The organism is Roseicella sp. DB1501 (assembly GCF_013112485.1).
Lineage (GTDB): Bacteria > Pseudomonadota > Alphaproteobacteria > Acetobacterales > Acetobacteraceae > Paracraurococcus.
The window spans coordinates 110208-333451 of record NZ_JABFHG010000002.1 but is presented as its reverse complement, the minus strand read 5'-3'; the positions used below and the strand labels follow the sequence as shown (position 1 = coordinate 333451).

General features: G+C 71.8%; 205 protein-coding genes, 2 tRNA genes and 1 pseudogene (2 of these 208 cut by a window edge). 110 read left to right on the top strand and 98 right to left on the bottom strand.

All coding sequences use genetic code 11. The features are described from left to right. Positions 1–925, bottom strand: partial view of an adenylate/guanylate cyclase domain-containing protein gene (locus HJG45_RS04910; protein WP_171610966.1) — the start only. The gene continues 2291 nt to the left of window position 1, outside the view; 925 of the gene's 3216 nt are visible here — the first part of the coding sequence; its start codon is at positions 923–925; the stop codon falls past the left edge of the window. Positions 926–1129: 204 nt separating this feature from the next. On the opposite strand from HJG45_RS04910, the gene HJG45_RS04905 reads away from it, so the two are divergent. The 3 genes from HJG45_RS04905 (at position 1130) to recQ (ending at position 4498) form a co-directional block, all read left to right on the top strand. Further along, on the top strand, positions 1130–2086 hold the full coding sequence (locus tag HJG45_RS04905) for a radical SAM protein (RefSeq protein ID WP_368040513.1): 957 nt from the start codon (positions 1130–1132) through the stop codon (positions 2084–2086). A 111-nt stretch (positions 2087–2197) separates the two neighbouring features. Further along, positions 2198–2602 carry an OmpA family protein gene (locus HJG45_RS04900; protein ID WP_171610965.1) on the top strand — a complete coding sequence of 135 codons (405 nt, stop codon included), beginning with the start codon at positions 2198–2200 and terminating at the stop codon, positions 2600–2602. Between the two features lie 66 nt (positions 2603–2668). After that, positions 2669–4498, top strand: a complete 1830-nt coding sequence (gene recQ, locus HJG45_RS04895; protein WP_171610964.1) for a DNA helicase RecQ — start codon at positions 2669–2671, stop codon at positions 4496–4498. A 145-nt stretch (positions 4499–4643) separates the two neighbouring features. Here recQ and HJG45_RS04890 read toward each other — a convergent pair whose 3' ends face one another. Beyond that, a complete protein-coding gene (locus HJG45_RS04890) occupies positions 4644–5633 on the bottom strand; it encodes a YihY/virulence factor BrkB family protein (protein ID WP_254452280.1) in 990 nt (329 codons plus the stop codon). Between the two features lie 437 nt (positions 5634–6070). Between HJG45_RS04890 and HJG45_RS04885 the strand changes: the two genes are divergently transcribed. The 3 genes from HJG45_RS04885 to HJG45_RS04875 all read left to right on the top strand — a co-directional run bounded on the left by HJG45_RS04885 (position 6071) and on the right by HJG45_RS04875 (position 9196). Next, the gene (locus tag HJG45_RS04885; RefSeq protein ID WP_217362821.1) at positions 6071–7855 is read left to right on the top strand and encodes a PQQ-dependent dehydrogenase, methanol/ethanol family; all 1785 of its coding nucleotides are present in this window, start codon (positions 6071–6073) and stop codon (positions 7853–7855) included. A 95-nt stretch (positions 7856–7950) separates the two neighbouring features. Next, complete coding sequence (locus HJG45_RS04880) at positions 7951–8541, top strand: c-type cytochrome (RefSeq protein ID WP_217362820.1); 591 nt, start codon at positions 7951–7953, stop codon at positions 8539–8541. Position 8542: 1 nt separating this feature from the next. After that, positions 8543–9196, top strand: coding sequence for a hypothetical protein (locus HJG45_RS04875; RefSeq protein ID WP_171610962.1), 654 nt, complete (start codon positions 8543–8545; stop codon positions 9194–9196). Between the two features lie 33 nt (positions 9197–9229). Here the strand turns inward: HJG45_RS04875 and HJG45_RS04870 are convergent, their stop codons facing one another. The 8 genes from HJG45_RS04870 to HJG45_RS04835 all read right to left on the bottom strand — a co-directional run bounded on the left by HJG45_RS04870 (position 9230) and on the right by HJG45_RS04835 (position 17986). Then, a complete protein-coding gene (locus HJG45_RS04870; protein WP_171610961.1) occupies positions 9230–10969 on the bottom strand; it encodes an ABC transporter ATP-binding protein/permease in 1740 nt (579 codons plus the stop codon). Positions 10970–10996: 27 nt separating this feature from the next. Next, the gene (locus tag HJG45_RS04865) at positions 10997–11446 is read right to left on the bottom strand and encodes a DUF1499 domain-containing protein (protein ID WP_171610960.1); all 450 of its coding nucleotides are present in this window, start codon (positions 11444–11446) and stop codon (positions 10997–10999) included. A gap of 49 nt (positions 11447–11495) precedes the next feature. Continuing rightward, on the bottom strand, positions 11496–11786 hold the full coding sequence (locus HJG45_RS04860) for a DUF3253 domain-containing protein (RefSeq protein ID WP_171610959.1): 291 nt from the start codon (positions 11784–11786) through the stop codon (positions 11496–11498). Positions 11787–11811: 25 nt separating this feature from the next. After that, a complete protein-coding gene (locus HJG45_RS04855; protein ID WP_171610958.1) occupies positions 11812–12405 on the bottom strand; it encodes a pyridoxamine 5'-phosphate oxidase family protein in 594 nt (197 codons plus the stop codon). A gap of 57 nt (positions 12406–12462) precedes the next feature. Next, positions 12463–13320: an EAL domain-containing protein gene (locus tag HJG45_RS04850; protein ID WP_171610957.1), complete on the bottom strand. Its 858-nt coding sequence runs from the start codon at positions 13318–13320 to the stop codon at positions 12463–12465. Between the two features lie 99 nt (positions 13321–13419). Further along, on the bottom strand, positions 13420–14160 hold the full coding sequence (locus tag HJG45_RS04845; protein WP_171610956.1) for a DUF1194 domain-containing protein: 741 nt from the start codon (positions 14158–14160) through the stop codon (positions 13420–13422). A gap of 293 nt (positions 14161–14453) precedes the next feature. After that, the gene (locus HJG45_RS04840; RefSeq protein ID WP_171610955.1) at positions 14454–15032 is read right to left on the bottom strand and encodes a DUF924 family protein; all 579 of its coding nucleotides are present in this window, start codon (positions 15030–15032) and stop codon (positions 14454–14456) included. Between the two features lie 11 nt (positions 15033–15043). After that, positions 15044–17986: an FAD-binding and (Fe-S)-binding domain-containing protein gene (locus HJG45_RS04835; RefSeq protein WP_171610954.1), complete on the bottom strand. Its 2943-nt coding sequence runs from the start codon at positions 17984–17986 to the stop codon at positions 15044–15046. A gap of 188 nt (positions 17987–18174) precedes the next feature. On the opposite strand from HJG45_RS04835, the gene HJG45_RS04830 reads away from it, so the two are divergent. Then, complete coding sequence (locus HJG45_RS04830; RefSeq protein ID WP_171610953.1) at positions 18175–19359, top strand: alanine--glyoxylate aminotransferase family protein; 1185 nt, start codon at positions 18175–18177, stop codon at positions 19357–19359. A gap of 419 nt (positions 19360–19778) precedes the next feature. Further along, positions 19779–20417, top strand: a complete 639-nt coding sequence (locus HJG45_RS04825) for a VOC family protein (RefSeq protein WP_171610952.1) — start codon at positions 19779–19781, stop codon at positions 20415–20417. Positions 20418–20544: 127 nt separating this feature from the next. On the opposite strand, the gene HJG45_RS04820 is transcribed toward HJG45_RS04825, so the two are convergent. After that, positions 20545–21144, bottom strand: a complete 600-nt coding sequence (locus HJG45_RS04820) for a class I SAM-dependent methyltransferase (protein ID WP_171610951.1) — start codon at positions 21142–21144, stop codon at positions 20545–20547. A 149-nt stretch (positions 21145–21293) separates the two neighbouring features. On the opposite strand from HJG45_RS04820, the gene HJG45_RS04815 reads away from it, so the two are divergent. After that, positions 21294–22688 (top strand): PleD family two-component system response regulator, encoded by a 1395-nt coding sequence (locus tag HJG45_RS04815; RefSeq protein WP_171610950.1) that lies wholly within the window; start codon positions 21294–21296, stop codon positions 22686–22688. Positions 22689–22979: 291 nt separating this feature from the next. Here HJG45_RS04815 and rpmG read toward each other — a convergent pair whose 3' ends face one another. From rpmG to HJG45_RS04765, 10 genes are all read right to left on the bottom strand, one after another. Next, positions 22980–23147, bottom strand: a complete 168-nt coding sequence (gene rpmG, locus HJG45_RS04810; protein ID WP_111470323.1) for a 50S ribosomal protein L33 — start codon at positions 23145–23147, stop codon at positions 22980–22982. Between the two features lie 123 nt (positions 23148–23270). Next, entirely contained in the window at positions 23271–24692 is a 1422-nt protein-coding gene (locus HJG45_RS04805) for a S41 family peptidase (protein ID WP_171610949.1), read from the bottom strand. An 80-nt stretch (positions 24693–24772) separates the two neighbouring features. Beyond that, the gene (rnr, locus tag HJG45_RS04800) at positions 24773–27025 is read right to left on the bottom strand and encodes a ribonuclease R (RefSeq protein ID WP_171610948.1); all 2253 of its coding nucleotides are present in this window, start codon (positions 27023–27025) and stop codon (positions 24773–24775) included. 1 nt (position 27026) lies between these two features. Beyond that, on the bottom strand, positions 27027–29843 hold the full coding sequence (topA, locus tag HJG45_RS04795; protein ID WP_171610947.1) for a type I DNA topoisomerase: 2817 nt from the start codon (positions 29841–29843) through the stop codon (positions 27027–27029). Between the two features lie 48 nt (positions 29844–29891). Then, positions 29892–31043 (bottom strand): DNA-processing protein DprA, encoded by a 1152-nt coding sequence (gene dprA / locus HJG45_RS04790; protein ID WP_217362819.1) that lies wholly within the window; start codon positions 31041–31043, stop codon positions 29892–29894. Positions 31044–31157: 114 nt separating this feature from the next. Continuing rightward, complete coding sequence (gene plsY, locus HJG45_RS04785) at positions 31158–31754, bottom strand: glycerol-3-phosphate 1-O-acyltransferase PlsY (RefSeq protein ID WP_171610945.1); 597 nt, start codon at positions 31752–31754, stop codon at positions 31158–31160. Further along, positions 31751–33037, bottom strand: coding sequence for a dihydroorotase (gene pyrC / locus HJG45_RS04780; RefSeq protein WP_171610944.1), 1287 nt, complete (start codon positions 33035–33037; stop codon positions 31751–31753). The genes plsY and pyrC overlap by 4 nt, the downstream gene beginning before the upstream one ends. Then, complete coding sequence (locus HJG45_RS04775) at positions 33030–33980, bottom strand: aspartate carbamoyltransferase catalytic subunit (protein WP_111470317.1); 951 nt, start codon at positions 33978–33980, stop codon at positions 33030–33032. The genes pyrC and HJG45_RS04775 overlap by 8 nt, the downstream gene beginning before the upstream one ends. A 66-nt stretch (positions 33981–34046) precedes the next feature. Further along, positions 34047–34523 (bottom strand): Holliday junction resolvase RuvX, encoded by a 477-nt coding sequence (gene ruvX, locus HJG45_RS04770; protein WP_171610943.1) that lies wholly within the window; start codon positions 34521–34523, stop codon positions 34047–34049. Positions 34524–34574: 51 nt separating this feature from the next. Continuing rightward, on the bottom strand, positions 34575–37178 hold the full coding sequence (locus tag HJG45_RS04765) for a mechanosensitive ion channel domain-containing protein (RefSeq protein WP_217362818.1): 2604 nt from the start codon (positions 37176–37178) through the stop codon (positions 34575–34577). Between the two features lie 342 nt (positions 37179–37520). On the opposite strand from HJG45_RS04765, the gene gatC reads away from it, so the two are divergent. The 4 genes from gatC to gatB are packed head-to-tail and all read left to right on the top strand — an operon-like array spanning position 37521 to position 41158. Further along, complete coding sequence (gene gatC, locus HJG45_RS04760; protein WP_171610942.1) at positions 37521–37808, top strand: Asp-tRNA(Asn)/Glu-tRNA(Gln) amidotransferase subunit GatC; 288 nt, start codon at positions 37521–37523, stop codon at positions 37806–37808. After that, positions 37808–39298 (top strand): Asp-tRNA(Asn)/Glu-tRNA(Gln) amidotransferase subunit GatA, encoded by a 1491-nt coding sequence (gene gatA / locus HJG45_RS04755; protein WP_171610941.1) that lies wholly within the window; start codon positions 37808–37810, stop codon positions 39296–39298. The genes gatC and gatA overlap by 1 nt, the downstream gene beginning before the upstream one ends. Then, positions 39295–39726: a hypothetical protein gene (locus HJG45_RS04750; RefSeq protein ID WP_171610940.1), complete on the top strand. Its 432-nt coding sequence runs from the start codon at positions 39295–39297 to the stop codon at positions 39724–39726. Before gatA ends, HJG45_RS04750 begins: the two co-directional genes overlap by 4 nt. After that, complete coding sequence (gatB, locus tag HJG45_RS04745; RefSeq protein ID WP_171610939.1) at positions 39710–41158, top strand: Asp-tRNA(Asn)/Glu-tRNA(Gln) amidotransferase subunit GatB; 1449 nt, start codon at positions 39710–39712, stop codon at positions 41156–41158. Before HJG45_RS04750 ends, gatB begins: the two co-directional genes overlap by 17 nt. Positions 41159–41247: 89 nt before the next feature. Here gatB and HJG45_RS04740 read toward each other — a convergent pair whose 3' ends face one another. Then, complete coding sequence (locus HJG45_RS04740; RefSeq protein WP_217362817.1) at positions 41248–41622, bottom strand: NINE protein; 375 nt, start codon at positions 41620–41622, stop codon at positions 41248–41250. A 237-nt stretch (positions 41623–41859) separates the two neighbouring features. Here HJG45_RS04740 and HJG45_RS04735 point away from each other — a divergent pair, with 237 nt between their 5' ends. The 3 genes from HJG45_RS04735 to HJG45_RS04725 all read left to right on the top strand — a co-directional run bounded on the left by HJG45_RS04735 (position 41860) and on the right by HJG45_RS04725 (position 45134). Then, on the top strand, positions 41860–42489 hold the full coding sequence (locus tag HJG45_RS04735) for a glutathione S-transferase family protein (protein WP_171610938.1): 630 nt from the start codon (positions 41860–41862) through the stop codon (positions 42487–42489). A 104-nt stretch (positions 42490–42593) separates the two neighbouring features. Then, positions 42594–42686: transfer RNA gene (locus tag HJG45_RS04730), tRNA-Ser, on the top strand. Positions 42687–42833: 147 nt separating this feature from the next. Next, positions 42834–45134, top strand: coding sequence for a xanthine dehydrogenase family protein molybdopterin-binding subunit (locus HJG45_RS04725; protein ID WP_171610937.1), 2301 nt, complete (start codon positions 42834–42836; stop codon positions 45132–45134). 18 nt (positions 45135–45152) lie between these two features. Here HJG45_RS04725 and HJG45_RS04720 read toward each other — a convergent pair whose 3' ends face one another. Further along, positions 45153–45974, bottom strand: coding sequence for an amidohydrolase (locus tag HJG45_RS04720; protein ID WP_171610936.1), 822 nt, complete (start codon positions 45972–45974; stop codon positions 45153–45155). Positions 45975–46379: 405 nt separating this feature from the next. Here HJG45_RS04720 and nhaA point away from each other — a divergent pair, with 405 nt between their 5' ends. The 12 genes from nhaA to HJG45_RS04660 all read left to right on the top strand — a co-directional run bounded on the left by nhaA (position 46380) and on the right by HJG45_RS04660 (position 57839). Continuing rightward, positions 46380–47594 (top strand): Na+/H+ antiporter NhaA, encoded by a 1215-nt coding sequence (nhaA, locus tag HJG45_RS04715; protein WP_171610935.1) that lies wholly within the window; start codon positions 46380–46382, stop codon positions 47592–47594. A 10-nt stretch (positions 47595–47604) separates the two neighbouring features. After that, positions 47605–48561 (top strand): tripartite tricarboxylate transporter substrate binding protein, encoded by a 957-nt coding sequence (locus HJG45_RS04710; protein ID WP_171610934.1) that lies wholly within the window; start codon positions 47605–47607, stop codon positions 48559–48561. A 265-nt stretch (positions 48562–48826) separates the two neighbouring features. Then, positions 48827–49258, top strand: coding sequence for a septal ring lytic transglycosylase RlpA family protein (locus tag HJG45_RS29155; protein WP_171610933.1), 432 nt, complete (start codon positions 48827–48829; stop codon positions 49256–49258). Between the two features lie 281 nt (positions 49259–49539). Next, positions 49540–49833 (top strand): hypothetical protein, encoded by a 294-nt coding sequence (locus HJG45_RS04700; protein WP_171610932.1) that lies wholly within the window; start codon positions 49540–49542, stop codon positions 49831–49833. 195 nt (positions 49834–50028) lie between these two features. Continuing rightward, positions 50029–51144 carry an NAD(P)-dependent oxidoreductase gene (locus HJG45_RS04695; protein ID WP_368040512.1) on the top strand — a complete coding sequence of 372 codons (1116 nt, stop codon included), beginning with the start codon at positions 50029–50031 and terminating at the stop codon, positions 51142–51144. Between the two features lie 36 nt (positions 51145–51180). Further along, complete coding sequence (locus tag HJG45_RS04690; RefSeq protein ID WP_171610930.1) at positions 51181–51972, top strand: N-acyl homoserine lactonase family protein; 792 nt, start codon at positions 51181–51183, stop codon at positions 51970–51972. A 31-nt stretch (positions 51973–52003) separates the two neighbouring features. Further along, on the top strand, positions 52004–53416 hold the full coding sequence (leuC, locus tag HJG45_RS04685) for a 3-isopropylmalate dehydratase large subunit (protein WP_408902010.1): 1413 nt from the start codon (positions 52004–52006) through the stop codon (positions 53414–53416). A gap of 4 nt (positions 53417–53420) precedes the next feature. Beyond that, a complete protein-coding gene (gene leuD / locus HJG45_RS04680; protein WP_171610928.1) occupies positions 53421–54023 on the top strand; it encodes a 3-isopropylmalate dehydratase small subunit in 603 nt (200 codons plus the stop codon). Continuing rightward, positions 54020–55012, top strand: a complete 993-nt coding sequence (locus HJG45_RS04675) for a tripartite tricarboxylate transporter substrate-binding protein (RefSeq protein ID WP_171610927.1) — start codon at positions 54020–54022, stop codon at positions 55010–55012. Before leuD ends, HJG45_RS04675 begins: the two co-directional genes overlap by 4 nt. Positions 55013–55061: 49 nt before the next feature. After that, positions 55062–55397, top strand: a complete 336-nt coding sequence (locus HJG45_RS04670; RefSeq protein ID WP_171610926.1) for a restriction endonuclease — start codon at positions 55062–55064, stop codon at positions 55395–55397. A 120-nt stretch (positions 55398–55517) separates the two neighbouring features. Continuing rightward, positions 55518–57197: an energy-dependent translational throttle protein EttA gene (gene ettA / locus HJG45_RS04665; RefSeq protein WP_171610925.1), complete on the top strand. Its 1680-nt coding sequence runs from the start codon at positions 55518–55520 to the stop codon at positions 57195–57197. Between the two features lie 111 nt (positions 57198–57308). Beyond that, positions 57309–57839, top strand: a complete 531-nt coding sequence (locus tag HJG45_RS04660; RefSeq protein ID WP_171610924.1) for a GNAT family N-acetyltransferase — start codon at positions 57309–57311, stop codon at positions 57837–57839. 13 nt (positions 57840–57852) lie between these two features. Here the strand turns inward: HJG45_RS04660 and HJG45_RS04655 are convergent, their stop codons facing one another. The 3 genes from HJG45_RS04655 to HJG45_RS04645 form a co-directional block, all read right to left on the bottom strand. Then, positions 57853–58866 (bottom strand): tripartite tricarboxylate transporter substrate binding protein, encoded by a 1014-nt coding sequence (locus HJG45_RS04655; protein ID WP_171610923.1) that lies wholly within the window; start codon positions 58864–58866, stop codon positions 57853–57855. 248 nt (positions 58867–59114) lie between these two features. Then, positions 59115–59750 carry a phospholipid-binding protein MlaC gene (locus HJG45_RS04650; RefSeq protein ID WP_171610922.1) on the bottom strand — a complete coding sequence of 212 codons (636 nt, stop codon included), beginning with the start codon at positions 59748–59750 and terminating at the stop codon, positions 59115–59117. A 29-nt stretch (positions 59751–59779) separates the two neighbouring features. Continuing rightward, a complete protein-coding gene (locus HJG45_RS04645; protein WP_171610921.1) occupies positions 59780–60577 on the bottom strand; it encodes a VacJ family lipoprotein in 798 nt (265 codons plus the stop codon). Between the two features lie 209 nt (positions 60578–60786). Here HJG45_RS04645 and metF point away from each other — a divergent pair, with 209 nt between their 5' ends. Together metF and HJG45_RS04635 are read left to right on the top strand one after the other, a co-directional pair. Continuing rightward, positions 60787–61761: a methylenetetrahydrofolate reductase [NAD(P)H] gene (metF, locus tag HJG45_RS04640; protein WP_171611242.1), complete on the top strand. Its 975-nt coding sequence runs from the start codon at positions 60787–60789 to the stop codon at positions 61759–61761. Between the two features lie 103 nt (positions 61762–61864). Beyond that, entirely contained in the window at positions 61865–62665 is an 801-nt protein-coding gene (locus tag HJG45_RS04635) for a phytanoyl-CoA dioxygenase family protein (RefSeq protein WP_171610920.1), read from the top strand. 60 nt (positions 62666–62725) lie between these two features. On the opposite strand, the gene HJG45_RS04630 is transcribed toward HJG45_RS04635, so the two are convergent. Beyond that, complete coding sequence (locus tag HJG45_RS04630) at positions 62726–63367, bottom strand: 2-hydroxychromene-2-carboxylate isomerase (protein WP_171610919.1); 642 nt, start codon at positions 63365–63367, stop codon at positions 62726–62728. 166 nt (positions 63368–63533) lie between these two features. Here HJG45_RS04630 and HJG45_RS04625 point away from each other — a divergent pair, with 166 nt between their 5' ends. Genes HJG45_RS04625 through HJG45_RS04615 form a run of 3 tightly spaced genes read left to right on the top strand, consistent with a single transcriptional unit; the run spans position 63534 to position 67179 of the window. After that, the gene (locus HJG45_RS04625; protein ID WP_368040511.1) at positions 63534–64031 is read left to right on the top strand and encodes a pentapeptide repeat-containing protein; all 498 of its coding nucleotides are present in this window, start codon (positions 63534–63536) and stop codon (positions 64029–64031) included. After that, on the top strand, positions 64028–66256 hold the full coding sequence (locus HJG45_RS04620; RefSeq protein ID WP_368040510.1) for an ATP-dependent helicase: 2229 nt from the start codon (positions 64028–64030) through the stop codon (positions 66254–66256). The genes HJG45_RS04625 and HJG45_RS04620 overlap by 4 nt, the downstream gene beginning before the upstream one ends. Positions 66257–66258: 2 nt before the next feature. Further along, positions 66259–67179 (top strand): 50S ribosomal protein L11 methyltransferase, encoded by a 921-nt coding sequence (locus HJG45_RS04615; protein WP_171611239.1) that lies wholly within the window; start codon positions 66259–66261, stop codon positions 67177–67179. Positions 67180–67192: 13 nt separating this feature from the next. Here the strand turns inward: HJG45_RS04615 and HJG45_RS04610 are convergent, their stop codons facing one another. The 3 genes from HJG45_RS04610 to HJG45_RS28565 form a co-directional block, all read right to left on the bottom strand. Then, positions 67193–68416 (bottom strand): MFS transporter, encoded by a 1224-nt coding sequence (locus tag HJG45_RS04610; protein WP_171610918.1) that lies wholly within the window; start codon positions 68414–68416, stop codon positions 67193–67195. A 169-nt stretch (positions 68417–68585) separates the two neighbouring features. Further along, positions 68586–68720, bottom strand: a complete 135-nt coding sequence (locus tag HJG45_RS29350; RefSeq protein ID WP_368040522.1) for a DUF1127 domain-containing protein — start codon at positions 68718–68720, stop codon at positions 68586–68588. Then, on the bottom strand, positions 68717–68932 hold the full coding sequence (locus tag HJG45_RS28565) for a hypothetical protein (protein WP_254452279.1): 216 nt from the start codon (positions 68930–68932) through the stop codon (positions 68717–68719). Before HJG45_RS28565 ends, HJG45_RS29350 begins: the two co-directional genes overlap by 4 nt. A 406-nt stretch (positions 68933–69338) precedes the next feature. Here HJG45_RS28565 and HJG45_RS04600 point away from each other — a divergent pair, with 406 nt between their 5' ends. Further along, the gene (locus HJG45_RS04600; protein ID WP_171610916.1) at positions 69339–71111 is read left to right on the top strand and encodes an aminopeptidase P family protein; all 1773 of its coding nucleotides are present in this window, start codon (positions 69339–69341) and stop codon (positions 71109–71111) included. A 13-nt stretch (positions 71112–71124) separates the two neighbouring features. Here the strand turns inward: HJG45_RS04600 and HJG45_RS04595 are convergent, their stop codons facing one another. The 3 genes from HJG45_RS04595 to HJG45_RS04585 all read right to left on the bottom strand — a co-directional run bounded on the left by HJG45_RS04595 (position 71125) and on the right by HJG45_RS04585 (position 73636). After that, the gene (locus tag HJG45_RS04595; protein ID WP_368040509.1) at positions 71125–71988 is read right to left on the bottom strand and encodes an oxygenase MpaB family protein; all 864 of its coding nucleotides are present in this window, start codon (positions 71986–71988) and stop codon (positions 71125–71127) included. Between the two features lie 53 nt (positions 71989–72041). Continuing rightward, on the bottom strand, positions 72042–73130 hold the full coding sequence (locus tag HJG45_RS04590; RefSeq protein ID WP_171610915.1) for an amidohydrolase family protein: 1089 nt from the start codon (positions 73128–73130) through the stop codon (positions 72042–72044). A 104-nt stretch (positions 73131–73234) separates the two neighbouring features. After that, complete coding sequence (locus HJG45_RS04585) at positions 73235–73636, bottom strand: hypothetical protein (RefSeq protein ID WP_171610914.1); 402 nt, start codon at positions 73634–73636, stop codon at positions 73235–73237. Between the two features lie 80 nt (positions 73637–73716). Between HJG45_RS04585 and HJG45_RS04580 the strand changes: the two genes are divergently transcribed. From HJG45_RS04580 to der, 3 genes are all read left to right on the top strand, one after another. Further along, positions 73717–74361: a tetratricopeptide repeat protein gene (locus HJG45_RS04580; protein WP_171610913.1), complete on the top strand. Its 645-nt coding sequence runs from the start codon at positions 73717–73719 to the stop codon at positions 74359–74361. A gap of 14 nt (positions 74362–74375) precedes the next feature. Further along, a complete protein-coding gene (locus HJG45_RS04575) occupies positions 74376–75728 on the top strand; it encodes a PQQ-binding-like beta-propeller repeat protein (protein ID WP_171610912.1) in 1353 nt (450 codons plus the stop codon). 79 nt (positions 75729–75807) lie between these two features. Beyond that, the gene (gene der / locus HJG45_RS04570; protein WP_171611237.1) at positions 75808–77154 is read left to right on the top strand and encodes a ribosome biogenesis GTPase Der; all 1347 of its coding nucleotides are present in this window, start codon (positions 75808–75810) and stop codon (positions 77152–77154) included. Positions 77155–77161: 7 nt separating this feature from the next. Here der and HJG45_RS04565 read toward each other — a convergent pair whose 3' ends face one another. From HJG45_RS04565 to HJG45_RS04545, 5 genes are read right to left on the bottom strand one after another with little or no spacing between them, the layout of a single operon-like run. Next, a complete protein-coding gene (locus HJG45_RS04565) occupies positions 77162–77383 on the bottom strand; it encodes a type II toxin-antitoxin system VapC family toxin (protein ID WP_171610911.1) in 222 nt (73 codons plus the stop codon). Between the two features lie 6 nt (positions 77384–77389). Then, a complete protein-coding gene (locus HJG45_RS04560; RefSeq protein ID WP_171610910.1) occupies positions 77390–77572 on the bottom strand; it encodes a type II toxin-antitoxin system VapC family toxin in 183 nt (60 codons plus the stop codon). After that, complete coding sequence (locus HJG45_RS04555; RefSeq protein WP_171610909.1) at positions 77569–77817, bottom strand: FitA-like ribbon-helix-helix domain-containing protein; 249 nt, start codon at positions 77815–77817, stop codon at positions 77569–77571. Before HJG45_RS04555 ends, HJG45_RS04560 begins: the two co-directional genes overlap by 4 nt. 51 nt (positions 77818–77868) lie before the next feature. Next, positions 77869–79110: an LLM class flavin-dependent oxidoreductase gene (locus HJG45_RS04550; protein WP_171610908.1), complete on the bottom strand. Its 1242-nt coding sequence runs from the start codon at positions 79108–79110 to the stop codon at positions 77869–77871. Between the two features lie 14 nt (positions 79111–79124). Beyond that, on the bottom strand, positions 79125–79913 hold the full coding sequence (locus tag HJG45_RS04545; RefSeq protein WP_171610907.1) for an alpha/beta fold hydrolase: 789 nt from the start codon (positions 79911–79913) through the stop codon (positions 79125–79127). Positions 79914–80076: 163 nt separating this feature from the next. On the opposite strand from HJG45_RS04545, the gene HJG45_RS04540 reads away from it, so the two are divergent. Then, positions 80077–81306, top strand: coding sequence for an ABC transporter substrate-binding protein (locus tag HJG45_RS04540; RefSeq protein ID WP_171610906.1), 1230 nt, complete (start codon positions 80077–80079; stop codon positions 81304–81306). Between the two features lie 17 nt (positions 81307–81323). Here the strand turns inward: HJG45_RS04540 and mepA are convergent, their stop codons facing one another. Continuing rightward, positions 81324–82088 carry a penicillin-insensitive murein endopeptidase gene (gene mepA, locus HJG45_RS04535; RefSeq protein ID WP_368040508.1) on the bottom strand — a complete coding sequence of 255 codons (765 nt, stop codon included), beginning with the start codon at positions 82086–82088 and terminating at the stop codon, positions 81324–81326. 71 nt (positions 82089–82159) lie between these two features. Beyond that, positions 82160–82723: a polysaccharide biosynthesis/export family protein gene (locus HJG45_RS04530; protein WP_171610905.1), complete on the bottom strand. Its 564-nt coding sequence runs from the start codon at positions 82721–82723 to the stop codon at positions 82160–82162. A 264-nt stretch (positions 82724–82987) separates the two neighbouring features. Between HJG45_RS04530 and HJG45_RS04525 the strand changes: the two genes are divergently transcribed. Next, the gene (locus tag HJG45_RS04525) at positions 82988–84856 is read left to right on the top strand and encodes a polysaccharide biosynthesis tyrosine autokinase (protein WP_171610904.1); all 1869 of its coding nucleotides are present in this window, start codon (positions 82988–82990) and stop codon (positions 84854–84856) included. Positions 84857–84866: 10 nt separating this feature from the next. Then, entirely contained in the window at positions 84867–85865 is a 999-nt protein-coding gene (gene galE, locus HJG45_RS04520; RefSeq protein ID WP_171610903.1) for a UDP-glucose 4-epimerase GalE, read from the top strand. Positions 85866–86071: 206 nt separating this feature from the next. On the opposite strand, the gene HJG45_RS04515 is transcribed toward galE, so the two are convergent. The 4 genes from HJG45_RS04515 to HJG45_RS04500 form a co-directional block, all read right to left on the bottom strand. Beyond that, the gene (locus tag HJG45_RS04515; RefSeq protein ID WP_171610902.1) at positions 86072–86347 is read right to left on the bottom strand and encodes a hypothetical protein; all 276 of its coding nucleotides are present in this window, start codon (positions 86345–86347) and stop codon (positions 86072–86074) included. A 78-nt stretch (positions 86348–86425) separates the two neighbouring features. Further along, a complete protein-coding gene (locus tag HJG45_RS04510; RefSeq protein WP_171610901.1) occupies positions 86426–87835 on the bottom strand; it encodes an HlyD family type I secretion periplasmic adaptor subunit in 1410 nt (469 codons plus the stop codon). Beyond that, positions 87835–89601 carry a type I secretion system permease/ATPase gene (locus HJG45_RS04505; protein ID WP_171610900.1) on the bottom strand — a complete coding sequence of 589 codons (1767 nt, stop codon included), beginning with the start codon at positions 89599–89601 and terminating at the stop codon, positions 87835–87837. The genes HJG45_RS04510 and HJG45_RS04505 overlap by 1 nt, the downstream gene beginning before the upstream one ends. A gap of 3 nt (positions 89602–89604) precedes the next feature. Then, positions 89605–90033: a hypothetical protein gene (locus HJG45_RS04500; protein WP_171610899.1), complete on the bottom strand. Its 429-nt coding sequence runs from the start codon at positions 90031–90033 to the stop codon at positions 89605–89607. Positions 90034–90525: 492 nt separating this feature from the next. Between HJG45_RS04500 and HJG45_RS04495 the strand changes: the two genes are divergently transcribed. After that, positions 90526–91755 carry an outer membrane beta-barrel protein gene (locus tag HJG45_RS04495; protein ID WP_171610898.1) on the top strand — a complete coding sequence of 410 codons (1230 nt, stop codon included), beginning with the start codon at positions 90526–90528 and terminating at the stop codon, positions 91753–91755. 33 nt (positions 91756–91788) lie between these two features. Here the strand turns inward: HJG45_RS04495 and HJG45_RS04490 are convergent, their stop codons facing one another. Both HJG45_RS04490 and HJG45_RS04485 read right to left on the bottom strand, forming a co-directional pair. Beyond that, positions 91789–92823, bottom strand: coding sequence for a glycosyltransferase family 2 protein (locus HJG45_RS04490; RefSeq protein ID WP_408902009.1), 1035 nt, complete (start codon positions 92821–92823; stop codon positions 91789–91791). 204 nt (positions 92824–93027) lie between these two features. Then, positions 93028–93501 carry a GtrA family protein gene (locus HJG45_RS04485; protein ID WP_171610897.1) on the bottom strand — a complete coding sequence of 158 codons (474 nt, stop codon included), beginning with the start codon at positions 93499–93501 and terminating at the stop codon, positions 93028–93030. A gap of 172 nt (positions 93502–93673) precedes the next feature. Between HJG45_RS04485 and HJG45_RS04480 the strand changes: the two genes are divergently transcribed. The 15 genes and pseudogenes from HJG45_RS04480 (at position 93674) to HJG45_RS04410 (ending at position 112840) form a co-directional block, all read left to right on the top strand. Then, on the top strand, positions 93674–95263 hold the full coding sequence (locus tag HJG45_RS04480) for an ABC transporter substrate-binding protein (protein ID WP_171610896.1): 1590 nt from the start codon (positions 93674–93676) through the stop codon (positions 95261–95263). A 162-nt stretch (positions 95264–95425) separates the two neighbouring features. Beyond that, the gene (locus tag HJG45_RS04475; protein ID WP_171610895.1) at positions 95426–97018 is read left to right on the top strand and encodes an ABC transporter substrate-binding protein; all 1593 of its coding nucleotides are present in this window, start codon (positions 95426–95428) and stop codon (positions 97016–97018) included. A 24-nt stretch (positions 97019–97042) separates the two neighbouring features. Next, positions 97043–98623 (top strand): annotated as a pseudogene (locus HJG45_RS04470) (ABC transporter substrate-binding protein). Further along, positions 98620–100197 (top strand): ABC transporter substrate-binding protein, encoded by a 1578-nt coding sequence (locus HJG45_RS04465; RefSeq protein ID WP_171610894.1) that lies wholly within the window; start codon positions 98620–98622, stop codon positions 100195–100197. The pseudogene HJG45_RS04470 and the gene HJG45_RS04465 overlap by 4 nt, the downstream one beginning before the upstream one ends. 3 nt (positions 100198–100200) lie before the next feature. Continuing rightward, entirely contained in the window at positions 100201–101775 is a 1575-nt protein-coding gene (locus tag HJG45_RS04460; RefSeq protein WP_171610893.1) for an ABC transporter substrate-binding protein, read from the top strand. Positions 101776–101955: 180 nt separating this feature from the next. Continuing rightward, positions 101956–103557, top strand: coding sequence for an ABC transporter substrate-binding protein (locus tag HJG45_RS04455; protein ID WP_171610892.1), 1602 nt, complete (start codon positions 101956–101958; stop codon positions 103555–103557). An 18-nt stretch (positions 103558–103575) separates the two neighbouring features. Continuing rightward, a complete protein-coding gene (locus tag HJG45_RS04450) occupies positions 103576–104517 on the top strand; it encodes an ABC transporter permease (protein ID WP_171610891.1) in 942 nt (313 codons plus the stop codon). Further along, entirely contained in the window at positions 104517–105449 is a 933-nt protein-coding gene (locus HJG45_RS04445; protein ID WP_171610890.1) for an ABC transporter permease, read from the top strand. The genes HJG45_RS04450 and HJG45_RS04445 overlap by 1 nt, the downstream gene beginning before the upstream one ends. 3 nt (positions 105450–105452) lie before the next feature. Beyond that, a complete protein-coding gene (locus HJG45_RS04440) occupies positions 105453–106445 on the top strand; it encodes an ABC transporter ATP-binding protein (RefSeq protein WP_171610889.1) in 993 nt (330 codons plus the stop codon). Then, positions 106442–107482 carry an ABC transporter ATP-binding protein gene (locus HJG45_RS04435; RefSeq protein WP_171610888.1) on the top strand — a complete coding sequence of 347 codons (1041 nt, stop codon included), beginning with the start codon at positions 106442–106444 and terminating at the stop codon, positions 107480–107482. Before HJG45_RS04440 ends, HJG45_RS04435 begins: the two co-directional genes overlap by 4 nt. A gap of 14 nt (positions 107483–107496) precedes the next feature. Continuing rightward, positions 107497–107814, top strand: a complete 318-nt coding sequence (locus HJG45_RS04430; RefSeq protein ID WP_171610887.1) for a hypothetical protein — start codon at positions 107497–107499, stop codon at positions 107812–107814. Between the two features lie 122 nt (positions 107815–107936). Continuing rightward, entirely contained in the window at positions 107937–108440 is a 504-nt protein-coding gene (locus HJG45_RS04425) for a (2Fe-2S)-binding protein (protein ID WP_171610886.1), read from the top strand. A 117-nt stretch (positions 108441–108557) separates the two neighbouring features. Next, positions 108558–110942: a xanthine dehydrogenase family protein molybdopterin-binding subunit gene (locus HJG45_RS04420; RefSeq protein ID WP_171610885.1), complete on the top strand. Its 2385-nt coding sequence runs from the start codon at positions 108558–108560 to the stop codon at positions 110940–110942. A 95-nt stretch (positions 110943–111037) separates the two neighbouring features. Beyond that, a complete protein-coding gene (locus HJG45_RS04415) occupies positions 111038–111832 on the top strand; it encodes a xanthine dehydrogenase family protein subunit M (RefSeq protein WP_171610884.1) in 795 nt (264 codons plus the stop codon). Positions 111833–111871: 39 nt separating this feature from the next. Next, positions 111872–112840 (top strand): tripartite tricarboxylate transporter substrate binding protein, encoded by a 969-nt coding sequence (locus HJG45_RS04410; protein WP_171610883.1) that lies wholly within the window; start codon positions 111872–111874, stop codon positions 112838–112840. Between the two features lie 221 nt (positions 112841–113061). On the opposite strand, the gene fliP is transcribed toward HJG45_RS04410, so the two are convergent. Genes fliP through HJG45_RS04395 form a run of 3 tightly spaced genes read right to left on the bottom strand, consistent with a single transcriptional unit; the run spans position 113062 to position 114334 of the window. Beyond that, on the bottom strand, positions 113062–113799 hold the full coding sequence (gene fliP, locus HJG45_RS04405) for a flagellar type III secretion system pore protein FliP (RefSeq protein ID WP_171610882.1): 738 nt from the start codon (positions 113797–113799) through the stop codon (positions 113062–113064). After that, positions 113796–114056, bottom strand: a complete 261-nt coding sequence (locus HJG45_RS04400; RefSeq protein ID WP_217362816.1) for a flagellar biosynthetic protein FliO — start codon at positions 114054–114056, stop codon at positions 113796–113798. Before HJG45_RS04400 ends, fliP begins: the two co-directional genes overlap by 4 nt. Before the next feature lie 32 nt (positions 114057–114088). Next, positions 114089–114334 carry a hypothetical protein gene (locus tag HJG45_RS04395; protein WP_171610881.1) on the bottom strand — a complete coding sequence of 82 codons (246 nt, stop codon included), beginning with the start codon at positions 114332–114334 and terminating at the stop codon, positions 114089–114091. A gap of 97 nt (positions 114335–114431) precedes the next feature. Between HJG45_RS04395 and flgB the strand changes: the two genes are divergently transcribed. From flgB to HJG45_RS04345, 10 genes are all read left to right on the top strand, one after another. Continuing rightward, positions 114432–114824: a flagellar basal body rod protein FlgB gene (flgB, locus tag HJG45_RS04390; RefSeq protein ID WP_171610880.1), complete on the top strand. Its 393-nt coding sequence runs from the start codon at positions 114432–114434 to the stop codon at positions 114822–114824. Between the two features lie 14 nt (positions 114825–114838). Then, the gene (flgC, locus tag HJG45_RS04385; RefSeq protein ID WP_171610879.1) at positions 114839–115246 is read left to right on the top strand and encodes a flagellar basal body rod protein FlgC; all 408 of its coding nucleotides are present in this window, start codon (positions 114839–114841) and stop codon (positions 115244–115246) included. After that, complete coding sequence (locus tag HJG45_RS04380) at positions 115246–115542, top strand: flagellar hook-basal body complex protein FliE (RefSeq protein ID WP_171610878.1); 297 nt, start codon at positions 115246–115248, stop codon at positions 115540–115542. The genes flgC and HJG45_RS04380 overlap by 1 nt, the downstream gene beginning before the upstream one ends. Positions 115543–115545: 3 nt before the next feature. Further along, complete coding sequence (locus HJG45_RS04375; protein WP_171610877.1) at positions 115546–115824, top strand: flagellar biosynthetic protein FliQ; 279 nt, start codon at positions 115546–115548, stop codon at positions 115822–115824. Further along, entirely contained in the window at positions 115821–116582 is a 762-nt protein-coding gene (locus HJG45_RS04370; RefSeq protein ID WP_368040507.1) for a flagellar biosynthetic protein FliR, read from the top strand. Before HJG45_RS04375 ends, HJG45_RS04370 begins: the two co-directional genes overlap by 4 nt. 3 nt (positions 116583–116585) lie before the next feature. After that, positions 116586–117632, top strand: a complete 1047-nt coding sequence (locus HJG45_RS04365; protein WP_171610876.1) for a flagellar biosynthesis protein FlhB — start codon at positions 116586–116588, stop codon at positions 117630–117632. After that, positions 117625–119106, top strand: a complete 1482-nt coding sequence (locus tag HJG45_RS29345) for an ATP-binding protein (RefSeq protein ID WP_171610875.1) — start codon at positions 117625–117627, stop codon at positions 119104–119106. Before HJG45_RS04365 ends, HJG45_RS29345 begins: the two co-directional genes overlap by 8 nt. A gap of 173 nt (positions 119107–119279) precedes the next feature. Then, entirely contained in the window at positions 119280–120329 is a 1050-nt protein-coding gene (gene recA, locus HJG45_RS04355; protein WP_171610874.1) for a recombinase RecA, read from the top strand. Positions 120330–120687: 358 nt separating this feature from the next. After that, positions 120688–123336, top strand: a complete 2649-nt coding sequence (gene alaS / locus HJG45_RS04350; RefSeq protein WP_171610873.1) for an alanine--tRNA ligase — start codon at positions 120688–120690, stop codon at positions 123334–123336. A 60-nt stretch (positions 123337–123396) separates the two neighbouring features. Further along, on the top strand, positions 123397–123858 hold the full coding sequence (locus tag HJG45_RS04345; protein WP_171610872.1) for a hypothetical protein: 462 nt from the start codon (positions 123397–123399) through the stop codon (positions 123856–123858). A 198-nt stretch (positions 123859–124056) separates the two neighbouring features. On the opposite strand, the gene HJG45_RS04340 is transcribed toward HJG45_RS04345, so the two are convergent. Beyond that, entirely contained in the window at positions 124057–124737 is a 681-nt protein-coding gene (locus HJG45_RS04340; RefSeq protein WP_171610871.1) for a DUF599 domain-containing protein, read from the bottom strand. A 183-nt stretch (positions 124738–124920) separates the two neighbouring features. On the opposite strand from HJG45_RS04340, the gene HJG45_RS04335 reads away from it, so the two are divergent. The 6 genes from HJG45_RS04335 (at position 124921) to HJG45_RS04310 (ending at position 132311) form a co-directional block, all read left to right on the top strand. Further along, a complete protein-coding gene (locus HJG45_RS04335; protein ID WP_171610870.1) occupies positions 124921–125541 on the top strand; it encodes a hypothetical protein in 621 nt (206 codons plus the stop codon). Positions 125542–125630: 89 nt separating this feature from the next. After that, complete coding sequence (locus tag HJG45_RS04330; RefSeq protein WP_171610869.1) at positions 125631–127643, top strand: NAD(P)/FAD-dependent oxidoreductase; 2013 nt, start codon at positions 125631–125633, stop codon at positions 127641–127643. Between the two features lie 213 nt (positions 127644–127856). Beyond that, entirely contained in the window at positions 127857–129008 is a 1152-nt protein-coding gene (locus HJG45_RS04325; protein WP_171610868.1) for a nitronate monooxygenase family protein, read from the top strand. A gap of 3 nt (positions 129009–129011) precedes the next feature. Next, positions 129012–130226, top strand: a complete 1215-nt coding sequence (locus tag HJG45_RS04320; RefSeq protein ID WP_171610867.1) for an acyl-CoA dehydrogenase family protein — start codon at positions 129012–129014, stop codon at positions 130224–130226. A 1-nt stretch (position 130227) separates the two neighbouring features. After that, positions 130228–131331, top strand: a complete 1104-nt coding sequence (locus tag HJG45_RS04315; RefSeq protein ID WP_171610866.1) for an acyl-CoA dehydrogenase family protein — start codon at positions 130228–130230, stop codon at positions 131329–131331. Beyond that, positions 131328–132311 carry a tripartite tricarboxylate transporter substrate binding protein gene (locus tag HJG45_RS04310; protein WP_171610865.1) on the top strand — a complete coding sequence of 328 codons (984 nt, stop codon included), beginning with the start codon at positions 131328–131330 and terminating at the stop codon, positions 132309–132311. Before HJG45_RS04315 ends, HJG45_RS04310 begins: the two co-directional genes overlap by 4 nt. A gap of 44 nt (positions 132312–132355) precedes the next feature. On the opposite strand, the gene HJG45_RS04305 is transcribed toward HJG45_RS04310, so the two are convergent. The 6 genes from HJG45_RS04305 to HJG45_RS04280 all read right to left on the bottom strand — a co-directional run bounded on the left by HJG45_RS04305 (position 132356) and on the right by HJG45_RS04280 (position 139277). Continuing rightward, positions 132356–134020, bottom strand: coding sequence for a thiamine pyrophosphate-binding protein (locus tag HJG45_RS04305; RefSeq protein WP_171610864.1), 1665 nt, complete (start codon positions 134018–134020; stop codon positions 132356–132358). Between the two features lie 2 nt (positions 134021–134022). Further along, entirely contained in the window at positions 134023–134751 is a 729-nt protein-coding gene (locus HJG45_RS04300; protein ID WP_171610863.1) for an SRPBCC family protein, read from the bottom strand. Positions 134752–135186: 435 nt separating this feature from the next. Next, on the bottom strand, positions 135187–136665 hold the full coding sequence (locus tag HJG45_RS04295; RefSeq protein ID WP_171610862.1) for a YdiU family protein: 1479 nt from the start codon (positions 136663–136665) through the stop codon (positions 135187–135189). 182 nt (positions 136666–136847) lie between these two features. Further along, positions 136848–137573: a VacJ family lipoprotein gene (locus HJG45_RS04290; RefSeq protein ID WP_171610861.1), complete on the bottom strand. Its 726-nt coding sequence runs from the start codon at positions 137571–137573 to the stop codon at positions 136848–136850. A gap of 39 nt (positions 137574–137612) precedes the next feature. Next, entirely contained in the window at positions 137613–139037 is a 1425-nt protein-coding gene (locus HJG45_RS04285; protein ID WP_171610860.1) for a phospholipase D-like domain-containing protein, read from the bottom strand. 149 nt (positions 139038–139186) lie between these two features. After that, positions 139187–139277 (bottom strand) — tRNA-Ser (locus tag HJG45_RS04280). A 171-nt stretch (positions 139278–139448) separates the two neighbouring features. Here HJG45_RS04280 and HJG45_RS04275 point away from each other — a divergent pair. Next, the gene (locus tag HJG45_RS04275) at positions 139449–140540 is read left to right on the top strand and encodes a TRAP transporter substrate-binding protein (RefSeq protein WP_171610859.1); all 1092 of its coding nucleotides are present in this window, start codon (positions 139449–139451) and stop codon (positions 140538–140540) included. Between the two features lie 10 nt (positions 140541–140550). Here the strand turns inward: HJG45_RS04275 and HJG45_RS04270 are convergent, their stop codons facing one another. Beyond that, the gene (locus tag HJG45_RS04270) at positions 140551–141552 is read right to left on the bottom strand and encodes an NAD-dependent epimerase/dehydratase family protein (protein ID WP_171610858.1); all 1002 of its coding nucleotides are present in this window, start codon (positions 141550–141552) and stop codon (positions 140551–140553) included. 127 nt (positions 141553–141679) lie between these two features. Here HJG45_RS04270 and HJG45_RS04265 point away from each other — a divergent pair, with 127 nt between their 5' ends. Next, positions 141680–143080: a nucleotide sugar dehydrogenase gene (locus tag HJG45_RS04265; protein WP_171610857.1), complete on the top strand. Its 1401-nt coding sequence runs from the start codon at positions 141680–141682 to the stop codon at positions 143078–143080. Between the two features lie 124 nt (positions 143081–143204). Here HJG45_RS04265 and HJG45_RS04260 read toward each other — a convergent pair whose 3' ends face one another. The 4 genes from HJG45_RS04260 to HJG45_RS04245 form a co-directional block, all read right to left on the bottom strand. After that, a complete protein-coding gene (locus HJG45_RS04260) occupies positions 143205–145103 on the bottom strand; it encodes an AMP-binding protein (RefSeq protein ID WP_217362815.1) in 1899 nt (632 codons plus the stop codon). A gap of 196 nt (positions 145104–145299) precedes the next feature. Further along, on the bottom strand, positions 145300–146970 hold the full coding sequence (locus HJG45_RS04255) for an MFS transporter (protein ID WP_217362814.1): 1671 nt from the start codon (positions 146968–146970) through the stop codon (positions 145300–145302). Positions 146971–147244: 274 nt separating this feature from the next. After that, positions 147245–147949, bottom strand: coding sequence for a hypothetical protein (locus tag HJG45_RS04250; protein ID WP_171610854.1), 705 nt, complete (start codon positions 147947–147949; stop codon positions 147245–147247). 328 nt (positions 147950–148277) lie between these two features. Next, positions 148278–149090 (bottom strand): ferredoxin--NADP reductase, encoded by an 813-nt coding sequence (locus HJG45_RS04245; RefSeq protein ID WP_171610853.1) that lies wholly within the window; start codon positions 149088–149090, stop codon positions 148278–148280. A 166-nt stretch (positions 149091–149256) separates the two neighbouring features. Between HJG45_RS04245 and HJG45_RS04240 the strand changes: the two genes are divergently transcribed. The 3 genes from HJG45_RS04240 to HJG45_RS04230 all read left to right on the top strand — a co-directional run bounded on the left by HJG45_RS04240 (position 149257) and on the right by HJG45_RS04230 (position 151473). Then, positions 149257–149406 carry a hypothetical protein gene (locus HJG45_RS04240; protein WP_171610852.1) on the top strand — a complete coding sequence of 50 codons (150 nt, stop codon included), beginning with the start codon at positions 149257–149259 and terminating at the stop codon, positions 149404–149406. Between the two features lie 93 nt (positions 149407–149499). Then, positions 149500–150711 carry an amidase gene (locus HJG45_RS04235; RefSeq protein WP_171610851.1) on the top strand — a complete coding sequence of 404 codons (1212 nt, stop codon included), beginning with the start codon at positions 149500–149502 and terminating at the stop codon, positions 150709–150711. A 222-nt stretch (positions 150712–150933) separates the two neighbouring features. After that, positions 150934–151473: a GNAT family N-acetyltransferase gene (locus tag HJG45_RS04230; protein WP_171610850.1), complete on the top strand. Its 540-nt coding sequence runs from the start codon at positions 150934–150936 to the stop codon at positions 151471–151473. Between the two features lie 130 nt (positions 151474–151603). On the opposite strand, the gene urtE is transcribed toward HJG45_RS04230, so the two are convergent. From urtE to HJG45_RS04200, 6 genes are all read right to left on the bottom strand, one after another. Then, complete coding sequence (urtE, locus tag HJG45_RS04225) at positions 151604–152296, bottom strand: urea ABC transporter ATP-binding subunit UrtE (protein ID WP_171610849.1); 693 nt, start codon at positions 152294–152296, stop codon at positions 151604–151606. Between the two features lie 3 nt (positions 152297–152299). Next, positions 152300–153076: an urea ABC transporter ATP-binding protein UrtD gene (gene urtD / locus HJG45_RS04220; protein ID WP_171610848.1), complete on the bottom strand. Its 777-nt coding sequence runs from the start codon at positions 153074–153076 to the stop codon at positions 152300–152302. Beyond that, positions 153073–154167 (bottom strand): urea ABC transporter permease subunit UrtC, encoded by a 1095-nt coding sequence (urtC, locus tag HJG45_RS04215; protein ID WP_368040506.1) that lies wholly within the window; start codon positions 154165–154167, stop codon positions 153073–153075. The genes urtD and urtC overlap by 4 nt, the downstream gene beginning before the upstream one ends. Beyond that, positions 154164–155735, bottom strand: a complete 1572-nt coding sequence (gene urtB / locus HJG45_RS04210; protein ID WP_171610847.1) for an urea ABC transporter permease subunit UrtB — start codon at positions 155733–155735, stop codon at positions 154164–154166. The genes urtC and urtB overlap by 4 nt, the downstream gene beginning before the upstream one ends. Before the next feature lie 69 nt (positions 155736–155804). After that, positions 155805–157058, bottom strand: a complete 1254-nt coding sequence (gene urtA, locus HJG45_RS04205) for an urea ABC transporter substrate-binding protein (RefSeq protein ID WP_171610846.1) — start codon at positions 157056–157058, stop codon at positions 155805–155807. Positions 157059–157182: 124 nt separating this feature from the next. Then, on the bottom strand, positions 157183–157347 hold the full coding sequence (locus HJG45_RS04200) for a hypothetical protein (protein WP_171610845.1): 165 nt from the start codon (positions 157345–157347) through the stop codon (positions 157183–157185). 49 nt (positions 157348–157396) lie between these two features. Between HJG45_RS04200 and HJG45_RS04195 the strand changes: the two genes are divergently transcribed. After that, positions 157397–158038 (top strand): MBL fold metallo-hydrolase, encoded by a 642-nt coding sequence (locus HJG45_RS04195; RefSeq protein WP_171610844.1) that lies wholly within the window; start codon positions 157397–157399, stop codon positions 158036–158038. Positions 158039–158271: 233 nt separating this feature from the next. On the opposite strand, the gene ggt is transcribed toward HJG45_RS04195, so the two are convergent. Together ggt and HJG45_RS04185 are read right to left on the bottom strand one after the other, a co-directional pair. Then, the gene (gene ggt, locus HJG45_RS04190) at positions 158272–159876 is read right to left on the bottom strand and encodes a gamma-glutamyltransferase (protein WP_171610843.1); all 1605 of its coding nucleotides are present in this window, start codon (positions 159874–159876) and stop codon (positions 158272–158274) included. A 61-nt stretch (positions 159877–159937) separates the two neighbouring features. Beyond that, positions 159938–160495: a type 1 glutamine amidotransferase domain-containing protein gene (locus HJG45_RS04185; protein ID WP_171610842.1), complete on the bottom strand. Its 558-nt coding sequence runs from the start codon at positions 160493–160495 to the stop codon at positions 159938–159940. A gap of 175 nt (positions 160496–160670) precedes the next feature. Here HJG45_RS04185 and HJG45_RS04180 point away from each other — a divergent pair, with 175 nt between their 5' ends. Next, a complete protein-coding gene (locus HJG45_RS04180; RefSeq protein ID WP_171610841.1) occupies positions 160671–161705 on the top strand; it encodes a tripartite tricarboxylate transporter substrate binding protein in 1035 nt (344 codons plus the stop codon). 31 nt (positions 161706–161736) lie between these two features. Further along, positions 161737–162870, top strand: coding sequence for a zinc-dependent alcohol dehydrogenase family protein (locus HJG45_RS04175; RefSeq protein WP_171610840.1), 1134 nt, complete (start codon positions 161737–161739; stop codon positions 162868–162870). Between the two features lie 9 nt (positions 162871–162879). On the opposite strand, the gene HJG45_RS04170 is transcribed toward HJG45_RS04175, so the two are convergent. The 4 genes from HJG45_RS04170 to HJG45_RS04155 all read right to left on the bottom strand — a co-directional run bounded on the left by HJG45_RS04170 (position 162880) and on the right by HJG45_RS04155 (position 167252). Next, positions 162880–164298, bottom strand: coding sequence for a homospermidine synthase (locus HJG45_RS04170; protein WP_171610839.1), 1419 nt, complete (start codon positions 164296–164298; stop codon positions 162880–162882). An 84-nt stretch (positions 164299–164382) separates the two neighbouring features. Continuing rightward, a complete protein-coding gene (locus HJG45_RS04165; RefSeq protein WP_171610838.1) occupies positions 164383–165606 on the bottom strand; it encodes a type III PLP-dependent enzyme in 1224 nt (407 codons plus the stop codon). A gap of 421 nt (positions 165607–166027) precedes the next feature. Beyond that, positions 166028–166921 carry an agmatinase gene (gene speB, locus HJG45_RS04160; protein WP_171610837.1) on the bottom strand — a complete coding sequence of 298 codons (894 nt, stop codon included), beginning with the start codon at positions 166919–166921 and terminating at the stop codon, positions 166028–166030. Between the two features lie 4 nt (positions 166922–166925). Next, positions 166926–167252, bottom strand: a complete 327-nt coding sequence (locus tag HJG45_RS04155; protein ID WP_171610836.1) for an NIPSNAP family protein — start codon at positions 167250–167252, stop codon at positions 166926–166928. Between the two features lie 175 nt (positions 167253–167427). Here HJG45_RS04155 and HJG45_RS04150 point away from each other — a divergent pair, with 175 nt between their 5' ends. Further along, complete coding sequence (locus HJG45_RS04150) at positions 167428–168039, top strand: glutathione S-transferase family protein (protein ID WP_171610834.1); 612 nt, start codon at positions 167428–167430, stop codon at positions 168037–168039. 27 nt (positions 168040–168066) lie between these two features. On the opposite strand, the gene HJG45_RS04145 is transcribed toward HJG45_RS04150, so the two are convergent. Further along, the gene (locus tag HJG45_RS04145) at positions 168067–168930 is read right to left on the bottom strand and encodes an aspartate/glutamate racemase family protein (RefSeq protein WP_171610833.1); all 864 of its coding nucleotides are present in this window, start codon (positions 168928–168930) and stop codon (positions 168067–168069) included. Positions 168931–168932: 2 nt separating this feature from the next. Continuing rightward, the gene (locus HJG45_RS04140; protein ID WP_254452277.1) at positions 168933–170120 is read right to left on the bottom strand and encodes a CaiB/BaiF CoA-transferase family protein; all 1188 of its coding nucleotides are present in this window, start codon (positions 170118–170120) and stop codon (positions 168933–168935) included. A 78-nt stretch (positions 170121–170198) separates the two neighbouring features. Between HJG45_RS04140 and HJG45_RS04135 the strand changes: the two genes are divergently transcribed. Next, on the top strand, positions 170199–171449 hold the full coding sequence (locus HJG45_RS04135) for an MFS transporter (RefSeq protein ID WP_171610831.1): 1251 nt from the start codon (positions 170199–170201) through the stop codon (positions 171447–171449). Further along, positions 171446–172546 carry a mandelate racemase/muconate lactonizing enzyme family protein gene (locus tag HJG45_RS04130; RefSeq protein ID WP_171610830.1) on the top strand — a complete coding sequence of 367 codons (1101 nt, stop codon included), beginning with the start codon at positions 171446–171448 and terminating at the stop codon, positions 172544–172546. The genes HJG45_RS04135 and HJG45_RS04130 overlap by 4 nt, the downstream gene beginning before the upstream one ends. Before the next feature lie 37 nt (positions 172547–172583). Here the strand turns inward: HJG45_RS04130 and HJG45_RS04125 are convergent, their stop codons facing one another. The 5 genes from HJG45_RS04125 to rpsU all read right to left on the bottom strand — a co-directional run bounded on the left by HJG45_RS04125 (position 172584) and on the right by rpsU (position 176602). Further along, a complete protein-coding gene (locus tag HJG45_RS04125; RefSeq protein ID WP_171610829.1) occupies positions 172584–173771 on the bottom strand; it encodes an alanine--glyoxylate aminotransferase family protein in 1188 nt (395 codons plus the stop codon). A 2-nt stretch (positions 173772–173773) separates the two neighbouring features. Further along, positions 173774–174331, bottom strand: a complete 558-nt coding sequence (locus HJG45_RS04120; RefSeq protein WP_171610828.1) for a carboxymuconolactone decarboxylase family protein — start codon at positions 174329–174331, stop codon at positions 173774–173776. An 87-nt stretch (positions 174332–174418) separates the two neighbouring features. After that, positions 174419–175285 (bottom strand): MBL fold metallo-hydrolase, encoded by an 867-nt coding sequence (locus HJG45_RS04115; protein ID WP_171610827.1) that lies wholly within the window; start codon positions 175283–175285, stop codon positions 174419–174421. 73 nt (positions 175286–175358) lie between these two features. Then, the gene (locus HJG45_RS04110; RefSeq protein ID WP_254452276.1) at positions 175359–176012 is read right to left on the bottom strand and encodes a glutathione S-transferase family protein; all 654 of its coding nucleotides are present in this window, start codon (positions 176010–176012) and stop codon (positions 175359–175361) included. A 386-nt stretch (positions 176013–176398) separates the two neighbouring features. Further along, positions 176399–176602, bottom strand: coding sequence for a 30S ribosomal protein S21 (rpsU, locus tag HJG45_RS04105; RefSeq protein ID WP_007006360.1), 204 nt, complete (start codon positions 176600–176602; stop codon positions 176399–176401). A gap of 246 nt (positions 176603–176848) precedes the next feature. On the opposite strand from rpsU, the gene def reads away from it, so the two are divergent. Both def and HJG45_RS04095 read left to right on the top strand, forming a co-directional pair. Next, positions 176849–177355 carry a peptide deformylase gene (gene def, locus HJG45_RS04100; protein ID WP_171610826.1) on the top strand — a complete coding sequence of 169 codons (507 nt, stop codon included), beginning with the start codon at positions 176849–176851 and terminating at the stop codon, positions 177353–177355. After that, on the top strand, positions 177352–177945 hold the full coding sequence (locus HJG45_RS04095; RefSeq protein ID WP_171610825.1) for a COQ9 family protein: 594 nt from the start codon (positions 177352–177354) through the stop codon (positions 177943–177945). The genes def and HJG45_RS04095 overlap by 4 nt, the downstream gene beginning before the upstream one ends. Positions 177946–177953: 8 nt before the next feature. Here HJG45_RS04095 and HJG45_RS04090 read toward each other — a convergent pair whose 3' ends face one another. After that, positions 177954–179237: a DUF1835 domain-containing protein gene (locus HJG45_RS04090; protein WP_171610824.1), complete on the bottom strand. Its 1284-nt coding sequence runs from the start codon at positions 179235–179237 to the stop codon at positions 177954–177956. Positions 179238–179527: 290 nt separating this feature from the next. Between HJG45_RS04090 and HJG45_RS04085 the strand changes: the two genes are divergently transcribed. After that, on the top strand, positions 179528–181435 hold the full coding sequence (locus HJG45_RS04085; RefSeq protein WP_254452275.1) for an AsmA family protein: 1908 nt from the start codon (positions 179528–179530) through the stop codon (positions 181433–181435). Positions 181436–181702: 267 nt separating this feature from the next. Next, the gene (locus tag HJG45_RS04075) at positions 181703–182350 is read left to right on the top strand and encodes a DUF4396 domain-containing protein (RefSeq protein ID WP_171610822.1); all 648 of its coding nucleotides are present in this window, start codon (positions 181703–181705) and stop codon (positions 182348–182350) included. A gap of 16 nt (positions 182351–182366) precedes the next feature. Here the strand turns inward: HJG45_RS04075 and HJG45_RS04070 are convergent, their stop codons facing one another. After that, complete coding sequence (locus tag HJG45_RS04070) at positions 182367–182582, bottom strand: PsiF family protein (RefSeq protein ID WP_171610821.1); 216 nt, start codon at positions 182580–182582, stop codon at positions 182367–182369. Positions 182583–182755: 173 nt separating this feature from the next. Between HJG45_RS04070 and HJG45_RS04065 the strand changes: the two genes are divergently transcribed. After that, a complete protein-coding gene (locus HJG45_RS04065) occupies positions 182756–182968 on the top strand; it encodes a hypothetical protein (RefSeq protein ID WP_171610820.1) in 213 nt (70 codons plus the stop codon). Continuing rightward, positions 182965–184392 carry an amidase gene (locus HJG45_RS04060; RefSeq protein WP_171610819.1) on the top strand — a complete coding sequence of 476 codons (1428 nt, stop codon included), beginning with the start codon at positions 182965–182967 and terminating at the stop codon, positions 184390–184392. Before HJG45_RS04065 ends, HJG45_RS04060 begins: the two co-directional genes overlap by 4 nt. A gap of 114 nt (positions 184393–184506) precedes the next feature. Here HJG45_RS04060 and HJG45_RS04055 read toward each other — a convergent pair whose 3' ends face one another. The 3 genes from HJG45_RS04055 to HJG45_RS04045 all read right to left on the bottom strand — a co-directional run bounded on the left by HJG45_RS04055 (position 184507) and on the right by HJG45_RS04045 (position 187733). After that, positions 184507–185277: a DUF3750 domain-containing protein gene (locus HJG45_RS04055; protein ID WP_171610818.1), complete on the bottom strand. Its 771-nt coding sequence runs from the start codon at positions 185275–185277 to the stop codon at positions 184507–184509. 177 nt (positions 185278–185454) lie between these two features. Continuing rightward, on the bottom strand, positions 185455–186072 hold the full coding sequence (locus HJG45_RS04050) for an MSMEG_1061 family FMN-dependent PPOX-type flavoprotein (protein ID WP_171610817.1): 618 nt from the start codon (positions 186070–186072) through the stop codon (positions 185455–185457). After that, the gene (locus HJG45_RS04045) at positions 186069–187733 is read right to left on the bottom strand and encodes a thiamine pyrophosphate-binding protein (RefSeq protein ID WP_171610816.1); all 1665 of its coding nucleotides are present in this window, start codon (positions 187731–187733) and stop codon (positions 186069–186071) included. Before HJG45_RS04045 ends, HJG45_RS04050 begins: the two co-directional genes overlap by 4 nt. Positions 187734–187977: 244 nt before the next feature. On the opposite strand from HJG45_RS04045, the gene HJG45_RS04040 reads away from it, so the two are divergent. From HJG45_RS04040 to HJG45_RS04030, 3 genes are all read left to right on the top strand, one after another. Beyond that, the gene (locus tag HJG45_RS04040; RefSeq protein WP_171610815.1) at positions 187978–189432 is read left to right on the top strand and encodes a circularly permuted type 2 ATP-grasp protein; all 1455 of its coding nucleotides are present in this window, start codon (positions 187978–187980) and stop codon (positions 189430–189432) included. Further along, positions 189426–190364, top strand: coding sequence for an alpha-E domain-containing protein (locus HJG45_RS04035; protein ID WP_171610814.1), 939 nt, complete (start codon positions 189426–189428; stop codon positions 190362–190364). The genes HJG45_RS04040 and HJG45_RS04035 overlap by 7 nt, the downstream gene beginning before the upstream one ends. 70 nt (positions 190365–190434) lie before the next feature. Further along, on the top strand, positions 190435–191172 hold the full coding sequence (locus HJG45_RS04030) for a proteasome-type protease (protein ID WP_171610813.1): 738 nt from the start codon (positions 190435–190437) through the stop codon (positions 191170–191172). 190 nt (positions 191173–191362) lie between these two features. Here the strand turns inward: HJG45_RS04030 and queE are convergent, their stop codons facing one another. The 7 genes from queE to queA are packed head-to-tail and all read right to left on the bottom strand — an operon-like array spanning position 191363 to position 197069. Then, positions 191363–191995 carry a 7-carboxy-7-deazaguanine synthase gene (gene queE / locus HJG45_RS28335; protein ID WP_171610812.1) on the bottom strand — a complete coding sequence of 211 codons (633 nt, stop codon included), beginning with the start codon at positions 191993–191995 and terminating at the stop codon, positions 191363–191365. After that, positions 191992–192519: a 6-carboxytetrahydropterin synthase gene (locus HJG45_RS28330; RefSeq protein ID WP_171610811.1), complete on the bottom strand. Its 528-nt coding sequence runs from the start codon at positions 192517–192519 to the stop codon at positions 191992–191994. The genes queE and HJG45_RS28330 overlap by 4 nt, the downstream gene beginning before the upstream one ends. Further along, positions 192512–193216: a 7-cyano-7-deazaguanine synthase QueC gene (gene queC / locus HJG45_RS04015; RefSeq protein ID WP_171610810.1), complete on the bottom strand. Its 705-nt coding sequence runs from the start codon at positions 193214–193216 to the stop codon at positions 192512–192514. Before queC ends, HJG45_RS28330 begins: the two co-directional genes overlap by 8 nt. 36 nt (positions 193217–193252) lie before the next feature. Continuing rightward, positions 193253–194344 (bottom strand): tRNA epoxyqueuosine(34) reductase QueG, encoded by a 1092-nt coding sequence (gene queG / locus HJG45_RS04010; protein WP_171610809.1) that lies wholly within the window; start codon positions 194342–194344, stop codon positions 193253–193255. 3 nt (positions 194345–194347) lie between these two features. Next, positions 194348–194818, bottom strand: coding sequence for a preQ(1) synthase (gene queF, locus HJG45_RS04005; protein ID WP_171610808.1), 471 nt, complete (start codon positions 194816–194818; stop codon positions 194348–194350). Next, positions 194815–195999 carry a tRNA guanosine(34) transglycosylase Tgt gene (tgt, locus tag HJG45_RS04000; protein ID WP_171610807.1) on the bottom strand — a complete coding sequence of 395 codons (1185 nt, stop codon included), beginning with the start codon at positions 195997–195999 and terminating at the stop codon, positions 194815–194817. Before tgt ends, queF begins: the two co-directional genes overlap by 4 nt. Next, complete coding sequence (gene queA / locus HJG45_RS03995) at positions 195996–197069, bottom strand: tRNA preQ1(34) S-adenosylmethionine ribosyltransferase-isomerase QueA (protein WP_171611230.1); 1074 nt, start codon at positions 197067–197069, stop codon at positions 195996–195998. Before queA ends, tgt begins: the two co-directional genes overlap by 4 nt. 294 nt (positions 197070–197363) lie before the next feature. Between queA and HJG45_RS03990 the strand changes: the two genes are divergently transcribed. From HJG45_RS03990 to HJG45_RS03980, 3 genes are all read left to right on the top strand, one after another. Then, the gene (locus HJG45_RS03990) at positions 197364–197573 is read left to right on the top strand and encodes a molybdopterin-binding protein (RefSeq protein WP_171610806.1); all 210 of its coding nucleotides are present in this window, start codon (positions 197364–197366) and stop codon (positions 197571–197573) included. Positions 197574–197841: 268 nt separating this feature from the next. Continuing rightward, positions 197842–198588, top strand: a complete 747-nt coding sequence (locus HJG45_RS03985) for a sulfite exporter TauE/SafE family protein (protein ID WP_171610805.1) — start codon at positions 197842–197844, stop codon at positions 198586–198588. Between the two features lie 9 nt (positions 198589–198597). After that, entirely contained in the window at positions 198598–199617 is a 1020-nt protein-coding gene (locus HJG45_RS03980; protein ID WP_171610804.1) for a hypothetical protein, read from the top strand. 57 nt (positions 199618–199674) lie between these two features. Here the strand turns inward: HJG45_RS03980 and HJG45_RS03975 are convergent, their stop codons facing one another. Then, entirely contained in the window at positions 199675–200034 is a 360-nt protein-coding gene (locus HJG45_RS03975; protein WP_171610803.1) for a DUF427 domain-containing protein, read from the bottom strand. A 116-nt stretch (positions 200035–200150) separates the two neighbouring features. On the opposite strand from HJG45_RS03975, the gene HJG45_RS03970 reads away from it, so the two are divergent. Next, the gene (locus HJG45_RS03970; RefSeq protein WP_171610802.1) at positions 200151–201320 is read left to right on the top strand and encodes an amidohydrolase; all 1170 of its coding nucleotides are present in this window, start codon (positions 200151–200153) and stop codon (positions 201318–201320) included. A 12-nt stretch (positions 201321–201332) separates the two neighbouring features. Here HJG45_RS03970 and HJG45_RS03965 read toward each other — a convergent pair whose 3' ends face one another. Beyond that, positions 201333–201881 carry a hypothetical protein gene (locus HJG45_RS03965; RefSeq protein ID WP_171610801.1) on the bottom strand — a complete coding sequence of 183 codons (549 nt, stop codon included), beginning with the start codon at positions 201879–201881 and terminating at the stop codon, positions 201333–201335. 26 nt (positions 201882–201907) lie between these two features. Next, complete coding sequence (locus HJG45_RS03960) at positions 201908–203056, bottom strand: hypothetical protein (protein ID WP_171610800.1); 1149 nt, start codon at positions 203054–203056, stop codon at positions 201908–201910. Between the two features lie 246 nt (positions 203057–203302). Between HJG45_RS03960 and HJG45_RS03955 the strand changes: the two genes are divergently transcribed. The 11 genes from HJG45_RS03955 (at position 203303) to HJG45_RS03905 (ending at position 218153) form a co-directional block, all read left to right on the top strand. Continuing rightward, positions 203303–205414 (top strand): prolyl oligopeptidase family protein, encoded by a 2112-nt coding sequence (locus HJG45_RS03955; RefSeq protein WP_171610799.1) that lies wholly within the window; start codon positions 203303–203305, stop codon positions 205412–205414. Between the two features lie 98 nt (positions 205415–205512). Continuing rightward, positions 205513–206217, top strand: coding sequence for a carbonic anhydrase (locus HJG45_RS03950; protein ID WP_171610798.1), 705 nt, complete (start codon positions 205513–205515; stop codon positions 206215–206217). A gap of 79 nt (positions 206218–206296) precedes the next feature. Further along, positions 206297–206875, top strand: a complete 579-nt coding sequence (locus HJG45_RS29625) for a transposase (RefSeq protein ID WP_171610797.1) — start codon at positions 206297–206299, stop codon at positions 206873–206875. Positions 206876–207004: 129 nt separating this feature from the next. Beyond that, positions 207005–208795, top strand: coding sequence for a hydantoinase B/oxoprolinase family protein (locus tag HJG45_RS03940; RefSeq protein ID WP_171610796.1), 1791 nt, complete (start codon positions 207005–207007; stop codon positions 208793–208795). Further along, positions 208792–210876 (top strand): hydantoinase/oxoprolinase family protein, encoded by a 2085-nt coding sequence (locus HJG45_RS03935; protein WP_171610795.1) that lies wholly within the window; start codon positions 208792–208794, stop codon positions 210874–210876. The genes HJG45_RS03940 and HJG45_RS03935 overlap by 4 nt, the downstream gene beginning before the upstream one ends. Further along, the gene (locus HJG45_RS03930; RefSeq protein WP_171610794.1) at positions 210873–211946 is read left to right on the top strand and encodes a TRAP transporter substrate-binding protein; all 1074 of its coding nucleotides are present in this window, start codon (positions 210873–210875) and stop codon (positions 211944–211946) included. The genes HJG45_RS03935 and HJG45_RS03930 overlap by 4 nt, the downstream gene beginning before the upstream one ends. Next, positions 211943–212632 carry a TRAP transporter small permease gene (locus tag HJG45_RS03925; protein ID WP_171610793.1) on the top strand — a complete coding sequence of 230 codons (690 nt, stop codon included), beginning with the start codon at positions 211943–211945 and terminating at the stop codon, positions 212630–212632. Before HJG45_RS03930 ends, HJG45_RS03925 begins: the two co-directional genes overlap by 4 nt. Continuing rightward, positions 212629–213993 carry a TRAP transporter large permease gene (locus HJG45_RS03920; RefSeq protein ID WP_171610792.1) on the top strand — a complete coding sequence of 455 codons (1365 nt, stop codon included), beginning with the start codon at positions 212629–212631 and terminating at the stop codon, positions 213991–213993. The genes HJG45_RS03925 and HJG45_RS03920 overlap by 4 nt, the downstream gene beginning before the upstream one ends. A gap of 4 nt (positions 213994–213997) precedes the next feature. Then, positions 213998–216037, top strand: coding sequence for a hydantoinase/oxoprolinase family protein (locus tag HJG45_RS03915; protein ID WP_171610791.1), 2040 nt, complete (start codon positions 213998–214000; stop codon positions 216035–216037). After that, a complete protein-coding gene (locus tag HJG45_RS03910; RefSeq protein ID WP_171610790.1) occupies positions 216034–217677 on the top strand; it encodes a hydantoinase B/oxoprolinase family protein in 1644 nt (547 codons plus the stop codon). The genes HJG45_RS03915 and HJG45_RS03910 overlap by 4 nt, the downstream gene beginning before the upstream one ends. After that, positions 217674–218153: a MaoC/PaaZ C-terminal domain-containing protein gene (locus HJG45_RS03905; protein WP_171610789.1), complete on the top strand. Its 480-nt coding sequence runs from the start codon at positions 217674–217676 to the stop codon at positions 218151–218153. Before HJG45_RS03910 ends, HJG45_RS03905 begins: the two co-directional genes overlap by 4 nt. A gap of 7 nt (positions 218154–218160) precedes the next feature. On the opposite strand, the gene HJG45_RS03900 is transcribed toward HJG45_RS03905, so the two are convergent. Beyond that, entirely contained in the window at positions 218161–219099 is a 939-nt protein-coding gene (locus tag HJG45_RS03900; RefSeq protein ID WP_171610788.1) for a tripartite tricarboxylate transporter substrate binding protein, read from the bottom strand. 77 nt (positions 219100–219176) lie between these two features. After that, positions 219177–219635 carry a hypothetical protein gene (locus HJG45_RS03895; RefSeq protein ID WP_171610787.1) on the bottom strand — a complete coding sequence of 153 codons (459 nt, stop codon included), beginning with the start codon at positions 219633–219635 and terminating at the stop codon, positions 219177–219179. A 59-nt stretch (positions 219636–219694) separates the two neighbouring features. Between HJG45_RS03895 and HJG45_RS03890 the strand changes: the two genes are divergently transcribed. From HJG45_RS03890 to HJG45_RS03880, 3 genes are read left to right on the top strand one after another with little or no spacing between them, the layout of a single operon-like run. After that, the gene (locus HJG45_RS03890; RefSeq protein WP_171610786.1) at positions 219695–221410 is read left to right on the top strand and encodes a thiamine pyrophosphate-binding protein; all 1716 of its coding nucleotides are present in this window, start codon (positions 219695–219697) and stop codon (positions 221408–221410) included. A gap of 14 nt (positions 221411–221424) precedes the next feature. Next, positions 221425–222384: a 3-hydroxyacyl-CoA dehydrogenase family protein gene (locus tag HJG45_RS03885; protein ID WP_171610785.1), complete on the top strand. Its 960-nt coding sequence runs from the start codon at positions 221425–221427 to the stop codon at positions 222382–222384. Next, entirely contained in the window at positions 222381–223145 is a 765-nt protein-coding gene (locus HJG45_RS03880) for an SDR family oxidoreductase (protein ID WP_171610784.1), read from the top strand. The genes HJG45_RS03885 and HJG45_RS03880 overlap by 4 nt, the downstream gene beginning before the upstream one ends. A 43-nt stretch (positions 223146–223188) precedes the next feature. On the opposite strand, the gene HJG45_RS03875 is transcribed toward HJG45_RS03880, so the two are convergent. Then, positions 223189–223244, bottom strand: partial view of an NADPH:quinone reductase gene (locus tag HJG45_RS03875; RefSeq protein ID WP_171610783.1) — the end only. The gene runs 937 nt beyond the window's last position; only the last 56 of its 993 coding nucleotides appear in the window; its start codon lies off the right edge, out of view — the gene reads right to left on this strand; its stop codon occupies positions 223189–223191.

The window sequence follows — 223244 nt, the reverse complement described above, 5'->3', positions numbered from 1 at the left end:
CCTCGGCGCGGCACCATTCGGCGAATTCGAAGCAGAGCCGGCTCTTGCCGACCCCCGGCGCGCCGGCGATGGCGACGAGCGGCGCGGCGCCGTCGGCGGCGGCGGCCAGCGCCTCGCGCAGCCGCGCCATCTCGACTGCGCGGCCGCGGAAGGAGGTGCGGCCGGGCGCCTGGAAATCCCACCCCGGCCCGGTCTCGGCGAGGTCGAGCAGGCTGTGCAGCCCGACCGGCGCCGGGACGCCGCGCAGCGCGTGCCGGCCGAAGGGCTGGGTCCGGCCATGGCCGCGGACCTGCCGCTCCACCGCATCGGAGATCAGCACCGCGCCGGCGGGCGCCTCCGTCATGATCCGGTTCGCCACATGGATGGTCAGCCCATGCGCCTGCCGCGCCTGGCCGGGATCGGCATCCGGCGCATCGGCGACGATCTCGCCGGCATGCAGACCGATCCGCAGCGCCGGCGCCCCGGGGCCGGGCGGGAAGGCGGCCTGCAGCGCGAGCGCCGCGCGGCAGGCGAGCAGCGAATGCGCTTCCTGCGCGCGCGGCGCGCCGAAGAGCGCCAGCAGCCCGTCCTCGAGCCGCGTCGTCACAGTGCCGCCGCAGCGCTCGACCGTGCGGCACATGACGGCGACGATCTGCTCCAGCCGCTCCATCGCCTGCTCGGCGGTCAGCGCCGCCACCAGCTCGGCCGAGGCCGGGATATCGGCGAAGAGGACCGTCGCCTGCTTCAGCTCGCCGCTGCCGCGGGGCGGGCCCGGCAGGGGGAGCGGCAGGCCGGCGGCGAGGGCGAGCCCGCACTGGCGGCAGAAGAGGCTGTCCGGCGGGTTGGCATGGTCGCAGGCCGGGCAGGCCGGGTCGAGGCGCGCGCCGCAGGCGCCGCAATGCCCGTGGGCATCGGGATTGGCCGCGCCGCACGCCGCACATCGCATCGCTCCACCTCCGCTGGCCGACCGGCCCTGTCCGGTGTTCGTTGGGGAAGCGGGAAAGGAAACGCTCCTTCGGCAACGAAGATGCGGCGTCTCGTTCCGAGGCGAGGATCCAAGGCGACGACGGGGCAGCCCGGTTATGGGGCCGGGCGCCGTCGTGCTACAGCGGATCGCGTTCAACCCGAACCCTCGGGGAGCCTTCGCCGCGTGTCCTCCGCCGCCATGTCCGCGCCGCCCCTCGACCCGGCGAAATTCCGCGATCCCCTGGTCACCGCGAAGGGCGAGACGCGGGCCAGCGTGGCGCTGGGGGCGCTGCGCACCCTCTGGGTGAACACCGGCACGCTCTGCAACATCACCTGCCGCCACTGCTACATCGAGAGCAGCCCGCGCAACGACGCGCTCGCCTATCTCACGGCGGCGGAGCTGGAGGCCTACCTCGCCGAGATCGACCGGGACGGCCTGCCGGTCGAGGAGGTGGGCTTCACCGGCGGCGAGCCCTTCCTCAACCGCGACCTGCCGCGGATGCTGGAGGCGGTGCTGGGCCGCGGGCTGCGCGCCCTGGTGCTGACCAATGCGATGAAGCCGATGCGCCACCAGGCCGATGCCCTGCTGGCGCTGCGCGCGGCGCATGGCGACCGGCTGACGCTGCGCGTGAGCCTCGACCATCACACGGCCGCCCTGCATGACCTGGAGCGCCAGGCGGGCAGCTTCGCCCAGGCGCTGGCCGGGCTCGGCTGGTTGGCGCGGCAGGGCTTCCGGCTGAACGTCGCCGGCCGCGCCGCCTTCGGCGAGGAGGGGGAGGCGGCGATGCGGGCCGGCTTCGCCCGGCTCTTCGCCGCGCAGGGCATCCCGATCGATGCCGCGGATCCCGTGGCGCTGATGCTCTTCCCGGAGATGGATGCGGCGGCCGACGTGCCCGAGATCACCACCGCCTGCTGGGGCATCCTGCGCAAGAGCCCGGAGAGCCTGATGTGCGCCTCCGCCCGGATGGTGGTGAAGCGGCGCGGCGCGGCGCGGCCGGCGGTGCTCGCCTGCACCCTGTTGCCCTATGATCCGCAGTTCGAGCTCGGCGGCACGCTCGCCGAGGCGGTGCGGCCGGTGCCGCTGAACCACCCGCATTGCGCGAAATTCTGCGTCCTCGGCGGCGCGGCCTGCTCGCGCTGATCGCCAGGGTCGCGGCCGGGGCGTAGCCGCCGCGGTGGCGCCTACGGTTACGGTTGACGGCCGGACGGTTTCGGGGAGCAATCCTGTTCCTGTCCGAACCGGAGTCGTCCCATGCGCCGCCGCCTTGCTCTCGCCGCCCTGCCTCTGCTGGCCCTGGCCGCCTGCCAGCAGCCGGCGCCGGCGCAAGCGCCGCAGCCTGTGCCGGCTTCGGTCGTCTTCTTCAACGCCGACAGCGCCGCGCTCGACGACCAGGCGCATGACGTCATTCTGCAGGCGGCGGCAGCGGCGAAGCGGCGGCCGGACCAGCCGGTGCGGGTCCGCGGCTTCGCCGCGCCGGATGCCGGCACCGGCGCCTTCAACAAGGCGCTTGCGACGGCGCGGGCGCAGCAGGTCGCCGACCATCTGGCGGAGGCCGGCGTCAACCGCGGCCGCATCAGGATCGAGCCGCGCGGCGCCGTGCCCTATGACAGCTTCCCGACCGAGTCCCGGCGGGTGGAGATCGTGATCGGCGGCTGAGCGCCGCGACCCCCCGGATCGCATCCGGGGGCGTTGGAATCCTCCGCGGCGTGCTATAGGCGCCGCATGCTCGACCAGCCGAGGCAGGACAGCGCGGGCGAGACGCCCGAGGCCGTTCTCCATCGTGTCTTCGGCCATCCCGGTTTCCGCGGCCGCCAGGAGGAGATCGTTCGCCATGTGATGGCGGGCGGCTCCGGTCTCGTCCTCATGCCGACGGGCGGCGGCAAGTCGCTCTGCTACCAGGTGCCCGCCCTTTGCCGCCCCGGCCTCGGCGTCGTCGTCTCGCCGCTGATCGCGCTGATGGAGGACCAGGTGGCGGCGCTGCGGCAGCAGGGGATCGCCGCCGCCGCGCTGCATTCCGAGCTGCCGGAGGACCATGCGCGGGAGGTGCGGCGCGACCTCGCCCAGGGCACGCTGAAGCTGCTCTACGTCTCGCCGGAACGGCTGGTGCTGGACGGCACGCTGGACTTCCTGGCGCGCCGGCCGCTCGCCCTCTTCGCCATCGACGAGGCGCATTGCGTCAGCCAGTGGGGGCATCACTTCCGGCCCGAATATCGCGGCCTCGGCCTGTTGGCGGAACGCTTCCCGGCGGTGCCGCGGCTGGCGCTCACCGCGACCGCCGATCCGCGCACCGTCGAGGACATCCGCGCCCAGCTCGGCCTCAGCGACAGCCCGGTCTTCCGCGGCGGCTTCGACCGGCCGAACATCCACATCGCCGCCGCCCCGCGCGAGAGCGAGCGCGGCCAGCTCCGCGCCTTCATCAAGGCGGCCTCGGACGGCACCGGCGCCGGCATCGTCTATTGCGGCAGCCGGGCGAAGACCGAGCAGACCGCCGCCTGGCTGCGCGCCGACGGCCATGACGCGCTCTGCTTCCATGCCGGCATGGAGCCCGGGGCGAAGCGCGAGGCGCATCGCCGCTTCGCCCGCGGCGATGCCATGGTCATGGCCGCGACCATCGCCTTCGGCATGGGCATCGACCGGCCGGACGTGCGCTGGGTGGCGCATCTCGACCTGCCGCGCTCGCCGGAGAGCTGGTACCAGGAGATCGGCCGCGCCGGCCGCGACGGGCTGCCGGCCCGCGCCCTGCTGCTCTACGGCGCCGGCGACATCGCGCTCGCCCGCCACCGGATCATGGAGAGCCCGGCCCCGGAGGAGCAGAAGCGGATCGAGCGGGCGCGGCTGGAGGCCATGGTCTCGATCGCCGAGGCCGCCACCTGCCGCCGCCGCATCCTGCTCCGCTGCTTCGGCGAGGAGGGGGAGGAGCGGTGCGGCGCCTGCGATGTCTGCCGCAACCCGCCGAAGCTGTTCGACGGCACGGTGCCGGCGCAGAAGCTGCTGAGCGCCGTGTTGCGCACCGGCCGCCGCTTCGGCGTCGGGCATCTGGTGGATGTGCTGCGCGGCCGCGTCACCGACAAGGTGGCGCAGTTCGGCCATGACCGGCTGCCGACCTTCGGCGTCGGCAAGGATCTCTCGGAGGCCGCCTGGCGCGGCGTGGCGCGGCAGCTCGTCGCCCAGGGCGCGCTCGATGTCGCCATCGAGAACCATGGCGAGCTGGTGCCGACCGATGCGGCGCGGCCGATCCTGAAGGGGGAGCAGCAGGTGATGCTGCGGGCCGAGACGGTGCGCGAGGCGGCACCGCGCGAGCGCGCCGGCCGCGGCACGCCGCCCGCCATGGCCGGTGACCCGCTGTTCGAGGCGCTGCGGGCCTGGCGGAAGCGCGAGGCGGAGGCGCAGGGCCTGCCGGCCTACATGATTTTCTCCAACGAGACGCTCGCCGCCATCGCAACGATGCGGCCGCGGGACGCCGAGGATCTGGCGATGGTCCCGGGCGTCGGGCGCAGCAAGCTCGAGCGCTATGCCGATGAGGTGTTGCGGCTCGTCAAGGCCGAGGGGTGATGCCGATGTGCATTGATGTTGCCACATCCATGCCCGCAGGCGCGGGCACCGGCGCCGCGTCCTGCGGCCTGGCGTCGCGGCATGGGCCGCGGGCGCTCGGCCCTGCGGGCCGCGGATTGGAACGTCGCGCGCCGGGTAAGAGGCCTCAGCGGCGGCGCTTCAGCAGCGTCAGCGCGACGGTGGTGAGCGCCGCAGCTCCGACGGTCGGCGCCATGCTCGGCCGCTCACTCTTCGGCCGCTCGCTGCGCGGCCGCCGCACCGGCTTGATCGGCGCGGCGGCCAGCGCCTCCTGCGCCTCGGCATTGCCCTGCATGCCGGCCCAGACCTTGGTGAACTCGGCGCCGAGCAGGAAAATCTGCGCCGAGTAGTAGATCCAGACCAGCACCGCCATCAGGGCCCCGGCCGCGCCATAGGTGCTGGTGATGCCGCTGGTACCGATATAGATGCCGATCAGCCACTTGCCGATGGTGAACAGGAAGGCGGTGACGAGCGAGCCGATGCCGACATCCCGCCAGCCGATATGCCGGTTGGGCAGCGCCTTGTAGACACCGGCGAAGACGCAGGCGGTGAGCAGGAAGGACAGGGCGAAATTGGCGAGCCCGATGAGCTCGCCGGTCTCCGGCACCAGCTCCGTCGCCCAGCTCGTGATGGCGGCCAGCACCGCGGTTGCGAGGATCGAGCCAAGGAGCAGCACCCCGGTGGCGAGGACCAGGGCGATGCTGATCAGCTTGTTGCGGATGAGGTGCAGCACCGTGTCGCGCTCGACCGGCGGCGCGCGCCAGATGATGTTGAGCGCCGCCTGCACCTCGCTGAAGACGCTGCTCGCCGTGACCAGCAGGACGACGATGCCGATCACCGCCGCGATCTGGCCCTGCTGGCGGTCGGCGGCGCTGCGGATGAGCCCCTCGACCACCTGCGCGCCGGTCTCGCCCATCAGCTCCTGCAGGTGATGCGCGACCGCGCCCTCGACCGCCTGCGAGCCGAAGAACAGGCCGGCGATGGCGATGGCGATGACCAGCAGCGGGGCGAGGGAGAAGAAGGTGTAGTAGGCGATTGCGGCGCCGCGGCTCATCGCGTCGTCGGCGATGTAGCCCTCGACGCTCCCGCGGATCAGCTCCCAGACCCTCTGCAGCATGCCGTTCTCCCCGCCGCGGGACGGCCGGCCCCGGGCTGCATCGCGGCCAGAACGGGCAATGCGGGGCCGAGGTTTCCCCCGGCCGGCCCCGCTGTCCAGCGCCGGCTGACCAGGCCGCAAGGGAAACGGCTGGCGCCGGGCGGGCGGCCATGGTTCGATTCTCCCGATCCGGCGGCCGAAGCTTCCCGGAGCCGGGAGCAGGCGCTTCCCGGGCAAGGGGAACGGTCCACTCCTATCCTCGTTGTAATCCGTCCCGGTTTCGCAACTTCACCGCGAAAACTCCTGCATTACGCAACATTAAGGCCATGTTGATCACAAAATCTCGCGCCAGGCGGGAGGCCCTTGGCCGGCGCGCATGTTCGCGAGCATGGTTCGACCCAGCAAGAACCGGGGCGGAAAAGCCCGGAATCGCCGGAAATCGGGGAGAGGGAACGAAGGTGTCCAACAACCATCGCCTTGGCCGGGTCAGCGCCTATGCGCTGACCTGCGCGCTTGCCGCCGCAGCCTTCGGCCAGCCGGCCCGCGCCGCGGATCAGGTGACGCAGGACCGGCTGCAGAACGTGGACAAGGAGCCGGGCAACTGGCTCAACCACCATCGCAGCTATGACGGCCAGCGCTTCACCCCGCTCGACCAGATCAACCGCGACACCGTGAAGAACCTGCGCGTCGCCTGGACCCTGCATCTCGGCGGCACCGAGGGCGGCGGCATCTGGAGCCATGGCGGGCTTGAGGGCACGCCGATCGCCGAGAACGGCTTCCTCTACGTCACCGATGGCTGGGGCTCCGTCTACAAGGTCGATGCCCGCAACGGCCGCGGCAAGCTGCTCTGGAAGATGGACCCCAAGACCGACCACGACTGGGCCGGCGCCGTCGCCTGCTGCGGCGTCGACAACCGCGGCGTGGCGCTCTGGGGCGATGTCGTCGTCTCGCACTCGCTCGACGGCCGGCTGATCGCCACCAACAAGGAGACCGGCGAGGTGGTCTGGCAGCGGCAGGTCGCCGATCCCGAGAAGGGCGAGGTGATCACGGCGGCCCCGCTGATCGTGAAGGACCTCGCCATCACCGGCGTCTCCGGCGCCGAATACGGCATCCGCGGCTGGATCGCGGCGACCGACCTGAAGACCCAGAAGGAGGTCTGGCGCACCCATACCATCCCGGCCAAGGGCGAGCCGGGCGCCGAGACCTGGAAGGACAGCTACAACGCCGCGGCGACCGGCGGCGGCTCCACCTGGGTGACCGGCAGCTACGAGCCCTCGACCAACACGCTGTACTGGGGCGTCGGCAATCCCGGGCCGGACTGGGACAACGAGTACCGCCCGGGCGACAACCTCTACACCGACAGCACCCTCGCGCTCGATCCCGAGACCGGCAAGATCAAGTGGCACTTCCAGCACACGCCGAACGATCCCTACGACTATGACAGCGTCTCGGAGAAGGTGCTGATCGATCTGCCCTCCGCTGGCGCCTCCGGGCCGCGCCGCCTGGCGCTGACCGCCGACCGCAACGGCTTCGCCTATGCGCTCGACCGGGCGAACGGCAATTTCGTCTGGGGCACGCCCTTCGTGAAGCGGGTGAACTGGACCTCCGGCCTGAACCCCGAGAGCGGCAAGCCGAACGAGTACGACCCGAACAAGCCGGTCCAGACCTACCAGCCGGCCTCGGTCGCCAACCGCCAGACCGGCAAGGCCGTCATCTGCCCCGGCAACATGGGCGGCAAGAACTGGCCGCCGACCGCCTACAACCCGACGCTGCGCTACTGGTACATCCCGGTGATCGAGAGCTGCAACACGATCACCAACGAGGAGATGAAGCCCGGCGTCTCCTTCAAGCCGCGCGAGTTCTTCACCGGCGGCGGACCGAGCCAGCATGAGCGGATCACCGGCAGCGTCACCGCCATCGATGTCAACACTGGCAAGATCGCGGCCAAGCTGGAGACGCATTTCCCGCAGCTCGGCGGCTTCCTCGCCACGCGCGACCTGCTCTTCGGCAGCCAGCCGGATGGCGAGATCTTCGCGCTCGACGCCAAGACGCTGGAGAAGGTCTGGTCCTTCGAGGCGGGCGGCGGCGTGAACGCGCCGCCGATGACCTTCATGGCCGATGGCAAGCAGTACATCGCCATCCTGGTCGGCCTCGGCGGGGCCTGGGACAAGTGGTTCGTCGAGGCGACGCCGGAGCTGAAGGCGGTGCCGCCGAGCTCGACGCTCTACGTCTTCGCGCTCTGATCCGAACCGGACGGAGATGACCAGCGGCGGGGCGCCCGGAGGGGTGCCCCGCCTTCATGCCATTCTCCTTCACGCCACTCTGCGGAGCCTGTGCATTGTCCTGCAATTCGAAGCGCCGGACCGGTTACGCCGCGCTGGTGATGATCGGTCTCGGGGTGGCCGGCGCGGCCGGCCTCGTCCGGCTCGCCGCCGCCGAGGGGCGCCTGAGCTCCGAGGCGCCCCTGATGAAGCCGAACGCGGCGGGGATGAAGATCTACAAGGAGGCCAATTGCGTCGGCTGCCACAAATGGCACGGCGATGGTGGCGGCGGCTACGGCGGCGCGGCGCTGTCGCTGCGCGCCACGGCGCTGACCAAGGAGCAGATCATGGAGGTGGTGCGCTGCGGCCGGCCGAATACCGGCATGCCCTATTTCGACCGCGACGCCTATGCCGCGGATGGCTGCTACGGCATCACCCGCGAGGAGCTCGGCGAGTCGATGCCGATGGCCGGGCCCCGCTCCCTGCGGCCGCGCGAGATCGAATCGGTGGTCGATTACGTGCTGGCCGAGATCAAGGGCAAGGGCGAGCCGAATTACGCCGACTGCACCAGCTTCTTCGGCGACAGCTCCCGCATGTGCCAGCATTACCGGCCCGCCGGCGCGGCCGAACCGGCGACCGATGCCGCCGGCCGGCCGATCGCGCGCTGAGATGCGCCGCCCTTACGGCGCCGGCGCCCTGGCCGGCCTCCTCGGTCTCGCCATGTCGGCACCATCGCCCGCCATGGCCGAGCAGAACGAGCTGCGCGAATTCCGCATCGGCATGCCGATCGCGGACCTGCCGGCGAGCGGCTATGTCGAGCTCGCCTGCGCGGCGCGGCCGGAGATCAGGCTGGAGGCCTGGAGCGAGTACCGGCGCTGCCCCGCCGAGGCGGAGACCGGCCTGCACGAGGTCAGCTTCCGCTACGACCAGACCACGCCGCTGGCGCGCTCGAACGAGCGCTATGCCGGCACCAAGGTGGCGGGCCAGCCGATGCTGCTCTCGCTGCTGATCGGCGGCGACGCGCGTCTCGACGGGCTGCGCATGCGCACGGATCCGGAGGCCAGGCTGTTCCAGCGCCGCAAGGCCTTCCTGTTCGGCGACCAGGTGAAGGCGCGCTTCGGCGAGGAGGGCTGGACCTGCCGCAGCGCGCCGCCGACGGGCGAGGAGGAGGCGGTCGGCGGCATCTTCATCAAGGAGCATTGCGACAAGCAGACCGCGGACCGGCAATTCCTGCTCGAGCGCTGGCTGTACCGGCACGAGGGCGAGGAGCTGCGCAATTTCTCCGGGGGCACCGTTCTCACCATCCTCCGCCGCAACGGCTGAGCGGCCAGTGGGGCGGACCAGGGCGGGACGGCATCACGCCGGTCCCGCCTGCAGCCGGCCCTCCCGCACCCGCAGCGCCCGTTCGTGGTACTGCGCGACGGCAGGCCGGTGCGCGATGGAGACCAGGGTGGTGCCGGGCAGCCGCTCCTTCAGCAGCTCGTAGAACCGCGCCTCGGCGGCCGGGTCGAGGCTGGCCGTCGCCTCGTCGAGGAACAGCCAGTCGGGCTTCAGCAGCAGCGCCCGGGCCAGGGCGACCCGCTGCTGCTCGCCGCCGGAGAGATGGCGATCCCAGGCATCCTCCTCGTCCAGCCGGGGCGCGAGGTGGCCGAGCCCGGCATCCTCGAGCGCGGCGCGGATCTCCGCCTCGCCGAAGGCCGCCGCGTCGCGCGGGTAGCAGAGGGCCTGGCGCAGCGTGCCGAGCGGCAGATAGGGCCGCTGCGGCAGGAACAGCACCGAGGCATCGGCCGGCACCCGCACGCGCCCGGCCCCGAAGGGCCAGATCCCGGCGATGGCGCGGAAGAGCGTGGACTTGCCCGAGCCCGAGGGGCCGGCGATCAGCACCGCCTCGCCACGCCGGATCCCGGCCGAGGCGCCTTCGAGCAGCACCCGCCCGTTGGGCAGGGCGAGGGTGACGGCATCGAGGGCGAGGTCGCTCCGCGGCTCCGCCTCGGCCCGCACGCCGGCGCCCGCGGCGCTCTCGCCCCGTGCCGTCTCGATGGCGTCGAGAAAGCCGGTGATCCGCTTCACCGTGGCGCGCCACTCGGTCAGGCTGCTGTAGTTGTCGACGAACCAGGACATCGCGCCCTGCACCGAGCCGAAGGCGTCCGCCGTCTGGGTCAGGGCGCCGAGCGGGATGCGGCCGGCGAAATAGGCGGGCGCGGCGACGACGAAGGGAAAGATCATCGCCACCTGGGAATAGCCGGCGGTGAAGGCGGTCAGGCGCTTGGTGGCGACCATGATGCCCCACCAATTCTCGATCACCGCGCGGAAGCGATGCGTCAGGCCCTGCTTCTCGCCCGCCTCGCCGCCATAGAGCGCGACTCCCTCGGCATTGTCGCGCAACCGCATCAGGGCGTAGCGGAAATTCGCCTCGACGCGCTGCTGGTTGAAGTTGAGCGGGATCAGCGCGCGGCCGACGACATGCGCCAGGCTGGTGCCGACCAGGGAATAGATCAGCGCCACCCAGACCATGTAGCCGGGGATCTCGATGCCGAAGACCGTCGCCGGGCCGGAGAGTCCCCAGAGCACCAGGATGAAGCTGAACAGCGTGACGACCGAGCGCATCAGCCCGAGGCCGAGGACGAGGCTGTCATCGACGAAGAGGCGCAGGTCCTCCGAGATGCGCTGGTCCGGGTTGTCGGTGCCGGGATCGGTGAGGGCAATGCGGTAATAGGCCCGGTTGGCGAGCCAGCGGTCGAGCACCTGCCGCGTCATCCAGCCGCGCCAGCGGATCTGCAGCGCCTGGCGCAGGTAGAGCTGGTAGATGGCGATCAGGATGTAGAGCGCGGCGACGAAGACGAAGCCCGGCATCGGGCCGCTCTCGGTCTGCCGCCACCAGAAGAGCAGCGCCCAGAAGGCCGGCCCGTCCTTCGCCTGCAGGCTGTTGAACAGCTCGCGGTTCCAGTAGCTCAGCAGCACGCTCATGCCGACGAGCGAGAGGTTCAGCAGGATGACGACGCCGAGCAGCAGCCGCGCCCGCCAGCGCTCCTCGCTCCGCCAATAGGGCGCGGCGATGCGCCAGGCATCGTGCAGGAAGGAGGCGAGGCTGCGCATGCAGGTCTCCGGGATGCGCGGGGAGGGTCAGCGGCGTCGCAGCGCGGCGTCGAGGGCGGCGAGCCAGGCTTCGACCCGCTTGCGGTTCACGCCAAGATCGGACCAGCCGAAGAGGCTGCGGGAATAGAGGAAGAGGCCGGCGCCCGCCGGACCGGGCACCAGCTCGGCCGCGATGATGTCCGGGTAGTTCATGAGCGCGGAGCGGGCGACCCATTGCGCCTGCCGCCGCTCCGGCCATTCGCCGTAGCGGAAGACGCGCGGCATGCCGTCGCCGAGCGCCCGCAGCGCCGGCCAGGCGGTCGCGGCATCGACCGGCAGGGGCGGCACGGCGATATGCGCCTCCGGATGCGCCCCCGCCGGCGCGGCGAGGCAGGTATTGGGCGAGGCTGGCAGGCGCAGCCGGGCGAAATCCACCGGTGCCGCCGGCGGCAGCCCGCCAATGCCCCGGCCAAAGAGCGCGGCGATGGGCGCGCTCATGCCCTTGCCCCCGCTCTCGCCCCAGCTCTCGCCCTTGGCGGCGGGAGGCTCACGCGGCGGCTCCGCCGGGCTGGCGCAGGCGGATGACGCCCCGCACCTCGGCGATCGGCACCGGTTTGCCCTTGCGCAGAATCTCCAGCCGCCCCGCCTCGGCGAGCGCCATCGCCGCCTGCCGCACCGGGCCGAGGAGCGGGCGCCAGGCCGCCTCCTCCCCGCCGGCGAGGCTGCGGGCCACGTCGTTCGGGCTGATGGAGCCGGCGGGACCGCAGGCGGCCGTCTGGCGCAGGATTTCGGAGGCGATGGCGTCAGGCTCGGGGGCGTGCGGCTCGGGATGTGGCATGGCGGGGCAGAATACGCCGCGGCGGTCATGGCACCAGCCAGGTTTCGCGCAATCCACCCGCCGTCCAGGCGAAGCGGGCGCGACGATGCCCGGTGCGGCGCAGGTCGAGCCATTCCATGCGGTCGAAGGTGAAGCGGATGAGGGCGAAATGCGCCGCCGCCCCCGTCGCGTCGGCGGGGGGTGACGGCGGCGCGGCGACGGGCGTGCCGGGCGCCGCGGCGGCGGCGTAGCTCAGCCGGCTCGCGGCCGGGCAGGCCTCCCAGGCGGCGAGGGCCAGGACATCGCCGGCATGCAGCCGCGCCCGGCCGGCGAGGCGGAGCTGGATGCCGGCGGCGGCATCGTAGAGATGCAGCGCGGCGCGCGGCTCGGCCGCCAGCTCGGCGCATTTGGCGCTGCGGGAATCGGTGTGTAGGTCGAGATGGCGGGCGGCCGCGTCGACGGCGCGGAGGATCAGGCTGCGCTGCGCCGGGGCGCCGTCGCGGCCGATCGTCGCCAGGGTGGGCGTGCGGAAGGGGCTGTGGCGGTCCTCGACGGCCTGGACGAGCCGCTGGAAGGCCGCCTCTCGCAGCCCGGCCAGGGTCTCGGGTTCGGGCGTGCGGCTGGTGTCGGAGAGGGACATGGCGGGCCGAGCCTATCGCGGATCGCCGGCCGGCGGCGAATGCCGCTCCTGGCGCAACTAGCCTGCCAGATCCATGGCCTCGGCCGGATGGCGCAGGGCTTCGGGCGGCGGCGGCACGGGCGCGAGGCTCCCGAGCGGCACCGGGCGGCCGAGCAGGAAGCCCTGCACCTCGTCGAAGCCGAGCGCCTCGATCGCCGCGAGCTGCGCCGGGCGCTCGACGCCCTCCGCCACCAGGCGCAGGCCCAGGGCGCGGGCGAGGTCGTGGATCGCGCGCAGGATGGCGAGATCCGTCGGCGCCTCGGGCAGCCGGGCGATCAGGCTGCGATCGAGCTTGAGGGTGCTGAAGGGCAGCGCCCGCAGCCGTGCGAAGGAGGCATGGCCGGCGCCGAAATCGTCGAGGGCGAGGCCGATGCCCGCATCCCGCAGCCGGCCGAACATGGTGGCGGCCTCCGGCCGGTCCTCGAGCGGCAGGGTCTCGGTCAGCTCCAGCTCCAGGCGCTCCGGCGGCAGGCCGCTTTCCGCCAGGGCGGCGGCGACCTGGGCCGGCAGGGCACCGCTCGCCACCTGCCGCGCGGAGACATTCACCGCCACCCGGCCGAGCTCGGGATGCCGCGCCGCATCGGCCGTGGCCTGGCGCAGCACCCAGGCGCCGAGGGCGAGGATCAGGTCGGACCCCTCGGCGATCGGGATGAAGGCATCGGGCGGCACCTGCCCGTAGGGCGCGTGGTGCCAGCGCAGCAAGGCCTCCACCCCCATGCGGCGGCGGTCCCGGGGGCGGAAGCGCGGCTGGTAGTGCAGGGTAAGCTCGCCGCGCGCCGGGGCGCGACGCAGCGCGCCGGCCAGGCGACGGCGCAGCCCCTGGTCGAGCAGGGTGGCGGCGATCGCCAGCGAGCGATCGGGCGGGGTTGACGGCATCCTGCCTGTCCTCTGTGCGGCGGCAGCATGCCGGTGCGAGGTGAAGCGAATGCTAAGCCCGGCCGGCGTCGCCTGGCATCGTGCCCGCGCGTCGCGCCGTCAGGCGAAGCGCTCCACCCTGGCGCCCGGGGCCGGCGCCGCGGCGATCTCGCGGATGATCTTGCGCCGGACCGCGGTCTCGAAGGCGGGGAAGCCCTCGGCCACCACGAGGAAGGCGCCGGGACCGCCGATCACCTCCTCGCGGTAATAGACGTCGAGAGGCGGCAGGCCGACCGTCTGCGGGAAGGGGCTCGGCTGCCGGTCGAGCACGGCGAGGCCGTTGAGGGTGATGCCCTGGGCCAGCGCCTCCTCCCGCGCCTCGGCGATCGGCCGGCCGGAATTATTCACCCCGTCGCCCGAGATGTCGACCACGCGCCGGGTGCCCTCGAAGCCCTGGCCGAATTGCCGGGCGGCGAAGTCCATGGCGCCGGAGATCGAGGTGTAGAGCCAGGTGCGGCGCGGCGCGGCGGCGATGGCATCGGCGAAGCCATGCGCGCTGGCCGGGCTGTCGAGCCGGGTCCAGGGCACCACCACGCTCTGGATGTTCCAGTCCGACCAGGTGAACATGGTGCAGGCGATGGCGCCGACCGGCCCGCCCATGATGCCCTCGATCAGCCGGCGGTCGCGGAAGGCCGCCTCGTAGCCGGCGAATTGCAGTTCCTGCTCCTCGGGATCGACCGAGCGGCTGACATCGACGGCGAGGACGAGCTCGACATCCACCGGCGTGGCGGCGCGGGCGCGGGTGGTGCGGAACAGGGCGGGAGAGGCGAGCGCGGCGCCCAGCAAGCTGCGACGGAGCATGAGACCCCCTTGCGCCGGCGCCCCTCCGCCAGCGGCGGTCGGCGCGGTCCGGCATGGACCTGAAGGCGGGCCGTGGCTGTGCTGCTCCTCGTCTTGCCAACAGCTTAGATCGGGCCTTGCTGCGCCGCAAGGAAATGTTGCAACGCACAATTCGCTACTCTGCGACGCGCAGGCTTACTGCGCTCGCCACCCGCTGCCCTGCCGCGGCTTCGCCGCGGCAGGCTGTGATGGATCTCGGGCCGGAGCGAATCACGGGGCCCCCACCACGGCGCGAAGCGACGTCGTGGGGATAACTAAAATCCGGCCTCCGGCTGGGCCAGGTAGGCCTGCTCCTCCGGCGTGCTGGCGCGGCCGAGGATGGCGTTGCGGTGCGGGAAGCGGCCGAAGCGCCGGATCACCTCGCGGTGCTTCCAGGCATAGTCGATGCTGCCGCCGGGCGCGGCATGCACCGGATCGTCGCGCAGCCCCTCGAACAGCGCGACCGAGAGATCCTGGTCGGCCATCGCCTCGCCATGCTCGAAGGGCAAATAGAGGAAGCAGCGGGCGGTGGGCGGCAGCGCCAGGTCGTGGCGGTCCCGCAGCACCGCCGCGCGGGCCAGGCGCCGCGCCGCCGGATCGGCGGCGAAGGCCTCGGGCGTGCCGCGATGCAGGTTGCGGGGAAACTGGTCGAGCAGCAGGCAGAGGGCGAGCGCGCCCTCGGGCGTCGCCGCCCAGCCGTCGAAGGCGCCCTCCCGCGCCGGGGCGAGCAGCGTGCCGAAGCGCTCGCGGCAGGCGGCGTCGAAACCCGGATTCGGCTTGAACCAGCGCTCGAGCTGCCAGGTCTCGAGCTCGGCGCCGAACCAGAAGTCCAGCAGCCCGGCGGGCGTGCTCATGCGGGGGCCCGTCATGCCAGCGCCCGATCCAGCACGCGCACGCTGTGCAGCGCCTCGCGCCCGGCGAGGTCGGCGATCTGGTGGCGGCAGGAGGTGCCGTCGGCGACCACCAGATGGTCGGCCGGCACGGCGCGCACCGCCGGCAGCAGGGAGAGTTCGGCCATGGCCTTCGAGACCTCCAGATTTGCCGCTTCATAGCCGAAGCTGCCGGCCATGCCGCAGCAGGAGGAGGTGATCGGCACCACCTTCAGCCCCGGCACCAGCGAGAGCGTGGCGACGGCCGCGGGAAAGGCGCCGAAGCTCTTCTGATGGCAATGGCCGTGGATATGCGCCGCCGGCGCCACCGGCTTCAGGGCGAGGACGGGCTTCTCGCGCGCCAGGAATTCCGAGAGCAGCAGGGCGCGCCCCGCCAGGGCCTCCGCCGGCGCGCCGGGCAGCAGCGAGGGGAACTCGTCGCGCAGCGTCAGCAGCGAGGAGGGCTCGATGCCGATCACCGGGGATGGGAAGGGGGCCAGGGCTTCGAGGGTCCGCCGCGCCTCGGCCCGCGCCGCCTCCACCAGCCCGGCGGCGAGCAGGGTGCGGCCCTCGTCCAGCGGCCGGGCGCCGCGCGGCGGCCGGGCGAGGGCGACATGGCGGCCCGCCGCGCGCAGCACCCGGATGGCGGCGCGCAGGTTCTCCGGCTCGAAATACCGGTTGAAGACATCGGGGAGGAGGATGACCTCGCCCGCCCGCCCGTCCGGCGCCGGCAGCTCGGCATCCCGGAAGGCGTCGCGCCGGAAGCGTGGCAGGCTGCGGCCGGCGGCGAAGCCGAAGAGCCGTTCGGAGAGGGCGGCGAGGCCGGGCAGGCGGTCCCGCGCGTTGGCGAGGATGGGCAGCATGCTGGCGACGGGCGCCCAGCGCGGCAGGCTGGCGATCAGCCGCTCCTTGGCGCCGATGCCATGCGTCCTGGCGCGCGCCGCCAGCGCCTCGATCTTCAGCTTCGCCATGTCGACGCCGGTCGGGCATTCGCGCCGGCAGCCCTTGCAGGAGACGCAGAGGGCGAGCGCCTCCTGCACCGCCCCCGAGGCCAGCCCCTCCGGGCCGAGCTGGCCGGTGAGCGCCAGGCGCAGCGTGTTGGCGCGGCCGCGCGTCAGGTGCTGCTCGTCGCGCGTGGCGCGGAAGCTCGGGCACATGACGCCGGCGTCGAATTTGCGGCAGGTGCCGTTGTTGTTGCACATCTCGATCGCGCCGAGCAGGCCGCCGAGATTGTCGCCCCGGGGGGTGCCCTGGGGGTTGGCCCAGGCGGACCAGTCGAGCGCCGGCGTCACCGCGGCATCGGCGTGGTAGTCGGGGAAGTAGCGGAAGAGGCTGCGGTCATCCATCCGCGGGGCGCGCACGACGCGGCCGGGATTGAGCAGGCTGGCGGGGTCGAAGGCGTCCTTCACCTGCTCGAAGGCGCGGGCGATCCGCGGGCCGAACATCGGCTCGTTGAACTCGGAGCGGACGATGCCGTCGCCATGCTCGCCGCTATGGCTGCCCTTGTACTCCCGCACCAGGGCGAAGCATTCCTCGGCGATCTCCCGCATGCGGCGGACATCGCCCGGATCCTTCATGTTCAGCACCGGCCGGACATGCAGGCAGCCGACGCTGGCATGGGCGTACCAGGTGCCCTTGGTGCCGTGCTTCGCGAAGACCTGGTTCAGCCGCTCGGTGTAGTCGGCGAGGTCGGGCAGGGCGACGGCGCAGTCCTCGATGAAGGAGACCGGCTTCCCGTCGCCCTTCATGCTCATCATGATGTTGAGCCCGGCCTCGCGCACCTCGGCGACGGCCGCCTGGAAGCCGGCATCGATGCAGCGCACCACGGCGCCGGGATAGCCGAGGTCGCCCATCATCTCCTCCAGCCGGTCGAGCGCGGCGGCGAGCGGCGCGTCCTCCTGGCCGTGGAACTCGACGATCAGCAGGCTGTCCGGCTCGCCCCGGACCATCTTGTCGATGGTCGCGCGGTAGATCGGGATGGAGCGGCCGAGATCGATCATGGTCCGGTCGACCAGCTCCACCGCCTCCGGATCGAGCGTGACCAGATGCTGCGAGGCCGCCATCGCGGCGCGGAAGGTCGGGAACTGGCAGATGCCGAGCGCCTTGCGCGGCTTGATCGGCCAGAGCTGCAGCTCGAGCGCCGCGGAGAAGGCGAGCGTCCCCTCGCTGCCGACCAGCAGCCGCGCCAGGTTGCCGCGCCCGGCGGCGCGCGCCGCGGGGGTCAGCGCATCGAGGTTGTAGCCGCCGACGCGGCGGAGCTGCTCGGGGAAGCGGGCGGCGATCTCCGCCGCCTCCCGCGCGCCGAGCGCCCGCAGGCGCTGGATCAGGTCGGCGATGCCGGCCGGCACTCCGGCGCCGAGATTGTCCGGCAGCTCGCCGAAGCGAAAGCGCGTGCCATCGGCGAGCAGCGCGTCGATGGCGCGGACATTGTCGGCCATCAGCCCGTAGCGGATGGACTTGCTGCCGCAGGAATTGTTGCCGGCCATGCCGCCGATGGTGCAGCGCGCCCAGGTCGAGGGATCGACCGGGAAGAACAGCCCGTGCGGCTTCAGCGCCTCGTTCAGCGCGCCGAGGGCGATGCCGGGCTGCACCGTGGCGCTGCGCGACGTCGGGTCCACCGCGATCACCTCGCGCAGGTATTTCGTGCAGTCGAGCACGAGGGCGCGGTTCACCGTCTGGCCGCACTGGCTGGTGCCGCCGCCGCGCGGCAGGACCGGGATGCCCTCCTCGCGGCAGATCGCCAGCGCCGCCTCGACATCGGCGATGCGGCGCGGCACCAGCACGCCGACCGGCTCGATCTGGTAGATGCTGGCATCGGTCGCGTAACGGCCGCGATCTGCGGCGCTCCACAGCACCTCGCCTTCGGTCTCGCGCCGCAGCCTCTCGGCGAGGCGGCTGTCGCCGATCCGGGCGGCGGGCTTCGGGGTGAGGTGGTTCATGCGGCGTCGTCCTGCGGCGGCGCGGGCGGTGCCGCGGCCTGCCGCGTGCGGGAAGGTGGTGCGCCCGGCAGAGTAGCGGCGGGGCCCCGGCCTGTCCGATCTATAATGCTCATCAATCCGAACACGCCTTCTCATTGGCCTCCGGGATGGATCGGGGCGATAACCCGCCACGAGCGAGGAGGCGACCCATGGCCTATTACGAATCGAAGCCCGTGGCCGGCCGGCATTTCCTGCAGATCCCGGGTCCCACCAACGTCCCCGACCGCGTGCTGCGCGCCATGGACAACCCGACCATGGACCATCGTGGCCCGGATTTCGGCCGCTTCGGCAAGCAGCTCCTCGAGAAGGTCCGCGCGGTCTTCAAGACCGAGGGGCCGGTGGTGATCTACCCGGCCTCCGGCACCGGCGCCTGGGAGGCGGCGCTGACCAACACCCTCTCGCCCGGCGACCGCGTGCTGATGTGCGAGACCGGCTGGTTCGCGCATCTCTGGCGCGAGATGGCCGACCGGCTCGGCCTGCAGGCGCAGTTCGTCGAGACCGACTGGCGCCGCGGCGCCGATGCCGCCGGCATCGAGGCGGCGCTGCGCGAGGACAAGGCGCAGGCGATCAAGGCGGTCGCCGTGGTGCATAACGAGACCAGCACCGGCGCGACCTCTCGCATCGACGAGGTGCGGCGCGCGATCGACGCCGCCGGGCATCCGGCGCTGCTGCTGGTCGACACCATCAGCTCGCTCGGCTCCATCGACTACCGGCACGACGAATGGGGCGTCGACGTCACCGTCGCCGGCAGCCAGAAGGGGCTGATGCTGCCGCCCGGCCTCTCCTTCAACGCCGTCTCGAAGAAGGCGCTGCGGGCGGCCGAGGGCGCGAAGCTGCCGCGCAGCTTCTGGGACTGGCGGCCGATGCTGAAGGCGAACGAGACCGGCTACTTCCCCTACACGCCGGCCACCAACCTGCTCTACGGCCTCGACGCGGCGACCGACATGCTGCTCGAGGAGGGGCTGGAGAACGTCTTCGCCCGGCACGACCGCTTCGCCGAGGCGACGCGCCGCGCCGTGCGCCACTGGGGCCTCGAGATCCAGTGCGAGGAGCCGCGGCACTACTCCTCCTCCCTCACCGCCGTGCGTGTGCCGGAGGGGCACAGCGCGGACGGGCTGCGGCGGGTGATCCTCGAACGCTTCAACATGTCGCTCGGTAACGGTCTCGGCCGGCTGAACGACCGGGTCTTCCGCATCGGCCATCTGGGCGACTTCGGACCGCTCTCCCTGGTCGGGACGCTGGGCGGGGTCGAGATGGGCCTCGCCGCGGCCGGCGTGCCGCACAAGGCGGGCGGGGTGCAGACGGCGATGGCCTATCTGAACGGCAACGCCTGACGGCGCCGCGCGGTCGCCGCTGACGGTAGCGCTTGTCGCGTCGCGGTGACGCGCGCGGTACGGGTTTCCTTCGAATCCATGGCGTCGGCAGGCTGGTCCCGCCGTGGCGACGCGGTCGAAGCCCGAGCCCGCAGGGACCGCGGACCTTCCCCGGCCCGCAGCGCGGCACCACCCGGACCCTGCTGCGCGGCCTCTTCCGCTTCTGGCCAGCCCCGCCGGCCGGCGATGCGCCCGGCCGGCCGCCGTCCCGGCAACAGCCCGTCGCCGGGCCGCGTTCAATCCCTGGCCGCCGGTCGCCGCAGCCCGGGATGGGCGGCGCAGTTCCGGACGGGCAGGATGGCGGGCAGGACGGTCCACGGAACAGCCGCCGGGCTCCAGGACCCGTCCGGACGGGCGCGCGCCGCGCCGAGGGAGGAAGCATGGCCGAGATCGACCACATCGTGCTGGGCGCACGGACGCTTGCCGAGGGCGCCGCCTTCGTTGAGCAGCATCTGGGCGCGAAGCCGCGTCCCGGCGGGGCGCATCCGGGCCATGGGACCCACAACATGCTGCTCGGTCTCGGGCGCGGCACCTATCTCGAGATCATCGCCCCCGATCCCGACCAGCCGGAACCGCCGCATGGCCGGCTCTTCGACCTCGACGACCCGGCGGTGAAGGTGATGCTGGAGGCGGAGCCGCGGCTGCTCGCCTGGGTGGCGCGGACGCCGGTGCTGGACGCCATGGCCGCCCGGCTCGGGCCGCGCGCCGGCGAGATCCAGGCGATGAGCCGCGGCAACCTGCGCTGGCGCATGGCCTTCCCGCCGCAGCGCCAGGACATGGACAACCTCATCCCCGCCCTGATCGAATGGCCGGGCGAAAGCGCCTCCACGCGCATCCCCGACAGCCATGTACGGCTCCTCCAACTCGAGGCCGAGCATCCGGATGCCGATGCGGTGCGAGCGGCGCTGGCCGAGCGCGGGCTGGAGGAGGCGCTCCGCGTCCGCCGCAGCCCGCATGCCCGGCTGATCGCGCGGCTGCGTCGCCAGGACGGCCAGGACGTGACCCTCACCAGCGGATGAAACATTCATTAGGCGAAATGCCCTACCTCCAACCTTCAACCGGACTTCACGGTTATGCTAAGAGCACCGAACCGGAAGTGGCGGATCGCCCGCTGCTGCAACTTTTTGGGCGAGGCGTATGCAGGCATTATCGCCTGAGTTGATATCGCCATACGCTGGCGGGCGGCAGGTTCCAGGGCGTCCAGGCCTCCCGGCGGGCGTCCAGGCCAAGCCTGCCATGGGGCAGGGGCGAGGTGACGCAGTAGGTATAGAGCAGGAAGCCCCTGCCTGGCGCGACCGCCTCGACCGCCTCGACGAAGCGCCGCTGCCGCGCCAGCGGCAGCAGGACCAGCGGGATGCCGCAGATCGCGGTGCCCACCTGGCCATGCCATCGCCGCGGCAGCGCCTGCTCCAGCGCGAAGGCATCGCCGCAGATCACCTGCACGCCCGGCAGGGCCTGGCGCAGGTGCTCGGCCATGGCGGGCACGATCTCGACCACCATCAGCCTCTCGGCCGGCACGCCGGCCGCGAGCAGGGCGCGGGAGACGGCACCGGTGCCGGCGCCGAGCTCCAGCACTATCTCCTCCGGGCCGCGCCGGACCAGGGCGGCGATGCGGCGGCAGAGGCTCGGCGCGGAGGGGGCCACCGAGCCCATCTGCAGAGGGTTCGCCAGCCAACGGCGAAAGAACAGCCAGGGATCGCCCGCCCGCCGCCGAGTCGCATCCTCGCCCGCCGTTGCCTCCGACATGCCGGTCTCCGTCCCGAATGGCCGCTGGCCGGGTCGTGCCCGACCAACCCATGCACTACCGGCCCTTGCATAGGAGTGGCGGCCGCGGCGGCGAAGCCCCCTCCCGCTTTCAGCATGCCCGGCCGGGCCGAAATTCACGGGGCTGACATATGACGGCGCGCATTCTCGTGGTGGACGACGTCCCGGCCAATCTTCGGCTGCTCGAAGCCAAGCTGCTGGCCGAGTATTACGAGGTGGCGCTGGCCTCGAACGGCCCGGAGGCGCTGGACATGGCCGCGCGCTGGGCGCCGGACGTCATCCTGCTCGACGTCATGATGCCCGGCATGGACGGCTACGAGGTCTGCCGCCGGCTGAAGGCGGAGGAGGCGACCGCGCATATGCCGGTCGTCATGGTCACGGCGCTGATCGACCAGGCGGAGCGGGTCCGCGGCCTGGAGGCCGGGGCGGACGACTTCCTCTCGAAGCCGGTCGACGACGCCACCATGTTCGCCCGGCTGCGCGCCCTGCTGCGGGTGAAGCAGGTGCTGGATGCCTGGCGGCAGCGCTCCGAGACCGCCCGGCAGCTCGGCATCGAGCCGCCGCCGGAGCCGAGCGCCGGGATCGCCGGCGCGCATGCGCTGGTGCTGTCCGAGACGCCGGGCGAGGTCGGGCAGATCGCCGCGGCCCTCGCCGAGGATGGCGTGGTCGTGCACCAGTCGGTCCGCTCGGACGAGGCGCGGCACGCCCTGCTGGTCGGCGGCTTCGACCTGGCCGTGCTCTGCCTGCCGCCGGAGGGAGGGGACGTGCTGCGCCTCGCCTCGCGGCTGCGCGCCGAGGCGGCGACCCGCGACCTGCCGGTCCTGCTCACCGCCGATCCGAGCCAGCGCGGCCTGGTGCTGCGCGGCTTCGACCTCGGCGCCAACGACCATGTGCTGCGGCCGATCGACGCCAACGAGCTGCGCGCCCGGGCCCGCAACCAGGTCCGCCGCAAATGGTACCAGGAGCGGTTGCGCAACGAGCTCGACCGGTCGCTGGAGCTGGCGGTGACCGATCCGCTGACCGGGTTGCGCAACCGCCGCTACGTGCAGCGGCACCTGGATGGCGTGCTGCGCGGCACCGATGCCGCCGTGATGCTGCTCGATGTCGACCGCTTCAAGGCGATCAACGACACCTACGGCCATGCCGCCGGCGATGTCGCGCTGAAGGAGGTGGCGGAGCGGCTGAAATCCCATCTCCGCGCGGTCGATGTCCTGGCCCGCTACGGTGGGGAGGAGTTCATGGTGGTGCTGGCCGGGGCGCCGACCGATTACGCCGCCATGGTGGCGGAGCGGTTGCGCGCGGCGCTGAGCAGCGAGCCGATCGCGGTCGGCCCGGCGCTGCTGCCGGTGACGGTCAGCATCGGCCTGGCGATCGCGCCGGCCGGCTGTTCCGTCGCGGGCGCCGTGGCGGCGGCGGATGCCGCGCTCTACCGCGCCAAGGCGAACGGGCGGAACCGGGTGGAGCCGGCGGTCCCGGAGGATTTCATCGCCGCCCAGCCGCCACCGGCCACGGTGGCGGAGCGGTAGGGCGGCGCGGGCCGGCGACCGCCGACCCATGCGACGAGGTCCGAACATGCCGAAAGGCGACCGGATCGCTCCGGCCGCCCGCCTGCAACCATCTCCGGCGATCGGTTCGGGGGGTCAGACCAACGGACCGGTCGCCTGACCGGTCCGAAGCCCCGAACGGGGCCCGCGACCCAGAGCGTGATCGTCTGAGGTGGACTCACCGCAGGCAAGACTCACGCGATCAAACAATGGTCCAGGTCGCGCGGCCAAGCGAAGCGGAGGTTCGCGCCCGGCGTCTGAGGGCCGTTGATATTACTTGATCTTGGCTTCGCGGAAGACGACGTGCTTGCGCGCCACCGGGTCGTACTTCTTCTTCTCCAGCTTGCTGGTCGTCGTCCGCACGTTCTTCTTGGTCACGTAGAAGAAGCCGGTATCGGCGCTGCTGACGAGCTTGATCTGGATGGTATTGGCCTTGGCCATGATGACGCCTTCGTCGTGTTCGGTCTGCCGGGCTGGCGGAAGGGGCGGGACAGTAGCGGGACAGGCGGTGGCGTCAAGGATTCGCTGCCGCGCCAAGCCCGCATGCCGGCCCGCAGCAGCCGCTCAGCGCCCGAGCGCCGTGTCATAGGCCTCCGCCTGCTCGAGCAGCGTCTGCGCCGTGGCGAGGTCGGCCGGCCGGCCCTCGGCGGGCGGGCAGGCGCTCCGCAGCGCCGCCACCTCGCTGCCCGGCACTGGCGCCCGCGCCGCCCGCAGCCGCGCCAGCACCCGGCCCATCGGCGCCTCGCCGCGGCGGAGCTGGGCCAGCGCCGCCGCGGTCGCCTCCGCGCCGAGGCTGGTGCAGAGCGCGGGCAGCACCCCGAGCCCCTGGATCGGCCAGCCCCGCGGCGCCAGGACGCGCGACCAGGTGACCAGCAGCTCGCCGCCGTTCGGCAGCGGCACCACCGCCTGGATCAGCCCCTTGCCCGTGGTGGCGCTGCCGAGCACCACGCCGCGCCCGCGGTCCGACAGGGCGGCCGCCACGATCTCCGCCGCCGAGGCCGTGCGGCCGTCGACCAGCACCACCAGGGGCACCCCACGGGCGAGGTCCGGCCCGGCCGAGATGTAGGTCCGCGCTGCGTCGGGGTGGCGGCCGCTGGTCCGGGCGACCACGCCATCGGCGAGGAAGGCGCTGGCCACCGCCACGGCCTGGCCCAGCAGCCCGCCGCGGTTGCCGCGCAGGTCGAGCACCACGCCGCGCGGCACGGTGCCGCTGAAGCCCTCCTGCAGCAGCTCCGCCAGCCGGGTGTCGGTGGCGTTGGAGAAGCCGTCGAGCCGCAGCCAGAGGATCTCCTCCTGCCGCCGCGCATGCACCGTCTCGGGCGGCACGGTGCTGCGGAGGAGGTAGGCGTTGAAGCGTCGCCGGCCGCGCTGGATGCGCAGCGTCACCTCGGTGCCCACCGGGCCCTCGAGCAGCGCCGCCGCGGCGGCGAGGTCGCGGGCCGAGAGGGGGGTCCCGTCCACCGCCAGCACCTGGTCGCCGAGCCGCAGCCCGGCCTCGGAGGCCGGCGAATCCGGTGTCAGGCTGGCGATGACCACCGCCCCGCCGCGCCCGGCCGCGAGCCGCAGCCCGAGCCCGGTCTGGCCGATCCGCCGGGCCCGCGCCGCGGTCGCCTCCTGTGGCGTCATGTAGCGGCTGTAGGGGTCGAGGTGGTTGAACAGCTCCTCGAAGCCGCTGCGCAGCATCTGCTCCGGCCCCGCCTGGCGGATCGCCGGGGAGGCGCGCCAGGCGGCGTCGAACATGGCCGCCAGCGCCGAGGCGAGTGCGGGCGCGGCCGCCTCGGGCGGCCCGCTCGCCGGCAGCGCCGGCACCGGCCGGGCGGAGAGCAGCCGGTCGGGGGCGGAGAGCAGCAGGGTGTTGCTCTGCAGCTCGGTCTGCAGGGCAGGATCGATCACCGCCAGGCCGCGCAGGGTCCAGAGGCCGAGCTGGGCCGGGGCGACGAGGTCCAGGTGCCGCTCCAGCACCGCGCCGAGGGCGGTGGCAAGCACCGCCTGCACGCCCTCGCGCGGGAAGCCGCCGGGCTGCGCCGCGGCGGGAAGCGGGCCGAGCAGCAGAAGCAGCAGCAGGATCAGCGGCGCGCCCGTGATCCGGCCCCCGCGGTCCCGGCTTTGGCAGGCCCGGCCTTGGCGCCGCGCGTCCCGCGCTTCGGCGCGGGGATCCCCTGCATCAGGTGGAAGACCATGCCGCCGGTGCGGGGGTTCGCCTCGACCAGCCTCGCCTCCACCGCCTGTCCCAGGGTGAAGGTGAGACCGGTCCGCTGGCCCGACAGCGCATGCCTGGCCTGGTCCTCGGTCCATCGATCGTCCGGCAGCGACGCCAGGGGAAGGATTCCGCTCGCGCCATTCGCCTCTACGGTGACGAACAGACCGAAGCGTGTCACCCCCGAAATACGCGCCTCGAACACCTCTCCGATCCGATGCGACATGAATGCCGCAAGGTAGCGGTCGATGGCGTCCCGCTCGGCGGCGGCGGCGCGCCGCTCGGTCCGGGTGATGTGCTCGCCGGTCTCCGGGAAGCGCGCCGCCTCCGCCTCGGCGAGGCCGTCGCCGCCGAGCGTCAGGCCCCGCACCAGGGCGCGGTGGACCAGCAGGTCGGCATAGCGGCGGATCGGGCTGGTGAAATGCGCGTAGCGGGCCAAAGCGAGGCCGAAATGTCCGATATTCTCGGGGTCATAGGCCGCCTGCGACTGGCTCCGCAGCACCGTCTCGTGCACCAGCCGCTCCTCCGGCCGTCCCTGCACCCGCTCCAGCAGATGCGCGAAATCGGCCGGGCGCAGCCGGTCGGAGGCCGGCAGGGAGAGGCCGAAGGCGTCGAGGAACTGCCGCAGCCCCTCCAGCTTGCGGTCGGCCGGCCGGTCATGCACCCGGTACAGGCAGGGCTGGCCGAGGCGTTCCAGCTCCTCGGCCGCGGCGACATTGGCCGCGACCATGAACTCCTCGATCAGCCGGTGGCTGTCGAGCCGGGCGCGCGGCTCCACAGCCAGCACCTCGCCGTCGGGGCCGAGCCGCACCCGCCGCTCCGGCAGGTCGAGCTCCAGCGTGCCGCGCCGTTCGCGCGCCGCCAGCAGGGAGCGGAAGGCGCCGTAGAGGGCGGCGAGGGTGCCAGCGGGGGGGCCGGCCGGGTCCTCGCCGGCCTCTCGCGCCGCCTGCGCCTGCTCATAGGTCAGCCGGGCGACGCTGGTCATGAGGCCGCGGCCGAAGCGGTGGCTGGTCTTGCCGCCGCCGGCGTCGAAGCGCATCTCGACGAAGAGGCAGCCGCGCGGCTCGCCCGGGCGCAGGCTGCACCAGCCGTTGGAGAGCGCCTCGGGCAGCATCGGCACCACGCGGTCCGGGAAGTAGACGCTGTTGCCGCGGGCCCAGGCCTCGCGGTCGAGCGCCGAGCCGGGGCGGACGTAATGCGCGACATCGGCGATGGCGACGATGACGCGCCAGCCGCTGCCCTCCGGCGCGGCCCAGACGGCGTCGTCGAAGTCGCGGGCATCCTCGCCGTCGATGGTGACGAGCGGGATGTCGCGCAGGTCCTCGCGCCCCTGGGGACTCACGCCCCAGGCGCGGGCCGCCTCCTGCACCGCCTCGGCCGGGAAGATCTCCGGGATGCCATGGGCATGGATGCAGATGAGCGAGACGGACCGCGCCTCGCCCATGCGGCCGAGCCGCTCGACGATCCGCGCCGGGCGCAGGCCGAGCGGGCTGCGGCCGGGCAGGGGCTCGGCGAGGACGATCTCGCCGGGCGCGGCGCCGCCCTCCTCGCCGGGCGGCACCGCCCATTCCGCCTTGTGCCGCCGGTCGGTCGGGATCAGCCGGCCTTCCTCATAGACGCCGAGCAGCCGCGCCGGCCCGGCGGCGCCGATGCGCTTGACCGTCCGCCCCTCGTATTTCCCGCCGCCGATCGGCTTCAGCCGCGCCAGCACCCGCTCCCCGGGCGCGAGCGCCGCCTGGCCGGCCGGCTCGGGGCGCATGTAGATGACCGGCATCCGGCCCTGGCTCTCGGGCTTCCAGCCGAGCGGCCGGGCGATCGGGTCGCCATCCGGATCGGTCCCGGTGACCTCGATCACCGCCATCTCCGGGAGGCGGCCCGGCCGTTCCGCCACGCCCGCGGAGACGCCGCGCCGGCCGGCGGGGAGCAGGCTGCCATCCTCCTTCAGCTCGGCGAGCAGGGCGCGCAGCGCCGGGCGCTGGTCGACCGAAAGGCCGAAATGCCGGACGATCTCGGTCTTGCCGAGCTTGCCCGGGTGCGCGGCGAGGAAGCGCCGCAGTTCCTCCTTCGTCGGCAGGGGCGCGTCCGGCGTCCCGGGGGCGCCGCCGGTCGGGCGGCGGCCCATCTCAGGCCTTGCCCGACCGCTTCGGCGCGGCCGGCGCCTTGCGGGCGGCGGGCTTCGCGGCCGTGGGCTTGGCCGCGGATTTCGCCACGGCCTTGCTCGTTGGGGCCTTCTGCGCCGCCGTGGCGGGTGCCTTCCGGGCCGCGGCCGTCCGCGCCGCCGGCTTGCGGGCGGCGGGCTTCGCCGGCGCCTCCTCCGGCGCCGCGCCATTGGCCGTGGTCCGCTTCGCCTTGCCCTTGGCGGCCGCCCCCTTGGCGCCGGCCTTGCCGCGCGGCGCCAGCGCCTTGCCCTTCTCGGCCAGCAGGGCGACGACCTCGTCCAGCGTCGCCTCCTCCATCGCCAGGTTGCGCGGCAGGTTGGCGACCGTCTTGCCGTGCTGGGCATAGGGGCCGAAGCGGCCCTTGCGGATCTCGACCGGCGCGCCGTCCTTCGGATGCTGGCCCAGCACCCGCACCTTGGCGCGCGCCTTGGCCAGCAGCTCCATCGCCCGGTTCATGCCGAGGGAGAGCACATCGTCCCCGGGCTCCAGCGACTGGTAGACCGAGCCCACCTTGATATAGGGGCCGAAGCGGCCGAGCCCGGCCTGGATCTCCTCGCCGCTCTCCGGATCGCGGCCGATCACCCGCGGCAGGGAGAGCAGCCGGAGCGCCCGGTCGAGGTCGAGCGTGTCCGGGTCCATGTCGCGCGTCAGGCTGGCCCGGCGCGGCTTGGTCGGCTTGCCCTTGGCATCGGTGCCGCCCTCGCCGAGCTGGACATAGACGCCATAGGGGCCGCGGCGGACGGTGACCTGCTCGCCCGTCGCGGGGTCGCGCCCCAGCTCGCGCGGGCCCTCGGTCAGCCCCGTGGTGCCCTCGCCCTCGGCGCCGGGGGCAACGAGGGGGCGGGTGTAGCGGCAGTCCGGGTAGTTCGAGCAACCGATGAAGGCGCCGGTCCGGCCGAGCCGGAGGCCGAGCCGGCCGTTGCTGCAGGCCGGGCAGGCGCGCGGATCCGCGCCGTCGCCGCGCTCGGGGAAGAAATGCGGGCCGAGCTCGGCATCCAGCGCGTCGATGACGTCGCTGATCTTGAGGTCCTTGGTGGCGTCGACGGCCTTCTTGAAGGCGTCCCAGAAGGCGCGCATCACCGCCCGCCAGTCGACCCGGCCGCCGGAGATCTCGTCGAGCTGCTCCTCCAGCCCGGCGGTGAAGCCGGTATCGACGTAGCGCTCGAAGAACTTCACCAGGAAGCTGGTGACCAGCCGGCCGCGATCCTCGGGGATGAAGCGCCGCTTCTCGAGCTTCACATAGTCCCGGTCCTGCAGGGTCTGCAGGATGGAGGCATAGGTGGAGGGCCGGCCGATGCCGAGCTCCTCCAGCTTCTTGACCAGGCTCGCCTCGGAATAGCGCGGCGGCGGCTGGGTGAAGTGCTGGCTCGCCGCGACCTCGCCGCGCTTCAGCGGGTCCCGCTCGCGCATCGGCGGCAGGGTGCGGCTCTCCTCCTCCTCCTGCGCACCGGTGACGAGGCCGGCGCGGGCATCGGCGGCGCGGTCGTCCTCGTCCTCGCGATAGAGCTTGAGGAAGCCGTCGAAGGCGATGACCGAGCCGGTGGCGCGCAGGATGGTCTTCTTCGCCGCATCCGCCACCTCGACCGTGGTCTGGTCGAGCTCGGCCGACTGCATCTGCGAGGCGACGGCGCGCTTCCAGACCAGCTCGTAGAGCCGGCGCTGCCGCTCATCCAGGTAGCGTGCGACCCGCTCCGGCGTGTTGCGCACATCGGTCGGGCGGATCGCCTCATGCGCCTCCTGGGCGTTCTTCGCCTTGGAGATGTATTCGCGCGGCGCGCCCGGCAGGTAGTCGGCGCCGAATTCACCCTTCACATGGTCGCGGATGGCCATGACGGCCTCGCGCGCCATCTGCACGCCATCGGTCCGCATATAGGTAATGAGCCCAACCGTCTCGCCGGCGATGTCGACGCCCTCATAGAGCTGCTGCGCCGTCCGCATGGTCTGCTGCGCGCCCATGCCGAGCTTGCGGCTCGCCTCCTGCTGCAAGGTCGAGGTGGTGAAGGGCGGCGGCGGGTTGCGCCGGACGCGGCGCTTCTCGACCGAGAGGACGGAGAAGGTGCCCGCCTCGACAGCCGCCTTGGCGCGCAGCGCGCTGGCCTCGTCCGGCAGGTCGAACTGCTCGAGCTTCCTGCCGTCGAGATGCGTCAGCCGGGCGGTGAAGGGGGCGCCGACCGGGGTGAGGAAGCGGGCCTCGACGGTCCAGTACTCGCGGGCCCGGAAGGCCTCGATCTCGGCCTCGCGCTCGCAGATGAGGCGGAGCGCGACGGATTGCACCCGCCCGGCGGAGCGGCTGCCGGGCAGCTTGCGCCAAAGCACGGGGGAGAGGGTGAAGCCGACCAGGTAGTCGAGCGCCCGGCGCGCCAGATAGGCATCGATCAGCGGCGCGTCGAGGTCGCGCGGATGCGCGATAGCGTGCTGCACCGCCCGCTTGGTGATCTCGTTGAAAGTGATCCGGTGGACCTCGATGCCCTTCAGCGCCCCCTTGCGGGCCAGCATGTCCTGGACGTGCCAGGAGATCGCCTCGCCCTCGCGGTCGGGGTCGGTGGCGAGGAAGAGCCGGCGGGCGCCGCGGAGCGCCCGGGCGATCTCGTTCACCTGGCGCTCGCCGCGATCCTCGGATTCCCAGTCCATGGCGAAATCCTCCTCCGGGCGGACCGAGCCGTCCTTCGGGGGGAGGTCGCGGACATGGCCGAAGCTCGCCAGCACCGTGAAGTCGCGGCCGAGATACTTGTTGATGGTCTTGGCCTTGGCCGGGCTTTCGACGACGACGACGTCCGTCATGGACTCCACATATCCTGCTTGCCGCGAGCCGAAGCCAGGCCCGCCGCCTCAGCGCCCGTCCTGGCCCCCGGCGAGGAGCGCGACCCGGTTGCCCGGCAACAACTCCACCCGCCCGGCCAGTTCAAGATCGAGGAGGATCGCCTGGATCGCGGAGGGCGAGAGGTGGCAGCGCCGCACCACCTCGTCAACCGCAATCGGATTGGCTCCAAGTAATTCAATCACTTGAGCGGAAGGCGTGGCGGGGATCGGCGAGTCCGCCGGCGCCTCGGCACGGGCCGGCCGCGCCGCGCCGCCCCGTTCCGGCCGTGGCACGAAGAGCGGCGCGGCGCGCGGCGCCGCCGGCAGATGCGCCAGCACGTCCTCGGCCGCTTCCACCAGATGCGCCCCCTGGCGGATCAGGTCGTTGGAGCCGCGGCAGCGCGGGTCGAGTGGGCTGCCGGGCACGGCGAAGATCTCCCGCCCCGCCTCCAGCCCCAGCCGCGCGGTGATCAGGCTGCCCGAGCGCGGCGCCGCCTCCACCACCAGGATGCCGAGGGAAAGGCCGGCGACGATGCGGTTGCGGCGCGGGAAGTGGCGGGCGAGCGGCGCGGTGCCGAGCGGCGCCTCGGCCAGCACCGCCCCGCCCTCGGCGGCGATCCGCGCCTGCAGCCCAGCATTCTCCGGCGGATAGGGCAGGTCCGGCCCGCCGGCGATGCAGGCGATGGTGCGGCCGCGGCGCAGCGCCCCGAGATGCGCCGCGGTGTCGATCCCCCGCGCCAGGCCGGAGACCACGGCGAGCCCCGCCGCCGCCAGCGCCTCGGCGAGGTCCTCGGCCATGCGCCGGCCGGCGGCCGAGGCGTTGCGGGCGCCGACCAGCGCCACGGCGGGCGGCGCCAGGGCCGCCGGATCGCCGAGCAGGGCGAGCACCGGCGGCGCATCCTCCTGCATCGCCAGCAGGGGCGGGTAGGGCGGCTCGCCGGCGAAGAGCAGCCGGCCGCCGAGGCGCTGCAGGACCTCGATCTCCCGTCGTGCCGCCTCCATCGGCGGCACGGCGAAGGGCGCGCCGCGGCGGGCGGCGAGGCGGGGCAGGGCCGCGAGAGCGGCGCCGGCGCTGCCGTGCCGCTCGAGCAGGCGCTGATAGGTCAGGGGACCGATGCCCTCGGTCCGGGCGAGGCGCAGGCGGGCCAGGGCCTCGGCATCCGAGAGGGGCGGCGCGGTCATGGCTGGGTCTCGGTCCGGCACGGATCCCTCGGTCACTGCACCAGGCCGATCCGGCGCGGGCCGCGCCATGTTATGCGATCAAAACGTCAATGTCTTTCTACCGAAAGGAAAAATTCAGCCCTTCTGGCCGATCCGCGGCTCCGTCCCGGCGCGCAGCCGGGCGATGTTCCCCCGGTGCCGCCAGAGCACCAGCGCGGCGATGCCGGCGGCGAAGAGCGCCAGGTCCCAGCGCCCGGCCAGGGCGGCGACGACCGGTGCGGCGAGGCAGGCGGCGACCGCCGCGGCCGAGGAGATGCGGGTGATGGCCACCACTACCAGCCAGACCAGCAGCACCGCGAGGCCGAGCCACCAGGCCGCCGCCAGCAGCACGCCGCCGCCCGTCGCCACGCCCTTGCCGCCCTTGAAGCCGAGCCAGACCGGGAAGGCATGGCCGAGCATGGCGCCGAAGCCGGCGGCGAGGCCGGCCGGCTCGCCCCACAGGCCGGCCGCGATCAGCAGCGCCGCCACGCCCTTCAGCAGGTCGAGCAGCATGGTCGCCGCGGCCAGCCCCTTATGGCCGGTGCGCAGCACGTTGGTCGCGCCGATATTGCCCGAGCCGATCTGCCGGATATCGCCGAGCCCGGCGGCCCGGGTGAGCACCAGCCCCCAGGGCACCGAGCCGAGCAGGTAGCCGAAGGCCAGGGCCAGGGCGAGGATGGGCGCCGGGCTCATCCGAAGACCCGGCGGCCGGCCTTCCAGGTGCCGAGGACGCGGCCCTCAAGCGCCCGGCCGTCGAAGGGCGTGTTCTGCGCCTTGCCCGGGAGCTGACCGTCCTTCACCTGCCAGCCGCGCTCGAGGTCGAGCAGCACCAGATCCGCCGGCGCGCCCTTGGTCAGCCGGCCCACCGGCAGGCCGAGCAGCCGCGCCGGCCGCGCCGTCAGCAGCTCGAGCGCCGCCAGCAGGCCGAGATCGCCGCCATGCACCCGGGCCAGCGTCACGCCGAGCAGGGTGGCGAGCCCGGCCCCGCCCGCCTCGGCCTGGGCGAAGGGCAGGCGCTTGTCGTCGGCGTCGCGTGGCTGGTGGTCGGAGGCGATGGCGTCGATGGTGCCATCGGCCAGCGCCGCCACCACCGCCAGCCGGTCGGCCTCCGGCCGCAGCGGTGGTGAAAGCTTGGCATAGGTCCGCCAGTCGCCGATCGCCGTCTCGTTCAGGTCGAAATAGGCCGGGGCGGTGTCGCAGGTGACACGGAAGCCCCCCGGCACCGCCTCGGCCTTGGCGGCGCGGATCAGGGCAAGGGCGGCGCCGGTGCTGACATGGGCGAAATGCACATGCCCGCCGGTGATGCGGGCCAACGCGATGTCGCGCGCCACCATGATCGCCTCGGCCGCCGCCGGGATGCCGGGCAGGCCGAGCCGGGTCGCCAGCTCGCCCTCGGTGGCGGCGCCGCCGGCGGCGAGGCTCGGCTCCTCCGGGTGCTGCACCACGAAGCTGCCGAAGGCACGGGCATAGGAGAGGGCGAGGCGCATGGTCCGCGCCCCGGCGATGGCCCGCCTGCCATCGGTGAAGGCGACGGCGCCGGCCTCCTTCAGCAGCCCATATTCGGCGAGCTCGCGGCCCTCGCAGCGCTTGGTCGCGGCGCCATAGGGCAGCAGGGTGAGGCTGCCCGTCGCCTCGCCGCGCCGCAGCACGAACTGCACCAGCGCCGGGTCGTCGAGCGGCGGGTCGGTATCGGGCAGGGCGCAGAGGGTGGTGATGCCGCCGGCCGCCGCCGCCGCGGCCGCCGAGGCGATGGTCTCGCGGTGCTCATGCCCCGGCTCGCCGAGATCGGCGCGGAGATCGACCAGGCCGGGGATCAGGCAGAGCCCGGCCGCCTCCACCAGCTCGGCGCCCTCGGGCCGCCCCTGGCCGCTGCCGAGATCCTCGATCCGGCCGTCGCGCAGCAGCAGGTCGCCGGTGGAATCGAGGCCGGAGGCGGGGTCGAGCAGCCGGGCGCCGGCGATGACGAGGTCACGCATTGCGCCGCAGGTCCCGCGCCAGCACGTCGAGCACCGCCATGCGGCAGGCGACGCCCATCTCCACCTGTTCGCCGATCACGCTGCGCTCCGGGTCGTCGGCGATCGAGCTCTCGATCTCGACGCCGCGGTTCATCGGGCCGGGATGCATGACGATGGCATCCGGCCGGGCCACGGCCAGCTTCTCCCGGTCGAGGCCGAAGAAGCGGAAGAACTCGCGCGAGGAGGGGACGAGGCCGCCGGTCATCCGCTCCTTCTGCAGCCGCAGCATCATCACCACATCGGCGCCAGCCAGCCCGGCCCGCATGTCGTGGAAGACCTCGACGCCGAGGCGCGCCGCCTCGGCCGGGATCAGCGTCGGCGGCCCGACCACCCGCACCCGGGCGTTCATCGCCGTCAGCAGGTGGATGTTCGAGCGGGCGACGCGGCTGTGCAGCACGTCGCCGCAGATGGCGACGACCAGCCCCTCCAGCCGCCCCTTGCGGCGGCGGATGGTCAGCGCGTCCAGCAGGGCCTGGGTCGGGTGCTCATGCGTGCCATCGCCGGCATTGATGACGCTGGCGGACACCTTCTGGCTGAGCAGGGCCGGGGCGCCGGACTGGGCGTGGCGCACCACCAGCAGGTCGCAATGCATGGCGTTCAGCGTGGCGGCGGTATCCAGCAGCGTCTCGCCCTTGTTCACGCTGCTGGTCGAGACCGACATGTTGATCACATCGGCGCCCAGCCGCTTGCCGGCCAGCTCGAAGGAGGTACGGGTGCGGGTGCTGTCCTCGAAGAAGAGGTTGATGAGGGTGCGGCCACGCAGCAGGTCGCGCTGCGTCTTCCCCGAGCGGTTCAGCAGGGCGTAGCTCTCGGCGAGGTCGAGCAGGGCGCCGATATGGGGCGGCTCCAGCCCCTCGATGGCCAGCAGGTGGCCGCCGGGCAGGATCGGGAAGGAGAAGGACATCGGGACTCGCGGGCTGCGGCGGGCGGCAAGCTAGCCTCCCCCGTCGGGACGGCCAAGCTGGGGCGGTCAGGCCGCGCCCGGTGCCGGGCGCGTGGCGTCGAGGGCGGATTGCAGGGTCCAGGCCGCGGCCGCCGCATCCACCGCCGCGGCCCTTTTCGCCCGCGTGACATCGGCCGCGATCATCGCGCGGTTCACTGCCGCGCTGCTCAGCCGCTCGTCCCAGAGCGCGACCGGCAGCCCGGCCGCCTCGCCGATCGCCATGGCCCAGTCCTTCGCCGCCTGCGCCGCCGGGCCGAAGGAGCCGTCCATGCCGAGCGGCAGCCCGACCACCAGCCCGCCCGCCCCCTCCTTGCCGGCGATGGCCGCGACCTCGGCGGCATTGGCCTTCAGCTTGCCGCGCTTCAGCGTGCCATAGGGGCTGGCCAGCATCAGCAGCACGTCCGACAGGGCGACGCCGATGAGCCGGCTGCCGGGATCGAGGCCGATCAGCCGCTGGCCACGGGGCAGGGCGGCGCGTAGCGCGGGGAGGGGCAGGACGGGCATGCGGGCTCTATAGCAAGGTTGCTGGCCGCACCCTCCTGACCGGCGCCGCGCTCAGGCGGTGTTGCCGAGGGCCGCGGGCGGCGGCGAGCGCCTCTCGGCGCCGGAGCCGGGATCGGCATGGGCCGATGCCGGGGCCGGATGCGCGGCCTGCGGCCCCGGCCGGTGCGGCCGGCTGAGGATGACCGAGCGGGTCGGCACGGCGATCTCAATGCCGAGCTCCTGGAAGCGGCGCTTGATGCGGCGGTTGAACTCGCGTTGCACGCCCCAGCGGCCGGAATCGGTGCATTTCATCTGGCCGAGCACGGTCGCCGTCGCGCCGTCCACTTGGTCGACGCCCCAGAGGGCGAAGTCGTCGAGGATGTTGTTGCGGAAAGCCGGGTCCTCGCGCAGCGCGGCGCCGATCTCCTTCAGCACCTCGCCGACGCGGTCGGTGTCCTCGCCGAAGGCGACGGTGACCGAAACCGCGGCATTGCCGATGCCGCGATTGGTGTTGGTGACCGTGCTGACGGCGCTGAAGGGGATGACATGCACCGAGCCGTCGCCGGCGCGGAGCCTGATGGTGCGCACCGAGAGCGCCTCCACCGAGCCGGAGAGGCCGGAGACCGTCACCCAGTCCCCCACCTGCATCGTGTTCTCGAGCAGCAGGAAGATGCCGTTGATGACGTCCTGCACCAGCTTCTGCGAGCCGAAGCCGAGGGCGACGCCGATGATGGAGGCGCCGGCCAGCAGGGGAGCGATGTTGACGCCGAGCTGGCTGAGCGCGGTGAAGCCGACGACGATCACGATCGCCGTCAGCAGCGCGGTGCGCAGCAGCGGCAGCAGGGTGCGCAGCCGCGTCGCCCGGGCGTAGTCGCCCTGCGCCACCATGCCGTTGATCTGGTGGTCCATCCAGGCGATGGAGCATTCCCAGATCACCACGGCGATGACGATGGCGATGGCGATCAGCAGCAGGGTATGGGCAAGGCGCTCGCCGAGGCGCCCGTCCTGGAACCAGGCCAGGACATCGACGCCCCAGACCTGCAGCACCGCGAGCCCGGCGATGATGCCGAGCAGCAGCGAGACGCCGCGCCGCAGCAGCGGGTAGTAGCGGTTGGCCCGGGCCTCCAGGAAGGGCAGCTGCGCCGTCTGTTCCGGCTTCAGGCGGAAGACCCGGTCGAGCATGCCGAGGATGGCGATGATCGCCAGCCGCGCCAGGGCCAGCACCACCAGCGTCACGCCGAAATAGCGGAAGAGCAGGCTGTAGCCGTTGCGGATCTCGAGCGCCCAGACGAACCAGACGGCGATCAGCAGCACGATGGCGATCACGTGCCAGGTCGCGGCGAGCCAGTTGCGAGCCGCCGAGACGGCGGTGTGGCGGCCGGCCGGGGCAGCGATCCAGGCCGCCACGCCCTTGCGCGACTGCAGGATGACCACGATCAGCAGCAGATGGTTGGCCAGGATCACCAGCTTGGCCAGCGTCTCATAGGCCGAGGGCGCGAGGCCGAGGATGCGGGCGATCTCGAGCACCGCCATGCCGTAGACCGCGACGCGCGAGACGCGGCCGAGCCAGACCTCGATATAGGTGGCGGTCTCGTCGGTGACGTTGAAGAGGCGCAGCAGGGGCTGCCGCGGCGAGACCAGGGCGCGGCCGGCCGCCATGACGATGTGCTGCACCACATAGGCATTCACGGCGGTCAGGATGACGAGGCGGGGCACCCAGCCGGCCTCGATCGGCGTCGCCAGCATGAGGTTGCCCACGGCGGCGAAGATGCCGATCGGGATCAGGTCGAGCAGGAGGCGGAGCAGGACCAGCGGCAGGCGGCGGAGGAAGCGCAGCTCGCCGGCGCTGACGATGGCATCGCCCGGACCCTGCCCATTTCCCTGCCCGTTTCCCTGCCCGGCCTGGTGCTGCGCCGCCGGCAGGGCGGCCCCATGGCTTGCCGCCAGGGCGGTCCCATGGGCGGCCCGGTGGCGCTCGACCGAGGCCTGGGCCGATCGCTCGATCATGCGGTGCGGCCGGCGCAGGGCGCGGCGGGCCACCCATTGCGCGAGCCAGGCGAGCAGCAGGACCAGGGCGAGCTTCCAGCCGGCATCAAGGGCGGCCGCCTGGGCGGCCGGGTTCTGCGCCGCATGCAGGATGGAGGCCCAGACCAGGGGCAGGTCGGCCAGGGTGCGGCCGGTGATGGCGAGCTGCCCCGCCATGCTCCGCAGCCAGGCGGAGCTGGTCTGGATGAGCTGCCCGAGGACGCTGTCCGAGGTCAGCGAGACATGGTCCGGCTGCGCTGGCGGCGCCTCGGCCGCGGGCGCGGCGGTCGCCGGGGGGGCGCTGGCTGCAGGGGCGCCGGCTGCAGGGGCGCTGGCAGCCGGTGCAGCGGCGGCCGGGGCCGCTGGGGCGGCGGCAGGCGCAACGGGAACCGGCGCCAGGCGAGCGATGGCGTCGAGGGCGGTCAGCACCTCGCGCAGCCGTGTCGGGTCGCGCAGCAGCTCGGCGGCCTGCCGGGCCTCCTCGGGCGCCAGCCGCGTCGCGGCCGTCGTTGTCGTCACGGGGGCGGGGGCGGGGGTGCCGGCCGGCTGCGCTCGACCCGGCGCGGCGAGGCCGAACAGGCCGAGGAGGAGGGCGGCCGCGGCCATGATCCGCAGCCCGGCCCCGGCCGGGCCGGCGGTCGTGCCGCCCATGCGCCGGATCCTCGGTGATGCCTGGTGGGAATGCGGGACCATCATCCAGCCGGTCGTCCTTCTGCCTGGTTCGATGTGTGGAGACGGTCCGGCAGCCGGGCAGGGAGCCGGGCCGGCCGGTGCCGCCGGCGCATGGGCCGGGATCGCCGCCTCCCGCGAGAGGCATATCGCGGCGCAAAAAGGCCCCAGGCCGAGCCGGGTTGCAACCCTGGCGGAGCGGGACGGCTGCTCCCACCCTCTTGACTTCGGGCCGCCCAGTGGCTTCCTCGCCTGCTATCGCCACATTCCGTCGCCAGGTTGGCCGTCGCCAAGCTGGCGCCAAGCTGGGGTCGCTTCCCGAATATGTCGCTCGATACCGAGACCGTCCGGCGCGTCGCGTCGCTCGCCCGCATCCACCTGGAGGAGGCGGAGGTCGCGCGCCTGCAGGGCGAGCTCAACGGCATCCTCGCCTGGATCGAGCAATTGCAGGCGGTGGATACCAGCGGCGTCGAGCCGATGGCCGGCGGCGGCGCGACCAGGCTCCGCATGCGCGAGGACGTGGTGACCGATGGCGGCATCGCCGAGGCGGTGCTTGCCAATGCGCCCGACCGCGCCGGCGACTATTTCGCCGTGCCGAAGGTGGTCGAGTGATGCAGCCGACCGATTTCTCGCTGCGCGGCGCGATCGAGGCGCTGAACGAGGGCCTCGTCAGCAGCGTCGAGCTGACCCGGGCGCATCTTGAGGCGATCGAGGCGCTGAACCCGCGCCTCAACGCCTATGTCACCGTGTCGGCGGAGCAGGCGCTGGCGCAGGCCAAGGCGAGCGACGAGCGCCGGGCCGAAGGCATCGCCGGGCCGCTCGAGGGCATCCCGCTCGCCATCAAGGACCTGTTCTGCACCGCCGGCACGCGGACCACGGCCGGCAGCCGCATCCTCGGCAATTTCGTGCCGCCCTACGAGAGCACGGTCAGCGGCAACCTGCTGCGCGACGGCGCCGTCTTCCTCGGCAAGGTCAATCTCGATGAGTTCGCCATGGGCTCGTCCAACACCACCAGCGCCTTCGGGCCGGTCGAGAATCCGTGGTCGCGCGCCAACGATCCCGATACGCGGCTGGTCCCCGGCGGCTCCTCCGGCGGCTCGGCGGCGGCGGTCGCGGCGCGGCTCGCGCTCGGCGCCACCGCCACCGATACCGGCGGCTCGATCCGCCAGCCCGCGGCCTTCTGCGGCATCGCCGGCATCAAGCCGACCTATGGCCGCTGCTCGCGCTTCGGCATCATCGCCTTCGCCTCCTCGCTCGACCAGGCGGGGCCGGTGGCGCGCAGCGTCGAGGATTGCGCCATCCTGCTGCGCTCCATGGCCGGCTTCGACCCGAAGGACAGCACCAGCGTCGATGTCCCGGTGCCGGATTTCGCCGCCGCCTGCGCCCGCGGCGTCAGGGGCCTGCGGATCGGCGTGCCGAGGGAGTACCGGCTGGAGGGCATCCCGGCCGAGATCGAGCGGCTCTGGGACCAGGGGCTGCAATGGCTGCGCGACCAGGGCGCCGAGACGGTCGAGATCAACCTGCCGCATACCAGATACGCCCTGCCGACCTATTACATCGTGGCGCCCGCCGAGGCCTCCTCGAACCTCGCCCGCTATGACGGCGTGCGCTACGGGCTGCGCGAGGCGGCGCCGGACAGCGACCTGCGCGACCTCTACGAGCGGACGCGGGCGGCCGGCTTCGGGCCGGAGGTGCGGCGGCGGATCATGATCGGCACCTATGTGCTGAGCGCCGGCTATTACGACGCCTACTACCTGAAGGCGCAGAAGATCCGGGCGCTGATCAAGCGCGACTTCGACCAGGCCTTCCAGGGCGTCGATGCCATCGTCACCCCGGCGACGCCCTCCGCCGCCTTCGGGATGGACGAGAAGCAGGACGACCCGGTGACGATGTACCTGAACGACGTCTTCACCGTGACGGCGAACCTCGCCGGCCTGCCGGGCCTCGCCGTGCCGGCCGGGCTCGACGCGCAGGGGCTGCCGCTCGGCCTGCAGGTGATCGGCCGGGCCTTCGATGAGGAGACGGTCTTCACGGTGGGCGCGGCCCTCGAGACGGCGGCGGATTTCCGCGCCGTGCCGGGGCTGCGCGCGGGGGCGGTGTGACGCCGGCGACGGCTGCCGGGCCCACCGATGGCGGCCCGGCCCGGGTCCTTTCCCCGGCCCTGTCGCTGGACGCGAGCTTCCGCCATATCCGCGAGGCCGCGGCGTCGCGGCGCTATGTCAGCTATGGCGAGCTCGCCCTGGCGAGCGGCCTGTCCTGGCAGGCGGCGCGGCGGCGCATGGATCCGCATCTGTACGACCTGTGCCGGCGGGCGACGGAGCGCGGCTGGCCGCTGCTCTCGGCCATCGTGGTGGACAGGCAGAGCGTCCCGCACGGCGCCATGCGGGGGCGGCCGCTGATCGGCTTCGCCCGCGCGGCGGAGCGGCTGGGGCGCATCGTGGGCGGCGATGCCGCGGAATTCCTGGCCGAGGAGCAGCAGCGCGTCTTCGCCTGGGCAGAGAAGGAACGGGATCATGTCCTTCACGCTTGAGGGCCGCAGCGGCCCCTGGGAAATCGTCGTCGGGCTCGAGGTGCATGCCCAGGTGACGAGCGAGGCCAAGCTGTTCAGCGGCGCCGCCACCGCCTTCGGCGCGGCGCCGAACAGCCAGGTGAGCTTCGTCGATGCCGGCTTCCCCGGCATGTTGCCGGTGATCAACGGCGAATGCGTGGCGCAGGCGGTGCGGACCGGCCTCGGCCTCAAGGCGCAGATCAACCTGTGGTCTCGCTTCGACCGCAAGAACTACTTCTATGCCGACTTGCCGCAGGGCTACCAGATCAGCCAGTACGCGCATCCGATCGTCGGCGAGGGGCGGATCGAGATCGAGCTGCAGGACGGCAGCACGAAGACCATCGGCATCACCCGGCTGCACCTCGAGCAGGATGCCGGCAAGAGCCTGCACGACCAGCATCCGGGCAAATCATATATCGACCTGAACCGCTCGGGCGTGGCGCTGATGGAGATCGTCTCCGAGCCCGACATGCGCAGCCCCGAGGAGGCCGGCGCCTATCTCACCAAGCTGCGGCAGATCCTGCGCTATCTCGGTACCTGCGACGGCAACATGGACGAGGGCTCGCTCCGCGCCGATGTCAACGTCTCGGTCCGCCGGCCGGGCGAGGGCTACCGCACCCGCTGCGAGGTGAAGAACGTCAACTCCATCCGCTTCGTCATGCAGGCGGTGGAGGCCGAGGCGCGGCGCCAGATCGAGGTCTGGGAGGAGGGCGGCACGGTCGAGCAGGAGACCCGGCTCTTCGAGCCGGCGCGCGGCATCACCCGCTCCATGCGCTCCAAGGAGGATGCGCATGACTACCGCTACTTCCCCGATCCCGACCTGCCACCGCTGGTGCTGGAGGCCTCCTGGGTGGAGCGGCTCAAGGCCAGCCTGCCCGAACTGCCGGACGAGCGCCGCGCCCGCTACGTGGCCATGGGCCTCTCGCCCTACGACGCGCATGTCCTGACGCTGGAGAAGGAGACGGCCGCCTATTTCGAGGCGGTGGCGAAGGGCCGTGACGCCAAGATCGCCGCGAACTGGGTGATGGGCGATCTCTTCGCCGCCATCAACCGCACCCGCACCAGCATCGCCGCGCCGCCGGTGAAGGCCGAGCATCTCGGCGTGCTGCTCGACCTGATGCAGGACGGCACCCTCTCCGGCAAGCTGGCCAAGGAGGTGTTCGAGGCGATGGTGGAGACCGGCAAGTCGCCTGGCGCCATCGTCGAGGAGCGCGGGCTGCGGCAGGTGACGGATGCCGGCGCGATCAAGCGCATCGCCGCCGGCGTGCTCGAGGCGAATGCCGGCAAGGTGGCCGAGTACAAGGCAGGCAAGGAGAAGCTGTTCGGCTTCTTCGTCGGCCAGACCATGAAGGCGATGCAGGGCAAGGGAAACCCGGCCCTGGTGAACGAGGCGGTGAAGAAGCTGCTCGGCTGAGCCGCCGCGGGGAGGCCGCCGCGCGGCCTCTCCTCGCCGTTCCGTGGCGCCATCTCCCGTCGGGGGCCGGGAGGCGACGCGGTGGCGGCTTACGCCAGCGCGGGCAGGCCCGGCTCGGCCTCGCGCGCCATGGAGGGGATCAGCAAGGCATCGGCCAGGGCCCAGGTGCCCGTCGCCACGAAGCCGAGCAGGCCAAGGCCGCTCCAGATCAGGGGAATGGAGAGCAGGCTGATCGCCGCCATGCCGGCGCCCGACAGGCCGCGGCCGAGATAGATGCGATGCAGGCCAAACAGCCCGCAGAACGCCAGCAACAGATAGGCAAGCCCGACCGATTTCCGGCGCGCGCCGGGCAGCAAGACCGCACTCATGACAAGCATCCCCCGACCACCGCGAATCGTGCCCCTCACGTCGCGACGCCAGGGAGGACGCTGCTGCACCATCGCGCGAAAGGGAAGGTTTTTCATGCCACTGCGGGAGGTTGCTGCGACGCCGTGGCCGCAATGCAACGAAATGCCGCCCGAAGGGTCTGTGGATGGGGGCTTCGCCGGGCCGCGTTCGGCGATAGGCTGGCTGGAGTGTGATCGCCCGAGGTGGACTCACCGGAGGCGAGACCCACGCGATCAAACAACGACCGAGACCATGGTCCGTGAACTCAGTTGAACGGATCATGGTCTCGGGAAAGACGTCCGCGGGAGCCCCTGATGATCGACCTCTACACCTGGAACACGCCGAATGGCCGCAAGATCAGCGTCGCGCTCGAGGAGATGGGCCTGCCCTATCGGGTGAAGCCGGTCGACATCACCAAGAACGAGCAGTTCAACCCGCATTTCCTGAGCATCAGTCCCAACAACCGCATCCCGGCGATCATCGATCCCGAGGGGCCGGGCGGGCAGCCGATCTCGGTCTTCGAGAGCGGCGCGATCCTGATCTACCTCGCCGAGAAGACCGGGCGCTTCATGCCGCGCGACCTGCGGGCAAAGGTGCCGGTGCTGGAATGGCTCATGTGGCAGATGGGCGGCTTCGGCCCGATGCCGGGCCAGGTGCACCATTTCCTCATGCAGCCCGAGGGGCCGGCGCGCGACTACGGCGTCAAGCGATATCATGCCGAGACGAAGCGGCTCTACGGCGTGCTCGACCGGCGGCTCGCCGGGCGCGACTACGTGGCGACGAAGGGCGAGCCGAGCATCGCGGATTTCGCCATCCTCGGCTGGGCCTGGCGGCATGAGCGGCACCAGGTGCCCTTCGACGACCTGCCGAATGTCGGCGCCTGGTACGCCCGGATGATGGCCCGCCCGGCGACCGCGAAGGGGTTCGAGGTCGCCCTGTCCTGACCGACCGCTGCTGCCCGGCCTGGATTGCCAGGGAGAGCGTTTGACGGCCGGGCACGCCGCCTGTAAGAGGCGCGCTGCATACGTCGTGGGCCTGTCACTTCTGCGGAGGGGTGGCCGAGTGGCTGAAGGCGACGGTTTGCTAAACCGTTATAGGGGGTCAACCTCTATCGTGGGTTCGAATCCCATCCCCTCCGCCATCCGGCGAGGGATCTCAAGCGGTTAGACCCTCTCCGCGCGGAAACCCGCAATCCGGTCCATGGCCTTCGCCGATGCTGGCCGGCATCCCGCCATTGTCGGGCCGCGGCTGCGGCGTGATCATCCCCGTCCAGACGGGGGAGGGGCCGATGATCCAAGCCGTGATCGGCGACACGCCACGGCGCCGCGAGGATCAGCGCTTCCTTACCGGCCTCGGTGCCTATCTCGACGATCTTGCGGTCGAGGGCCTAGCCCATGCCGCCATCCTGCGCTCGCCGCATGCGCATGCCATCATCGCGCGCATCGATGCCGCTGCGGCCCGCGCTGCGCCGGGCGTGCTCGCCGTGCTGACCAGCGCCGAGGCGCGGGCGGATGGGCTGGGGCCGCTGCATCCGACCGTCGAGACCAACCTGCAGACCGGCGAGCGGCTCGCCTTCCTGCCGCAGCCCCTGCTCGCCGAGGGCAAGGTCCGGCATGTCGGCGAGCCGGTGGCGCTGGTCGTCGCCACCAGCCGGGCCGCGGCGCTCGATGCGCTCGACCTCCTCGAGGTGGAATACGAGGCCTTGCCGGCCGTCACCACCGCCCGGGCGGCGCGCGCCCCGGATGCGCCGCGCCTCGCCGAGGAGGTGCCCGGCAACACCTGCCTCGACTGGCGCTGGGGCGACCACGGGGCGGTGGCGGCGGCCTTCGCGCGCGCGGCGCACCGGGTCTCGCTCCGGCTGCACAGCCAGCGCATCGTCACCAGCCCGATGGAGCCGCGCGGCGTGATCGGCGCCTGGGATGCGGCGGCCGGGCGCTACACCGTCCACCTCTCCAGCCAGAACATCCATGCCAATCGCGACCAGGTCGCGCGGGCGCTCGGCGTGCCGCCCGCCGCGGTGCGTTTCATCGCGCCCGATGTCGGCGGCGGCTTCGGGGCGAAGAATTTCGCCTATGCCGAATACGCGCTGATCCCCTGGGCGGCGCGCCGGCTGGGGCGTCCGGTGAAATGGATCGCCACGCGGTCCGAGACCTTCCTCAGCGATCACCAGGCGCGCGACCACCTGGCGGAGGCGGAGCTTGCCCTCGATGCCGAGGGCCGCTTCCTCGCGCTGCGGGTGACGAGCGACGCCAATCTCGGCGCCTATCTGATCGGCGGCATGGCGGGCGTGCATACCAGCCAGTACGTCCATCTGCAGGGCACGGTCTACGCCATCCCGGCCATCGCGCTGCATGTCCGCGCTGTGCTGACCAATACCGTGCCGGTCGGCGTCACCCGCTCGCCCGGCTTCGCCGAGACGATCGGCATCATGGAGCGCCTCATCGATGCCGCGGCGCGGCAAGGCGGCTTCGACCGCGCCGCCTTGCGGCAGCGCAATTTCACGCCCGCGGCGGCGATGCCGATGACGAATGCCCTGGGCTTCTCGGTTGATAGCGGCACCTTCCGCGAGACCTTCGACATGGCGCTCGCCCTGGCCGACCTGCCCGGCTTCTCGGCCCGGCGGGCGGCGAGCCAGGCGCGGGGCCGGCTGCGCGGCCTCGGCTTCGCCTGCCACATCAAGGGCACCGGCGGCGCGCCGCGGGAGAATGTCGAGATCCGCTTCGAGGCGGACGGCACGGTCGCGCTGCTCACCGGCACGCAGGCCATCGGCCAGGGCCACGAGACGACCTTCCCGCAGGTCCTGGCCGACCGGCTCGGCATCCCGCATGCGGCGATCCGGCTCCGCCAGGGCGATACGGACCTGCTGCCGCTCGGCGGCGGGCATGGCAGCTCCCGCGCCACCTATATGGGCGGCAGCGCCATCTGGCGGGCGGCGGAGGAGATCGTCGCCAAGGGCAGACAGGTCGCCGCGGCGGCGCTGGGCGGCGAGGAGGCCAGGCTCCGCTTCGCCGACGGCATCTTCACCCTTGCCGGCAGCAACCGCAGCATCGGCCTGCTGGAGGTCGCGGCCCTGGCGCGCCGGGCCGGCACCCCGCTCGACACCTATCACCTCTGGACGCGCGAGCAGATGACCTTCCCCAATGGCACGCATGTGGTCGAGGTGGAGATCGACCGCGAGACCGGCGCGGCAGCCCTGGTCCGGCACGCGGCGGTCGACGACTACGGCGTGCTGGTCAATCCGCGCATCGCCAGCGGGCAGGCGCACGGCGCGGCGGCGCAGGGCGCCGGCCAGGCGCTGCTGGAACAGGCGGTGCACGATGCGGCGGGGCAGCCGCTCGCCGGCTCCTTCCTTGACTACGCCCTGCCGCGGGCCGGCGACCTGCCCGGCTTCACGCTTGCCTTCAACCCGTCGCGCTGCACCACCAACCCGCTCGGCGTGAAGGGCGCCGGCGAGGCCGCGCTCGGCGGCATCGTCCCGGCGATCGAGAATGCGATCCTCGACGCCCTGGCGCCGCTCGGGGTCACAGGCTTCGACGGCCCGGCCACGCCCTGCCGCATCTGGCAGGCCATGCGCGGCGCGGCGCCGTGAGCCGGCGGGCCCGCCCGCTCAATCGAACGCCAGGTCCCAGCCCAGCCACTCGCACAGGCCGCGCCCCATGACGAGTTCGAGGTCGCGCCCGGTCAGCCAGGGCAACTCCTCGGTGAAGAAGGTCACGCATTGCCGGTAGCTGCAGGGCATGCGGGTGATGTCGGTGCCCCAGAAGAAGCGCTCCGGCCCGAAGGCGTCGAAGATCCGGTGCAGCCCGTCATGCAGGTTCCGGTAGGGATAGGGCTGCGTCGAGTAGTGCGGCGCGCCCGTCGCCTTCACGGCGACATTCGGCAGCCGCGCCAGGGCAAGCAACTCGTCCAGCCTGGCGAAGGCGGCCTCGTCCTGCGCGGTGCGCACCAGCCCGCAATGGTCGATGATGAGCTTGAGGTTGGGATGCGCCTCGGCGATGCGGCGGAACTCCGGCAGGAACAGGCCCGCCATGGTGGCGACCGGCAGGCCCTCGCGCTCGGCGGCGGGCCAGAGCCAGTCGAGGGTCCCGTCGCGCAACCAGGCCTGCTGCTCGGGCGTCAGCAGGGCCCAGCGCAGGCCGAGCATGCCGGGCTGGTTCTTCCAGCCATGGATGAGCCTGCGGTTCTCCGGCTGGTCCGGCGGGAACTGGCCCATGACGGCGAAGCGGTCGGGGTAGCGGCGCGCCGCCTCGACCGCCAGGGTGTTCGAGTCTGGGTCCCAGCTTCCGGGCGGATGGATCAGCGCCGCGTCCACCCCCGCCGCATCCATCTCCCGCAGCGCCTCCTCGGCGGTGAAGGCCGACACCTTGCGGTGCAGCCCGGATGGCGTGCCGCTGGACCAGATATGGATCTGCGCATCGACGATCTTCATTCCCGTTCCTCCCCCGAGCGCAGACCCGCCGCCTTCGGGGGCCTGGCGCCGCGGCACCGCATGCTGCCGGCGTCGCGGCCCGGCCGCCAGCCGCCCTACCCCTGCGCGGCGCGGGTAGGGGACCGGGGGCAGCCGGGCTGGAACGGGTCCGGTTCGGAAGCGGATGGCAGAGGCTGATCAAGAGTCGACGCCCATGCGCATGCGCCGCAAGGCGGGGGAGGGGCCGTGGACCGCGGCCGCGGGTCCGTGCTCAAAGGCCCTGGACCATGATCCGCTCACGCAGGGTCGCGGATCATGGTCCAGGCCATTGTTTGATCGCGTGATTCACGCTTTTCGGTGACTCCACCTCAAGCGATCACGCTCTAGCTCTTGCCTTGCCCTCCTCAACTTATCCAAGGATCAGCGATGCTCAACGGCCCGGTGCGCCGCCCCCTGTCGATGTTGCGCGAATTCCTGGACAGCGAGGCCGCCGGCGGCCTGATCCTGATCGGCGCCGCCATTCTCGCCCTGCTGCTCGCCAACTCGCCCCTGGCGCCGCAATACGGGGCCGCGCTGCATGCCAGGATCGGCCCGCTCAGCCTCGAACACTGGATCAACGATGCGTTGATGGTGCTCTTCTTCCTGCTCGTCGGGCTGGAGATCAAGCGCGAGTTCCTCGAGGGCCAGCTCGCCAGCTGGCCGCGCCGCGCCCTGCCGGGGATCGCCGCGGTGGGCGGCATGGTCGTACCGGCGCTGATTTATGCCACCTTCAACTGGCAGCACCCGGACACGCTGCGCGGCTGGGCCATCCCCACGGCGACGGATATCGCCTTCGCGCTCGGCGTCATCTCGCTGCTCGGCGACCGGGTGCCGAGCTCGCTGAAGGTCTTCCTCGCCGCTCTCGCCATCATCGACGACCTCGGCGCCGTCCTGGTTATCGCCGTCTTCTACACGGAAGACCTCTCGCTGCTTGATCTCGGCCTCGCCGGGATCGTCCTCGCGGGCCTGATCGGGCTGAACCGCGCCGGGATGCGGCGGCTCTGGCCCTATCTCCTGCTCGGCCTGCTGCTCTGGCTGCTGGTCTTCCGCTCCGGCGTGCATGCGACGATCGCCGGCGTCGCGCTGGCCATGACCATCCCGCTGCAGGGGGGAGGCGGCCAGAAGGATGCGATGCGGAGCTCGCCGCTGCACCGGCTCGAGCATAGCCTGCAACGGCCGGTGGCCTTCGTCATCGTGCCGATCTTCGGTCTCGCCAATGCCGGGTTGCCCCTGGCCGACCTCGGCGCTGATGCGCTGACCGCGCCGCTCACCCTCGGCGTCGGCCTCGGCCTGCTGGTCGGGAAGTTCATCGGCGTCCTCGGCAGCGCTGCGCTGGTCATCCGGCTCGGCCTCGCCAGCCTGCCGATGGGCGCGAGCTGGCCGCAGATGGCCGGCGTCGCCCTGCTCTGCGGCATCGGCTTCACCATGAGCCTCTTCATTGGCATGCTGGCCTTCGAGGAGACGCCGGAGCTGCTCGGCGAGGTCAAGCTCGGCATCATAATCGGGTCGCTTCTCGCCGGGCTGGCTGGCTGGACCGTGCTCCGCCTCGCGCAGCGGAAGATCACCCCGCCCGGAGATCGCCGGGCGGGCATTCATCGCTGAGGAGGGCGCCATGCGTCGTCGCCAATTGCTGCAGGCCGGCCTGCTCGCGCCCTGTCCCGCCCTGGCCCAGGCTTCCCGGCCGGTGCGGCTGGTCCTGCCCTTTCCGGCCGGCGGACCGACCGATGCGCTGGCGCGGCTGATGGCGCCCTTGCTGGCCGCCCGGCTGGAGCAGCCGGTGGTCGTCGACAACCGGCCGGGCGGCGGCGGCGTGCCGGCCACCGAGCATGTCATGCGCGCCGCGCCGGACGGGCTGACGCTGCTCTTCACCACCAACAGCACGCATTCGACCGGGCCGGCGCTGCAGACGCATCTGCCCTACGATCCCGAGCGGGATTTCACGCCCATCGCGCTGCTCGCCAAGAGCCCGAATCTGGTGCTGGTCGCGCCGGCCGTGCCGGCCGAGGGGCTGACGCAGTTCGTCGCCTGGGCGCGGGCCAATCCCGGCCGGGTGAATTTCGGCTCCTCCGGCACCGGCACCATCCCGCATCTCACCGGCGAGCTGTTCAACCTCCTCACCGGCGCCGGGATGGTGCATGTGCCCTATCGCGGCACCGGCGGCGTCTATGCCGAGCTGCGACGCGGCGATGTGCACGCGCTCTTCGACCCGCCCCTGACCGCGCTGCCGAATGTCGCATCGGGATCAGCGCGCGCCCTCGCAACGACCGGGGCCGCGCGCACGCCGCTGGCGCCGGACCTGCCGACGGCGGTGGAGGCCGGCGTGCCAGGGTTCGTGGTCGAGACCTGGTTCGGCCTGTTCGCGCCCGCCGCCCTGGCGGCGGCGCAGCAAGGCCGGCTGGTCGCGGCCTTGGAGGGGGTGCTGGCGGATGAAGAACTACGCCGACGCCTGCTCGGCCTCGGCGCCGAGGCGGCCTGGGGCGGGCCGGAGGTCCTGACCGCGACGGCGCGCACGGACCGCGAGCGGTGGATCAAGGTCGTCCGCGATGCCGGGCTGCGGCCGAACGATTAGAGCGGATCGCGGCCCTGCAGCGGATTGCGTCCAATCTTGAACGCATTCCGCTGTAGCCTTTTGTTTTCAGAGCAGAGTCACACGTCTGGGCGTTCATGCCCTCCCGCGATCTGCTCTGGGTTGCATGCCAGAAAAAACTGTGACCACGCATGCAGAATTGCCGAATGCTGAGGCATCCTCGGCATCGCGCGACGACGGCATCGCGGCAGCGTGACAGACGGCCGTCGCACGGCCAAAGTCCGGCGCCCAAACGACGGAGATGCCGGTGCATCGCAGAGACCTCGCCCGTTCCACACTGCTTGCCGTCCTCGCCACGACGCCCGCAACGGCCTGGGCCCGGTCCGGCAAGCCGGCCAGGCATGGCGCGGCCAGGCGCGGCATCGCCGTTTGGTATGGCGAGGATCGCCAGGGCCAGACCATGGCGAACGGGCGGCCCTTCGATGCATCGGCGAGGACCGCCGCCAGCGTGCATTTCCCGCTCGGGACCCGTGTCCGCGTCACCGATCTGGAGACGCGGAAGAGCGTCGCCGTCACCATCACGGACACCACGGTGCCGGGCAGCCGCGTGCTGATCGATCTGTCGCGCGGCGCCAGCCGGGCGCTCGGGATCAAGACCAAGGGCAAGGCGCGCGTCGAGGTCGTGCCCATCGGCTTCGACCGGACGCAGGCGAGGCGGCGGGCCGGCGCCGAGCGCTGAGCGCCCGGCCGAAGATCATGCGTCATGCCGGCGGCGCCGCGTAGGGGCCCGGCCACGGCATGCTGCGCGCGTTCCGCATGTCGAGCGGACCACATTCGGCGACGGGTCGCGGTGTCCGGGACGACGTCCTGTGACTGCGATCACTATTCGTAACAAGCTCAAGTTCTTGTGCACCGTCGCGGCGCTAACTTCTGTCAATATTGTAACGAACAGATACGCCGGGAAAAGACATGACCATGGAGGTTTCCTTGCCGCAATCCATGCCTGGAGGATCCTTCTCCATGGCTGATCTCTCGACGGGCGTCTCCGCGATGGATCACCCGCACCAGCAGCAGATCAATGCCATCGCCCTGACCCTCGGGACGCTGGTCGGGATGCTGCAGCAGAAGGGCGTGCTCCTCGGGCCGGAGGTCGCGCAGGTCTTCCATGTGGCGGACTACCTCCTCGCCGAGGATTTTCCGCTGGGTCACGAGACCATCGAGACGATGCGCGATCTCGCCACCTCCATCGGCGGCGCGGAGGAGCGCCTGACGCTCGGCCGCCACGGATCGCTGGAGGACAACGAGGCCTGGTGACGCGGGTGGCGGCCGGCCCGTGCCCGAAGCCGGGCTTGGCCGCCGCGCCATCGGCCCTCCCTCCCTGCCTCCCGCGCCGGGGCCCTCGTGGTTGCCGGCTTGCGGGGACGGTCGAATGACCTAGGATCGCTTCCCGTGCCGGCCCGCGAAGGCCGGCCCGGGAGGGATCGTCACTGATGCGCGCATGCCATCGGCATGGCCGATCTGCCCCGCTCGACGCCGCTCCGTCCCGGCTGTCGGCGGAGCTTCGCGGCGCCGCGCTCCCCGGCTTCGACATCCCATGCCCGTCCGACTGTCGGTCCAGGCCCGCGCCGCGACGCGCCGGCTGGATTGCGACGGCGGCGCCGGCAGGTGACGGAAGGTAAGGGGGGAGAATCCATGCGGATCGGTTTCATCGGGCTCGGCACCATGGGCGCCTTCATGGCGGCCAACCTGCAGAAGTCGCAGTACCGGCTGGTCGTGCTCGATGCCCGGCGCGAGGCGGCGGCGCGGCATATCGAGAACGGCGCCGAATGGGCCGCCACGCCGCGCGAGATCGCCGAGCGCTGCGACGTCGTCTTCACCAGCCTGCCCGGACCGGCCGAGGTGGAGGCCGTGGTCTTCGGCGAGGATGGCCTTCTGGCCGGGGCGCGGCCGGGCCTCGCCTATTTCGACCTCTCCACCAACAGCCGGACGCTGATGCAGCGCGTGCACGACGCGCTGGCCGAGAAGGGCGCGCACGGCTTCGACGCGCCGGTCTCGGGCGGCCCGAAGGGCGCCGAGACCGGCAAGCTCGCCATCTGGGTCGGCGGCGACCGCGCGGTCTATGACCGGCACAAGACGGTGCTCGACGCCATCGGCGACCAGGCGGCCTATATCGGGCCGATCGGCAGCGCGACGGTGGCGAAGCTGGTCCACAACATGGCCGGCTACGCGATCCAGACGGCGATGGCCGAGGTCTTCTCCATGGGGGTGAAGGCCGGCATGGAGCCGCTGGCGCTGTGGCAGGCGGTGCGCCAGGGCGCGCTCGGGCGGCGGCGGACCTTCGACCGCCTCGTCGACCAGTTCCTGGTCGATCGCTACGACCCGCCGGCCTTCGCGCTCAAGCTGGCGCATAAGGATGTCACGCTCGCCACCTCGCTCGGGCGGGAGCTCGGCGTGCCGATGCGCTTCTGCCAGCTCACGCTCGAGGAGATGAACGAGGCGATGGCGCGCGGCTGGGGGCATCTCGATTCCCGCATCCCGATGAAGCTGCAGACCGAGCGGGCCGGCGTGACGATCGCCGCCGATCCGGCCGCCGTGCAGGCGGTGCTCGATGCCGACAAGGGCTGAGCGCCGGATGCTGCGGCGGGAGGGGAGGCCGGGCGCATGACCACCTGCTACGAGCTCTACGCGCTGCGCTACGCCACCCGCGAGGCGAAGCGGCAGGAGCATTTCATCGGCGGCGACCCGCATGACGCGCCGATGCCCATGGACTATTTCGTCTGGGTGGCGGTCGGCGATGGCCGCGCCTGGGTGATCGATACCGGCTTCACCGCCGAGGTCGCCGCCCGGCGTCGCCGCACCTACCTCCGCTGCCCGGTCGAGGGGTTGCGGCTGCTCGGCATCGAGCCGGATGCGGTGGAGGATGTCATCATCAGCCACCTGCACTACGACCATGTCGGCAGCTTCCACAAATTCCCCCGCGCGCGCTTCCACCTGCAGGAAGAGGAGATGCGCTACGCGACCGGCCGCTACATGTGCCACCACCGCCTGCGGCATTCCTTCGAGGTGGAGGATGTCGCCGGCATCGTCCGCATGACCTTCGCCGACCGCGTGGTGTTCCATGACGGCGATGCCGAGCTGGCGCCGGGCCTCCGCCTGCACGCGATGGGCGGGCATTCCATGGGCCTGCAATGCGTGACGGTGGAGACCGCGCGGGGCCGGGTGGTGATCGCCTCCGACGTCACGCATTTCTACGAGAACCTCGAGGCGAAGCGGCCCTTCACCACCGCCTTCCATGTCGGCGACATGCTGGAGGGCTTCGACCGGCTGCGCGCCCTGGCGCCCGATCCGCGCCACATCGTCCCGGGCCATGATCCGCTGGTGATGCAGCGCCACCCGGCGGTGCCGGGGCTCGAGGGCGTCGCGGTGCGGCTGGACCGGGAGCCGGCCGCCTGAGCGGCGGCACCGAAGCTGGGGAGGGATGCGCATGGACGCGCCACGCACGCTGTTCGAGAAGATCTGGTCCCGCCACCGCGTGCTGGAGCGCGAGGATGGCCAGACGCTGCTCTATGTCGGCCGCCACCTGCTGCATGATGGCGGCGCCACCGCCTTCGACGTGCTGCGCCGCCGCGGCCTGAAGCCCTGGGCCCCGGAGCGGATCTTCGCCACCCCCGACCATTACGTCTCGACCGCGGGGCGGCGGGTGGAGGAGATCGAGGATCCGCGCCACCGCGAGATGGTGGAGAAGCTCGCCCGCAACACCGCCGAGCACGGCATCCGACGATTCGGCCTCGGCGATCCGAACCAGGGCATCGTGCATGTGGTGGGGCCGGAGACCGGCCTCTCCCAGCCCGGCCTGCTGATGGTCTGCGGCGACAGCCATACCTCGACGCATGGCGCGCTCGGCGCGCTCGCCTTCGGCATCGGCAGCACCGAGGTGGCGCATGTGCTGGCGACGCAGACGCTTTGGCAGCGCAAGCCGCGGACCATGCGCATCACCGTCGAGGGCCGCCTCGGGCCGCAGGTGACGGGCAAGGATGTGATCCTCGCCATCATCGCCCGCATCGGCGCCGCCGGCGCGACCGGGCATGCCATCGAATATGCCGGCAGCGCCATCCGCAGCCTGTCGATGGAGGGGCGTCTCACCCTCTGCAACATGTCGATCGAGGCTGGCGGCCGCGCCGGCATGGTGGCGCCGGACGAGACCACCTATGCCTATCTCGAGGGCCGTCCCTACTCGCCGAGAGGCGCCGATTGGGAGGCCGCGGTGACGCGCTGGCGCGAACTGCCGAGCGATGCCGGCGCCGCCTTCGACACCGAGGTCACGCTGGATGGCGATGCGATCCAGCCCATGGTCACCTGGGGCAACAGCCCGGAGGATGCGCTGCCCATCGACGGCGCCATCCCCGATCCGGAGACGGCGCCGGATGCCGAGCGGCGGGCGCAGATGCGGCGCATGCTGGACTATATGGGCCTCGCCCCCGGCACCCGGCTGACCGACATCGCCATCGACCGCGCCTTTATCGGCAGCTGCACCAATTCGCGGATCGAGGACCTGCGGGCCGCCGCCGCCGTCGCCGCCGGCCGCAAGGTGGCGCCGGGCGTCACCGCCTGGGTGGTGCCGGGCAGCGAGCCGGTGAAGCGCCAGGCCGAGGCGGAGGGGCTGCACGAGGTCTTCCGCGCCGCCGGCTTCGCCTGGCGCGAGCCCGGCTGCTCCATGTGCCTCGGCACCAATGGCGACATCGCCGCGCCGGGCGAGCGGGTGGCCTCCACCTCCAACCGCAATTTCGTCGGGCGCCAGGGGCCCGGCGCGCGGACCCATCTGCTGAGCCCGGCCATGGCCGCCGCCGCCGCGGTCACCGGCCGCTTCACCGATGTCCGCCGGCTGCTGGAGGGCTGACGCCATGGAGGCCTTCCGCCAGTTCGATGCCGTCGCGGTGCCGCTGCCGCAGCCGAACATCGACACCGACCGCATCATCCCGGCACGCTTCCTCTCCCGCCCGCGGGAGGTGGACCACGCGCAGTTCCTCTTCCACGATGCCCGGCGGCTGCCGGAGGGTGGCCAGGACCCGGATTTCCCGCTGAACCGGCCTGCCTGGCAGCCGGCGCGGATCATCGTCGCCGGCCGCAATTTCGCCTGCGGCAGCTCGCGCGAGAGCGCCGTCTGGGCGCTCTTCGATGCCGGCTTCCGCTGCGCCATCGCGCCGAGCTTCGGCGACATCTTCCGCAACAACGGCACCAAGAACGGGCTTCTGCCGGTGGTACTGCCGGCCGAGGCGGTGGACGCGATCATGGCCATGCTGGAGGCCGGGCCCGGCGCCCGCATCGCCGTCGACCTGCCCGCCCAGACCGTCACCGCGCCGGATGGCACGGTGCATGGCTTCGAGATCGATCCCTTCGCCAAGCATTGCCTGCTCGAGGGGCTGGACGATTTCGGCCTTACCGCCGGCTATGAGGAGGAGATCGCCGCCTTCGAGCGGCGCTACGGGCGCGAGAACCGGCTGTGATCCGCCTCGGACGCCGGGCGGCGCTCGGCCTGGCGCTGGCCTCGTCCGCTCTCCACGCCCGGGCCCAGAACAGAGAAGCCCAAGGAAAGGACGATTGGCCGAACCGGCCGTTGCGGCTGATCGTCGCCTTCGCCGCCGGCGGCGCTGCGGATACCGCTGCCCGCACCTGCGGGCAGAAGATGGGGGAGATCCTCGGCCAGTCCGTGGTGATCGAGAACCGCACCGGCGGCAATGCGGTGATCGCGGCCAATGCCACGCTGCAATCGCCGCATGACGGCTACACCTTCCTCGTCGATGCCGCGAACCAGCTCACCAATCCCGCCCTGATGAAGGATCTCGGCTTCGACTACCGCACCGCTTTCGTCCCGGTCTCGCAATTCTGCCTCTTCCCGCAGGTGATCGCGGTGAAGCGGGACTTCCCGGCGCGGACGATCCAGGAGTTCATCGCCCTCGCCAGGGCGAGGCCGGGCAGCATCAGCTACGGCACGCCGCCCGCCGCGGGCATGGCGCATCTGGCCGGCGAGGCCTTTCAGAAGCAGGCCGGCATCCGGCTGGTGCACACGCCCTATCGCGGCGGCGCCGATGCGGCACGGGATATCGCCGCCGGGGTGGTCGATGCCGTCATCATCACCACCAACTCCATCCGGCCGCCGGTGCAGGCCGGGCAGGCGCGGATCCTCGCCGTCACCAGCCTCGAGCGGGTGCCGACCCTGCCGGATGTCCCGACCCTCGCCGAGAGCGGCTTCCCCGGCTTCGACCTGAGCGACTGGAACGGCGTCTTCGCCGCCGCCGGCACGCCGGCGCCGATCATCGACCGCCTGGCCGCGGTGATCGGGCAGGCCGTCCGCGACCCGGGGGTGCGGCAGCGCATGGATGCCTCCGGCGCCATCATGCTGGGCAATTCGCCGGCCGAGTTCCGCCGCTGGCTGGAGGCGCAACGCGGCCTCTGCGAGCAGGTGATCCGGGAGGCGGGCATCACCCTCGGCTGAGGGGAGGGGTAGCGGGGCCAGCCAGCCGGCCCCAGATGCAGGGCCGCGCATGCCTCGTCCCTCCCGCCAGACAGCGCCGCGACCCGAGGCGGCGCCGCCCCTCTGCCCGCTCTGCGAGCGGCCGATCCCGCCCGGCACCCGGTCGAGCCGCCACCATCTGGTGCCGCGGCTGAAGGGCGGGGCGCGGCTCGGCACGGTGCGGCTGCACCAGATCTGCCACAGCGCGATCCATGCCCGCTTCTCGGAGGCCGAGCTGGCGCGCCGCCTGTCCGACATCGCCAGCCTGCGGGCCGAGCCGGAAATCGCCCGCTTCCTCGGCTGGCTCCGGGGCAAGCCCGACGGCTTCCACGCCCCGACCCGCCGGGCCAGGCGCCGCAGTCGCTGAGTTGGGCCGCTGAGGCGCGGCGCCGCGCCTGGCCGGGGAGATTCATGCCCCCGGGCGTTTCCGCGCCGCGGCGATCTGCTCTAGAAAGCCCGCAACCCCCAAGCCCCCAGGATTCAGCGCATGGCCGCCTACCAGTACGTCTATGTCATGAAAGACCTCACCAAGTCCTATCCGGGCGGCCGTGAGGTCTTCAAGGGCATCACCCTCTCCTTCCTCCCCGATGCCAAGATCGGGGTACTCGGCCCGAACGGCGCCGGCAAGTCGACGCTGATGCGCATCATGGCGGGGCAGGACAAGGAGTTCGGCGGCGAGGCCTGGGCCGCCGAGGGCGCCAAGGTCGGCTACCTGCCGCAGGAGCCGCATCTCGAGCCCGATCTCACCGTCGGCGAGAACGTCATGCTCGCCTTCAAGGACCTCAAGGCCGATCTCGATCGCTTCAACGAAATCTCCATGAAGTTCGGCGAGGAGATGTCGGACGAGGAGATGAACACGCTGCTCGGCGAGCAGGCCGAGCTGCAGGAGCGGATCGATGCCGGCAATGGCTGGGAGATCGACCGCACCCTCGACATCGCGCTCGACGCGCTGCGCTGCCCGCCGGCGGAGAGCCCGGTGACCAACCTCTCGGGCGGCGAGCGGCGCCGGGTCGCGCTGTGCCGGCTGCTGCTCGAGAAGCCGGACCTGCTGCTGCTCGACGAGCCGACCAACCACCTCGATGCCGAGAGCGTCTCCTGGCTGGAGAAGACGCTGCGCGACTATCCGGGCGCGGTGCTGATCGTCACCCACGACCGCTACTTCCTCGACAACGTCACCAACTGGATCCTCGAGGTCGATCGCGGCCGGGGCATCCCCTATCAGGGCAACTACTCCGCCTATCTGGAGCAGAAGCGCAAGCGCCTGGCGCAGGAGGAGAAGGAGGAGAGCACCCGGCAGCGGCAGCTCGCCGAGGAGCAGGAATGGATCGGCCGCAGCCCCTCCGCCCGCCAGGCCAAGAGCAAGGCGCGCATCCAGGCCTATGAGGAGCTGCTGGCCAAGAGCCAGGAGAAGGCCCCCGACCCGACCGAGATCCAGATCCCGCCGGCGCCGCGCCTCGGCAACCTCGTCATCACCGCCGAGGGGATCCGCAAGGGCTACGGCAACCGCCTGCTGATCGACGACCTCTCCTTCAAGCTGCCGCCGGGCGGCATCGTCGGCGTCATCGGCCCGAACGGCGCCGGCAAGACGACGCTGTTCCGCATGATCACCGGCCAGGAGACGCCCGATTCCGGCACGCTCACCGTCGGCGATTCGGTCGATCTCGGCTATGTCGACCAGAGCCGCGACAGCCTGCGCGACGATCGCACCGTCTGGCAGGAGATTTCCGACGGCATGGACATGATCCCCATGGGCAAGCGGCAGGTGCCGAGCCGCGCCTATTGCGCCGCCTTCAACTTCAAGGGCGGCGACCAGCAGAAGCCAGTCGGCGTGCTCTCGGGCGGCGAGCGCAACCGCGTCCACCTGGCGAAGATGCTGAAGCGGCCGCACAATGTGCTGCTGCTCGACGAGCCGACCAACGACCTCGACGTCGACACGCTGCGCGCGCTCGAGGAGGCGCTGCAGGACTTCGCCGGCTGCGCGGTGATCATCAGCCACGACCGCTGGTTCCTCGACCGGCTGGCGACGCACATCCTGTCCTTCGAGGGCGACAGCCATGTCGAGTGGTTCGAGGGCAACTACCAGGCCTATGAGGCGGACCGGCGCCGCCGTCTCGGCGCCGCGGCCGATCAGCCGCACCGCATCAAGTACCGGCCGTTGACGCGCTAGGGCCCGTTCGTGCCGACCGGTTCAAGGCCGCTGTCCCGGCCCGTCGCCCCCAGGGCAGCGTCACCCCATCGGGCGGTGCCGCCCGGCGGGGAGCGGCCCTAGGGCCCGGCGATGCGGCACGCGCTGCCCATCCCGCTGCCCGGCCGCCTCGTCCGCACGCCGCGGCTGACGCTGGTGCCGCCGGGCAAGGAGAACCTGCCGGACCTCATCCGGCTGAAATCCGATCCCCGCGTCTTCGAGCTCATGCTGCATGGCACGCGCTCGGAGGAGCGGACGCGCGAGGAGCTGGAGGACGACATCGAGTTCTGGCAGGTGCGCGGCTACGGCACCTGGTGCGTCTACCTGACCGAGACGGGCGAGTTCCTCGGCATCGCCGGGCTGATGGAGCGGCCGGACGGGCGCGGCGTGGCGATGCGCTTCGCCCTCTGGCCGGAATGCCGCGGCAAGGGCTATGCGCGGGAGGCGGCGCGGGCCGGGCTGCAATTCGGCCATCGCGCCGGGCTCGACCGGATCATCGCCGTCGCCTGGGAGGAGAACCTCGCCTCGCGCGCCGTCCTGCAGGAGATCGGCATGCGGGAATGCGACGCCTTCCAGTATCGTGGGCGCCGCATGGTGGTCTACGAGAGCCTCCGCACGGACTGACCTTCCCGCCCGATCACGGCTGCAGCCGGATGCCAGTCTGCTCGACGATGTCCCGATAGGTCTCCAGCTCGCGCTGCATGAAGGCGCGGGCGGTGGCGAGGTCGTTCGGCCCGGCCGGCGGCTCATGCCCCGCGGTCAGCAGCCGGTCGCGGACCACCGGTTCGGCGAGCGTCGCGCGCAAGGCCCGGTTGAGCGTCTGGGCGACCGGCTCCGGCATGCCGCGCGGGCCGATCAGCAGGAAGAAGCCGCCATTGTCGAAGCCCGGCACGCCGAGCTCGCCGAGCGTCGGGATGTCGGGATAGAGCGGGAAGCGGCGGTCGCCGACCATGGCGATGCCGCGCACCTTGCCGTCGCGCATCAGCGGCGTGGCGGAGGCGAGGGCGGCGACGCCGAATTGCGCCTCCCCGGTCAGGATCGCCTGCAGCATCTGGGCGCCGCTGCGATAGGGGACATGGACGTAATGGGTGCCGAAGGCGCGGGCGAGCATCTCGGCGCGGAGGTGCAGCACGCCGCCGACGCCGGAGCTGGCATAGGTCAGCTTGTCCGGCGGCGCCGTGCGCAGCGCCTGCAGCACCTCCTGCGGGGTGCGGCCGGGGAAGCGCTCCGTCACCACCAGCACGCCGGGCGGCGTGCTGATGATGCCGAGTTGCGTGAAATCGGCCACCGGGTCGTAGCGCGTGCCGCCGATATAGGCGGCCGGCGCGGCGGCGGCGGCGCCGGTCTCGGTCACCATGATCGTGTGGCCGTCCGCCGGCTGGCGCATGAGCCATTCGGTGGCGATGACGCCGGCCGCGCCGGGGCGGTTGTCGACCAGCATCCGCGCCTCCGGCCCGAGATGCATCGGCATGCGGTCGGCCAGGATGCGGGCGGCGATGTCCGTGCTGCCGCCCGGGGCATAGCCGGTGACGAGGGTGATCGGGTGGTCGGGGAAACCCGCGGCTCGGGCGGCCCGCGGCAGCAGCGCGCCCGCCCCCAGCAGGGCGGGCAGGGACAGGACAGGCAGGGACAGGGCTTGGCGGCGGCGCATGCGTGGTCCTCCCGGCGGTCTTCTTGCCGCGAGGAGAGCATTGCCCGGCCGCGGACGGGAAGGGCGAAACTGCCGGGGCCGGCTGGAATATGCCGGGAAATGAAATGGGGCGCCGGGCGGGCGGCGTGGGGCCCGCCCGGACGGCTACAGCGGATTGCGTTCAAGATTGGAGGCAATCCGCTGTAGCCTGTTGTTTCCGGAGCGGATTCACGGTCCGGGCATTCACGCCCTCCCGCGATCTGTTCCCGTCAGCGCCCGCCCTGCTCCCGCGCCGAAAGCTGCTGGATCTGCCGGCGCATCGCCGCGAGCAGCGCGTCGACCGAGCCGTTGTTCTGCTGGATCACGGCCGAGTATTCGCTGCGCTGGGTCAGCCGCAGCGAGGTGCCCTCGGCGATGACGTCGACCACCTTCGGCTGGCCGTTGACCTCGCCGACGCGCCAGTCGAGCGCGAAGGGCGCGCTGTTCGGCCGCTCGATGATGGTGTTCACCAGCACGTCATCCTCGGTGCGCTGCTGGCTGCGGCCGAGCGAGAAGCGCACGCCCTGATACTCGCCGAAGCGCGCCGAGAGGTTGCGGATCAGCGTCTCCTCGAAGAGCTTCAGGTAGTCCTGCTGCTGCTGCGGGCTGGCCTGGCGCCACCAGCGGCCGAGGATGAAGCGGCCGACGCCGTCGATATCGACGGCGCGCCGCAGGATGGCGGCCACCCGCTGGCGGCGCGTCGCCAGGTCCGCCCGCGTGTCGTTGATGGCCGCGACCAGCTCCTGGCCGGTGGCCTGGATGAAGCTGGCGGCGCGACCGATATCCTGCTGTGCCAGGGCCGGTCCGGCGAAGGCCAGTCCCAGGCCGGCGCCGAGCAGCAGGCGGCGTTGGATCAGAAGCATCATGGTCTCTCCCGAACGGTGGGGCGCGGCGATCAGGGCTCGGGCTTGTAGCCCTTGCCCACGCCGAAGCCGGTTCCGCCGGCGGCGGCAGGCGCCACGTTGTCATTGGTGTTGTTGATCTCGGCATTGCGGCGCTGCCGATAGGCGCTGCGCAGCACGGCATAGGGATCGAGCGATTCGCGGTTGACCGCGTCGAGCGCATCGAGGAGCGATTCCCGCGTGTCGATGACGGTCACGCCGGCGCGGGTGCCGGTCAGCACGTCGACCGCGACGCCCTGGCCGACCCAGGTCAGCGGATCGGAGGCGATGCCTAGACCGAAGCCGCTCAGGTCGCGCGGATTCGAGGGGCCGAGGACCGGGATGAAGAGATAGGCGCCCTCGCCGACGCCCCAGACGGCCAGGGTCTGCCCATAATCCTCGGAATGGCCCCGCACGCCGAAATGATCGCCGGCGACGTCGAAGATGCCGCCCAGGCCGATCGTGGAGTTGATCAGGAAGCGCCCGAGCGTGTCGCCCGCCCGCCGCGGCTCGCCCTGCAGCATGTCGTTGGCGAGGATCACCGGGGTGCGAAGGTTGCCAAGGACATTGGACACGCCGGTGCGGACCGGCTGCGGCACCACGTCCCGGTAGACGACGGCCACCGGGCGCAGCACCACCTTGTCGATGCCCTGGTGGATCGAGAACATGGTCCGATTGAACGGCTCGAGTGGATCGTTGTTCTGCTTGAACTCGGCAACCGCATCCGGGTCCGACGGATCCGGCCTTGCGGCGCAGCCGGCCAGGAGCGCCAGCGACAGGAGCGCAGCGACGAAGCGGGGCGGGGACGGCATCGGCGACTAAACCCTCTCACGATGCTAAGGCGCAACATTGCGTCATGATGACTGACGGCTGCCATGCATTTGGCATCCGTCCCGCGACCCCGTTGGCCATTATGACCGTTAGGGTAGCGCTGCAACGCCACAAACTGTATCCGGTCGCGGCGCTTGCGAAGACGTTGATGAGGGTCCGCGTGGCGGAAATGGATCAGAACCCGACCGGAATGCCCGCCGCCAGGCCGATCGGGCCGGAGCCCGAAGGCAGGGCTGCGGCGGCGCACGGCACGCTGCAGCGCTGGCTGACCGGGCCGCGGGTCGATGGGCTGCCGCAGCTCACCGCCCGGCCGGCGCCTGCCCTGTCCTTCGAATTCTTCCCGCCGCGGACCGAGGCGCTGGAGGCCCAGCTCTGGGCTTGCATCCGCCGGCTCGAGCCCCTGGCGCCGCGCTTCGTCTCGGTGACCTATGGCGCGGGCGGCACCACCCAGGCGCGGACGCATGCGACCGTCGCCCGCATCGTGCGCGAGACCAGCCTGACCCCGGCGGCGCATCTGACCTGCGTCGGCGCCTCCCGGGCCGAGGTGGACGAGGTGGCGCGCGCCTATTGGGAGGCCGGGGTGCGGCATATCGTGGCCCTGCGCGGCGATCCGCCCGCCGCTGCGGCGCAATACGAGGCGCATCCCGAGGGCTATGCCTATGCCGCCGATCTCGTCGCCGGGCTGCGCCGGATCGCGCCCTTCGAGATCAGCGTCGCCGCCTATCCGGAAATCCATCCGACCGCCCTGTCCGCCGAGCATGACCTCGATAATTTGAAGCGAAAGATCGATGCCGGCGCGACGCGCGCCATTACCCAGTATTTCTTCGACAGCGACGTCTTTCTCCGCTTCCTCGACCGGGCCCTGGCGGCGGGCATCACCGTGCCGATCGTCCCCGGCATCATGCCCGTCTCCAACTTCACCCAGATGCGGAAATTCTCCGCCATGTGCGGGGCCGGGGTGCCCGACTGGATGGGCCGGCTCTTCGAGGGGCTGGAGGAGGATGCCGAGACCCGGCGCATGGTGGCCGCCGTGGTCGCGGCGGAGCAGGTGCGGTTGCTGCAGGCGAACGGGGTGGACGAGTTCCACTTCTACACCCTGAACCGGCCGGACCTGGTCTACGCCATCGCCCATATCCTCGGCGCCCGGCCGCGGCGGCCGGGCTGACGGGCCGAGCCGGGGCCCCTGGCGGACGCCGCCGGAAAGCCTTTGGCCGGGCCCAACGCCGGCCTAGAATGCCCTCTGTCCAGGAAAGACAGGGAGAACGGCCATGCGGCTGTCCGACGAGCAGATCCGCCAGTTCCACGAGGAGGGCTGGCTCTTCCTCCCCGAGACCTTCACGGCCGAGGAGGTCGCCGCGCTCCGCGAGGAGGCGGAGGCGGTCTATCGCGAGAGCCGGCCGGAGATCTGGCGCGAGAAGTCCGGCGCGCCCCGCACCGCCTTCGCCGCGCATACCTATAACGAGGCCTTCCGCCTGCTCGGCGCGCATCCACGCATGATCGAGCCGATCGAGCAGATCTTCGGCGAGAAGCTCTACATGCATCAATTCAAGATCAACGCGAAGGCGGCCTTCACCGGCGATGTCTGGCAGTGGCACCAGGATTACGGCACCTGGCTGCGCGACGACGGCATGCCGGAGCCGCGGGCGATGAACATCGCCGTCTTCCTCGACGAGGTGATGCCGATCAACGGCCCCTTGATGCTGATCCCGCGCAGCCAGAACCACGGCAACCTGGAGGCGGGGCACGACCTCAGCACCACCTCCTACCCGCTCTGGACGCTGGATGAGGGGACCGTCACGAAGCTGGTGCAGGAGGGCGGCATCGTCGCGCCAACCGGCAAGCCGGGCGGGCTGCTGATGTTCCACGGCAACCTCGTGCATGGCTCGGCGCCCAACATCACCCCCTATCCGCGCAAGATCGTCTATCTGACGCTCAACGCGGTTTCCAACCACATCCGCAAGCCGACCCGGCCGGAATGGATCGCCCATACCGACTTCAGGCCGATCGAGCCGGTGCCGGATGACGCGCTGACGCAATATGCCCGGCGCTACCGGCAGGCGGCCGAGTAGCCCGCTCCGCTCCTGGGAGGCACGATCCCCGCGCCTCCCACCCGGCGGCGACCCGCCGGCTCAGGCGCGGCGCGCGACGCCGACCGGGAGATCGGCAAGGCGCGCCATCGCCTCGCCCTGGAAGAGGCCGGGATCGGCGAGATAGGCCTCGGCCATGGGCAGCGCGTCGACGCCCCAGAACAGCTCCGTGCCGATCCGCAAGGTCGGCACGCCGAAGACACCCGCGGCAATCGCCGCCTCGGTGGCCCGCCGCAACCCTTCCTTCGCCTCGGTCTCCTCGATCAGCGCCGCGGCATCGGCGATGCCGAGCCGGCCGCACAGCGCGGCGAAGCCGGCCGGGTCGCTGACGTCCTGCCCCTCCTCCCAGATGCAGGCGAAGCAGGCGCGTACCGCCGCCGGCGCCCCGCCGAGGGCGGTGAGCAGGCGCTGCGCCTCCAGCGAGCGGAAGGGATGGCGCGGCGGGAAGCGCATCGGCAGCCCGGCGCGCTCGGCCAGGAACTGGCTCAGCCGGTAGGTGTGCAGCCGTTTCGGCGCCAGCTCCGCCGGCCCCACCGTGCCCCAATGCGCCAGGATCGCGCCGAGGAGAACGGGGCAGAAAGCCACCGGATGCCGCGTCGCCAGCGCCTCGATGCGCGGCAGGGCGATCCAGGAGAAGGGCGAGACGGTGTCGAAATACCAGGTGATCGACGGCTCCTCGGGCATGATGCGCAACCTCCTATCCTTCCTGCCGGTCCGGTCCGCTGACCCTTCGTTCCGCAACGGATCGCGCCCCGGCTGAGCGTCGTTCCGCGGCAGATCGTTGTTCCCGGAGCGGATTCAGGCGTCCAGGCGTTCACGCTCCGCAGCGATCCGCTCTACAGTGCCGCCCGTGCGCCCGCGATTCTCCGTCATCTGCCTGCTCCTTGCCACTCTCGCCGCCCCCGCCGCGGCGAGCCAGTGCAGCCTTCCGCCACGCCCCGGCATCGACTGGCGGCGCTGCCTGCTCGAACAGCGCAATTTCGGCGCCGTGGACCTGACCGGGGCGGTGCTGCGGGATGCCTCGCTGACCCGCAGCACCCTCGCCGGTGCGCGGCTGCGGAAGGTCAATGGCTACAATGCCCGCTTCGTCGCCGCCGATCTCAGCGGCGCCGATCTCTCCGAGGCGGTGCTGCTGCGGGCCGACTTCACCCGCGCCCGGCTCGGCAAGGCCCGGCTGGTCGGCGCCGACCTGCGGCGGGCGCGCTTCTTCGGCGCCGATCTGCGCGGCGCCGATCTCACCCGCGCGCGGCTCGACGGCGCCGACCTGCTGAACGCGGCGCTCGAGGGGGCCCGCTGGAGCGACGGCAAGCATATCTGCGCGCCCGGCTCGGTGGGATCCTGCCAGTGAGCGGCCCGGTGAAGGCCGCGGCGCCGCTCCCCGACTACCTCACGCGCCTGAACCCGGAGCAGCGCGAGGCGGTCGAGACGCTCGACGGGCCGCTGCTGGTCCTGGCCGGCGCCGGCACCGGCAAGACCCGGGTGCTGACCACCCGCTTCGCGCATCTGCTGATGACCGGCCGCGCCTTTCCCGGCCAGGTGCTCGCCGTCACCTTCACCAACAAGGCGGCGCGGGAGATGCGCGAACGCGTCTCGGCCATCATCCAGCGCCCGGCCGAGGGTCTCTGGCTCGGCACCTTCCACGCGCTCTGCGCCCGCATGCTGCGCCGGCATGCCGAGCTGGTCGGGCTCACCAGCGGCTTCACCATCCTCGACACGGACGACCAGATGCGCCTGCTGAAGCAGGTGATGGATGGGGGCGGCATCGATGCCAAGCGCTGGCCGGCGCCGGGGCTGATGGCGGTGATCCAACGCTGGAAGGATCGCGGCATCACGCCCGACCGCGTGACGCCCGCCGAGGACACCGATTATGCCGGCGGCCGCGCCCGCAGCCTCTACGCCGCCTATCAGGACCGGCTGAAGGACCTGAACTGCGCCGATTTCGGCGACCTGATGCTGCACATGGTGGAGATCCTGCGCGGCCATCCGGAGGTCCTGGCCGACTGGCACCGGCGCTTCCGCTACATCCTGGTCGACGAGTACCAGGACACCAACCTGGTGCAGTATCTCTGGCTGCGGCTGCTCGCCCAGGGACACCGGAACATCTGCTGCGTCGGCGACGACGACCAGTCGATCTATTCCTGGCGCGGCGCCGAGATCGAGAACATCCTGCGCTTCGAGAAGGACTTCCCGAGCGCCCGGGTGGTGCGGCTGGAGAGCAATTACCGCTCGACCCGCCCGATCCTCGCCGCCGCCAGCGGGCTGATCGCGCATAATTCCGGCCGGCTCGGCAAGACGCTCAGGGCCGGCCGCAACGACGCCGATGGCGAGAAGGTGCGCGTCGTCTCCCTCTGGGATTCCGAGGAGGAGGCGCGGATGGTGGGCGAGCGGATCGAGGCGGCGCAGCGCAGCGGCCATGCCCTGGCCGAGATCGCCATCCTGGTCCGCGCCGGCTTCCAGACCCGCGCCTTCGAGGAGCGGCTGATCACCCTCGGCATTCCCTACCGCGTCGTCGGCGGGCTGAAATTCTACGAGCGGGCCGAGATCCGCGACGCGCTCGCCTATCTGCGCGTGCTTGCCCAGCCCTCGGACGACCTGGCCTTCGAGCGCATCGTCAATGTCCCGAAGCGCGGCCTCGGCGACACCGCCATGCGGCGGATGCACGAGCTCGCCCGCGCCGAGCGCATCCCGCTGAGCGCCGCGGCGGCGCGGCTGCTGCAGGCGGGCAGCGGCCTCACCGGCAAGGCGCGTAACGCGCTCGGCGAGCTGTTGCACGGCTTCGCGCGCTGGCGCGAGCAGCTCGGGCGGGAGGGGCATGTGGTCACCGCCGCGACCCTGCTGGACGAGAGCGGCTACACGGAGATGTGGAAGCAGGACAAGTCGCCCGAGGCGCCCGGACGGCTCGAGAACCTGAAGGAGTTCGTCCGCGCCCTCGGCGAGTTCGAGACCCTGAACGGCTTTCTCGAGCATGTGGCGCTGGTGATGGAGAATGACGAGAACGCCTCGGGCGACCGGCTCTCGCTGATGACGCTGCATGCGGCGAAGGGGCTGGAATTCGACATGGTCTTCCTCCCCGGCTGGGAGGAGGGGCTGTTCCCGCACAACCGGGCGCTGGAGGAGGGCGGCGAGCGCGGGCTGGAGGAGGAGCGGCGCCTCGCCTATGTCGGGCTGACCCGCGCCCGCAAGCAGGCCATCGTCTCCTGCGCCGCCAACCGCCGCGTCTACGGCAATTGGTCGAGCTCCATCCCCTCGCGCTTCCTCGACGAGCTGCCGGCCGCGCATGTGCAGCGCGAGGGCAGCGCCGGCATGGCCCGCAACCGGGTCGTCGACATGCCCTCCGTCTTCACCGGGAGCGGCGGCCTGCTGGCCCGCCGGCCGCGCACCATCGAGGCCGGCGCCTGGGAGGTGCAGGCGCGTCCCGCCCATGCCTCGCCGCTGAAGGTGGGCGAGCGCGTCTTCCACCGGAAATTCGGCTATGGCCGGGTCACGGCGGTGGAGGACAACCGCGTCGACGTCGATTTCGACAAGTCCGATCCGAAGCGGGTGCTCGACAGCTTCCTGGAGCGCGCCTCGTGACCATGGGCGATCCCGACTGGCCGACGCCGCTTTCGCGCCGCCGCGCCGAGCCGCTGGAGCTGCTCGCCATAGAGCATCTGCCGGAGGAAGCGGTGCCGGCCTTCGAGGCGGCGCTGCAGACGGTCTGCGTCAGCGTCGCCTATTTCCGCGACGAGCCGAGCGATACCTGGCGGATCGAGGGGGTGCGGGAGGCGGGGCAGGGCGATGACGCGCTGACCGGCGCCCTGGCCCTGGCCGCCGCCGTCACCGGCATCGAGCCGTCGGCGCTGCAGGCCGGCCCGATCGAGGCGGAGGGCTGGCTCGCCCGCACCGTGCAGGGCTTCCCCGAGGCGCCGATCGGCCGCCGCTTCCTGGTGCGGCCGACGCATCTGCCGAACCCCGTCACGCCGGGCCGGATCGTGCTGCGCCTCGATGCCGGGCTCGCCTTCGGCAGCGGCGAGCACGCCTCCACCCAGGGCTGCCTGCTGGCGCTGGAGGGGATGGCGCATCGCCGGCCGCGGCGCATCCTTGATCTCGGCACCGGCTCGGCCATCCTCGCCATCGCCGCGGCGAAGCTGCTGCGCCGGCCGGTGCTGGCCACCGATATCGAGCCCTGGTCGGTGCGGGTGGCGGCGGACAATGCCGCGCTGAACGGCGTGCAGCGGCTGGTCGCGGCACGGCTGGCGGATGGCTGGCGGCACCCGGTGGTACGCAATGGCCACTACGACCTGGTCTTCGCCAATATCCTGGCGCGGCCGCTCTGCGCCATGGCGCGCGACCTCGCGGCGCATCTGGCGCCGGGCGGGACGGCCATCCTCGCCGGGCTGCTCGGCACCCAGGCGCGGATGGTGCTGGCGGCGCATCGCCGGCAGGGGCTGCGGCTGGAACGCCGTCTCGATATCGGCCCCTGGACCACGCTGGTGTTGCGGCGCGGGCCGCGGTGAGGCCGCTCGCGCCTCAGGCGATCGCGCGCACCGGCGGCCGGGCCAGCCAGTTCATGGCGCTTGCCGCGATGCCGACCCCGATCATCACCGGCCAGAAGGCCTGGTAGCTTCCGGCCACTGCCAGCAGCAGCGTGCCTGCGGCGGCGCCAAGGAAGCCGCCCACCTGGTGGCTGAGGAAGCAGACGCCGTAGAGCGCGCCGAGATCGGCGACGCCGAAGCGCCGGGCGATGGCGGCGCTGGTCAGCGGGATGGTGCCGAGCCAGACGAAGCCCATCACCGCGGCGAAGACCAGCGTGCCGGCATAGCTCGGCGTCGCATAGGCGAAGCAGGCGATGACCACGCTGCGCAGCGCGTAGATCCAGCCCAGCGCGACCTCCGGCTGCATCACGTTGCTCACCCGGCCGCAGAGCCAGCTCCCGGGGATGTTGAACAGGCCGATCGTCATCAGCGCCATGGCGCCGAGCCCGCTCGGCAGGCCGCACAGGGCGAGGTGGCTTGGCAGGTGCATGGTGAGGAAGGCGAGCTGGAAACCGCAGGCGAAGAAGCCACCGGTCAGCAGCGCATAGTCGCGGTCGGCGAGCGCCATGCGGGCCAGGGCCGGCAGCCTGGCCAGGCCGGTCGCCGCCTGACCGGGCCGCTGCCCGGGGGAAGGGACCGGCGCCCGCCACTCGACGAGGCGCGCGGCCGGCAGGATGAGCAGCAGGCTGAGCCCGAGGATGCCGAGGGTGGCGATGGCGCCGACCGCGCCGATCAGGCTGCTCGCCAGCGGCACCATGGCCGCCTGGCCGAGCGAGCCGCCGGCCGAGGCGAGGCCAATCATCTCGCCGCGCCGCTCCGCCGGCACCGCCCGCCCGACCGCGGCCAGCGCCGCGCCGGTGCCGCAGCAGGAGACGCCGATGCCGGTGAGCACGCCGATGCCGAGGAGGATCGCCGGCGCCGAGGTCCAGAGCGCGGGCAGGCCGAGGCCGGCCGCGAGCAGCAGCGCGCCGGCGGCCATCACCCGGCCGGCACCACGGCGATCGGCGATGGCGCCGGTCACCGGCTGGGCGAGGCCCCAGACGAGGTTGTGCAGGGCGACCGCGCTGCCTAGCACGGCCGGCGAGATGCCAGCCTCGGCCGAGAGCGGCAGCAGGAAGAGACCGAAGGTTTGCCGGATGCCCAGCGCCAAGCTGATGGAGGCCGCAGCGGCGGCGACGACGATCCAGATCCTGTGGGCGGGGAGGGCAGGGTGGCGCATGCGGTCATGAGACCGGAGGTGGCGGTGCCGCAACAAGCGCGCTGCGTGCCGAGTCCGTCATGCGTCCAGTTCATGGCTGCCGTCCGGACCCAATGGCGCCTGCGCCGCGTCCGCCGCTGGTCAGCCTGGTATCCCGCGAGACGTTAAGCCACGCGGGACGCAGCCTCGATCAGGCCGGGCGCGGCACCGGCAGGCCGACGGGGCGCTGCGCCGGGCGCGGCGTCCGGGCCTGCTCGGCCTCGGCGAGGACGCGGCCGATTTCGCCGCGGGTTACGCCGATATCCGCCAGCTCGCGGTCGCTCAGCGCCTCGAGCTCAGCGCGGATGCGGGCGCGCGCCGGGCCCAGCCGAACAGGGCCTCGCCGAAGCGGGCGAAAAAGGCCCGGCCGGCGCGCGCCAGCCCGGCCTGATAGGCCTCGGCGGCGGCGATGCGCAGCGCACGGGCGCGCTCGGCGGCCGGCGAGGCGGGGAGGGGCAGGAGGTAGGCGGCTTCCGCCCGGAGAAGACGGGGATCCATGATATGTTGTGTCCGATGATGAGCCGGGCCGTCCCGGCGCCGGGGGCGGCCTTCCGCCGCCCACGCATCGCTATATAGGTTCGATGCCGCAGCGGAACGCGCGCGAAAGGTGCAGCCGAGCTATGCAGTCCGCTCATGAAATGCCGAAGTGCCGTGCATAATCGGTTTACCTGGTGAGGCATTCGACCCTGCGGCATTGGCTGCCTGGTTGAAGACACTTTGATTCCAATGGGCTAGAGTCCTGGCCGCCCGCGCATGGATTGGCGCGGTGCTCGCCGCCGAGCCGCCTGAATCGGCCAGGACATCGGCGATGTGGCGCGAAGCGGGGTCGCGGCGCGTCCGGCCATGCCCTTCCACCTGAGGGCGAATCCGGCGAGACTCCGCCGGGCCAGCAAGGACATGCCGCATGACTCCTGCCGAACGCCTCGCCGCGCTGCGCGCCGAACTCCGCAAGGCCGGGGTGGACGGCTTCCTGGTGCCGCGCGCGGATGAGCATCTCGGCGAATACGTGCCGCCCTCGGGCGAGCGGCTGGCCTGGCTGACCGGCTTTACCGGCAGCGCCGGTCTCGCCGTGGTGCTGCCCGAGCGCGCCGCGCTGTTCACCGATGGCCGCTACACCACCCAGGCCCGGCAGCAGCTCGACCCGGCGCTTTGGGAGCCGCGGCACATCACCGAGCAGCCACCGGTCGACTGGCTGAAGGAGCACGCGGTCGGCCGGCGCATCGGCTACGATCCCTGGCTGCACCCGGAAGCGGCGCTGCAGCGGCTCGAGCCCTCCGGCGCCGTCCTCGTGCCGCTCACCGCGAACCCGCTCGATGCCGCCTGGGCCGACCGTCCGGCGCCGCCCCAGGCGCCCGCCGTGCCGCATGGGCTGGAGCAGGCCGGCCTCGATGCCGAGGCGAAGCGCCTCGCCGCGGCCAGGGCGTTGCAGGAGGCGGGCGAGGATGCGGCGGTGCTGGCCGACAGCCATTCCCTTGCCTGGCTGCTCAACATCCGGGGCGGCGATCTCGACCATACGCCGCTCGCCCTCGGCTTCGGCCTGCTGCGCGCCGATGCCTCGGCCGAGCTCTTCATGGAGCCCGGCAAGGTGCCACCCGAGACGCGGGCGCATCTCGGCAATGCGGTGACGGTGCGGCCGCGCGCCGCCCTGCCCGCGGCGCTGGCCGAATTGCGCGGCCGCAAGGTGCGGGTCGATCCCGAGGCGACGCCGGCCTGGTTCGCCCAGGAGCTGCGCGAGGCCGGCGCCATGGTGGTGGCCGGCGAGGATCCGGTGCGGCTGCCGCGCGCCTGCAAGAATGCGGTGGAGCAGCAGGGCGCGCGCGCCGCGCACCGGCGCGACGCGGTGGCGCTGGCCCGCTTCCTCGCCTGGTTCGAGGCCGCGGCGCCGACCGGGCGGGAGAGCGAGATGAGCGTCGCCGAGCGGCTGCTCGCCTTCCGCCGCGAGGTGCCGCTGTTCCGCGCCGAGAGCTTCCCGGCGATCAGCGGCGCCGGGGAGAACGGTGCCGTCATCCACTACCGCGTCACCGCGGCGAGCAACCGGCCGGTGCAGCCCGACGAGTGCTACCTGATCGACAGCGGCGCGCAGTACCTGGACGGCACGACCGATGTCACCCGTACCCTCTGGACCGGGCCCGGCCCGGCGCCGGCCAGGCTGCGGGAGCGCTACACGCGGGTGTTGCAGGGGCATGTCGCGCTGGCGACGCTGCGCTTCCCGCAGGGCGTCGCCGGGCCGCATCTCGATGCCTTCGCCCGGCGGGCGCTCTGGGCCGCGGGCCTCGATTACGACCACGGCACCGGCCATGGCGTCGGCAGCTTCCTCTCGGTGCATGAGGGGCCGGTCGCCTTCAGCCGCGCCGCGAAGCCGGTGCCGCTCGCGCCCGGCATGATCCTCTCGGACGAGCCCGGCTACTACCTGCCGGGGCAGTACGGCATCCGCATCGAGAACCTGCTGCTGGTGCAGCCGGCGCCGGAGCAGCCCGACCAGGTGAAGCCCTTCCTCGAATTCGAGACCCTGACCCTCGCCCCCTATGACCGGCGGCTGATCGACCTCTCCCTGCTCGCCCCGGCGGAGCGGGCCTGGGTGGATGCCTATCAGGCGCGGGTGCTGGCCGAGATCGGGCCGGCCTGCGACGCGGAGACCGCCGCCTGGCTGCGCCGGGCCTGCGCGCCGCTCGGCTGAGCGGCCGGCGGCATCAAGGCCGGAAGGCCCAGCGGATGGCCTCCGCCACGGTCAGCGTGCCGGCCCGCAGCAGCGGCCGCGCCGGGGGCGGCGGCAGCCCGTGCATCCGTCGCGCCCAGCCTGGCATCAGGTCGAGTCCGGCCTGCTGGGTGATGGCCTGCAGCGGCTCCTGCCAGGGCTCGGCGGCGCGGCGGGACAGCAGCAGCCGGGCCACCTCCCGTGTGCGGCCGTCGACGCGCAGCGCCGGCCGCATCCCGGCCATGATCGCCCGCGCCTCCGCCCGGCTGCGCGGCACCGGATCGGCGCCGAGCGCCGCGCCGACCACGGCCATCTCGGCGAAATAGCGGTCGCGCGCGGCGCCCGGCATGCGGGGCTCGGCATAGCGCACCCAGCCGGCGAGGAAGCTCGCCGCCTCGGTCAGGTGCACCCAGGCGAGCAGCGCCGGATCGTTCGCGGCATAGGGCGTGCCGTCGGGCAGGGTGCCGCGGACATGGCCGTGGATGGCCCGCACCCGGGCGATCGCCGCCTCCGCCTCGGCGCGGCCGCCATAGGTGGTCAGCGCGATGAAGCGGGCGGTGCGCCGCAGCCGGCCGGAGAGGTCGTCGCGGAAGCGCGAATGGTCCCAGACGCCGGCCAGCACCGCGGGGTGCAGCATTTGCAGCATCAGCGCGGCGATGCCGCCGACCATCATCCCGGCGACGTCGCCATGCACCCGCCAGACGACCGAGTCCGGGCCGAACAGCCCGTCCGGCCGGCGTTGCACCGGGCGCTCGCCCTGGCGGCGATCGTTGAAGATGGCGGCGACCTGGCCGGCAATCGCCCGCTTCAGGGGCCGGGCGAGCAGGCTGCCGAAGGCGGCGGGAGGATTGGGGGTCACCCCCCGGAAGTGGCCCCGCGCGGCGCCGGGTCAACGCCTGCGGCGTGCGGCTGTCAGGCTTTGAGGCGCAGCAGCCGCGCCGCGGTCTCACCGAGCACGGCGCGCTTCTGCGCCGCCGAGAGCGAAGTGCAGGCCATGATGTGGTCCACCGGGTGCAGCGACCAGGGATAGGGATAGTCGCTGCCGAGGACGATCTGCGCCGCGCCCACCTGCGCCTGCAGGTGGCGGATCGCCTCCGGCGTGAAGATCAGCGAGTCGAACCAGATCTGCCGCAGATACTCCGTCGGCTTCTTCTGCAGCCGGATCGCCGGGTCGCAGCTCGCCGGGCTGACCAGGCAGGCATGGTCGGAACGGTCGGCATAGGAGGGCAGGTAGCCGCCGCCATGCGCGGCGACGATCTTGAGGCCCGGGAAGCGGTCGAGCGTGCCGTTGAAGATGAGCTGCGACAGGGCGATGGTCGTCGCCAGCGGATTGCCGATGGCATTCGGCAGCCAGCCATTGCCGGCGAGGCGCCGGCTGAGCTCCGGCACGCCCTGCGGATGGATGAAGAGCACGGCGCCGAGCTCCTCCGCCTTCGCCCAGACCGGTTGGAAATCCGGATGCGAGAATTCCCTGTCGCCGACGCTGTCGCCGATCGCCGCCCCCTTCAGCCCCTGCGTCCGCATCGCCGTCTCCAGCTCCTGCACCGCGAGCTGCGGGTCCTGCAGGGTGAGGGAGGCGAAGCCGGCGAAGCGCTCGGGATGCGCGGCGCAGAGCGCGGCCATCCGCTCGTTGTTGATCCTGACGATCTGCGCCGCCAGGTCGCGGTCGCGGCGGTACCAGAAGGGGTTGACCGAGAGCACCTCCATGTCGACGCGCTGCGCGTCCATGGCGGCGAAGCGCTTGTCGATGTCGAGGAAGGTCTCCTCGGCGCCGCGCACGCTGGGGCCGATGATCGAGCGGTCGTTGTTCACCAGCGGCAGCGTCTCGGCGAAGACGCAATGGGCATGCACGTCGATGGTCCGCACGCGCTTGCCCTCGACCGCCACGGCCTGCCGCGTTGGCCGGCCGGGCGGCGCCGCTGCCGCGCGGTGCAGGCCGCAGCCGCAGAACAGGACGCCGCTGCCGGCGGCGCCGGCCAGGAATTGCCTGCGGGTGGCCATGGATGCCTCGCTCCCCTGCGCGTCTTGTTGCCGGCGAGGCTCGCGCCGATCGGCGCCGGATGCAAATCCTCCCGCCGGGTACCAGAGTTGGCTACCAGAGCTAGCTACCAGAGTCCGGGCCAGCGCCGGGTGCGGTCCGCCTCCTGCGCCGCGGTCAGCGTGGCGCGGCCATCGGCGAGGCCGCGTGGCAGCGGCAGGGCGAGGGGCGGCTGCCGCCAGCAATCGACGCTGCCGAGGGAACGGGTGCAATAGGCGGGCGGTGCCGGCGGCGCCTCCTCCGGGCGGCAATAGGACTGGCCGCGATCGAGCCGCACCATCGAGCAGTCGCGCCTGGCGACGGCCGAGACCACGGCATCGGGCACCGTCCGGCCGATCAGCATGACGCTGTCGATATTCGCCGCGGCGAGGATGCCGGTGACCGGTTCCGCCGCCTCGCAGGCGGGCAGGAGCAGCAGCGGCAGGAGGGCGGCCAAGGGAGCAGTCAGGGCCGGCGGAGCGGGGCGCATCGGCGCATCCTCGGCCGGTCGGGCTTAACGCCCCGCCAAGGGACTGCTATGCACCGCCGCCCCGTCCCGAGGATGACTGCGTGCCTGATATCTTCGACGAGGTCGAGGAGGACCTCCGCGCCGAGCGGATGAAGCGCCTGCTGGCCCGCTATGGCGGCATGCTGGTGGGGCTGCTGGTCCTCGTGGTCCTCGGCGTGGCCGGGTGGCAGGGCTGGCGCTGGTACGAGGTGCGCGGCGCCGGCCAGGCGGCGGAGGCCTATCTGGCCGCAGGCCGGGCCGCGGCCGAGCCGAATGCCGATCTCAAATCCATCGCCGGCCGCTACGACGCGATCGCGGCCGATGCGCCGGCCGGCTACCGGACGCTCGCCCGGCTGCGCGCCGCGGCGCTACGGGCGGAAGCCGGGGACGGCGAGGGCGCGCTCAGGGAGTGGGATGCGATCAGCCGCGACGACGGCACCGATCCGCTCTACCGCGACTTGGCGACGCTGCTCTGGGGCCTGCATTCCGTCGATTCCGGCGACCCGGCGGCGATCGAGGCGCGGCTGGCGCCGCTCGCCGGCGGCCCCTGGCGGGCCTCGGCCGACGAGGTCCGGGCCCTGGTCGCCCTGAAGCGCAACGACACCGAGGCTGCGAAGCGCATCCTGACCGCCCTCACCACGGACCCGCTGGCGCCGCAGGGCGTGCGGGACCGTGCCGGGCGCCTGCTGGCAGGCCTCAACGGCTGATGCGAGGAGAGTCCATGCGGGGGGTCACCCGAAGAGCCGCGCTGCTGGGCGCCACCGGTCTTCTGGCCGGATGCGAGACGATCACCGACAGCCTCGACAGCATTTTCGGGGAGAGGAAGGTTCCCCTGAAGGGGGACCGCAAGCCGATCCTGGCCGTCGAGCGCGGCCTCGCGGTGGATGAGGCGGATCGCCAGCCCGTCACCCTGCCGCCGCCGACGGCGCGGGCCGACTGGCCGCAGGCCGGCGGCGGCCCGACCCATGCGCCGGGACATCCGGAACTCGGGCCCCGGCTGCGGCAGGTCTGGCGGCAATCGATCGGCACCGGCAGCGGCTACCGGCGGCGGCTGATCGCGCCGGCCATCGTCGCCGATGGGGTGGTCTATGCCGCCGATGTCTATGGCGAGATCTCGGCGCTGGATGCCGCGACCGGCCGCGAGCGCTGGAGCTTCGACACGCGCCCGAAGAAGGATCGGGACGGGGCGCTCGGCGCCGGCCTGGCCTTCGCGAATGGCGTGCTCTACGCGGTCACCGGCCTGTCCGAGGCCATGGCGATCGACCCGGCGACAGGCAAGCCGGTCTGGCGGGTCGACCTGCCGGCCCCGGCCCGCGGCGCCCCGACCGTCGTGGAGGGGCGGCTCCTCGTGCCGACCATCGAGAACCACCTGCTCTCCCTCTCGACCACGGACGGGCAGAAGCAGTGGACCTACCGGGCGCAGCCGACGACCACCATGGTCCTCGGCCTGCCGGCGCCGGCGGTGGAGGGCGAGGTGGTCATCGCCGGCTTCGCCTCCGGCGAGCTGGCGGCGATCCGGATCCAGGACGGCAAGAACATCTGGAGCGAGACCCTGTCCTCGGCGCGCGGCGGCGGCCTGGCGGATATCGCCGCCATCACCGCCATGCCGGTGATCGACCGCAACCGGGTCTATGCCGCGGGGCTCGGCGGGCTGACCATCGCCATCGACCTCCGCTCCGGCCGCCGGCTCTGGGAACGGGATGTCGCGGTCGGCGAGACGCCCTGGGCGGTGGGGGACTGGATCTTCCTGGTCACCACCGGCGGCGACCTGGCCTGCCTCGGCCGCGAGGACGGGCGGGTGCGCTGGCTCACCGCGCTCGGCAGCTACGCGAAGCCGGAGAAGCGGCGCGACCCGATCGCCTGGGGCGCCCCGGTGCTGGGCGGCGGGCGGCTGCTGATCGCCGGCAGCCATGGCCGGATGGTGCAGGTCGATCCCGCGACCGGCGAGAAGACCGCCGAGCTGCTCCTGCCGGCCGGCACCTTGCAGCAGCCGGCGATCGCCGGCGGCGTGCTCTACCTGCTGACCGATGATGGCGATGTGATCGCGGTGCGCGGCGAGGCCGCGGCCGCTTGAGGCCGCCGGCGGCCTCCGCGCCCCGGCCATCGCCGCTTGGCATTTCCCGATGGCGGCGATCTGCTCTATCGAGGCGGCCATGCTGCCCACCATCGCCATCCTCGGCCGGCCGAATGTCGGCAAGTCGACGCTGTTCAACCGCCTGGCCCAGCGGAAGATCGCCATCGTCGACGACACGCCCGGCGTCACCCGCGACCGCAAGGAGGCCGAGACCCGCATCGCCGGCCAGGCGGTCCGCCTGCTCGACACGGCCGGGCTGGAGGAGGCGGCGCCCGAGACCATCCAGGGCCGCATGCGGGCGAGCTCGGAGGCGGCGGTGCGGGAATCCGACCTCGTCCTCTTCGTGGTCGATGCCCGCGCCGGCCTGACGCCGGTCGACCGAGCCTTCGCCACCTGGCTGCGCAGGCAGACCGTGCCGGTGATCCTCGTCGCCAACAAGACCGAGGGGCGGCTCGGCGGCTATGCCGCGATGGAGGCCTATGAGCTCGGCCTCGGTGACCCGGTGGCGGTCTCGGCCGAGCATGGCGACGGGATTGGCGAGCTGCACGACGCGGTGCGCGAGCACCTGCCCGAGGAGCCGGCGCCGGACGACCGCCCCGACCCCGAACGGCCGCTGCGGCTCGCCATCATCGGCCGGCCTAATGCCGGAAAATCCACCCTGCTGAACGCGCTGCTCGGCGAGGAGCGCATGATCACCGGCCCCGAGCCCGGCCTGACCCGGGATTCCGTCGCGGTGGAATGGACCGACCCGACCGGCGGCAAGGTCCGGCTGGTCGATACCGCTGGCTTGCGCAAGCGGGCGCGGATCGAGCAGGCGCTCGAGAAGATGTCGACCGCCGCCTCCATCGCCGCGCTGAAGGAATGCGAGGTGGCGATCCTCGTGGTCGATGCGCTGCTCGGCATGGACGAGCAGGACCTGCGGCTGGCGCGGCTGGCAGAGCGCGAGGGGCGGGGGGTGGTGCTCGCCTTCAACAAATGGGATGCGGTCGAGGATCGCGCGGCGACGCGTCGGCGGCTCGACGACGTGCTGACGGCGAGCCTGGCGCAGCTGCGCGGGCTGCCGGTGGTGCCGCTCTCGGCGCAGACCGGGCGCGGCGTCGAGAAGCTGATGCCGGCGGTGCACGCCGCCTATGCGCTGTGGAACCGCCGGGTGCCGACCGGCGAGCTGAACCGCTGGTTCGAGGCCATGCTGGCCCGTCACCCGCCGCCGCTCGCCGATGGCAGGCGGATCAAGCTGCGCTACGCCACCATGCCGAAGGCGCGACCGCCGACCATCGCGGTCTTCGGCACCCGGGCGGAGCAGCTGCCGGAGGATTACCGCCGCTATCTGGTCAACGGCTTCCGCGAGACCTTCGCCATGCCCGGCGTGCCGATCCGGCTGAACCTGCGCGGCACCAGCAACCCCTATGCGGAGGCGGAGGGGTAGCGCGACTCTATGACGACCCGTCCTGGATCAGGCGGATCTCGGCATCCCCGCCGAAGACGCGGGCGAGCCGGGCATCGGCGGTGACCAGCGGCGCGTCCTCATGTTGCGCGAGGGCGACATAGACGCAGTCATAGACCGGATGGTCACGCCGGCAGGCGAGATCAAGGGCCCGGTCCTGCAGGATCCCGAGCGGCACGATCCGGTCCAGGAGCGCGATCCCGTCCCGCAAGACGGCCTAGGCCTCCGGCCGCGGCAGGCGCCCCTGGCGGACGGTCTTCCGGAGGACATTGGCGAATTCGGCCAGGATCAGGTCCGGCGCCACCGCATCCGCCGTCAGCAGCGCCGGGCGCGCGGCCACTGCCAGGCGCTCATCGAGCGCAACGGCGGCCAGGACCGAGGCATCGATGACCAGGGTCACCGTCCGTCGCGGTCCTCGCGGATCATCTCCACGACCGTTGCCTCGCCTGGCCGCGGCGGCCGCAGCATGGCCCGGCTGCGATCGAGGCGCGCCATGACCTCCTCCTTCGACGGCTTGGCGACCGTGGTGAGGATGTCCCGCAACTCCGCTTCCAGCGACCGGCCGGCCCGCGCCGCGCGGGCCTTCAGCCGCTCCACCACCGCCTCATCCAGGTTGCGCACCAGCAGCTGCGCCAGGGCCGGCACCTCGCTTGCTATCGCAATGACAGCGGGCTGGTCCAGCCATGGGCAATGCCGCTATTCGGCCGCCGCCGGGCGCGGCCGCAGATCCTGGCTGAATTCGAGGCTCACCGGCGTCTCCGCCTCGAAGGGGCTCTTGAGGTCGAGCTCCTTCGCCGCCTCGCGCATCGCCGGCAGCACCTCCTGGCCCAGCAGGCGGATGCAGGTCAGGCTGTCCTGCTGGCTGATGAAGCCGTCATTCGCCCAGAGCGACATGATGCCGGGCCGGGTCTGCTCCATCACCTGCCGCAGCTTGGCGATCACCGTCTCCGGCTTGCCGGCGATGATCATGTTGTCGCGGATCTGCTCCTCGAAGCTCGGGCGGCGGCGCGGGCTGCTGCCGCGGCCAATGGAGAACTCGACGAAGCCGCGCCGCTGCTCGGGCGAGGAATAGCCCGAAGGCGTGCTCCAGACCGGATGCGCGAGGCCGGTGAACTCGCCCTGCATCCAGGTGAACTGCCGGGCATTCTCGATCGCCTTCTCATCCGTCTCGGCGACATGCACCTGCTTCAGGTAGCCGTGGTATTCCGGCCCGCTGGTGAAGCCGACCTCCTCCGCCGTGCGGTCATAGAGCTCCCAGATGCGGTTGGTCTGCTCCACGGTCGTGTTGAGCGCGATGTAGGGGTAGCGGTGGCGCGCCGCCCAGATCACCGTCTCCTTGCTGATGACGCCGGGGATCCAGATGCGCGGATGCGGCTTCTGCAGCGGCACCGCCCAGGGATTGACCACCCGGTTGTGGTAGTGGTTGCCCTCGAAGCGGAAGGGGCCGGGCTGCGTCCAGGTGCGGGTGATGAGGTCGTGCGCCTCCTCGAAGCGCTCGCGGTTGTAGGCGGGGTTCACGCCGGTGGCGAGCTGCTCCTGCCCGCCGCCGCGCACGAAGCCGGAGACGAGGCGGCCCTTCGAGATCATGTCGATCATCGCCAGCTCCTCGGCGATGCGCACGGGATTCTCCGAAAGGGGAAGGGGATTCCCGAGAATGACGATCTTCACCCGTTCGGTGATCGCGGCGAGGATGCTCGCAAAAATGTTCGCCTTGGCCTGCATGCAGAAGGGCGCGTTGTGGTGCTCGTTCAGCATGATGCCGTCGAAGCCCACCGCCTCGGCCAGCTTGTACTGCTCGATGAACTCGTTGTAGAGGCGCGAGCCCGCCACCGGGTCGAAATGCGTGTTCGGGAACATCAGCGCGGTCGCGCCGAACTTCAGCCCTTCCTCGGCCGGATAGGCGGACATGGGCTGCTCGGTGAAGTACATGATGTGCATGGCGCGTCTCCCGCTCAGCCGCGCTGGGCGAAGGTGGTGACGAGGCGGACGAGCTCCGCCGGCTTCTCCATCTCGACGCAATGGCCGCAACCAGCGACCGTCTCGCCCTGCGCCCGCGGCATGGCCTGCCGCCAGCGTTCGGCGGCGGCGAGCGGCACCACGCGGTCCTCGGCGCCCCAGAGGAGGAGCGTCGGCGCGCGCACGCCGCCGAGCAGGTGCGGCAGGGTCAGGCTGTGCATGTAGGGCTTCCAGGCGATGCGGTAGTTCATCTCCCGGCAGATGTCCCATTCGACAAGCTGGTCGGTGCTGGGATCGGCGCCGTAGAGCGCGTCGAAGGCCGCCTGGTCGTGGAAGCCGGCGCGGGCATAGTCGATATGGCTGACTAGCGCCTGGTCGAGGATGACGCCCTCCGGCGGCCGGATGCCCATCGGCCCGACGAGGATGAGCTGCGCCGGGTCGAGCGGCGCCATGCTCGCCATCTCGGCGGCGATCCAGCCGCCGAAGCCGAGCCCGAGCAGCGCTGCCTTCGGCAGGCCGAGCTCGGCCAGCAGCCAGCGATGCACCATGGCGAGGTCGCGCGTGGAGCGCATCCAGGTCGGGCGCTCGGACTGGCCGTAGCCGGGATGTTCCGGCAGCAGCAGCTCGAAATGCCGGGCGAGCTCGGCATAGGCGGGAAGCTGCTCGAGCGTGCCGGTGTCGCGGTGCAGCACCAGCAGCGGCGGGCCCTTGCCGGCGCGGCGCAGGCGAAGCTGCAGCCCCGCCACCGGCACCAGGCTCTCCTGCCAGGCGATTGTCTCTGCCATCGGCCGCTTCCCTCTCCCGTTGCGGGAAAGGTCGCAGGCTAACGATCCGCGAGTCAACGCGGGCCGGCGCCCGCCGGTGGCGTTTGGGCCTGCGCGCCGGCGCGTCTTGCCCTAGGCTGGCCGGCGATGCCGCGGCAAGCGGCGGACCCGGGAGGCAAGATCCATGAACAGCATCACCAGGCGTGGCGCCCTCGGCGCCGCCATGGCCGGCCTCGCCGTCGCGGGCGGCGCCTGGGCCCAGGGCCAGCCGATCCGGATCGGCGTGCTCACCGACATGTCCGGCCCGTACAGCGACCTCAGCGGCCCGAATTGCGTCGTCTGCGCCCGCCAGGCGGTGCAGGATTTCGGCGCCGCCGCCCGCGGCCTGCCGGTCGAGATCCTGCAGGCCGATCATCAGCAGAAGGCGGATGTTGGCGTGAACATCGCGCGGCAATGGTTCGACCAGGGGGTGGACGCCATACTCGATGCGAACAACAGCGCCATCGCGCTGGCGATCAACACTCTCGCGCGGGAGAAGAACAAGGTCCATCTGAACAGCGGCGCCGCCTCGGCCGATCTCACCGGCCCGGGCTGCAGCCCCAACATGGTGCATTGGACGACGGATTCCTGGGCCAATGCGCAGAGCACCGGCGGGGCGCTGGCGCGGGCCGGGGCGAAGCGCTGGTACTGCATCACCGCCGACTACGCCTTCGGCCATTCGGTGCAGCGCGAGGTCACCCGCTTCGTGCGCGCCAATGGTGGCGAGGTCGTGGGCGCCAGCGTGCATCCCTTCCCGCAGACGACGGATTTCTCCTCCTTCCTCGTCACCGCCGCCGCGCTGAAGCCGGATGTCATCGCGCTCTGCAATGCCGGCGTCGACATGATCAACTGCGTGAAGCAGGGCCAGGAATTCGGCCTCGCCGGCCGCAAGATCCGCGTGGCGGCGATGATCGGCTTCATGATCGACGTCCACACCCTGGGCCTGCCGACGGCGCAGGGCCTCACCCTGACCGAGAGCTTCTACTGGGACCTGAACGACCGCAGCCGGGCCCTGGCGGCGCGGCTGAAGGGCAAGATGGCGAAGGGCCATCAGGTCAACAGCGTCCAGGCCCAGGCCTATTCCTGCGCCCTGCATTACCTGAAGGCGGTGGAGGCCATCGGGCTCGCCCGCGCCAAGGCCTCGGGCCTCGACGCGGTGGAGGCGATGAAGCGCCTGCCGACCGATGACGACGCCTTCGGCCCGGGGCTGGTGCGGGCCGACGGGCGCAAGATCCACCCCACCTACCTCTTCGAGGCGAAGGCGCCGGCGGAGAGCCGGGGCGAGTGGGACCTGATGAAGCTGCTGGCGACGACGCCGGCGGACCAGGCTTTCCGGCCGATCGCCGATGGCGGCTGCCCCTTCTTGAAGGGGTGAGACCCGGCGGCGCCGGCTCAGCGCGCCTCCAGCACCGCGCGGCAGGCCGCCGGCAGGCGAGGCGCGGGGCCGGGCGGCCGCGGCGCCGGCTGCCGCGCCTCGGCGCCGAACCACCAGTCGAGCGACGCGTCGCAGCCATCCCCGGGCGGCACGGGCGGCTGGTCGCGGCATTCCGCCTGGCCGGCGGGGCAGAGCAGGCGGATATGCATGTGGCTGTCATGCCCGCGCCAGGGCCGCACCCGGCGCAGCCAGGCGGCGCCGGCATCGGTGCGGCAGAGCTCGCGCTTGATCGCCGGGTTGACGAAGAGCCGGTCCAGACCGGGCAGCGAGGCGGCCAGGCGGATCAGCGCCGCATGCCCCGGCCTCCAGCGCGCGGGATCGACCCCGCTGCCATCCGGCAGGACGAGGGAGGGCACCTCGATCCGCTCGCGCTCGGCGACGGTGAGCGCCGGCTTCGGCGAGAGGTCGAGCCAGATATCGGCATCCAGCCCGGCCTGGTGGCTGGCATGGCCATAGGGCAGGGGGCCACCGCGCGGTTGGCCGAGATCGCCGATCCAGAGTGTCGGCAATCCCGCCGCGCCGGCTGCGGCGGTGAGGGAGCGCAGGGCGGCGAGCAGGGCCGGGTGGCCCCAGTAGCGGTGCCGCGACAGGCGGACCACTTGCCAGCCCGGTCCCTCTGACGGCAGGGGAACGGCCCCGGCGATGCAGCCGAGGCCGGTCTGACCATGGATGCGCGGCGGTCCCGCCACCGGCCCGGGCACCGAAGCCCAGGCCGCCGGCACCGCCGGCAGGCCCTCCGCCGCCGCCCGCCCCGCAACGGCGGCGAGCAGGAGCAGGAGGACCGCGGCGCGCCTCAGAAGCGGCGCTCGAAGACCGTGACGACGTCGCCCGGCTGCACCAGCGCCTCGCGCGGCGCGCGGTACTCAACCGGCCGCCCATCCGGGCCGACGCGGGTGATCGAAACGTAGTCGCGGATGGCGCGGTAGTTGAAGCCGCCGGCGATCGCCACCGCGGTCAGCGCCGTCATTCCGGGCTGGTAGGGGAACTGGCCCGGCTTCTCGGCCATGCCAAGCACGAAGATCGGCCGATAGGTGAGCACCTGCACCGAGACGCTCGGATCGCGGAACAGCCCCTTCTGCCGCATCTCGTGCTCGATGGCGCGCTCCACTTCCGTCGTCGTGCGGCCGGATGCCTGCACCGAGCCGACCAGTGGCAAGGCGATGGTGCCGGCATCGGAGACGCGGAAATCGCCGGTCAGCCGCGGATCGTTGAAGACGGTCACGCGGAGCTGGTCCTCAGGGCCCAGGCGATAGGCCGAGGTGGTGGTGTCCGGCAGGGGAGGCAGGCTAGAGCCCGGCCCGCTGCAGGCGGCAACGGCCAGCACCGGGAGCGTCCACAACAGGCGGCGTGCAATCATTCGGGCTTCCCTTCCCACTCATCGCTGATCACGCGTTAGGCGGCGGCTGCGAAAATTGCAGCCCGGTTACGCGATCTCCCACGTTCTCTCTCTGCCAGAGCGCGAGCCGTGAGCACATTCGCGTTTCCTTGCGCAGGTGGTTTATCACGCCGTTGTTTGCTGTGCACCGGGAAGTTCGCCGCGCCGTTGATTGACCAGGCAAGCAACCGCCGCCTATTGCCGTGAACCTGCATTATGCTCGCGCCGAGGGAAACCGCGTCGCTGATGTTCGAAAGACCGGTTGAGTCGCGGCCCCCGAAGGAAAACCGGCCGAGTCTCCGCACCGCTGCCCCGATCGCCGCGCCGATCGAACCCGAAGCCAGGCGCCTGGCCGCGGCCCTCACCGCCATCCGCCGGCGTCGCTGGGTGCTGCTCGTCTGCGCCCTGCTCTTTCCCGCGCTCGCCTTCGTCGCGGCGTGGCTGGCGACGCCGCGCTACACGGCGACGGCGACGGTGCTGCTGGAATCGGCGCAGGCCGCGCTGCCCGGCCTCGACGGCGCGCCGCAGGACGCGACCATGGAGGCGATCCTGGCGAGCCAGGCGGAGCTGGTCCGCAGCCTCTCCGTGGCGCGACGGATCGTCCGGCAGCTCGACCTGACGCGGAATCTGGAATTCGCCTGGTGGATGGAGCCGGCGCCGCAATCCGGCGGCGCCTGGCGGCGCTGGACCGCCGGGCTGGCGCGCCGCCTCGGCACGATCTCGCCCATGCTCGCGGGCTGGATCGGAACGCCGGCGCCGGCGCCGCGGCCGGCGGAGGAGCGCGCCGAGCTGGCGGCGGCGGAGGCGGTGCGCGACCGGCTGCAGGCGGCGCCGGTCCCGCATGCGCGGGTGCTGCGGCTCGGCTTCTCCTCCGAGGATCCGCGCCTGGCGATGGAGGGGGCCAACCTCGCCGCCGAGCTGCATATCGGCGATCAGCGCGAGCTGAAATTCGTGGCGCTGCGGCAGGCCAGCGACTGGCTCGACAGCCGCGCCGCGCAACTGCGGCAGGACATCGCCCGGACCGAGGCGCGCATCGCCGAGTTGCGCGCCGCCCTCGCAGGCCGCGGCGCCCCGGCGCTCGCGGCCGAGCAGGCGGCGCTGGAGCGCGAGGCCGAGGCCAATCGGAGCCTGCTGCGGGCCGTGACCGAGCGGGCGCAGAAGGCGCCCTCGGAGGCGGCGATCGAGCGGCCGGATGCCAGGCTGCTCTCGCCCGCGACGCTGCCCGGCGCGCCGAGCTCGCCGCGGACGTTGCTGCTCGTCCTCGCGGCGGCGGCCTGCGGCATCGGCTTCGGCCTGCTGCTCATCTGGCTGCTCGAGACGATGGATGGCACGCTGCGCTCGGGCGAGGATGTCCGCGCCGGCCTCGGCCTGCCCTGCCTCGCGCTGGTGCCGATGCTGCGGCGTCACCTGCTCGGCCGGCACCTGGTCGAGGATTACGTCGTCCGCAAGCCGCTCAGCCCCTTCGCCGAGAGCATGCGGGCGCTGCGGGCGGCCCTCTGGCTCGGCTCGGAGCCGCCGCGGGTGGTGGTGGTGACGGCGGCGCGGCCGGGCGAGGGCAAGACGGTGACGGCCGTTTCCCTGGCGCGATCCGCGGCGATGAATGGCGAGCGGGTGCTGCTCGTCGACTGCGACGTGCGGCAGCCCTCGCTCGGCCGGGTCTTCCGCTGCGAGGGCGCGCCGGGCGTGACCGACCTGCTGCTGGGTCAGGCGGTGCTGGAGCGGATCATCCGCCGCGACCACCTCTCGAGCCTCGACTACATCCCGGCCGGAGCGGCGGAGATCCACTCGCTCGGCCTCTTCATGTCCGAGGCCATGGTCGGCATGCTCGACCGCGTCCGCCGCGACTACGATCTCGTCGTGCTCGACGCGCCGCCGGCCCTGGCGATGGCGGATGCCAGGGTGGTCGCACGTCTCGCTGATGCAACCTTGATTTGTATTCGGTGGGGAGACACTCCACAATCAGTCGTCAGCCGGTCGCTCGATCTGCTGGAAGAGGCGCATGCGCGGATCGTCGGCGCGGCGCTGACGCAGGTGGATGCACGGGCGCATGGCCGGTCGGGCTCCGCCGACGCGGAATTGTACCACCCCCGCTACAGCGGCTATTTCAGGGAGTAGGGGATTGCGCATGGATGGACAGCGATTCCTGGTCACCGGCGGCGCTGGCTATGTCGGCAGCCACCTGGTGCTCACCTTGGTCGAGCGCGGGGCGGAGGTGGTCGTCGTCGACGACCTGCGGCAGGGGCACCGCGGCGCGGTCCCGCCGGGCGTCGAGCTGATCGAGGCGAATGTCGCCGACCGGCGCCGGCTGGCCGAGGTCTTCGCGGCGTGGAAATTCGACGCAGTATTCCACTTCGCCGCCCTCTCCCTGGTCGGCGAAAGCATGCGCGATCCGCTCCGCTACTGCAGCGAGAACCTGTCGAACAGCCTCGCCGTGGCCGATGCCGCGGTGAAGGCCGGTTGCCTGCGATTCGTCCTCTCCTCGACCGCGGCGCTCTTCGGCAATCCGCGGCAGGTGCCGATCCCGGAGGAGGCCGAGCTCGCGCCGACCAATGCCTATGGCGAGAGCAAGCTCATGGTGGAGAAGGCGCTCGCCTGGGCCGACCAGGTGCATGGCCTGCGCTCGGCCTGCCTGCGCTACTTCAACGCCGCCGGGGCGGATCCGGAGGGGCGCATCGGCGAGGACCACGAGCCGGAATCGCATCTGGTGCCGCTCGCCATCGGCGCCGCGCTCGGCATCCGGCCGCCGCTCACCGTCTTCGGCACCGACTACCCGACGCCGGACGGCACCTGCGTGCGCGACTACGTCCATGTGCTCGACCTGGCGGAGGCGCATATCCGCGTGCTCGACCGGCTGCGCGAGACGAGCTGCCGCTACAACATCGGCAACGGCACCGGCTATTCGGTGCGGCAGGTGATCGAGGCGGTGGAGCGGATCGGCGGTCGCAAGGTGCCGCATTCCCTCGGGCCGCGGCGGGCCGGCGACCCGGCGGTGCTGGTCGCCTCCTCCGCCCGGCTGCGGGCGGAGACGGGTTGGACGCCGCGCTTCGGCGCGCTCGACGACATCGTCCGCACCGCCTGGAACTGGCACTCGTCGCATCCGAAGGGCTACGACGACCGCGGCTAGAGCATGATCGCTTGAGGTGGACTCACCGAAAGACGTGAAGCATGCGATCAAACAAGGGCTAGACCCTGATCCGCGACCCTGTGTGAGCGGATCATGGTCCAGGGCAGGCCTCGCGGGAGGGCGGCCCTGGCGCCGTCTTCAGGCCGTCCTGTCCGGCCCATTCGGTCCGGTGCCGGACGCGGCGCGCCCGGCACCGGCAAGGAGAATCAGCCGAAGCGGAAGGCGCTGCTGGCGGGCTCGGCGGTGCCGCCGCCGGTCTGCTGCTGCTGCGCCTGCTGCTCGCGGATCTTGGTCTCGACCTGCTTCAGCAGGCCAGTCAGGCCGTTGACGATGCCCGGCAGCTGGATGAGCGGGACGACGAGCTGGCCGGCGGCCATCGGCTTCCCCTCGGGCCCGGTCTGGGCCAGCGTCAGGCGCGCCACGCCATAGCTGACATTGGCGTCGAGGATGCCGTCGGCGAAGATCGTGGGTGCGGTGGTCATGGCATGTTCTCCGGCTGGTGGCGCGGCGGCGTTCCGTGTCGCCGCCGCGCGGGTGATGCCGCCCTGCGGCGACCTGCTCTATTGCTCGCGGAAGGCGCGGGCGAAGCTGTCGCGCAGCGGCTGGGTCAGGTAGTGCCAGAAGGTGCGCTGGCCGATCTGGATATGCGCCTCCACCGGCATGCCCGGCACCAGCGTCACGTTCGGCAGATGCGCGAGCTGGTCCGGCTCGATCAGCACATAGGCCCGGTAGTATTGCTGCCGCGACTGCTCGTTGGTGGTGACGTCGGCGGCGATCCAGGTGACGTGGCCGTGCAGGTAGGGCACGAGGCGCTGCTTGAAGGCCGGCAGCCGCACCTCCGACTTGAGGCCGGGATAGACCACGTCGATGTCGTTGGGCTGGACGTTCACCTCGGCCACCATGCGGTCGCGGTCCGGCACCAGGTCGAAGATCTGGTCGCCCGGCTTCACCACCGCGCCCAGGGTGAAGACCTTCTGGTTCACCAGCGTGCCGCTCTCCGGCGCGACGATCTCGCGGCGCTGCGCGACATCGACCGCCGCCCGCAGCTTCTCCTCCGCCTCGGCCAGCTTGGCGCGGACGTCGCGGCGGTCGCCCGCCGCCTCGGAGAGGCGCTGCTCGATCGTCGTCCTGATCTGCTGGCGGGATTCGAGGATCGAGGCGTTGGCGCGCTCGATCTGGCCCTTCAGGTCCTGGATGCTGCCCTCGAGCGAGGCGGTGGCGCGCTGCAGGGCCAGCAGCTCCGGCAGGCGGCCCAGGCCCTGCTTCACCAGGGCGTTGCGCATCTGCTCCTCCTGCCGGGCATAGGCGAGCTGCTGCTCCGTCGCCTTGAGCTGGCCGTTGGCGCCGCTGATGAAGGCGTGCTGCTGGTCAATCCGGGCCTGCAGCACCTGCACCTGGCTGTTGAGGTTGGCCTGGCGCGTCTCGAAGAGCGCGCTCTGGCCGGTCACCGCCTCGATGGCGCGCGGATCGGTGCTGGTGCGCAGGTCGTCGGGGAAGGTGATCTGGCGGGCCTGCCGGATCTCGGCATCGAGCCGCGCATCCTGCGCCAGCAGCGCCCAGCGCTGCGCCCGCTGCGTCTCCAGCACGCTGTCGGACTGGATCGCGTCCAGCCGCATGATGACGTCGCCCGCCTTCACCTTCGAGCCGTCGTGGAAGAGGATCTCCCGGACGATGCCGCCCTCGAGATGCTGGATGGTGCGGCGCGTCCCCTCGACCTTGATGACGCCGGGCGCGACCGCCGCCTCGGCGAGCGGCGCCCAGCCGGCCCAGACGGCGAAGCCGAGGACGAAGACGACGAAGACTGTAAGGCCGATGAGCATCGGCACCCGGGTCCGCGGCGCCGGGGCGTCGAGCAGCGGGTTGAAGGGGAAGGCGGGCAGGTGGCTGCCGAGGGGGTTCTTCGGCAGCGGTGCCAGGCTCCGCGGCGCGGCGGGCGTCAGGGCGTTGGGATTCTCTGCGGTCGCGCTCATCAGGCGGCACTCCCCTCAAGGCGCTGCGGGGCGGGCGGGGTCGGGACCTCGGCCGGGCGGGGGGTCATCAGGCGCTTCAGCACCTCGGTGCGCGGCCCGAACATCTCGAGCGCGCCATCCTTCAGCAGCAGCACCTTGTCGACGCCCTGCACCAGGGTCGGGCGGTGCGAGACGAGGACGACGGTGGTGCCCTGCTCCTTCAGCCGCTCGAGCGCGGCGGTCAGCGCCTCCTCGGAATCGCCGTCGAGGTTGCTGTTCGGCTCGTCGAGCACGATCAGCTTCGGCCGGCCGAACATCGCCCGCGCCAGGCCGACGAGCTGCCGCTGGCCGCCCGAGAGATGCTGGCCGCCATCGCCGATCTGCGTCTCGTAGCCGTTGGGCAGGCGCAGGATCATCTCATGGCAGCCGGCGAGCTTCGCCGCCTCGTAGACGGCCTCGGGCTCCGCCTCCGCCATGCGGGCGATGTTGTTGAAGACGGTGCCGTCGAAGAGCTCGACATCTTGCGGCAGGTAGCCGACATGGCGGCCGAAATCCTCGCGCATCCACTGGTAGACATCGGCGCCGTCGAGGCGGACGGTGCCGGCCGAGGGCGGCAGCGTGCCGATCAGCAGCCGGATCAGCGTGGTCTTGCCGGCGGCCGAGGGGCCGATGATCGCCAGGCTCTCGCCCGGCTGCAGGCTGAAATTCACGCCCTTGATCAGCGCCACGCCCTGGCCCGGGAAGGCGTAGGAGACGCGCTCAACGCTCAGGCGGCCGGTCGGCTCGGGCAGCGGCATGCCGGCCGGGCGCAGCCGCGGCTGGGTCAGGAAGGTCTGCAGCCGCCGGAAGGACTGCCGGGCGGAAACGAGCTGCTTCCAGCCGCCGATCATCTGCTCGACCGGGGCCAGCGCCCGGCCCATGATGATGGAGCCGGCGATCGAGGCGCCCGAGGTCAGCTCCTGCTGTAGCACCAGATAGGCGCCGACGCCGAGGATGCCGATCTGCACCGCGAGGCGGAAGAACTTGGTCGCGGCGACGAGCATGGCGGCCCGGTCCGCGGCGCGCTGCTGCGGCTCGGCCATGGCGGCGACCGATTCCCGCCACTGGCCGATGACCGCCGGCAGCATGCCCATGCTGTCGATCACTTCGGCATTGCGGGTGATGCTCTCGGCCCGGCGCTGCGAGGCCATGCTGGCGATGTTCGCCTCCTTCAGCAGCTTCGAGGTCGAGACCTCGCTGAGCAGGGTGAGGGAGAACAGGATCACCGCGCCGCCGAGGGCGATGCAGCCCATCACCCAGTGCAGCGAGAAGATGAAGGCGAGGTAGATCGGCACCCAGGGCACGTCATAGAGGGAGAGCGCGCCCTGCGAGCCGAGGAAGCTGCGGCAGACCGCCAGGTCGCGCAGCGCCTCCATGCGGTAGGGGCGGCCGCGCAGCGTGCTCTCGATGGCGCGGACAAAGCCCTCGGGCGCCACCCGGTGCTCCACCCAGGTGGCGAGCCGCTGCATCACCTGGCCGCGGACCGCCTCGAGCAAGGCCAGGACCAGGGTGGCGAAGATGGCGATGAGGGAGAGGAAGTACAGGGTGTCGAGGATGCGGCTGGCCAGCACCCGGTCGAAGACCTGCATCATGTAGATGGAGGTGGTGAGCTGCAGCAGGTTCACCACGCCGCTGAAGACGCCGACCAGGATGAACTGCTTGCGGCAGGCGCGCAGGGCCTTCTGGAGCGGGGTTTGAGCCTGGGATTCGAAGCCGGCCGTGGGACCAGTGAGCCTAGCGTAGGACATGCGTCAGCCTGCCTGGAGGCCGGCGAGGCCGGCCAGGGTTGCGGGATGCAGCGCCAGCCAGGCGGCGACGATGCCGAAGAGAAGGAGGGCGAGGAGGTTGGCCAGGACCATTGTCCCGAAGCCGGGCGGGCGCGGCAGCTTGGCGAGCTGCTCGGCCGCCGCCTCGCGCCGGATGTCCTCGATCGAGTTGTGCAGGTAGCGGAACGAATGGGCGCTGAGCGCTGCCTCGGCCTGCTGCCGCAGCCGGGCGACCGTTTCGGGCGTGGCCGGCTCGCCGGCCTCAACGCCGAGGGCGAAGGCCAGCAGGTCCACCACGTGCTCCTCGGACCCCCGTCCGGTGCGGAAAGCGGTGATGTCGCCGGCAGTGGGCGCGGGGAGGGGGGCCTCGGGCGGTCCGGACGATTCCGGCCGGAGGGTCGTGGTATTGGCCATTCATAGGCTCCGATGTGGGCCGCTCCGGGGAGCGGCGCCTGACTTCGCTTCCACTCGGCAGGGGCGGGAGCGCTCCCGCACGGCGCGAACAGGAGCCAAACCATACGACTTATGCGTGGGTTGGCGACGTGCCGAATACGCACGCAGGCCCCGATGTGTGCAAGCTTTATTAGACTTTCTATGAGGGTATTAACCGCTCATGAAGCTCAGGGCCATTGGGGCACGCTCCCACATAAGTCCTGGGAGCGAGTCTGATAGGCCTTGCTGACCAGGGGAGGTGCTGGAAAACACAGTCGGGACACAGTTTTCGATACGACCGAACGTGACCGTTGCGCTTTGTCGCAATCGCGGCGACGTCATGCTAGCAGACATGTCGTGGGATTTGGGGGGATTATGGTGAGCAGAATTCCGGCCCGGGTTGCGGGGGCGCTGCTCCTTGGCGCATTGCCCGTCAGCGCGTTGCCCGTCTCCGGGGCCCTGGCGCAACAGCCCTTGGCCATCGGCCAGCCGCTGTTCATCGGCCCGCCGGCGGCCACCGGCATCACGCGCCAGGACGTGGAACGCGGCGTGACGGTCGATTCGCGGCAAAGGCGGGACTATGCCCCACTGGGTGTGCGGCTGGGCAGCTTCGTCCTGAACGGGGTGGTCGATGTCGGCCCGGGCTTCGACAGCAACCTGCAAGGCACGAAGAGCAACCGAAAGTCGGACGGCTTCGTGGACGAGGCTCTGGCGGTCAACCTCGACAGCAACTGGACGACGCACGCTCTCGGTGCCTTCGCCAATATGGATGCCCGGCAATATTTCAGCAACAGCGGCTTCGACTGGACGGATTGGGAAATCGGCGGCTATGGCCGTTACGATTTCAATGCCTTCTCCAACCTGGAAGGTCGGTACCGGCACATCCGGGACCACCTGGACGTCTTCAGCCCAGATGTGCAGACCGCGGGTGTTACCAGGCCGGTTCCCTACAGCTCCGACGAGTTCACGATCAACGGCAATACCCGCTTCAACCGGGTCGGGCTGTTCGGCAACGGCTATTACCGCACCTTCCGGTATGACGACTTCACCGTGAACGGCGTTCGCAACACGGTGTCGCAAAACGACTTCGACACCGTGGTCGGGACCGTCGGCACCAACTACGCCATCGACGAGAACCGCTTCGCCACGCTGCAGCTGCGCTTGCAGGATGTCAGCTACACCCAGGCGATCTCGCACCCGCGCGACAGCTTCACCTGGGCCGTCCTGGCCGGCTTCCGCTACGACTTCGACGGCGTCTGGCAGGCCAATGTCAATATCGGCTACCAGGAGCGCACCTTCCAGGGCCCGGGGATCAAGCCGCTCAGCGGCCCCGCGGTCGATGCCCAGCTCACCTGGGCGCCCACCCTGCTGACCACGGTCCGCTTCAACGTGGCGCGGACCATCGAGGAATCGATCCGGCAGAATGCGGTCAGCTACACCCGCACCTATGGCGGCGTGTCGGTCGACCACGAATTCCGCCGCAACCTCATCTTCGGCGGCCAGCTCCGTGTCGACTACCGCGAATATCCAAGCCCCAGCGAGACCGCGCTCGATGGCGTCTTCATCGCCTCGGCGCGCTACCTGCTCAATCGCAGCATGTCGATTCTCGGAACCTATTCCTATATCCAGCGCTTCCAGGCGACCGGCGGCTTCGAGGAATTCGACCGCAACCTGGTCCAGGTGCGGCTGCGCATCGCCCTCTGATCCCGGACGACCGGGGCGGGCGCCGCGCCCGCCTCAGCCCGGCCGGGGCGCGGCATTCGGCGAGGCAAAATCGGGCGTGGCGAAATCCGGTGCCGGGATCGCCAGATAGGCAGTCCGCTTCGCCTCCAGCCGCCCCCGCGTCACGGTGTCGAGGACCAGGCCGCAGACGAAGGCGAGGAAGGACAGCAGGACCAGCCCCATCGCCAGCACCGCCGTCGGCAGCCGCGGCACCAGTCCGGTCTCGAGGAAGGTCCAGACCACCGGCAGGCCGAGGCCGAGGCCGAGCAGCAGCAATGCGGCGCCGATCCAGGAGAAGAAGGGCAGAGGCTTCTCCCGCTTCACCAGGCCGAGGATCGCCTGCAGGATCCGCCAGCCATCCTGGATGGTGCGCAGCTTGCTCGCCGAGCCGACGGGTCGTTCCTTGTAGGCGGTCGGCACCTCGCCCACCGGCAGCATGAGTTCGAGCGCATGCACGGTGAATTCCGTCTCGGTCTCGAACCCCGCGGCCAGCGCCGGGAAGCTCTTGACGAAGCGCCGCGAGAAGACGCGGTAGCCCGACAGCATGTCGGTGATGCGGTTGCCGAAGATGGTCCGGACCATGCCGGTCAGCACCCGGTTGCCAAGCCGGTGCCCCGGCCGGTAGGCCTCCTCCGCCTCGCTGACCCGGGTGCCGGTGACCATGTCCAGCCGGTCCTCGACCAGCCTCGCCACCATGCGCGGCGCCGCGGCGGCCTCGTAGGTGTCGTCGCCATCGACAAGCACGTAGATGTCCGCCTCGATATCGGCGAACATCCGGCGGACGACATGGCCCTTGCCCTGCAGCGTCTCGGTGCGGACCACGGCGCCGGCGGCGCGCGCCGCCTCCCGCGTCCCGTCGCGGGAGTTGTTGTCGTAGACATAGACCGCCGCCCCCGGCAGCGCGGCGCGGAAAGCCTCGACGACCCGGCCAATCGCCACCTCCTCGTTGTAGCAGGGGATGAGGACGGCGATCCGCGGCGCTGCCTGCGCAAGGGGCGGGGCAGGGGCCGGCGCGAAGCCGGGCCGGGCGGGGGCGGGCAGGTCAGGCACGGGGCGGCTCCAGCGGCAGGGGATCCTCGGCGGCTCGGCGGGGATGCGGCGACCCAATTAGACCACGACCATGGCGGAAGCGCGGCGGCTCATACCGATGGCCCTCCGTCGCCGGGCGCGAAGCTCCGCTTCGCCTGGCTTCGCAGCATAAGCTGCGGGGCTCGTTCGGGGCCTCGAACCGGTCACTCGACCGGTCCGTCGCCATCAGCCCCGCGCCGCGGCGAGCGCCGGGCGGGCGGCCCGGAAGACCAGCCGCCGGGAGAGAATGAAATTCCCCGCCATCCCGGCGAGCGACCCCGCGGCGACGCCGAGCACCGGATGCGCGGCGACCAGGGGCAGGCTGGCGATCAGCGCGGCATAGGTTCCATAATTCACCGCGAAGCCGGCGAGGTTGACCAGCAGGAACAGCGCCCATTGCCGCAGCGGCGCGGCGCGCGGCGCATCGCGGAAGGTCCAGGCGCGGTTGAGGGCGAAGGTCGTGCTGGCCGCGGCCAGGTAGGACACCACCCGGCCGAGCCAGGGGCCGAGGCCGAGCCACAGCCCGCCCATCAGCACGGCGGCATCGACGAGAAAGCCGGCCACCCCGACGATTCCGAAGCGGAGCAACGAGCGGAGCAGCGACAGATGCGCCCGGCAGGCGGCGACGAGGCGCGAGGCGCGACGGGGTGCCCCGGTCATCGCGGGGATCGGTCCATGCATGGGCGAGGGCGATAATCCGTCGCCGGGCGGAGGTCCAGACAATCCCTGGCCAGCCCGCGGCCGCACCGCACCGCCGGCCGGCACGACCCCCTTGCGCTGGCGCGACGATCGGGCTTGCCTTGCCGCGGCTTCACATGACGGGAACGGGATCATGGATCGTCGCAGCTTCCTCCTCGGCACGGCCGGGGCGGCCACCCTGCCGCTCGCCGCGCCGGCGCTGGCCCAGCCGGCCGGGGCGCGGGTGCTGAAATTCATCCCGCAGGCCGATGTCGCGGTGATCGATCCCATCGTCACCACCGCCTATGTCACCCGCAACCATGGTTTCGTCGTCTACGACACGCTCTATGGCATGGACGCGCAATTCAAGCCGCAGCCGCAGATGGCCGAGGGCCACCGGGTGGAGGAGGATGGTCGGCGCGTCAGCATCACGCTGCGCTCCGGCCTCAAATTCCATGACGGCGCGCCGGTGCTGGCAAAGGATGCCGTGGCCAGCATCAAGCGTTGGTGGCAGCGGGACGCGATGGGCCAGGCATTGGCCGCCGCGACCGAGGAACTGGCCGCGACCGATGACCGCACCCTGACCTTCCGGCTGAAGAAGCCTTTCGCGCTGCTCCTCGATGCCCTGGCCAAGCCCGGCAGCCCGGTCTGCTTCATCATGCCCGAGCGGATCGCGCAGACGGATGCGAACACGCCGATCAAGGAGGTCATCGGCTCCGGCCCCTTCCGATTCAAGGGCGACGAGCGGGTGCCCGGCAGCCTCGTGGTCTATGAGCGCAATCCGGATTACCTGCCGCGCGAGGGCGGCAGCGTGGAATGGACGTCGGGGCCGAAGCGGGCGAATTTCGACCGTGTCGAGTGGCATGTGATCCCGGATGCCTCGACCGCCGCCGGTGCGCTGCAATCTGGCGAGATGGACTGGTGGGAGCAGCCGACCGCCGATCTGTTGCCGCTGCTCAAGCGCAACCGCAACATCAAGGTCGAGGCCTATGACCCGACCGGGCTGATGGCACTCTGCCGCTTCAACCACCTGCATCCGCCCTTCAACAATCCCGGGATCCGCCGCGCCCTGCTCGGCGCCACCAACCAGGCGGACTACATGACGGCGGTGATCGGCACCGATCCCAGCACCTGGCGGGACAATGTCGGCTTCTTCCCGCCCGGCACGCCCTTCGCCTCCGATGTCGGGCTGGCGCCGCTGCAGGGGCCGCGCGACTACGCGAAGGTCAGGCGCGACCTCGCCGCCGCCGGCTACAAGGGGGAGAAGGTGGTGCTGATCGCCGCCACGGATTTCCCCTCGCTCAACGCGCTCGGGCAGGTCTGCCTCGACATGCTGCAGAAGTCGGGCATGAATGTCGACTTCGTCGCCACCGACTGGGGCAGCGTCGTCACCCGCCGCGCCAACCGCAACCCGCCGGACCAGGGTGGCTGGAGCATCTTCCTCACCTTCTTCACCGGGCTCGACTTCTTCAGCCCGGCCGGGCATCTCGGCCTGCGCGGCAATGGGCTGAACGCCTGGTTTGGCTGGCCGACCATGCCGAAGCTGGAGGCGCTGCGCAGCGAATGGCTCGACGCGCCGAACCTCGCCGAGCAGCAGCGGATCGCCCGCGAGATCCAGGAGGAGGGGATGCGCGAGGTGCCCTACATCCCGGCCGGGCAGTATTTCCAGCCCTGGACCTACCGGACCAATATCAGCGGCGTGCTGAACGGCCTGCCGATGTTCTGGAACGTCAGGAAGGGCTGATGCCGCCGGGCGGCGCGCGGTGACGCTGCGTCGCCCAAGGTTGCGCGACAATGATTCGATACATGAATGGCGTGGCGCGCCGCCTGGAAAGGCGGCGCGCCGCATGGTCTAGTGTGCCGCACGGACCACGAGAAGCGTGACGAAGAAGGCGGAGGCCGGGCAATGCAGCGACGCGATATTCTCCTGGGCGGCGCGGGGCTGGCGCTGGGCGGCCTCGCGGCCCCGGCGCTGGCGCAGCCGGCAGCGGCACGGCTGCTGAAGTTCATCCCGCAATCGGATCTCGGCATCCTCGATCCGCACATCACCACCGCCTATGTCACCCGCCATCACGGCTTCATGGTCTTCGACACGCTCTACGGCATGGATGCGGAGTTCCGCGTGACGCCGCAGATGGCCGAGGGCCACGTGGTCGAGGAGGACGGGTTGCGCTGGACCATCACGCTGCGGCCCGGGCTGCAATTCCATGACGGCTCGCCGGTGCGGGCGCAGGACTGCGTCGCCTCCATCCGGCGCTGGGCGGCGCGGCACCCGCTCGGACAGGAGCTGAACGCGCGGCTCGGCGAGATGTCGGCGGCCGATGACCGGCGCATCGTCTTCCGCCTCAAGCGTCCCTATACGATGCTGGCTGAGGCACTGGGCAGCCTGGTGACGCCCTGCTGCTTCATCATGCCCGAGCGGCTGGCGAAGACGGATGCTTCGAAGCCGGTCACCGAGATGATCGGCAGCGGCCCCTTCCGCTTCAAGGCGGATGAGCGCATTCAGGGCAGCCGCTTCGTCTATGAACGCTTCGCCGAGTACCGCCCGCGCGAGCAGGGCACGCCGAGCTGGACCTCCGGGCCGAAGCGGGTGAATCTCGACCGGGTGGAATGGATCGTCACCCCCGATCCGGCCACTGCCGGCGCCGCGTTGCAGAACGGCGAGACGGATTGGTGGGAGGTGCCGACCTCGGACCTGCTGCCGGTGCTGCAGGGCAACCGCAACATCCGCATCGACAACCCGAACCCGACCGGGCTGGTCGGTTGGGGCCGCTTCAACCACCTGCATCCGCCCTTCGACAATCCGGGCATCCGCCGGGCCCTGATGGGCGCGGTGAGCCAGGAGGACTACATGGTGGCGGTAACCGGCACCGATCGCAGCCTCTGGCGCGACGGCGTCGGCTTCTTCCCGCCGGAGACGCCGCTGGCGAGCGATGCCGGGCTCGAGGTGCTGAAGGGCCCGCGCGACGTCGACAAGGTGAAGCGCGAGATCGCCGCCGCCGGCTACAAGGGCGAGAAGGTCGTGCTGCTCGCCGCGACCGATTTCCCGACTCTGAACGCGCTCGGGCAGGTCGGCAACGACATGCTCCGCCGCTGCGGCATGAATGTCGAGTTCGTCGCCACCGACTGGGCCAGCGTCGTCGCCCGCCGCGCGAGCCGCGAGCCGGTGGAGAAGGGCGGCTGGAGCATGTTCTTCACCTTCTGGACCGGGCTCGACGTCATCAATCCCGGCGTCAACCAGCCGATCCGCGGCAATGGCAAGGATGGCTGGTGGGGCTGGTCCAGCTCGGAGCGGCTGGAGGCGCTGCGGCAGCGCTGGTTCGACGCGCCCGACCTCGCCGCCCAGAAACCCCTGGCACGCGAGATGCAACTCGCGGCCTTCGAGGAGGCGCCGACCCTGCCGCTCGGCCAGTACTTCCAGGCCACGGCCTATCGGCGCAGCCTCAGCGACGTGCCGAAGGGCATGCCGCTCTTCTGGAGCATCAAGAAGACCGCCTGAAGCCGGGCGGAGGCGGAGCAAGCGATGCATCGACGCGAATTCCTCGCCGGCACGGCCGCGGCGGCGACCCTGCCGCGCCTGGCCGTTGGCCAGCCCGCGGGCAGCCGCGTGCTGAAATTCGTGCCACAGGCCAATCTGACCAGCCTGGATCCGATCTGGACCACGGCCAATGTCACCCGCAACCATGCCTGGCTCGTCTACGACGTGCTCTACGGCATGGATGCGCAGTTCCGGCCGCAACCGCAGATGGCGGCCGGGCAGGTCTTCGAGGATGACGACCGCCTCTGCACCATCACGCTGCGGGAGGGGCTGCGCTTCCATGATGGCGAGCCGGTGCGGGCGGCGGATTGCGTCGCCTCCCTCCGGCGCTGGATGAAGCGCAGCAGCATCGGCCAGAAGCTGGAGCCGGCGATCGAAGAGCTCTCGGCGCTCGACGACCGGCGTCTCCGGTTCCGGCTGAAGCGGCGCTTCCCGATGCTGCTGCAGGCGCTGGCGACGCCCACCAACCCGGCCGCCTTCATCATGCCGGAGCGGATCGCCCGCACCGATCCCTATCAGCAGATCCAGGAGACGGTGGGCAGCGGACCCTTCCGCTTCCTGGCGCGGGACTACAATTCCGGCAGCTTCGTCGCCTATCAGCGCAACCCGGACTACGTACCTGTCAGCAGCGGCGAGCCGAGCCTGACGGCCGGGCCGAAGCGGGCCCATTTCGACCGCATCGAATGGCACATCATCGTCGATGCCGCGACCGCCTCGGCGGCGCTGCAGGCCGGCGAGATCGACTGGTACGAGCAGCCGCCGCCGGAGATCCAGGAGCTCTTCCGTCGCAACCGGCAGATCACCGTCGAGCCGATCGACCGGCTGCGCAACCCGGCGATCCTGCGCTTCAACCACCTGCACCCGCCCTTCAACGACAGGAAGATGCGCCAAGCCCTGCTGCCGGCGATCGACCAAGCGGACTACATGACGGCGATCGTCGGGCCCGATCCGGCGCTCTTCGCCCCGATGGGCGTCTTCACCCCGGACACGCCGCTGGCCAACGATGCCGGGATGGAAGCGCTGACCGGGCCGCGCAGCATCGACCGCGCCAAGGCGCTGCTGAAGGAGGCGGGCTACACGGACCAGCTCATCCGCCTGATCGGCCCGACCGACATCCTGGCGCCGGCGGCGATGACCCAGGTGGCGGGCGACATGTTCCGCCGGCTCGGCGTCAATCTCGACTTCGTCCTCACCGATTAGGGCAGCGTCATCCAGCGCCGGGCCAGCCGCGAGCCGGTGGAGAAGGGCGGCTGGAGCGTCTTCCTCACCGCCTTCGCCTCTTTCGAATTCGCCGATCCCGCCGGCAATTCCCCGCTGCGCGGCAACGGGACCAGCGCCTGGTTCGGCTGGCCGACCATGCCGCGGCTGGAGGAGCTGCGCGATGCCTGGTTCGAGGCGCCGGACCTCGAGGCGCAGAGGCGCATCGCCCGCGACATCCAGCGCACCGCGTTGGACGAGCTGCCCTATATCCCGGTCGGCTCCTACACCTCGCTCACCTCGCTGCGGCGCGACCTCCAGGGGCGGGTGCCGGGCTTCGCGCTGTTCTGGAACCTGCGGCGCGCATGATCGCGCGCCGCACCTTGCTCGCCGCCGGCGCCACGCTGCCGGCGGCGCCGGCGCTCTCGCAGTCCGCGGCGCGCGTGCTGCGCTTCGTGCCGCAGGCCGATCTCGGCGGACTGGACCCCGTCGCGGTCACTTCCAACGTCATCCGCAACCACGGCTACATGGTCTATGACACGCTCTTCGGCGTGGACCTGGCCTTCCGGGTGCATCCGCAGATGGCGGCGGGCCATCTCGAGGAGGAGGACGGCCGCAGCGTCACCATCACCCTGCGCGAGGGGCTGCGCTTCCACGATGGCGCGCCGGTGCAGGCCGAGGATTGCGTCGCCTCGCTGCGACGCTGGATGGCGCGCAGCGCCATGGGCCAGGCGCTGGCGGCGCGCACCGAGGAGCTCGCCGCGCTCGACGACCGGCGCTTCCGCTTCCGGCTGCGCGCGCGCTTCCCGCTGCTGATTGAGGCGCTGGCGATGCCGGCCAATCCGCAGCCCTTCATCATGCCGGCGCGCATCGCCGCGACCGATCCCTTCCAGCAGATCCGCGACCCGACCGGCAGCGGCCCCTTCCGCTTCCGCATGGACGAGTTCCGCCAGGGCAGCCGCGCGGTCTGGGAGCGTAACCCGGACTACGTGCCGACGCCGGCCGGCGGCAGCGGCCTCACCGCCGGGCCGAAGCTGGTGCATTTCGACCGCGTCGAATGGTCCATCATCCCCGATGCCGGCACCGCCGCCGCGGCGCTGAGCGCGGGCGAGGTGGACTGGCTGGAGCAGATGCCGGCCGAGATCCAGACGCTGCTCGGCCGCAACCGCGGCCTGCTGCTCGAGCCGATCGACCCGCTGCCGTTGCCCGGCCAGTTCCGCTTCAACCACCGCCAGCCGCCCTTCGACAACCCGGCGATCCGCCGCGCCTTCCTGCCGGCGATCAGCCAGGAGGATTTCATGACCGCGATCGTCGGCCCCGAGCCGGCGAAATTCGAGACGGGCGTCGGCTTCTTCACCCCTGGCGGCCCCTTCGCCAACGATGCCGGGCTGGCGCCGCTGACCGGGCCGCGCAGCATCGCCGCGGCGCGGCAGGCGCTGAAGGAGGCCGGCTATCGTGGCGAGAAGGTGCGCCTGCTCGGCACCACCGACATCGTCTCCACCACCGCCCAGGCGCAGGTGGCGGCCGATCTGCTGCGGCAGCTCGACCTCAATCTCGAGGTGGTGCTGAGCGATTGGGGCACGCTGGCGCAGCGGCGGATGAATCGCGGCCCGCTCGACCAGGGGGGCTGGTCCATCGCCTGCTTCGCATCATCCGGCATGGATTTCATCAACCCCGTCACCCATGCGCAGCTCCGCTCCGATGGCGAGAAGGCGGCGCCGGGCTGGCCCGACCTGCCGGAGGTCGAGCGGCTGCGCGCCGCCTGGCTGGACGCGCCGGACCTGCCGGCGCGGCAGGCGCTGGCGCGGCGGATCCAGCTCGCGGCGATGCAGGGGCTGCCCTACATCCCGACGGGCGCCTATTATTCGATCACCGCCCATCGCCGCACGCTGGTTGACCGGGTGAAGGGCTTCGCCATTTTCTGGGGCATCCGGAGGGCCTGAGCCATGCGCCGTCGCGGCCTGTTGCAGACGCCGTTCGCCCTGGGCCTCGCGGCGCCCGCGCTCGCCGCGACGCCCGGGGCGGGAAGGCTGCGCGTCGTGCCGCAGGCCAACCTCACCAGCCTCGATCCGGTCTGGACCACCGCCGTGGTCACCCGCAACCACGCCTTCATGGTCTACGACCAGATCTGCGCCCAGGACGCGCAGGGCACGATCCGGCCGCAGATGGCCGAGGGCTGGGTGGTGGAGGCGGACAGCCTCGCCTGGACCTTCACCCTGCGCGAGGGCCTGCGCTTCCATGACGGCGAGCCGGTGCGGGCGCGGGACTGCGTCGCCAGCATCCGGCGCTGGGCGCGGCGCGACCCGTTCATGCAGGTGCTCTGGCCGGATGTGGCGGAGGTGACAGCGCTCGACGACCGCCGCTTCCGCTTCCGCCTGCACAAGCCGCTGCCCTTGCTCCTCATGGCGCTGGGCCAGACGCAATTCCCCTGCTTCGTCATGCCCGAGCGGCTCGCCGCGACGGATGCCTTCCAGCAATTGCGCGACGCGGTGGGCAGCGGCCCCTTCCGCTTCCTCGCCGATGAGTGGAACCCGGGGCAGCGCGCCGTCTGGGCGAGGTTCGACGGCTACCTGCCGCGCCAGGAGCCGGTGGACGGGCTCGCCGGCGGCCGCGCGCCGCGGCTCGACCGCGTCGAATGGACGGTGATCTCCGATCCCGCGACGGCGGCGAATGCCATGGTCACCGGCGAGCAGGATTACTGGGAATACCCGCTGCACGACCTGCTGCCGCTGCTGCGCCGCTCGCGCGAGCTGGTGGTGGAGCAGCGGCTGCTCGACGGCACCTACGGCATCTGCCGCTTCAACCACCTGCAGCCGCCCTTCGACAATCCGGGCATCCGTCGCGCCCTGGCGCTGGCGATCGACCAGCGCGACTACATGCGCGCCGTCGCCGGCAACGAGCCCGGCGGCTGGGAGACCTGCGAGGGCGTCTTCGCCTGCAACAGCCCGCTGGCGAACGGGGCCGGCAGCGAGGTGCTGAAGACGCGCAGCCTCGACCGGGCCCGGACGGCGCTGCGCGAGGCTGGCTATGCCAATGAGAAGGTCGTGCTCGTCGCCCCGGGCGACTATCCGCAGATCAACGCCCTCTCGCTCGTCACCGCCGATCTGCTGCAGCGGATGGGGATGAACCTCGAGCTCGTCTCGACCGACTGGGGCACGCTGGTGCAGCGGCGGACGAGCCGCGAGCCGGTGGAGAAGGGCGGCTGGAGCCTGATCCACACCACCGCCTCCGGCCAGTCGCTCAGCCTGCCGGTCTTCCACCTGTTCCTGCGGGCGAATGGCGATGCCGCCTGGTTCGGCTGGCCGCGAGATGCGGAGATCGAGCGGCTGCGCGCCGCCTGGATCGCGGCGCCCGACCTGGCGATGCAACGCCAGGTGGCGGAGGCGCTGAACCGCCGGGCGATGGAGGTCTTGCCCTACCTCCCGCTCGGCTTCTATTGGCAGCCCTCCGCCTGGAACCGCAAGGTGACGGGCGCCTTCCGCGCCCCCGCCACGGTGTTCTGGGGCGTGGCGAAGGACTGAAGGGCGCGATCCGGCGCGTTTGCTGGCATGGCGCGTGCAAGTCCATCGAGCCGAGAGCAAGCCGGCTGTCGCCGGGCCAGGGCGGCAACCGATGGATGCTGGCGCCCTGCCTAAGCTTAAGGCAGGCTGGCTGGAAACCGGGCGCAGCGGGCGCGTCCGGGCCGGAACTGGGAGACGACAATGGACCGCAGGAATTTCCTGAAGACCGGCGTTGCGGCCGGCGGTGCCGCCTTGCTCGGCGGCCGGCCGGCGCCGGCGCTGTCCCAGGGCGCGGCCGCGCGCACCCTGCGCTTCGTGCCGCAGGCCAACCTGGCCAATTTCGACCCGATCTGGGGCACGCAATACGTCGTCCGCAACGCGGCGGCGCTGGTCTGGGACACGCTCTACGGCTTCGACGAGGAGCTGCGCCCGCAACGCCAGATGGTGGAGTCCGAGGAGGTGTCCTCGGACGGCCTCACCTGGACCTTCAAGCTGCGCTCCGGTCTCAAATTCCACGATGGCAGCCCGGTGACCTCGCGCGACGTGGTGGCGAGCCTGACGCGCTGGTCCGCCCGCGATTCCATGGGGCTGATGCTGAAGGCGCTGCAGCAGGAGCTGGTGGCGGTCGATGACCGCAGCTTCCGCTGGGTGCTGAAGAAGCCTTATCCGAAGCTGCTGATGGCGCTCGGCAAGAACTCGACGCCGATGGCCTTCATCATGCCGGAGCGCATCGCCAGGACCGATCCGTTCCAGCAGATCACGGAGTATGTCGGCTCCGGCCCGATGCGCTTCCTGCGCAACGAATGGGTGCCGGGCGCCAAGGCGGTGTTCGAGAAATTCGCCGACTACCAGCCGCGGCAGGAGAAGCCGAGCTGGCTCGCCGGCGGCAAGGTGATCAACATCGACCGCGTCGAATGGATCGTCATGCCAGACCCGGCGACAGCCGCCGCCGCGCTGCAGAACGGCGAGATCGACTGGTGGGAGAACCCCATCACCGATCTGGTGCCTACGCTTCGGCGCAACCGCAACATCCGCGCCGACATCGCCGACCCGCTCGGCAATGTCGGCACCTTCCGTATGAACCACCTGACCACGCCCTTCAACTCGCTGAAGGCGCGGCAGGCGGTGATGGTCGCCCTGTCACAGGAAGACTACATGCGGGCGCTGGTCGGCGACGACGACAAGCTGTGGAAGCCGCTGCCGGGCTATTTCACGCCGGGCACGCCGCTCTACACCGAGGAGGGCGGCGACGTCCTGAAGGGGCCGCGCAACCTCGACCTCGCCAAGCGCCTGCTGGCCGAGAGCGGCTACAAGGGCGAGCCGGTGCCCTGCATCGTCGCGCAGGACCAGCCGATCACCAAGTCACAGGGCGACGTGACGGCCGACCTGCTGAAGCGGATCGGCTTCAACGTCGACTTCGTCGCCACCGACTGGGGCACCACCGGCCAGCGCCGCGCCATGAAGAATCCGGTGGGGCAGGGCGGCTGGAGCATGTTCCACTCCTGGCATGCCGGCGCCGACTGCATCAACCCGGCTGTCTACATCGCCATCCGCGCCAATGGCGACGGCGCCTGGTTCGGCTGGCCGAAGGTGCCGGAAGTGGAGACCGAGGTGGCGAACTGGTTCGACGCCCCCGACCTCGAGACCGAGAAGGCGGCGATCCGGCGCCTGAACAAGGCGGCGATCGAGAACGTCGTCTACGCGCCGACCGGCTTCTTCCTCACCTATCAGGCCTGGCGCTCCAACATCTCCGGCATCCAGAAGGGGCCGTTGCCCATCTTCTGGGGCGTGACCAAATCCTGACCGCCGGGACACCGCATCATGTTCGCTTATGTCATCCGGCGCGTCCTGCAGACCATCCCGGTGATGGCGCTGGTCGCGCTCTTCGTCTTCTCCCTGCTCTACATCTCGCCCGGTGACCCGGCGGCGGTGATCGCCGGCGACCAGGCGACGCCGCAGGATGTCGAGCGCATCCGCGCCTCGCTCGGCCTCGACAGGCCTTATCTGGTGCGCTTCGGCACCTGGCTCTGGGCGATCCTGCACGGCGATATGGGGACCTCGATCTTCACCAACCTGCCGGTCACCACCATGATCGCGCAGCGGATCGAGCCGACCCTGTCGCTGATGGCGCTGACGCTGGTGCTCGCCATCCTCATCGCCGTTCCCATGGGCGTGGTCGCGGCCTGGAAGCAGGGCACGCTGATCGACCGCGCGGTGATGGGCTTCGCGGTGCTCGGCTTCTCGGTGCCGGTCTTCGTCGTCGGCTACCTGCTCGCCTATGTCTTCGCGCTCGAGCTCGATTGGCTGCCGGTGCAGGGCTACACCTCGCTCAGCAACGGCGTGCTGCCCTGGCTCGAGAACCTGGTGCTGCCGGCGATCGCGCTGGGCGGCGTCTACATCGCGCTGATCGCCCGCATCACCCGGGCCACCATGCTCGAGGTGCTGCAGCAGGACTACATCCGCACCGCGCGCGCCAAGGGCGCCGGGCAGAGCAGCATCCTGTTCCTGCACGCGCTGAAGAATGCCGCCGTGCCCATCGTGACCGTGATCGGCATCGGCATCGCGCTGCTCATCGGCGGCGCGGTGGTGACCGAGAGTGTCTTCGCCATCCCCGGCCTCGGCCGCCTCACGGTGGATGCCATCCTGCGGCGCGACTATCCGGTGATCCAGGGCGTCGTGCTGCTCTTCAGCTTCGTCTATGTGCTCGTCAATCTGTTGATTGACCTCGCCTATACTCTCTTCGATCCGAGGATCCGCTACTGATGGCCTCCGCGAGCGTCCTCTCCCCCCTCGACGCCGCGACGCCGCCGGGCGTCGCCGCCGCCGCCCCGCTGCCGGACGTGCTGCCGCCGGTGAAGCCGAGGAAGGGCTTCATCGGCTTCCTCCGGCGCAACCCCACCATGGCCTTCGGCGCCGGGCTGCTGCTGCTGATGGTGCTGGTCGCCATCTTCGCCCCGCTGCTCGGCACGGTCGACCCGACGGCGCTGGCGCCGGCGAAGCGGACGCGCGAGCCATCCGCGCTCTACTGGTTCGGCACCGACATGCTGGGCCGGGACGTCTATTCCCGCGTGCTCTACGGGGCGCGGGTCTCGCTCATCGTCGGCTTCTCGGTGGCGATCCTGTCCTCCGTCGTCGGCCTCACGATCGGCATGGTCTCGGGCTATGTCCGCCTGCTCGACAGCGTCATCATGCGGGTGATGGACGGGCTGATGTCGATCCCGCCGATCCTGCTGGCCATCGCCCTCATGGCGCTGACCCGCGGCTCGGTGCAGAACGTCATCATCGCCATCACCATCGCCGAGATCCCGCGCGTCTCGCGCCTGGTGCGCGGCGTCGTGCTCTCGCTGCGCGAGCAGCCCTATGTCGAGGCGGCGGTCGCGGCCGGTACCCGGACGCCCGCCATCATCCTGCGCCACATCCTGCCGAACACCCTGGCGCCGATCACCGTGCAGGCGACCTATATCTGCGCCGCGGCGATGATCACCGAGGCCATCCTCTCCTTCATCGGCGCCGGCACGCCGCCGATCATCCCTTCCTGGGGCAACATCATGGCCGAGGGCCGGGCGCTCTGGCAGGTCAAGCCCTACATCGTCTTCTTCCCCGCCGTCTTCCTCTCCATCACCGTCCTCGCCGTGAATCTCCTCGGCGATGGCCTGCGCGATGCGCTCGACCCGCGCATGGCGAAGAGGCTCTGATCCATGGCGCTCCTCGAAGTCGAGAACCTGCAGACCCATTTCCGCACGCCGGATGGGATCAACCGCGCCGTGGACGGCGTGACCTTCCACGTCAATGCCGGCGAGACGGTGGCGATCGTCGGCGAGAGCGGCTGCGGCAAGTCGGTCACCTCCATGTCGATCCTGCGGCTCATCCCCGAGCCACCGGGCAAGATCGCCGGCGCCATCCGCTTCCAGGGCCGCGATCTGCTGACGCTCTCGGACCGCGAGATGCGCGCCATCCGCGGCAACGAGATCAGCATGATCTTCCAGGAGCCGATGACGAGCCTGAACCCGGTGCTCACCGTCGGGCGGCAGATCGGCGAGACGCTGCGCCTGCACCAGGGCCTCTCGGCCCGGCAGGCGGAGGAGAAGGCGGTGGAGATGCTGACGCTCGTCGGCATCCCCGAGCCGCGGCGGCGGGTGCGGGAATATCCGCACCAGCTCTCGGGCGGCATGCGGCAGCGGGTGATGATCGCCATCGCGCTGGCCTGCAATCCGAAGCTGCTGATCGCCGACGAGCCGACCACGGCGCTGGACGTCACCATCCAGGCGCAGATCCTCGAGCTGATGCGCGACCTGAAGCGGCGAGTCGGCGCGGCGATCGTGCTCATCACCCATGATCTCGGCGTGGTCGCCGAGGTCGCCGAGCGCGTCATCGTCATGTATGCCGGGCGCAAGGTGGAGGAGGCGGCGGTCGGCCCGCTCTTCAACCACCCGAAGCATCCCTATACCCAGGGCCTGCTCGGCTCGATGCCGAAGCTCGGCTCCTCCCTGCACGGCGATGAGGGCCGGCTGGCCGAGATTCCCGGCCTGGTGCCGAGCCTCAAGCAGAAGATCCCGGGCTGCGTCTTCGCCAGCCGCTGCCCGCAGGTGACCGATCTCTGCCGCAAGGTGGCGCCTGCCCTCGAGGAGAAGGCGCCCGGCCACGTCGCCGCCTGCCACTACGCCCAGAAAGACGAGGCTCTCGCGGCATGAGCGCAGCCCTTCTCGACGTTACCGACCTCAAGAAGCATTACCCGCTGAAGGGCGGGCTGCTCGGCGGCACCACCGGCTATGTCTACGCGGTGGATGGCGTCTCCTTCCAGATCGCCCGTGGCGAGACCCTCTCGCTCGTCGGCGAGAGCGGCTGCGGCAAGTCGACCGTCGGCAAGGCGGTGCTGCGCCTCTTCGACATCACCGCCGGGCAGGTGGTGCTGGACGGCAAGCGGATCGACGACCTCTCGACCAGCGCGCTGCGGGCGGTGCGCCGCCGCATCCAGGTGGTCTTCCAGGACCCCTTCTCCTCGCTCAACCCGCGGATGCGGGTGCGGGACATCCTGGCGGAGCCGATCCGCAATTTCGGCCTGGCGAAGGGCTCGAAGGACATGGAGGCCCGCATCGCCGCCCTGATGGACAAGGTCCGCCTGCCGCGCGACGCGGTGAACCGCTGGCCGCACGAGTTCAGCGGCGGCCAGCGCCAGCGCATCGGCATCGCCCGGGCGCTGGCGGCGGAGCCCGACCTCATCGTCTGCGACGAGGCGGTCTCGGCGCTCGACGTCTCGGTCAAGGCGCAGATCATCAACCTGCTGCAGGACCTGCAGCAGGAACTGGGCCTGGCGCTGCTCTTCATCTCGCACGACCTCGCCATCGTCGAGCACATGACGCACCGGGTCGCCGTCATGTATCTCGGCAAGATCGTGGAGGTGGCGCCGAAGCGCAGCCTCTTCGCCGCGCCGAAGCACCCCTATACCGAGGCGCTGCTCTCCGCCGTGCCAGTGCCGATGCCCGGCAAGGCGCGGGAGCGGATCATCCTGACCGGCGACGTGCCGAGCCCGATCAACCCGCCCAAGGGCTGCCGCTTCCACACCCGTTGCCCCTATGCCTTCGACCGCTGCCGGGTGGAGGAGCCGCGGCTGAACCATGTGGCGACGGCCCTCGATGCCGGCCATGTCGCGGCCTGCCACCTGCATGACCGGCCGGTGGCGGAGAACCCGCTGGCCGCGGCCAAGGGCGCGGCGCTGGTCGCGGCCTGAGCGCCGGCCCCGCCATGGCCGAGCGGGTGCTGCTGGAGGTCCGCGAGCGGCGCGGCCGGGTCGGCCGGGCGGTGCGAGGGACCTTCTGGACCTTCCAGGCGCTGATGCTGCTTGGCAGCCTCGGCACCTGCGCCGCGGTCGGGCCCTTCCTGTCGCGGGCCGATCCGGAAGTGGCCATGGGGGCCGGCATGTTCGGCGCCATGGCGCTCGGCACTCTCTGGGTGCTGTGGCCGCTCGGTACCCTGGTGCTCGGCCTCCTGCTCATCCTGACCCGCGGGCGCAAGCGGCTGATCGAGGCGCCGCCGCCAGTCGGGCCCAGACCGCCGGCTTGACCGGCGCCGGCTTGACCACCGCTGGGCTGACCGCCTCGCCGCCGCTTGACGGAAGCCCGGGGCGGGGCAACCTTTGAGACGATACGCGGCCGTGCGGCCGCCGGAACCGGGGGAGACGCGGGATGCCGCAAGTCACACTGACCGTGAATGGGACCTCCCATACCGTCGAGGTCGAAGGCCGGACGCTGCTGGTCGAACTCCTGCGGGAGAAGCTGCGCCTCACGGGCACCCATGTCGGCTGCGACACCAGCCAGTGCGGCGCCTGCGTGGTGCATGTGAACGGCGAGAGCGTGAAGTCCTGCACCATGCTCGCCCTTCAGGCGGACGGCGGCGAGGTGACGACGATCGAGGGCCTGGCCAAGCCCGACGGCACGTTGCATCCGATGCAGGAGGCCTTCCGCGAGTATCACGCGCTGCAATGCGGCTTCTGCACGCCGGGCATGGTCATGTCGGCGATCGACCTGGTGCAGAAGCACCCGCAGGGGATGTCCGAGAAGGAGATCCGCGAGGGGCTGGAGGGCAATCTTTGCCGCTGCACCGGCTACCACAACATCGTCAAGGCGATCGCCGCGGCGCAGGAGGTCATGCACGGCCGCCGCGCCGAGCTGGCGCCGGCCGCCGAATAGGCCGCCTGGCGCGCCACGGGGCGCCGGGCTGTGCCGCAGGGTGATTGACGGGACTGTCCGACCGCGCGGGCGCGACCCGCGCGGCGAGGCGATCCTGCTGCGTTGGGAGGCGTGGCGATGAATGTGGTGACACCCTTCGAGGGCATCGGGGCGAGCGTGAAGCGCAAGGAGGATCTGCGCTTCCTCTCCGGCCGCGGCCAGTACACGGACGACATCAACCGTCCCGGCCAGACCTACGCCCATATCCTCCGCAGCCCGCATGCGCATGCCGCGATCAAGGGGATCGACACCACCGCGGCGAAGGCGATGCCCGGCGTCGTGGCGATCTTCACCGGCGCCGACATGCAGGGGATCGGCGGGCTGCCCTGCGGCTGGCAGATCCACAACAAGGATGGCTCGCCCATGGCCGAGCCGCCGCATCCGGTGCTCGCCCAGGGCAAGGTGCGCTTCGTCGGTGATGCCGTCGCGGCGGTGATCGCCACGACGCGGGCGGCGGCGCGCGACGCGGCGGAGGCGATCGAGGTCGAGTACGAGGTCCTGCCGGCCGTCGCCACCATGGAGGCGGCGCTCGCCCCCGGGGCGCCGGCCGTGCATGAGGGCGTCGCCGGCAATGTCTGCTACGACTGGCATATCGGCGACCCGGCGGTGAACGCCGCCGCCTTCCAGGGCGCGCACAAGGTCGTCGAGTTCGAGCTGGTCAACAACCGCCTGGTGCCGAACGCCATGGAGCCGCGCGCGGCGATCGGCGACTTCGACCCGACGACGGGCGACTACACACTCTACACCACCAGCCAGAATCCGCATGTCATCCGGCTGCTGATGGGCGCCTTCGTCCTGCAGCTGCCCGAGCACAAGCTGCGGGTGGTGGCGCCCGATGTCGGCGGCGGCTTCGGCAGCAAGATCTTCCACTATGCCGAGGAGGCGATCGTCACCTGGGCGGCCGGCAAGATCGCCCGGCCGGTGAAATGGACCGCCGACCGCACCGAGAGCTTCGTCACCGACGCGCATGGCCGCGACCATGTGACGAAGGCGCGGCTCGCTCTTGATGCCGAGGGGCGGTTTCTGGCGCTGCACGTGCAGACGCTCGCCAATATGGGCGCCTATCTCTCGACCTTCTCAACCAGCGTGCCGACCTATCTCTACGCGACGCTGCTGGCCGGCGTGTACACCACGCCGACCGTCTATGCCGAGGTGAAGGCGGTCTTCACCAACACCGTGCCGGTCGATGCCTATCGCGGCGCCGGCCGGCCGGAGGCGACCTTCCTGCTCGAGCGCCTGGTCGATGTCGCGGCGCGCGAGATGGGCATGGACCGCATCGAGATCCGCCGGCGCAACTTCATCCCGGCGGATGCCTTCCCCTACCAGACGCCGGTCGCGCTGCAATATGACAGCGGCGACTACGAGGCGACGCTGCAGGAGGCGCTGAAGGTCAGCGGCTGGGACGGCTTCGAGGCCCGCCGCGCCGAGGCCAAGGCCCGCGGCAAGCTGCGCGGCATCGGCATCTCCACCTATCTGGAGGCCTGCGGCATCGCCCCCTCGGCCGTGGTCGGCGCCCTCGGCGCCCGGGCCGGGCTCTACGAGGTGGGCACGATCCGGGTGCATCCGACCGGCAGCGTCACGGTGCTGACCGGCACCCACAGCCATGGCCAGGGGCACGAGACGACGCTGGCGCAGCTGGTGACGGACCGGCTCGGCGTGCCGCTGGCGCAGGTCGACATCGTGCATGGCGACACGGCGAAGATCCCCTTCGGCATGGGAACCTACGGCTCCCGCAGCCTCGCCGTCGGCGGCAGCGCCATGGTGAAGGCGATGGACAAGATCGTCGCCAAGGCGCGGCGCATCGCGGCGCATCTGATGGAGGCCTCGGTCGAGGATGTCGAATTCGACCGCGGTACCTTCCGCGTCGCCGGCACCGACAAGACGAAAAGCTGGGGCGAGATCTGCCTGACCGCCTATGTGCCGCACAACTACCCGATCGAGGAGATCGAGCCGGGCCTCGACGAGACCGCCTTCTACGACCCGAAGAACTTCACCTATCCCGGCGGCTGCCATATCTGCGAGGTCGAGATCGATCCCGATACCTGCCAGGTGGAGGTGGTGAACTTCACCGCCGTCGACGATGTCGGCCGGGTCATCAACCCGATGATCGTCGAGGGCCAGGTGCAGGGCGGCGTCGCCCAGGGCATCGGCCAGGCGCTGCTCGAGACCGCGGTCTATGACGAGAGCGGGCAGCTCCTCTCGGCCAGCTTCATGGACTATCAGATGCCGCGGGCGAACGACCTGCCGCCGGTCAGCGTCGCCACCCACACCACGCTCTGCACCCACAACCCGCTCGGGGTGAAGGGCTGCGGCGAGGTGGGGGCCATCGGCTCGCCGCCCGCGGTCATCAATGCCGTGGTCGATGCGCTGCGGGACTTCGGCGTCCGCCATATCGAGATGCCGGCGACGCCGGCCAAGATCTGGGGCATCATCCATGCCGGCCAAAGGCTGGCGGCGGAGTAGGAGATCGGCCGACCGGTCGCCGGAGGGAGGCGCGGCAGCGCGCCGGCCTCCCGGAGGTGCAGACCGAGCGGCCCGTGCGAGGAGGAGCCTTTCCCATGTATGATTTCGCCTATCACAAGCCGACCACCGTCGCGGATGCCGTCAAGATCCTCTCGGCCGATCCGGATGCGCGGCCGATCTCCGGCGGCCAGACCCTGCTGCCGGCGCTGAAGCACCGGCTCAACAAGCCGACCGCGGTGGTCGACCTCTCCGGCATCGCCGAGCTGAAGGGCATCCGGCGCGAGGGCGACAAGCTCGTCATCGGCGCGCTCGCCAAGCATGGCGAGGTGGCGAACAGCCCCGAGGTGCAGGCGGCGATCCCGGCGCTCGCCCAGATGGCCTCCACCATCGGCGACACCCAGGTGCGCAACCGCGGCACCATCGGCGGCAGCGTCTCGAACAACGACCCGGCGGCGGACTACCCGGCGGCGGTGCTCGGCCTCGATGCGACGGTCGTCACCGACAAGCGCCGCATCGCCGCCGATGACTTCTTCCAGGGCATGTTCACCACGGCGCTGGAGCCGGGCGAGCTGCTGGTGGCGATCGAGTTCCCGATTCCCGAGAAGGCTGGCTACGCCAAGATGCGCAACCCGGCCAGCCGCTACGTCATGGCCGGCGTCTTCGTCGCCAAGACGAAGTCCGGCGTGCGCGTCGTCGTCAACGGCGCCGGCCCCGGCGTCTTCCGCCAGGCGGAGATGGAGAAGGCGCTCGCGGCCAACTGGTCGGCGGATGCGGTGGCCGGCATCAAGCAGGCCCCGGACGAGCTGAACGGCGACATCCATGGCAGCGCCGAGTACCGCGCGCACCTCGTCACTGTCATGGCCAAGCGCGCGGTGGCGAACGCCGGCTGAGGCAGGCCGGGAGGACGGGGCAGGGGCGGCCCAATGGCGATGCGCCGTCGCCCGATGCTGCTCGGCGGGGCCGCGCTGGCCCTGCCGATGCCGGCGCTAGCCCATGCGGATTGGCCGCAGCGGCCGATCCGCATGGTCATCCCCTATCCGCCCGGCGGGGCGAGCGACATCATCGCCCGGCTTCTCGCGCCACGTCTGACGGAGGCGCTCGGCCAGACCCTGGTGGTGGAGAACCGGCCGGGCGCCAACGGCTTCATCGCCGCCGAGCTCGTCGCCCGCAGCGCGCCGGACGGCTATACCCTGCTGATGGGCAATGCCGGGCCAAACGGCATGGGGCCGGCGCTCTACGGCAGCCGCACGCCCTTCGACGCGCTGCGCGACTTTGCCCCGGTCATGGCCGTCTCCATCGTGCCGCAGATCATGGCGGTGCACCCGGCCGTGCCGGTGCGCGACATGCCGGGCTTCCTCGCCCATGCCCGGGCGCAGGACGGGCGGATGAGCTACGGCTCGGCCGGCGTGGGTTCGGCCGGCCATATGGCGATGGAGCTGCTGAAGAGCCTCACCGGCATCCAGATCACGCATGTGCCCTATCGCGGCAGCTCGCCCTCGACGGCCGACCTCATCGCCGGGGTGATCCCGGTGAATTTCGACACCGTCCCGGTCCTGCTGCCGCATGTGCGGGCCGGCCGGGTGCGCGGCATCGCCGTCTCCTCGCTGCAGCGCGTGCCCGAGGCGCCGGAGTTCGCCGCCATCGCCGAGACCGTGCCGGGCTTCGAGACGGTGAGCTGGGGCGGTGTCCTGGCCCCGGCCGGCACGCCGCAGCCGATCATCGCCCGGCTCAACGCCGCATTGCAGGCCGCCATGGCGCGGCCCGATGTCGGCGGCGCCCTGGCGCGCCAGGGCATCCAGCCGCAGGGCGGCACGCCGGAAGCCTTCGGACTCTATGTCGCGGCGGAGATCGCCAAATGGACCGACGTGGTGCGCCAGATGGGCCTGACGCCGGACTGAGCGAAGCGCTGCCTGGAGCGTGATCGCTTGAGGTGGACTCACCGAAAAGCGTGACTCACGCGATCAAACAACGGCCTGGACCATGATCCGCGACCCTGTGTGAGCGGATCATGGTCTAGCGCGGATCGTGGGGGGGCGTGAACGCCCGGACGCGTGAATCCGCTCTGATAACAAGGCACTACAGCGGAGCAGCGTTCCGTATTGAACGCAGTCCGCTGTAGTCACGTGCCGAAGCCCTGCACCAGGCTGCCCGCCACCAGCCGCCAGCCATCGATCAGCACGAAGAAGATCAGCTTGAAGGGCAGCGCCACGACGTTCGGCGGCAGCATCATCATGCCGAGCGACATCAGCAGGCTGGCCACCACCATGTCGAGCACGAGGAAGGGCAGGAAGAGCAGGAAGCCGATTTCGAAGGCGCGCTTCAGCTCGCTCACCAGGAAGGCCGGCAGCAGCGCCCGCCAGGGGATCTGATCCGCCGCCGCGCCGTCGGGCACCGGCGGCAGCTTGGCGAGGTCGAGGAAGAGCGAGAGATCAGCCTCCCCCACCTGATCCGCCATGAAGCGGCGGAAGGGCTCGGCCGCGGCGGTGAGCCCGTCGATCTCGCCGATGCGGCCCTGCATCAGGGGCTGGATGCCGCCGGTCCAGCTCTGGTCGAGCACCGGCTGCATGACAAACAGGGTGAGGAACAGCGCCAGCCCGATCAGCACCGGGTTGGGTGGCACGCCCTGCGCGCCGATGGCGCTGCGCAGCAGCGACAGGACGATGACGATGCGCGTGAAGGCGGTCGCCATCACCAGCAGGGAGGGGGCGAGGGAGAGCACGCCGATCAGCGCCGTGAGCTGCACCAGGCGCGAGGTGGCGCCGGCCTGCCCGGCGGCGCCGAGATCGATGCTGACGCTCTGCGCCGCCGCCGGCAGCGCCATGGCCGAAAGCAGCGCGACCCAGCCAAGGAGTCTCATCGCGCGCCTTGCTCCGGAAGCCAGCCGAGGACGGTATCCTGGGTGCCGCCGGTCAGCAGCAGCAGGCCCCGCCCGTCGCAGCGGACCAGCAGCAGGCGGCGGCGCGGGTCGAGGGCGAGCGATTCCTCGAGGGCGAGGCGGCGGCCGGGCCGGACCCGACGGCCGCCGCGCAGCGCCCGGATGGCGAGCCAGATCGGCACCACCAGGATGGCGAGGGCACCCGCCGCGCGGAGCAGCATGTCGGTATCCAGGGTCAAGCTTCGGCCTCCTGCCGCAAGAGAAGGGCTGATCACCCGGGCTGCAGGGCGCCCCGCAGCGCATCGACCTCGGCCAGCAGGACGAGCAGCGCCGGCAGCATGGCGCGGCCCGCCTCGCGCGGGAGCAGCGTGACGGCGGCGCAGAGGGCCGCCGTGCCGCCATCGAGCCCACCGAGATCGACCTCCCGGCCGGATTCGACCAGGGCGCGGGCGACAGCCAGGGTGCCGTGCATCGCTTCGATGGCGGCCAGGGTGGGGGCGGGGTCGGGACTGCTCATGCCGGCAGCTTTTGCCGGCAGTGGTTAAGAAAGCCTCGTCGCGGCGCGAGGCGACGGATTTACCGAATCTTCGCCCGGCGCCGGCAAGGCTTGGGGCATGGACCCGTCGCAGAGCCCGACCCTCGCCCTTGCCGAACGCCGGCTCGCTTGGCTCGACGCCCGGCAGCGCGTCCTGGCGCAGAACATCGCCAATGCCGACACGCCCGGCTACCGCCCGCGCGATCTCGGCGACTTTGCCCGGCTCGTCGCCCGGCAGGGCGGCGCCGATCTCGGGATGGCCCGCACCGATGCGCAGCATCTCGGCAGCACGGGCATCGCCCGGGCGGTGGCGGAGCGGCATCCGGCCGAGGTCGCACCGAACGGCAACGCCGTCTCGCTCGATGTCGAGGCGATGAAGGTCGCCGATACCGACAACGCGCATGCGCTTGCCATCGGGCTGCACCGGCGCTGGCTCGGCCTGTTCCGCACCGCCCTCGGCCGCTCGCAATAGGGAGCTGACCTCGCATGGACCTCGAAAAGGCGCTGCGCATCTCCGCCGCCGGCATGGCGGCGCAATCCACCCGGTTGCGGGTGGTGGCGGAGAACCTCGCCAACCAGGACAGCACCGGCGAATCGCCGGGCGCCGATCCCTACCGGCGCCGGACGGTCACCTTCGGCAGCCATCTCGACCGCGCCCTCGGCGCCGAGACGGTGGCGGTGCGGCGCATCGGCACGGCGCCCGACGACTTCCCGGAGGTGCACGATCCCGGCCATCCGGCGGCCGATACCCGGGGCTACGTCAAGCGCCCGAATGTCGACAGCATGGTCGAGATGATGGACATGCGGGAGGCGCAGCGCAGCTACAGCGCCAACCTCTCGGTGCTCGAGGTCACGCGCGGCATGCTGACCCGCACCATCGAGGCGCTGCGCTGATGCCGGCCTCCCTCGCCCCGGTGCAGGCGGCCGCCGCCTATCGCAGCGTGCAGGCGCAGGCCGGCGGCGCGGAGGGCGCCGGCGGCTTCGGCGAGACGTTGCGCCGCGCCGCCAAGGGCGCGGTCGAGATCGGCCATGCCGCCGATGCCGCCAGCACACAGGCGCTGCTCGGCCAGGGCAGCGTCACCGATGTCGTGCTCGCCGTGTCGCGCGCCGAGATGGCGCTGCAGACCGCGGTGACGCTGCGCGACAAGGTGGTCTCGGCCTATCAGGACGTCATGCGGATGCCGATCTAGCCCGTGGACGGCGATCCGACCGCGCTGGCGCTGCGCGAGGCGCTGTGGCTGGCTCTGCAGCTCGCCTGGCCGCCGCTCCTGGCGATGCTCGGCATCGGCCTCCTGGTCTCGGTGCTGCAGGCGATGACCCAGATCCAGGAGCAGACGCTCGCCTTCCTGCCGAAGCTCGCCGCCATGGCAGTGGTGCTGACGTTGCTCGCCCCGCGCATGACGCTCGCCGTGCAGGGCTATGCCGGGCAGCTCTACGAACGAATCGTCGAGATCGGGGCGACGCCGCGGTGAGCGAGCCGCTGCCGGACCTGGTCTTCCACGCCATGCTGGTCGTCGCGCGTATCGGCGCGGCGGTGATGCTGCTGCCGGGCCTCGGCGCGGCCGAGGTGCCGGCGACGATCCGCCTCGCTTTGGTCCTCGGCCTCAGCGCGCTGGTCCTGCCGCTGGCGCAGCCCGGCCTGCCGCCGATGACCGAGGACGTGCCGGCGCTGCTCCGCCTGCTGGCGATCGAGACGGTGATCGGCCTCTGGCTCGGCACGCTGGCGCGACTGCTGGAGCTGGCGCTCTCCCAGGCCGGGCAGGTGATGGCGCTGATGGTGGGGCTGGCGAGCCCGCTGCAGGGCGATGCCGCCTTCGGCGCGCAGGGCACCGTGCTATCGCGCTTCTTCGGCCTCGCCGCGGCGGTGCTGGTGCTCTCGACCGGGCTCTACGCGCTGCCGCTGCGGGCGCTGGCCGAGAGCTATGCGGTGCTGCCAGCGGGGGACGGCCTGCCGGTGCCGGCGCAGGCGGCGAGCCTGGCGCAGGCGGTGGCGGACAGCCTCTCGCTGGCGCTGCGCCTCGCCGCGCCGCTGGTGCTGGCCAATATCGTCGGGCAGTTCGCCCTCGGCCTGCTGTCGCGGCTGGCGCCGCAGGTCCAGGTCTTCACGCTCTCCGCCCCTGGCCAGATCCTCGGCGGGTTGCTGCTGCTGGCGATGTTGCTGCCGGCCCTGCTCGGCACCTGGCTGGCGGCGATGCGAGACCGGCTGTCCGCGCTGCCTGGCCTGTCCTGAGCCATGGCCGAGGGGCAGGATGCCGAGGATCGTTCGGAAGCCCCGACACAGCGCCGGCTGGACAAGGCGCGCGAGCAGGGGCAGGTGCCGGTCTCGCGCGAGGCCGCGACCTTCGCCACGCTGCTCGCCGCGACGCTGGCCGGCGTCCTGACCCTGCCCGCGGCCGGGCTCGCCTGGCTGCACGCGCTGCAGGCCCTGCTCGAGGCGCCGGCGCCCGATGCCGCGGCGGCGCTCGGCCTGCTGCGGGCCGCCGCGCATCTCGCCCTGCCGGTGATCGCCGCGACCGCGATGGCCGCCATCCTCGGCCATCTGGCGCAATCCGGCCTGCTGCTGCGGCCGGAAGCGGTGCTGCCGGATCTCGGGCGCCTCAATCCGGGCAAGGGCCTGCAGAAGATCATCGGGAAGGAGGCCTGGTTCGAGCTGCCGCGCACCCTGCTGAAACTCGCGGTGGTGGGCGGGGCGCTCTGGCTGGCGGTGGATCTGCAGAGCCTCGCGGCGGTGCTGCACCAGCCGGTCGGGGCGCTGCCCGGACGCATCGGCCGCGAGGCGCTGCATCTGCTCGTGGTCGCGCTCGGCGCCTTCGCCGTCCTCGCCGTCCTCGACCTGCTGCTGGTCCGCTGGCGGCATCTGCGCCAGCTGCGGATGAGCCGCGAGGACCTGCGCGAGGAGATGCGGGACGTCGAGGGCGATCCGCATGTGAAGGCGCGGCTCCGCCGGTTGCGGGAGGGCCGGGCGCGGCAGCGCATGCTGGCCGCGGTGCCAAAGGCTACGGTTGTCATCACGAACCCAACACATTACGCTATCGCTCTGTCCTATCAGCAGGGGCAGTCCGCGGCGCCGCGGCTGGTGGCGAAGGGGGTCGACGAGATGGCGGCGCGCATCCGGGCGGTGGCCGAGGAGCATGGCGTGCCGCTGGTCGCCAACCCGCCGCTTGCCCGCGCCCTCTACCGGCTGGAGGTCGATACCGAGATCCCGGCAGAGCACTGGCAGGCGGTGGCCGAGATCATCTCCTATGTCTGGCGGCTGCAGGGCCGCTCGGCGCGTGGCTGAGCCCGGAACTGAAGCGCAGCCGGAGGCCAGCCTCCTCGCGGGCTTCCGGATGCTCGCCGACGGCCTCGGCGAGGGACTCGCGCTGCTCGACGGCGCGGCTTGCCTGGTCGCCGCGAATGCCGCCCTGGCGCGGCTGGCGGGGGAAGCGGTTGCGCCGGGCCTGCCGCTCGCCGCGCTCTTCGCCGCCGAGGCCGGGCCGGTCCTGGCCTCGGCCCTGGCGGCAGCGCGGGCCGGGATCGCCTCGCCGCCGCTGCGCCTGCCGCCGGCGGCGCCGGGCGCGGCGGCATGGGAGGTCTCGCTCGCCGCCCTGCCATCCTGCCCGGCCGGCTGGCTGCTGCTGCGGGCGGCGGAGATGGGCGGCGAGACGGGCCGGCTGGTGCAGCTGGGCCGGCTGGCCGGCGGCGTGGTGCATGACGTCAACAACCTTCTGGCCACGATCCTCGTAGGCGCTGGGGCGGTGCGGGAGGCCGGCCTGCCACCGGCCGCCGAGCGGGAGTTGCGGCATCTCGAGGACGCCGCGCGCCGCGGCGCCGGCTTGCTCCGCCGGGTGCTGGCCGACGGGCGGGGCGAGGCCGCCGCGCCGCAGCCGCTGGAGCTGGATGCGGCGATCCGCGGCGCGGCGCCGCTGCTGCGGCACCTGCTCGGGCGCGACATGCGGCTCGATCTCGCCCTTGCCGCGCCGGGGCGCTGGCTGCGCATGGTGCCGGCGCAGCTCGACCAGCTCCTGCTGAACCTGGCGGCGAATGCCCGGGACGCCATGCCCGGCGGCGGCCGGCTGCGCATCGCGACCGGCTTTCACCCGCCGGGCAGCGAAGGGCTGCCGCCCGGCGCCTGGCTCGCGCTCGAGGTGGCGGATACCGGCACCGGCATCCCGCCCGAACTCCTGCCGCGCCTTTTCGAGCCCTTCGTCACCGGCCGGGCGAAGGCGGGCGGCACCGGCCTCGGCCTCGCCACGGTGCGGGACATCCTGGCCGGGCTGGGCGGGCATGTCGGTGTCGAGAGCCGGCCGGGGGAGGGGGCCTGCTTCCGCCTGCTGCTGCCGCCAACGCCGGAGCCGGGGCCATCAGCGGAGGGGCCGCCAGCCCTGGTCCTGTTCGTCGAGGACGAGGCGTCGCTGCGCCGGCTCGGCACCCGCTTGCTGCAACGGGCCGGGCATGCCGTGCTGGCGGCGGGGAGCGCCGAATCGGCGCTGGAACGGCTGGCCGGGCAGCCGGCGCCGAGCCTGCTGGTCAGCGACCTGGTCCTGCCGGGGATGGACGGGCTGGCCCTGGCGCGCGGGTTGCGCCGGCGCTGGCCGGGACTGCCGGTGCTGCTGCTGTCGGGCTACGGGGCAGCGACGTGGGCGGGGGAGGAATTCCGCGTCCTCGGCAAGCCCTTCGAGCCGGCGGCACTGCTGCGCGAGGTGGCGGCCGCCCTGTCGCCGCGGCCCGTCGCCGGGGTCGAAGGGGCGGCGATCCATGGCGATGTTTACTAAATGTTCTTGTTTTCGGCAGTCAGCAAGGCCATACTCTGCAGCACGCAGCCAGGGCAGGGCAGAGGGCCAGGGGTCCCACAGCCCATCGCGGCACGTTAGGTTTCGAGCGAAATATCCGCATCCATAAAGCGCGTCGGTTGTAGACCGGCGGATCGAGGACAGGGGCAGCCAGGATGGACAAGTCGAAGGCGCTGGACGCCGCGCTCAGCCAGATCGAGCGCTCGTTCGGCAAGGGCTCGATCATGCGCATGGGCGCGAAGCAGCAGGCCGAGAACGAGATCGAGGTGATCTCGACCGGCTCGCTCGGCCTCGACATCGCGCTCGGTATCGGCGGCCTGCCCAAGGGCCGCATCGTCGAGATCTACGGCCCCGAGAGCTCGGGCAAGACCACGCTGGCGCTGCATGCCATCGCCGAGGCGCAGAAGAAGGGCGGCACCTGCGCCTTCATCGATGCCGAGCATGCGCTCGATCCCGGCTATGCCAAAAAGCTCGGCGTCGATGTCGACAGCCTGCTGATCAGCCAGCCCGATGCCGGCGAGCAGGCGCTCGAGATCTGCGACACGCTGGTCCGCTCGGGTGCGGTCGACGTGCTGGTGGTGGACAGCGTGGCGGCGCTGGTGCCGCGGGCCGAGCTCGAGGGCGAGATGGGCGACAGCCATGTCGGCCTGCATGCCCGATTGATGAGCCAGGCGCTGCGCAAGCTGACCGGTACCGTCTCCCGCTCCAACTGCCTGCTGATCTTCCTCAACCAGATTCGTCTCAAGATCGGCGTCATGTTCGGCAATCCGGAGACGACGACGGGCGGCAATGCGCTGAAATTCTACGCCTCGGTCCGCCTCGAGATCCGCCGCATCGGCGCGATCAAGGACCGCGACAGCGTGGTCGGCAACCAGACCCGGGTGAAGGTGGTGAAGAACAAGATGGCGCCGCCTTTCCGCGTCGTCGACTTCGACATCATGTATGGCGAGGGTGTCTCGAAGCTCGGCGAGCTCATCGATCTCGGCGTCAAGGCCACCATCGTCGAGAAGTCGGGCGCCTGGTTCAGCGCCGAGGGCCAACGCATCGGCCAGGGCCGCGAGAACGCCAAGCAGTTCCTGCGCGACAACCCGGAGGTGGCGAACGCCATCGAGCAGAAGGTGCGCGCCCAGGCCGGCATCGTCGCCAATGCCATGCTGGTCGGCGGCGAGGGCGAGGAGGCCGAGGAGAGCACCGCGGCCGAGTGACCGGCCGGGTCGCGGCCCGGCGCCCCTGATCCGGGCGCCGGACCTGCGATCCAGCCCATCCCGCATCCGGGCCATCGGGGGCCTGGGCTCCCCGGTCGTACCCAGCTCGCCCCCGGGCCGCTCGCCGACCCGGGGGCGCGATCCCGTTCCGGGACGGCGTCTGGGCGCCCCGGCCGTGTCGCCCCTCGACGCATTTCCTGATGCGCGCTAGAGCGTTCGCCGCAGGGCTGGCCCGCGGCACCGGCGGAATCTGCCCCACAATCAACGGCCTGCCAGGCAAGGCTCGCGTCAAGGCCCGCGTCATGCCCCCTGGGCCGGGGCCGGAGACTGACCCTCCCGCAGGGCATCAGGGACAGAGATGACCAGCAGCAACGATATCCGCGCCACCTTCCTCGACTACTTCGCCCGCAACGGGCACCAGGTGGTCGAGAGCTCGCCGCTGGTTCCGCGCAACGACCCGACCCTCATGTTCGCCAACAGCGGCATGGTGCAGTTCAAGAACGTCTTCACGGGCCAGGAGAAGCGCGCCTACAGCCGCGCCACCACCGCCCAGAAATGCGTTCGCGCCGGCGGCAAGCACAACGACCTCGACAATGTCGGCTACACCGCCCGGCATCACACCTTCTTCGAGATGCTGGGGAATTTCAGCTTCGGCGACTACTTCAAGGAACAGGCGATCCATCACGCCTGGACCCTGCTGACCAAGGACTTCGCCCTGCCGAAGGACCGCCTGCTGGTCACGGTCTATACCGAGGACGAGGAAGCGCCGGTCTTCTGGAAGAAGGTCGCCGGCCTGCCGGACAGCCGGATCATCCGCATCCCGACCTCGGACAATTTCTGGCGCATGGGCGATACCGGCCCCTGCGGGCCCTGTTCCGAGATCTTCTTCGACCACGGCCCCTCGATCCCCGGCGGCCCGCCCGGTAGCCCGGACGAGGATGGCGACCGCTTCATCGAGATCTGGAACCTCGTCTTCATGCAGTTCGAGGAGGGGCCGCCCGGCACCCGCGTGCCGCTGCCGCGGCCCTCGATCGATACCGGCATGGGGCTCGAGCGCTTCGCCGCCATCCTGCAGGGCAAGCACGACAACTACGACACCGACACGCTGCGGGCGCTGATCCTCGCCTCGGCCGAGGTGACGGGCCAGGACCCGGATGGCCGCTTCAAGGCCAGCCACCGCGTCGTCGCCGACCATCTCCGCGCCGGCACATTCCTCATCGCCGATGGCGTGATGCCCTCCAACGAGGGCCGCGGCTACGTGCTGCGCCGCATCCTCCGCCGCGCCATGCGCCACGCCCATATGATGGGCTCGCGCGAGCCGCTGCTGCACCGGCTGGTGCCGGTGCTGGTCCGCCAGATGGGCGCCGCCTATCCCGAGATCCAGCGCGCCGAGGCGCTGGTGACCGAGACGCTGAAGCTCGAGGAGACGAAGTTCCGCAACCTGCTCGAGCGCGGCCTCGGCCTGCTCGCCGAGGAGAGCGGCCGGCTCGGCGAGCGCGGCACCCTGCCCGGCGAGGTCGCCTTCCGTCTGTATGACACCTACGGCTTCCCGCTCGACCTGACCCAGGACGCGCTGCGCGCCGAGGGCAAGACGGTGGATGTCGCCGGCTTCGAGGCGGCGATGGCCGAGCAGCGCCGCCGCGCCCGCGCCGCCTGGGCCGGCTCGGGCGAGGCGGCGACGGATGCCGTCTGGTTCGACATCCGCGAGAAGGTCGGGGCGAGCGAGTTCCTCGGCTACTCGACCGAGAGCGCCGAGGGCGAGATCCTCGCCATCACCCGGGACGGCGCGCCGGTCGAGAGCGCCCCGGTCGGCGCCGAGGTGGCGGTGGTGCTGAACCAGACGCCCTTCTACGGCGAGAGCGGCGGCCAAGTCGGCGATACCGGCCTGATCTCGGCCGGCGAGGCCTGCCGCATCGTGGTGCGCGACACCCAGAAGAAGCTCGGCGACCTCATCGTGCATCTCGGCACCGTCGCGCATGGCGAGGCGCGGGTCGGGCTGGCGGTGCAGGCCGAGGTGGACCATGTCCGGCGCTCCAACGTCCGGGCGCATCACAGCGCCACCCACCTGCTGCACGAGGCGCTGCGCCGGCGGCTCGGCACGCATGTGGCGCAGAAGGGCTCGCTCAACGCCCCGGACCGGCTGCGCTTCGACGTCTCCCAGCCCACCCCGATGAGCGATGACGACCTCGCCTGGGTGGAGGAGGAGGTGAATGCCCGCATCCGCCAGAACACCGAGGTCAGCACCCGGCTGATGTCGCCGGAACAGGCGGTGGCGGAGGGCGCCATGGCGCTGTTCGGCGAGAAATACGGCGACGAGGTCCGGGTGGTCGGCATGGGCCATGACCCGGACTCGGCCAACAGGGGCGGCATCTACTCGCTCGAGCTCTGCGGCGGCACGCATGTGCGCCGCACCGGCGATATCGGCCTGTTCAGGATCGTCTCCGAGGGTGCCGTCTCGGCCGGCGTGCGTCGCATCGAGGCGGTGACCGGCCCCTTCGCCGAGCGGCTGGTCGAGCAGGCCGATGCCCGGCTGCGCGAGGCGGCGGCGGCGCTCCGCGTGCCGCCCGCCGAGGTGCCGGCCCGCATCGCCACCCTGCTCGAGGAGCGGCGCAAGCTGGAGCGCGACGTGGCCGAGCTGCGCAAGCAGCTGGCGACCGGCGGCGCCGGCGCCGAGGTCGAGACGCTGGGCGGCCTGCGCGTCGCGCTGCGCAACCTCGGCGAGGTGCCGCCGCGCGATCTGAAGGGGCTGGCCGAGGCCATCCTGAAGGGCGGCACGGCGGATGTCGTCGCCCTGGTCTCGACCGCCGAGGGCAAGGCCAGCATCGTCGCCGGCCTCGGCGAGGTGGCCAGGGGCAAGGCGGATGCCGTGGCCCTGGTGCGCGCCGCGGCGGCCGCGGTCGGCGGCAAGGGCGGCGGCGGAAGGCCGGAGATGGCGCAGGCCGGCGGCCCCGAGGGCGGCAAGGCCGAGGCGGCGCTGGCGGCGGTGCGAGGGCTGCTCGCCAGCTGAGCCCCCGCCCGACTTACGGCTTTAGCGGTTTGGCGATCCCTGGCCGGCAGGATGCCGGCCATGGTCGAGCTTCTCGGCATCCTGCTCGCCCTGGCGCTGCTGGGCCTCGGCCTGCTCGCCGCGCGGCTGATCCGCCGCTTCGTGGCGTTGCTGCGGCGTCTGGGCGGCTCGCGTCGCAGGCCGCGGCGCCAGGGGGAGCGGCATCACGGCCGGCCCGGCCCGGCATCCCCCGCCCGCCTGCGCGGCCAGCGGCTGCGGCGCGCCCGCACCCGGGCGCGCGCCCAGGCGGCCCGCATCGCCGCGCTGACCGCCGAGCTGGAGCGCAGCCACCGGGCGCTTCGCCTCGCCGAGGCGGCGCTCGCCCGGCCCGGCCCGCCGGAAGGGCGCTTCCTGCGCGCGAAGCGGGCCTTCGCCCTGCAATTCCACCCCGACCGGCTGCGCTGCGCCGAGCCGGAGCGCGGCATCCGCGGCGCCATCTTCCGGCAATTCTGGCAGGAGCTGCGGCGCATCGAGCGGGGCTGACCGCACCGTCCGGACTTGCGCCCGGCGATGAAGGGGCGGGACGACTTGACCTCCCTGCGCTTGGAGTCATGGCGCTTGTCGAAGCCGTCGCTGCCCGTTGCCCTGCTGCGGCTTCGCCGCGGCAGACTGTGACGGATCTGGGGCAGGAGGGGACTCCATGGCGCCCCCGCAACGCCGCGCAGCGGCTTTGCGGGGAGTTCACCCCTCCCGCAGCGCCTCGCGCACCACGCTGCGGAACTCCCGCCGGTAGAGCTCGCGCAGCACCACCAGGCTGGCCAGGATGAGCGCCAGGGGGTGCAGGATCCAGGCGAGCGCCGCCAAGCCGAAGTAATAGGCCCGCAGCCCGGTGTTGAAATGCCGCGCCGCCCGGTTGGCGACCTTGGCGGCCATCGCGGCATGGCCCTCGCGCGTCGGATCCGCCGGGTCGTGCGAGATGCCGCCGATGACGATGGAGCAGTAGTTGAACTGCCGCAGCGCCCAGGTCAGCTCGAAGAAGGCGCGGACGAAGATGAAGAGCAGCAGGGCGATCTTCATCTCCCAGGCCGCCGGGTCGGAGGGCGCCGCGAAGGGCAGGGCGCCGAAAACCCGGGTGCCGATCTCGGGCGAGCCCATCATCGCCACCAGGCCGCCGAGGATGAAGATGGCGGTGTTGGCGAGGAAGCTCGTGCTGTTCATCAGGTTGCCGATGATGTTCGTGTCCATGATGCGGTTCTCCCGCGTCACGGTGATCTGCAGCCAGCGGTGCCGGTGCGCGTCCATGGCGGCGATCACGCTCCGCGCCCGCAGCGCGGGATGGTGGTCGACCAGCGCGGCATAGCCCATCCAGCACAGGGTGAAGACGGCGAGGGCGACCCAGTCCAGCAGCGACAGCGAATGCATGCGTCGAGCATAGCGCGGATGCCGCCGCAGCCCGAGCGCCACGCCGTGGCCGCGAAACGGCTCTACTATCAATGGTCTATGGAATTTTCACGCTCCCCAGCCGGCGCCGAACTGCTCTAGGCTGCAGGGTGACCTGCCGGCCCAGGAGGAAAGGGCGCCGGCGCAGCAGGACTGGGAGCCGGCATGAGCGACGCCCTGTGGACCCTGACGATCCGCCGGTTCAGCAGCACCGGCGCGCCGGAGGAGATCGCGCAACGCATCCGGAAGGGGCTGCTTCCCACCCTGCGGCAGGAGTCGGGTTTCCGCGCCTATTACGTCGCCCGGGTGGATGGCGGCGGCGGCATCGTCTCGGCGACCATCTTCGAGGATGAGGCGGTCTCCGACCGGGTCACCGAGCATGTGCTCGCCTGGACCGAGGCCGAGCTGGCCGATCTGGTGACCGGCGCGCCGGTGATCACCCGGGCCACCCTGCACCTGCATTTCGATGCCGAGCGTCCGGGCCTCGACAGCTACATGCTGGTGCGGGCGACCGAGGGGCTGGGGCCGGCCAACGGCAACCTGCCGGTGGTGCAGGAGCGGCTGGTGCCGATCTCGGCCGAGCAGCCCGGCTTCCGCCATCTCTATATCGGTCGCGACCGGGACCAGGCGGGGCGCGGCCTCGCCGTCTCGATCTTCACCAACCGCAGCACCGCGACCGCGGCGCATGCCCAGGTGGCGGCGGCCATGGCGCAGCGCCGCGACCTATGGCCACAATCCCCGCAGGTGCTCGCCGCCGGCGAGGTGATCGTCGCCGCCACTGCCTGACCGCGGGGTGGCAGGGGGATGCCTACCCTCCGCCGCCGCATCGGCTACACTCCCGGCCAGGGGATCGAAACGGCCGGGAGAGACGAGCAATGAGCAGTCCGTTCCAGGAGCAGGTGCAGCGCGCGGTGCGCGACGAGGCGGCGCTGCGGGCGGCGCTCGCCGAGGCGGATATCGCGCCCATGCTCATGGTGCTGGTGCAGCTCACCGGCGACCTGGCGATCCTCGACGAGGTGGCGCCGCACATCCACGGTGCCTGGAGCTTCCTCGAATCCGTGCCCGAGCCGCTGAAGCAGAAGGTCCGGGACCGGCTGGTCGAGGCGCTGCAGGACTATGCGGTCGACGACCGGCCGCCGCCGCCGCTGCCGCCGGCCGCGACCCTGCAGCGCATGATGAGCGGCGGCGTCGGCCAGACCGTGCCCGAGGAATACATCCCGGTGCTGGTCGAGGAGACCCGCCTGGCGGAGGAGGATCCGCGCGCCGTGCGCTGGCGGCGCGACCCGGCGCGCCTGCCGCTCGGCGAGATGCAGGTCGTCATCATCGGCGCCGGCTTCGCCGGCCTCGGCATGGCGGTCCGGCTGAAGCAGATGGGCATCCCCTTCACCATCCTGGAGAAGAACCCGACCGTCGGCGGCACCTGGCTGGAGAACCAGTATCCCGGCTGCGCGGTCGATACGCCGAACCACTTCTTCTCCTACTCCTTCGCCCCGAACAATGCCTGGACCCGGCACTTCTCGCAGCGGCCGGAGATCCATCGCTACATCGAGGAGTGCTACGACCGCTACGACATCCGCCGGCATGTGCGCTTCGGCGTCGAGGTGACGCGCGCCGCCTATGACGAGGCGGCGTCGCGCTGGCAGGTGAGCCTCCGGCCGGTCGCGGGCGGCGCCGAGGAAGCCCTCTCCTGCCGCGTCCTCGTCTCGGCGGTCGGCCAGCTCAACCGCCCCGCCATCCCCGCCATCCCGGGGCTCGACGACTTCGAGGGGTCGCTCTTCCACACCGCGCGCTGGGATGCCTCGGTGCCGCTCGCCGGCAAGCGGGTGGCGATGATCGGCACCGGGGCGAGCGCCATGCAGGCCGCGCCCTCGATCGCGCCGGAGGTGGACAGGCTGGTGGTGTTCCAGCGCACGCCGCACTGGGCGGTGCACAACCCGAACTACCACAAGACGGTCAGCGCGGGGAATCTGTGGTGCCTCGAGAACATCCCCTATTTCGGCCAATGGCTGCGCTTCCAGCTCTTCTGGGCCGGCTCGGACGGCTTCCACGCCTCGCTGCAGGTCGATCCCGGCTGGACGCAGCCCGATCTCTCGCTGAACGAGGCCAATCACCGGATGCGGGAGATGCTCATCGAGCATGTCCGCAAGGAACTCGACGGCGATGAGGACCTCCTCGCCAAGGTGATCCCGGGCTACCCGCCCTATGGCAAGCGCATGCTGCGGGACAACCACTGGTACCGCATGCTCAAGCGCCCGAACGTCACGCTGGAGACCGGGCCGATCGAGCGGATCACGCCGGGCTCCATCGTGATGCGCGACGGCACCGAGCATGTGGTCGATGTCATCATCCTCGCTACCGGCTTCCAGGCCTCGAAGATGCTGACGCCGATGGAGATCGCCGGGCGCGGCGGCCGCACGCTCCGCGATGTCTGGGGCGATGACGACCCGCGCGCCTATCTCGGCATGACCGCGCCGGGCTTCCCGAATTTCTTCATGATCTACGGGCCGAACACCAACCTGGCGCATGGCGGCAGCATCCTGTTCCACCACGAATGCCAGGTCCGCTACATCTGCCAGGCGCTGCGCGAGATGGTGGAGCAGGGCTACGCCTCGCTCGAGGTGCGGCCGGAGGTGCACGACGCCTACAACCACCTCGTCGACGAGACCTGCCGCCGCATGGTCTGGAGCCATCCCGGCGTGACGAGCTGGTACAAGAACAAGAACAACCGCGTCACCGTGACCTCGCCCTGGCGGCTGCTCGACTACTGGAAGCTGACGCAGCATTTCGTGCCCGAGGAATTCCGCGCCGCCAGGCCGGGCGAGGCCATGCAGGTGCCCGGCCAGGGCCGCGCGGCGGTGGACAGCGCCGAGCGGCTGACCGTCAGCTAGAGCGTGATCGCTTGAGGTGGAAACACCGGAAAGCGTGACTCACGCGATCAAACAACGGCCTGGACCATGATCCGCGACCCTGTGTGAGCGGATCATGGTCCAGGGCGCGCCGCGCCCGGCCGCTGATGCGACGACCCGCCCAGGCGCTCCTGCCGGCGCCCGGGCCAGCATGGCAGGCCGCCCGCAGAGGCGGCGCCGGAGGAGGAGACGACCATGACCCTGCACACCCGCCTCTGCGACCTGCTCGGCATCGAGACGCCGATCCTGCTCGCCGGCATGGGGCGCGCCAGCACGCCCGAGCTCGCCGCCGCCGTCTCCAATGCCGGCGGCCTCGGCGTGCTCGGCGCCGCGAGTTGCGGCCCCAACCAGCTCCGCGCCTGGATCCGCCGCATGCGCGAGCTCACCGACCGGCCCTTCGGCGTCGACACGCTGCTGCCCGCCTCGGTGCGGCGCGGCGGCGGCAATGCCGGCGGCCCCCCGGCCGAGAGCCTGCTGCCGCAGCATCGCGGCTTCGCCCAGGACTTCATGGCGCGGGAGGGGCTCAATCCGCTGGACGAGGCCGGGCTCGCCGCGGCGCTCGGCCGCGATCCCGCCGACCGCGACGGCCCGGTGCCGCTCTCCCGCGCCTTCTTCGAGGCGCAGATGGAGGTGGTGATCGAGGAGCGCGTGCCGGTCTATGCCGCCGGCCTCGGCAATCCCGCGCCCTGGCTCGACCGGCTGCATGCCAACGGCACCAAGGTGATGGCGGTGGTCGGCACCACGCGGCACGCGCGGCAGGTGGTCGAGTCCGGCATCGACCTCATCGTGGCGCAGGGCCATGACGGTGGCGGCCACAACGCGCCGATCGGCACCATGGCGCTGATCCCGCAGGTGGTCGATGCCGTCGCCGGCCGCGTGCCGGTGCTCGGCGCCGGCGGCATCGGCGACGGGCGCGGCATCGCCGCGGCGCTGATGCTGGGCGCCGAGGGCGTCTGGATCGGCACCGCCTTCCTGGCGACCGAGGAGGCGGGTATCGCCCCGGCGCAGAAGCAGGCGCTGGTCGCGGGCAATGACGAGGGCACCACCGTCTCCCGCTCCGTCACCGGCAAGCCGGCGCGCATGGTGAAGAACCGCTGGGCCGTCGCCTATGCCGAGGCCGGGCTGGAGCCGCTGCCCATGCCCTATCAGGGCATGGTCTCCTCGCCCGTCACCGCCGCCGCGCTCGCCGCCGATCGCGCCGATATCTGGGGCGGCTTCGCCGGCCAGGGGCTCGGCATGATCCAGGGCGTGCGCCCGGCGGCCGAGGTGCTGCGCGACCTCGCCACGGGGGCGGAGCGGGTGCTGGCCGGCGCCGGGCGCTTCACCGACCGCGCCGCCGGGGGCTGAGGGATGGACCTCGCCCTCTCCGAGCGACACCGCGCGCTGCAGGCATCGGCGCGCGACTTCATCGCCCGTTTCGGCCCTCTCTCGCCGCCGGTCGGCGGCGGCGGCGGCCGGCGGCGGCCCGACCGCAAGGCGCTCGACTGGCAGGCGCTGCTGATCGAGCACGGCTTCGCCGCCCGCGCCGTGCCGCGCCGCTATGGCGGCTACGGCGCCGAGCCGGACGTGCTGGACGCCGCGATCATCACGGAGGAATTCAACCGCGCCGGCATCAGCCTCGGCATCCAGGGCCAGGGCATCCGCATGCTGGTGCCGACCCTGCTGGAGGTCGGCACCGAGGCGCAGCGCGAGCGCTGGATCGGCCCGACCATCCGCGGCGAGGTGATCTGGTGCCAGGGCTATTCCGAGCCCGAGGCCGGCAGCGACCTGGCCGCGCTCCGCACCGCGGCGCGGCTGGAGGATGGGCAGTTCGTCGTCAACGGCCAGAAGATCTGGACCAGCTCGGCGCATTTCGCCGACATGATGTTCCTGCTCTGCCGCACAGAGCCGGACCGGCCGAAGCATCTCGGCATCTCCTACCTGCTGCTGTCGATGGACAGCCCGGGGATCGAGGTGCGCCCGTTGCCGACCATGACTGGCCATCCCACCTTCAACGAGGTCTTCTTCACCGATGTCCGCGTGCCAGCCGACCAGATCGTGCTCGGCCGCGGCGAGGGCTGGCGGGTGGCCAATGTCACCCTGAAGCACGAGCGCATGCTGCTCGGCGATGCCGGCAAGCTGATGCACCGCCTGCACCGGCTGCGGGTGCTGCTGGCGGAGACGCGCGTCGATGGCGAGCCGCTGCTGGCGAAGCCGGTCTGGCGCGACCGGCTGATGCGGCTGCAGGGCGAGGTGCTGGCGGCGAAATACCACCAGATGCGCCTGCTCGGCGAGGCGGCGCGCGGCGAGGAGAGCGGCCTCGGCCTGCTGGTGGTGAAGTATTACGGCTCGACCCTCGCCTGGCGGCTGGCGGCGCTGGCCGTGGACGCGCTGGGCGAGGCCGGCCTGGTCTACGAGCCGCATGACGACCTCGCCGAGGACGATGCCGCGACCGCCTGGTACGCCGACTGGATGTACGATCTTGGCCTGATCATCGGCGGCGGCAGCTCGAACATCCAGAAGAACATCATCGCGGAGCGCGGCCTCGGCATGCCGCGCGAGCCGAAGATCCAGAGCGGGGCGTGACATGGCATTCGGGCTGAGCGAGGAGCAGCGCCTCTTCGACACCTCCCTGCGCGGGGTGCTGGCGGCGCGGGTGACGCAGGCCGCACGGCAGGCGGCGGCAGAGGCGGCCGGGGATGGGACATTCGATGCGGTGCTCTGGACGGCGCTGACGGAGCTCGGCCTGCCCGGGCTGCTGCTGCCGGAGGCGGCGGGCGGCGCCGGGCTCGGCCTGGCCGATGCCGCGCTCGCCGCCGAGGCGCTGGGCTACCATGCCGCGCCCACGCCCTTCCTCAGCAGCGCCGTGCTGGCGCCGCTGGCGTTGCGGCACCTCGGCGATCCGGCGGCGCAGGCCGAGTGGCTGCCGGCCCTCGCCGCGGGCCGGATGCGTGTCGCCTTCGCCCTCGGCGCCCTGGCGGGTGGGACCGGGTCCTGCACCCTGCGGCGGGACGGCGAGCGCCTCTCCGGCGAGGTCGCGCCGCTGGTCGAGGCCGGTGGCGCGACGCATGCGCTGCTGGCCCTGCCAAGGGACGGGCGGGGGGAGGGGCTGGCGCTGCTCGCCCTCGATGCGCCCGGCGTCGCGCTGCGGCCGCGCCCGGGCCTCGACCGGCTGCGGCCGCTGGCGGCGCTCTCGCTCAGCGACGCGCCGGCGCGGTTGCTGCCCGGCGATGCCGCGCCGGTGCTCGATGCCGGCCGGGTGATCCTCGCCGCCGAGACGCTGGGCGCGGCCCAGGCCATGCTCGACCAGGCGGTCGCCTATGCCGGGCAGCGCCGGCAATTCGGCCGGGCCATCGCCAGCTTCCAGGGCGTCAAGCATGTCTGCGCCGAGATGGCGGCCTGGCTGGAGCCCTGCCACGCCTTCCTCCGGCATGCCGCGGCGGCCCAGGATGCAGCCCGGGCAGGGGGCGTTGCCGAGGCACGGATGCTCGCCTGCCAGGTGAAGGCGCATCTCGACGAGGTTGGGCGCGACGTCGCCCGGCACGCGACCGAGGTGCATGGCGGCATGGGCTTCACCGAGCTGCTGGGCCTGCCCTTCTGGTTCAAGCGCATCGCCGGCAACCGCCAGCTCCTCGGCGGGCCGGAGCGTTGCCGCGAGGAAGCGGCGATGGTCCAGGGATTCGCGGCATGAGGCGACGCCGGCTCGCCGCCGCGCTGCTCTGGCTCGGCCTGCTGCCGGCGGCGGCGCGCGCCGCCGATCCGCCCGCCGGTCCACCCTGGCCGGCGCGGCCGGTGAGCCTGGTGGTCGCCTATCCGCCCGGCGCGATCACCGACACGGTGGGCCGGCGCGTCGCCGAGCAGCTCGGCACCGCGCTCGGCGCCTCCATCATCGTCGAGAATCGCGGCGGCGCCGGCGGCAATGTCGCGGGGGCTTATGTCGCGCGCGCCGCCCCGGATGGGCATACGCTGCTCTTCACCTCCTACGGCAACCTGATCATCGCCGCGGCGGCGAAGCTGTCGGTCGGATTCGATCCCTTCAAGGACCTGGCGCCGGTCGGGATGGTCGGGCCGATGACCGTGGTGCTGCTGGTGCGGCCCGACCTGCCGGTGCGGACGCTGCAGGACTTCACCCGCCATGTCGCGGCGCATCCCGGCGCGCTCAATTTCGCCAGCGTCGGCTTCGGCAGCTCCTACCACCTGCTGATCGAGCAGATGATGGCCTATGGCCGGCTGAGCATGAACCACGTGCCCTATCGCGGCGGCGCGGCGGCGATGACGGATTTCCTTGGCGGGCGGGTGCAGGCGACGCTCGCCACCTGGCTCTTCGCCCGGCCCTACATGACGGATGGCAGCGCCCGGCCCATCGCCGTCGCCAATGCCGCCCGCGCCCCGGTCGCGCCGGATCTGCCGACCGTGGCCGAGGCGGTGCCGGGCGCCGCCATCGCCGAGGGGCTCGGCCTCTTCGCGCCCGCCGGCACGCCGGCCCCGGTGATCGGCCGGCTGAACGCGGCGCTGCGCGGCATCCTCACCGCGCCGGCGATGCATGGCTGGCTGGAGGAGAATGGCGTGACGCCGCAGCCCGGCCCGCCCGAGGCCTTCACCGCCGAGATGCGCCCGGCCGCGGAGTCGCTCGCCCGGCTGCTGCGCGAGACGCAGATCCGACTGGAATAGGGCATATCCCCACGACGTCGCCGCGCGCCGCCGTGGGGACCCCGTCATGCCTCGCCGTAATGCACCCGGCGATAGGGGCGGGAGACCACCGTGTCGTCGGTGTGGATGTCCCACAGGCTGGTGCCGTTCGAGGCCTGATGCGCCTCGAACAGCCGCTGCATGCCGCCGAGCGAGGTGACGGTGTCGCCGCGGATGCCGAAGCCGCCCGCCACCGCCGCGAGGTCGCCGCGGCCATGGATGACCAGCGCCGGGTCGAGGCCGGTGGCGCGGAATTTGTGGATCTCGGCGCCGTAGCCGCCATCGTTGATGGTGGCGATCAGCATTCGGTGCCCTTCGCGCCGGATCGTCTCCAGCTCCTGCGCATGCATCAGCAGGCTGCCATCGCCCTCGATCAGCAGCACCTTGCCGTCCCGCCGCGCGGCGGCGACGCCGATCGCCCCGGGCAGCCCGTTGCCGATGGCGCCGAAGTCGCAGACCACGTTGATTCGCTCGGGCGCCCGGCCGCGCAGATGCGTCATGGCGATGCCGAGGAAATGCCCGCCGCCGATCACCACGTCCCAGTCCTTCGGCACGATGGCGTCGAGCTCGAGCATCGCCTGGCGTGGATCGACCAGGCCGGGGGCGATGGCGAACTCCTTGCGGTCGGGCCGGTCCTCCGCGATCTGCGCGGCCAGCGCGGCGCTGCGGAAGCCCTCCTTACGCAGGCCGCGCTGCGCGAGCGCGGCGGCGATCGCCTCGGCGCCGCCCGCCGCATCGGCGATGACATGCAGGTCGGCGGTGCGCAGCCCCTGCCACAGCCCGCGCGGATGGGTGTCGATCTGCACCGTGCGGGCATTCGGGTAGAGATAGCCGCTCTCGGTCGTGTAGGCGCCGAGCCCGACGCCGATGCCGATGACGAGGTCCGCCTCGGCGAAGCATTCGCGCGCGAAGTCGGAGGCGAAGGCGCCGGCGATGTCGAGGGCGAAGGGATTGCCCTCGAACATCCCCTTGGCCTGCAGCGAGGTGGCGAGCAGCGCGCCGCTGGCCTCGGCCAGCGCCTCGATCTCCGCCCGGGCGCGGGCGAGCCGGGCGCCGCGGCCGGCGATGATCACCGGCTTCTCCGCCTCGGCGATCATGGCGACGACGCGCTCCACCATCGCCGGGTCGGGCATCGGCCGCTGCGGCATCGGCAGGTAGTCGGCCGAGGGGATGTAGTCCGCCATGTAGGGATAGGCCTGCTTCTGCAGGTCCATCGGCACCGAGAGCACCACCGGCCGGCGTTCCAGCGCCGCGGTGTGGAAGGCCTCGCGGACATTGTCGAGGGCGCGGTCGAGCGAGCGGATCGGGATGTAATGCGCGCCGGTCGCCTGGGCGAGCGGCGCCATGTCGATCTGCTGCAGGTAGAAGGAGGCGAGCAGCGGCGAATCGCCGGCGAAGACGACGAGCGGCACGTTCGCCCGCGCGGCGATGGTCAGCCCGGTCATGATCTGGGTGAAGCCGGGGCCGCAGGTGGTGGAGGCGACGCCGACCTTGCCGGTGGCGCGCGCATAGGCATCGGCCATGGCGACGGCGCAGTGCTCGTGCCGGGCATTCACCACCCGCACCCCCGGCTGCCGCGACATGGCCTCCGACCAGTACATGTTGGCATCGCCCATCAGGGTGAAGAGCACCTCGCAGCCCTCGGCCGCGAAGGCCTGGGCGAGGACATCGGAGAGCTTCGGGTCGGCCATGGTCAGGGGGTTCCTTTGCCCAGGAGGCTGCGCAGCCAGGAGCGGAAGGCGAGCCAGGCGAGGCGGAAGGCGCTCAGCTCGCGGGCCGGCGCCAGGGACGGGGTGCGGGGAGGGGCGGGGGGCGGTGTCGGGGCCGGCGCCGGGGTGGGGGTCGATGCGGGCGGCGCGGCGACCGGGGCGGGGGCGACGGGGGCAATCCGCGCGGCGGCCACGGGGGCGACCGGGGCGGCGGACGGCGGCTCGGGCGCCGCTGCCTCCGCCATCGCCGGCAGGGCGGCCTGGCCGCGCTCGGCCACCAGCCTCGCCATGTTGGCGGAGAACTCGCCGAGCAGGGCGCGCGCGACATGCACGCCGCCGGCATTGGCGAAGGTCTCGAGCGGCCCGGTCACGGTGAAGCGCCCTTCGACATCGAGCAACGTGTCCGCGCCATCGGCGCGCGCCGCGACCGTGCCGGAGGAGAGGGCGCGCGAGGCGCCGCGCTGGTCGATGCCGCGGCCCTCGATGCTGCAGCGATGCGCCTCGTGGTCGAAGCCGAGCGTCGCCTCGCCGCGGAAGGTCGCGGTGGTCGGGCCGAAGCGCACCTTCACCGCGCCGCGCCAGACGCCGTCGCCCTGCTCGGGCGCGAGGGTCGCACCGGGGATGCAGCTCGCCACCGCCGCAGGGTCGCTCAGCAGCGGCCATACAACATCGAGTGGCGCCGCAATGCGCGTCTGTTCCACAAGTTCGGGCATGGACGGTTCCGGCTGGGAGTCTTCACCCGCAGCCTGCGGAAGCCGGAGCGATTGCGCAAGCCGGGTCGGTCGGCCGTCCATCCCAGGCTCAAGCGCAACACTCGCAGAGCCGTGAAGTTTGTATCGTGGGGTAATTCTTGTTGAGCGACAGTTTTATGACATAAGGCCGCCATCGCCGTCCTGGGAGGGTCGGTCCCGTCGCAGAACAGCCCTGAACCAACAGGAGCAAGCGGCCCTGGCATCGTCGGATGCCGGGGCCGTCGCGCGTTCGGGGGATGGATCAGGGGCGGGTGCGTCCCGCTTGCACAGGCACAGCCCCCGCCATCGCCGCCCGGTGCCCTGCCGCGGCGTCGTCGCGGCAGGCCGTGACGCATCAAGGTGCAGGAGCGAATTCCAGGGCCCCCACGGAGCCGCGCAGCGGCTTGGTGGGGAGTATCACGTGCCGCAGAAGGTCTGCAGCACCCGCTCCTCCTCGCGTGGCGGCAGCATGAAGGGCTCGATCTCCGGCCGCTCCTCGAAGGGCCGGGCGGTGGCCGCGAGCAGCGCCTCGAAGGGCGCGAGGTCGTCGCGCTCGACCGCGGCCGTGATCACCGCCTCGATCTGGTGGTTGCGCGGGATCACGGCGGGATTGGTCGCGCGCATGGCGGCGGCCCGGTCCCGCGGCCCGCCCGGCTGCGCCGCCAGCCGCTCCCGCCAGGCCGGCGCCCAGCTATCGTAGGCGGCCGGGTCGCGGAACAGCGCCCGCAGCGCCGCATCGCCTTCCGGCCCAGCGGCGGCATTGCAGAGACGGCGGAAGGTCAGGGTGAAGTCGGCGCCCGTCTCCGCCATGCGCTGCAGCAGCGCCTGGACCAGCTCGAGATCGGTCGGGTCGTCGCCGGCGAGGCCGATCTTCCGCAGCAGGCCGGCGCGGTGCAGCGCCTCGAACCGCGTTGCGAAATCGCCCAGCGCCGCCTGCGCCACCTCCACCGCGGCCTCCTCGGTCTCGGCGAGCAGGGGCAGCAGCGTCTCGGCCAGCCGGGCGAGGTTCCATTGCGCGATGCGCGGCTGGTTGGCGTAGGCATAGCGGCCGAAGCTGTCGATGGAGCTGAAGACCGCCTTCGGGTCATAGGCATCCATGAAGGCGCAGGGGCCGTAATCGATGGTCTCGCCGGAGATGGCGCAGTTGTCGGTGTTCATCACGCCGTGGATGAAGCCGATCTGCAGCCATTGCGCGACCAGCGCCGCCTGCCGCCGCGCCACGCCTTCGAGGAAGGCGCGATAGGGGTTGGCGGCCGAGGCGGCCTCCGGCTCATGGCGGGCGATGGCGTAATCGGCCAGCAGCCGCACCGCCTCGGCATCGCCGCGCGCGGCGAAATACTGGAAGCTGCCGACGCGGAGATGGCTCGCCGCGACGCGGGTCAGCACCGCGCCCGGCAGCGCCGCCTCGCGGAAGACATGCTCGCCGGTCGCAACGGCCGCGAGGCTGCGCGTGGTGGGCACGCCGAGCGCCGCCATGGCCTCGCTGACGATGTATTCTCGCAGCACCGGGCCGAAGGCGGCGCGACCGTCGCCGCCGCGCGAGAAGGGTGTCCGGCCGGAGCCCTTGAGCTGGATGTCGCGCCGCCGCCCCTCGCGGTCCACCACCTCGCCGAGCAGGATGGCGCGGCCGTCGCCGAGCTGCGGCACGAAATGCCCGAACTGATGCCCGGCATAGGCCAGCGCGATCGGCTCCGCCCCTTCGGGCAGGCGGTTGCCGGCGAAGATCGCCGCGCCCTCGGCGCCCGCCAGCGCCGCCGGGTCGAGCCCGAGCTGCTCCGCCAGCGGCGCGTTCAGGCGCAGCAGGCGCGGATCGGCGACCGGCGTCGGGTCGAGCCGGGCGAAGAAGCGGGGCGGCAGGCGGGCATAGCTGTTGTCGAAGGGGAAGCGGGCGGCCATGCGGGGCGTCTCCCGATGCGGCGGGGCGGTGGGCCGGCATATGGGGCCGGTGCCGGCGGGATGCGACCCGTAGGAAGGCTAGGGCGTGATCGCTTGAGGTGGAGGCACCGAAAAGCGTGCATCACGCGATCAAATAACGGCCTGGACCATGATCCGCGAGCCTGTGTGAGCGGATCATGGTTCTAGGGGAGGCCCTGCTCCTCCGGCGCGGCCACCGCGGCCTCGGCGCGATCGGCGGGGCAGCTCGCCGCGCGCCGCTGCCGGAAGGCGCTGCGATAGACCGCATAGGGATCGAGCGATTCGGCCTCGATCCGGGCCAGCGCGTCGTGCAGCGCGTCGTAGCCCACCAGCGCGTCGCCGGTGCTCCAGGCGAGGAAGAGGTCGGAGCCGAGCGCCTGCGACAGCGTGGCGCTGGTGGCAGCGAGCGCCCCGGCATCGCGCAGGGTCGAGGGGCCGAGCAGCGGCAGCACCAGGAAGGGGCCGCTCGGCACTCCCCAATGGCAGAGCGCATCACCCGGGGTGAGGGGATGCCGCGGATAGCCCATGGCCAGCGCCCGGTCGCGCAGCCCGCCGAGGCCGAAGGTGGTGTTGATGCCGAAGCGCGCCGCGGCGTTCCAGGCAAGCCCGGTCTCGCCGGCGGCGAGGCTGCTGGCCAGGGTGAGCGGCTCGTTCAGGTTGGCGAAGGCGTTGGCGATGCCGTGCCGGATGCGCGGCGTGGTGGTGGCGCGATAGGCTTCGGCCAGCGGCGCCAGCACCCAGCGCCGCGCCAGGTCGTTGAAGGCATGGACGCGGCGGTTCACCCCCTCCAGCGGATCGGCCTCTGCCAGCGCCGGCCGGCCGGGCAGGGCCAGCGCCAGCACGAGGGCGCCGGCGGCGAGGAGGGACGGGCCGGGACGCCGGACGCGCATCGCAGGTCTCCGAGGATCAGGCGCAGCATAGCGAGCGCTTCAGATATAGGGCAGAGCGAGGCGCATCGCGGCATCGCGCAGCCGGGCGGGCAGGGAGCGATGGGCGAGCGTGCCGGCGGAGAGGCGCTGCCGGCGCCGCGCTTCGATCAGCCCGGCGATCAGCGCCGCGGTCGCGGCATCGTAGATCTCGAGGTCGAGCTCGAAATTGAGCCGCAGGCTCCGCAGGTCCCAGTTCGAGCTGCCGATCAGGCTCCAGGCCCGGTCCACCACCATCAGCTTGGTGTGGTCGAAGGGCGGCGGGTTCCACCAGATGCGGCAGCCGGCGGCCAGCAGCGGCCCGACATGGGCGCGCATGGCCCAGTCCACGGCGCGGTGGTTGCTGCGCTCCGGCACCACGATATCGACCGCGACGCCGCGCAGCGCCGCCAGGGCGAGGGCGGTGATCAGCCGGTCATCGGGCAGGAAATAGGGCGTCATGATGCGGATCGAGTCGCGGGCGCAGGTGATCGCCTGCAGCAGCACGACCTCGATCTTCTCCAGGTCCTGGTCGGGGCCGGAGGTGACGACGCGGGCGATGGCGTCGCCGGCCGGCGAAGCGGGGCGCGGTGGCGCGGGCGCGACGGGCGGCGCCGGAGCGCCGGTGGCGAAATGCCAATCGGCATCGAAGGCGGCGGCGAGCTGCCCCACCACCGGGCCGCGCAGCTCGAAATGCGTATCCCGCACCGGATGCGCCGGGCCCTGGGCCAGCAGGTTCTCCGCGCCGATGTTGAGGCCGCCGGCGAAGCCCAGCGCGTCGTCGATGACGAGGACCTTCTTGTGCGAGCGGAGATTGAGGAAGGGCATGTTCCAGGGCAGCGGCGAGTGCAGGAAGCGCGCCGCCGGCACGCCGTTCCGCCGCAGCCGGCGATAGGCCGGCGAGAGGAAGTAGCCGCCGCCGATGCCGTCGATCAGCACCCGCGCCGCGACGCCGCGGGCCTGAGCGCGGATCACCGCGTCGAGGATCGGCGCCCCGGCCGCGTCGTCGCGCAGGATGTAGCTGGAGAGCCGGATGCTGGCGGTCGCGGCCTCGATGGCGGCGAGCATGCGCGGATAGGCCTCGTCGCCGCAGCGGAGCAGGGCGACGGCATTGCCGGGCAAGGCGCGGCGGCGGCTGACCCGCCGCGCGGTGCGATCGATGGCCGCGAGGGTGGCGTCGAGCTCCGGGCCCGGCGGCTCGGGCGCCGCGGATTGCGCCGCATCCTCGCCGCGGTCGAGCGAGCGGGCGCGCCGGCGCACCCGGTTGATGCCAAGCAGGTAGTAGAGGGCGCTGCCGAGGAAGGGCGAAAGCCAGGCGAGGCCAATCCAGCCGATGGCGGTGCCGACCTCGCGCTTGCGCAGCAGGACATGGCCGGTGACCAGGGCGGAGAGACCGATGTGCAGCAGCGTCAGCCCGGTCGCGGCGAGCGTGGTGGTCGGGCTGGTCATGCCTGGGGACAGTCCTCCTCGGCGAGCGCGGCGCTGCGGCGACTCGCCCAGGCGAGCAGGATAGGCCGGTTGCGCGCTGGCGGGTGACGTCCTCGGGCCGGTGCGGGTGGCAGTGCCTCGGGGATGGGCCTCGGGAGTAGGAGCAGGACTGGCGGATGGGGTGGGATTCGAACCCACGATACGCTTTTGACGTATACGCACTTTCCAGGCGCGCGCCTTCGACCGCTCGGCCACCCATCCGGCGCCGCGGCCGCCCGGAGGGGGCCGCGAGGGCGCGGACCATAGTGGCCGGGCCGGGGGAGGGCAAGCCCGAGGGGCATCGGCGCGAGCATCGGCGAAAGCCCCTTTTCCGCGGCGCGCTTCCGTGGTTCCTCCCGCCACCGAACCAAGCCCGGGAGGTCAACCGACCCCATGAAGCGTCGTCTCATCCTGCGCGGCGGCACGCTCGCCGCCGCGGCCGCTCCGCTCGCCCTGCCGGCGGTGGTCCATGCCCAGGCGCCGGCGCTGCGCTGGCGGCTGACCAGCAGCTACCCGACCAGCCTCGACGCCATCCATGGCGCCGCGCATGTCTTCGCCAAGACAGTCGCCGAGCTGACCGAGGACCGCTTCCAGATCCGCGTCTTCGGCCCGGGCGAGGTGGTGCCGGCGCTGCAGGCGCTGGATGCGGTGCAGGCCGGCACGGTCGAGGCCTGCCACACCACGGCCTCCTTCTACACCGGCAAGAACCCGGCCTTCGCCTTCGCCACCGGCGTGCCCTTCGGCCTCAACACCCGCCAGCAGAGCGCCTGGATGGTCGAGGGCGGCGGGATCGAGATGCTGAACGAGCTCTTCGCCCAGTACAACGCCTACAGCCTGCCGCTGGGCGCGACCGGCGCCCAGATGGGCGGCTGGTTCCGCAAGGAGATCCGCAGCACCGAGGATCTGAAGGGTCTCAAGATGCGCATCGCCGGCCTGGGCGGGACGGTGCTCTCGCGCGTCGGCGGCGTGCCGCAGCAGCTCGCCGGCGGCGACATCTACCCGGCGCTGGAGCGCGGCACGATCGACGCCGTCGAATGGCTCGGCCCCTATGACGACGAGAAGCTCGGCCTCAACAAGGTGGCGCCCTACTACTACTACCCGGCCTGGTGGGAGGGGGCGGCGAATACCAGCTTCGTCGCCAATCTCGAGCAATGGAACGCCCTGCCGAAATCCTATCAGGCCACGGTCCGCACCGCCTGCGCCGAGGCGACGACCTGGATGGTCGGGCGCTACGACACCCGCAACCCGGACTCCCTGCGTCGCCTGCTCGCCAGCGGCACCCAGCTCCGCGCCTTCCCGCGCGAGGTGATGGAGGCCTGCTACCGCGAGGCCCTGGCGCTGGAGCAGGAATTGGCGGGAAAGAGCCCGGAATACCGCAAGATCCACGAGGCCTGGTCGAAATCGCGCGACGACATGCGCGCCTGGTTCCGGGTGGCCGAGCTCTCCTTCGACAATTTCCTCGCCCAGGCGGCGGCGCGGCGCTGAAGCGGCTGCCCTACACCCCGTAATGCCGCCGGTACCAGGCGACGAAGGCCGGGATCCCGATCTCGATCCCGGTCGAGGGCACCGCGCCGGTCAGCGCCCGCAGCAACGAGGTGTCGGCCCAGGTCTTCAGCACCTCGCCCGGCTGCATCGGCAGGTAGTTGCGGATCGCCTCGCGGCCGCAGGCCCGCTCGATCTCGGCGATGAGGTCGAGCAGCGGCACCGGCCTGGCAGCGCCGATGTTGACCACCCGGAAGGGCGCGACCGGGCTGACGGAATCGCAATCCGCGACCTTCCGCCCGGCCTCCGGCACGCAGTCCACGAGGCCCAGGATGGAGGTCACCAGGTCGTCGATATAGGTGAAGTCGCGCTCCATCCGGCCATGGTTGTAGATGTCGATGGCGCGGCCGTGCAGGATCGCGTCGGTGAACTTGAAGAAGGCCATGTCCGGCCGGCCCCAGGGGCCGTAGACCGTGAAGAAGCGGAACATGGTGATCGGCTGGCGCTGGATGGCGGCCTGGGAATGGCCGATCTGCTCCGTCGCCAGCTTGGTCGCGGCGTAGATGTTGAGCGGCGTCGCCACCGCCTCGGTCTCGCGGAAGGGCATCGCCGTGTTGGCGCCGTAGGCCGAGCTGGTCGAGGCCATCAGCAGGTGGCGCACCGGCCGCGCCCGGCAGGCCTCGAGCAGGGCGAAGGTGCCGCGGATATTGGCGTGGATGTAGCTCGCCGGATGCTCCAGCGCGTAGCGGACGCCAGCCTGGGCGGCGAGGTGGATGATCACTTCCGGCGCCTCCCGCGCCATCACCTCCTCGAGCCGCGCCGCATCGGTCAGGTCGAGGATATGCGCGGTGAAGCCGGGCTGCCGGGCGAGCTCGGCATGCCGCGCCTCCTTCAGCCGGACGTCGTAATAGGGGACCATGGCATCGATCCCCGCCACCGCATGGCCGGCGTCGAGCAACCGGGCGGCGACGTGGAAGCCGATGAAGCCGGCGCTGCCGGTGACGAGGAATTTCATGGCCGACGCTCCGTGCTGCCCGCGCCCAGATAGGCCAGAACGCGCCGGCGCGGAAACCGCCCGGCCCGTCCGGCCGCCACCCGCGATCGCCGTTGACAAATCCGTTATTGTTTCGCTTTAACGGCATATGCTGCTGACGAAACGAGATGCGGTTCCTGCCGGGCTTGCCGCGACCGGCGTCGAGCCCCGTGCCGCGGCACCGGCCCGGCTGGCGCAGCTCGAGGCGCGATTCGCCGCCCGCACCGCCCGCATCGCCGTGGTCGGCCTCGGCTATGCCGGGCTGCCCATGGCGCTCGCCCTGGCTGAGGCCGGCTTCCCGACCCTCGGCCTCGAGCGCGACGCGGCGCGGCTGGCGCGGCTGGCGACGGGGGAGAGCGGCATGCGCCACGTCGGGCCGGAAAGCCTCGCCCCGGTCCTGGCGAGCGGGCGCTTCGCCGTCACCGGCGAGTGGGAGAGGCTCGGCGAGGCCGATGCGATCCTGATCTGCGTGCCGACCCCGCTCGGCGCCGACCGGGCGCCCGACCTCTCGGCGGTGCGGGAGGCGAGCGCCGCGGTCGCGCGGATCCTGCGGCCCGGCCAGCTCGTCGTGCTGGAATCGACCACCTGGCCGGGCACGACGCGGGAGGTGGTGCAGCCGATCCTGGAGGCCGGCGGGCTGCGCTGCGGCCAGGATGTCTTCCTTGCCTATTCGCCGGAGCGCGAGGATCCCGGCAATGCCGGCTTCCGCACCGCGACCATCCCGCGCGTGGTCGGCGGCGCCGATCCGGCCTCGCTGCGCCTGGCCATGGCCCTCTACGGCGCGGCGATCGAGCGGGTGGTGCCGGTCGCCTCGCTGGAGGCGGCCGAGGCGGTGAAGCTCGCCGAGAACGCCTTCCGCGCCGTCAACATCGCCTTCGCCAACGAGATGAAGCTCGTGCTCGGCGGCATGGGGATCGATGTCTGGGAGGTGGTGGCGGCGGCGGCGAGCAAGCCCTTCGGCTTCCTGCCTTTCTGGCCGGGCCCCGGCGTCGGCGGCCACTGCATCCCGGTCGATCCGCTCTACCTCGCCTGGAAGGCGCGGGCGGCCGGCGTGCCGGCCCGCTTCGTCGAGCTCGCCGCCGAGATCAATGCCGACATGCCCTTCCACGTGCTGACGGCGCTGCAGGGGGCGATGCAGGCGCGGCTCGGCCGCGACCTCGCCGACAGCCGCATCCTGCTGCTCGGCGTCGCCTACAAGCCGGGGATCGAGGATGTCCGCGAGAGCCCGGCGCTGCGGCTGATCGAGCTGATCGAGGAACAGGGGGGCGAGGCCCCGTATCACGACCCGCTGGTGCCGGTGCTGCCGGCCCTGCCGGAGCATCCCGGCCTCGCCGGCCGGCGCTCGCTCGACTGGCCAGCGGCGCTCGCGGGCTGCGACGCGGCGCTGATCGTCACCGACCATGCCGGCATCGACTATGCCGGGCTCTGCGCCGCCCTGCCGCTGGTGGTCGATACCCGCGACGCCTGCGGCCGCCGCGGCCTGCGCGGCGCGCACATCGTCAAGGCGTGATGCTCATGCGCCCTCGCGCGCCGGCTGCACACCACCGGCTTGCCCGACGGCGCGATGCGCGGGTCCCGTTCGGGGTCTCGGACCGGTCAGGCGACCGGTCCGCCGGCATGAGGGCACGGCCGCCTCATCCCCCGCGCAGGCGTTCCTCCATCTCGCCGAGGATGGTGGCGTCGTCGATGGTCGGCGGCACGGTGTAGGATTCGCCGTCGGCGATCCGGCGCAAGGTCGCGCGCAGGATCTTGCCGCTGCGCGTCTTCGGCAGGCGGGAGACCACGCGGGCGTCGCGGAAGGCGGCGACCGGCCCGATCCGCTCGCGCACCAGCCCGACCAGCTCGCCGCAGATTGCCGCCTCGGGCTTCGCCACCCCCGCCTTCAGCACGACGAGGCCGAGCGGCACCTGGCCCTTCAGGCTGTCGCGGATGCCGATGACGGCGCATTCGGCGACGTCGGGATGGCTCGCCAGCACCTCCTCCATTGCTCCGGTCGAGAGGCGATGGCCGGCGACGTTGATGATGTCGTCGGTGCGGGACATGACGGAGATGTAGCCCTCCTCGTCCACCACCCCGGCATCGGAGGTGTTGTACCAGCCGGGAAAGGCGGCGAGGTAGGAGTCGCGGAACCGGTCATCGGCCTGCCAGAGCGTCGGCAGGCAGCCCGGCGGCAGCGGCAGGCGGATGGCGAGCGTCCCGCTCTGGCCGCGCGGCAGCGGCTGCCCCGCCTCGTCGAGCGCGGCGACCTCATAGCCCGGGCTCGCCTTGCCGCCGCTGCCGAAGCGCGCCGGGAACAGGCCGAGGCCGCGGAAATTGCCGCTGATCGGCCAGCCGGTCTCGGTCTGCCACCAATGGTCGATCACCGGCTTGCCGAGCAGCCCGGCGCACCACTCGGCGGTCGGCGGGTCGCAGCGCTCGCCGGCGAGGAACAGCGCCTCCAGCCGCGACAGGTCGTGCGCCGCCAGCAGTCGGCCCTCCGGGTCGTCGCGCTTGATCGCGCGCATCGCGGTCGGCGCGGTGAACATCGCCTTGACGCCGTGCTGGGCGCAGACGCGCCAGAAGGTGCCGGCATCCGGCGTGCCGACCGGCTTGCCCTCGAACAGCACCGTGGTCGCGCCGGTCAGCAGCGGCGCGTAGACGATGTAGGAATGCCCGACCACCCAGCCGACATCGGAGGCGGTGAACATCACCTCGCCCGGCCCGACGCCGTAGAGCATGGCCATGGAGTTGCGCAGCGCCACGGCATGCCCGCCATTGTCGCGCACCACGCCCTTCGGCTTGCCTGTCGTGCCGCTGGTGTAGAGGATGTAGAGCGGGTCGGTCGCCGCCACCGGCACGCACTCCGCCGGCGCCGCACCGGCCTCGGCGGCGAGCCAGTCCTCGTCGCGGCCGGCGAGCAGCGCCGCCTCGGCCTGCGCGCGCTGCAGCATCAGCACCCGGTCCGGCTTGTGCGGCGAGAGGGCGATGGCGGCGTCGAGCAGCGGCTTGTAGGCGACGACCCGTCCCGGCTCGAGGCCGCAGGAGGCGGCGAGGATCACCTTCGGCTGCGCATCGGCGATGCGGGCGGCAAGCTCGGCCGCGGCGAAGCCGCCGAAGACCACGGAATGCACGGCGCCGATGCGGGCGCAGGCGAGCATGCCGATGGCCGCTTCCGGCACCATCGGCATGTAGATCACCACCCGGTCGCCGGCCGCGACGCCGCGCTCCCGCAGCGCCCCGGCGAGCCGCGCCACGCGCCCCTGCAGCGCGGCATAGGTGAGGGTCTCGATCCGCCCGGTCATCGGGCTGTCCCAGAGGATGGCGGCCTGGGCGCCGCGGCCGGCCGCGACATGGCGATCCACCGCGTTGTGGCAGGTGTTCAGCCGGGCATCCGGGAACCAGCGGCCATAGGGGCCGGCGGCCGGGTCGAAGATGCGGCGCGGCGCCTCCTCCCAGTCGATCCCGCGCGCCGCCTCGGCCCAATAGCCTTCGGGGTCGCGCCGCCAGGCGGCATAGGTCGCGTCGTAGGAGCTGGTCCCGGCGCCCGCTGGCATTGTCGCCTCCCGCATCTCTGGTCCGGGGAAACTGGCAAGGCCTGGGGTGGAGAGCAAGCGGCGGCGAAAAGTCCCGGCCGGGTCCGTTGCAACCATCGCTGCCCGTTGCCCTGCCGCGGCAGGCTGTGATGCGCTCAGGGCAAGAGGCGCATCGCGGGGCCCCCACGACGCCGCGAAGCGGCGTCGTGGGGAATAATCAGAGGCTCGCGCTGGCCGGCCGCCGCTGCGGCGGCTCCGCCGTATCGGCGGCGAAGATGTCGCGGTCCTTGGTCTCCGGCACGAAGAAGGTGCCGATGACGACGGTCACGGCGGCGATGACGATCGGGTACCAGAGCCCGAAATAGACATCGCCGGTCTGCGCGATCATGGCGAAGGCGGTCGCCGGCAGCAGGCCGCCGAACCAGCCATTGCCGATATGGTAGGGCAGCGACATGGAGGTGTAGCGGATGCGGGTCGGGAAGAGCTCGACCAGCGCCGCGGCGATCGGTCCGTAGACCATGGTCACGTAGATCACCAGCAGCGTCAGGATGCCGATCAGCACCGCCGGCTGCTCGCGGAAGATGTCGAACACGCCGGACATCTTCACGACCGTCGGATTCGAGGCCTGGGGATAGCCGGCGGCCGTCAGCGCCGCCCCCAGGTCCCGGGTGAAGGTCGGGCTGTTCGCCGGCATCGGCGTGCCGCCGGCGATGCGCACCGCGGCGACGCTGCCGGGCGGGACGTCCTCGACCGAGTAGTTCACCGAGGCCCGGGCCAGCGCCGCCTTGGCGATGTCGCAGGGCTGGGTGAAGGTGCGGGTGCCCACCGGGTTGAACTGGAAGGAGCAGGTCGAGCGGTCGGCCAGCACCTGCACCGGGATGTCGGTATGCGCCCGGTGCAGCGCCGGATTCGCCTCGGCGCTCATCAGCTTGAAGAGCGGGAAATAGGTCAGCGCCGCCAGCAGGCAGCCGCCGAGGATGATCGGCTTGCGGCCGATCTTGTCGGACAGCCAGCCGAACAGCACGAAGCCGCCCGAGCCGAGCAGCAGCGACCAGGCGATCAGCATGTTGGTGGTGAAGCCGTCGACCTTCAGCACCGAGCCGAGGAAGAACAGCGCGTAGAACTGTCCCGTGTACCAGACCACCGCCTGGCCGGCGACGAGGCCGAGCAGGGCGAGCAGCGCCACCTTGGCGTTCTTCCACTGGCCGAAGGCCTCGGAGATCGGGGCCTTGGAATGCGTCCCCTCCGCCTTCATGCGCGCGAAGGCCGGGCTCTCCTCCATCTGCATACGGATCCAGACCGAGATGCCGAGCAGCAGGATCGAGACCAGGAAGGGGATGCGCCAGGCCCAGGCCTTGAAGGCATCCGGCCCGAAGGCAGCCTGGGTGAAGAGGATGACGAGGAGCGAGAGGAACAGGCCCGCCGTCGCCGTGATCTGGATGAAGGAGGTGTAGAAGCCGCGCCGGCCATGCGGCGCGTGCTCGGCCACATAGGTCGCGGCGCCGCCATACTCGCCGCCCAGCGCCAGGCCCTGCAGCAGCCGCAGGATGATCAGGATGATGGGCGCGGCGAGGCCGATGCTGTCCGAGGTGGGCAGGATGCCGACCAGGAAGGTCGAGCTGCCCATGATCAGGATGGTGACGAGGAAGGTGTATTTGCGCCCGACCAAGTCGCCCAGCCGGCCGAAGACCAGGGCGCCGAAGGGCCGCACCAGGAAGCCCGCGGCGAAGGCGAGCAGGGCGAAGATGTTGCGGGTGCTCTCGGGGTACTGGCTGAAGAAATTCGCGCCGATCACCGCCGCCAGCGAGCCGTACAGGTAGAAGTCGTACCACTCGAAGACCGTGCCGAGGGAGGAGGCGACGATGACCTTCCGCTCCTCCCGCGTCATGGGCCGCACCGCCTGATCCGATGTGATGATTGCCGATTGGCTGGCCATTCTTCGCCCCTTGCCGTTTCCCGCCGCCGCAGCCGGCGCATTCCCCGTTTCGTTCCGATGGCGGGCTCCGGCACAGGACGAGGGTCCTGGACTCGGGCCGCCGCCGAACGGGCAGCCTAGCAAATGGTCGGTAAGGCTCGGCAACAATCGAGCGAAAGTTGGCGATTTTCTGAACGCCCGGCAACCCTGACCTGTCTCGGCGGGGAAGAGGCGTCGCGGCGCGCCGTCAGGCGAAGCGCACGCCGAGCCGGCCCAGCCGGCCGAAGCTGCCGAGCAGCTCCATGCCCGGCGCCGGCGTCACCGGAACGCCCACAGGCACCACGATCAGCGAGCCCTCCGGCAGCCCGCCCGCCCGGCGCGCCGCCAGGGCGGCGGCCAGCATCGCCTCCTCGATGTCGATCTCCTCGCCGCGGCGCCAGGTGCCGGCGGCGGCGAGGGAGACGCGCAGCCGCATCGGCGGCAGGCGCCGGCCCCGGCCCAGCACGATCTCCCCCAGCCCGGCGAGGTCGGCGGCCGCCAGGGCGCCGGTGCCGGGCGCGCCGGGCAGCCGCCAGCTCTCGACATCGATCGCCGGATGCAGGCTGGCGAAGTTCGGCATCTCGTCGCCGCGCCGGGGCAGATCCTCCGCGAGACGGCCGGCGATCGCCGGCGTGGCGCGGGCATGCGGCAGGCGCGACAGGGCGATCGTCTCGCCCTCGGCGCGGAGCCGCGCCGGCAGCACCGGCCCGGCGACCGGCCGGCCGGCGCCGAGATGGGTCAGGCGCAGGCCGCAGGAGGCGAGGTCGAGCATGTCGAGCGCCCGGGCGGCGATCCGCTGGCCGTCCAGCATGCTGCGGGGGAGCGCCGCTGGCGGAAAGGGGAGGGGGGCCGTGCCCTCCCGCAGGGCGCCCGCCAGCCAGGCTGCCGCGTGGTCGCGCAGGGCTGCATCCATCGGACTTTCCTCCGTGCAGCGATCGCCCTCGGCGGCTGGAGCCGCCAGGACGTCACGGGACGGGATGTTCCGGCGGGACGCGGTCCGGGCCCCGGTGCCTCGTCCCAGCCGAGCGGGCCCGCAGGCCGGCCATGCCGGGCCGCCTGGCCCGGCGGACCCGCCCCACGAAGGAAGCGTCGAGCGCCACCGCTGCGCCGACCATATCGAAGAGCGGGGCCGGGTTGAAAGGCCTGAGGCGCAGCGCGAGCCGCGCTGTGGCGAAACGCACAGCGACGCCCCTCCGGAAGCCCCTTGGGAGCCGCCCCGTGGGAAGGGGCCGGCGCGACGCCTACTTCGTCACGAAGGCCTTCTCGAGCACGTAGGAGCCGGGCTCGTTGTTCGAACCCTCGACGAAGCCGCGCGCCTCGAGGAAGGCCTTCACATCGGCATTCATCGCTTCCGAGCCGCAGAGCATGACGCGGTCATGCTCGGGCGAGAGCGGCGCCAGGCCGAGATCGGCGCAGACCTGGCCGCTCTCGAGCAGCGTGGTCACCCGGCCCTGGGTGCGGAAGGGCTCGCGCGTCACGCTCGGATAGTAGAGCAGCTTGCCGCGCAGCATCTCGCCGAGGAATTCGTGCTGCGGCAGGTCGTTCTGGATGTACTCGTGATAGGCGAGCTCCTTCACCTCGCGCACGCCGTGCATGAGCACGACCCGCTCGAAGCGCTCATAGACCTCGGGCTCGCGGATGAGGGACATGAAGGGGGCGAGGCCGGTGCCGGTCGAGACCATCCAGAGGGTCCGGCCGGGCAGCAGGTTCTCGGTCAGCAGCGTGCCGGTCGGCTTCTTGCCGATCAGCACCGTGTCGCCGACCTTGATGTGCTGCAGCCGGGAGGTGAGGGGGCCGTCCTGCACCTTGATGGAGAGGAATTCCAACTCCTCGTCCCAGGGCGGGCTCACCATGGAATAGGCCCGCACCAGCGGCTTCGCGCTGGCCATCAGGCCGATCATCGCGAACTGGCCGGCGACGAAGCGCAGCGCCGGGTCGCGGGTGCAGCGGAAGGAGAACTGCCGGTCCGTCCAATGATGGACCCAGGTCACCGTCTCGCCGAAGAAGGCGGGCGGAATGGCGGGCTTCGCGGGGGCGAGGGGCAGGGCGTCCATGGCAAGCCTAGATGCGGAAAGCTTCGCCGCGGTGCAACAGGCGATCCCGCATTCCAGCCCTGCATCCGCGCGGAATTTGCCGGCGGCCGGCACTCGGGAAAATTTCTGTCGAGAACATGGAACTAAAATTACCTAGAATACATAATTTACAATGGAGGATCCTGTCATGCCCGAGATGGAACTCACCGAAGTCCTCGCCTGGGCCCTGATCGCCGCCGGTCTCGCCTTCGGGGCCATGGCGCGGCTCGGACTGCCGGCCGCCTCCGTCACCGCCGGCCTCGCCGCGCTCGCCATGAAGACCGCCTTCCTCGGCTGAGGCGGCTCACCCAGCCGCGCCTCGCCCACCAGACCCCCTGGGCGCCGGGCCGCCGATCCGACATCCTGCCGTCCTTGGCGGACGGAGGCGGGGATGGCCGCGGAGCGGGACGGGATCATCGACGGCGTCGGGGCCTTCGTCCCGGGGCCGCGCGCCGAGATCGCCGGCGCGGCCGAGGGGCCGCTCGTCGGCCACGACTTCGCGGTGAAGGACCTCTACGACGTCGCCGGCTGGCCGACAGGCTACGGCAACCCGGACTGGGAGCGAACCCATCCGGTGGCCGCGGCGACCGCGCCGGCGGTGGCGATGCTGCTGCAGGCCGGCGCCTCGCTGCGCGGCAAGACCCGAACGGTCGAGCTCGCCTATGGCCTGACCGGCGAGAATGTCTGGCACGGCACCCCGCGCAATCCCCGGGCGCCGGATCGCTTCCCCGGCGGCTCCTCCTGCGGCTCGGCGGCGGCCGTCGCCGCCGGGCTGGTCGATTTCGCCCTGGGCTCGGATACCGGCGGCTCGGTCCGCATCCCGGCCAGCTATTGCGGCATCTTCGGCATCCGGCCGAGCTGGGGCGCGGTGAGCCTCGCCGGTGCCTGCGGCCTCGGCCCGAGCTTCGACACCGCCGGCTGGTTCGCGGCGCGGGCCAGCCTCCTCGTCCGCGTCGGCGAGGTGCTGCTGCCCGAGGATGCCGCGCCCGGCCAGCGCCTCGGTCTGTTGCTGAAGCCCGAGGAGCCCTGGATGAATGCCGATCCCTCGACGGCGCTGGCGCTCGGCGAGGCAATGGAGGCGTTGCAGGCGCTGCTCGGCCCGGCCCTTTCCATCGGCCTGGCGCCGGAGGGGCTGCCGGCCTTCTACGAGCATTTCCGCAATGCCCAGGCGGCCGAGGCCTGGGCGACGCTCGGGAGCTGGGTGGCCGCCACCGGGCCGCGCTTCGGCCCCGGCGTCGGCGAGCGCTTCGCCGCGGCGCGCGACATGGACCCCGCCAGGGCCGAGGCCGGCCGGCAGTTCCGCCGTCGCATCGCCGCCCGGCTGCGCGCCCTGCTCGCCGGCGGCGCGGTGCTCGCCTATCCGACCAGCCCGGGGCCGGCACCGCGGCTCGAGGCCAGCCAGGCGGAGCAGAACTTGGTGCGCGAGCGCAGCATGGGCGTGACCGCCATCGCCGGATTCGCCGGGCTCTGCGAGGTGAGCCTGCCGGTGGCGCGCGATGCCGGGGCGCCGGTCGGCCTCTCCCTCGTCGCCGCGCCGGGCCGCGACCGGGCGCTGCTCGACCTCGCCTGGCGGCTGGCCGAATCGCTTGGCCTGCCCAGCTGAGTGGGGGTGGGGAGATCGCACCCGGCCTCCTTCCCATGTCGGAGCTTTCCAGGACCGGGCGATTTCGGTCATGAGAGACGCCGAGACCGAATTCCGGTCGGGCGCGGAGTCCCGGGAGCCTGGAGGCCGGGCGGCTGCCGGGCCGGCATCCAGGCCGGCGCCGCGCGCCGCAGCCTCGCCAGCCGGGACGCCCGCCCGGCCGGGCAGAACAGGATCGATCGAATGCGCATCCGCGACGCCGTGCACGCCGACATCCCGGCCATCACCGCCATCTATGCGCATCACGTGCTGCACGGCACCGGCACCTTCGAGGAGGTGCCGCCGACCGAGGCGGAGATGGCGGCCCGCTTCGCCGACGGGCAGGCCCATGGCTGGGCCTGGCTGGTGGCCGAGGGCGAGGGGCTGCCGGGCGAGGCGCCGGGCCTGATCGGCTACGCCTATTACGCCCAGTTCCGCATGCGCTCGGCCTATCGCTTCGCCGCCGAGGACAGCGTCTATGTCCGCAACGACGTGCGCGGCATGGGCGTCGGCAAGGCGCTGGTGGCGACGCTGCTGCAGCGCGCCGAGGCCGCCGGCTACCGGCAGATGCTGGCGGTGATCGGCGACAGCGACAATGTCGGCTCCATCGGCCTGCATCTCTCGCTCGGATTCCACCGGGCGGGCGTGCTGAAATCCGCCGGGATCAAATTCGGCCGCTGGCTCGACGTGGTGTTCATGCAGCGCAGCATGGGCGCCGGCGACCGCGACCTGCCGCCGGACTGAGGCGCCGAAGGGCCCCTCATGCGGTCACGCCCGAGGGTGATTGGTGTCAGTAGGCGTCTCGGAGCAGCCGCGTCCCGTTGCCCTGCCGCGGCTTTGCCGCGGCAGGGCAACCGTGTGAGCGGATCATGGTCTAGACCGTCAGCAGCCGCCGCACCGCCTCGTCGTCCATGTCGTCGATCGGGCCGCCGAGCGCCACCTCGCCCCGCACCATGACGGCGATGCGGTCGGCGAGCTCGCGGGCGAATTCGTAATACTGCTCGACCAGCACCACGGCGAAATTCTTCTCCCGCGCCAGCAGCCGGATCACCCGCGCGATGTCCTTGATGACGCTCGGCTGGATGCCCTCGGTCGGCTCGTCGAGGATGAGCAGCCGCGGCCGGGCGGTCAGCGCCCGGGCGATGGCGAGCTGCTGCTGCTGCCCGCCCGAGAGGTCGCCGCCGCGCCGGCGCAGGAACTGCTTCAGGATCGGGAAGAGGGTGAAGACCTCCTCCGGCACCTTGCTGCCGCGCGGCGCCGCGGCCAGCGCCGTCTCCAGGTTCTCCTGCACGGTGAGGAAGGGGAAGATCTCCCGCCCCTGCGGCACGTAGCCGATGCCGGCGCGCGCCCGGTCCGCCGGGCCGAGGGCGGAGACATCCCTGCCCTCCCACAGGATGCGGCCGCCCTGGATGCGCTCGAGCCCGACGATGGAGCGCATCAGGCTCGACTTGCCAACGCCGTTGCGCCCCAGCACGCAGGTGATGCGGCCGGGATCGGCCTCGAGCGAGACGCCGCGCAGGCAGCGCGAGGCGCCATAGGAGAGGTCGATGGTCTCTACGCGGAGCATCGCTTACCTGCCCAGATAGACTTCGATGACCCGCGGGTCGTTCTGCACGTGGTCGATGCTGCCCTCGGAGAGCATGCTGCCCTCGCAGAGCACCGTCACCTTGCTGCCCAGCGCCCGGACGAATTCCAGGTCGTGCTCGACCACGACGACGCTGCGCCGGCCGGCGATGCGCACCAGCAGCGCCGCGGTGTGCTCGGTCTCCTGGTCGGTCATGCCGGCCACCGGCTCGTCCACCAGCAGCAGCTCGGGGTCCTGCATCAGCAGCATGCCGATCTCGAGCCATTGCCGCTGGCCATGGCTGAGGATGGCGGCGCGGTCCCGCGACCGGGCGGTCAGCCCGACCTCCTCCATCACCGCCTCGATCCGCCGCCGCGCCTCGCCCGAGAGCGCCCAGCGCAGGCAGGCGACCGGCCCGCGCGGCGCCTTCAGGGCGAGCTCCAGGTTCTCGAACACCGTCAGCGCGTCGAACATGGTCGGCTTCTGGAATTTCCGGCCGATGCCGAGATTGGCGATGGTCGCCTCGTCCAGCCGCGTCAGGTCGTGGTCGCGGAAGCGCACGACGCCCTCGGTCGGCCGGGTCTTGCCGGTGATCACGTCCATCATCGTCGTCTTGCCGGCACCGTTCGGGCCGATGATGGCGCGCAGCTCGCCCGCGCCGACGATGAGGGAGAGGTTGTTCAGCGCCCGGAAGCCGTCGAAGACCACCGAGACGCCGTCGAGATAGAGGACCGACGCGGCGTCCCGCGCTGCGCCGAGGGGCGGGCTGAGGCCGTCGCTCATTTCGCCACCTTCGAGACCAGACCGATCAACCCGCGCGGCAGGAACAGCGTGACGGCGACGAAGAGGCCGCCGAGCGCGAAGAGCCAGAGATCCGGCGCGACGGTGGTCAGCCAGGTCTTCAGCGCATTCACCGAGAAGGCGCCGAGCAGGGCGCCGACCAGCGTGCCGCGGCCGCCCACCGCGACCCAGATCACCGCCTCGATGGAGTTGCCCGGGCTGAACTCGCCGGGGTTGATGATGCCCACCTGCGGCACGTAGAGCGCGCCGGCGAGGCCGGCCAGCACCGCAGAGAGCACGAAGACGAAGAGCTTGTGCCGCGTCACGTCGTAGCCGAGGAAGCGCACCCGGCTCTCGGCGTCGCGGATCGCCACCAGCACGCGGCCGAGCTTCGACTGGGTGATGCGGCTGCAGAGGGCGTAGCTCAGCACGAGCAGGGCGAGCGAGGCGTAGAACAGCGCCGAGCGCGCGGTCGGCGTGTTCAGCGGCATGCCCAGCAGCTCCTTGAAGTCGGTGAAGCCGTTATTGCCGCCGAAGCCCATGTCGTTGCGGAAGAAGGCGAGCATCAGCGCATAGGTCATCGCCTGGGTGATGATGGAGAAGTAGACGCCGGTGATGCGGCTGCGGAAGGCGAGGTAGCCGACCACCGCAGCGAGCAGGCCGGGCACCGCCATCGCCATCAGCAGGGCGAAGGGGAAATGGTCGAAGCCGAGCCAGTACCAGGGCAGTTCCTTGTAGCCGAGGAACACCATGAAATCCGGCAGGACCGGGTGGCCGTAGACGCCGCGCGGGCCGATCAGCCGCATCAGATGCATGCCGATGGCGTAGCCGCCGAGGGTGAAGAAGGCGCCGTGGCCGAGCGAGAGGATGCCGGCATAGCCCCAGGCGAGGTCGATCGCCAGCGCCAGGATGGCGTAGGTGATCCACTTGCCGCTGACGCTGACGATGAAGTCCGAGACATGCAGGGCGCTGTCGGCGGGCAGCCGGTTCAGCGCCGGCAGCACGGCGAGCAGCAGCACCGCGCCCAGCATCAGCAGGCGCAGCGTCAGCCGCCCGGAGCCGGCGGGCGGGGGGGAGGCGAGGGTGGCGCTCACGATTCGGCGGCCCTTCCCTTGAGCGCGAAGAGGCCCTTGGGCCGGCGCTGGATGAACAGCATGATGGCGACGAGGACGAAGACCTTGGCCAGCACCGCGCCGGCATAGGGTTCCAGCATCTTGTTGACCACGCCGAGGGTCAGCGCCCCGACCAGCGTCCCGGCCAGCGAGCCGACGCCGCCGAAGACCACCACCATGAAGCTGTCGATGATGTAGCCGGTGCCGAGATTGGGCGAGACGTTGTCGATCTGGCTGAGCGCGACGCCGGCCATGCCGGCGAGACCGGAGCCGAAGGCGAAGGTCATCGCATCCACCCGGCCGGTGCGGATGCCCATGGTGGCGGCGATGCGCCGGTTCTGCACCACCGCCCGCATCTCGAGGCCGAAGCGCGTCAGGCGGATGGCGGCGAAGACGAGGGCGAGAACGAGCAGACCGAAGACGATGATCCAGAGCCGGTTCTGCGTCACCGCCACGCCGCCGGGCAGGGTGATGGTGCCCTGCATCCAGGACGGCGAGATCACCTCCCGGTTCTGCGCGCCGAAGGCCAGGCGGACCGCCTGCTGGATGATCATGCCGACGCCGAAGGTCATCAGCAGCGTCTCCAGCGGCCGGCCGTAGAGATGCCGGATCAGCCCGCGCTCGAGCAGCGCGCCGCAGGCCGCCGTCACCAGGAAGGCGGCGGGGACCGAGAGGGGCAGCGACCAGGGCGCCAGCCAGGGGATGCCGCGGCAGAGCTCCTGCACGGCGAAGGTGGCATAGGCGCCGAGCATGACGAACTCGCCATGCGCCATGTTGATCACGCCCATGACGCCGAAGGTCACCGCCAGTCCGAGGGCGGCGAGCAGCAGCACCGAGCCGAGCGAGAGTCCCTGGAACAGCGTCTCGGCGGCGCGGCGGATCGCCAGGCTCTGGTCGATGCGGGCGATGGCGGCCTCGATCGGCCCGGCCAGCGCCGGAGCGGCGGCCCGCGCCTCGAGCAGCAGGGCGCGCGCCTCGACCGTGCCGGCGGCGCCGAGCCGGGCGATGGCGTCGCGCTTGACCGAGTCATCCGGGGCGACGAGCTGCGCCGCGGCCAGCGCCAGCTCCAGCCGGGCGCGTACCCCGGCATCCTGCTCGCGCCCGATCGCGGCCTGCAGCAGCGGCACGTCCTCGGCGCTGCGGCTGCGGAAGATCGCCTCCGCCGCGGCGCCGCGCTCCACGGCATCGGGCGAGACGAGCTGCAGCCGGCCGAGGGCGCCGCGCAGCGCCTGGCGGACGCGGTTGTTGAGGCGGACCGGCTCGGCGCCGGCGGGATCGGCCGGCGCGCCGGTCGCGGCATCGGCATAGCCGGCGCCGCGGGGGACCAGCACATGGCCGTCGCCGGCCTTCAGCAGCTTGCCTTCCTGCAGCGCCTGCAGCACCGGCAGGGCGCGCGGGTCGCCGAGGGCGCCCAGCCGCTCGACCGCGCCGGCGATCTCGCCGAAGCCGCCGGCGAGGCCGGGCAGGGTGGCGGCATAGTCCTTCTCCTGCGCCCAGGCCGGCAGGGCCAGCAGCAGCAGGAATGCCATGCGGAGAATGAGAGAGGTCATGAATGCCCTTCGCGGGGCGGCGGCGCCGGGCTGGCCGGCGCCGCGTCCCCTTGCGGCAGCCCTGCGGGACTACTTCTTGCGGTTCGCGTTCTCGGGGATGAAGGGCGACCAATTCTCGGCCTTCACCGCGTTCGGCGTCTTCCAGACGATGTTGAACTGGCCGTCGCCCTGCACCTCGCCGATGAAGACCGGCTTGGAGAGGTGGTGGTTCGGCAGCATCTCCTCCTCATAGCCGCAGGGCGCCATCAGCTTCTGGCCGATCATCGCCTTGCGCACCTCGTCCACCTTGGTGGTCTTGGCCTTCTCCACCGCCTGGGTCCACATGCGGAAGCCCGTGTAGGTGGCCTCCATCGGGTCGTTGGTCACGCGCTTCGGGTTCTTGATGTAGGCGCGCCAGAGCTTGAGGAATTCCTCGTTCGGCGCGCCCTTGATCGACATGAAGTAGTTCCAGGCGGCGAGATGCCCGACCAGCGGCTTGGTGTCGATGCCCGCCAGCTCCTCCTCGCCGACCGAGAAGGCGACGCAGGGGATGTCCTCGGCCTTGATGCCCTGGTTGCCGAGCTCGCGGTAGAAGGGAACATTGGCATCGCCGTTGATGGTGGAGACGATCGCCGTCTTCTTGCCCTCGGAGGCGAAGCGCTTCACCCGGGCGACGATGCCCTGCCAGTCGGAATGGCCGAAGGGGGTGTATTCCTCCATGATATCGGCATCGCCGATGCCCTTGGAGTTCAGGAAGCCGCGCAGGATGCGGTTGGTGGTGCGCGGATAGACGTAGTCGGTGCCGAGCAGCGCGATGCGCTTCGCCTCGCCGCCATCGTCGCTCATCAGGTACTCGACCGCGGGGATCGCCTGCTGGTTCGGCGCCGCGCCGGTGTAGAAGATGTTCTTGCTCTCCTCTTCGCCCTCGTACTGGACGGGGTAGAAGAGCAGGCCGTTCAGCTCCTCGAAGACCGGCAGCACCGATTTGCGGGAGACCGAGGTCCAGCAGCCGAAGGTCACGTCCACCTTGTGGACCTGGAGCAGCTCGCGCGCCTTCTCGGCGAAGAGCGGCCAGTTGGAGGCCGGGTCGACCACCACCGCCTCCACCTTGCGCCCGAGCAGCCCGCCCTTGCCGTTGATCCACTCGACCATCATCAGCACCGTGTCGCGCAGCGCCGTCTCGCTGATCGCCATGGTGCCGGAGAGGGAGTGCAGCACGCCGATCTTGATCGGCGCGCCCTGGGCGAAGGCCGGCCGGATCGCCGGGGCGGCCAGCGGGGCGATGGCGGCGCCGAGCCCCGCCAGCGCGGCGCGCCGCGTGAGGGTGAAGCGGTCGTTGGACATGGGGCTGTCGTTCCCTGTGTGACGTCTGCGGCGCGTGCCGGACCAGCCTGGATGCGGGGGCGCATGGGTCCGGGCGCGGTTGGCTCGCTTCCGAAAGCGAGATGCGTGCCAGTTTTCGAACCGCTCACACCGAGGGGAGCAGCGCGGATTTGCCCAAATTCTCGGCAATCGCCTGCTGGGGGCGCAGCGGGCTGCAAGCCGCGGCGGCAGCGGCAAGCGTCAGGCAGGGGCGGCCAGGCCCGACCCGGCCGAGGTTGCGCCCGCGCCGTCCGGCCACGACATTGCCCATCGATCTCCGCCCGCCCGCCGCCCACCCCTCACATGCCGGAACCGTCGCCATGGGTCTCAAGGCCGCCATCCTCCCCGTCACGCCCTTCCAGCAGAACTGCTCGTTCTGGTGGGACGAGGCGAGCGGCGAAGGCGTCGTCATCGATCCGGGCGGCGAAGTGGAGCGCATCCTGCACGCGCTGGACGAGCTGAAGATCAAGGCCGGCAGCATCCTGCTGACCCATGGCCATCTCGACCATGCCGGCGGCGCGACGGCGCTGCAGGCGGCGCTGCCCGGCCGGCCGCCGATCATCGGCCCGGACGAGCGCGACCGCTTCCTGCTCGAGGGGCTGGAGGCGCAGGGCGCGCAATACGGCTTCGACTGCCGCAACGTCACGCCCGATCGCTGGCTGACCGAGGGCGAGACGGTGCGCATCGGCGGCGAGGACTTCGCCGTGCTGCACTGCCCGGGCCATACGCCGGGGCACCTCGTCTTCGTCAACGAGGCGATGCGGATCGCCATCGTCGGCGACGTGCTGTTCCAGGGCTCGGTCGGCCGCACCGACTTCCCCTATGGCGACCATGCGGCGCTGATCGCCTCGATCCGGGAGAAGCTGCTGCCGCTCGGCGACGACACCGCCTTCCTCTGCGGCCATGGCCCCGGCTCGAATTTCGGCCAGGAGCGCCGCAGCAACCCCTTCCTGCGGGGTTAGAGCGGATCCCGATCAGGCGGCCTCACCTGATCGGGTGAAGATGCTCTGAAAACAACACGCCAGAGCATTTGGCGTGAACGGAGGTGAACGGGACATGCTCCAGACCATGATCCGCTCACGCAGGCTCGCGGATCATGGTCCAGGCCGTTGTTTGATCGCGTGAGTCACGCTGTTCAGTGAGGCCGCCTCAAGCGATCACGCCCTAGCAGGGCGATGGCGTTGCGGGGCGCGGCTCAGTAGGCCGCGGCCCAGCCATCCCGGCGCGGATCGCTGCCGGCCATGCGCACGCCGTTCTCCAGCACACGGATGGCCGCGACGCTGCACGGCCCGCCGAGCGGCGGCACAAGCTGCACCGCATGGCCGCGCGCCTCCAGCCCCGGCGCTGCCTCGGCCAGCCCGGCCTCCAGCGTCAGCAGGTCGTCGCCGGCATGCGGGTAGTTCGCCGCCTGGCCCGGCTGGCTGCTGGTCCAGCGCGGCGCCTCCACCGCCTGCTGCGGGTCGAGGCCGAAGACCGCCATCGCCACCATGACCTGCAGGTTCACCTGCACCTGGTTGTCGGCGCCCGGCGTGCCGAAGACGCCCCAGAGCCGGCCGTCGCGGAAGACCATCGGCGCGTTCATCGTGTGCCGCACCCGCATCCCCGGCCGCAGATGGTTGGGGTGCCCCGGCTGCAGGTGCCAGTAGGCCATGCGGTTGTTCAGCAGGATGCCGGTGTCGCCGGCGGTCACGCCGCTGCCGAAGGCGGAGTTGATCGACTGGATGGCCGAGACCGCGTTCCCCGCGGCATCGACGACGCAGAAATAGGTGGTGTCGCCGCCCTCGCCGCCGCGCACCGGCAGGCTGGCGGCGCGCTCCGGGTCGATCAGCGCCGCCGTCTCCGCGGCATGCGCGGCGCCGAGCAACCGGTCGAGCGGGATGGCGAGGCCGCGCGGATCGGCGCCCCAGCGCTCGCGGTCGAGGAAGGCGCGCTTCTTCGCCTCCACCATCAGATGGATCAGCGCCGCGCTGTCGCGCCCGAGCGCGGCGAGGTCGAAGCGGTCGAGGATGCGCAACATCTGCAGGAAGGTGAAGCCGGTGGAGTTGGGCGGGGTCTGCCGCACCTCGAAGCCCCGGAAGGGCACGGCGATCGGCGGCTGTGCCTCGGCCTGGCAGGCGGCGAGATCGGCCTCCGCGACCACCCCGCCCGCGGCGGCGATGCCGGCGGCGAGGCGCCGCGCCAGCCGGCCGCGATAGAAGCCCTCGGCACCGTCGCGGGCGATCTCGGCGAGGCTCTCGGCCAGCTCCGGCTGGGTCAGCACGGCGCCGAGCGGCGGGGCTGCGCCATCGGCGAGGAAGCGCGCGGCGCTGCCCTGGCTGGCCAGCAGCTTGCCGAGGCAGTCGGCGGCGAAATGCCGGTAGTGATGCGTCACCGCAAAGCCGTCCCGCGCCGCCTCGATCGCCGGCGCCACCAGCCGCGCCCAGGGCAGGGTGGCGTGCCCGGCATGCAGCAGCGCCAGCCCGGCTAGCAGCCCCGGCGTCGAGGCGCTACGCGGGCCGGCAACGGGAATGCCGCCCGCATAGGCCTCCGGCGTCGCCGCCAGCGGCGCCGCGCCGGTCGCATTGACGCAGACCGGCCCGCCGTTGCTGCGATGGATCTGGAAGAAGCCGTCGCCGCCGAGCCCGGACATGGCCGGCTCGACCACCCCGAGCGTAAGCGAGACGGCGATGCTCGCATCCACCGCCGTGCCGCCGGCGCGCAGGATGTCGAGCCCCGCCTGGGTGGCGACCGGATGGTTGGTCGCAACGGCGCCGCGGCGCCCCATGATCGGCGGACGGTGGCAGCGTGGCATCGCCTGCATGGCCGGATCCTTCGCAAAGGCCGGCCATGCCAGCACGGGCGGCGCCGCGGCGGAAGCCTGCTCAGGCGGCGGCGTGCCGACCCTCGGCGAACTCCTCGATCATCTTCCTGGTGAAGGCCGGGATGTCGTCCGGCTTGCGCGAGGTGACCAGGCCGCGATCGGTCACCACCGCCTCATCCACCCAGTCCGCGCCGGCATTGCGCAGATCGGTCTGCAGCGAGGGCCAGCTCGTCATTTTGCGGCCGCGCACGCCGCCGGCATCGATCAGCGTCCAGGGACCGTGGCAGATCGCCGCGATCGGCTTCTTCTGCTCGACGAAATGCCGGATGAAGGCGATGGCCTTGGGTTGCAGCCGCAGCTCGTCCGGGTTGATCACGCCGCCCGGCAGCAGCAGCGCCGCGTAGCGCCCGGGATCGGCCGCATCGAGCGGCTGGTCGACCGGCACGCTGTCGCCCTTGTCGTGGTGGTTCCAGCCCTGGATGCTGCCGCCATGCGGCGCGACGACATGCACCTCGGCGCCGGCCTGCTTCAGCGCCTGCACCGGCTCGGTGAGCTCGACCTGCTCGAACCCGTCCGTCGCCAGCACCGCGACCGTCTTGCCCTGCAATGGATGCGCCATGGATCCTGTCTTCCTGCCCCTGTGGCCCTGTCGGTGACCGCCGCACCGGGGGTGCAGCCTCGCGCCCAGAACGGTGGGCCCGGCGCGCGGTTGCGGGCGCTTGACGCTGCCGGCCGGTGGTCTGATCGTTGCCGCGCATGGCGTGGGGCGCGACCTCGCAGCCGGGGAGGAGGCGATGCAGAAGGAAGGCAGCCCGCGGGTGCCGAAGGGCCAGGCCGGGGGCCGTGGCCTGCGGCGCCGCGCGTTGATCGGCACTGCGATCGGGACCGCTCTCGGCGGCGCCGGCGCCGCGCGGGCGCAATCCGGCGCAGCCGCGCCTTGGCCGGGCCAGCCGGTCCGGCTGGTCGTCGGCTACACCGCCGGCGGCCCCACCGATTTCGTCGCGCGGCTGTTCCAGGAACCGTTGCAGCAGCTCTGGGGCCAGCCGGTGGTGATCGAGAACCGCCCCGGCGCCAGCGCCGTGCTGGCCACCGAGTTCGTCTCGCATGCCGCGCCCGACGGCTACACCCTGCTGCTGGCGACCAGCGTGCAGGCCAGCAACCCGGCGATCTACCCGAAGCTGCCCTATGACAGCCTCCGCGACTTCACGCCGATCGCGCTGCTCTATGCCTCGCCCACCGTGCTGCTCGTCAAGGCGAACTCGCCGCTGAAGACGGCGGCCGATGTGGTGGCGCTGGCGAGGAAGGAGGGGCCGCTCGCCTTCGCCAGCTCGGGCAACGGCTCCTCCGGCCACTTCGCCGGCGGCATGTTCGCCCGCAAGGCCGGGGTGGAGCTGGCGCACATCGCCTATCGCGGCGCCTCGCCGGCACTGCAGGACGTCGTCGGCGGCCGCGTGCCGATCACCTTCTCCACCCTCTCCGGCGCGCTGCCGCTGGTGCAGGGCGGCGCGCTGCGCGCCATCGCCGTCTGCGGGCCGCAGCGGGTGGAGACGCTGCCGGGCGTGCCGACCCTCGCCGAGAGCCATCTCGACATTCCGGATACCAGCCCCTGGTTCGGCCTGGTCGGCCCGGCCGGGCTGCCGCCGGCGGTGCTGCAGCGGATCGCCGCCGATGCCCGCACCGTGCTGCGGCGGCCGGAGACGCGGCGGCGCATCATCGACCAGGGCGGCTTCGTGATCGATGAGGGGCCGGAGGAATTCGCCGCCCGCATCCGGCGCGAGATGGCCGAGAGCATCGCGGTGGCGAAGGAGCTCGGCATCCACGCCGATTAAGTCTGGGACGCCATAGGGGAAGGGGACCGCCATGCGCATGCAGGCCGCGATCATGTTCGAGCAGGGCAAGCCGCGCCCTTATGCCAGCTCGAACGCGCTGGTGATCGAGGAGGTGGAGCTGGAGGGGCCCGGCCCCGGCGAGGTGCTGATCGAGGTGGCGGCGGCGGGCCTCTGCCACTCCGACCTCTCGGCCATCGAAGGCATCCGGCCACGCCCGCTGCCGGTGGTGATCGGGCATGAGGGCGCCGGCATCGTGCGCGAGATCGGCGAGGGCATCACCGATCTCAAGCCGGGCGACCATGTCATCACCGTCTTCGTCGCCTCCTGCGGGGTCTGCCGCAACTGCGTGCGCGGCCGGCCGAACATCTGCACCGCCGGCAATGCGGCGCGGGCGGCGGGCACGCTGCTCTCGGGCGCCAAGCGGATCCGCCGGCTGAATGGCGAGCGGATCAACCATGGCAGCGGCCTCTCGCTCTTCGCGCAATATGCCGTGGTCGGGCGCCGCTCGGCGGTGAAGATCGATCCCGGCATCCCGCTCGAGGATGCGGCGATCTTCGGCTGCGCGGTGATGACCGGCGCCGGCGCGGTGCTGAACACGGCGGCGATGCAGGCGGGCGACACCATCGCGGTGGTCGGGCTCGGCGGCGTCGGGATGAACGCGCTCTTCGCGGCGGTGGCCGGCGGGGCGGAGCGGATCATCGCGGTGGACGCCAATCCGGAGAAGCTCGGCCTCGCCCGGCAATGGGGCGCGACCGACACCTTCCTCGCCACCGAGCTGGATTGCGCCGAGCAGGTGCGGGCGGCCACCGATGGCGGCGTCGATACGGTGATCGAGACGGCGGGCAACATCCGCGCGATGGAACTCGCCTATGCCATCACCGCCCGCGGCGGCAGCGTGGTCAGCGCCGGGCTGCCGGCGCAGGGCGCCAATTTCTCCTACATGCATGCCGGGCTCGTCTCGGACGAGAAGAGCATCCGCGGCAGCTATATGGGCTCCTGCATCGCCGAGCGGGACATCCCGCGCTTCCTCGGCCTCTACAAGCGCGGCAAGCTGCCGGTCGGCTCGCTGAAGAGCGGCTTCCTGCCGCTCTCCGAGATCAATGCCGGCTTCGACCGCCTCGCCGAGGGCAACGTGCTGCGGCAGGTGCTGCGGCCGAACATGTAGGGGGCCGAATCAAACGACGCGGATGTTCCCGAATTGCCAGGGATCGCTCTCGTCCAGTTCCTCCGGGAACAGCCGGGCGCGGTCCCGCAGCGGCGTCCAGTCGGAATAGGCGCCGACCACCTGGCCGAGATAGGGACGGCAGATCTCGAGGATCCGCGCATGGTCCAGCTCGTCGGATTCGACCAGCCCGGCGCGCGGGTTCTCCATCGCCCAGATCACCCCGGCCAGCACCGCGACCGTCACCTGCAGGGAGGTGGCGTTGTTGTGCGGCACCAGGCGCCGCGCCTCCTCGATGGAGAGGCGCGAGCCGTACCAGTAGGCGCCCCTGGCATGGCCGCAGAGCAGCACGCCGAGCTCGTCGATGCCGGAGGTGATCTCGTCGGTCATCAGCCGGCTCTCCGGCTGCATCCGCCAGTTCTTGCCGGCCAGCTCGTGCACCGAGAGCACCGCGTCGTCGCAGGGATGGTAGGCGTAATGCGCCGTCGGCCGGTACAGCACGCGACCCCCGGCATCCCGCACCGTATAGTAGTCGGCCAGCGAGATGCTCTCGTTATGGGTGATGAGGAAGCCGTGGAAGGGCCCCTCCAGCGGTGTCCAGGTGCGCACGCGCGTCGAGGCGCCGGGCCGCAGCAGGTAGATCGCCGCGTCGCAGCCGAAGCCGTGCCGGCGGCCATCGGCGGGCAGCGCCTTCTCATGCGTGCCCCAGCCGAGCTCGGCCGGCTGGCAGCCCTCGCCGACGAAGCCCTCCACCGACCAGGTGTTGACGAACTCGCCGACGCGCTTCGGGCGGTCGGAAACCTGGGTGTCGCGCTCCGCGATATGGATCACCTTCACGCCGAGCGACTGGGCGAGGCGCGCCCAGGCGGCGCGGTCGGTGGCCGGCGGCGGCGTGGCGACCGGCGCGCCGGTGTCGCGGGCGATGTCGAGCAGCGCCTGCTTGACGAAATGGCTGACCAGGCCGGGATTGGCGCCGTGCGCGGTGATCGAGGTCGGGCCGCTCCGCATCGCCTCCCTCAGCCCGATCGCCTCCTCCCGCATCGCGTAGTTGGAGCGCTGCGAGGGGGTGAGGGCGGGGTCGGTATAGCCGCCGGCCCAGGGCTCCACCACCGTGTCGAGATAGAGCGCGCCGAGCTCCTGGCAGAGCCGCATCAGCGCGACGGAGGAGACATCGACCGAGAGGTTGAGCAGGAAATCGCCCGGGCCCAGCAGCGGCGTCAGCAGGTCACGGTAATTCGCCCGCGTCGCCGGCTCGATGACGAAGCGGATGCCGTATTCCTCGGCGACGGCGCGGCCCCGCTCCTCGGCGGTGACGATGGTGATCCGCTCGCGCGGGAGGTCGATGTGGCGGAGGATCAGGGGCAGCACGCCCTGGCCGATGCTGCCGAAGCCGAGCATCACCAGGCGGCCGGAGAAGTGGGCGTGAATCATGGGCGGGGCACTCCGGGGCACATGGTCGAACAACGCCGCGGGCCGCGGCCCGTGGCGTTGTCATGAAACCGTCTCGCAATACGGTCAGGCGGCGCTTGCCTCGCCCTCCAGCATCGGCCGGTCGCGGACCTCGACCAGGCGGGCCCGGTCGAAGCCGTTGAAGGCGGTGCGCAGGCAGGCACCGTAGGCGCCGAGCTGGCCGATCTCGATCCAGTCGCCCTCGCGCACATCGGCGGGCAGGCGGAAGGGACCGGCCATGCGGTCGGCGCTGTCGCAGGTCGGGCCGAAGAGCACGAAATCCTGCGATTCCGCGGCGACCGGCCCGTCGGGCCGGATCAGCCGGCAGGGAAAGACGAAGCCCGGCGCGCCGGCATCCGACAGCGTGCCATAGACCCCGTCATTCACGTAGAGCGCGCCGTCGCGGCGCTGCTGCACCTGCACGACGACGCTACCGCCGCCGGCGACCAGTGCCCGGCCTGGTTCCGCCCAGAGCACGGCGCCCGGCAGTGCCAGCGCCTCGAACCCCGCCTCGATCTCGGCGAAGAAGGCGCCGAGCGGCGGCGGCGTGACATCGGGATAGGCGACCGGGAAGCCGCCACCGACATCGACCACATCGACCGTGACGCCGGCGGCGCGGATCACCTCGCCGGCCAGCGCCAGGGCGCGGCGCCAGGCCAGCGGCTCGAGGCATTGCGAGCCGACATGGAAGCAAAGGCCGAGCCGCGCCGCCTGCGGCCGCGCCGCGCGCAGCAGCGCCGCCGCCGCCTCCGGCTCGGCGCCGAACTTGCCGGAGAGGTCGTAGCGGGCCACGCCCTTCGGCAGCGCCAGCCGGACGAAGAGGCCGAGCCCCTCGGCCGCGCCGGCGCCCGCCGCGAGCGTGCCCGTCTCCTCGCGGATCTTCGCCAGCTCGCCGGCGGTGTCGAGCACGAAGTCGCGCACGCCATGCCGCTGCCAGGCCTCGCGGATCGCCGAGCGCGCCTTCACCGGATGCATGAAGTGGATCGCCGCCTCGGGCAGCAGGCCGCGGACCAGCGCCACCTCGCCGGCGGAGGCGCAGTCGAAATGCCGCACGCCGCCCTCCCAGACCGCGCGCAGCACGGCCGGCTCCGGGTTGCACTTCACGGCATAGAGCGTCTCGCCCGGGAAGCCGGCGACGAAGCCCGCGGCGGCGCCGGCGATGGCGGCCGGGCGCAGGCAGTGCATCGGCTCCTCCGGCCGGGCGACGGCGACGAGCGCCTCGACGGCCGGCAGGGCGGAGAGGTCGTGCCGCGGCGGGGCGGCGGCGGCGCGGGCGCGCAGCAGGTCCATGGCAAAATCCTCACGGCATCGCGGCGCGCGGCGGGCGCGCCAAACTGGTCGGGTGGTGGAGGCGGGCGGGCCGGGCCGCGGATGCGGCGGCCGGCGCGGCGATCAGGCGATGCGGTGGGGTTTTCGCATCGCGTCGAACCGTTCGAGCGACATAGACAATCCCTCACGACCCCGGCGCGGCGGGCAGGCCCGCCGCCCCGGCATGGGCGAAAAGGACGCGTCCCGTCGTTGCTGTGCCCGTGGGTCGAAGGATCCCGGCCGGGCTCGCGGCACGTGCGATGGCGTCAGCGCCCGGCGCGAACCGGGCACGGCCGGAGAAATAGGGTCTCTGGCCGCGAAATTCCAGGCCTTTTTTCAGGACCAGCCATGCGCTGCCGGCAGAGACGCCGGAGCGCGACCCGTGTCGCCGGAAATTGCCCGGTCAGGCCGCGGCCAGCAGGGATAAATATTCCCAGACCATGGTGGCGCCTGCCAGCGCCGTGATCTCCGCCTGGTCATGCGGCGGCGACACCTCGACCAGGTCCATCCCGGCCCAGGCGAGGCCGCCCAGCCGGCGCAGGATGCCCTGCGCCTGCCAGGAGGCGAGGCCGCCCACCTCCGGCGTGCCGGTGCCCGGGGCGAAGGCGGGGTCGAGGGCGTCGATGTCGAAGGAGAGGTAGCAGGGCGCCGTGCCGAGCACCGCGCGCACCCGGGCGGCGAGCGCGGCGGGCGTCGCCTCCTGCGCCTCCTGCGCCGTCACCACCGTGACGCCCTGGCCGAGCGTCCAGTCCCAGGTCTCGCGGTCCACCGGTGAGCGGATGCCGATCTGGATCATCCGCCGCGGATCGACCAGCCCCTCGCGGATGGCGTGGAAGAAGACCGAGCCATGGGCGAGGCTCTGGCCGAAATTCGTCTCCCAGGTATCGACATGCGCATCCATGTGCAGCAGGCCGAGCGGCGCGCCGAGGCGGCGGGACAGCGCCCGCAGCAGCGGCAGGGTGACGAGATGCTCGCCGCCGAGGGCGACCAGATGCGCGCACTCCGCCGCCTGGCGCTCGATCAGCGCCAGGCTCGCCGGGATGTCGCCGAGGGCGATGGCGAAGTCGCCGGCATCGGCGATGTCGAGGCTGCGCGGATCGGTCCAGTGCGCCGGATGCATGCCATCGACCAGCATGCGACTGGCGCGGCGGATGGCGGCCGGCCCGTCGCGCGTGCCGCTGCGGTTGGTGGTGCCGATATCGAGCGGGATGCCGGCGATGCAGAAGCCGGCCCCCCGGTCCTGCCGCGTGATGCCGAGGAAGCCCGGCGGCGTGGCGAAGGTCGGGGTGCCGGCCATGGCCCTACTTCACCGAGGAGAAGCTGGTGGGCTGCAGGAACATGTTCTCGACCCTCTCCAGGATCGGCCCGTCCGCTTCCGAAGCCGCGCGGGCAGCGACCCATTCCGGATCCACGGCGAAGCGGTTCCACTTCTCCTCGCGCTCCGCCAGGCTCTGCCATTCCAGCAGGTAGTAGAGGGCGTGGTTCGAGGGGCCGACCAGCGTGGTCCAGAAGCCGGCCTGGCGGATGCCGAAGCGCTCCCAGAGCTTCAGCGTCACCGTGTCGAAGCGCTTCAGCAGCGCCGGCAGCCGGTTGGGCAGGCAGTGATAGATGCGGAGCTCGTGGATCATCCCGTGTTCCTCCCGTGGGGAGGGGCGATGCTACAGCGGATCGGCGCAGCGGGAAGGCCTGTCGGGGTCCTCCCTCGGGCGCCGCGGGGGATGCTCGCCAGCCAGGCGGCGCGCCGGTAGGCTCCGCCAGGCCGGCAGCGCGCCGCATCGCCTGCCGGGCCGGGAGGACGCCAACATGCATCTCTATGATTCCATCGGCCCCAATCCGCGCGTGGTGCGGATGTTCATGGCCGAGCGCGGCATCGAGATCCCGCGCACCACCGTCGACCTGCTCGGCGGCGAGAACCGCCGCGGCCCCTATCTGGCGAAGAACCCGTCCGGCCAGCTTCCCTGCCTCGAGCTGGATGACGGCACGGTGCTGGCCGAGGTCACCGCCATCTGCGAATATCTCGACGAGACGGCGCCGGGCACCAGCCTGATCGGCGCGACGCCGGAGCAGCGCGCCGAGACGCGCATGTGGGTGCGGCGGATCGACCTCAACATCCTCGAACCCATGGGCAACGGCTTCCGCTACAGCGACGGGCTGAAGATGTTCCAGAGCCGCATCCGCTGCATCCCGCAGGCGGCCGAGGATCTGAAGCTTCTGGCGCAGGAGAAGCTCGCCTGGCTCGACAGGCTGATCGAGGGGCGCCGCTTCATCTGCGGCGAGCGGCTGACGCTGGCCGATATCCTGCTGTTCTGCTTCCTCGATTTCGGCAAGAAGGTTGGCCAGCCGCCCGACCCGGCGCTCAAATCCGTGGCGGCGCATTTCGACCGCATGCAGGCGAGGCCCTCGGCGGCGGCGTGACGGCGGCCTGGCCTTGGGCGCGGCACCTCAGGCGAGGCGCCGCCGCCGCCGGTGCCGCGGCGGGTCGCCGGGGAAGGTGATGCCGCTGGCATCGAGGCCGAGCCGCACGAAGACCCGCGCCAGCTCGATGGCGCAGCGATAGCCCTCCAGCACCGGCACGTCCCAGCCGAGCGCGGCGAGGCGCCGCTGCAGCGGCGCCTGCAGCCAGAAGGCGGCCGAGCAGCCGAGCAGCAGCACCTCGGCGCCATCCTCCTCCAGCGCCGCGAGGGCGGCCGCGACCGCCGCCTCCAGCATCGGGCTCGGCTCGCCCGCGGCATGCCGCTCCGCCTCGCCGCGCAGCGTCGGCCGGTCGCGATGCGCCGGCCGCGGCAGCGGGACGTCGATGTTGCGGATCGAGGCGAGGCCGTGCGTCATGCGGTATTGCACCACCAGCTCGGCCATGCGGGCATTGTGCGTCTCGGCGATGTCGATGATCGAGAAGCGGTTGCCGAGCGTCATCGCCAGGTGCATCTGGGCATGCGCATTGGCTGTGACCGGGATGCGGTGGCGCCGGCCGATCTCCCGCGCCTCCATGTAGCCGGGATCGCCGCCGCCGAGCAGGACGATGGCATCGTAGCCGCCGCCGGCGCAGGCCTCGCGCACGATCGGCAGCCGGGCGACGCCGGCGATGGCGAACTCCTCGCGCGTCTCCACCGGCCAGTCGCCATGCGGGGCGAGGGGGCCGGGATGCAGCTCCCAGTCGAGATCGGCGAGCAGCGGCGCCAGCGCCGCGTGGTTCATGAGCTGCGCCTCCTTCCCGCCCTCTGCGGCGCGGAACTGGTTGGGCGAGCCGGGCGGCAGGCTGAAGGCCTGCACCAGCAGGAAGCGGGGCCGCCGCGCCGGGTCCGGCATGGCTAGATCGCGCCGCTCGCCCGCAGCGCCGCGATCTCCGCCGCGCCGTAGCCGAGCTCGCCCAGCACCGCCTCGGTATCGGCGCCGAGGCGCGGCGGCGGGCTGTCCACCCGCGGCCCGCCATGCGCCAGGGTGAAGGCGGCGACCGGCACGCCGAAGGGTTGCGGCACGCCGGGCGCGCCCTCGGGGAAGCGGTGCAGCAAGCCGCGGCTCTCGAGATGCGGGTCGGCCAGCGCCTCCTCCATCCGCCGCACCCGCGCCGCCGGCACGTGGCGCGCCTGCAGATAGGCCTCCCACTCATCGGCGGTGCGCGTAAGCATGATCCTGGCCAGCACCGCCTCCTCCCGGTCGCGGTCGGCGAGGCGGGCCTCGTTGCTCTCCTTCGCCATCTCCGGCCGGCCGAGCGCCGCCCAGAGGCGCCGCTGCTGCCGCAGGTTGCTGGCGCCCAGCATCACCATCCCGTCCTTCGTGGCATAGGCGCTGTTCGTGGCATGGGCGTGCTTGTTGCCGTTCGGCCGCGCCGGTTTGCCGGAGGCGAGCCAGGCGGTGACATGCGAGGCCTGCATCATCATCGCGACATCGAGCATGGCGAGGTCGATGCGCTGGCCGCGCCCGGTCCGCTCCCGCTGGAACAGCGCCGCCGAGAGGGCGAAGGCGCCCATGGTGCCGGTCGCGTAGTCGATCGCCGGGGCGCCGAACTTGATCGGGTTCACCTCCGGCGTGCCGGTCGCCGCCATGATGCCGGAACTCGCCTGGATCACATGGTCATAGGCGGTCTGGTTGCCGCGCGGGCCGGATTGCCCGAAGGCGGAGATGGAGCAGTAGATGAGGCGCGGGTTGATCGCCATCAGCGCCTCCGATCCCAGCCCCAGGGCCTCGAAGGCGCCGGGGCGGAAATTCTCCACCAGCACGTCGGCGCCGGCGACCAGCTTGCGCAGCACCGCGCGCGCCGGCTCCTGCTTCAGGTCGAGCGTGATCGCGCGCTTGTTGGCGGCCTGGGTGAGGAAGTAGCTGCCCATCCCCGCGCGGTTCAGCGCCAGGTCGGGGCCGCTGTCGCGGCTCTGGTCCGGCTCCTCCGGCGGCTCGACCTTGATGACATCGGCGCCGAGCAGGGCGAGCTGATAGGCCGCGAAGGGCCCGGCCAGCACATGCGTGATGTCGATGATCCGGATGCCTTCGAAGGGCCGCATGGACGTCATCCCTGCAATGCTTTGACATGGACTATGCCGGGCTTGGCGGCGGGCGCCAATCGGCGGCACCATGGGCGCATGGAGGGAACGATCAGTGCCGCGCCGGCCGCGGTGGCGCCGCCGCGCCCATTCGCCATCGGCGATTTCCGCTGCCTCTGGACGGTCGGGCTGGTCGTCTTCCTGGTGCGCTGGCTGGAGATGCTGGCGGTCTCCCTCTTCATCTGGCAGGCCACCGGCTCCGCCTTCCTCGTCGCCATGATGGGCATGCTGCGCATCCTGCCCATGGGGCTGTTCGGCGCCCCGCTCGGCGTGCTGGCCGAGCGGGTGCAGCCGCGCACCGCGCTGCTGGCGATCGTGCTCGCCAGCCTCGCCACCTCCCTCGCCCTCGCCCTGCTGAGCCTCGCCGGGGCGCTCGCCGTCTGGCACCTCGCGGTGGCGAGCTTCATCAACGGCGTCGCCTGGGCGGCCGACAACCCGGTGCGGCGGATGATGATCGGCCAGGTGGTCGGCCCCGCCCGCATGGGCGAGGCGATGTCCTTCGATGTCGGCAGCAACAATGCCAGCCGCATGATGGGGCCGACCGTCTCCGGCCTGCTCTTCGCCGCGGTCGGCATCGAGGGCACCTTCGTTACTTCGGTCCTGCTCTATGGCGGCGCCCTGATCGCCACCCTGCTGCTGCGCTACCGCGCCGCCCCGGCCCCGGCGACCGGGGAGGGGGTGCTGGCGCGGATGGGGGAGGGGCTGGCGGCGGTGCGGCGCTCGCCGCGGCTGCGCGGCACGCTGCTGGTGACGGTGCTGTTCAACGTCTTCGGCTGGCCCTTCACCAGCCTCGTCCCCGTGGTGGCGCAGGACCGCTTCGCCCTCGGCGCCGAGGCGACCGGCTTGCTCGCCAGCATGGACGGCGTCGGCGCCTTCCTCGGCGCGCTGCTGATGGCCTGGTTCGCCCGGCCGGCCTGGTATGCCCGGCTCTATGTCGGCGGCCTCGCCCTCTACCTCGCCATGGTCTCGGGCTTCGCGCTCGCGCCCGGCGCCGTCGCCGCCGGTGGGGCGCTGTTCCTGGTCGGCTTCGGCCAGTCGGGCTTCAGCATCATGCAGGCGACGCTGGTCTACCTGCTGGCGCCGCCGGAGGTGCGGATGCGGGTGCTCGGCCTGCTCTCGGTCTGCATCGGCCTCGGCCCAATCGGTTTCCTCGGCCTCGGCCTGCTGGCGGACAGCTTCGGGGCGACCACCGCCTGCGCCGTCACCGGCATCGCCGGGCTGCTGGTGCTGGCCCTGACCCTGCCGCTCTGGCGTGCCATCCTGGCGCGCGAGGAGGAGCCCCCCGCATGACCGACCTGACCATCCGCGAGCTTCGCACCACCCTGCTGCAATTGCCCTGGGCGGCGGACCCCTGGCTCGCCGGCCATGCGCTCGGCCCGATGCGCGACCTGGTGGTGGTGGAGGTCGTCACCGGCTCCGGCCTCACCGGCATGGGCTATCTGCACCTGCTGAACCTGCCCTTGCAGCGCACCATCGGCGCCTGCCTCGCCGAGGCGATGGCGCCGCGCCTCCTCGGCCGCGACGCCACGGAGGTGGAGGGCATCTGGCAGGATCTCTGGCGGGCGACGCTGACCGGCGGCCGCGGCGGCGTGACCATGATGGCGCAGTCGGCGATCGACATCGCGCTCTGGGACGTGCTGGGCAAGGCGGCCGGCCTGCCGCTGCACCGGCTCTGGGGCCATGTGCGCAGCCGCATCCCGGCCTATGGCAGCGGCTGCTTCCGCGGCGCGCTGGGCGAAGGGATGGCGGCCAAAGCGAAGCACTACGCCGACCAGGGCTACCGGGCGATCAAGATGCAGGCGGCGCATATCGGTGATTGGCGCCAGGACGTGCGCAACCTGCGGCTGGTGCGGGACACGGTCGGGCCGGATGTCGAGATCATGATCGACATCAACATGGGCTGGCATGCCGACCAGGCGATCATCGCCGGCCGCGCCTTCCAGGACTACGACCCCTACTGGATCGAGGAGCCGGTGACCGCCGACGACTTCGCCGGCTATCTCCGCTGCGCCGAGGCGCTGACCACGCGGGTGGTGGGCGGCGAGACGCATTTCGGTCGCGCCGACCTGAAGCCGGTGCTGGAGAATCCCCGCCTGCCGATCCTGCAGCCGGACCCGATGCGCGGCGGCCTGACCGAGCTGCGGAAGATCGCGACGGTCGCCGAGACCTGGGGAATGAGCATGGCGCCGCATCTCTTCCCCGAGCTGAACGTGCATCTGCTGGCCAGCATCCCGAACGGCGCCTGGATCGAGCAGATGGGGCTGCTGGACGATCTCTGGGTCGAGCCGCCGCGCTTCGAGGCCGGCCACGCCATCGCCCCGGAACGCCCCGGCCACGGCCTCGCCTTCAGGCCCGAGGTGCTGAAGGACCATGTGCTGAAGGGATAGGGGAATAGGGGGCGGCCCGGCGGCCGCCCCGCCGAGCTCAGCCCAGCGTCTCCAGCGCCGCCTCGACCCCGCCGGCGCGATGCGGCACGCCGCTCACCCGCATCGCCAGCTCGACGGTCGCCAGCGTGCCGAGGATCATCGGCTCGTTCAGGTCGCCGAGATGGCCGATGCGGAAGACCCGGCCGCCGAGCGGCCCGAGCCCGCCGCCGAGCGAGAGGTTGAAGCGCTGCATCGCCACCCGCCGCAGCGCGTCAGCATCGCCGCCCTCCGGCATCAGCACCGCGGTGACGCTGTCGGAATACCGCGCCGGGTCGAGGCAGAAGAGCTGCGGCCCGTCATTCCCCGACCAGCGCTGCACCGCCGCCCGCACCGCGCCGGCGAGGCGGGCGTGCCGGGCGAGGACGGCGTCCAGCCCCTCCTCCTCGATCAGCCGCAGCGATTCCTGCAGCCCGTAGAAAAGGCTGGTCGGCACGGTGCCGAGGAAGCTCTTCAGCGGCCGCTGCAACATGGCGCTCCAGCGGAAATAGTGCTTCGGCAGGCGGGACTCCGCATGCGCCCGCATCGCCTTCTCCGAGACGCCGGTGAAGCTGAGGCCGGTCGGCAGCATCAATCCCTTCTGGCTGCCGCCCACCGCGGCATCGACGCCCCATTCGTCCATGCGGAAATCGAGGCTGCCGAGGGAGGAGATGGTGTCGGCCAGCAGCAGCGCCGGATGCCCGGTCGCGTCCAGCGCCGCCCGCACCTCGGCGACCGGCGTGGTCAGCCCGGTCGAGGTCTCGTTATGGACCACGCCGACCGCCTTGATGGCATGCGCCGTATCGGCGGCGAGCGCGGCGCGCACCGCCTCCATCTCCACGCCGCGGCGCCAGTCCGCCGGGACGGTTCGCAGCTCGAGGCCGAATTCCTGCGCCATGCGGCCCCAGGATTGCGAGAAATGCCCGCTCTCCAGGATCAGGATCGCATCGCCGGGCGAGAGCAGGTTGACCAGGCTCGCCTCCCAGGCGGCATGGCCGGAGCCGGTATAGAGGAAGAGGTGCTGGCTGGTGCGCAGCACCCGCTTCAGCCCCGCGACGCAAGCCCAGTAGACCTCGGCGAAGGACGGGTCGTTGAAGTCGACCGTATGATGCGCGGTGGCGAGCAGCACGCTGTCCGGGATGTTGGTCGGGCCCGGATTGGCGAAGAAGTGGCGGCCCCGCGGCCGGGCGGGCTTCGGCGTCGCGCCCATGCTCAGCCCGCCTGGATCGGGAAGGGGTGCTTGCGCAGATAGGGCATGTAGCTCTCCTCCACATCCACCTCTAGCGAGGCCAGCACCCGCACCACCGCGCAGTAGAAGCCGGCGGTGACGGCGAGGTCGACCAGGCTCTCGTTGTCGAGCGCGGCGCGCAGCGAGGCGAAGGTCTCGTAGCCGATCCCCGGCCCGGCATAGACCTCCCGCGCCGCCCGCAGCACCAGCCGCGCCACGGGCTCCAACGCCGAGGCCTCGCCGCGGCTCTCGGCCTTCACCGCCTCGATATCCTCGTCGGTGACGCCGAAATCGTAGCCGATCTTGACGTGGTGCGACCATTCATAGGGCGAGCGGGCCAGCCAGCCGACCTGCAGGATCGCCAGCTCGCGCAGCCGCGGATCGAGCTTCGAGCCGTGCCGGATGTACTGGCCGAGCGTGCCGAAGGCGCGCGCCGCGCCGGGATTGTTCACCAGCGCCTTGTGCAGCGTGATCTCGCGCTTCAGCAGGTCCTGGTCCTCGGGGCGGAGGTCGGATTTCTCCAGATAGGGCAGGCGGGCCAAGGGGCGTCTCCTTCCAATTGCATGCGGCGATGATGGGCATGGCCGCCCTCGGGCGCCGGCGCGGGCCTGTCCTGTCGGCGGGTCTTCTCAGAGGAAGCGGTAGTCGAAGCCCTCGGCGCGGGCGGTGATGCGGCCGGCGGTGCTGCCGGGAAAGTGGATCGGCAGCACCACGGTCGGCGTGTCGACCACCTCGCCGAAGAATTTGCGGCGCGACTCCGCGGCCTGGCGCGGGTCCCAGTCGAAGATGGTGGACCAGTCCGGCTCGCGGATCTGCAGCGCGTGGTGCATGAGGTCGCCGGTGACGACGGCCCGTTCGCCGCGCGAATGGATGTTCACGCAGCAATGGCAGGGCGCGTGGCCCGGCGTCGGCGTCAGCGAGATGGTGTCGTCGAGCTGGAAGTCGTCATCGACCAGCAGCGCCTGGCCGGCGGCGACCACCGGCTCGCAGTTGTAGCGCCAGACATTGCCCGGCGGGCTGGCGCCGCGCTGCGTCGCCTCCTCCCAGGCGGCGTATTCCCGCTTGTGGAAGACGTATTTGGCGCGCGGGAAGGTCGGCACCCAGCGCCCGTTCAGCAGCCGCGTGTTCCAGCCGCAATGGTCGATGTGCAGATGGGTGCAGAAGACGTAGTCGATATCCTCGAAGCGCAGCCCCTCGGCCCTGAAGCCCTCCAGCCAGGGGGCCTTGGGGAAGTCCATCGGCGGCGGGTAGCCCTTGTCCTCGCCGGTGCAGGTATCGACCAGGATGGTGTGCTTCGGCGTGCGGACCACGAAGGTCTGGTAGGTGATGACCATGCGGCCGGAGGCGGCGTCGAAGACCACCGGGTCGAGCTCGGCGAGATGGCGCGCGCCCTTCGCTTCGTCATAGGCCAGGAACATGTCGGCCGGTCGCCGCCAGGGCCCGTCGCGCTCGACGATGCTGGTGATGTCGACGTCGCCGATCCGCAAGGGCCGCATGGCCGTCCTCTCCCCCGTTTGCCGGGGAGCCTAGAGCGGATTGGCGGTGGCGCGAAGATGCCCGCCAGGACGGCTAGGCATCGACATGCTCGGTCGCCTGCACCGAGGGCCGGGCGGCGAAGCCCTCATGCCAGGCGGCGAGCGCCGGATGCAGGCTGCGCCAGCCGCATTTCGGCCAGCGGAAGTCGAGATAGGAGAGGGCGCAGCCGATCGAGATCCGGCCGATATCCAGCCCCGGGCCGGAGAGCCGCGGCGCCTCGGCCTCCAGCGCCTCCAGCACCGCCGCCTGCTTGGCCGAGAAACCGTCGAGGATGCGCCGGTCCGGATGCTCGCGCCCCATCTCGGTGCGGCAGAGCAGCAGCATGTCCATGAAGCCGTTGCCGAGCGCGTGCCGCCGCAGCGCCTCGATCCGCGCCGGGCCGGCGGGCGGGAAGAGCGACGGCCCGCTGCCGAGCCCGTCGAGATACTCGCAGATGACGAGCGAATCGTAGAGCGTGACGCCATCCGGCAGCACCAGCGTCGGGATCTTGCCGAGCGGGTTGCGCGGCAGCAGCGCGAGGTCCGGCTGGATGAGCGCCACCACGGTCGGCAGCCGCTCGATGCGCTCGGCCAGGCCGCGCTCATGCGCGACGACCATGACCTTGCGGACGAAGGGCGAGCGCGAGGACCAGTGCAGCCGCATCATGCGCCGCGTCGTCCGGGCCGCTGCCGGCGGGGGTGCCGGCATGGATGCTGCATTTTCGGCATGGCCACCTCGTTCCATCCTGCGGCGGGGCCGGATCGCGCCGGGCGGGACGGCCCGGCGGCAAGGATCGGCCCTGCCATGGCTGCGTCGCCGCTGGGCGCAGGGGCCGCGGCGCGAGGCCGCAGTCTGCCCTCGGGACGGGCCGGCTGGCGAGTGGGGCCGACTGGATTGTGGCAGGAGAGGGGACAAGGCCCCGGCCGGGACGAACCCCCGCAGGGCCGCTGGCCTTCACGGACCCGCGAAGCGCGGGTCATCCCCGCGCCGCGGCTGGTCCGGATCGAAGGGGCCCGCCAGAGGGGCAGGCCAGAGGGGCAGGCCATGAGGGCCTAGCCCTTGGGCCGAATGGGCAGGGCGTCAGCCCCGTGGGCTCAGAAGCCCTCGCGCTCCAGGCGCTTGCGCTCGACCTTGCGGGCGCGGCGGACGGCCTCGGCGGCCTCGCGGGCGCGGCGCTCGGACGGCTTCTCGTAATGACGGCGAAGCTTCATCTCGCGGAAAACACCCTCCCGCTGCAGCTTCTTCTTGAGCGCCTTCAGCGCCTGATCGATGTTGTTGTCACGGACGACGACTTGCACGCGGCTCAGCCTCCAATCGCTGTTGGGACCAATGGAAAAGGCCGCAGGCGGCGGGCGGTTCCGGCCGGCCCCGTCATCGGAGCGCTGCCTGGTACCGTCCACCGGAATGCGGAGAGGAGGGCTGTAGCATGGTTCGCCCCCCGACAGGAAGCCCTCCCCAGCACCGCGTGCCATGCCTATCTCCCGGGCGGGGCCCGGTTTTCCAGGGATCGGGCCTCTTGCGGCCGCAGTCTGCTCCGGAGCGCCATGTCCATCCTCAAGATCGCCCGCATGGGCCATCCCGTCCTGCTGCGGCGGGCCGATCCGGTCACCGGCCCGAGCAATCCGGAGATCCGGCGCCTGATCGCCGACATGGCCGAGACCATGGCGGATGCCGGGGGCATCGGCCTCGCCGCGCCGCAGGTGCATGCGCCGCTCCGCCTGTTCGTCTGGCGGGTGCCGGCGGGCGGCGTCGCGGCCCTGCTCAACCCCGAGTTGGAACCACTCGGCGAGGCGGAAGAGAGCGCCTGGGAGGGCTGCCTTTCCATCCCCGGCCTGCGCGGCCTGGTCAGCCGCCCGGCCCGCATCCGCTATCGTGGCCTCGATGCCGAGGGCACCCCGGTGACGGGCGAGGCGGAGGGGATGGTGGCGCGGGTGATGCAGCACGAGGCCGACCATCTCGACGGGGTGCTCTATCCGATGCGCATGCGTGACCTCTCGCAGCTCGGCTTCACCGAGGAGCTGGCGCGGGCCGCCGAGGGCAACGCCCGATGATCGAGCGCAGCGCGATCCGCGACCGGGCGGTGCGGGCCATGCTGCCCGTCGCCGCCCGCGAGGGCTGGAACCTCGGCACGGTGCGGGCCGGGCTGGCGGCGATCGGCGAGGACCCCGCGCTCGCCCCCAGCCATTTCCCGCGCGGCGCCGTCGAGGCGGTGCTGGTCTGGTTCGACCTGGTGAACCGCGAGATGGAGGCCGCGGCCGCGGCCGAGGGGGTGACCGGGCTGCGCGTGCCGGCGCGCATCCGGCGGGTGGTGGAGCTGCGCCTCACCGCGCTCGCGCCGCACAAGCGGGCGCTGCGTCGGGCGCTCAGCCTGCTGGCGCTGCCCTGGCATGCCGGCTGCGCCGCGCGCGCCGCCGCCGCGGCGGCCGACGCCATGTGGCATGCGGCGGGCGACAGCTCGGCGGATATCTCCTGGTACACCCGCCGCGCCAGCCTGGCCGGGATCTACGCCGCCACCATCGCCTGGTGGTTGCGTGACGAGGACCTCTCCATCTTCGGCGCCATGCAGTTCCTCGACCGCCGGCTGGCCGGGCTGGCGCGGCTGCAGGGGCTGCGGAAGCGGGCGAGGCCGCGCGCCGCCTGAGGCGCGCCTCAGGCCAGGATGACGCCGCCACCCGCCTCGTCCCACCTCCAGCAGGGCGCCACGCCGGGCACCGGCACGCCGCCCAGCCAGCGCGGCGGCGGGCCGAGGGTCATCCGGTCCCGCTCGCCCGCCAGCACCGCCCGGCCAGCCGGGGTAAGATCGAGATGCGCGCCCGCCCAATGCCGCTCCGCCCCCTCGAAGCGGCCGGCGAGCAGCGGGGTGGCGCCGCGCCGCAAGCCGTCGATCACCTCCCGCCCGATCAGGTCCGTCATCCAGGGCAGCGGCTCGCGCTCCAGCATCAGGGCGCTGAACACCGCGCCGGCGCTGCGCGGCGCCTCGGCCAGGAGTTGCAGGATCAGCCGCTCGCTCAGGCCGAGCCCATCGCCGGTCCAGGGCAGTTCCTGGCAATGCCGCCGCAGCGCCCGGCCGAGCTGCGGCAGGTCCGGCGTGCCGGCGGCCAGCGCGGCGAGCGGCCGCGGATCGGGCGCCCGCAGCGCCGCCCAGGCCGCCTCGCCCAGCGCCAGCATCGCCGCCGGAACCGGCACACGCTCCGCCCAGAGCAGCCGCAGCGCCTCCGGCGGCAATTGCCCGAGGCCGATGAAGCGCGTGCCACCCGGGTAGTGGCCCGGCGAGATCAGCTCCAGCCGCGCCGGCGGGCGCGCGGCGAAGGCGGCGAGGCAGCGGGCGAGGAGGAGCTGGTCGTAGCTGTCATGCTCGAACCAGAGCACGACGCGCGGATGCCGCGCCGCTTCGAGCAGCGCCGCTTCCTCCCGCCGCCGCCGCGCCGCGATCGCCGCGCGGTCGAGACCGGCATCCGCGCCGTAGCTCCGGTGCAGGAAGTCGATGCGCGCCTCGAGCCAGTCGGCGCCGGGCAGCACCGGCCCCTGGCAGAGGGGATCGGCATAGTCCAGGAACGCTCCGACGAAGCCGGCCGCGCGCAACCCCGGCGCGATGTCGCAGCCGCAGCGGAGGTGCAGCGTCGGCAGGTCGCCATCCGGCGGCGGCGCGCCCCGGCGGATGCGGGCGCGGCTGGCCTCGAGCGCGGCGATATGCGCCACCAGCCGCGGCCAGCTCGGCAGGCCGAGCTCGCGGGCGATGACGAGCTGCGCCTCGGCCAGACACGGTGCCGCCGCCGCGCCGCGCGGATGCCGGCGGTGGAAGCGCTGCAGCGCCGCCGGCTCGCCCGCGCGCAGGGCCGCGAGCAATTCCTTGGCGCGCTTGCGCTGCTGCTCGAGAGTCAACCGGAAGGGCGATGCCTCGCGCATCGCCGCGGCATTGGACGGATCGGTCAAGGCAGGCCCCTTCCTCGCGTCTGCGTCCGCCGGTCAGACAGGAAAGGGTGGAGGGGAAAGCAGGCCACTCTACCGATGGTCGTGGGCGCAGCCCTTCCCGCGGACACGGATGCCCCGACCGGGCCGTTGGCGCAGCGCATCAAGGATCGGCCGCGAAGTCAAGCCGAGCGATCCGGTTCCATCCCGGATGAACCCGTCTCCGCCTGTTGCGCTCTGGCCATGACAGGATGGGGCACGCAACCATGGCGACGCGCAGGGCATGGCGGTGGGGACTGGGAGTGGGGCTGCCCTTGCTGGCGCTCGCACTCTTCCTCGCCCTGTTCCGCTGGGACTGGCTGATCCCGATCATCGAGGCGCAGGCGAGCGCCAAGCTCGGCCGGCCGGTGAAGATCGAGCATCTGCATGTCAGCCTCGGCCGCACCATCACCGTCACCGCCGAGGGGTTGCGCGTCGGCAACCCGCCGGGCTTCCCGGAGGACCCGCCCTTCGCCCTGCTGCCGCGCGGCAGCGTCGACGTCGCCTTCGCGCCGCTGCTGCGCGGCGAGGTGGTGATCCCCTCCGTCACCCTCGACCAGCCGCAGCTGCAGGTGCTCGGGCGGCCCGATGGCAGCACCAATTACGCCTTCAACGCCTCGGGCCCGGCGGGCGAGGGAGCAGGCGAGGGCGGGCCGAAGATCGGCGCGCTCCGCATCAATGACGGCAAGGTGCATACCGCGATCGCCGGGCTGAAAGCGGATTTCAACGTCGATTTCCACACCGAGGAGCCGGCCGAGGGCGACCCCGCGCTGGTCGCCGATGCCAAGGGCACCTATGCGGCGCAGCCGATCGAGGCCCGGCTGCGCAGCGGCGCCATCCTGAACCTGCGCGACCCCAACCGCCCCTGGCCGATCGACCTGCAACTCGCCAACGGCCCGACCCGGGTGGCGCTGAAGGGGACGGTGCGGGACCCGGTGAAGCTCGCCGGCGCCAATCTGCGGCTCGATATCCGCACGCCGGACATGGCGCTGCTGCGGCCGCTGATCGGCGTGCCGATCGCCCCGACGCCGCCGCTGCGCGTCGCCGGCCAGCTCGACTATGCCGAGGGCAAGGCGCGCTTCACCGATGTCGATGGCACGCTCGGCAGCAGCGACATCGCCGGCGACTTCACCGTCAGCACCGGCACGCCGACCGTCTTCACCGCCGATCTGCGCTCGAAGCGGGTCGATCTCGCCGATCTCGGCGGGTTGATCGGCGCCCAGCCGGGCCGGGAGGGGACGCCGGGGCAGACCGCGGCGCAGCGGCGCGCCCTCGCCCAGGCGGAGGCGAGCCCGCGGCTGATCCCGACCACGCCGATCAGCGTGCCGAACCTGAAGATGGCGGATGTGCATGTGCGCTACCGCGCCGACAGCATCCGCGGCAAGGGCATCCCCTTCGACGGGCTGGAGGCGAAGCTCGATATCGTCGATGGCGTGATCCGGCTGCAGCCGGGCAAGTTCCGCATCGGCCGCGGCGAGATCGGCACGGATCTCACCGTCACCCCGCAGGAGGGCGGCATGCCGCGAGCGCAGGCGACCTTCGAGCTGCGCCGGGTGGACATCTCGCGCCTGATGCAGGCGGCCGGCGCGACCGGGGCGGGGACGCTGAACGGCAAGGGCAAGCTGGACGCCACCGGCCGTTCCATGTCGGAGATGCTCGGCAACGGCGATGGCGGGCTGACGGTGATCAGCACCGGCGGCAAGGTGAGCGCGCTGCTGACCGACCTCTCCGGCCTGCAATTCGGCCGGGCGCTGCTCTCGGCGCTCGGCATCCCCGCCGATGCGGATATCGAATGCATGATCGGCGATGTCAGCCTGCGCCGCGGCGCGCTCTCGGTCGATACGCTGATGCTCGACACCGACAGCAACCTGGTGACGGGCGGCGGCATGGCGGGGCTGGGCAAGGAGATCCTCGATCTCTGGATGCGCACCGACAGCAAGCATTTCAGCGTTGGCTCGCTGCCGACCAGCATCAAGATCACCGGCACCTTCAAGCAGCCGAGCATCATGCCGGAGGTGGGCGAGCTTGCCGCCCGGGCCGGCGCCGCGACCGGTCTCGGCGTGCTCTTCCCGCCGCTCGCCCTGCTGCCAACGATCCAGTTCGGCGTCGGCGAGAACGACAAGTGCGAGCGGCTGGCCCGGAGCGGCGGTGGCACCGAGGGCAGCGGGCAGGGCCGGCGATAGGGCGGATCGCGGCAGGCGCATCCAGTCGGGTCGGAAGCCGGGTGGAGGCGTGACGGCCCGCTGCGCCACCACCGGCGCATGCGTGACGGCCCGCTGCGCGATACCTGCGTCTACAGCGTCACGGCGCCCGAATGGCCCACGATGCGCTCGCACCTGATCTGGCAGCCCGAGACGCCGCGCTGAAGGGGGGAGGGTGGGCGGCGTGGCGCGGTGCAATCCGGCACCGAGGCCGCCGCAACCAGGCGGCACGCCGCGATTTCAGGCCGCATGACGCCACCCGCCTGGTTGCATAGCCTCTCCCTCGTCTACGGCCTGCTCTCCATCGCCAGTGCGCTCTACGTGCTGGCCGACATCCTGCTGCTCGGCCGCCGGCAGAGGATGTGGATCATGGAGGTGGTCTGGCCGCTCACCCTGCTCTATTGGGGGCCGCTCGGGCTGCCCTTCTACTGGCGCATTGGCCGGCGGCGAGGCGAGCGGCCGATGTGGCAATATGCCTTCGCCGGGGCGACGCATTGCGGCGCGGGCTGCGCCCTCGGCGATTTCATCGGCGACTGGCTGGTCTTCGCCCTCGGCTTCACCCTGTTCGGCTCCGACCTGCTCGGCAAATTCCTCTTCGGCTTCGTGCTGGCCTATCTCTTCGGTATCGCCTTCCAGTATTTCAGCGTGGCGCCGATGCGCGGGCTCGGGCTGTGGGACGGGATCGTCGCCGCGGTGAAGATCGACACCCTCTCGCTGCTCGCCTACCAGGTCGGCATGTTCGGCTGGATGGCGCTGCGCGCCTGGATGCTGCCAGGGCTGCAGCCGACCCAGTGGACCTACTGGTTCATGATGCAGATCGCCATGGTGCTCGGCTTCTGGACCACCTTCCCGGTGAACTGGTGGCTGATCGCCCGCGGCATCAAGGAGAGGATGTAGCGGGCGGCGATCCGCCCTATCCCGCGGCGCGCTTCGAGAGGCACTCCTTCATGAAGACCTTGCGGGGGTCGCCGTGCAGCGCCTTCTCCTTCGCCGAGGCGCTGCACTGGCGCATCTTCTCGTGCTGCGCCTGCTGCGCCGGGCTCGGCGCCTTCTGGGGCTTGGTCTCGGCGGCGAGGGCGGGCAGGCTGGCGAGCAGCAGCAGGGCGAGGGGCAAAGCGAGGCGGCGCATGCGGGATTCTTCCAGGCTCCACTGGCTTGCATAGGAGCCGCCGCGGCGTAATTCAACCATAGATTATTGGTCCGGCACGCGCCTTGCAAACCGCTCGTTCTGTGCAGGAGCGCCGCCGCGCAGGGACCCCTGGGGGAACCCCGGCGGCCGGCGCCCGAACAGAGGGGACAAGGATGCCGATGGAACCCGATCTCGTCGTCCCGACGATGGAGGCGATCCGCCGCTGGAGCGGCGTCGCCGTGCCGAACGCCGCCGCCCGCCACGGGCTCGCCGACCATGCCGCGCTCATCGCCGAGCTCGAGGCGCTGCGCGGCAGCATGGTCTTCGAGGAGGAGCCGAGCCATTTCGAGGCGGCGCTGCGCGCCTGCAAGGAGCCGGGCCAATGAACGCCCCCGTCGCCGCCAGCGATCTCGCCGATCTCTCCATGACCGAGGCCGCGGACGCCTTCGCTCGCGGCGAGCTGCGGGCGGAGGCGCTGGTCCGCGCCTGCCTCGCCCGCATCGAGGCGCATGACGGCAAGGTCAATGCCGTCATCCGGCTCGACCGCGAGGCGGCGCTCGCCGCCGCCGCGGCGCAGGACAAGGCGCGCGCCGCCGGCGAGGCGTGCGGCCCGCTCGCCGGCGCGCCGATGATGCACAAGGATATGTACTACCGTGCCGGCAAGGTGAGCAGCTGCGGCTCGAAGATCCGCCGCGACTTCGTGCCGCAGGTGACCGCGACCGTGCTCGAGCGGCTGGACGCGGCCGGCGCGATCGACATGGGCACGCTGAACATGGCCGAGTTCGCGCAGAACCCGACCGGGCACAACGCGCATTTCGGCCATTGCCACAACCCCTGGAACCTCGATTACTGCACCGGCGGCTCCTCCTCCGGCTCCGGCGCGGGTGTTGCGGCGCGCTTCTTCACCGCGGCGCTCGGCAGCGATACCGGCGGCTCCATCCGCCTGCCGGCGACGCTCTGCGGCGTGACCGGGCTGAAGGCCACCCAGACCCGGGTCTCGCGCCACGGGGTGATGCCGCTCTCCTTCTCCTGCGACAATGTCGGGCCGCTGGTGCGGACGGCGCGCGACGCGGCGCGCTTCCTCCGCGTCACCGCCGGGCAGGACCCGAAGGACCCGACCAGCGCCGCCGAGCCGGTGCCGGATTACGAGGCGGCGCTGACCGGCAGCGTCAGGGGCATGCGCATCGCGGTCTGCGAGACCTATTTCCTCGACGGCGCCGATGCGCCGGTGGTGGCCGCCTTCGAGCAGGCCCTCGCCGCGCTGCGCGAGGCGGGGGCGGTGGTGACGCGCATCAAGGCGCCGAGCCTCGCCGCCATCGCCGCCTATACCGCGCTGGTCAGCCGGGTGGAGGGGGCGGCGATCCACGCCAACTGGATGCGCGAGCATCCGGGCGACTACGCCATCCATCTCTCGGCGCGGCTCTTCGGCGGCTATGCCATCCCGGGGCATCTCTATGTCGAGGCGTTGTCGCGGCGCGGCGCTCTGCTCAAGCAGTTCGTCGCCGAGGCGCTGACCGGCCATGACCTGGTGGCGACGCCGACGCTCCGCATCCGCGTGCCGACCCTCGCCGAGACCGATATCGATGCCGATCCGGCGAATTGGCACCGCTTCATGGCGGTCTCGGCCAATACGCGGCCCTTCAACTATCTCGGCCTGCCGACGCTGAGCGTCCCCTGCGGCTTCGACGACCGCGGCCTGCCGGTCGGGCTGCAGCTCGCCGGGCGGCCCTTCGCCGAGGCGACGGTGCTGCGCGCCGGCGACGCCTTCCAGCGGGCGACCGACTGGCATCGCCGCGCCCCGGCGCTCTAGGCTTCCCCGCGAAGTCCTCCTGCCCAAGGGACGTCACAGCCTGCCGCGGCCAAGCCGCGGCAGGGCACCGGGCAGCGACGGTGCTGACGGACGCTCTACGGTGCCTCGTGCGGGTCACGGCAGCGCCGTGCCCGCGCCCTCCCGCCCGGGCAGGCCGAGGCGCCCCAGCCCGGGCAGCTTCAGCGCCGGTCGCCGCAGGTCGATGCCGGCGACGGCGCCGAGCAGGTTCAGCTCGATCCCCTCGACCCAGGCGAGGGTGAGGCCGGCATAGCCGCCGAGGCTGAGGCGGAAGCCGGTGCCGGAGGGCGTCCGCCGCAGCCAGTGCCCGTCATAGGGATAGTCCTTGCCGATCGCGGTGGGCGGCAGGGTGGCGCGGATGCCCGGCGCCGCCGCCAGCACCGCGGCGACGAAGGTGTTGGAATTCGGCCCCGGCCAGGGCCGGTAGTCGCCGCGGTTGCGCCAGGCATAGCTCTCGACCGCGGCTTGCAGGCGCGGGATCATCGCCGCCGCCTCGGCGCCGTCGGCGGCGAAGATCACCTCCGGCACCTGGCCGAACCAGCGGCCATCCGGCTCGAAGCCGTTGAGGCGGATCGGCTCGCCCCAGGCGGTGTAGTCGTAGCGGGTGTAGCCCGGCGCGCCCTCCGGCTTCAGCACCAGCCAGCAATGCACGGCGAAGATGCCGCGCCAGCGCACGGTGCGGGCGGCGAGGACGCGCACCTGGGCCGGGCGATGCGCGGCGGCCGGGGGCAGCAGCCCGGCGCTGGAGCGGTCGGCGGTCCGCCAGCCCTCGCCGCCGCCCGCCCAGGCATGGCGCGCCGCGGAAAGCCCGATGGGGAGCAGGAAGAAGACCAGGAAGAGCAGCAGAGCGAGGCGAAGTGGGGACATCCTCCCCACCATATTTGCCCGCCCCGTCCAGCGGACAAGCGCCGCCACCGGAACGCCCGCCTCCTCCTGCCGCATCCGGGACCGGGCGCGAAGCCCGGGGCCCCCGCGGAACCGCGGACCGGTTTCGTGGGGAGTGACGGGGCCCCCGCGGCGTCGCGCAGCGACGTCATGGGGAAATCAGTAGATCTGCGCCCGGATCCGCGCCTGATACTCCGCCTCGTAGCGCGCCGGGTCGATCGCCGCGCCCGCGCTGTGCGCCGCGATCATCTGCCCGTTGGTCGGCACGCCCGCCGGCCGCGGCGCATCGCCCCAGAGCCGCGACCGCATCACCGACTTGGCGCAATGCGCATAGACCTCGCGCACCGCCACCAGCAGCACCGTCGCCGGCTCCTTCCCCTGCGCCGCGAGCCGGGCGCGCAGCGCCGGGTCGGCGGTGATGCGCGCCCGGCCCTGCACCCGCAGCGTCTCGCCGACGCCGGGGATGAGAAACAGCAACGCCACCTCGGGATTGGCGATGACGTCGCGCAGCGCATCCAGCCGGTTGTTGCCGCGCCGGTCGGGCAGGGCGAGCAGCCGGTCCTCCAGCGGCAGGGCGAAGCCCGGCGCGTCGCCGCGCGGCGTCGCATGCGGCCCCGCCGGCCCGGCGGTCGCCAGGATGCAGAAGGGCGAGGCGGCGATGAAGGCGCGCGCCGTCGCCTCCAGCCGGTCGGTCACCTTGGCGAGGAAGCGCGGATGCGGCGCCTCGTAGAGCGCGGCCAGCGCCGCCTCGCTCTCGACCGCATGCGGGTCGCTCATCCGCGCAGCGCCTTGATCTGCGCCGGATAGCTGCCGGGATCGACCCGCACATCGACCAGCGCCGGGCCGGGCGCGGCCAGCGCCGCGGCGAGCGCGTCGCGATAGCCCGCCTCATCCGTCGCGCGCAGCCCGATGCCGCCGAGCGATTGCATGACGCCGGCGAAATCCGCCTCCGGCCAGCCCAGCGCCCCGCCCGGCAGCGCGCGACCGCCCTTCTTGATGTCGATGAGCGAGAGCGTCGCGTCGTTGAAGACGACGATGGCGAGCTTCACCCCGAGCACCACGGCCGTCGCCAGCTCGCCGAGCGCCATCAGCAGCCCGCCATCCCCGGTGAAGGCGAGGGCGCCGCGCGCCGGGTCGTGCAGCGCCGCGGCGATGCCGGCGGGCAGGGCGAAGCCCATGGTGGCGAGGCCGTTCGAGATCAGCAGGTCGCCCGGCCGCGCCGCCGGCCAGAATGTCGTGCAGGGGAACATATGCGCCCCGGCATCGACGGCGACGCGCGGCGCGCGCCCGGCATCGCGGCAGGCCGCGGCGGCGAGCGTCACCACCGCCTGCGGCGAGAGGCCGCGATTGCCGCCGCCCGGCGGGGTCGGGCCATTGGCCAGCGCCGCCAGCCAGGCCTCCCGGTGGCGGGCGATCGTCGCGGCGTCCCAGGCCGAGGCCGCGCCGCCCAGCGCGGCCAGCGCCGGGGCGAGCGGCCCGTAGAGCGCGGCGGCTGGCGTCGCATAGTGCAATGGCCGCGGCGCGGTGCCGAGATCGAGCACCGGCGCGGCGTAGCGCCAGGGCTGCGGGATGAACTCCACCGGATCGGCGCCCGCGAGCAGGATGAGATCCGCCTCGGCCATGACCGGCGCCTCGGCCGCGCCGCCGGTGAAGACCCCGGCGAAGAGCGGGTCGGCATCCGGCAGCACGCCCTTGGCCTTGTAGGTGACGAGCACCGGGCAGCCGAGCCGCGCGGCGAGGCCGCGCAGCGCCGCGCAGGCCGCGGGCTCGGTCGCCTCCAGCCCGGCGACGATCACCGGCCGCCGCGCCGCGCCCAGCAAGGCGCGCGCGGCGTCGAGGGCCGGGCCTTCGGCCAGGGGGCCTGCGGGCGAGGCGGCGGCGAGGGTCACCGGGCCGGGCAAGGGGGACGGGGCGCGGGCGGCGGCGCCCGAGAGCTCCAGCAGCACCGGGCCGCGCGGCGCGGCCAGCGCGCTCGCCAGCAGGCTCGCCGCCATGACGCCCGGCGCGCCGCCGGGCTCGACCGCACGCGCCGCGCCCTTGGTCACCGGCGCCAGCATGCCGGCATGGTCGAAGAACTGGTGGTTGGCGAAGGCGCGCTCGGCGCCGGTGAAGCCATCGGCCAGCAGCAGCACCGGGGCGCGGTCGAGCGAGGCCTGGGCCATGCCGTTGGCGGCATTGCCGACGCCCGGCCCGCGCGTGACGAGGGCGGCGACCGGGCGATGCGCCAGCTCGGCCTCGGTCGCGGCCATGATCACCGCCGCCGTCTCCTGCCGCGCCAGGACGAAGGGGATGCCCTCGGCGGCGGCGGCCTCCACCAGGTCGAGGCTGGAGCCGCCGCCCGGCACGCCGTAGAGGCGCGGCACGCCGGCGGCGCGCAGCGCGGCGGCGACGGCCTCGGCCCCGGTGGTGGGGCCGGCATCCCGCATCGGCTTCGGCATCGCATGTCCTTCCGGTTGGTTTCGGGCCGAGCATAGGCGCTCGCCAGGGGCTTGCGCAGCCCGCCGGCTGCCGCCGCCTTGGGCAAGGCTGGGCAGATGCTGGGCAAGGCGCCCGGCAGCGCCGCAATTCGATGCGTGTCGCGACTTGCGAAAAGGCCGCCCGGCGTGCTGCTTTGAAGGGCCGCAGCCGCATCCAGGGGGTCGGAACCGAGTGTCGCCTAAGACAAGTGCCGCATACGACGAGATGCGCGCCGAGGATGGGGTCCGTGCCGCTTATGCCGAGATCGAGCGCTGGCTCCGCGCCACGCCGCGCGAGCAGCTGGACCGCAAGCGCCGCGAGGCGGAGCTGCTGTTCCGCCGCATCGGCATCACCTTCGCCGTCTATGGGGAGGGCGGTGACCCGGAGCGGCTGATTCCCTTTGATATCATTCCCCGCATCATTGCGAAATCCGAATGGGAGCGGCTTTCCGGCGGCCTGCGCCAGCGGGTGCGGGCGCTGAACGCCTTCCTCGCGGATGTCTACGGGCCGCAGGAGATCCTGAAGGCCGGCCGGATCCCGAGCGCCCTGGTGCTGGAGAATGAGGGCTTCCGCAAGGAGATGGTCGGGGTGACGCCGCCGGGCGGCGTGTACACGCATATCTCGGGCATCGACATGGTGCGCACCGGGCCCGACGAGTTCTACGTGCTCGAGGACAACTGCCGCACGCCGTCCGGCGTCTCCTACATGCTGGAGAACCGCGAGGCGATGCTGCGGCTGTTCCCGAGGCTGTTCGCCCGGCACCGCATCGCACCGGTCAGCCGCTATCCGGAGGAGCTGCTGGAGACGCTGAAGGCGGTGGCGCCGGCCCGCGCCAGCGAGAACCCGACCGTCGCCATCCTCACCCCTGGCCCCTACAACAGCGCCTATTACGAGCATTGCTTCCTCGCCGACGAGATGGGCGTCGAGGTAGTGGAGGGCGCCGATCTCTGCGTGCAGGACCGCGTCGTCTACATGCGCACCACCGCCGGGCCGAAGCGGGTGGACGTGATCTACCGCCGCATCGACGACGAGTTCCTCGATCCCGATGCCTTCCGCCCGGACAGCCTGGTCGGCGTGCCCGGCCTGATGGAGGCCTATCGCGCCGGCAACGTGGCGCTGGCCAACGCGCCCGGCGGCGGCATCGCCGACGACAAGGCAATCTACCCCTACGTGCCGGAGATGGTGCGCTTCTATCTCGGCGAGGAGCCGATCCTGCAGAACGTGCCCACCTTCCTCTGCGAGCGGGAGGAGGACCGCAATTACGTCCTCTCCAACCTCGACAAGCTGGTGGTGAAGCTCGCCAAGGGCTCGGGCGGCTACGGCATGCTGATCGGGCCGCATGCGACCAAGGGCCAGCGCGAGGAATTCCACGCCCGCATCCTGGCCCGGCCCGGCGACTACATCGCCCAGCCGACCCTCGCCCTTTCCACCTGCCCGACCGTGGTCGAGCAGGGCATCGCGCCGCGGCATGTGGACCTGCGGCCCTTCGTGCTCTCGGGCAAGGAGATCCGCATCGTCCCGGGCGGCCTCACCCGCGTCGCCCTGAAGGACGGCTCGCTGGTGGTGAACTCCTCCCAGGGCGGCGGCACCAAGGATACCTGGGTGCTGGAGGATGAGGGGCCCGGCGTGATGGACGGGGCCATGGAGGGACAGGTGCAGACGGCCTCGATCGGATGCTGAGCCGCACCGCCGAGAACCTGTTCTGGCTGGCCCGCTACGCCGAGCGCGCCGGCAACACGGCGCGCGGCATCGCCGTCGCCTTCCGCATGGCGGCGATCTCGGCCCGGCTTGGCGACGAGGGCGCGGAGTGGCGCGCCCTGCTCACCGCCTCGGGCGGCGATGCCGGCTTCTACCGGAAATACGAGGCGCCGACGGCCGAGGCCGCCATCCACTGGCTGGTCTTCGACCCCGACAACGCCTCCAGCATCCTCGCCTGCTTCGAGGCGGCGCGGCGCAACGCCCGCTCGGTGCGCACGGCGCTCACCGTCGACATGTGGGAGGCGCTGAACGACAGCTGGAACCACCTGCGCAACCTGGCTCCCGACGCGACCGAGGGGGAGAACCTCATCGACTTCCTCGGCTGGGTGCGGGAGCGGGTGACGCTGTTCAATGGCGCGGCGAACGAGACCATGCTGCGCAACGAGCCCTGGCGCTTCGTGCATCTCGGCACGATGCTGGAGCGCGCGGACAACACCGCGCGGCTGCTCGACGTGAAGCACGCGCTCTTCGCGCCGGGCGTCGAGGGGGCGGTGGACTACGTGCAGTGGCAGGCGGTGCTGCGCTCGGTCTCGGCCATGCGCTCCTACCAGTGGGTGTACCGGGAGCGGCTCTCCGGCCGGCGCATCGCCGAGCTGATGATCCTGCGCCCCGAGCTGCCGCGCAGCCTCGCCGCCTGCCACGGCGCCGTCGCCGACACGCTGGAGGCGATCGGCATCGGCCAGGGCGGCCGCTTCGGCGAGTGCCACCGGATCGCCGGCCTGCTGAAGGCGCAGCTCCGCTACGGGCGGATCGAGGATGTCTTCGCGCAGGGGCTGCACGAATTCCTCACCGACATGATCACCCGCACCGCCGCGCTCGGCGGCGAGATCGAAGCCTTCTACATCCGCCATTGAGGGCGGCGCGATCCGCCCTATGCTTCGGCCGCGCCTGGCCGCGCCCGGCCGGGGGTTGGGGAAGGGCGGCATGACCTATTGCGTCGGACTCTATCTGCGGGAGGGGCTGGTCCTCCTCTCCGACACCAGGACCAATGCCGGCGTCGACCACATCTCGGTCTTCTCCAAGATGCAGGTCGAGGAGGTGCCGGGGGAGCGGGTGCTGACCATGCTCTCGGCCGGCAACCTCGCCATCACCCAGGCGGTGTGGAACCGGCTGCAGGAGGGGGTGCAGCTCGGCGGCGTGCGGCAGACGCTGCGCAGCGTGCCGAACATGTTCCGCGCCGCCCGCCTGGTCGGCCAGGCGGTGCGCGACGTCTTCGCCGCCGATGGCGAGGCGCTGAAGGCGCAGGAGGTGCGCTTCGACATCTCCCTCATGCTCGGCGGCCAGATCGTCGGCGAGCCGCCGCGGCTGTTCCTCGTCTATGCCGCCGGCAATTTCATCGAGGCGACGGCCGACACGCCCTTCCTGCAGATCGGCGAGCACAAATACGGCAAGCCGATCCTGGACCGGGCGGTGAGCTTCGACACCTCGGTGGTGGATGGGGTGAAGCTGGTGCTGATCAGCATGGACAGCACCTTGCGCTCGAACCTCACGGTCGGCCTGCCGGTCGATCTGCTGGTCTATCGGGCGGACAGCTTCGCGGTGACGCTGCGCAAGCGGCTCACCGAGGAGGATGCCTATTTCCGGGTAATCCGCGACGGCTGGAGCGAGGCGCTGCGCCAGGCCTATATGGAGATGCCGAGGCCGGACTGGGTGCCCCAGTGATCCCCGCGAAGCCGCTGCGCGCCGCCGCGGGGGGCGGATAATCTCCCCACGAAGCCGCTTCGCGTCTTCGCGGGGACCCTGGGATTCGCACCTGATCCTCGATGCGTCACAGCCTGCCGCGGCAAAGCCGCGTCAGGGCAACAGGAGGCGACGGTTGCGATGGGCGTTCTGGGACGAAGGCGTCCTGCGCTCAGGGAATCCCGATCAGCTTGTGGGTCTGCAGGGAGAGCCGCCAGCGGGGGTGGCGGAGGCAGTAGGCGACGGCCGCCGCCGTATGCGCGGCGCGGTCCGACCCGTCCATGGGCTGCAGGAAGAAGTGGCGGAAATCGAGATGCGCCACCGCCTCCGGCAACAGGCCGGGCTGCGGATAGACGAGCTTCAGCTCCTCCCCGCGCGTCGCCCGCAGCGGCGCCCCTGCCTTCGGGCTGACGCAGAGCCAGTCGATGCCGGGCGGCGGCGCGATGGTGCCGTTGCTCTCGACCGAGATGGCGAAGCCCGCATCGTGCATCGCCGCGATCAGCGGCGGGTCGAGCTGCAGCAGCGGCTCGCCGCCGGTGAAGACCACATGCCGCCCCTCGGCGCCGCCCCGCCAGGCGGCGAGGATGGCCGCGGCCAGCGCCGCGGCATCGGCGAAGCGGCCGCCGCCCTCGCCATCCAGGCCGACGAAATCCGTGTCGCAGAAGCGGCAGACGGCGGCCGCCCGGTCCTCCTCCCGCCCGCTCCAGAGGTTGCAGCCGGCGAAGCGGCAGAAGACCGCGGCGCGGCCCGCCTGGCCGCCCTCGCCCTGCAGGGTCGGGAAGATCTCCTTGACCGCGTAGCTCACCGGGCGGGATCCAGATCGTTGATGCTGAGATCGGCGCGCGACCACCAGCCCTGGCGACGCGGCAGGATGTCGAAGGGATCGCCCTCGAAGCGCACCGTGTTGGTCGGCGTCTCCTCGATCTCGAGGCCGGCGCAGGCGAGCCGCCCGCCATCGGCGGCGAGGAAGGCGCCGAGCTTGGCCGCGAACAGGCCGCAGAGCAGCTCCGTCGTCGGGTCGCCCGGCGTCACCAGGATGCGCGGCAGCCGCTCCGGCTCCGCCGCCTGGAACCAGCCGAGCAGCGGGTCGCCCTCGCCGAGCTGCAGCGCATGGTCGACATGCCCGTCGATCCAGTGGTGCCAGCGCGACTTCGCCCGCGCGAAGGGCTCGACCATGTTGGCCCCGCCGTCGAGCGGCGCCGGCCGCACCGCCCGCAGCCGCACCGTCACCGTCTCGGTATGGCCATGCGGCAGCGCGCATTGCGCCGAGCCGCCGGCGAGCAGCCGGTGCGCCATCGAGAAGCGGCGGCGGAAGACCAGCTCAAACATGCGCGGCCCGCCAGGCGTCCCAGCCGCGCTGCCGCAGCTCGCAGGCGGGACAGGTGCCGCAGCCATAGCCCCAGGGATGGCGATGCGCCCGGTCGCCGAGATAGCAGCTATGCGTGTCCTCGCGGATCGCCTCGACCAGCGCCGTGCCGCCCAGCCGCTCGGCCAGCGCCCAGGTCGCCGCCTTGTCGCGCCACATCAGCGGCGTGTGCAGCACGAAGCGCCGCTCCATGCCGAGGTTGATCGCCACCTGCAGCGCCTTCAGCGTGTCGTCGCGGCAATCGGGGTAGCCGGAATAATCCGTCTCGCACACGCCGGCGACGAGATGCTTCAGCCCGCGCCGGTAGGCCAGCGTCGCGGCGAAGGTGAGGAAGAGCAGGTTGCGCCCGGGGACGAAGGTGTTGGGCAGCCCATCCGCCTGCATGGCGATCTCGGTCTCGCGCGTCAGGGCGGTGTCGGAGACGGCGCGCAGCGCATCGAGGCTCAGCCCATGGTCCGGCCCGAGCCGCGGCGCCCAGCCGGGAAACTCCCGCGCGATCCGGTCGCGGAACACGCCGCGCACCACCATCTCCACATGATGGCGCTGGCCGTAATCGAAGCCGATGGTCTCGACATGGGCGAAGCGCTCCAGCGCCCAGGCGAGGCAGGTGGCGGAATCCTGCCCGCCGCTGAACAGCACCAGCGCCGCATCCTCGCGCATCACGCCCTCCGCCGCGTCCCGCGGCCCCGATCCGTCTCACCCATCCTGCACCATCCCTTCGGCCCCATCCTGCAACCCTGGGGCCGGCGCCGTTCCATCCAGCTGTGCCAGCGCCCAGCGCGCCGCCTCCGCCACCACCGCATCCGCATCGCCGCAGAGCGCCCGCGCCACCGGGCGCAGGCCGGCCTCGCCGGAATTGCCGATGGCGTAGAGCACGTTGCGCACGAAGCGGCCGCGGCCAATCCGCTTGACCGGCGAGCCGGCGAAGCGCGCCCGGAAGCCGGCATCGTCGAGCCGCGCCAGCATCGCCAGCTCCGGCGCGATCAGATCCTCCCGCGCGATCAGCCCCGGCACCGTCGTCGGCCGGGCGAAGCGGTTCCAGGGGCAGACCGCCAGGCAGTCGTCGCAGCCGTAGATGCGGTTGCCGAGCTTCGGCCGCAGCGCCTCCGGGATCGGACCGCGATGCTCGATGGTGAGATAGGAGATGCAGCGCCGCGCGTCGAGCCGGTAGGGGGCGGGGAAGGCGTCCGTCGGGCAGGCCACCTGGCAGCGCGTGCAACTCCCGCAGCGATCGGCATGCGGCGCGTCCGGGGCCAGCGCCAGGGTGGTGTAGACCTCCCCGAGGAACAGCCAGGAGCCATGCGCGCGGGAGACGAGGTTGGTGTGCTTGCCCTGCCAGCCGAGCCCGGCCTGGGCGGCGAGCGGCTTCTCCGAGACCGGGGCGGTGTCGACGAAGACCTTCACCCCCGTCCCGGCGAAGCGCGCCACCATCCAGCGCGCCAGCGCCTTCAGCCGCGGCTTGACGATATCGTGGTAGTCGCGATGCCGGGCATAGGCGCTGATCGTGCCGCGATCCGGCCGGGCGAGGGGGGCCAGCGGGTCCTCGGCCGGGGCGTAGGAGAGGCCGAGGCAGATCACGGAGAGCGCCTCCGGCCAGAGCGCCCGGGGATGCGCCCGCTGCTCGGCCCGGCCCTCCATCCAGCCCATCTCGCCATGCATGCCCCGGGCGAGGAAATCCTCCAGCCGCCGCCGCACCTCCGGGCCGAGCTCGGCGCGGGCGAAGCCCACCGCATCGAAGCCGAGGCGCAGCGCCTCATCCCGGATTGCCTCCCGCGCCCCGGCCGCCATCCGCTATCCCCGGCCGCGATAGGGCGCGACGCCCTGCTCTGGCACCCAGACCCCCTCCGGCGCCGGGCCGGTCTGGTAGAAGACGTCGATCGGCATGCCGCCGCGCGGATACCAGTAGCCGCCGATGCGCAGCCAGGCCGGCGCCAGCTCCGCCACCAGCCGCCGTGCGATGGCGACGGTGCAGGCCTCGTGGAAGGCGCCGTGGTTGCGGAAGGCGGAGAGGTAGAGCTTCAGCGACTTGCTCTCCACCAGCCAGTCGCCCGGCACGTAGTCGATCACCAGATGCGCGAAGTCCGGCTGGCCGGTCAGCGGGCAGAGCGAGGTGAATTCCGGCGCCGCGAAGCGCACCAGATAGGCCGTGCCGGGATGCGGGTTCGGCACCCGCTCCAGCCGCGCCGCCTCCGGGTTCGCCGGCAGCCCGGTGGGGCGGCCGAGCAGGGTGAGGCCGCTGGTATCGGTGCTGGCTTCGGTCATAGGGGCGCCTCCCGGTCCTCGGCGAGCGCGGCGGCAGCGGGGTCGTCGCCGATATTGTCCTCGGGCGGCGCGTCGCCCGCCGCCCAGCCGGCCTCGACCTCGGCGCAATGGGCGTCCAGCCGCCCGGCCGAGATCGCCTCGCGCAGGCCGCGCGTCAGGTCCTGGTAGTACTGGATGTTGTGCCAGGTCAGCAGCATCGGCCCGAGCATCTCCGCCGCCTTGATCAGGTGGTGCAGATAGGCGCGGGAATGCCGGGTGCAGGCCGGGCAGGGGCAGGCGGGGTCGAGCGGCCGCGCATCCTCGGCGTGCCTGGCGTTGCGCAGGTTCAGCACGCCGCGGCTAGTATAGGCGCGGCCGGTGCGCCCGCTGCGGGTCGGGATGACGCAGTCGAACATGTCGATGCCGCGCCGCACCGCGCCGAGGATGTCGGCCGGCGTGCCGACCCCCATCAGGTAGCGCGGCGCCGAGGCCGGCAGCAGCGGCAGGGTGCAGTCCAGCACCGCGAACATGGCCGGCTGGCCCTCGCCGACGGCGAGCCCGCCTACCGCATAGCCCTCGAAGCCGATGCCGGCCAGCGCCGCCACGCTCTCCGCCCGCAGCGCCGGATAGGTGCTGCCCTGGACGATGCCGAACAGCCCGTGCCCCGGCCGCGGCACGAAGGCCTCGCGGCAGCGCGCCGCCCAGCGCATGGAGCGGCGCATGGAGTCGGCCGCCACCGGCTCGCTGGCGGGAAAGGGCGTGCATTCGTCGAGGCACATGGTGACGTCGGCGCCGAGCAGGCGCTGGATCTCGACGCTGCGCTCCGGCGTCAGCCGGTGGCGGGAGCCGTCGAGATGCGAGCGGAAGGTGACGCCCTGCTCGTCCATCTCGCGCAGCGCGGCGAGGCTCATCACCTGGAAGCCGCCGGAATCGGTCAGGATCGGGCCCTGCCAGTCCATCATCCGGTGCAGCCCGCCGAGCCGGGCGACGCGCTCGGCGCCGGGGCGCAGCATCAGGTGGTAGGTGTTGCCGAGCACCATGCGGGCGCCGGTCGCGCGCACCGCATCGGCGGTCATCGCCTTCACCGTGCCGGCGGTGCCGACCGGCATGAAGACCGGCGTCTCCACCGCGCCATGCGCGGTCCGCAGCACGCCGCGCCGCGCCGCGCCGTCGGTCGCGCTGCAGCGCCAGGAAAGGCTCACGCGTCGTCTCCCGCCGCGTCGGGGAGGCAGGGCAGCAGGCTGGCATCGCCATAGCTGTAGAAGCGGTAGCCCGCGGCAATGGCATGCGCATAGGCGGCGCGCATGCGGGCGGTGCCGGCGAAGGCCGAGACCAGCATGAAGAGCGTGCTCCGCGGCAGGTGGAAATTGGTCAGCAGCAGATCCGCCGCCCGGAAGCGGTGGCCGGGCAGCAGGTAGAGATCGGTCAGCCCGCGGAAGGGCCGCACCGGCCGCAGCGGGTCGCCCCCGGCGCCTTGCGCCGCCGTCTCCAGCAGCCGCAGCGCGGTGGTGCCGATCGCCACGATCCGCCCGCCCTCCGGCCGCGCCCGGTTGACCAGCGCCGCCGCCTCCGGCGTCACCTCGCCCCATTCGGCGTGCAGCCGGTGGGCGCGCGGGTCCTCGCCGCGCAGCGGCAGGAAGGTGCCGGCGCCGACATGCAGCGTGACGGTCGCCCGCCGCACCCCCCGCGCCTCCAGCGCCGCGACCAGATCGGGGGTGAAATGCAGGCTGGCGGTCGGGGCGGCGACGGCGCCGGGGCGGGCGGCGAAGAGGGTCTGGTAGTCCTCCCGGTCCTCCGGCCGCGGCCCCTCCGGCCGGGCGATGTAGGGGGGGAGGGGAATCTCGCCGGCGCGCTCCAGCGCCGCCGCCAGCACCGCCGGATCGGGGCCGAAATCGAGCCGCGCCGTGCCGCCCTCGCGCGCCAGCACCCGGCAGGGCAGCTCCGGCGCGCCCTCGATGCGCAGCGCATCGCCCGGGCGCAGCCGGCGGGCGTTGCGCACCAGCGCCTCCCATGTCCCGCCCGGCTCGGCGCGGTTCAGCATGATCTCGATCGCCGCCTCGCCGCGGTGGGCGCGCAGCCGGGCCGGGATGACGCGGGTGTCGTTCACCACCATCACGTCGCCGGGGCCGAGCAGCGCCGGCAACTCGCGGATGGCGCGATCCTCGCAGCCCGCGGGCCCGACCCGCAGCAGCCGGGCGGCGTCGCGCGGCCGCGCCGGGGCCTGGGCGATCAGGCGCTCGGGCAGGGCGAAGTCGAAATCCTCCGCCCGCAGGGGGGGAGGCGCGAGGGCGGGGTTGTGGGGCACGGCGGGGGGCTAGCGCGGTCGGCGCGGGAAGGCAACCGAACCCGCCCCTCGCGGCCCGGCCGGCGGCATTGCGGCAAATTGCAGCGAGCGGAACGACAGGCGCGGCGCCGCCGCAGGGGCAGACGCAGGGGCAGGCGCAGGGGCGGGCGCAGGGGCGGGCGTCGGCCGGGCCGGCCCGCACCCGGCTTGACCCTGCCCCGGCCGCGCGACATGGCTGCGCGGCGCGCCGCAGGGCGCGGCCACCGGACGAGGAGATCCAGCATGAAGCTGTCCGCCCGCAACCAGCTTCCCGGCACCGTCGAGGCGGTCTCGCCCGGCGCCACCACCGCCCATGTCACCATCACGCTCGCCGGCGGCGGCACGGTCGTCGCCTCCATCACCAACGAGGCGGTGGCCGACCTGGCGCTGAAGCCGGGCGACAGCGTCTTCGCGGTGATCAAGGCCTCGGACGTGATGGTGGGCAAGGGCTGAGGGGCGAGGGGCGCCGCCCGTAAGCCAGCCGACCGGCTTAGGAACGCCCCGCAGACCCGCTTCGCGGCGTTGCTGGACCATGATCCGCCCACACAGGGTCGCGGATCATGGTCCAGGCCGTTGTTTGATCGCGTGATGCACGCTTTTCGGTGCGTCCGCCTCAAGCGCTCACGCTCCAGGACCCCCCCGAGCCTGTCCCGCATCGGCCCGCCGTCTGGCGCCCGCCGCCCCGTCGTGGCAGTCATTGGGGCCGAAGGGGAACAGGGCTTTGGAGGGTCTCATCGCCGTGGTGGCGCTCGGCGCCGCCGCGGGTGGCTTCGTGCAGGGGCTCTCGGGCTTCGCCTTCGGCCTGGTGGCGCAGGCGATCTGGGCCTGGACGCTCGATCCGGCGCTGGCCGGGCCGCTGACCGTCTTCGGCTCGCTGCTCGGGCAGATCCTCGGCATCGGCGCCATCCGCCGCGGCTTCGACGCGCGGCGGGCGGCGCCCTTCATCCTCGGCGGCGTCCTCGGCGTGCCGCTCGGCGTCGCCCTGCTGCACCGGATCGACCCGGATGTGTTCCGCGCCGGGGTCGGCCTGCTGCTGCTGGTCTGGTGCCCGGCCATGCTGCTGGCCCGCGCCCTGCCGCGCATCACCCGCGGCGGCCGGTTGGCGGATGGCGCGGTCGGGGTGGTGGGCGGCGTCATGGGCGGGCTCGGCGGCCTCACCGGACCGGCGCCGACCCTCTGGGTGACGCTGCGCGGCTGGGGGCGGGATGCGCAGCGCGCGGTGTTCCAGGCCTTCACCCTGGTGATGCAGGCGATGACCATGACGGTCTATCTGGCGAGCGGCACCGTCACGGTGGAGGTGGCGAAGCTCTGCCTGGTGGCGGCGCCGGCGCTGCTGGTGCCGACCCTGCTCGGCCTCCGGCTCTACCGCCGGTTCAGCGACGTCGCCTTCCAGCGCATCGTGCTCGGGCTGCTGGCGCTCTCCGGCCTGCTGCTGGTGACGGCGGCGGTGCCGCGGCTGCTGCGGTAGCATCCGATGATGCCCGTGCTGCTCCTCCCGCTTCTCCTGCTGCTCGCGCTGGCGCCCGCGCGCGCCGAGCCGCTGCGCTTCGTCGCCTTCGGCGACATGCCCTATTGCGGCGCCGAGGCGCCGGAGCGTTGCGCCGCCGAGGAGGCGCGGGTCGCGCGGCTGATGGCGGCGATCAACGCGGCGCGGCCGGATTTCTCCCTCTTCCTCGGCGACACCAAGGGCGGCACCGAGCTCTGCACCGACGACCGGCTGCTGCGCGCCTTCACCTGGATGGGCCTCGCCGAGCAGCCGCTGGTCTACACGCCCGGCGACAACGAATGGACGGATTGCTGGCAGGACCGCGCCGGCCGCTTCGACCCGCTGGAGCGTCTCGCCCTGCTGCGGCGGCATTTCTTCGACCGCCCGGCGAGCCTCGGCCGGCGGCCGATGCCGCTCGTGCGCCAGGCACCCCCGACCGTCGAGAATGCCCGCTGGATGCGGGGCGGCGTGCTGTTCCTCACCCTGCACGTGCCGGGCAGCAACAACGGCCGGCCCGGGGAGCCGGGCGAGCCCGGGGCGGGCGGCCTGCCGCGTGGTCCTGCGGCGCTCGCCGAATTCACCGCGCGCGACGCCGCCAACCGCGCCTGGCTCGCCGAGAGCTTCGCCGCCGAGCCGGCGGCGCGGGCGGCGGTGATCGGGATCCAGGCCGATCTCTTCTACCGCCGCATCTGCGGCCAGGGCTATGACAGCGGCTACGGGCCGATCCGCGAGGCCATCGCCGCCGCCGCCGCGCGCTTCGGCCGGCCGGTGCTGCTGCTGAACGGCGACAGCCACTACCTGCTGCGCGAGACGCCCATCGCCACGGTGCCGAACCTCACCCGGCTGCAGGTGCCGGGCGAGGCGGATGTGCAGGCGGTGCTGGTCACGCTCGAGCCGGAGGCGCCCGACCCCTACCAGATCGCGCTCATCGGCGCGCCGGGCGACCCGCCGCAGCCGCCGCCCTGTCCCGGCTATGCGGTGCTGCGGGCGGCGCAGGGCGGGGCGCGCTGAAGCATCGTCACCCGTTCGCGTCTTTCCACGCGAACGGGAGCTGCTCTGGGCCGGCGCCTACAGCTCCTCGATGCCGTCCACCCGGTCCGGATAGAAGGCGAGATGCCCGGTGATCGCGGCGACCGCGGGATAGGGCGCCTCGTAGCTCCAGATGGCGTTCTCGGCGCGGCGGTCCCCGGCCTCGATGCTGTAATAGGCGGCATCGCCCTTGTAGGGGCAATGCGTGCTGCGCTCCGTCCGCCGCAGCAGCGCCATCGCCGCATCCTCGCGCGGGATGTACAGCACCGGCGGGTAGCTGGCCTCCCGCAGGGTGAGGGCGCGGCGGCTCTCGGCCACCACCTGCCCGTTGAAGGTGACGCGCACGCGCTTCGGATTAGGCTCGATGGTGATCGGATGGTCCGGGCCTGGCTGCTTCATGGCAACTCCTCCTGCCGGAGAGATGGCGTCGCCGGGCGGCGCATCCAGCCCCTCGCGGGCTGGCCGGCGGGGCGGGGAGCCTGCCAGACTGCCCGCGGGTGAAGGGGAGAGCCGCCATGCTGCTGAGCCATTGCCGCCTGCCGGATGGCCGCGCCGACATGCATGTCCTGGTGCGCGAGGGCCGCGTCGCCGCCATCCTCGACGCGCCGCCCGAGATCCCCGCCGGCGGGCCGGCGGTGATCGATTGCGGCGGCGCCCTGCTGCTGCCGGCGCTGACGGATTTCCACGTCCATCTCGACAAGTCGCTCTTCGGCCTGCCCTGGATGCCGCATGCCGCCGGCCCGGACCGGATGAGCCGCATCGAGACCGATGCCCGCATCCTGCCCACCCTGCCGGTCGGGCCGCGCGCGACGGCGCTGCTGCAGCGCTGCATCGCCCAGGGCAGCGTGTACTTCCGCAGCCATGTCGACATCACCCCCGCCTTCGGCCTGCGCAACCTGGAGGCGGTGCTGGCGCTGCGCGAGGCCGAGGCGGGGCGCTGCCACATCCAGACCGTCGCCTTCCCCCAGGCCGGGGTGATGCGGGCGCCCGGCACGCTGGCGCTGCTGGAGGAGGCGCTGCGGATGGGCGCCGACCTGCTCGGCGGCCTCGATCCCTGCGAGGTGGACCGCGACCCGCGCGGCCAGCTCGACGCGCTCTTCGCCCTGGCCGGGCGATATGGCGTCGGGCTCGACATCCATCTGCACGAGGCGGGCGAGCTCGGCCTGTTCTCGCTGGCCGAGATCTGCGCCCGCACGCGCGCCGCCGGGATGCAGGGCAAGGTCTGGGTCAGCCACGGCTTCGCCCTCGGCGCGGCGCCGGAGGCGCGGCTGCAACGGGCGGCGGCGGAGATGGCCGAGTGCGGCGTCGGCCTGGTCAGCCACGGCGCCGGCGGCGCCGCCCTGCCGCCGCTGCTGCGCCTGGCCGAGGCGGGCGTCGCCGTGCTGCTCGGCAACGACAACATGCGCGACACCTGGGGCCCCTATGGCACCGGCGACATGCTGGAGCGCGCGGCGATCATCGGCTGGCGGCTGGATGCGCGGACCGATGCGGCGATCGCGGCGCTGCTGCGCATGGCGACCGAGGACGCGCCGCGGGCGCTGGGGATCGAGCCGCCGGCCGTCGCGCCCGGCGCGGTGGCGAGCTTCGTCCTGCTGCCGGCCGAGACGCCGGCCGAGGCGGTGGCGCAGCACCCGCCGCGGCGGCTGGTGGTGTATCGGGGGCGGGTGGTGGCGGGCGGGGCGTAGCGGGCGGGGCCGTCAGGCGGCGTGCCGCGCCCGCACCCGGTCAGGATACCAGCCGGTGAACTTGATGGCGCCGACCAGCGCCAGCACGATGGCGAGGATGCCGAGCTTCGGCGGCAGGCCCGGCACCACGAGCAGCGCCGCCTCGGCCGCGACCATCACCGCGAAGGCGAGCGCCCAGACGCCGGTGATGACCATGTTGGTGCGCAGGAAGCCCGGGCTGTTCCACAGCGCCGGCGCCACCTGCTCGCGCGCGTATTGCAGGGTGAAGGGCCGGCGCAGCGCCAGCGAGGCGAGGACGATCAGCAGCAGGCCGGCATCGACGGCGAGCCGGACGGCGATCACCGACCAGTCCGGCCGCAGGATAAGGGCGACGAGGGCGAGGGCGCCGAAGAGGATCAGCGTGCCGATTTCCAGCAGCTTCGGCGCGCGGCCCGCCAGCCGGTCCCGCAGCAGCAGCCCGGCGGCGGCGAGGGCGCCCGCGACCAGGCCGGGGGTGGGGCCGAGGAGGCGGTCGAGCAGCGCGAAGGCGAGGAAGGGGGAGAAGGCGAGGAGGATGGGCATGGGGACCACGGGCCAGAACAGAGAAACTAACGATAATCTATAGTGGAAATTTCCACAATATCACTCTTCTGATATATGCTAACTTTTTTATTTTTTTCTTGCTCCTCATTTTTCATTTCTTGGTGGATTTTACAGAAATCTGATTTTTTGATTAATTCTTGCTCGTAAAACACAATCAAGCTTCCTCCACTGATTATGATGCATCCTTTAAGTTTTCTTATTATCGTTTGTTGAATATCTGGCATGAACTGTTTAACCGAGATAGCAGCCGGAATACCCCCGCCGATGCCGGTGACCCGTAAGGCAAATCGTCCCAAATCGGCCAGACCAAAAGATACTGCGATAAGCATTGCGACGATGAAGCATAAAATAAGATAACGAATGCTCGAAAGAAAATAAAAAAATGCGGGAAGTATAATCGAGAGTGAAATAAAAAGTAAGCTGCACGACATAAAAGTAGTATCATTGGAGAGCGAGGTGCTTGCGTGGAATTCGGTCATAGCGAGTTGAACAACAAGAATAAATACGCTGTAGAATATAAAAAGGAATATATTCTGAAATACTACAAATAAAAGCACAACTGCTGCACCAAGCAAGCTATTCCAATGAAATCTAAGGTAAGTTAAAATTAAAGCATAGATCAGATATGAAACCAATATCGAGGCAAAAAAGGAAACAACAATAATGCTGTCAGGAGAATTCATAAAAAATGCTAAAGCACATAATGAAATAACGAAATTCAAATACGGCGTAAAGAATATGATAATTCGAACGATTCTGTAGAAAATAACAGATCTATTTGAATGGCTATCTTTGTATTTAAGGAAGAAAACGGCTTCGTAAATAATTCGCCATTTAGGAGAAACGCCACTAAATGATTCATTCTCAAGATTCCGCCCAATTAAATGCGGCACTACTAAACTACTCGCAAGCATAAGAATAAAAAATCCTATAACCGAAAATAGGTAGAAGTAAAACGAAATTGGCAATAGGTCAGTCGAAAAAACTGTGAAATTTGAATGATGCTCATAAGAGATTTTTTTGAAATAGGCCATGCAGGCAACAAAAGCAAACGGCGGACCAGCAAAAATTACGATTTTAGCTAGTACAGTTATTTCTTTTATATATTCTTGGTCAAATTCAATCAAACCGTATTTTAATTTACTTTTTTTCACATCAAATCTCCAGCTTTTCAGTAAAAGTTAACGATAATATGCAAGTCATATTATTCATTATCATAAATTTTCTAAGTTAGTGCTTGGCATATTAAATTTATCCTTGCTTGGGCCGCTCGATACGGTAAAGTTATTAATGAGGATCTCATTGACCGAAGGCTGGACATTCCGAAGTCATAAGAATTTCAGCCCACAATCTTGGTTGTAGTTTATTCCGCTCTTTTCGTCCCGCGGAGAATACACCGCATGCCCCCCGACCCCCGCCCAACCCTCACCACCCCCGACGACGACCCCCACCTCTGGCTCGAGGAGATCGACTCCCCCCGCGCCCTCGCCTGGGTCGCCGCCCAGAACGCCGCCACCCTGGCCCGCCTCGCCGATGCCCGCTTCGAGGCCGACCGCGCCGCGGTGAAAGCCATCCTCGACCGGCCGGACAAGCTGCCCTTCGTCAGCCGCCGCCACGGCCATCTCTACAATGTCTGGCAGGATGCCGAGCATCCCCGCGGCCTCTGGCGCCGCACCACCGAGGCCAGCTTCCGCAGCGACGCGCCGGACTGGGACATCCTCCTCGACCTCGATGCCCTGGCCGCCGCCGAGGGCGAGGACTGGGTCTTCAAGGGCGTGAAGGCGCAGCCCGCGGGCGGCGACCGCGCGCTGCTCAGCCTCTCGCGCGGCGGCGGCGACGCCACGGTGCTGCGCGAGTACAGCCTCTCCCGCCGCGCTATCCTCGATGACGGCTTCCACCTGCCCGAGGCGAAGAGCGACGCCGCCTGGCTCGATGCCGATACGCTGCTGCTCTCCTCCGCCTGGGGGGAGGGGATGGCGACGAGCTCGGGCTATGCCCGCACCGTCCGCCACTGGGCCCGCGGCACCGATCCGGCCACGGCGCCGGTGGTCTTCGCCTGCCCGGCCGAGCACATGCTGGTCGGCGCCTCGGTGGACCGCGAGGCGGGCGGCCGCGTCACCTATTACGACCTCCGCAGCTTCTACGAGCGCCGGCTGCATCTCGGCGATGGCGCGGGCCCGCGCCAGGCGCTCGACCTGCCGGTGGATGCCGAGGCGGACTGGCAGCGCGGCTGGCTGGCGGTGCGGCTGCGCAGCCCCTGGAGGCTGGGCGGCACCACCCATCCGGCGGATGCGCTGCTCGGCATCCGGCTCGACGACTTCCTCGCCGGCGGGCGGGACTTCGCCACGCTCTTCACCCCGGCGCCGCGCCGGGCGCTGCAATCCATGCACTGGTGCGACGGGCGCCTCGTCCTCGCGGTGCTGGACGCGCTGCGGCCGGTCTACCAGGTGCTGACGCCCGGGGCGGGGATGGGCGAGGGCGCCTGGGCCTCGGCCGAGCTGCCCGGCCTGCCGGAGGTCGGCACCGCCATGCTCTGGCCGCTCGACGGCGCGCGCGAGGAGTCGGACGGCACGCTGCTGCTGCTGGTGCAGGACCCGATCACCCCGCCGGCCCTGCGCCTGACCGATACCGCGCTCGCCGCGCCGAGCCTGCTGAAGCAGGCGCCCTCCGTCTTCGATGCCGGCGGCCTGGTGGCGACGCGGCACGAGGCCATCTCGGTAGATGGCGAGCGCATCCCCTATGTGCAGACCGGCCCGGCCAAGGCCCCGGATGGCGACGCGCCGGTGCATCTCACCGGCTATGGCGGCTTCCGCGTCTCCAGCATGCCCTATTACCAGGGGGTGCAGGGCAAGCTCTGGCTGGAGCGCGGCGGCACCACCGTCCTCGCCAATATCCGCGGCGGCGGCGAGTTCGGCACCGCCTGGCACGAGGCCGGGCGGCGCGAGCGCAAGCATCTCTCGCATGATGATTTCGCCGCCGTCGCCGCCGATCTGGTGCGGCGCGGCGTGACGCGGCCCGGCCGCATCGCCGCCGAGGGCGGCTCCAATGGCGGGCTGCTGATCGCCAACATGCTGGTGCGCTATCCGGAGCGCTTCGGGGCGCTGTTCTGCACCATCCCGCTGATCGACATGCGCCGCTACAGCAAGCTGCTCGCCGGGGCGAGCTGGATCGCCGAATACGGCGACCCCGACAGGCCGGAGGATTGGGAATTCCTGCAGCATGTCTCGGCCTATCACCGGGCCGAGCCAGGGCGGCGCTACCCGCCGATCCTGCTGGCGACGACGCGGCGGGACGACCGGGTGCACCCCGGCCATGCCCGCAAGATGGCGGCGAAGCTGCAGGCGCTGGGCTACCCGGCGCTGTTCCACGAGCCGGCGGCGGGCGGCCATGGCTACGGCAAGGACAATGACGAGGTGGCGCGCTTCGCCGCCCTCGGCTCGGCCTTCCTGCGGCGGGCCATCGGCTGGGAGGCGGAGGGAGAGGCGGCCGGGCCGGCGCGGCCGGGGGGCTGACGCCCGGCCGTGTCGGACTTTTCTCCCTCTGCGCAATTTATTGCGATAAAAAATCATCCCACGGTAGTCTCGCCGCGCCGAAGCGGAAAGGACAGGATATGTGCCTCTGCTGCAACGCCACGCCGGGCCGGCGAGGGCTGCTGGCTGCGGGCCTCGGCGCCCTGGCGACCGCCGGCCTCGGCGCCCCGGCCGGCGCGCAGCCCCTGCGGCGCGCCGCGGAGGATCCGGCCGCGGCCTTCGCGCGGCTCGCCGCCGGGAATGCCCGCTACGTGGCGAACACGCCGAAGGCGCGGGACGTCTCGGCCAGGCGCGCGCTGCGCGCCGCGGGGCAGGTCCCCTATGCCGCCGTGCTCGGCTGCGCCGATTCCCGCGTGGCGCCGGAGCTGGTCTTCGACGAGGCGCCGGGCAACCTCTTCGTCGTGCGGGTGGCGGGCAATTTCGTCACGGCCGACGGGCTGGCGAGCCTTGAATTCGGCGCCGCGGTGCTCGGCACCAAGGCCATCCTCGTCCTCGGCCATACCAGCTGCGGCGCGGTGACGGCGACGGTGCGGGCGCTGCAGCAGGGGAACGACCTGCCCGGCGGCATCGCCGGCCTCGTCTCGGCGATGAAGCCGGGGATCGAGCCGGCGCTGCGGGAGACGGGCGGCGACCTGGCCCGCCGGGCGCTGGAGGCGAATGTGCGACACAGCGTGGAGGTGCTGCGGACCGGCTCGCCGCTGCTCTCGCCCCTGATCCAGCGGGGCGCGCTGGCGGTGCGGGGCGGCCTCTACGAGCTGGCGACCGGCCGCGTCACCCTGCTCTGACCACCGGCGGCGCCGGAACGAGCTTGACGTAACAGGAATAAATGTCTATCGTGCGGCCCCGTCATCGGGAGGGGTCCGCATGCCGCATTTCACCCCGCGCCGCGACTGGGCCCCGCTCTCGGAGGAGGAATGGGCGGCGCTGCTGCCGCATCTGCGGGATGCGGCGCTGCCCGGCCGGCCGCTCGCCGATCCGCGCGGGCGGATGGATGCCATCCTGCACATGGCCGTCGCCGATCTCCCCTGGCGGCTGCTGCCGGAGCGCTTCGGCAAGCCGGACACGGTCAGCCGGCATTTCCGCCGCCTGACCCATGCCGGGCTCTGGCTGCGGCTGCTGGAGGCGCTGGCGGACCGGCGCTGCCCGCCCGGTCTGCGGGCCATCGAATACTGGCTCTGTCGCGCCGCCCGCCGCGCCATGCGGCTGCTGCAGATGCGCGGCCTGGTGCTGGCGCGCCGTCTCGGCCTCTACACGGCGCTGCCGATGGTGCCCTGGATGATGCCCGACCCGGATTTGTCCGAATGGCTGTTCCGCCGCATCTGGCGCGCGATCGCCGATATCCCGCGCCGCTGGCCGCCGCCCGGCTTCCTGCGGGTGGCCGGCAAGGTGCTGGTCACGGCCGGCGGTCGCCCGGTCTGGTCGAAGCGCTTCGCCCCGCCCTGATGCAGACCTGGCGCCCCGCTGCCCGCGCCGCGGGCAAGGCCGGTCCGGCGGCCCCGCATCGCCGCCTGGCGATGGGATGGCGCCGCCGCCCGCCCGTGCCATGCTCCGCCCGTGACGGAAGGGCAGGGCATGGCAGCGACGGCGATCGATCCCATCGAGTTCGAGCTCTTCCGCAACGCCCTCTTCTCCATCGCGGACGAGATGGCGCTGACCGTCCATCGCACGACCTATTCCGCCGTGCTGAAGGACAACATGGACTACAGCACCGCCTTCTGCGACGGCGAGGGCCGGCTGGTGGCGCAGGGCCTGACCCTGCCGAGCCATCTCGGCAGCATCCCCGAGGCGCTCGGCGCGGTGCTGCGCCGCTACGGCGACAGCATGGCCGAGGGCGACATCTTCGTCCTCAACGATCCCTTCGAGGGCGGGATGCACCTGCCCGACATCTTCCTCTTCCAGCCGATCTTCGTGGATGGCGAGCGGCTGGCGATCGCGGCCACCATCTGCCACCACACCGATGTCGGCGGCCGGGTGCCCGGCTCCAACGCCTCGGACAGCACCGAGATCTACCAGGAAGGGCTGCGCATCCCGCCGCTCCGCCTCTACGAGCGCGGCCGGAGGAACGAGACGCTGGAGGCGCTGATCGAGCGCAATGTCCGCGTTCCGGTGAAGGTCTTCGGCGACCTCCGCGCCCAGCTCGCCGCCTGCACCATCGCCGAGCGCGCCTTCCGCGACCTGGTCGCCCGCGCCGGGGTCGGGAAGACGCGGCTCCATATGGCGGCGCTGCTCGACCATGCCGAGGCGCTGACCCGCGCGGCGCTGCGCGCGCTGCCGGACGGCGAGTGGCGCTTCGAGGACCATATCGACGACGACGGCGTCGAGCTCGGCAAGCCGATCCCGCTCCGCGTGCGGGTCGAGAAGCGCGGCGACCGCATGCTGGTGGACTGGACCGGCACCAGCCCGCAGGTGAAGGGCGCGATCAACAACACGCTGAGCTTCACCCGCTCGGCCAGCTATTGCGGCATCCGCAGCATCCTGCCGGCCAACATCCCGAACAACGAGGGGTATTTCCGCGCCATCGAGGTGGTGGCGCCCGAGGGCACCATCGCCAATGCCGTGCTGCCGGCCGCCTGCGCCGCGCGCGGCCTCACCGGCTTCCGCATGGTCGACTGCCTCTTCGGCGCCCTGGCGCAGATGCTGCCGGACCGTGTCGGCGCGGCCGGTGACGGCGGCAATCTCGGCGTCTCCATCGGCGGCTGGCGGCGGGTGCCGGGCGGCGACGGGGTGCGGCGCGAGCCCTTCATCTATGTCGACTTCACCTGCTCCGCCTGGGGCGGCCGGCCCTTCGCCGATGGCTGTGACGGCAACAGCCACATGTTCGCCAACATGGCCTCGCCCTCGATCGAGGTGACGGAGGCGGAGCAGCCGATCCAGGTCACGCGCTACGAATTCCTGCCCGACACCATGGGCCCCGGCCAGTATCGCGGCGGCGCGCCCTTCTGCCGCGAATACCGCTTCCTGGAGGAAGAGGGCGTGCTGCAGGTGCGCGCCGACCGCCGCGCCTTCCTGCCCTTCGGCCTGCAGGGCGGCGGCGCCGGCGCCCCCTCGATGAACTGGCTGGTGCGGGACGGCGTGACCGAGGCGCTGCCCTCGAAATTCTGCATCACCCTGAAGCGCGACGACCTCTTCCGCCTGGAGGTGCCGGGCGGCGGCGGCTGGGGCGACCCGTTGGCGCGTGACCCGGCCCTGGTGCTGCGCGACGCCCGCAACGGCCTCGTCTCGCGCGAGGCGGCGCGGCGCGACTACGGCGTCGTCCTCACGCCCGACTGGCGGGTGGATGCGGCGGCGACCGAGGCGCTGCGGCAGGAGCACGCGGCGCGGCGCGGGCCCTTACCCGCCGTGACGCGGGAGCGCCTGGCATGAGCTGGCGCGTCGCGGCCGATATCGGCGGCACCTTCACCGATCTCGTGGCCATCGGGACGGACGGCGCGCTGCGCACCCGCAAGGTCAGCTCCTCGGTCGGCGATTACGGCCGTGCCATCGTCGAGGGGCTGGGCGCGCTCTTCGCCGAGGCCGGTATCGCGCCGGGCGAGGTGGAGGAGATCCTGCACGCCACCACCGTCGCCTCCAACGCCATCCTGGAGCACAAGGGGGCGAAGACCGGCCTCATCACCACCGAGGGTTTCCGCGACGTGCTGGAGATCCGCACGCTGCGCATGCCCCGCCTCTACGACCTGCGCTGGGAGAAGCCGGCGCCGCTGGTGCCGCGGCATCTCCGCCTCGGCGTGCCGGAGCGGGTGAATGTGCGCGGCGAGGTGGAGCGGCCGCTGGACGAGGCGGCGGCGGAGGCCGCCGTCGCGCAGCTCCTCGCCGAGGGCGTCGAGGCCATCGCCGTCTGCCTGCTGCATGCCTACGCCAATCCGGCGCATGAGCGGCGGATCGGCGAGATCGTCGCCCGCCTCGCCCCCGGCCTGCCGGTCTCGCTCAGCGTCGAGGTGCTGCCGGAGATGAAGGAGTACGAGCGCAGCTCGACCACCGTCATCAACGCCTATCTCGGCCCCATCCTCGGCCGCTACCTCATCGCGCTGTCGCGCGACCTGCGGGGCTCCGGCCTCGCCGCGCCGCTGCTGCTGATGCAATCCTCCGGCGGGCTGATGCCGGCGGCGGAGGCGGCGCGGCTGCCGGTGCATGTGGTGGAGAGCGGGCCGGCCGCCGGCGTCATCGGCGTGCAGATGCTGGCCCGGCGCATCGGCCTCGCCGACGCCATCTCCTTCGACATGGGCGGCACCACGGCCAAGGCCGGCGTCATCGAGGGCGGCGAGGTGACGCGGGCCGGCGAGTACAGCGTCGGCGGCGGCATCATGGTCGGCTCGCGCCTGCTCTCGGGCGCCGGCTACCAGCTCAAGGTGCCGGCGATCGACCTGGCCGAGGTCGGCGCCGGCGGCGGCTCGCTGATCTGGCTCGACGCCGCCGGCGCGCCGCAGGTGGGGCCGGAGAGCGCCGGCGCCTGGCCGGGGCCGGTCTGCTACGGCCAGGGCAACAGCCAGCCGACGGTGACGGATGCCAATGTCGTCCTCGGCTACCTGAACCCGGAGGCGCTGGTTGGCGGCGCCCTGCCGATCGACGCCGCCGCCTCGCGCGCCGCCATCGCCGAGCGCGTCGCCGCGCCGCTCGGCCTCGGCCCGGAGGAGGCGGCGCATGGCGCGCATCTGATCGCCGCCTCGAACATGATCCGCGCCATCAAGGCCGTCTCCTCCGAGCGGGGGCGGGACCCGCGCGGCTTCGCCCTCGTCGCCTTCGGCGGCAACGGCCCGCTCTTCGCCGCCGGCATGGCGCGGGCGCTCGGCATGAGGCGGGTGGTGGTGCCGCCCTCGGCCGGCGTCTTCTCGGCGCTCGGCCTGCTCGCCTCGGATGTCGAGCTGCATCTCTCGCGCTCCTGGCGGCACCCGGCGCGCGGCCTCGACCCGGCGGCGCTGGAGACGGCCGCGGTGGTGCTGGAGGAGGAGGCGCGGATGCGGCTGCGGGCCCAGGGCTTCCCACCAGAGCGGATCGCCATCCGCCGCGGCGCGACGCTGCGCTACCAGGGCCAGTCCTTCGAGCTGCAGGTCGGCTTCGCCGCCGGGGAGGGACCGGAGATCGTCGAGGAGCGCTACGGCGCCGAGCATGAGCGCACCTATGGCCATCGCGCCGGCGCCGGGGAGCCGGTGGAGTTCGTCACCCTGCAGGTGATCGGCACCGGCCTGCCGGACCGCCCGCGCCTGCCGGAGCGCCTTTCGCCGCGCAGCATCCGCCCGCCCCAGGCCAGCCGCCGCGCCTATTTCGGCCGCGAGCCCGGCTGGCGGGAAACGGCGGTGGTGGCACGGTCCTCGCTAACGAGCCCCGTCGAGGGGCCGGCGATCATCGAGGAATACGATTGCACCTGCCTGGTCCCGCCGGGGGCGAGCGCCATGCTCGACGGCTTCGGCAACATCGTCATCACGCTGCAGGAAGGGCCGAGCGCATGAGAGGTTGGATCCCGGGCGCCGTCGCGGCGCTGCTCGCCGCCGGCGCCGCCACTGGCCCCGCCATGGCGCAGGCGGTGCCGCCGGGCCCCAAGGTGTCGATCGTCGCGGTCACCCAGCCGCTGCCGACGCAGCCGCAATTCACCCGCGTGGACGTGCCGGTGCTGAAGGAGGGGCTGGCCCGGGCGAGCAACGGCCGGATCGAGGTGCAGCTCTCGACCCATGCCGAGCGCAACCTCTCCGGCACCGAGATCGTGCGGCTGGTGCGCTCCGGCCAGGCGGATATCGGCGCCAGCACGCTCACCACGCTTTCCGGTGACGTGCCGATCCTCGATGGCGTCGACCTCGCCGGCCTCGCCCCCGATATCGGCATGGCGAAGCGGATCGCCGAGGCGATGCTGCCGGTGGTCAACAAGGATCTCGAGCGCTTCGGCGCCCGGCTGATGCTGATCTATCCCTTCCCGGCGCAGGTGGTCTGGTGCCGCCAGCCCTTCGCCGGCCTCGCCGATCTGAAGGGCCGCAAGATCCGCACCTTCGGCAATTCGCTGGTCGACTTCACCACCGCGCTCGGGGCGCAGCCAGTCTCCATCGGCTTCCCCGAGGTCTATTCGGCGCTCGAGCGCGGCGTCGTCGATTGCGCCGTCACCGGCACGGGCAGCGGCGTCTCCGCCCGCTGGCCGGAGGTGACGACGCATGTCTCGAACCTGCCCATCTCCTGGGCGCTGGCCGGCTACATGGTGAACATCGCCTGGTGGAACCGGCTCGATCCCAAGGTGCGGGCGGCGGTGGAGGCGACATTGGCCCAGGTGAACGAGGCGCAATGGGCGCTCGGCGAGGCGGCGACGCGCGACGGGCTCGACTGCGCCATCGGCAAGGCCGAGGGCTGCAAGATCCACAGCCTCGCCGGCCGGCCGATCACGGAAGTGGCGGCGACCCCGGCGGACAGCAGGCTGCTGCGCGAGGTCCTGGAGAAGAGCGTGCTGCCGGGCTTCGTCAGGCGCTGCGGCGCCCGCTGCGGCGAGGTGTTCAACCAGGTGATCGCGCCGATCGCCGGCCTGCGTTTCGGCGGGTGAGCGGGGCGGCGGAGCTGCCCGCGCCGCTGCGGGCGGCGCGGGCGCTGCGGCGCGGAATCGCTGGCTTCGCCGCGGCGATGGCCTATGTCGCGGGCTGGAACTACGTGGCCTGCGCGCTCTTCATCACCTTCGACGTGGTGGCGCGCAGCCTGTTCGGCTTCTCCTCGGCGGCGACCACCGAGGTCACCGGCTACATGCTGGCCGCCGGCATCGCCTGGAGCCTGGCGCATACCCTGGCGCGGCGGGCGCATATCCGCGTCGATGTCTGGGTGAACCGGCTACCGCTGCGGCTGCGCTCCGTGCTGCACCTGGTCTCGCTGCTGCTGCTCTTCGCCTTCGCCCTGTTCTGCGCTTGGGCAGCCTGGGCGCTGGTCGAGGAGAGCCTGCTCTTCGACGCGCATGACAACAGCGCGCTGCGCATCCCGCTGCTGGTGCCGCAGGCGATCTGGACCTTCGGCATCCTCGCCTTCTGCGTGATGATCGGGGCGCTGGTCCTGGAATCCGTCCTCGCGCTGCTGCTTGGCGAGGCGGGCGAGCTCGACCGCCTGCTCGGCTCCCGCACGCTGGAGGACGAGACGGCCGAGGCGCTGGAGGCGGTGGAGATGGCACGCGAGGGCCAGCACCCACCCGCCGCGCCCGGGGGCGTCAAGCGGCCCGAGGGCATCAAGCGAGAGATCTCGGCATGATCGCGGTCGTCTTCCTCCTCGCCCTGCTGGCCGCCGCCATCTTCGCCGCCGCCACCGGCGGCGAGGCGGTGCCGGTGATGGAGATCCTGGCGCTGACCGGCGTCTTCATCCTGTTCTTCGGCGCCGGGGTCTATATCGCCGCGGTGCTCGGCCTGCTCGGCATCCTGATCGGCCTCACCTTCTCCGACCGTCCCTGGTGGGCCTTCGCGGGGCAGACGCTCTGGGGGCCGTCCTCCAATTTCGTGCTGGTGGCGGTGCCGCTCTTCCTGCTGATGGGCGAGATCCTGCTGCGCGCCGGCCTCTCGGACCGGCTCTACCGGGCGCTCAATGTCTGGCTGAACCGGCTGCCGGGCGGGTTGCTGCACACCAACATCGTCTCCTGCGCCGTCTTCTCGGCCATCTCCGGCTCCTCGGTGGCGACGGCGGCCACCATGGGCTCGGTCGCGCTGCCCTATTTCAACAACTCCGCCTACAGCCAGCGCATGGTGCTCGGCTCGCTCGCCGCCGGCGGCGCGCTCGGCAACCTGATCCCGCCCGGCATCACCTTCATCATCTACGGGCTGATCACCGAGACCTCGGTCGGCGCGCTCTACATCGCGGCGCTGCTGCCGAGCATCCTGGTGACCGGGCTGTTCCTGCTGGTGATCCTCTGGCACGGCGTGGCGCGCCCGCTGGACCGGCCGCCGCCGCTGCCGCTCGGGATGAAGCTGCGGGCGCTGGTCGATCTGGTGCCGACGCTGCTGCTGATGCTGCTGGTGCTGGGCTCGATCTATGCCGGCTTCGCGACGCCCACCGAGGCGGCGGCGCTCGGCGTCGTCGGCGCCGCGGGTTTCGCCGCGCTGGAGGGCAAGCTCAGCCTGCGGCTGCTGAATGCCAGCGCCGAGGCGACGGCGCGCAACACGGCGCTGCTCGGCCTCATCATCTTCGGCGCCTATCTGCTGAACTACCTGCTGACCGCGATCAACGTGCCGCAGGCCCTGGCGCAGTTCATCGGCCAGCTGCCGCTGCCGCCCTGGGCGATCATGAGCTGCATCCTGGCGCTCTACCTGGCGCTCGGCACCTTCATGGAGGGCTTCTCCATGATCATCACCACCGTGCCCGTGGTCTTCCCGATCGTCGTGGCGCTCGGCTACGACCCGATCTGGTTCGGCGTGATGGTGACCATGCTGGTCGAGATCGCGCAGATCAGCCCGCCGGACGGCACGGTGATGTACGTGCTGCAGGGCATGCGGCCGCGGGGCGGGCCGATCACCGATGTCTTCGTCGGAGTGGCCCCCTTCCTCGCCGCCTATCTGCTGGCCGTCGCGCTGCTGATGGTCTGGCCGGGGATTGCGCTCTGGCTGCCGCGGGTTATGGGATAGGCGCATGAGCGAGCGACCCGTCCGCATCGCCGTCGATATCGGCGGCACCTTCACCGACCTGCAGGTGCTCGATGCCCGCGACGGCAGCGTGCGGGCCTGGAAGACGCCGACGACGCCGGAGGATCCCTCCATCGGGTTGCTGCGCGGCGTCGAGGAAGCCTCGCAGCGCTTCGGCTTCGCCCTCGCCGAGGTCGGGCTGCTGCTGCACGGCACCACCATCGCCACCAATGCGGTGGTGGAACGCAAGCTCGCCCGCGGCGTGCTGCTGACCACCGAGGGCTTCGAGGACGTGCTGGAGATCACCCGGCATGTGCGGCGGGAGCTGTACAAGGTCGATCCCGATCCCTTTCCCTGCCTGATCGAGCGCGACCGCCGGCTCGGCGTGCCGGAGCGGATGCGCGCCGACGGGACGCCGGAGCGGGCGCTGAACGAGGCGGCGATCCCCGGCCTCGTCGCCCGGCTGGAGGCGCTCGGCGCCGAGGCGGTGGCGGTCTGCCTGCTGCACAGCTACGCCAACCCGGCGCATGAGCAGCGGCTGAAATCGCTGCTGGCGGCGGCGCGGCCGGGCCTGCCGGTCTCGCTCAGCAGCGAGATCAGCCCGGAGATCCGTGAATACGAGCGGGCGAGCACCACGGTGCTGAATGCGCTGCTGATACCCGTGGTGAAGGCCTATCTCGACCGGCTGGAGGCGCGGCTCGGGGAAGGCGGGTTCCAGCCCCTGGTCTTTCTGGTGCAGTCGAATGGCGGCGTCTGCAGCCTGCGCCAGGCGGCCGGGCAGCCGGCGCGCCTGCTGCTCTCCGGCCCCTCGGGCGGGGCGCTGGCGGCGGGTCGGGTCGCGGCGCTGCTGGGGCGGCCGAACCTCGTCGCGGTCGATATGGGCGGCACCAGCTATGATGTCTCGGTGGTGCAGGGCGGCCGCGTCTCGGTGGTGACGCAGGGCGAGATCGACCGGCTGCCGGTGCGCCTGCCGATGGTGGAGATGCGCACCATCGGCGCCGGCGGCGGCTCCATCGCGGGCGTCGATTCCGGCGGGCGGCTGACGGTCGGGCCGCGCAGCGCCGGCTCGCGCCCCGGCCCGGTCGCCTATGGCCGCGGCGGGACGGAGCCGACGGTGACCGATGCCAACCTCGCCCTCGGCCGGCTCGACCCCGACTACTTCCTCGGCGGCATGATGCGGCTCGACATGCCGGCGACGCGGGCGGCGATCGAAGCCCGGGTGGGCGCGCCGCTCGGCCTGCCGGTCGAGGCGGCGGCGCAGGGGATGCTGACGGTGACGAATGCCAATCTCGGCGCCGCGGTGCGGCTCTCGCTGTTCGAGAAGGGGCTCGATCCGCGCGACTTCTCGCTGCTCTCCTTCGGCGGCGCCGGCGGGCTGCACGCGACGGAGGTGGCGGCCGAGATGGGCATCCGCGAGGTGATCTTCCCGCGCGAGCCGGGCACGCTCTCGGCCTATGGCATCCTCTATTCCGACCTGGTGCAGGACATCGCTCGCTCGCGGGTGATGCCGGCGCTGCCCGCCAGCCTGTCGGCGATCGAGGCGCTGGTCGCCGAGCTGCGCGCCGAGGCGGATGCCGGCCTGGCGCGGGACGGCGTGCCGGCCGCGCGGCGCGAGATCGCGATCGCCGCCGACATGCGCTATCATGGCCAGGCCTTCGAGCTGCTGGTGCCCTGGCCCGAGGCTTGCGACCTGCCGCCGCTGCTGGCCCGCTTCCACGCGACGCACCGGCAGCGCTTCAGCTATGCCGACGAAGCGGAGGCGGTCGAGATCGTCACCCTGCGGGCGATCGCCACCGGCCGCCTGCCGAAGCCCGAGACGGCGGAGCCGGTGCCGGCGGCGTGGCCGGCGCTGAAGGGCAGCCGCCGCGTCTTCGAGGAGGGCGCCTGGCGCGACGTGCCGGTCTGGGATCGCGAGGCGCTGCCGCCGGAGGACCGCATCACCGGCCCCGCCATCGTCGAGGAACCCTTCGCCACCCACTGGATCGGCCGCGGCTGGACCGCGACGCTCGGCCCGGCGGGCGCGCTGATCGCACGGAGCGACGCATGACCGCCGCCACGCTCGGCCCGATCGAGATCGAGGTGATCCGCAACGCGCTGACCGCGGCCGCCGCGGAGATGGACGTTACCGTCTGGCGCACCAGCCGCAGCACCATCGTGCGCGAGCTGCTGGACTACTCCACCGCCGTCTTCGATGCCGAGGGCAACAACCTCGCGCAATCGGCGCGCATCCCGAGCCATCTCAACAGCATGTCGCATTTCCTGCGCGAGCTGCTGGACAAGTGGATCGACCCAACGGGCTGGGGCGCAGAGGATGTCGTCATCTCCAACGACCCTTATTGCGGTGGCCAGCATCTGCCGGATATCTGCGCCTTCAAGCCGGTCTTCCATGAAGGCCGGCGCATCGCCTTCGTCGGTACGCTCTGCCACCATATCGATGTCGGCGGGCTGGTCGCGGGCAGCTACGCGGCGAAGGCGATCGAGATCTTCCAGGAAGGGCTGCGCATCCCGCCGCTGAAGCTGATCGAGAACGGCCGGCGGAACGAGGCGGTCTGGGCGATGATCCGCCAGAACATCCGCAAGCCCGACCTGCTGCTCGGCGACCTGCAGAGCCAGATCGCCTCGCTCGAGGTGGGCGCCGCGGCGCTCCGCCGCCTCGCCACCCGCTACGGCGCCGAGGGGATGATCGAGGCCGGGCGCCGCATCCTCGACATGAGCGAGCAGGCGATGCGCGCCGCCATCGCCCGCATGCCGGACGGGACCTACGAGTTCACCGACTGGCTGGACGATGACGGCATCGACCTCGACCAGCCAATCCGGCTGCATGTGGCGCTGACCATCAAGGGCGATGCCATCTCGGTCGATCTCTCGGGCTGCTCGCCGCAGGTGCAGGGGCCGACCAATGCGACGCTCGCCAGCAGCAATGCGGCGGTGATGTTCGCGGTCATGTGCGCTTGTGACGAGCCCTTCGCCGCCAATGCCGGCTGCTACCGGCCGGTGACGACCATCGCGCCCGAGGGGCTGGTGGTGAATGCCCGGCATCCGGCGCCGGTCGTGCACCGCATCGCGGTGACGCACCGGCTGCTGAACGCCATGTTCGGCGCCCTGCACCAGGCGGTGCCGGACCGCATCCCGGCCGCCTATTACGGCAATTCCTATGTCTGCACCTTCCAGACCGTCGCCGAGGATGCGCGGCGCGAGGTGCTGGTCGAGATCGAGATCGGCGGCACCGGCGCGCATCCGGCGAAGGACGGCGTCAACGCCCTCTCCGCCGGGATGCACAACAACAGCAACATCCCGATCGAGATGATCGAGGCGCAGGCGCCGCTCACCATCACCCGCTACGCGCTGCTGCCGGACAGCGGCGGGGAGGGGGCGCGGCGCGGCGGCCTCGGCCTGCTGCGGGAATGGCGCATCGACAGCCCGCGCTGCTTCTTCACCGCCAATATGGACCGCTTCGTCCATGCGCCCTACGGGCTGGCGGGCGGCGACCCGGCCTCGGTCGGGCGGCTGGTGCTGACGCGCGACGGCGCCGAGAGCCCGCTGCCGCCGAAATCCGACAATGTCCCGCTGCGGCGCGGCGACCGGGTGCGGCTCGAGACCTCGGGCGGCGGCGGCTTCGGCGACCCAGCCGCGCGCGACCCGGCGGCGCGGGCGCGCGACCGCGCCATGGGTTACGTGACGCGGTGAGCTTCGATCCGCGCGCGCACCGCCTTGTCCCGGCACAGCGCTGGTTCGAGGATTTCGCCCTCGGCGAGCGCTTCCCGCTGCCGAGCCGCACCATGACCAGCGGCCTCTTCGCCGCCTTCCAGGCCGCCTCGGGCGACAACCACCCGGTCCACTACGATGCCGAATATTGCCGCGCGCATGGCCTGCCGGGGATGCTGGCGCATGGCTATCAGGTGGCGATCCAGACCTGCGCCGGGGCGGGGCTGTTCCAGCATATGGTCGAGGAGTCGCTGAAGGGCTTCCTCGAACAGTCCACGCGCTTCCTGCATCCGGTGATCCTCGGCGACACGCTCTACCCGGTGCTGGTGGTGGATGAGCTGGTGCCGCAGCGCAGCACCGGCATCCTCGGCCTCGCCGCCAGCATCCACAACCAGCGCGGCGTGCAGGTGCTGGAGGGGCGGCACCGCTACCTGCTGCGCAAGCGGCCCGCCGGCTGAGCGTGCGCTACTCGCCCGGCTTCAGCCCGGAGGCGCGGATCAACTCGGCATATTTCACCACCTCGGAGCGCACATAGTCGCCGAAGGCGCGGCGGTCGAGGTAGCGGATCGGGTGCGAGGCGCGCGTCATGCCCTCCACCACGCTCGGCGTGCGCAGCGTGGCGGCGCAGGCGGCGTCGATCCGCGCCAGCACCGGCTCCGGCGTGCCGGCGGGGGCGAAGAGGCCGGTCCAGAGCGGGTAGACGAGGTCGTAGCCGAGCTCGCGCAGGGTCGGCGCATCCGGCGTGTCCGGGCTGCGCCGCTCGGCGAAGACGGCGATGGCGTGCATGCCGTACTGCGCGACGAGATTGGCCTCGGCCGCCAGCATCAGCACCGTGCCGGACTGCATGGCGAGCACGCTGTCGCCCGAGCCGCGGAAGGGCACGTGGTTCATCTCGATGCCGAGCGCCCGCGTCAGCCCGGTCATCGCCAGGTGCCCGAGCCCGCCGACGCCGCCCGAGGCATAGGGGAGCTGGCCGGGCGAGGCCTTGGCGCGCGCGGCGATGTCGGCGACGCTGCGGAGCCCCGTCGTCTTCGGCGTCATCAGCGTCAGCGGCGCCTCGGCGATAAGGCAGACCGGCGCGAGATCCTCGGCCTTGTAGGGCAGGTTGCTGCGGAAGCTCGGCTGCACCGCGATGGGCGCCATGGAGGTGAGCATCAGCGTCAGCCCGTCCGGCTTCGACCGCGCCACCTCCGCCGTGCCGATGGTGCCGGTGGCGCCGCCGACGTTGCGGATGATGAGCTGGGCGCCGAGCGTCTCGGCGAAGACGGGCTGGATCAGCCGGCCGATGATGTCCGTGCCGCCGCCGGCCGGCCAGGGGATCACCATCTGGACCTGGGCGGCGACCTGCCCCGCCCAAAGCAAGAGCCCGGCCGCCAGCGCGGCCAGGCGCGGTGCGATGCGCATCCCGTCGTCTCCTCTCCCGTGGGGCCGCGTCTCGGCGCGGCTTCGCCGGGAAGGCTAGCGACTCGTGCGCTGCCGCTTCAATCGATAAGTCGCCGGACGAAACGGCGGGTGCTGCGGAACAGGGGTCGCACGCGCTCGCACCAGGGGGTGCTCCGGGCGGTGACCCATTCGGGCGACTGGTTCACCTCCGGCCGTTCGAAGCGGTAGGCGGCCAGCAGGTTCGGCGCGCCACCGTCGAGCCGGCGGTAACGCGTGCCGCCGATGCAGCCCGGCACCGAGGTCAGCAGCGGCAGGTGCTCCTGCTCGTACCAGTCGTAGATCGCCGGCAGGTCGGGCTCGGCGATGTCGAGCTCGACGGTGTAGAGGAAGGGCGCCGGCCGGGCGACATCGCCCAGCGCCGCGATGAAGGCATAGGGGATGCCGGCCGTCGCGCCATCGGGCGGCGCCTCCAGCCAGTGCCAGACATCGCCCGGGTTCTCGATGTCCTGGTAGCGCAGCCCGGGTCCTTGGCTTTGTTGGATCAGCAGATCGGCCATTGGGTTTCCTCCGCTCTCGCGGCAGTATCGCCCCGCCACGGGGAACGACAAGCGGAGGAATGCCGGGCGATGGCAAGGCGGGGGCGCGGCCGATGAACGGCCCGATGAAGGGGCATGAGTGGCTGGTGCGCAGCCTCAGGGACTCGGGCCAGACGCATGTGTTCTTCGTCGATGCGGTGCTGCGGCGCAGCCTGCTCGACATGGAGCGGCTCGGCGTGCAGCCGGTCCTGGCGCATACCGAGAAGGCGGCGGTCTACATGGCCGATGGCTATGGCCGGGTCTCCGGCCGGCCTGGCGTCGTCGCGGCGCAGTCGGTCGGCGCCGCCAACCTCATCGCCGGGCTGCAGGATGCCTGGCTCGGGCGCAGCCCGGTATTCGCCATCACCGGCCGCAAGCCGATCGGCCACCAGAACCGCAACGCCTACCAGGAGGTGGCGCATGCGCCGCTCGCGGCGCCGGTGACGAAGCTCTCGGCCCAGGTGCAGGAGGCGGCCGACCTGCCGCGGCAATTCCGCCAAGCCTGGTCGGCTGCCGTCTCGGTGCCGCCACGACCAGTGCATCTCGACCTGAACGGGCTGATGGGCGAGTTCGTGGAGACCACGGAGACCGGGGAGCCGCCGGCCGCGCTCGCCGGCTGGACAGCGCCGCGGCACCGGCCGCAGGCGGATCCGGCCATGCTGCGGGCGGCGGCGGAAGCGCTGCGCTCGAGCCAGCGCATCGCCATCGTCGCCGGCGACGGCGCCGCGCTGTCCGGCTGCGGCGCGGCGCTGCTCGCGCTGGCCGAGGCGCTGCGGGCGCCGATCGCCACCTCGCTCGGCGCGCATGGGCTGATCGACACGCGGCATCCCCTGCATATCGGCGTGGTCGGCAGCTATTCCGCGCCGCCGGCCAACCGCATCCTGCATGCGGCCGAGCTGGTGCTGTTCGTCGGCTGCGACACCGGCGACCAGGTGACGCATGGCTGGCGGGTGCCGCGGCCGGGGACGCGCATCGTGCAGATCGACGCCGATCCGCTGGAATTCGAGCGCAGCTACGCGACCGAGGTCGCCGTGCTCGGCGATCCCCGCGCGGTGCTGGAGGCATTGTCGGCGGCGCTCGGCGAGGCGCCGCGCGACGGCGCCTTCCTCGCCGAGGCGCAGGCCATCCTCGCCGGCTGGCGGAAGGAGATCGCGCCGAGGCTGTCGAGCGAGGCGGTGGCGATCGACCCCGCGCGGCTCTGCGCCGAGGTGACGCGGGCCCTGCCGCCGGACGGCATCCTGGTCGCCGATACCGGCTATTCCGGCATCTGGACCGGCACGCTGGTCGATCTCGCGCCGGGCCAGACCTATCTGCGCGCCGCCGGCTCGCTCGGCTGGGCCTTCCCGGCGGCGCTGGGCGCGAAATGCGCCGCGCCGGGGCGCAAGGTGGTGTGCTGGTCGGGCGATGGCGCGCTCTACTACCATTTGCCGGAGCTCGAGACCGCGAAGCGCCGCGGCATCGCCGTGGTGCTGGTGGTGAACAACAATTCCGGCTTCGGCCAGGGCTGGCCGAGCTATCTGCGGCAGGCCGGCAACCGCCCGGCGGCGGCGGAGCAGGTGCTGCGCTTCGGCCCGACCGACTTCGCCGCCGTGGCGCGGCAATTCGGGCTGCGCGGCATCCGGGTGGAGCATCCGCGAGAGATCGCCGGGGCGCTGGCCGAGGCGATCGCCGCGGAGGAGACGGTGGTGGTCGATGTCGTCACCGACATCGATTGCCGGGCGCCCGACCCCTGGACGCCCGACCCCTGGACGCCATGAGGAGGAGTGGGACAATGGCACGCGTGGCAGTCATCGGCGCCGGCACCATGGGGCATGCGCTGGCGCTGGTCTTCGCGCTCGGCGGGCACCGGGTGCGGCTGACCGACAGCAACCCGGCGACCCTCGCCCGGGCGCAGGGGCTGATGGAGACGGCGCTGGCGACGCTGGTGGCCGGCGGCGAGGCGCCGAAGGACTGGACTTCGGGGCATCTGGCGCAGGCGGTGACCCGGCATGAGAGCCTGGAGGAGACGGTCGACGGCGCCGAGCTCATCGTCGAGGCGATCATCGAGGTGCCGGAGGCGAAGCGCACGCTGTACGAGCGGCTCGATGCCTGCGCCCCGCCGGATGCGATCCTCGCCAGCAACACCAGCTATCTCGACGTCTTCCCGTTGATCCCGGAGCGCCGGCAGGCGCGGGCGATGATCGCCCACTGGTACACGCCGCCCTATCTGGTCGATCTGGTGGACATGATCCCCGGGCCGCGCTGCGACAAGGCGGCCTTCGACCAGGTCTTCGGCATGCTGAAGGCGATGGGCAAGCAGCCGCTCGGCCTCGCCAAATTCGTCCCTGGCTACGTCGCCAACCGCATCCAGGCGGCAATCGGCAACGAGGTGCAGAACCTGCTGGACGAGGGCGTGGCGACGGCGCCCGAGATCGACGCCGCGATCATCCACGGCCTGGCGTTGCGGCTGCAGATCCTCGGCGTCTATGCCAAGGCGGATTTCACCGGCCTGCCGCTGCTGCAGGCGGTGGCGCGCAACAAGAGCTACGCGCCGCCCGAGCCGCGCGAGAGCAGCCCGACCCTCGACAGGCTGGTCGCCGCGGGGCGCACCGGCGTGCTCGCCGGTGCCGGCTATTACGACTGGCCGGGCGATCCGGCGCAGCTCTTCGAGGAGCGCGACCGGCGGCTGATCGCGCTGAAGCGGGCGATGCGCGAGATCGGCGTCATGGCAGGAACGGAGCGCGACCTGTGATCCGCTACGATCTGACGGGCAAGGCCGCGCTGGTGACCGGCGCGGCTTCGGGCATCGGCCTGGCGCTGGCGACGCAGCTCGCGCGCAACGGGGCGAAGGTGGCGATCAACCACCTCGCCGATGATCCGCGCGGGCCGGAGCAGGTGGAGAAGCTGCGGGCCGAGGGGCTGGAGGTGATCTCGGCGCCGGGCAATGTCGGCGATGCCGCGGATGCGCCGCGCATGGTCGAGCAGGCTGTGCAGGAACTAGGCCGGCTCGACTACCTGGCGAACAATGCCGGCACGCCGGGCACGCGCACCAGCATCCCGCCGGCCGAGCTCGACCGGATCACGGAGGAGCTGTGGAACGACGTGGTGCAGGTGAACCTGGTCGGCGTCTTCCGCTGCACCAAGGCGGCGGCGCCGGCGCTGCGGGCGGCGAAGGGCGCGGTGGTCAACACTGCCTCCATCGCCGGCCTCGGCCATGTCGGCTCCTCCATGGCCTATGGCGCGACCAAGGCCGGCGTTGTCAGCCTGACGCGGAACCTCGCCCGCGCCCTGGCGCCGGAGGTGCGGGTGAATGCCGTCGCGCCGGGCGCGGTGGACAGCGCCTGGGCGATCGAATGGACCAATGAGCAGCGCAGCGGCTCGATCGAGAAGGCGCTGCTGAAGCGCCGCTGCACGCCGGACGACCTGGCCGAGGTGATGCTGTTCCTGCTCGCCGGCGCGGCCATGGTCACCGGCCAGACGGTGACGGTGGATGGCGGGCTGACGCTCGGGTGACAGGCGGCGGCCCTGATGCCCGCGGGCGTCGGGGCCGCCGGGCTCATGCCGCGGGCAGGACCACCACCGTGCCGCGCTTGCCGCCGGCCTCCACCGCCT

What these genes read in the sequence shown, in the direction of transcription:
- HJG45_RS04900 (WP_171610965.1), top strand. Translation starts at nt 2,198, where the DNA reads ATGCGCCGCCGCCTTGCTCTCGCCGCCCTGCCTCTGCTGGCCCTGGCC.
- recQ (WP_171610964.1), top strand. Translation starts at nt 2,669, where the DNA reads ATGCTCGACCAGCCGAGGCAGGACAGCGCGGGCGAGACGCCCGAGGCC.
- HJG45_RS04890 (WP_254452280.1), bottom strand. Translation starts at nt 5,633, where the DNA reads ATGCTGCAGAGGGTCTGGGAGCTGATCCGCGGGAGCGTCGAGGGCTAC.
- HJG45_RS04875 (WP_171610962.1), top strand. Translation starts at nt 8,543, where the DNA reads ATGCGCCGCCCTTACGGCGCCGGCGCCCTGGCCGGCCTCCTCGGTCTC.
- HJG45_RS04870 (WP_171610961.1), bottom strand. Translation starts at nt 10,969, where the DNA reads ATGCGCAGCCTCGCCTCCTTCCTGCACGATGCCTGGCGCATCGCCGCG.
- HJG45_RS04865 (WP_171610960.1), bottom strand. Translation starts at nt 11,446, where the DNA reads ATGAGCGCGCCCATCGCCGCGCTCTTTGGCCGGGGCATTGGCGGGCTG.
- HJG45_RS04860 (WP_171610959.1), bottom strand. Translation starts at nt 11,786, where the DNA reads ATGCCACATCCCGAGCCGCACGCCCCCGAGCCTGACGCCATCGCCTCC.
- HJG45_RS04855 (WP_171610958.1), bottom strand. Translation starts at nt 12,405, where the DNA reads ATGTCCCTCTCCGACACCAGCCGCACGCCCGAACCCGAGACCCTGGCC.
- HJG45_RS04850 (WP_171610957.1), bottom strand. Translation starts at nt 13,320, where the DNA reads ATGCCGTCAACCCCGCCCGATCGCTCGCTGGCGATCGCCGCCACCCTG.
- HJG45_RS04845 (WP_171610956.1), bottom strand. Translation starts at nt 14,160, where the DNA reads ATGCTCCGTCGCAGCTTGCTGGGCGCCGCGCTCGCCTCTCCCGCCCTG.
- HJG45_RS04840 (WP_171610955.1), bottom strand. Translation starts at nt 15,032, where the DNA reads ATGAGCACGCCCGCCGGGCTGCTGGACTTCTGGTTCGGCGCCGAGCTC.
- HJG45_RS04835 (WP_171610954.1), bottom strand. Translation starts at nt 17,986, where the DNA reads ATGAACCACCTCACCCCGAAGCCCGCCGCCCGGATCGGCGACAGCCGC.
- HJG45_RS04830 (WP_171610953.1), top strand. Translation starts at nt 18,175, where the DNA reads ATGGCCTATTACGAATCGAAGCCCGTGGCCGGCCGGCATTTCCTGCAG.
- HJG45_RS04825 (WP_171610952.1), top strand. Translation starts at nt 19,779, where the DNA reads ATGGCCGAGATCGACCACATCGTGCTGGGCGCACGGACGCTTGCCGAG.
- HJG45_RS04820 (WP_171610951.1), bottom strand. Translation starts at nt 21,144, where the DNA reads ATGTCGGAGGCAACGGCGGGCGAGGATGCGACTCGGCGGCGGGCGGGC.
- HJG45_RS04815 (WP_171610950.1), top strand. Translation starts at nt 21,294, where the DNA reads ATGACGGCGCGCATTCTCGTGGTGGACGACGTCCCGGCCAATCTTCGG.
- rpmG (WP_111470323.1), bottom strand. Translation starts at nt 23,147, where the DNA reads ATGGCCAAGGCCAATACCATCCAGATCAAGCTCGTCAGCAGCGCCGAT.
- rnr (WP_171610948.1), bottom strand. Translation starts at nt 27,025, where the DNA reads ATGGGCCGCCGCCCGACCGGCGGCGCCCCCGGGACGCCGGACGCGCCC.
- topA (WP_171610947.1), bottom strand. Translation starts at nt 29,843, where the DNA reads ATGACGGACGTCGTCGTCGTCGAAAGCCCGGCCAAGGCCAAGACCATC.
- dprA (WP_217362819.1), bottom strand. Translation starts at nt 31,043, where the DNA reads ATGACCGCGCCGCCCCTCTCGGATGCCGAGGCCCTGGCCCGCCTGCGC.
- plsY (WP_171610945.1), bottom strand. Translation starts at nt 31,754, where the DNA reads ATGAGCCCGGCGCCCATCCTCGCCCTGGCCCTGGCCTTCGGCTACCTG.
- pyrC (WP_171610944.1), bottom strand. Translation starts at nt 33,037, where the DNA reads ATGCGTGACCTCGTCATCGCCGGCGCCCGGCTGCTCGACCCCGCCTCC.
- HJG45_RS04775 (WP_111470317.1), bottom strand. Translation starts at nt 33,980, where the DNA reads ATGTCCTTCTCCTTCCCGATCCTGCCCGGCGGCCACCTGCTGGCCATC.
- ruvX (WP_171610943.1), bottom strand. Translation starts at nt 34,523, where the DNA reads ATGCCCGTCCTGCCCCTCCCCGCGCTACGCGCCGCCCTGCCCCGTGGC.
- HJG45_RS04765 (WP_217362818.1), bottom strand. Translation starts at nt 37,178, where the DNA reads ATGGGCGGCACGACCGCCGGCCCGGCCGGGGCCGGGCTGCGGATCATG.
- gatC (WP_171610942.1), top strand. Translation starts at nt 37,521, where the DNA reads ATGTCGCTCGATACCGAGACCGTCCGGCGCGTCGCGTCGCTCGCCCGC.
- gatA (WP_171610941.1), top strand. Translation starts at nt 37,808, where the DNA reads ATGCAGCCGACCGATTTCTCGCTGCGCGGCGCGATCGAGGCGCTGAAC.
- gatB (WP_171610939.1), top strand. Translation starts at nt 39,710, where the DNA reads ATGTCCTTCACGCTTGAGGGCCGCAGCGGCCCCTGGGAAATCGTCGTC.
- HJG45_RS04740 (WP_217362817.1), bottom strand. Translation starts at nt 41,622, where the DNA reads ATGAAAAACCTTCCCTTTCGCGCGATGGTGCAGCAGCGTCCTCCCTGG.
- HJG45_RS04735 (WP_171610938.1), top strand. Translation starts at nt 41,860, where the DNA reads ATGATCGACCTCTACACCTGGAACACGCCGAATGGCCGCAAGATCAGC.
- HJG45_RS04725 (WP_171610937.1), top strand. Translation starts at nt 42,834, where the DNA reads ATGATCCAAGCCGTGATCGGCGACACGCCACGGCGCCGCGAGGATCAG.
- HJG45_RS04720 (WP_171610936.1), bottom strand. Translation starts at nt 45,974, where the DNA reads ATGAAGATCGTCGATGCGCAGATCCATATCTGGTCCAGCGGCACGCCA.
- nhaA (WP_171610935.1), top strand. Translation starts at nt 46,380, where the DNA reads ATGCTCAACGGCCCGGTGCGCCGCCCCCTGTCGATGTTGCGCGAATTC.
- HJG45_RS04710 (WP_171610934.1), top strand. Translation starts at nt 47,605, where the DNA reads ATGCGTCGTCGCCAATTGCTGCAGGCCGGCCTGCTCGCGCCCTGTCCC.
- HJG45_RS04700 (WP_171610932.1), top strand. Translation starts at nt 49,540, where the DNA reads ATGGCTGATCTCTCGACGGGCGTCTCCGCGATGGATCACCCGCACCAG.
- HJG45_RS04695 (WP_368040512.1), top strand. Translation starts at nt 50,029, where the DNA reads ATGGCCGATCTGCCCCGCTCGACGCCGCTCCGTCCCGGCTGTCGGCGG.
- HJG45_RS04690 (WP_171610930.1), top strand. Translation starts at nt 51,181, where the DNA reads ATGACCACCTGCTACGAGCTCTACGCGCTGCGCTACGCCACCCGCGAG.
- leuC (WP_408902010.1), top strand. Translation starts at nt 52,004, where the DNA reads ATGGACGCGCCACGCACGCTGTTCGAGAAGATCTGGTCCCGCCACCGC.
- leuD (WP_171610928.1), top strand. Translation starts at nt 53,421, where the DNA reads ATGGAGGCCTTCCGCCAGTTCGATGCCGTCGCGGTGCCGCTGCCGCAG.
- HJG45_RS04670 (WP_171610926.1), top strand. Translation starts at nt 55,062, where the DNA reads ATGCCTCGTCCCTCCCGCCAGACAGCGCCGCGACCCGAGGCGGCGCCG.
- ettA (WP_171610925.1), top strand. Translation starts at nt 55,518, where the DNA reads ATGGCCGCCTACCAGTACGTCTATGTCATGAAAGACCTCACCAAGTCC.
- HJG45_RS04660 (WP_171610924.1), top strand. Translation starts at nt 57,309, where the DNA reads ATGCGGCACGCGCTGCCCATCCCGCTGCCCGGCCGCCTCGTCCGCACG.
- HJG45_RS04655 (WP_171610923.1), bottom strand. Translation starts at nt 58,866, where the DNA reads ATGCGCCGCCGCCAAGCCCTGTCCCTGCCTGTCCTGTCCCTGCCCGCC.
- HJG45_RS04650 (WP_171610922.1), bottom strand. Translation starts at nt 59,750, where the DNA reads ATGATGCTTCTGATCCAACGCCGCCTGCTGCTCGGCGCCGGCCTGGGA.
- HJG45_RS04645 (WP_171610921.1), bottom strand. Translation starts at nt 60,577, where the DNA reads ATGCCGTCCCCGCCCCGCTTCGTCGCTGCGCTCCTGTCGCTGGCGCTC.
- metF (WP_171611242.1), top strand. Translation starts at nt 60,787, where the DNA reads ATGCCCGCCGCCAGGCCGATCGGGCCGGAGCCCGAAGGCAGGGCTGCG.
- HJG45_RS04635 (WP_171610920.1), top strand. Translation starts at nt 61,865, where the DNA reads ATGCGGCTGTCCGACGAGCAGATCCGCCAGTTCCACGAGGAGGGCTGG.
- HJG45_RS04630 (WP_171610919.1), bottom strand. Translation starts at nt 63,367, where the DNA reads ATGCCCGAGGAGCCGTCGATCACCTGGTATTTCGACACCGTCTCGCCC.
- HJG45_RS04615 (WP_171611239.1), top strand. Translation starts at nt 66,259, where the DNA reads ATGGGCGATCCCGACTGGCCGACGCCGCTTTCGCGCCGCCGCGCCGAG.
- HJG45_RS04610 (WP_171610918.1), bottom strand. Translation starts at nt 68,416, where the DNA reads ATGCGCCACCCTGCCCTCCCCGCCCACAGGATCTGGATCGTCGTCGCC.
- HJG45_RS28565 (WP_254452279.1), bottom strand. Translation starts at nt 68,932, where the DNA reads ATGGATCCCCGTCTTCTCCGGGCGGAAGCCGCCTACCTCCTGCCCCTC.
- HJG45_RS04600 (WP_171610916.1), top strand. Translation starts at nt 69,339, where the DNA reads ATGACTCCTGCCGAACGCCTCGCCGCGCTGCGCGCCGAACTCCGCAAG.
- HJG45_RS04590 (WP_171610915.1), bottom strand. Translation starts at nt 73,130, where the DNA reads ATGGCCACCCGCAGGCAATTCCTGGCCGGCGCCGCCGGCAGCGGCGTC.
- HJG45_RS04585 (WP_171610914.1), bottom strand. Translation starts at nt 73,636, where the DNA reads ATGCGCCCCGCTCCGCCGGCCCTGACTGCTCCCTTGGCCGCCCTCCTG.
- HJG45_RS04575 (WP_171610912.1), top strand. Translation starts at nt 74,376, where the DNA reads ATGCGGGGGGTCACCCGAAGAGCCGCGCTGCTGGGCGCCACCGGTCTT.
- der (WP_171611237.1), top strand. Translation starts at nt 75,808, where the DNA reads ATGCTGCCCACCATCGCCATCCTCGGCCGGCCGAATGTCGGCAAGTCG.
- HJG45_RS04550 (WP_171610908.1), bottom strand. Translation starts at nt 79,110, where the DNA reads ATGCACATCATGTACTTCACCGAGCAGCCCATGTCCGCCTATCCGGCC.
- HJG45_RS04545 (WP_171610907.1), bottom strand. Translation starts at nt 79,913, where the DNA reads ATGGCAGAGACAATCGCCTGGCAGGAGAGCCTGGTGCCGGTGGCGGGG.
- HJG45_RS04540 (WP_171610906.1), top strand. Translation starts at nt 80,077, where the DNA reads ATGAACAGCATCACCAGGCGTGGCGCCCTCGGCGCCGCCATGGCCGGC.
- HJG45_RS04530 (WP_171610905.1), bottom strand. Translation starts at nt 82,723, where the DNA reads ATGATTGCACGCCGCCTGTTGTGGACGCTCCCGGTGCTGGCCGTTGCC.
- HJG45_RS04525 (WP_171610904.1), top strand. Translation starts at nt 82,988, where the DNA reads ATGTTCGAAAGACCGGTTGAGTCGCGGCCCCCGAAGGAAAACCGGCCG.
- galE (WP_171610903.1), top strand. Translation starts at nt 84,867, where the DNA reads ATGGATGGACAGCGATTCCTGGTCACCGGCGGCGCTGGCTATGTCGGC.
- HJG45_RS04515 (WP_171610902.1), bottom strand. Translation starts at nt 86,347, where the DNA reads ATGACCACCGCACCCACGATCTTCGCCGACGGCATCCTCGACGCCAAT.
- HJG45_RS04510 (WP_171610901.1), bottom strand. Translation starts at nt 87,835, where the DNA reads ATGAGCGCGACCGCAGAGAATCCCAACGCCCTGACGCCCGCCGCGCCG.
- HJG45_RS04505 (WP_171610900.1), bottom strand. Translation starts at nt 89,601, where the DNA reads ATGTCCTACGCTAGGCTCACTGGTCCCACGGCCGGCTTCGAATCCCAG.
- HJG45_RS04500 (WP_171610899.1), bottom strand. Translation starts at nt 90,033, where the DNA reads ATGGCCAATACCACGACCCTCCGGCCGGAATCGTCCGGACCGCCCGAG.
- HJG45_RS04485 (WP_171610897.1), bottom strand. Translation starts at nt 93,501, where the DNA reads ATGACCGGGGCACCCCGTCGCGCCTCGCGCCTCGTCGCCGCCTGCCGG.
- HJG45_RS04480 (WP_171610896.1), top strand. Translation starts at nt 93,674, where the DNA reads ATGGATCGTCGCAGCTTCCTCCTCGGCACGGCCGGGGCGGCCACCCTG.
- HJG45_RS04475 (WP_171610895.1), top strand. Translation starts at nt 95,426, where the DNA reads ATGCAGCGACGCGATATTCTCCTGGGCGGCGCGGGGCTGGCGCTGGGC.
- HJG45_RS04465 (WP_171610894.1), top strand. Translation starts at nt 98,620, where the DNA reads ATGATCGCGCGCCGCACCTTGCTCGCCGCCGGCGCCACGCTGCCGGCG.
- HJG45_RS04460 (WP_171610893.1), top strand. Translation starts at nt 100,201, where the DNA reads ATGCGCCGTCGCGGCCTGTTGCAGACGCCGTTCGCCCTGGGCCTCGCG.
- HJG45_RS04455 (WP_171610892.1), top strand. Translation starts at nt 101,956, where the DNA reads ATGGACCGCAGGAATTTCCTGAAGACCGGCGTTGCGGCCGGCGGTGCC.
- HJG45_RS04450 (WP_171610891.1), top strand. Translation starts at nt 103,576, where the DNA reads ATGTTCGCTTATGTCATCCGGCGCGTCCTGCAGACCATCCCGGTGATG.
- HJG45_RS04445 (WP_171610890.1), top strand. Translation starts at nt 104,517, where the DNA reads ATGGCCTCCGCGAGCGTCCTCTCCCCCCTCGACGCCGCGACGCCGCCG.
- HJG45_RS04440 (WP_171610889.1), top strand. Translation starts at nt 105,453, where the DNA reads ATGGCGCTCCTCGAAGTCGAGAACCTGCAGACCCATTTCCGCACGCCG.
- HJG45_RS04435 (WP_171610888.1), top strand. Translation starts at nt 106,442, where the DNA reads ATGAGCGCAGCCCTTCTCGACGTTACCGACCTCAAGAAGCATTACCCG.
- HJG45_RS04430 (WP_171610887.1), top strand. Translation starts at nt 107,497, where the DNA reads ATGGCCGAGCGGGTGCTGCTGGAGGTCCGCGAGCGGCGCGGCCGGGTC.
- HJG45_RS04425 (WP_171610886.1), top strand. Translation starts at nt 107,937, where the DNA reads ATGCCGCAAGTCACACTGACCGTGAATGGGACCTCCCATACCGTCGAG.
- HJG45_RS04420 (WP_171610885.1), top strand. Translation starts at nt 108,558, where the DNA reads ATGAATGTGGTGACACCCTTCGAGGGCATCGGGGCGAGCGTGAAGCGC.
- HJG45_RS04415 (WP_171610884.1), top strand. Translation starts at nt 111,038, where the DNA reads ATGTATGATTTCGCCTATCACAAGCCGACCACCGTCGCGGATGCCGTC.
- HJG45_RS04410 (WP_171610883.1), top strand. Translation starts at nt 111,872, where the DNA reads ATGCGCCGTCGCCCGATGCTGCTCGGCGGGGCCGCGCTGGCCCTGCCG.
- fliP (WP_171610882.1), bottom strand. Translation starts at nt 113,799, where the DNA reads ATGAGACTCCTTGGCTGGGTCGCGCTGCTTTCGGCCATGGCGCTGCCG.
- HJG45_RS04395 (WP_171610881.1), bottom strand. Translation starts at nt 114,334, where the DNA reads ATGAGCAGTCCCGACCCCGCCCCCACCCTGGCCGCCATCGAAGCGATG.
- flgB (WP_171610880.1), top strand. Translation starts at nt 114,432, where the DNA reads ATGGACCCGTCGCAGAGCCCGACCCTCGCCCTTGCCGAACGCCGGCTC.
- flgC (WP_171610879.1), top strand. Translation starts at nt 114,839, where the DNA reads ATGGACCTCGAAAAGGCGCTGCGCATCTCCGCCGCCGGCATGGCGGCG.
- HJG45_RS04380 (WP_171610878.1), top strand. Translation starts at nt 115,246, where the DNA reads ATGCCGGCCTCCCTCGCCCCGGTGCAGGCGGCCGCCGCCTATCGCAGC.
- HJG45_RS04365 (WP_171610876.1), top strand. Translation starts at nt 116,586, where the DNA reads ATGGCCGAGGGGCAGGATGCCGAGGATCGTTCGGAAGCCCCGACACAG.
- recA (WP_171610874.1), top strand. Translation starts at nt 119,280, where the DNA reads ATGGACAAGTCGAAGGCGCTGGACGCCGCGCTCAGCCAGATCGAGCGC.
- alaS (WP_171610873.1), top strand. Translation starts at nt 120,688, where the DNA reads ATGACCAGCAGCAACGATATCCGCGCCACCTTCCTCGACTACTTCGCC.
- HJG45_RS04345 (WP_171610872.1), top strand. Translation starts at nt 123,397, where the DNA reads ATGGTCGAGCTTCTCGGCATCCTGCTCGCCCTGGCGCTGCTGGGCCTC.
- HJG45_RS04340 (WP_171610871.1), bottom strand. Translation starts at nt 124,737, where the DNA reads ATGCATTCGCTGTCGCTGCTGGACTGGGTCGCCCTCGCCGTCTTCACC.
- HJG45_RS04335 (WP_171610870.1), top strand. Translation starts at nt 124,921, where the DNA reads ATGAGCGACGCCCTGTGGACCCTGACGATCCGCCGGTTCAGCAGCACC.
- HJG45_RS04330 (WP_171610869.1), top strand. Translation starts at nt 125,631, where the DNA reads ATGAGCAGTCCGTTCCAGGAGCAGGTGCAGCGCGCGGTGCGCGACGAG.
- HJG45_RS04325 (WP_171610868.1), top strand. Translation starts at nt 127,857, where the DNA reads ATGACCCTGCACACCCGCCTCTGCGACCTGCTCGGCATCGAGACGCCG.
- HJG45_RS04320 (WP_171610867.1), top strand. Translation starts at nt 129,012, where the DNA reads ATGGACCTCGCCCTCTCCGAGCGACACCGCGCGCTGCAGGCATCGGCG.
- HJG45_RS04315 (WP_171610866.1), top strand. Translation starts at nt 130,228, where the DNA reads ATGGCATTCGGGCTGAGCGAGGAGCAGCGCCTCTTCGACACCTCCCTG.
- HJG45_RS04310 (WP_171610865.1), top strand. Translation starts at nt 131,328, where the DNA reads ATGAGGCGACGCCGGCTCGCCGCCGCGCTGCTCTGGCTCGGCCTGCTG.
- HJG45_RS04305 (WP_171610864.1), bottom strand. Translation starts at nt 134,020, where the DNA reads ATGGCCGACCCGAAGCTCTCCGATGTCCTCGCCCAGGCCTTCGCGGCC.
- HJG45_RS04300 (WP_171610863.1), bottom strand. Translation starts at nt 134,751, where the DNA reads ATGCCCGAACTTGTGGAACAGACGCGCATTGCGGCGCCACTCGATGTT.
- HJG45_RS04295 (WP_171610862.1), bottom strand. Translation starts at nt 136,665, where the DNA reads ATGGCCGCCCGCTTCCCCTTCGACAACAGCTATGCCCGCCTGCCGCCC.
- HJG45_RS04290 (WP_171610861.1), bottom strand. Translation starts at nt 137,573, where the DNA reads ATGCGCGTCCGGCGTCCCGGCCCGTCCCTCCTCGCCGCCGGCGCCCTC.
- HJG45_RS04285 (WP_171610860.1), bottom strand. Translation starts at nt 139,037, where the DNA reads ATGACCAGCCCGACCACCACGCTCGCCGCGACCGGGCTGACGCTGCTG.
- HJG45_RS04275 (WP_171610859.1), top strand. Translation starts at nt 139,449, where the DNA reads ATGAAGCGTCGTCTCATCCTGCGCGGCGGCACGCTCGCCGCCGCGGCC.
- HJG45_RS04270 (WP_171610858.1), bottom strand. Translation starts at nt 141,552, where the DNA reads ATGAAATTCCTCGTCACCGGCAGCGCCGGCTTCATCGGCTTCCACGTC.
- HJG45_RS04265 (WP_171610857.1), top strand. Translation starts at nt 141,680, where the DNA reads ATGCTGCTGACGAAACGAGATGCGGTTCCTGCCGGGCTTGCCGCGACC.
- HJG45_RS04260 (WP_217362815.1), bottom strand. Translation starts at nt 145,103, where the DNA reads ATGCCAGCGGGCGCCGGGACCAGCTCCTACGACGCGACCTATGCCGCC.
- HJG45_RS04255 (WP_217362814.1), bottom strand. Translation starts at nt 146,970, where the DNA reads ATGACGCGGGAGGAGCGGAAGGTCATCGTCGCCTCCTCCCTCGGCACG.
- HJG45_RS04250 (WP_171610854.1), bottom strand. Translation starts at nt 147,949, where the DNA reads ATGGATGCAGCCCTGCGCGACCACGCGGCAGCCTGGCTGGCGGGCGCC.
- HJG45_RS04245 (WP_171610853.1), bottom strand. Translation starts at nt 149,090, where the DNA reads ATGGACGCCCTGCCCCTCGCCCCCGCGAAGCCCGCCATTCCGCCCGCC.
- HJG45_RS04240 (WP_171610852.1), top strand. Translation starts at nt 149,257, where the DNA reads ATGCCCGAGATGGAACTCACCGAAGTCCTCGCCTGGGCCCTGATCGCC.
- HJG45_RS04235 (WP_171610851.1), top strand. Translation starts at nt 149,500, where the DNA reads ATGGCCGCGGAGCGGGACGGGATCATCGACGGCGTCGGGGCCTTCGTC.
- HJG45_RS04230 (WP_171610850.1), top strand. Translation starts at nt 150,934, where the DNA reads ATGCGCATCCGCGACGCCGTGCACGCCGACATCCCGGCCATCACCGCC.
- urtE (WP_171610849.1), bottom strand. Translation starts at nt 152,296, where the DNA reads ATGCTCCGCGTAGAGACCATCGACCTCTCCTATGGCGCCTCGCGCTGC.
- urtD (WP_171610848.1), bottom strand. Translation starts at nt 153,076, where the DNA reads ATGAGCGACGGCCTCAGCCCGCCCCTCGGCGCAGCGCGGGACGCCGCG.
- urtB (WP_171610847.1), bottom strand. Translation starts at nt 155,735, where the DNA reads ATGACCTCTCTCATTCTCCGCATGGCATTCCTGCTGCTGCTGGCCCTG.
- urtA (WP_171610846.1), bottom strand. Translation starts at nt 157,058, where the DNA reads ATGTCCAACGACCGCTTCACCCTCACGCGGCGCGCCGCGCTGGCGGGG.
- HJG45_RS04200 (WP_171610845.1), bottom strand. Translation starts at nt 157,347, where the DNA reads ATGGGCAATGTCGTGGCCGGACGGCGCGGGCGCAACCTCGGCCGGGTC.
- HJG45_RS04195 (WP_171610844.1), top strand. Translation starts at nt 157,397, where the DNA reads ATGGGTCTCAAGGCCGCCATCCTCCCCGTCACGCCCTTCCAGCAGAAC.
- ggt (WP_171610843.1), bottom strand. Translation starts at nt 159,876, where the DNA reads ATGCAGGCGATGCCACGCTGCCACCGTCCGCCGATCATGGGGCGCCGC.
- HJG45_RS04185 (WP_171610842.1), bottom strand. Translation starts at nt 160,495, where the DNA reads ATGGCGCATCCATTGCAGGGCAAGACGGTCGCGGTGCTGGCGACGGAC.
- HJG45_RS04180 (WP_171610841.1), top strand. Translation starts at nt 160,671, where the DNA reads ATGCAGAAGGAAGGCAGCCCGCGGGTGCCGAAGGGCCAGGCCGGGGGC.
- HJG45_RS04175 (WP_171610840.1), top strand. Translation starts at nt 161,737, where the DNA reads ATGCGCATGCAGGCCGCGATCATGTTCGAGCAGGGCAAGCCGCGCCCT.
- HJG45_RS04170 (WP_171610839.1), bottom strand. Translation starts at nt 164,298, where the DNA reads ATGATTCACGCCCACTTCTCCGGCCGCCTGGTGATGCTCGGCTTCGGC.
- HJG45_RS04165 (WP_171610838.1), bottom strand. Translation starts at nt 165,606, where the DNA reads ATGGACCTGCTGCGCGCCCGCGCCGCCGCCGCCCCGCCGCGGCACGAC.
- speB (WP_171610837.1), bottom strand. Translation starts at nt 166,921, where the DNA reads ATGGCCGGCACCCCGACCTTCGCCACGCCGCCGGGCTTCCTCGGCATC.
- HJG45_RS04155 (WP_171610836.1), bottom strand. Translation starts at nt 167,252, where the DNA reads ATGATCCACGAGCTCCGCATCTATCACTGCCTGCCCAACCGGCTGCCG.
- HJG45_RS04150 (WP_171610834.1), top strand. Translation starts at nt 167,428, where the DNA reads ATGCATCTCTATGATTCCATCGGCCCCAATCCGCGCGTGGTGCGGATG.
- HJG45_RS04145 (WP_171610833.1), bottom strand. Translation starts at nt 168,930, where the DNA reads ATGCCGGACCCGGCGCGGCGGCCCCGCTTCCTGCTGGTGCAGGCCTTC.
- HJG45_RS04140 (WP_254452277.1), bottom strand. Translation starts at nt 170,120, where the DNA reads ATGCGGCCCTTCGAAGGCATCCGGATCATCGACATCACGCATGTGCTG.
- HJG45_RS04135 (WP_171610831.1), top strand. Translation starts at nt 170,199, where the DNA reads ATGGAGGGAACGATCAGTGCCGCGCCGGCCGCGGTGGCGCCGCCGCGC.
- HJG45_RS04130 (WP_171610830.1), top strand. Translation starts at nt 171,446, where the DNA reads ATGACCGACCTGACCATCCGCGAGCTTCGCACCACCCTGCTGCAATTG.
- HJG45_RS04125 (WP_171610829.1), bottom strand. Translation starts at nt 173,771, where the DNA reads ATGGGCGCGACGCCGAAGCCCGCCCGGCCGCGGGGCCGCCACTTCTTC.
- HJG45_RS04115 (WP_171610827.1), bottom strand. Translation starts at nt 175,285, where the DNA reads ATGCGGCCCTTGCGGATCGGCGACGTCGACATCACCAGCATCGTCGAG.
- HJG45_RS04110 (WP_254452276.1), bottom strand. Translation starts at nt 176,012, where the DNA reads ATGCCGGCACCCCCGCCGGCAGCGGCCCGGACGACGCGGCGCATGATG.
- def (WP_171610826.1), top strand. Translation starts at nt 176,849, where the DNA reads ATGTCCATCCTCAAGATCGCCCGCATGGGCCATCCCGTCCTGCTGCGG.
- HJG45_RS04095 (WP_171610825.1), top strand. Translation starts at nt 177,352, where the DNA reads ATGATCGAGCGCAGCGCGATCCGCGACCGGGCGGTGCGGGCCATGCTG.
- HJG45_RS04075 (WP_171610822.1), top strand. Translation starts at nt 181,703, where the DNA reads ATGACGCCACCCGCCTGGTTGCATAGCCTCTCCCTCGTCTACGGCCTG.
- HJG45_RS04070 (WP_171610821.1), bottom strand. Translation starts at nt 182,582, where the DNA reads ATGCGCCGCCTCGCTTTGCCCCTCGCCCTGCTGCTGCTCGCCAGCCTG.
- HJG45_RS04065 (WP_171610820.1), top strand. Translation starts at nt 182,756, where the DNA reads ATGCCGATGGAACCCGATCTCGTCGTCCCGACGATGGAGGCGATCCGC.
- HJG45_RS04060 (WP_171610819.1), top strand. Translation starts at nt 182,965, where the DNA reads ATGAACGCCCCCGTCGCCGCCAGCGATCTCGCCGATCTCTCCATGACC.
- HJG45_RS04055 (WP_171610818.1), bottom strand. Translation starts at nt 185,277, where the DNA reads ATGTCCCCACTTCGCCTCGCTCTGCTGCTCTTCCTGGTCTTCTTCCTG.
- HJG45_RS04050 (WP_171610817.1), bottom strand. Translation starts at nt 186,072, where the DNA reads ATGAGCGACCCGCATGCGGTCGAGAGCGAGGCGGCGCTGGCCGCGCTC.
- HJG45_RS04045 (WP_171610816.1), bottom strand. Translation starts at nt 187,733, where the DNA reads ATGCCGAAGCCGATGCGGGATGCCGGCCCCACCACCGGGGCCGAGGCC.
- HJG45_RS04040 (WP_171610815.1), top strand. Translation starts at nt 187,978, where the DNA reads ATGCGCGCCGAGGATGGGGTCCGTGCCGCTTATGCCGAGATCGAGCGC.
- HJG45_RS04035 (WP_171610814.1), top strand. Translation starts at nt 189,426, where the DNA reads ATGCTGAGCCGCACCGCCGAGAACCTGTTCTGGCTGGCCCGCTACGCC.
- HJG45_RS04030 (WP_171610813.1), top strand. Translation starts at nt 190,435, where the DNA reads ATGACCTATTGCGTCGGACTCTATCTGCGGGAGGGGCTGGTCCTCCTC.
- HJG45_RS28330 (WP_171610811.1), bottom strand. Translation starts at nt 192,519, where the DNA reads ATGTTTGAGCTGGTCTTCCGCCGCCGCTTCTCGATGGCGCACCGGCTG.
- queC (WP_171610810.1), bottom strand. Translation starts at nt 193,216, where the DNA reads ATGCGCGAGGATGCGGCGCTGGTGCTGTTCAGCGGCGGGCAGGATTCC.
- queG (WP_171610809.1), bottom strand. Translation starts at nt 194,344, where the DNA reads ATGGCGGCCGGGGCGCGGGAGGCAATCCGGGATGAGGCGCTGCGCCTC.
- queF (WP_171610808.1), bottom strand. Translation starts at nt 194,818, where the DNA reads ATGACCGAAGCCAGCACCGATACCAGCGGCCTCACCCTGCTCGGCCGC.
- HJG45_RS03990 (WP_171610806.1), top strand. Translation starts at nt 197,364, where the DNA reads ATGAAGCTGTCCGCCCGCAACCAGCTTCCCGGCACCGTCGAGGCGGTC.
- HJG45_RS03980 (WP_171610804.1), top strand. Translation starts at nt 198,598, where the DNA reads ATGCCCGTGCTGCTCCTCCCGCTTCTCCTGCTGCTCGCGCTGGCGCCC.
- HJG45_RS03975 (WP_171610803.1), bottom strand. Translation starts at nt 200,034, where the DNA reads ATGAAGCAGCCAGGCCCGGACCATCCGATCACCATCGAGCCTAATCCG.
- HJG45_RS03970 (WP_171610802.1), top strand. Translation starts at nt 200,151, where the DNA reads ATGCTGCTGAGCCATTGCCGCCTGCCGGATGGCCGCGCCGACATGCAT.
- HJG45_RS03965 (WP_171610801.1), bottom strand. Translation starts at nt 201,881, where the DNA reads ATGCCCATCCTCCTCGCCTTCTCCCCCTTCCTCGCCTTCGCGCTGCTC.
- HJG45_RS03955 (WP_171610799.1), top strand. Translation starts at nt 203,303, where the DNA reads ATGCCCCCCGACCCCCGCCCAACCCTCACCACCCCCGACGACGACCCC.
- HJG45_RS03950 (WP_171610798.1), top strand. Translation starts at nt 205,513, where the DNA reads ATGTGCCTCTGCTGCAACGCCACGCCGGGCCGGCGAGGGCTGCTGGCT.
- HJG45_RS29625 (WP_171610797.1), top strand. Translation starts at nt 206,297, where the DNA reads ATGCCGCATTTCACCCCGCGCCGCGACTGGGCCCCGCTCTCGGAGGAG.
- HJG45_RS03940 (WP_171610796.1), top strand. Translation starts at nt 207,005, where the DNA reads ATGGCAGCGACGGCGATCGATCCCATCGAGTTCGAGCTCTTCCGCAAC.
- HJG45_RS03935 (WP_171610795.1), top strand. Translation starts at nt 208,792, where the DNA reads ATGAGCTGGCGCGTCGCGGCCGATATCGGCGGCACCTTCACCGATCTC.
- HJG45_RS03930 (WP_171610794.1), top strand. Translation starts at nt 210,873, where the DNA reads ATGAGAGGTTGGATCCCGGGCGCCGTCGCGGCGCTGCTCGCCGCCGGC.
- HJG45_RS03920 (WP_171610792.1), top strand. Translation starts at nt 212,629, where the DNA reads ATGATCGCGGTCGTCTTCCTCCTCGCCCTGCTGGCCGCCGCCATCTTC.
- HJG45_RS03915 (WP_171610791.1), top strand. Translation starts at nt 213,998, where the DNA reads ATGAGCGAGCGACCCGTCCGCATCGCCGTCGATATCGGCGGCACCTTC.
- HJG45_RS03910 (WP_171610790.1), top strand. Translation starts at nt 216,034, where the DNA reads ATGACCGCCGCCACGCTCGGCCCGATCGAGATCGAGGTGATCCGCAAC.
- HJG45_RS03900 (WP_171610788.1), bottom strand. Translation starts at nt 219,099, where the DNA reads ATGCGCATCGCACCGCGCCTGGCCGCGCTGGCGGCCGGGCTCTTGCTT.
- HJG45_RS03895 (WP_171610787.1), bottom strand. Translation starts at nt 219,635, where the DNA reads ATGGCCGATCTGCTGATCCAACAAAGCCAAGGACCCGGGCTGCGCTAC.
- HJG45_RS03890 (WP_171610786.1), top strand. Translation starts at nt 219,695, where the DNA reads ATGCCGGGCGATGGCAAGGCGGGGGCGCGGCCGATGAACGGCCCGATG.
- HJG45_RS03885 (WP_171610785.1), top strand. Translation starts at nt 221,425, where the DNA reads ATGGCACGCGTGGCAGTCATCGGCGCCGGCACCATGGGGCATGCGCTG.